Annotated in this window: 218 protein-coding genes, 5 tRNA genes and 6 pseudogenes (2 of these 229 running past the window's edge); 114 read left to right on the forward strand and 115 right to left on the reverse strand. The window is 66.3% G+C overall.

What is annotated here, in order from left to right:
* The 25 genes from E5CHR_RS09615 to E5CHR_RS09735 all read right to left on the reverse strand — a co-directional run.
* Positions 1–471, reverse strand: partial view of an HrpE/YscL family type III secretion apparatus protein gene (locus E5CHR_RS09615; RefSeq protein ID WP_162579467.1) — the 5' portion only. It extends 267 nt beyond the left edge of the window; only the first 471 of its 738 coding nucleotides appear in the window; it begins with the start codon at positions 469–471; its stop codon lies beyond the left edge, outside the window.
* A complete protein-coding gene (locus tag E5CHR_RS09620; RefSeq protein ID WP_162579468.1) occupies positions 441–1,115 on the reverse strand; it encodes a hypothetical protein in 675 nt (224 codons plus the stop codon). Before E5CHR_RS09620 ends, E5CHR_RS09615 begins: the two co-directional genes overlap by 31 nt.
* Positions 1,112–1,948 carry a type III secretion system inner membrane ring lipoprotein SctJ gene (gene sctJ, locus E5CHR_RS09625; protein WP_162579469.1) on the reverse strand — a complete coding sequence of 279 codons (837 nt, stop codon included), beginning with the start codon at positions 1,946–1,948 and terminating at the stop codon, positions 1,112–1,114. Before sctJ ends, E5CHR_RS09620 begins: the two co-directional genes overlap by 4 nt.
* Before the next feature lie 7 nt (positions 1,949–1,955).
* Complete coding sequence (locus E5CHR_RS09630; RefSeq protein WP_162579470.1) at positions 1,956–2,345, reverse strand: EscI/YscI/HrpB family type III secretion system inner rod protein; 390 nt, start codon at positions 2,343–2,345, stop codon at positions 1,956–1,958.
* Positions 2,342–2,827 carry a tetratricopeptide repeat protein gene (locus E5CHR_RS09635; RefSeq protein ID WP_162579471.1) on the reverse strand — a complete coding sequence of 162 codons (486 nt, stop codon included), beginning with the start codon at positions 2,825–2,827 and terminating at the stop codon, positions 2,342–2,344. The genes E5CHR_RS09630 and E5CHR_RS09635 overlap by 4 nt, the downstream gene beginning before the upstream one ends.
* Entirely contained in the window at positions 2,824–3,333 is a 510-nt protein-coding gene (locus E5CHR_RS09640; RefSeq protein ID WP_162579472.1) for a hypothetical protein, read from the reverse strand. The genes E5CHR_RS09635 and E5CHR_RS09640 overlap by 4 nt, the downstream gene beginning before the upstream one ends.
* Before the next feature lie 7 nt (positions 3,334–3,340).
* Positions 3,341–5,446, reverse strand: a complete 2,106-nt coding sequence (locus E5CHR_RS09645) for a hypothetical protein (RefSeq protein WP_162579473.1) — start codon at positions 5,444–5,446, stop codon at positions 3,341–3,343.
* A gap of 15 nt (positions 5,447–5,461) precedes the next feature.
* Positions 5,462–6,706, reverse strand: coding sequence for a hypothetical protein (locus E5CHR_RS09650; RefSeq protein ID WP_162579474.1), 1,245 nt, complete (start codon positions 6,704–6,706; stop codon positions 5,462–5,464).
* 3 nt (positions 6,707–6,709) lie between these two features.
* Positions 6,710–7,225, reverse strand: coding sequence for a SycD/LcrH family type III secretion system chaperone (locus tag E5CHR_RS09655; RefSeq protein ID WP_162579475.1), 516 nt, complete (start codon positions 7,223–7,225; stop codon positions 6,710–6,712).
* Positions 7,222–7,806 carry a hypothetical protein gene (locus E5CHR_RS09660; protein WP_162579476.1) on the reverse strand — a complete coding sequence of 195 codons (585 nt, stop codon included), beginning with the start codon at positions 7,804–7,806 and terminating at the stop codon, positions 7,222–7,224. The genes E5CHR_RS09655 and E5CHR_RS09660 overlap by 4 nt, the downstream gene beginning before the upstream one ends.
* A 4-nt stretch (positions 7,807–7,810) precedes the next feature.
* Positions 7,811–8,629 carry a hypothetical protein gene (locus tag E5CHR_RS09665; RefSeq protein ID WP_162579477.1) on the reverse strand — a complete coding sequence of 273 codons (819 nt, stop codon included), beginning with the start codon at positions 8,627–8,629 and terminating at the stop codon, positions 7,811–7,813.
* A gap of 37 nt (positions 8,630–8,666) precedes the next feature.
* The gene (locus E5CHR_RS09670; RefSeq protein ID WP_162579478.1) at positions 8,667–8,963 is read right to left on the reverse strand and encodes a hypothetical protein; all 297 of its coding nucleotides are present in this window, start codon (positions 8,961–8,963) and stop codon (positions 8,667–8,669) included.
* Positions 8,964–9,027: 64 nt separating this feature from the next.
* The gene (locus E5CHR_RS09675) at positions 9,028–9,840 is read right to left on the reverse strand and encodes a hypothetical protein (protein ID WP_162579479.1); all 813 of its coding nucleotides are present in this window, start codon (positions 9,838–9,840) and stop codon (positions 9,028–9,030) included.
* Positions 9,841–9,926: 86 nt separating this feature from the next.
* On the reverse strand, positions 9,927–10,802 hold the full coding sequence (locus E5CHR_RS09680; RefSeq protein ID WP_162579480.1) for a hypothetical protein: 876 nt from the start codon (positions 10,800–10,802) through the stop codon (positions 9,927–9,929).
* Entirely contained in the window at positions 10,799–11,965 is a 1,167-nt protein-coding gene (locus E5CHR_RS09685) for a GNAT family N-acetyltransferase (RefSeq protein ID WP_162579481.1), read from the reverse strand. The genes E5CHR_RS09680 and E5CHR_RS09685 overlap by 4 nt, the downstream gene beginning before the upstream one ends.
* On the reverse strand, positions 11,962–13,659 hold the full coding sequence (gene sctC / locus E5CHR_RS09690) for a type III secretion system outer membrane ring subunit SctC (protein ID WP_162579482.1): 1,698 nt from the start codon (positions 13,657–13,659) through the stop codon (positions 11,962–11,964). Before sctC ends, E5CHR_RS09685 begins: the two co-directional genes overlap by 4 nt.
* 9 nt (positions 13,660–13,668) lie before the next feature.
* Complete coding sequence (locus E5CHR_RS09695) at positions 13,669–14,070, reverse strand: CesT family type III secretion system chaperone (protein WP_162579483.1); 402 nt, start codon at positions 14,068–14,070, stop codon at positions 13,669–13,671.
* Positions 14,060–15,136, reverse strand: a complete 1,077-nt coding sequence (gene sctU, locus E5CHR_RS09700; RefSeq protein WP_162579484.1) for a type III secretion system export apparatus subunit SctU — start codon at positions 15,134–15,136, stop codon at positions 14,060–14,062. The genes E5CHR_RS09695 and sctU overlap by 11 nt, the downstream gene beginning before the upstream one ends.
* Positions 15,133–15,933: a type III secretion system export apparatus subunit SctT gene (gene sctT, locus E5CHR_RS09705; RefSeq protein ID WP_162579485.1), complete on the reverse strand. Its 801-nt coding sequence runs from the start codon at positions 15,931–15,933 to the stop codon at positions 15,133–15,135. Before sctT ends, sctU begins: the two co-directional genes overlap by 4 nt.
* Positions 15,934–15,937: 4 nt before the next feature.
* Entirely contained in the window at positions 15,938–16,207 is a 270-nt protein-coding gene (gene sctS, locus E5CHR_RS09710) for a type III secretion system export apparatus subunit SctS (RefSeq protein ID WP_162579486.1), read from the reverse strand.
* Positions 16,208–16,217: 10 nt separating this feature from the next.
* Positions 16,218–16,868 carry a type III secretion system export apparatus subunit SctR gene (gene sctR / locus E5CHR_RS09715; RefSeq protein ID WP_162579487.1) on the reverse strand — a complete coding sequence of 217 codons (651 nt, stop codon included), beginning with the start codon at positions 16,866–16,868 and terminating at the stop codon, positions 16,218–16,220.
* Positions 16,865–17,884 (reverse strand): type III secretion system cytoplasmic ring protein SctQ, encoded by a 1,020-nt coding sequence (sctQ, locus tag E5CHR_RS09720; protein WP_162579488.1) that lies wholly within the window; start codon positions 17,882–17,884, stop codon positions 16,865–16,867. Before sctQ ends, sctR begins: the two co-directional genes overlap by 4 nt.
* A gap of 11 nt (positions 17,885–17,895) precedes the next feature.
* Positions 17,896–18,396 (reverse strand): hypothetical protein, encoded by a 501-nt coding sequence (locus E5CHR_RS09725; RefSeq protein WP_162579489.1) that lies wholly within the window; start codon positions 18,394–18,396, stop codon positions 17,896–17,898.
* Positions 18,397–18,399: 3 nt separating this feature from the next.
* On the reverse strand, positions 18,400–18,897 hold the full coding sequence (sctO, locus tag E5CHR_RS09730; protein WP_162579490.1) for a type III secretion system stalk subunit SctO: 498 nt from the start codon (positions 18,895–18,897) through the stop codon (positions 18,400–18,402).
* Positions 18,898–18,906: 9 nt separating this feature from the next.
* Positions 18,907–19,536: an RNA polymerase sigma factor gene (locus tag E5CHR_RS09735; protein WP_162579491.1), complete on the reverse strand. Its 630-nt coding sequence runs from the start codon at positions 19,534–19,536 to the stop codon at positions 18,907–18,909.
* A 157-nt stretch (positions 19,537–19,693) separates the two neighbouring features.
* On the opposite strand from E5CHR_RS09735, the gene E5CHR_RS09740 reads away from it, so the two are divergent.
* The 9 genes from E5CHR_RS09740 (at position 19,694) to E5CHR_RS09780 (ending at position 26,470) form a co-directional block, all read left to right on the forward strand.
* Positions 19,694–20,935 (forward strand): hypothetical protein, encoded by a 1,242-nt coding sequence (locus tag E5CHR_RS09740; protein ID WP_162579492.1) that lies wholly within the window; start codon positions 19,694–19,696, stop codon positions 20,933–20,935.
* Positions 20,932–21,237 carry a TyeA family type III secretion system gatekeeper subunit gene (locus E5CHR_RS09745; protein ID WP_162579493.1) on the forward strand — a complete coding sequence of 102 codons (306 nt, stop codon included), beginning with the start codon at positions 20,932–20,934 and terminating at the stop codon, positions 21,235–21,237. The genes E5CHR_RS09740 and E5CHR_RS09745 overlap by 4 nt, the downstream gene beginning before the upstream one ends.
* Entirely contained in the window at positions 21,237–21,629 is a 393-nt protein-coding gene (locus E5CHR_RS09750; protein ID WP_162579494.1) for a hypothetical protein, read from the forward strand. Before E5CHR_RS09745 ends, E5CHR_RS09750 begins: the two co-directional genes overlap by 1 nt.
* A complete protein-coding gene (locus tag E5CHR_RS09755) occupies positions 21,626–22,015 on the forward strand; it encodes a hypothetical protein (protein WP_162579495.1) in 390 nt (129 codons plus the stop codon). Before E5CHR_RS09750 ends, E5CHR_RS09755 begins: the two co-directional genes overlap by 4 nt.
* A gap of 2 nt (positions 22,016–22,017) precedes the next feature.
* A complete protein-coding gene (locus E5CHR_RS09760) occupies positions 22,018–22,377 on the forward strand; it encodes a tetratricopeptide repeat protein (protein WP_162579496.1) in 360 nt (119 codons plus the stop codon).
* On the forward strand, positions 22,374–24,476 hold the full coding sequence (sctV, locus tag E5CHR_RS09765) for a type III secretion system export apparatus subunit SctV (RefSeq protein ID WP_162579497.1): 2,103 nt from the start codon (positions 22,374–22,376) through the stop codon (positions 24,474–24,476). The genes E5CHR_RS09760 and sctV overlap by 4 nt, the downstream gene beginning before the upstream one ends.
* Positions 24,473–25,858, forward strand: a complete 1,386-nt coding sequence (sctD, locus tag E5CHR_RS09770; RefSeq protein ID WP_162579498.1) for a type III secretion system inner membrane ring subunit SctD — start codon at positions 24,473–24,475, stop codon at positions 25,856–25,858. Before sctV ends, sctD begins: the two co-directional genes overlap by 4 nt.
* 15 nt (positions 25,859–25,873) lie before the next feature.
* On the forward strand, positions 25,874–26,119 hold the full coding sequence (locus tag E5CHR_RS09775; RefSeq protein ID WP_162579499.1) for a hypothetical protein: 246 nt from the start codon (positions 25,874–25,876) through the stop codon (positions 26,117–26,119).
* Between the two features lie 150 nt (positions 26,120–26,269).
* On the forward strand, positions 26,270–26,470 hold the full coding sequence (locus tag E5CHR_RS09780) for a hypothetical protein (RefSeq protein ID WP_232062018.1): 201 nt from the start codon (positions 26,270–26,272) through the stop codon (positions 26,468–26,470).
* Between the two features lie 16 nt (positions 26,471–26,486).
* Here the strand turns inward: E5CHR_RS09780 and E5CHR_RS09785 are convergent, their stop codons facing one another.
* A complete protein-coding gene (locus tag E5CHR_RS09785) occupies positions 26,487–27,311 on the reverse strand; it encodes a response regulator transcription factor (protein WP_162579501.1) in 825 nt (274 codons plus the stop codon).
* Positions 27,312–27,535: 224 nt separating this feature from the next.
* Between E5CHR_RS09785 and E5CHR_RS09790 the strand changes: the two genes are divergently transcribed.
* Positions 27,536–27,985 (forward strand): response regulator, encoded by a 450-nt coding sequence (locus E5CHR_RS09790; RefSeq protein ID WP_162583654.1) that lies wholly within the window; start codon positions 27,536–27,538, stop codon positions 27,983–27,985.
* Between the two features lie 15 nt (positions 27,986–28,000).
* Positions 28,001–30,295: a response regulator gene (locus tag E5CHR_RS09795; protein WP_162579502.1), complete on the forward strand. Its 2,295-nt coding sequence runs from the start codon at positions 28,001–28,003 to the stop codon at positions 30,293–30,295.
* Positions 30,296–30,352: 57 nt separating this feature from the next.
* Here the strand turns inward: E5CHR_RS09795 and E5CHR_RS09800 are convergent, their stop codons facing one another.
* Genes E5CHR_RS09800 through E5CHR_RS09840 form a run of 9 tightly spaced genes read right to left on the reverse strand, consistent with a single transcriptional unit; the run spans position 30,353 to position 40,466 of the window.
* Complete coding sequence (locus E5CHR_RS09800) at positions 30,353–32,080, reverse strand: IlvD/Edd family dehydratase (RefSeq protein WP_162579503.1); 1,728 nt, start codon at positions 32,078–32,080, stop codon at positions 30,353–30,355.
* Positions 32,077–33,435 (reverse strand): NtaA/DmoA family FMN-dependent monooxygenase, encoded by a 1,359-nt coding sequence (locus tag E5CHR_RS09805; RefSeq protein WP_162579504.1) that lies wholly within the window; start codon positions 33,433–33,435, stop codon positions 32,077–32,079. Before E5CHR_RS09805 ends, E5CHR_RS09800 begins: the two co-directional genes overlap by 4 nt.
* Positions 33,432–34,532 carry a flavin reductase family protein gene (locus E5CHR_RS09810; protein WP_162579505.1) on the reverse strand — a complete coding sequence of 367 codons (1,101 nt, stop codon included), beginning with the start codon at positions 34,530–34,532 and terminating at the stop codon, positions 33,432–33,434. Before E5CHR_RS09810 ends, E5CHR_RS09805 begins: the two co-directional genes overlap by 4 nt.
* A 19-nt stretch (positions 34,533–34,551) precedes the next feature.
* Complete coding sequence (locus E5CHR_RS09815; protein WP_162579506.1) at positions 34,552–35,523, reverse strand: Bug family tripartite tricarboxylate transporter substrate binding protein; 972 nt, start codon at positions 35,521–35,523, stop codon at positions 34,552–34,554.
* A gap of 30 nt (positions 35,524–35,553) precedes the next feature.
* The gene (locus E5CHR_RS09820; protein ID WP_162579507.1) at positions 35,554–36,606 is read right to left on the reverse strand and encodes an amidohydrolase family protein; all 1,053 of its coding nucleotides are present in this window, start codon (positions 36,604–36,606) and stop codon (positions 35,554–35,556) included.
* Positions 36,606–37,676, reverse strand: a complete 1,071-nt coding sequence (gene dmpG, locus E5CHR_RS09825; protein ID WP_162579508.1) for a 4-hydroxy-2-oxovalerate aldolase — start codon at positions 37,674–37,676, stop codon at positions 36,606–36,608. Before dmpG ends, E5CHR_RS09820 begins: the two co-directional genes overlap by 1 nt.
* Positions 37,673–38,569, reverse strand: a complete 897-nt coding sequence (locus E5CHR_RS09830; RefSeq protein ID WP_162579509.1) for an acetaldehyde dehydrogenase (acetylating) — start codon at positions 38,567–38,569, stop codon at positions 37,673–37,675. Before E5CHR_RS09830 ends, dmpG begins: the two co-directional genes overlap by 4 nt.
* Before the next feature lie 2 nt (positions 38,570–38,571).
* Positions 38,572–39,288 carry a nitroreductase gene (locus E5CHR_RS09835; RefSeq protein WP_162579510.1) on the reverse strand — a complete coding sequence of 239 codons (717 nt, stop codon included), beginning with the start codon at positions 39,286–39,288 and terminating at the stop codon, positions 38,572–38,574.
* Positions 39,282–40,466, reverse strand: a complete 1,185-nt coding sequence (locus E5CHR_RS09840) for a CaiB/BaiF CoA transferase family protein (protein WP_162579511.1) — start codon at positions 40,464–40,466, stop codon at positions 39,282–39,284. Before E5CHR_RS09840 ends, E5CHR_RS09835 begins: the two co-directional genes overlap by 7 nt.
* A gap of 96 nt (positions 40,467–40,562) precedes the next feature.
* Between E5CHR_RS09840 and E5CHR_RS09845 the strand changes: the two genes are divergently transcribed.
* Both E5CHR_RS09845 and E5CHR_RS09850 read left to right on the forward strand, forming a co-directional pair.
* Positions 40,563–41,519 carry a LysR family transcriptional regulator gene (locus E5CHR_RS09845; RefSeq protein WP_162579512.1) on the forward strand — a complete coding sequence of 319 codons (957 nt, stop codon included), beginning with the start codon at positions 40,563–40,565 and terminating at the stop codon, positions 41,517–41,519.
* Positions 41,520–41,587: 68 nt separating this feature from the next.
* On the forward strand, positions 41,588–42,472 hold the full coding sequence (locus E5CHR_RS09850; RefSeq protein ID WP_162579513.1) for an HpcH/HpaI aldolase/citrate lyase family protein: 885 nt from the start codon (positions 41,588–41,590) through the stop codon (positions 42,470–42,472).
* A 24-nt stretch (positions 42,473–42,496) separates the two neighbouring features.
* On the opposite strand, the gene E5CHR_RS09855 is transcribed toward E5CHR_RS09850, so the two are convergent.
* From E5CHR_RS09855 to E5CHR_RS09880, 6 genes are all read right to left on the reverse strand, one after another.
* Positions 42,497–43,474, reverse strand: a complete 978-nt coding sequence (locus tag E5CHR_RS09855) for a Bug family tripartite tricarboxylate transporter substrate binding protein (RefSeq protein WP_162579514.1) — start codon at positions 43,472–43,474, stop codon at positions 42,497–42,499.
* 245 nt (positions 43,475–43,719) lie between these two features.
* Positions 43,720–43,795 (reverse strand) — tRNA-Thr (locus tag E5CHR_RS09860).
* Positions 43,796–43,806: 11 nt separating this feature from the next.
* On the reverse strand, positions 43,807–44,814 hold the full coding sequence (locus E5CHR_RS09865) for a class 1 fructose-bisphosphatase (protein WP_162579515.1): 1,008 nt from the start codon (positions 44,812–44,814) through the stop codon (positions 43,807–43,809).
* 37 nt (positions 44,815–44,851) lie between these two features.
* Positions 44,852–47,545, reverse strand: coding sequence for an aminopeptidase N (gene pepN, locus E5CHR_RS09870; RefSeq protein ID WP_162583655.1), 2,694 nt, complete (start codon positions 47,543–47,545; stop codon positions 44,852–44,854).
* A gap of 28 nt (positions 47,546–47,573) precedes the next feature.
* Positions 47,574–48,678, reverse strand: a protein-coding gene (prfB, locus tag E5CHR_RS09875) for a peptide chain release factor 2 (protein WP_162579516.1) whose coding sequence is annotated in 2 segments (ribosomal slippage) — positions 47,574–48,596 and positions 48,598–48,678 — 1,104 coding nt in all. Because the reading frame shifts where the segments join, the coding sequence is not laid out codon by codon here.
* Between the two features lie 49 nt (positions 48,679–48,727).
* A complete protein-coding gene (locus E5CHR_RS09880; RefSeq protein ID WP_162579517.1) occupies positions 48,728–49,654 on the reverse strand; it encodes an alpha/beta fold hydrolase in 927 nt (308 codons plus the stop codon).
* A gap of 92 nt (positions 49,655–49,746) precedes the next feature.
* Here E5CHR_RS09880 and E5CHR_RS09885 point away from each other — a divergent pair, with 92 nt between their 5' ends.
* The 4 genes from E5CHR_RS09885 to E5CHR_RS09900 all read left to right on the forward strand — a co-directional run bounded on the left by E5CHR_RS09885 (position 49,747) and on the right by E5CHR_RS09900 (position 52,431).
* A complete protein-coding gene (locus E5CHR_RS09885) occupies positions 49,747–50,808 on the forward strand; it encodes an aldo/keto reductase (RefSeq protein WP_162579518.1) in 1,062 nt (353 codons plus the stop codon).
* A 78-nt stretch (positions 50,809–50,886) separates the two neighbouring features.
* Positions 50,887–51,378 carry an aminoacyl-tRNA deacylase gene (locus E5CHR_RS09890; RefSeq protein WP_162579519.1) on the forward strand — a complete coding sequence of 164 codons (492 nt, stop codon included), beginning with the start codon at positions 50,887–50,889 and terminating at the stop codon, positions 51,376–51,378.
* A 49-nt stretch (positions 51,379–51,427) separates the two neighbouring features.
* On the forward strand, positions 51,428–52,069 hold the full coding sequence (gene plsY, locus E5CHR_RS09895; RefSeq protein ID WP_162579520.1) for a glycerol-3-phosphate 1-O-acyltransferase PlsY: 642 nt from the start codon (positions 51,428–51,430) through the stop codon (positions 52,067–52,069).
* 8 nt (positions 52,070–52,077) lie between these two features.
* A complete protein-coding gene (locus tag E5CHR_RS09900) occupies positions 52,078–52,431 on the forward strand; it encodes a RidA family protein (RefSeq protein ID WP_162579521.1) in 354 nt (117 codons plus the stop codon).
* Between the two features lie 9 nt (positions 52,432–52,440).
* Here the strand turns inward: E5CHR_RS09900 and E5CHR_RS09905 are convergent, their stop codons facing one another.
* Both E5CHR_RS09905 and E5CHR_RS09910 read right to left on the reverse strand, forming a co-directional pair.
* Entirely contained in the window at positions 52,441–53,082 is a 642-nt protein-coding gene (locus E5CHR_RS09905) for a retropepsin-like aspartic protease family protein (protein WP_162579522.1), read from the reverse strand.
* Positions 53,083–53,089: 7 nt separating this feature from the next.
* A complete protein-coding gene (locus E5CHR_RS09910) occupies positions 53,090–53,575 on the reverse strand; it encodes a YajQ family cyclic di-GMP-binding protein (RefSeq protein ID WP_162579523.1) in 486 nt (161 codons plus the stop codon).
* Between the two features lie 44 nt (positions 53,576–53,619).
* Here E5CHR_RS09910 and murB point away from each other — a divergent pair, with 44 nt between their 5' ends.
* Positions 53,620–54,672, forward strand: coding sequence for a UDP-N-acetylmuramate dehydrogenase (gene murB, locus E5CHR_RS09915; protein ID WP_162579524.1), 1,053 nt, complete (start codon positions 53,620–53,622; stop codon positions 54,670–54,672).
* 36 nt (positions 54,673–54,708) lie between these two features.
* Here the strand turns inward: murB and argG are convergent, their stop codons facing one another.
* The 4 genes from argG to E5CHR_RS09935 form a co-directional block, all read right to left on the reverse strand.
* Complete coding sequence (argG, locus tag E5CHR_RS09920) at positions 54,709–56,046, reverse strand: argininosuccinate synthase (RefSeq protein WP_162579525.1); 1,338 nt, start codon at positions 56,044–56,046, stop codon at positions 54,709–54,711.
* Positions 56,047–56,060: 14 nt separating this feature from the next.
* A complete protein-coding gene (gene ppnP, locus E5CHR_RS09925) occupies positions 56,061–56,384 on the reverse strand; it encodes a pyrimidine/purine nucleoside phosphorylase (RefSeq protein ID WP_162579526.1) in 324 nt (107 codons plus the stop codon).
* An 81-nt stretch (positions 56,385–56,465) separates the two neighbouring features.
* Positions 56,466–57,029 (reverse strand): hypothetical protein, encoded by a 564-nt coding sequence (locus E5CHR_RS09930; RefSeq protein WP_162579527.1) that lies wholly within the window; start codon positions 57,027–57,029, stop codon positions 56,466–56,468.
* A 77-nt stretch (positions 57,030–57,106) separates the two neighbouring features.
* Positions 57,107–57,460 (reverse strand): ArsC family reductase, encoded by a 354-nt coding sequence (locus tag E5CHR_RS09935; protein WP_162579528.1) that lies wholly within the window; start codon positions 57,458–57,460, stop codon positions 57,107–57,109.
* Between the two features lie 46 nt (positions 57,461–57,506).
* On the opposite strand from E5CHR_RS09935, the gene folC reads away from it, so the two are divergent.
* The 9 genes from folC to E5CHR_RS09980 all read left to right on the forward strand — a co-directional run bounded on the left by folC (position 57,507) and on the right by E5CHR_RS09980 (position 64,757).
* Positions 57,507–58,802 (forward strand): bifunctional tetrahydrofolate synthase/dihydrofolate synthase, encoded by a 1,296-nt coding sequence (gene folC, locus E5CHR_RS09940; RefSeq protein WP_443083068.1) that lies wholly within the window; start codon positions 57,507–57,509, stop codon positions 58,800–58,802.
* Between the two features lie 60 nt (positions 58,803–58,862).
* Complete coding sequence (locus tag E5CHR_RS09945) at positions 58,863–59,732, forward strand: SPOR domain-containing protein (protein ID WP_162579529.1); 870 nt, start codon at positions 58,863–58,865, stop codon at positions 59,730–59,732.
* A 6-nt stretch (positions 59,733–59,738) separates the two neighbouring features.
* Positions 59,739–60,224 carry a CvpA family protein gene (locus tag E5CHR_RS09950; RefSeq protein ID WP_162579530.1) on the forward strand — a complete coding sequence of 162 codons (486 nt, stop codon included), beginning with the start codon at positions 59,739–59,741 and terminating at the stop codon, positions 60,222–60,224.
* 18 nt (positions 60,225–60,242) lie between these two features.
* Entirely contained in the window at positions 60,243–61,754 is a 1,512-nt protein-coding gene (purF, locus tag E5CHR_RS09955; RefSeq protein WP_162579531.1) for an amidophosphoribosyltransferase, read from the forward strand.
* 11 nt (positions 61,755–61,765) lie between these two features.
* Complete coding sequence (locus tag E5CHR_RS09960) at positions 61,766–62,980, forward strand: O-succinylhomoserine sulfhydrylase (RefSeq protein ID WP_162579532.1); 1,215 nt, start codon at positions 61,766–61,768, stop codon at positions 62,978–62,980.
* 2 nt (positions 62,981–62,982) lie between these two features.
* Positions 62,983–64,371 carry a glutamate--tRNA ligase gene (gltX, locus tag E5CHR_RS09965; protein WP_162583657.1) on the forward strand — a complete coding sequence of 463 codons (1,389 nt, stop codon included), beginning with the start codon at positions 62,983–62,985 and terminating at the stop codon, positions 64,369–64,371.
* A 35-nt stretch (positions 64,372–64,406) separates the two neighbouring features.
* Positions 64,407–64,482, forward strand: a tRNA-Ala gene (locus E5CHR_RS09970).
* A gap of 52 nt (positions 64,483–64,534) precedes the next feature.
* Positions 64,535–64,610 (forward strand) — tRNA-Glu (locus E5CHR_RS09975).
* A gap of 70 nt (positions 64,611–64,680) precedes the next feature.
* Positions 64,681–64,757, forward strand: a tRNA-Asp gene (locus tag E5CHR_RS09980).
* 228 nt (positions 64,758–64,985) lie between these two features.
* Here E5CHR_RS09980 and E5CHR_RS09985 read toward each other — a convergent pair.
* The 5 genes from E5CHR_RS09985 to E5CHR_RS10005 are packed head-to-tail and all read right to left on the reverse strand — an operon-like array spanning position 64,986 to position 70,310.
* On the reverse strand, positions 64,986–66,143 hold the full coding sequence (locus E5CHR_RS09985) for an ABC transporter substrate-binding protein (protein ID WP_162579533.1): 1,158 nt from the start codon (positions 66,141–66,143) through the stop codon (positions 64,986–64,988).
* Positions 66,140–66,457, reverse strand: coding sequence for an antibiotic biosynthesis monooxygenase family protein (locus E5CHR_RS09990; RefSeq protein ID WP_162579534.1), 318 nt, complete (start codon positions 66,455–66,457; stop codon positions 66,140–66,142). The genes E5CHR_RS09985 and E5CHR_RS09990 overlap by 4 nt, the downstream gene beginning before the upstream one ends.
* A 12-nt stretch (positions 66,458–66,469) precedes the next feature.
* Positions 66,470–68,014 carry an AMP-binding protein gene (locus E5CHR_RS09995; RefSeq protein ID WP_162579535.1) on the reverse strand — a complete coding sequence of 515 codons (1,545 nt, stop codon included), beginning with the start codon at positions 68,012–68,014 and terminating at the stop codon, positions 66,470–66,472.
* Complete coding sequence (locus E5CHR_RS10000) at positions 68,011–69,219, reverse strand: thiolase family protein (RefSeq protein WP_162579536.1); 1,209 nt, start codon at positions 69,217–69,219, stop codon at positions 68,011–68,013. The genes E5CHR_RS09995 and E5CHR_RS10000 overlap by 4 nt, the downstream gene beginning before the upstream one ends.
* Positions 69,216–70,310, reverse strand: coding sequence for an ABC transporter substrate-binding protein (locus E5CHR_RS10005; protein ID WP_162579537.1), 1,095 nt, complete (start codon positions 70,308–70,310; stop codon positions 69,216–69,218). Before E5CHR_RS10005 ends, E5CHR_RS10000 begins: the two co-directional genes overlap by 4 nt.
* A gap of 218 nt (positions 70,311–70,528) precedes the next feature.
* Here E5CHR_RS10005 and E5CHR_RS10010 point away from each other — a divergent pair, with 218 nt between their 5' ends.
* Positions 70,529–71,506, forward strand: a complete 978-nt coding sequence (locus E5CHR_RS10010; protein WP_162579538.1) for a LysR substrate-binding domain-containing protein — start codon at positions 70,529–70,531, stop codon at positions 71,504–71,506.
* A gap of 9 nt (positions 71,507–71,515) precedes the next feature.
* On the opposite strand, the gene E5CHR_RS10015 is transcribed toward E5CHR_RS10010, so the two are convergent.
* Complete coding sequence (locus E5CHR_RS10015; protein ID WP_162579539.1) at positions 71,516–72,358, reverse strand: oxidoreductase; 843 nt, start codon at positions 72,356–72,358, stop codon at positions 71,516–71,518.
* Positions 72,359–72,507: 149 nt separating this feature from the next.
* Between E5CHR_RS10015 and E5CHR_RS10020 the strand changes: the two genes are divergently transcribed.
* On the forward strand, positions 72,508–73,458 hold the full coding sequence (locus E5CHR_RS10020; RefSeq protein ID WP_162579540.1) for an AraC family transcriptional regulator: 951 nt from the start codon (positions 72,508–72,510) through the stop codon (positions 73,456–73,458).
* 64 nt (positions 73,459–73,522) lie between these two features.
* On the opposite strand, the gene E5CHR_RS10025 is transcribed toward E5CHR_RS10020, so the two are convergent.
* From E5CHR_RS10025 to gcvA, 3 genes are all read right to left on the reverse strand, one after another.
* Complete coding sequence (locus E5CHR_RS10025) at positions 73,523–74,113, reverse strand: DUF308 domain-containing protein (RefSeq protein ID WP_162579541.1); 591 nt, start codon at positions 74,111–74,113, stop codon at positions 73,523–73,525.
* Between the two features lie 110 nt (positions 74,114–74,223).
* Positions 74,224–74,823 carry a TetR/AcrR family transcriptional regulator gene (locus E5CHR_RS10030; protein ID WP_162579542.1) on the reverse strand — a complete coding sequence of 200 codons (600 nt, stop codon included), beginning with the start codon at positions 74,821–74,823 and terminating at the stop codon, positions 74,224–74,226.
* A gap of 96 nt (positions 74,824–74,919) precedes the next feature.
* Complete coding sequence (gene gcvA, locus E5CHR_RS10035; protein WP_162583658.1) at positions 74,920–75,804, reverse strand: transcriptional regulator GcvA; 885 nt, start codon at positions 75,802–75,804, stop codon at positions 74,920–74,922.
* Between the two features lie 144 nt (positions 75,805–75,948).
* Between gcvA and E5CHR_RS10040 the strand changes: the two genes are divergently transcribed.
* The 12 genes and pseudogenes from E5CHR_RS10040 (at position 75,949) to E5CHR_RS10095 (ending at position 87,519) form a co-directional block, all read left to right on the forward strand.
* Positions 75,949–77,220 (forward strand): CaiB/BaiF CoA transferase family protein, encoded by a 1,272-nt coding sequence (locus E5CHR_RS10040; protein ID WP_162579543.1) that lies wholly within the window; start codon positions 75,949–75,951, stop codon positions 77,218–77,220.
* Complete coding sequence (locus E5CHR_RS10045; protein ID WP_162579544.1) at positions 77,213–78,010, forward strand: enoyl-CoA hydratase-related protein; 798 nt, start codon at positions 77,213–77,215, stop codon at positions 78,008–78,010. Before E5CHR_RS10040 ends, E5CHR_RS10045 begins: the two co-directional genes overlap by 8 nt.
* Positions 78,011–78,061: 51 nt before the next feature.
* Positions 78,062–79,030 (forward strand): Bug family tripartite tricarboxylate transporter substrate binding protein, encoded by a 969-nt coding sequence (locus E5CHR_RS10050; protein WP_162579545.1) that lies wholly within the window; start codon positions 78,062–78,064, stop codon positions 79,028–79,030.
* 160 nt (positions 79,031–79,190) lie between these two features.
* Positions 79,191–79,285, forward strand: a tRNA-Sec gene (locus E5CHR_RS10055).
* A gap of 7 nt (positions 79,286–79,292) precedes the next feature.
* Positions 79,293–80,750, forward strand: coding sequence for an L-seryl-tRNA(Sec) selenium transferase (selA, locus tag E5CHR_RS10060; protein WP_232062019.1), 1,458 nt, complete (start codon positions 79,293–79,295; stop codon positions 80,748–80,750).
* Positions 80,747–82,525 carry a selenocysteine-specific translation elongation factor gene (gene selB, locus E5CHR_RS10065; protein WP_162579546.1) on the forward strand — a complete coding sequence of 593 codons (1,779 nt, stop codon included), beginning with the start codon at positions 80,747–80,749 and terminating at the stop codon, positions 82,523–82,525. The genes selA and selB overlap by 4 nt, the downstream gene beginning before the upstream one ends.
* The gene (locus E5CHR_RS10070; RefSeq protein WP_162579547.1) at positions 82,522–83,424 is read left to right on the forward strand and encodes an NAD(P)/FAD-dependent oxidoreductase; all 903 of its coding nucleotides are present in this window, start codon (positions 82,522–82,524) and stop codon (positions 83,422–83,424) included. Before selB ends, E5CHR_RS10070 begins: the two co-directional genes overlap by 4 nt.
* A 15-nt stretch (positions 83,425–83,439) precedes the next feature.
* A complete protein-coding gene (locus E5CHR_RS10075; protein ID WP_162579548.1) occupies positions 83,440–83,682 on the forward strand; it encodes a hypothetical protein in 243 nt (80 codons plus the stop codon).
* Between the two features lie 28 nt (positions 83,683–83,710).
* On the forward strand, positions 83,711–84,691 hold the full coding sequence (locus tag E5CHR_RS10080) for a Bug family tripartite tricarboxylate transporter substrate binding protein (RefSeq protein WP_162579549.1): 981 nt from the start codon (positions 83,711–83,713) through the stop codon (positions 84,689–84,691).
* A 99-nt stretch (positions 84,692–84,790) separates the two neighbouring features.
* Positions 84,791–85,108 (forward strand): UGSC family (seleno)protein, encoded by a 318-nt coding sequence (locus E5CHR_RS10085; protein WP_162579550.1) that lies wholly within the window; start codon positions 84,791–84,793, stop codon positions 85,106–85,108.
* A 12-nt stretch (positions 85,109–85,120) separates the two neighbouring features.
* Positions 85,121–86,503: pseudogene (locus E5CHR_RS10090) on the forward strand (hypothetical protein); the annotation flags it as partial.
* A 35-nt stretch (positions 86,504–86,538) separates the two neighbouring features.
* Positions 86,539–87,519 (forward strand): Bug family tripartite tricarboxylate transporter substrate binding protein, encoded by a 981-nt coding sequence (locus E5CHR_RS10095; RefSeq protein WP_162579552.1) that lies wholly within the window; start codon positions 86,539–86,541, stop codon positions 87,517–87,519.
* Here the strand turns inward: E5CHR_RS10095 and E5CHR_RS10100 are convergent.
* Both E5CHR_RS10100 and E5CHR_RS10105 read right to left on the reverse strand, forming a co-directional pair.
* Entirely contained in the window at positions 87,516–88,310 is a 795-nt protein-coding gene (locus E5CHR_RS10100) for an SDR family NAD(P)-dependent oxidoreductase (RefSeq protein WP_162579553.1), read from the reverse strand. The genes E5CHR_RS10095 and E5CHR_RS10100 overlap by 4 nt on opposite strands.
* 5 nt (positions 88,311–88,315) lie before the next feature.
* Complete coding sequence (locus E5CHR_RS10105) at positions 88,316–89,095, reverse strand: SDR family NAD(P)-dependent oxidoreductase (RefSeq protein WP_162579554.1); 780 nt, start codon at positions 89,093–89,095, stop codon at positions 88,316–88,318.
* 245 nt (positions 89,096–89,340) lie between these two features.
* Here E5CHR_RS10105 and E5CHR_RS10110 point away from each other — a divergent pair, with 245 nt between their 5' ends.
* The 5 genes from E5CHR_RS10110 (at position 89,341) to E5CHR_RS10130 (ending at position 94,446) form a co-directional block, all read left to right on the forward strand.
* Positions 89,341–90,789 carry an FAD-dependent oxidoreductase gene (locus E5CHR_RS10110; protein WP_162579555.1) on the forward strand — a complete coding sequence of 483 codons (1,449 nt, stop codon included), beginning with the start codon at positions 89,341–89,343 and terminating at the stop codon, positions 90,787–90,789.
* A complete protein-coding gene (locus tag E5CHR_RS10115; protein WP_197893845.1) occupies positions 90,786–91,565 on the forward strand; it encodes an SDR family NAD(P)-dependent oxidoreductase in 780 nt (259 codons plus the stop codon). The genes E5CHR_RS10110 and E5CHR_RS10115 overlap by 4 nt, the downstream gene beginning before the upstream one ends.
* Positions 91,566–91,655: 90 nt before the next feature.
* The gene (locus E5CHR_RS10120) at positions 91,656–92,237 is read left to right on the forward strand and encodes a cysteine hydrolase (RefSeq protein WP_232062020.1); all 582 of its coding nucleotides are present in this window, start codon (positions 91,656–91,658) and stop codon (positions 92,235–92,237) included.
* 20 nt (positions 92,238–92,257) lie between these two features.
* Positions 92,258–93,064: an aspartate/glutamate racemase family protein gene (locus tag E5CHR_RS10125; protein ID WP_162579556.1), complete on the forward strand. Its 807-nt coding sequence runs from the start codon at positions 92,258–92,260 to the stop codon at positions 93,062–93,064.
* Positions 93,061–94,446 (forward strand): FAD-dependent oxidoreductase, encoded by a 1,386-nt coding sequence (locus tag E5CHR_RS10130; protein ID WP_162579557.1) that lies wholly within the window; start codon positions 93,061–93,063, stop codon positions 94,444–94,446. The genes E5CHR_RS10125 and E5CHR_RS10130 overlap by 4 nt, the downstream gene beginning before the upstream one ends.
* Before the next feature lie 4 nt (positions 94,447–94,450).
* Here E5CHR_RS10130 and E5CHR_RS10135 read toward each other — a convergent pair whose 3' ends face one another.
* Positions 94,451–95,686 (reverse strand): hypothetical protein, encoded by a 1,236-nt coding sequence (locus tag E5CHR_RS10135; protein ID WP_162579558.1) that lies wholly within the window; start codon positions 95,684–95,686, stop codon positions 94,451–94,453.
* A 119-nt stretch (positions 95,687–95,805) separates the two neighbouring features.
* Between E5CHR_RS10135 and E5CHR_RS10140 the strand changes: the two genes are divergently transcribed.
* From E5CHR_RS10140 to E5CHR_RS10185, 10 genes are read left to right on the forward strand one after another with little or no spacing between them, the layout of a single operon-like run.
* Positions 95,806–96,651, forward strand: coding sequence for a GntR family transcriptional regulator (locus E5CHR_RS10140; protein ID WP_162579559.1), 846 nt, complete (start codon positions 95,806–95,808; stop codon positions 96,649–96,651).
* A gap of 51 nt (positions 96,652–96,702) precedes the next feature.
* Entirely contained in the window at positions 96,703–97,878 is a 1,176-nt protein-coding gene (locus E5CHR_RS10145; protein ID WP_162579560.1) for an ABC transporter substrate-binding protein, read from the forward strand.
* A gap of 34 nt (positions 97,879–97,912) precedes the next feature.
* Positions 97,913–98,848 (forward strand): ferritin-like domain-containing protein, encoded by a 936-nt coding sequence (locus E5CHR_RS10150; protein WP_162579561.1) that lies wholly within the window; start codon positions 97,913–97,915, stop codon positions 98,846–98,848.
* 2 nt (positions 98,849–98,850) lie between these two features.
* Entirely contained in the window at positions 98,851–99,753 is a 903-nt protein-coding gene (locus E5CHR_RS10155) for a hypothetical protein (protein WP_162579562.1), read from the forward strand.
* A gap of 28 nt (positions 99,754–99,781) precedes the next feature.
* Positions 99,782–100,654: a branched-chain amino acid ABC transporter permease gene (locus E5CHR_RS10160; protein WP_162579563.1), complete on the forward strand. Its 873-nt coding sequence runs from the start codon at positions 99,782–99,784 to the stop codon at positions 100,652–100,654.
* Positions 100,651–101,700 (forward strand): branched-chain amino acid ABC transporter permease, encoded by a 1,050-nt coding sequence (locus E5CHR_RS10165; protein WP_162579564.1) that lies wholly within the window; start codon positions 100,651–100,653, stop codon positions 101,698–101,700. Before E5CHR_RS10160 ends, E5CHR_RS10165 begins: the two co-directional genes overlap by 4 nt.
* Entirely contained in the window at positions 101,681–102,463 is a 783-nt protein-coding gene (locus E5CHR_RS10170; protein ID WP_162579565.1) for an ABC transporter ATP-binding protein, read from the forward strand. Before E5CHR_RS10165 ends, E5CHR_RS10170 begins: the two co-directional genes overlap by 20 nt.
* Positions 102,456–103,169: an ABC transporter ATP-binding protein gene (locus E5CHR_RS10175; RefSeq protein ID WP_162579566.1), complete on the forward strand. Its 714-nt coding sequence runs from the start codon at positions 102,456–102,458 to the stop codon at positions 103,167–103,169. Before E5CHR_RS10170 ends, E5CHR_RS10175 begins: the two co-directional genes overlap by 8 nt.
* Positions 103,159–104,046, forward strand: a complete 888-nt coding sequence (locus E5CHR_RS10180; protein ID WP_162579567.1) for an alpha/beta hydrolase — start codon at positions 103,159–103,161, stop codon at positions 104,044–104,046. Before E5CHR_RS10175 ends, E5CHR_RS10180 begins: the two co-directional genes overlap by 11 nt.
* An 8-nt stretch (positions 104,047–104,054) precedes the next feature.
* Positions 104,055–105,032 carry an alpha/beta hydrolase gene (locus E5CHR_RS10185; RefSeq protein WP_162579568.1) on the forward strand — a complete coding sequence of 326 codons (978 nt, stop codon included), beginning with the start codon at positions 104,055–104,057 and terminating at the stop codon, positions 105,030–105,032.
* Between the two features lie 3 nt (positions 105,033–105,035).
* Here E5CHR_RS10185 and E5CHR_RS10190 read toward each other — a convergent pair whose 3' ends face one another.
* The 3 genes from E5CHR_RS10190 to E5CHR_RS10200 form a co-directional block, all read right to left on the reverse strand.
* Positions 105,036–105,956, reverse strand: a complete 921-nt coding sequence (locus tag E5CHR_RS10190) for a LysR family transcriptional regulator (RefSeq protein WP_162579569.1) — start codon at positions 105,954–105,956, stop codon at positions 105,036–105,038.
* A gap of 90 nt (positions 105,957–106,046) precedes the next feature.
* A complete protein-coding gene (locus E5CHR_RS10195) occupies positions 106,047–106,994 on the reverse strand; it encodes an electron transfer flavoprotein subunit alpha/FixB family protein (protein WP_162579570.1) in 948 nt (315 codons plus the stop codon).
* Positions 106,991–107,764 carry a hypothetical protein gene (locus E5CHR_RS10200; RefSeq protein WP_162579571.1) on the reverse strand — a complete coding sequence of 258 codons (774 nt, stop codon included), beginning with the start codon at positions 107,762–107,764 and terminating at the stop codon, positions 106,991–106,993. The genes E5CHR_RS10195 and E5CHR_RS10200 overlap by 4 nt, the downstream gene beginning before the upstream one ends.
* 127 nt (positions 107,765–107,891) lie before the next feature.
* On the opposite strand from E5CHR_RS10200, the gene trxB reads away from it, so the two are divergent.
* Positions 107,892–108,833 (forward strand): thioredoxin-disulfide reductase, encoded by a 942-nt coding sequence (gene trxB / locus E5CHR_RS10205; protein ID WP_162579572.1) that lies wholly within the window; start codon positions 107,892–107,894, stop codon positions 108,831–108,833.
* 16 nt (positions 108,834–108,849) lie between these two features.
* On the opposite strand, the gene E5CHR_RS10210 is transcribed toward trxB, so the two are convergent.
* Positions 108,850–109,539 (reverse strand): alpha/beta hydrolase family protein, encoded by a 690-nt coding sequence (locus E5CHR_RS10210; protein WP_162579573.1) that lies wholly within the window; start codon positions 109,537–109,539, stop codon positions 108,850–108,852.
* A gap of 187 nt (positions 109,540–109,726) precedes the next feature.
* On the opposite strand from E5CHR_RS10210, the gene xdhA reads away from it, so the two are divergent.
* From xdhA to E5CHR_RS10255, 9 genes are all read left to right on the forward strand, one after another.
* Positions 109,727–111,343 carry a xanthine dehydrogenase small subunit gene (gene xdhA / locus E5CHR_RS10215; protein WP_162579574.1) on the forward strand — a complete coding sequence of 539 codons (1,617 nt, stop codon included), beginning with the start codon at positions 109,727–109,729 and terminating at the stop codon, positions 111,341–111,343.
* 2 nt (positions 111,344–111,345) lie between these two features.
* Positions 111,346–113,772 carry a xanthine dehydrogenase molybdopterin binding subunit gene (xdhB, locus tag E5CHR_RS10220; protein WP_162579575.1) on the forward strand — a complete coding sequence of 809 codons (2,427 nt, stop codon included), beginning with the start codon at positions 111,346–111,348 and terminating at the stop codon, positions 113,770–113,772.
* A gap of 82 nt (positions 113,773–113,854) precedes the next feature.
* Positions 113,855–114,808 (forward strand): LysR family transcriptional regulator, encoded by a 954-nt coding sequence (locus tag E5CHR_RS10225; protein ID WP_162579576.1) that lies wholly within the window; start codon positions 113,855–113,857, stop codon positions 114,806–114,808.
* Between the two features lie 104 nt (positions 114,809–114,912).
* Positions 114,913–116,265, forward strand: coding sequence for an NCS2 family permease (locus E5CHR_RS10230; protein WP_162583662.1), 1,353 nt, complete (start codon positions 114,913–114,915; stop codon positions 116,263–116,265).
* Between the two features lie 84 nt (positions 116,266–116,349).
* Positions 116,350–117,888, forward strand: a complete 1,539-nt coding sequence (locus tag E5CHR_RS10235) for an ABC transporter ATP-binding protein (RefSeq protein ID WP_162579577.1) — start codon at positions 116,350–116,352, stop codon at positions 117,886–117,888.
* Positions 117,881–119,035, forward strand: coding sequence for an ABC transporter permease (locus E5CHR_RS10240; protein WP_162579578.1), 1,155 nt, complete (start codon positions 117,881–117,883; stop codon positions 119,033–119,035). Before E5CHR_RS10235 ends, E5CHR_RS10240 begins: the two co-directional genes overlap by 8 nt.
* Positions 119,035–119,955: an ABC transporter permease gene (locus tag E5CHR_RS10245; RefSeq protein WP_162579579.1), complete on the forward strand. Its 921-nt coding sequence runs from the start codon at positions 119,035–119,037 to the stop codon at positions 119,953–119,955. The genes E5CHR_RS10240 and E5CHR_RS10245 overlap by 1 nt, the downstream gene beginning before the upstream one ends.
* Before the next feature lie 47 nt (positions 119,956–120,002).
* Entirely contained in the window at positions 120,003–121,172 is a 1,170-nt protein-coding gene (locus E5CHR_RS10250; protein WP_162579580.1) for a BMP family ABC transporter substrate-binding protein, read from the forward strand.
* A gap of 285 nt (positions 121,173–121,457) precedes the next feature.
* The gene (locus E5CHR_RS10255; RefSeq protein WP_197893846.1) at positions 121,458–122,516 is read left to right on the forward strand and encodes an adenosine deaminase; all 1,059 of its coding nucleotides are present in this window, start codon (positions 121,458–121,460) and stop codon (positions 122,514–122,516) included.
* Between the two features lie 61 nt (positions 122,517–122,577).
* On the opposite strand, the gene E5CHR_RS10260 is transcribed toward E5CHR_RS10255, so the two are convergent.
* Complete coding sequence (locus E5CHR_RS10260) at positions 122,578–123,009, reverse strand: hypothetical protein (RefSeq protein ID WP_162579582.1); 432 nt, start codon at positions 123,007–123,009, stop codon at positions 122,578–122,580.
* Positions 123,010–123,231: 222 nt separating this feature from the next.
* Between E5CHR_RS10260 and E5CHR_RS10265 the strand changes: the two genes are divergently transcribed.
* Entirely contained in the window at positions 123,232–126,321 is a 3,090-nt protein-coding gene (locus tag E5CHR_RS10265; RefSeq protein WP_162579583.1) for a sensor domain-containing diguanylate cyclase, read from the forward strand.
* A gap of 110 nt (positions 126,322–126,431) precedes the next feature.
* The gene (locus tag E5CHR_RS10270) at positions 126,432–128,315 is read left to right on the forward strand and encodes a GspE/PulE family protein (RefSeq protein ID WP_162579584.1); all 1,884 of its coding nucleotides are present in this window, start codon (positions 126,432–126,434) and stop codon (positions 128,313–128,315) included.
* Between the two features lie 38 nt (positions 128,316–128,353).
* Here the strand turns inward: E5CHR_RS10270 and E5CHR_RS10275 are convergent, their stop codons facing one another.
* Positions 128,354–129,097, reverse strand: coding sequence for an EAL domain-containing protein (locus tag E5CHR_RS10275; protein WP_232062021.1), 744 nt, complete (start codon positions 129,095–129,097; stop codon positions 128,354–128,356).
* A 233-nt stretch (positions 129,098–129,330) separates the two neighbouring features.
* On the opposite strand from E5CHR_RS10275, the gene E5CHR_RS10280 reads away from it, so the two are divergent.
* Positions 129,331–130,419 carry a BMP family ABC transporter substrate-binding protein gene (locus E5CHR_RS10280; protein ID WP_162579585.1) on the forward strand — a complete coding sequence of 363 codons (1,089 nt, stop codon included), beginning with the start codon at positions 129,331–129,333 and terminating at the stop codon, positions 130,417–130,419.
* Between the two features lie 15 nt (positions 130,420–130,434).
* Here the strand turns inward: E5CHR_RS10280 and E5CHR_RS10285 are convergent, their stop codons facing one another.
* A complete protein-coding gene (locus E5CHR_RS10285; RefSeq protein ID WP_162579586.1) occupies positions 130,435–131,097 on the reverse strand; it encodes an acyltransferase in 663 nt (220 codons plus the stop codon).
* Positions 131,094–132,248, reverse strand: coding sequence for a glycosyltransferase family 4 protein (locus E5CHR_RS10290; protein ID WP_162579587.1), 1,155 nt, complete (start codon positions 132,246–132,248; stop codon positions 131,094–131,096). The genes E5CHR_RS10285 and E5CHR_RS10290 overlap by 4 nt, the downstream gene beginning before the upstream one ends.
* Before the next feature lie 174 nt (positions 132,249–132,422).
* Between E5CHR_RS10290 and guaD the strand changes: the two genes are divergently transcribed.
* The 4 genes from guaD (at position 132,423) to E5CHR_RS10310 (ending at position 136,952) form a co-directional block, all read left to right on the forward strand.
* Complete coding sequence (gene guaD, locus E5CHR_RS10295; RefSeq protein ID WP_162579588.1) at positions 132,423–133,712, forward strand: guanine deaminase; 1,290 nt, start codon at positions 132,423–132,425, stop codon at positions 133,710–133,712.
* Between the two features lie 73 nt (positions 133,713–133,785).
* A complete protein-coding gene (gene dcd, locus E5CHR_RS10300) occupies positions 133,786–134,352 on the forward strand; it encodes a dCTP deaminase (protein WP_162579589.1) in 567 nt (188 codons plus the stop codon).
* Between the two features lie 154 nt (positions 134,353–134,506).
* Positions 134,507–135,385, forward strand: coding sequence for a KPN_02809 family neutral zinc metallopeptidase (ypfJ, locus tag E5CHR_RS10305; RefSeq protein ID WP_162579590.1), 879 nt, complete (start codon positions 134,507–134,509; stop codon positions 135,383–135,385).
* Positions 135,386–135,485: 100 nt separating this feature from the next.
* Positions 135,486–136,952, forward strand: a complete 1,467-nt coding sequence (locus E5CHR_RS10310) for a DEAD/DEAH box helicase (protein WP_162579591.1) — start codon at positions 135,486–135,488, stop codon at positions 136,950–136,952.
* A gap of 31 nt (positions 136,953–136,983) precedes the next feature.
* On the opposite strand, the gene E5CHR_RS10315 is transcribed toward E5CHR_RS10310, so the two are convergent.
* Entirely contained in the window at positions 136,984–137,826 is an 843-nt protein-coding gene (locus E5CHR_RS10315) for a symmetrical bis(5'-nucleosyl)-tetraphosphatase (RefSeq protein WP_162579592.1), read from the reverse strand.
* Positions 137,827–137,850: 24 nt separating this feature from the next.
* Between E5CHR_RS10315 and E5CHR_RS10320 the strand changes: the two genes are divergently transcribed.
* Positions 137,851–139,167, forward strand: a complete 1,317-nt coding sequence (locus E5CHR_RS10320) for a hemolysin family protein (RefSeq protein WP_162579593.1) — start codon at positions 137,851–137,853, stop codon at positions 139,165–139,167.
* Between the two features lie 21 nt (positions 139,168–139,188).
* Here the strand turns inward: E5CHR_RS10320 and E5CHR_RS10325 are convergent, their stop codons facing one another.
* Positions 139,189–139,680: a thermonuclease family protein gene (locus tag E5CHR_RS10325; RefSeq protein ID WP_162579594.1), complete on the reverse strand. Its 492-nt coding sequence runs from the start codon at positions 139,678–139,680 to the stop codon at positions 139,189–139,191.
* A 158-nt stretch (positions 139,681–139,838) separates the two neighbouring features.
* Here E5CHR_RS10325 and E5CHR_RS10330 point away from each other — a divergent pair, with 158 nt between their 5' ends.
* The gene (locus E5CHR_RS10330; protein WP_162579595.1) at positions 139,839–140,483 is read left to right on the forward strand and encodes a hypothetical protein; all 645 of its coding nucleotides are present in this window, start codon (positions 139,839–139,841) and stop codon (positions 140,481–140,483) included.
* Between the two features lie 71 nt (positions 140,484–140,554).
* Here E5CHR_RS10330 and E5CHR_RS10335 read toward each other — a convergent pair whose 3' ends face one another.
* The 4 genes from E5CHR_RS10335 to gcl form a co-directional block, all read right to left on the reverse strand.
* Entirely contained in the window at positions 140,555–143,173 is a 2,619-nt protein-coding gene (locus tag E5CHR_RS10335; protein WP_162579596.1) for a hypothetical protein, read from the reverse strand.
* A 142-nt stretch (positions 143,174–143,315) separates the two neighbouring features.
* On the reverse strand, positions 143,316–144,248 hold the full coding sequence (locus E5CHR_RS10340; RefSeq protein ID WP_162579597.1) for a 2-hydroxy-3-oxopropionate reductase: 933 nt from the start codon (positions 144,246–144,248) through the stop codon (positions 143,316–143,318).
* A 30-nt stretch (positions 144,249–144,278) separates the two neighbouring features.
* Complete coding sequence (hyi, locus tag E5CHR_RS10345) at positions 144,279–145,058, reverse strand: hydroxypyruvate isomerase (protein ID WP_162579598.1); 780 nt, start codon at positions 145,056–145,058, stop codon at positions 144,279–144,281.
* Positions 145,059–145,078: 20 nt separating this feature from the next.
* The gene (gene gcl, locus E5CHR_RS10350; RefSeq protein WP_162579599.1) at positions 145,079–146,872 is read right to left on the reverse strand and encodes a glyoxylate carboligase; all 1,794 of its coding nucleotides are present in this window, start codon (positions 146,870–146,872) and stop codon (positions 145,079–145,081) included.
* Between the two features lie 111 nt (positions 146,873–146,983).
* Here gcl and E5CHR_RS10355 point away from each other — a divergent pair, with 111 nt between their 5' ends.
* Together E5CHR_RS10355 and E5CHR_RS10360 are read left to right on the forward strand one after the other, a co-directional pair.
* A complete protein-coding gene (locus E5CHR_RS10355; protein WP_162583664.1) occupies positions 146,984–147,943 on the forward strand; it encodes a LysR family transcriptional regulator in 960 nt (319 codons plus the stop codon).
* The gene (locus E5CHR_RS10360; RefSeq protein ID WP_162579600.1) at positions 147,940–149,037 is read left to right on the forward strand and encodes a cupin-like domain-containing protein; all 1,098 of its coding nucleotides are present in this window, start codon (positions 147,940–147,942) and stop codon (positions 149,035–149,037) included. Before E5CHR_RS10355 ends, E5CHR_RS10360 begins: the two co-directional genes overlap by 4 nt.
* Positions 149,038–149,087: 50 nt before the next feature.
* On the opposite strand, the gene E5CHR_RS10365 is transcribed toward E5CHR_RS10360, so the two are convergent.
* The gene (locus E5CHR_RS10365; RefSeq protein ID WP_162579601.1) at positions 149,088–152,327 is read right to left on the reverse strand and encodes a galactose oxidase early set domain-containing protein; all 3,240 of its coding nucleotides are present in this window, start codon (positions 152,325–152,327) and stop codon (positions 149,088–149,090) included.
* A gap of 359 nt (positions 152,328–152,686) precedes the next feature.
* Here E5CHR_RS10365 and rutA point away from each other — a divergent pair, with 359 nt between their 5' ends.
* From rutA to rutF, 6 genes are read left to right on the forward strand one after another with little or no spacing between them, the layout of a single operon-like run.
* On the forward strand, positions 152,687–153,799 hold the full coding sequence (rutA, locus tag E5CHR_RS10370; protein ID WP_162579602.1) for a pyrimidine utilization protein A: 1,113 nt from the start codon (positions 152,687–152,689) through the stop codon (positions 153,797–153,799).
* Between the two features lie 18 nt (positions 153,800–153,817).
* Complete coding sequence (gene rutB / locus E5CHR_RS10375) at positions 153,818–154,573, forward strand: pyrimidine utilization protein B (RefSeq protein ID WP_232062022.1); 756 nt, start codon at positions 153,818–153,820, stop codon at positions 154,571–154,573.
* Positions 154,574–154,596: 23 nt separating this feature from the next.
* A complete protein-coding gene (gene rutC, locus E5CHR_RS10380) occupies positions 154,597–154,989 on the forward strand; it encodes a pyrimidine utilization protein C (protein ID WP_162579603.1) in 393 nt (130 codons plus the stop codon).
* A gap of 5 nt (positions 154,990–154,994) precedes the next feature.
* Positions 154,995–155,789, forward strand: coding sequence for a pyrimidine utilization protein D (gene rutD, locus E5CHR_RS10385; protein ID WP_162579604.1), 795 nt, complete (start codon positions 154,995–154,997; stop codon positions 155,787–155,789).
* The gene (locus E5CHR_RS10390) at positions 155,786–156,388 is read left to right on the forward strand and encodes a malonic semialdehyde reductase (RefSeq protein ID WP_162579605.1); all 603 of its coding nucleotides are present in this window, start codon (positions 155,786–155,788) and stop codon (positions 156,386–156,388) included. The genes rutD and E5CHR_RS10390 overlap by 4 nt, the downstream gene beginning before the upstream one ends.
* Positions 156,389–156,402: 14 nt before the next feature.
* Positions 156,403–156,894 carry an NADH-dependent FMN reductase RutF gene (gene rutF / locus E5CHR_RS10395; RefSeq protein ID WP_162579606.1) on the forward strand — a complete coding sequence of 164 codons (492 nt, stop codon included), beginning with the start codon at positions 156,403–156,405 and terminating at the stop codon, positions 156,892–156,894.
* Here rutF and rutR read toward each other — a convergent pair.
* The gene (gene rutR / locus E5CHR_RS10400; protein ID WP_162579607.1) at positions 156,891–157,610 is read right to left on the reverse strand and encodes an HTH-type transcriptional regulator RutR; all 720 of its coding nucleotides are present in this window, start codon (positions 157,608–157,610) and stop codon (positions 156,891–156,893) included. The two genes, rutF and rutR, sit on opposite strands and share 4 nt — an antisense overlap.
* A gap of 251 nt (positions 157,611–157,861) precedes the next feature.
* Between rutR and E5CHR_RS10405 the strand changes: the two genes are divergently transcribed.
* From E5CHR_RS10405 to E5CHR_RS10425, 5 genes are read left to right on the forward strand one after another with little or no spacing between them, the layout of a single operon-like run.
* Positions 157,862–158,842 (forward strand): isopenicillin N synthase family dioxygenase, encoded by a 981-nt coding sequence (locus E5CHR_RS10405; protein WP_162579608.1) that lies wholly within the window; start codon positions 157,862–157,864, stop codon positions 158,840–158,842.
* Between the two features lie 34 nt (positions 158,843–158,876).
* Positions 158,877–159,920 carry an ABC transporter substrate-binding protein gene (locus E5CHR_RS10410; RefSeq protein ID WP_232062023.1) on the forward strand — a complete coding sequence of 348 codons (1,044 nt, stop codon included), beginning with the start codon at positions 158,877–158,879 and terminating at the stop codon, positions 159,918–159,920.
* Complete coding sequence (locus tag E5CHR_RS10415) at positions 159,917–161,020, forward strand: ABC transporter ATP-binding protein (RefSeq protein ID WP_162579609.1); 1,104 nt, start codon at positions 159,917–159,919, stop codon at positions 161,018–161,020. Before E5CHR_RS10410 ends, E5CHR_RS10415 begins: the two co-directional genes overlap by 4 nt.
* Complete coding sequence (locus E5CHR_RS10420) at positions 161,017–161,928, forward strand: ABC transporter permease (RefSeq protein ID WP_232062024.1); 912 nt, start codon at positions 161,017–161,019, stop codon at positions 161,926–161,928. Before E5CHR_RS10415 ends, E5CHR_RS10420 begins: the two co-directional genes overlap by 4 nt.
* Entirely contained in the window at positions 161,925–162,746 is an 822-nt protein-coding gene (locus E5CHR_RS10425) for an ABC transporter permease (protein ID WP_197893848.1), read from the forward strand. Before E5CHR_RS10420 ends, E5CHR_RS10425 begins: the two co-directional genes overlap by 4 nt.
* Before the next feature lie 52 nt (positions 162,747–162,798).
* Here E5CHR_RS10425 and E5CHR_RS10430 read toward each other — a convergent pair whose 3' ends face one another.
* From E5CHR_RS10430 to E5CHR_RS10445, 4 genes are all read right to left on the reverse strand, one after another.
* Positions 162,799–163,863, reverse strand: a complete 1,065-nt coding sequence (locus E5CHR_RS10430) for an AI-2E family transporter (RefSeq protein ID WP_162579610.1) — start codon at positions 163,861–163,863, stop codon at positions 162,799–162,801.
* Between the two features lie 86 nt (positions 163,864–163,949).
* Positions 163,950–164,648: a GntR family transcriptional regulator gene (locus tag E5CHR_RS10435; protein ID WP_162579611.1), complete on the reverse strand. Its 699-nt coding sequence runs from the start codon at positions 164,646–164,648 to the stop codon at positions 163,950–163,952.
* Between the two features lie 6 nt (positions 164,649–164,654).
* Positions 164,655–165,998 (reverse strand): C4-dicarboxylate transporter DctA, encoded by a 1,344-nt coding sequence (locus E5CHR_RS10440; RefSeq protein WP_162579612.1) that lies wholly within the window; start codon positions 165,996–165,998, stop codon positions 164,655–164,657.
* A gap of 263 nt (positions 165,999–166,261) precedes the next feature.
* Complete coding sequence (locus tag E5CHR_RS10445; protein ID WP_162579613.1) at positions 166,262–166,810, reverse strand: alpha/beta hydrolase; 549 nt, start codon at positions 166,808–166,810, stop codon at positions 166,262–166,264.
* Positions 166,811–166,845: 35 nt separating this feature from the next.
* Between E5CHR_RS10445 and E5CHR_RS10450 the strand changes: the two genes are divergently transcribed.
* The 3 genes from E5CHR_RS10450 to E5CHR_RS10460 all read left to right on the forward strand — a co-directional run bounded on the left by E5CHR_RS10450 (position 166,846) and on the right by E5CHR_RS10460 (position 169,872).
* Entirely contained in the window at positions 166,846–167,019 is a 174-nt protein-coding gene (locus E5CHR_RS10450; protein WP_162579614.1) for a hypothetical protein, read from the forward strand.
* 455 nt (positions 167,020–167,474) lie between these two features.
* Entirely contained in the window at positions 167,475–168,872 is a 1,398-nt protein-coding gene (locus E5CHR_RS10455) for a M20/M25/M40 family metallo-hydrolase (RefSeq protein WP_162579615.1), read from the forward strand.
* A gap of 85 nt (positions 168,873–168,957) precedes the next feature.
* Positions 168,958–169,872, forward strand: a complete 915-nt coding sequence (locus E5CHR_RS10460; protein WP_162579616.1) for a polysaccharide deacetylase family protein — start codon at positions 168,958–168,960, stop codon at positions 169,870–169,872.
* Between the two features lie 54 nt (positions 169,873–169,926).
* Here E5CHR_RS10460 and E5CHR_RS10465 read toward each other — a convergent pair whose 3' ends face one another.
* The 3 genes from E5CHR_RS10465 to E5CHR_RS10475 form a co-directional block, all read right to left on the reverse strand.
* Complete coding sequence (locus E5CHR_RS10465; RefSeq protein WP_162583669.1) at positions 169,927–170,934, reverse strand: zinc-dependent alcohol dehydrogenase family protein; 1,008 nt, start codon at positions 170,932–170,934, stop codon at positions 169,927–169,929.
* 78 nt (positions 170,935–171,012) lie between these two features.
* Positions 171,013–171,981 (reverse strand): tripartite tricarboxylate transporter substrate-binding protein, encoded by a 969-nt coding sequence (locus E5CHR_RS10470; protein WP_162579617.1) that lies wholly within the window; start codon positions 171,979–171,981, stop codon positions 171,013–171,015.
* A gap of 115 nt (positions 171,982–172,096) precedes the next feature.
* Positions 172,097–173,077, reverse strand: coding sequence for a LysR family transcriptional regulator (locus E5CHR_RS10475; protein WP_162579618.1), 981 nt, complete (start codon positions 173,075–173,077; stop codon positions 172,097–172,099).
* 91 nt (positions 173,078–173,168) lie between these two features.
* Here E5CHR_RS10475 and E5CHR_RS10480 point away from each other — a divergent pair, with 91 nt between their 5' ends.
* From E5CHR_RS10480 to E5CHR_RS10495, 4 genes are all read left to right on the forward strand, one after another.
* Positions 173,169–174,665 carry a M81 family metallopeptidase gene (locus E5CHR_RS10480; RefSeq protein WP_162579619.1) on the forward strand — a complete coding sequence of 499 codons (1,497 nt, stop codon included), beginning with the start codon at positions 173,169–173,171 and terminating at the stop codon, positions 174,663–174,665.
* Between the two features lie 177 nt (positions 174,666–174,842).
* Positions 174,843–175,766 carry an alpha/beta fold hydrolase gene (locus E5CHR_RS10485; RefSeq protein ID WP_232062025.1) on the forward strand — a complete coding sequence of 308 codons (924 nt, stop codon included), beginning with the start codon at positions 174,843–174,845 and terminating at the stop codon, positions 175,764–175,766.
* 37 nt (positions 175,767–175,803) lie between these two features.
* The gene (locus E5CHR_RS10490; RefSeq protein WP_162579621.1) at positions 175,804–176,787 is read left to right on the forward strand and encodes a Bug family tripartite tricarboxylate transporter substrate binding protein; all 984 of its coding nucleotides are present in this window, start codon (positions 175,804–175,806) and stop codon (positions 176,785–176,787) included.
* Between the two features lie 31 nt (positions 176,788–176,818).
* The gene (locus tag E5CHR_RS10495) at positions 176,819–177,859 is read left to right on the forward strand and encodes an AraC family transcriptional regulator (protein ID WP_162579622.1); all 1,041 of its coding nucleotides are present in this window, start codon (positions 176,819–176,821) and stop codon (positions 177,857–177,859) included.
* Positions 177,860–177,862: 3 nt separating this feature from the next.
* Here the strand turns inward: E5CHR_RS10495 and E5CHR_RS10500 are convergent, their stop codons facing one another.
* Positions 177,863–178,978, reverse strand: coding sequence for an NADH:flavin oxidoreductase/NADH oxidase (locus E5CHR_RS10500; protein ID WP_162579623.1), 1,116 nt, complete (start codon positions 178,976–178,978; stop codon positions 177,863–177,865).
* 291 nt (positions 178,979–179,269) lie between these two features.
* On the opposite strand from E5CHR_RS10500, the gene E5CHR_RS10505 reads away from it, so the two are divergent.
* The 6 genes from E5CHR_RS10505 (at position 179,270) to E5CHR_RS10530 (ending at position 184,039) form a co-directional block, all read left to right on the forward strand.
* On the forward strand, positions 179,270–179,533 hold the full coding sequence (locus E5CHR_RS10505; RefSeq protein WP_162579624.1) for a tripartite tricarboxylate transporter substrate-binding protein: 264 nt from the start codon (positions 179,270–179,272) through the stop codon (positions 179,531–179,533).
* A 127-nt stretch (positions 179,534–179,660) separates the two neighbouring features.
* Positions 179,661–180,551, forward strand: a complete 891-nt coding sequence (locus E5CHR_RS10510) for a LysR family transcriptional regulator (RefSeq protein ID WP_162579625.1) — start codon at positions 179,661–179,663, stop codon at positions 180,549–180,551.
* A 97-nt stretch (positions 180,552–180,648) separates the two neighbouring features.
* The gene (locus E5CHR_RS10515) at positions 180,649–181,617 is read left to right on the forward strand and encodes a Bug family tripartite tricarboxylate transporter substrate binding protein (protein WP_162579626.1); all 969 of its coding nucleotides are present in this window, start codon (positions 180,649–180,651) and stop codon (positions 181,615–181,617) included.
* Positions 181,614–182,576 carry a succinylglutamate desuccinylase/aspartoacylase domain-containing protein gene (locus E5CHR_RS10520; protein ID WP_162579627.1) on the forward strand — a complete coding sequence of 321 codons (963 nt, stop codon included), beginning with the start codon at positions 181,614–181,616 and terminating at the stop codon, positions 182,574–182,576. The genes E5CHR_RS10515 and E5CHR_RS10520 overlap by 4 nt, the downstream gene beginning before the upstream one ends.
* A gap of 118 nt (positions 182,577–182,694) precedes the next feature.
* Positions 182,695–183,156, forward strand: coding sequence for an Rrf2 family transcriptional regulator (locus E5CHR_RS10525; RefSeq protein ID WP_162579628.1), 462 nt, complete (start codon positions 182,695–182,697; stop codon positions 183,154–183,156).
* Positions 183,146–184,039 carry an NAD(P)/FAD-dependent oxidoreductase gene (locus tag E5CHR_RS10530; protein WP_162579629.1) on the forward strand — a complete coding sequence of 298 codons (894 nt, stop codon included), beginning with the start codon at positions 183,146–183,148 and terminating at the stop codon, positions 184,037–184,039. Before E5CHR_RS10525 ends, E5CHR_RS10530 begins: the two co-directional genes overlap by 11 nt.
* Positions 184,040–184,055: 16 nt before the next feature.
* On the opposite strand, the pseudogene E5CHR_RS31700 reads toward E5CHR_RS10530, so the two are convergent.
* From E5CHR_RS31700 to E5CHR_RS31705, 3 genes and pseudogenes are all read right to left on the reverse strand, one after another.
* A pseudogene (locus E5CHR_RS31700) lies at positions 184,056–184,226 on the reverse strand (cupin domain-containing protein); the annotation flags it as partial.
* Positions 184,220–184,498: a hypothetical protein gene (locus E5CHR_RS10535; RefSeq protein ID WP_197893849.1), complete on the reverse strand. Its 279-nt coding sequence runs from the start codon at positions 184,496–184,498 to the stop codon at positions 184,220–184,222. The gene E5CHR_RS10535 and the pseudogene E5CHR_RS31700, both read right to left, overlap by 7 nt.
* A pseudogene (locus E5CHR_RS31705) lies at positions 184,478–185,258 on the reverse strand (hypothetical protein); the annotation flags it as partial. The pseudogene E5CHR_RS31705 and the gene E5CHR_RS10535, both read right to left, overlap by 21 nt.
* A gap of 123 nt (positions 185,259–185,381) precedes the next feature.
* Between E5CHR_RS31705 and E5CHR_RS10550 the strand changes: the two are divergent.
* From E5CHR_RS10550 to E5CHR_RS10560, 3 genes and pseudogenes are all read left to right on the forward strand, one after another.
* The gene (locus E5CHR_RS10550) at positions 185,382–186,260 is read left to right on the forward strand and encodes an FAS1-like dehydratase domain-containing protein (RefSeq protein WP_162579630.1); all 879 of its coding nucleotides are present in this window, start codon (positions 185,382–185,384) and stop codon (positions 186,258–186,260) included.
* A gap of 22 nt (positions 186,261–186,282) precedes the next feature.
* The gene (locus E5CHR_RS10555) at positions 186,283–187,449 is read left to right on the forward strand and encodes an acyl-CoA dehydrogenase family protein (protein ID WP_162579631.1); all 1,167 of its coding nucleotides are present in this window, start codon (positions 186,283–186,285) and stop codon (positions 187,447–187,449) included.
* A 1-nt stretch (position 187,450) separates the two neighbouring features.
* A pseudogene (locus E5CHR_RS10560) lies at positions 187,451–187,756 on the forward strand (CoA transferase); the annotation flags it as partial.
* 93 nt (positions 187,757–187,849) lie between these two features.
* Here the strand turns inward: E5CHR_RS10560 and E5CHR_RS10565 are convergent.
* From E5CHR_RS10565 to E5CHR_RS10690, 28 genes and pseudogenes are all read right to left on the reverse strand, one after another.
* The gene (locus E5CHR_RS10565; protein ID WP_162579632.1) at positions 187,850–188,065 is read right to left on the reverse strand and encodes a hypothetical protein; all 216 of its coding nucleotides are present in this window, start codon (positions 188,063–188,065) and stop codon (positions 187,850–187,852) included.
* Positions 188,066–188,099: 34 nt separating this feature from the next.
* The gene (locus E5CHR_RS10570) at positions 188,100–188,450 is read right to left on the reverse strand and encodes a DUF1330 domain-containing protein (protein WP_162579633.1); all 351 of its coding nucleotides are present in this window, start codon (positions 188,448–188,450) and stop codon (positions 188,100–188,102) included.
* Between the two features lie 17 nt (positions 188,451–188,467).
* Entirely contained in the window at positions 188,468–189,586 is a 1,119-nt protein-coding gene (gene dctP, locus E5CHR_RS10575; RefSeq protein ID WP_162579634.1) for a TRAP transporter substrate-binding protein DctP, read from the reverse strand.
* 2 nt (positions 189,587–189,588) lie between these two features.
* Entirely contained in the window at positions 189,589–190,605 is a 1,017-nt protein-coding gene (locus tag E5CHR_RS10580; RefSeq protein ID WP_162579635.1) for a Bug family tripartite tricarboxylate transporter substrate binding protein, read from the reverse strand.
* A 54-nt stretch (positions 190,606–190,659) separates the two neighbouring features.
* Positions 190,660–191,391 carry an RraA family protein gene (locus E5CHR_RS10585; RefSeq protein ID WP_162579636.1) on the reverse strand — a complete coding sequence of 244 codons (732 nt, stop codon included), beginning with the start codon at positions 191,389–191,391 and terminating at the stop codon, positions 190,660–190,662.
* 131 nt (positions 191,392–191,522) lie between these two features.
* Positions 191,523–192,503: a helix-turn-helix transcriptional regulator gene (locus E5CHR_RS10590; RefSeq protein ID WP_232062026.1), complete on the reverse strand. Its 981-nt coding sequence runs from the start codon at positions 192,501–192,503 to the stop codon at positions 191,523–191,525.
* 30 nt (positions 192,504–192,533) lie between these two features.
* On the reverse strand, positions 192,534–193,550 hold the full coding sequence (locus tag E5CHR_RS10595; RefSeq protein ID WP_232062027.1) for a ketopantoate reductase family protein: 1,017 nt from the start codon (positions 193,548–193,550) through the stop codon (positions 192,534–192,536).
* Positions 193,551–193,562: 12 nt separating this feature from the next.
* A complete protein-coding gene (locus E5CHR_RS10600; RefSeq protein WP_162579637.1) occupies positions 193,563–194,276 on the reverse strand; it encodes an SDR family oxidoreductase in 714 nt (237 codons plus the stop codon).
* A gap of 3 nt (positions 194,277–194,279) precedes the next feature.
* Complete coding sequence (locus E5CHR_RS10605) at positions 194,280–195,284, reverse strand: Bug family tripartite tricarboxylate transporter substrate binding protein (protein ID WP_162579638.1); 1,005 nt, start codon at positions 195,282–195,284, stop codon at positions 194,280–194,282.
* Between the two features lie 77 nt (positions 195,285–195,361).
* Positions 195,362–195,847 (reverse strand): VOC family protein, encoded by a 486-nt coding sequence (locus tag E5CHR_RS10610; protein WP_162579639.1) that lies wholly within the window; start codon positions 195,845–195,847, stop codon positions 195,362–195,364.
* 573 nt (positions 195,848–196,420) lie between these two features.
* Positions 196,421–196,609: a hypothetical protein gene (locus tag E5CHR_RS10615; protein WP_162579640.1), complete on the reverse strand. Its 189-nt coding sequence runs from the start codon at positions 196,607–196,609 to the stop codon at positions 196,421–196,423.
* Between the two features lie 1,511 nt (positions 196,610–198,120).
* A complete protein-coding gene (locus tag E5CHR_RS10620) occupies positions 198,121–199,608 on the reverse strand; it encodes an NAD(P)(+) transhydrogenase (Re/Si-specific) subunit beta (protein WP_162579641.1) in 1,488 nt (495 codons plus the stop codon).
* Between the two features lie 2 nt (positions 199,609–199,610).
* Positions 199,611–199,943, reverse strand: a complete 333-nt coding sequence (locus E5CHR_RS10625; protein WP_162579642.1) for an NAD(P) transhydrogenase subunit alpha — start codon at positions 199,941–199,943, stop codon at positions 199,611–199,613.
* 25 nt (positions 199,944–199,968) lie between these two features.
* Entirely contained in the window at positions 199,969–201,084 is a 1,116-nt protein-coding gene (locus tag E5CHR_RS10630; protein ID WP_162583672.1) for a Re/Si-specific NAD(P)(+) transhydrogenase subunit alpha, read from the reverse strand.
* Between the two features lie 136 nt (positions 201,085–201,220).
* Entirely contained in the window at positions 201,221–201,973 is a 753-nt protein-coding gene (locus E5CHR_RS10635; RefSeq protein WP_162579643.1) for an SDR family NAD(P)-dependent oxidoreductase, read from the reverse strand.
* Positions 201,974–201,977: 4 nt separating this feature from the next.
* Entirely contained in the window at positions 201,978–202,613 is a 636-nt protein-coding gene (locus tag E5CHR_RS10640; protein WP_197893852.1) for a glutathione S-transferase family protein, read from the reverse strand.
* Between the two features lie 26 nt (positions 202,614–202,639).
* Positions 202,640–203,068, reverse strand: coding sequence for a TetR-like C-terminal domain-containing protein (locus tag E5CHR_RS10645; protein ID WP_232062283.1), 429 nt, complete (start codon positions 203,066–203,068; stop codon positions 202,640–202,642).
* A gap of 6 nt (positions 203,069–203,074) precedes the next feature.
* A pseudogene (locus E5CHR_RS31710) lies at positions 203,075–203,275 on the reverse strand (TetR/AcrR family transcriptional regulator); the annotation flags it as partial.
* A gap of 59 nt (positions 203,276–203,334) precedes the next feature.
* Positions 203,335–204,093, reverse strand: coding sequence for an SDR family NAD(P)-dependent oxidoreductase (locus E5CHR_RS10650; protein ID WP_162579645.1), 759 nt, complete (start codon positions 204,091–204,093; stop codon positions 203,335–203,337).
* Between the two features lie 66 nt (positions 204,094–204,159).
* Positions 204,160–205,098 (reverse strand): 3-keto-5-aminohexanoate cleavage protein, encoded by a 939-nt coding sequence (locus tag E5CHR_RS10655; protein ID WP_162579646.1) that lies wholly within the window; start codon positions 205,096–205,098, stop codon positions 204,160–204,162.
* Positions 205,099–205,147: 49 nt separating this feature from the next.
* Positions 205,148–205,807, reverse strand: a complete 660-nt coding sequence (locus E5CHR_RS10660) for an NIPSNAP family protein (protein WP_162579647.1) — start codon at positions 205,805–205,807, stop codon at positions 205,148–205,150.
* Complete coding sequence (locus tag E5CHR_RS10665; protein WP_162579648.1) at positions 205,808–206,560, reverse strand: ABC transporter permease; 753 nt, start codon at positions 206,558–206,560, stop codon at positions 205,808–205,810.
* Positions 206,557–207,216: an ABC transporter permease gene (locus tag E5CHR_RS10670; RefSeq protein WP_232062028.1), complete on the reverse strand. Its 660-nt coding sequence runs from the start codon at positions 207,214–207,216 to the stop codon at positions 206,557–206,559. Before E5CHR_RS10670 ends, E5CHR_RS10665 begins: the two co-directional genes overlap by 4 nt.
* 107 nt (positions 207,217–207,323) lie before the next feature.
* The gene (locus tag E5CHR_RS10675) at positions 207,324–208,031 is read right to left on the reverse strand and encodes an ABC transporter ATP-binding protein (RefSeq protein ID WP_232062029.1); all 708 of its coding nucleotides are present in this window, start codon (positions 208,029–208,031) and stop codon (positions 207,324–207,326) included.
* A gap of 67 nt (positions 208,032–208,098) precedes the next feature.
* Positions 208,099–208,542, reverse strand: coding sequence for an ABC transporter substrate-binding protein (locus E5CHR_RS31960; RefSeq protein WP_269474047.1), 444 nt, complete (start codon positions 208,540–208,542; stop codon positions 208,099–208,101).
* A 35-nt stretch (positions 208,543–208,577) separates the two neighbouring features.
* Positions 208,578–209,033, reverse strand: coding sequence for an ABC transporter substrate-binding protein (locus E5CHR_RS31965; RefSeq protein ID WP_269474048.1), 456 nt, complete (start codon positions 209,031–209,033; stop codon positions 208,578–208,580).
* Between the two features lie 53 nt (positions 209,034–209,086).
* Positions 209,087–210,079, reverse strand: a complete 993-nt coding sequence (locus tag E5CHR_RS10685) for a zinc-dependent alcohol dehydrogenase family protein (RefSeq protein WP_162579651.1) — start codon at positions 210,077–210,079, stop codon at positions 209,087–209,089.
* 46 nt (positions 210,080–210,125) lie between these two features.
* Entirely contained in the window at positions 210,126–211,139 is a 1,014-nt protein-coding gene (locus tag E5CHR_RS10690; RefSeq protein WP_162579652.1) for an NADP-dependent oxidoreductase, read from the reverse strand.
* 629 nt (positions 211,140–211,768) lie between these two features.
* Here E5CHR_RS10690 and E5CHR_RS10695 point away from each other — a divergent pair.
* Positions 211,769–211,948 (forward strand): annotated as a pseudogene (locus E5CHR_RS10695) (alcohol dehydrogenase); the annotation flags it as partial.
* Positions 211,949–212,235: 287 nt separating this feature from the next.
* On the opposite strand, the gene E5CHR_RS10700 reads toward E5CHR_RS10695, so the two are convergent.
* On the reverse strand, positions 212,236–213,363 hold the full coding sequence (locus E5CHR_RS10700) for a branched-chain amino acid ABC transporter substrate-binding protein (protein ID WP_162579653.1): 1,128 nt from the start codon (positions 213,361–213,363) through the stop codon (positions 212,236–212,238).
* A gap of 140 nt (positions 213,364–213,503) precedes the next feature.
* On the opposite strand from E5CHR_RS10700, the gene E5CHR_RS10705 reads away from it, so the two are divergent.
* The 9 genes from E5CHR_RS10705 to E5CHR_RS10745 all read left to right on the forward strand — a co-directional run.
* Positions 213,504–214,136, forward strand: coding sequence for a TetR/AcrR family transcriptional regulator (locus tag E5CHR_RS10705; RefSeq protein ID WP_232062030.1), 633 nt, complete (start codon positions 213,504–213,506; stop codon positions 214,134–214,136).
* Positions 214,137–214,412: 276 nt separating this feature from the next.
* Positions 214,413–214,889, forward strand: coding sequence for a MaoC/PaaZ C-terminal domain-containing protein (locus E5CHR_RS10710; protein ID WP_162579654.1), 477 nt, complete (start codon positions 214,413–214,415; stop codon positions 214,887–214,889).
* Positions 214,886–215,668 carry an enoyl-CoA hydratase/isomerase family protein gene (locus E5CHR_RS10715; protein WP_162579655.1) on the forward strand — a complete coding sequence of 261 codons (783 nt, stop codon included), beginning with the start codon at positions 214,886–214,888 and terminating at the stop codon, positions 215,666–215,668. The genes E5CHR_RS10710 and E5CHR_RS10715 overlap by 4 nt, the downstream gene beginning before the upstream one ends.
* Positions 215,669–215,671: 3 nt before the next feature.
* On the forward strand, positions 215,672–216,055 hold the full coding sequence (locus E5CHR_RS10720) for a Zn-ribbon domain-containing OB-fold protein (protein ID WP_232062031.1): 384 nt from the start codon (positions 215,672–215,674) through the stop codon (positions 216,053–216,055).
* Positions 216,052–217,206 carry an acetyl-CoA acetyltransferase gene (locus E5CHR_RS10725; RefSeq protein ID WP_162579657.1) on the forward strand — a complete coding sequence of 385 codons (1,155 nt, stop codon included), beginning with the start codon at positions 216,052–216,054 and terminating at the stop codon, positions 217,204–217,206. Before E5CHR_RS10720 ends, E5CHR_RS10725 begins: the two co-directional genes overlap by 4 nt.
* A gap of 8 nt (positions 217,207–217,214) precedes the next feature.
* Positions 217,215–218,867: a phenylacetic acid degradation protein PaaN gene (gene paaN, locus E5CHR_RS10730; protein ID WP_162579658.1), complete on the forward strand. Its 1,653-nt coding sequence runs from the start codon at positions 217,215–217,217 to the stop codon at positions 218,865–218,867.
* A 36-nt stretch (positions 218,868–218,903) separates the two neighbouring features.
* Complete coding sequence (locus tag E5CHR_RS10735) at positions 218,904–220,265, forward strand: phenylacetate--CoA ligase family protein (protein WP_162579659.1); 1,362 nt, start codon at positions 218,904–218,906, stop codon at positions 220,263–220,265.
* Positions 220,266–220,476: 211 nt separating this feature from the next.
* Positions 220,477–221,586: a hypothetical protein gene (locus E5CHR_RS10740; RefSeq protein WP_232062032.1), complete on the forward strand. Its 1,110-nt coding sequence runs from the start codon at positions 220,477–220,479 to the stop codon at positions 221,584–221,586.
* 20 nt (positions 221,587–221,606) lie between these two features.
* Positions 221,607–222,174, forward strand: partial view of a 2Fe-2S iron-sulfur cluster binding domain-containing protein gene (locus E5CHR_RS10745; protein WP_162579660.1) — the 5' portion only. The gene runs 446 nt beyond the window's last position; the window shows 568 of its 1,014 coding nt (coding positions 1–568); it begins with the start codon at positions 221,607–221,609; its stop codon lies beyond the right edge, outside the window.

The following is a 222,174-nucleotide window of genomic DNA, read 5'->3' on the forward strand; positions in this document are numbered from 1 at the left end:
GGAGGGAAACTGCCGCCGCAGCGCGTCGAGTTCCCCGCGCACATGCTCGACCTGCGAGGGGTGCACGTTCAGGCTCAGGCTTTTCTGGGTACGCACCAGGTCCATGCAGTTGCGCACGACGGTCGAGACGCGGTCGCGGTCGCTGAAGTCGCTGACGACCTTGCGGACTGCGTCCAGCACCAGATCGACCATCTCGGTCTCGACGCGGCCGTAGTACTGGGCCGTCTGCGAGACGATCTCGACGATGTTGCCGCTCTGCTCCAGGCGGGCCGATTCGCTGCCTTCGCGATAGCCGCGCTCGCGCTCGGCGCGGTAGGCTTCCTGCGCCGACAGCAGGATCTCCTCCTTGCGGCGCAGCGCTTCCTCGACCGCCTCCCTGGCTTCCTTGTAAGCCCAGAAATCCTTGGCCTTGACGACCTTGGCGGCGGTGTCGAGACGGCTCAGTGAAGATTTTTCGCGAGCAATGAACACCAGCCGGGCTCCACGATGGACAGGACGGACGATGCAAGGCGCATCGCAGCGCTTGGGTCGGCGCCGCACGGGCTTTCGGCATCCGCGGGCGTCATCTTCAGCAAAAAGCGGCGTGCCACAGGCTCGGGCCAGGTTTGCGCGGCACGCGCCAGCCAGCGCAATCCCACCGACTCCGCGGTGAGCGTGCGGTCGATCTCCGTGTCTGCACCCGGCTTCAGAGGCAGCAGGCTTGCGGTGCGCTGCGCGAACTCGAAGGGTGCGGGCGTGAGCCAATCGCGCCACGCCAGCACGTCCTCGCGCAACAGGCTACGCCGCACCTGCACCGAGGAGGCGACGGCGGCGACATGCCGGGCCAACCGGCGCAGTGCTTGTGCCTTGAGCAAGGCGACAGGCCACTCGGCGCCCTGGCGCTTCGGCACGCATGGCCGCAGATCGAGCGTACGTGCGATGTGACGGGACAGGTGCCGCCGCGCCCGCGGGTTGTCCCAAATCGTGGCGGGCACCGGCGGCGGGGTGAACGCCTCCCGGCGCGACGTGTTCATGTACTCGGCCGGCCACTGATCGAACTCGTGCACCAGCAGGCAGATTTCGGCGAGCTCCCGGCTCGGCCTGGCTGGGAGCCGGGGAGAGTTGGGCAGCGTCATGTCGGGTCGATCTCGACGGAAGCAGCCGGGCCGTCTTCGCCCGGAGCGTTGCGCGTGCGCCGCCGCCCGCGCAGCGCCATAAAGGCTGCCGCGGCCAGGGCGCACGCCGCCAGGGCCCCGGCGCCGGCCAGGGAAAGCCACCAGTTCGAGAGGATGCCGCGGAGACCGTTGTAGGGCCCGCTGCTGCCCGTTGCGGCGGTTGCGGTGGCCGCCGCAGCCGGCCGCTGCGCAGTACCGTTGCCGTTGTTCATTCGCGGACCGGTGGCCACGAGCACCACGGTCACCTTGTCGGCTTGCAGGCCAGGGATGCTGCTGGCAACCAGGCGGCGAATCTGAGGCGTGGCGTCGTCCAGGCTGATGCCGCGGCGGTACTTCACGAACACCGCGGCCGACGAAGGCATGGCCGGGTCGCTGCCGGCGCTGCGTTCGGGCAGGACGACATGGACGCGCGCGCGGACGACGCCATCGATCTGCGAGATCGTCTCCGACAGCTCCTGCGATAGCGCCCAGAGGTAGCGCGCTCGTTCCTCCAGCGGCGAAGAGATGAGCCCCTCCTTGCGGAACACGTCGCCCATGTTGCTGCGACGCTCGCGCGGCAGGCCCTCGGCATTCAGGTAGGCGATGGCCCGTGCCACGGATGGCTGGTCCACCTCGAGGTTGACGCCTTCCTTGCCCGGGACCTTGCGGGCGTCGATGGCCACCTCCTTCAAGGATGCGAGGACTTCGTTGGCATCGCGTTCGCTCATGTTGGCGAAGAGCTGGACGGAGCCTTCGCATCCGGCCAGAACCAATGCGAGGAGGGTGCACGCCAGCGTGCGCAGGATCGCGTGCATGCTGGCCTTATTGCAGCTTCGTCAGCTGGTCGATGTGCTGTGTGGCCTTCTGCAAGGTCCTGCTGACCAGGTCCACCATCATCGACGTATCGATCATCTGGAACTGCAGCTTGATCAGGTCGAAGGAATCGATGTTCCCCACGCCCTTGCCCAGGACACCCTTCATCTCGTGCGATATCTGCGTGTAGTTCTGCCCGACGAGCCGTATCGAGTCGAAGAACGAGCCCGGCTCGACGCCGGCCACGCTCGACACGAAGGAATCGGGCGCCGCGCGCGGCGCCATGGCCTCGGCAAAGCGCGCCACGTCTGCGGCGGGCGCGGCTCCCAGCACAGGCTCATCGAGCCGCGCGGCCGGGAGGGCGCCTTGCGCCATCATGGAAATGATCTCGCCGTTCATGCTTCACTCCTCGCGTTATTGACTTGATGATGATCGGCCCGCACGGCGGGCACGGTGGCCGCGGCGGGCACGGGGCTGTCAGGGTGCAGCAGCCGCAGCGCCATGCGCACATAGGCCTGGTCGCCATTGCCCGCGCTGCGTTCGCGATCCACCATCGGCTGCAGCACGCCGCGGGCCTCGGCGCCGCGACCGGCTTCGCTCAGGGCCAGTCCCAGGAAGGCGCAGAGCTCCGGGTCATGGGGGTGTTCGCGCAGCGCTTCGTCGCGCAGGAAGCGCGCGGCCTGCGCAGGACGGCCGGCGCCAATGTCGGCCAGCGCGAGTCCGATCAGGGGCAGAACCGTTCCGGGCCGCACCACGCGCAGCGCCGCGAAAAGGGCGGCGGCCGCGCCCTGCTGATGCGACTGCGCCGCGAAGAAGCCGATCTGGGCGAGCAGCTGCAAGTCCTGGCGGCTCAGCGGAAAGGCGGCGGCAGCGGCAGTCATGTGCTGGGGCCTTCGATCAGCTCGCGCAGGCCTTCGGCGCGCACCATCGCAGGTCCGTTGCCTTGTGTACGCGCCAGGGCCTCGACCCGGTCCAGCACCTGTGCGGCCTCGGTCTGGCGTTGCATGAGCAGCATCGACTCGGCCTGCATGAGTCCGCATTCGAGGAAGGCTGGATCGAGCTCGAAGGCCCGGCCGAAGGCCTCGACAGCGAAGGCAAACTGCTCCTGGCGCCTGCGGCAGATGCCCATGGCATGCCAGTACCGCGCGCGCTCGGGCCGCAGCGCGATAAGCATGTTGAACATGCGGGCGGCGCGCTCGACGGCCCCCTGCTGCAGGAGGTTGTACGCGGCGGAATAGATACTGTTGAGCTGCGGCTCCGAGAAGCGCTGCGTCGCTGTCCGGAGGCGCTGCTGCAGTTCGCGCAGCAGCGTATCCAGGTCGACGGATGCATCGGGCGCGGCGGGTTCGGCGGGCGCGGATTCGGCGCCTGGATGATGAGAGATCATCTGCGGCTCACATCCTCTGCGCGATCGCCTGGTTCGCCTTGGCGGCGTCGAGCAGCATCCCGCTGAACGTTTGCCGCGTCTCGCCGAGACCGGCGTACATGTTGTCGGCAAACGTGCTGTAGATGCCCTGGCCAATCTGAAGGATGTCGAACTGCTTGCCGGTATAGCGCGCTTCGGCGCTAAGGTCGGCGGCAATCTGCTTGAGTTGGGCTTCCCCCAGGTTCGCGAACCCCCCCAGGACCTTGCCAATGGCGTCCAATCCCGTGCGCCACGCTGCGGCTTCCTCGGTCGCGGCCCTCGCCTTGTTCAGTATTTCCTCTACCACCTTCAAGCCGTCGTCGATCTTTTTGTCTTTCGCGTCGAAGTCGGCGTCCTGCTTCTTCTTGGCGGCCACTAGCATGACCTCGTCCCTGTTGAGCTTGATCCTGGTTTCCTCGATCTCGGATTCCTGTTCGTTCAGGCGGGTTTCGGCGGCGTCGAGCTTTTCGATGGGAGAGGTGGACTCGAGTTCATCGCGCTCCTTATTCAGGGCATTGCGTTCCGTCCTGAGATCTGCTGATGTGGATTTCAGCTCGCCAGCCAGCATGGTCTGCCTCTCTTCGAACCCCGGCAGTCTGGCTTTTGCGGCAGCAACGTGCGCGGCGGAACCGTTGCCCGCGATGATTTCTCTGGCAGTGGCGACCTCCTGGTCATTGGTCTCGATCTCGCGCTCTAGATCGGCCTTCTTGTCCTCGAGCTCCTTGACGCTTTTCTCGTGCCGTTTCACGCCGTTGATGAGGTCTTGGCGCGTGGCCCTCGCCTCCGACATGAGTCCGTCCAGTTTCGCGTCGATGTCATTTTGCTTGGTCTTCAGGGACGCGATCTCCGCATTCTTGGCGTCCAGCGCGTCTTTGGCCTGCTTCTCCTGGGCAGCAAGCGTTCGTCCTTCGGTGGTCAATCGTTCGATTTCGCTCTGATCGACCTTCTTCCCGGCGTTGGCGCGTCCGGTGAGATTGTCCTGTTCCTCGATCAGGCGAGTCTTCTGGGCATCGATATCGACAACCGTCTGCTGGAGCTGGGCCTTCTCTCGCTGCTTCGTTGCGATGTCGGTTTGAACCGCGTCGCGGTCGCGCTCCAGGAACGGCGCTGCGGCGGCAGATCCGCCCCTTGCCGTTGTGTCGAGCAGCGTGTCGCGCTCGGCCTGCAGTCTGGCAACTTCGTCTTTCTGGAGCACATGTTGGTCTTGCAGGTGTGAACGGTAAACATCCACATCGACGCCGTCCGGGGCAGTAGCGCCGTCTGAGTCGTCCAGCTGCTTCAACTCCTTCGCGATTTTCTGCTCTTCCTGCTTGGCGGAGTCCAGCGTTCCCTCTTTGCGCTCCAGCTCCGCCTCGGCGGCATCGTCCGCGGCATCCTTCTTGTCGATCAGGACCTTTTCGCGTAGCTCGACGATCTCACCCTTGGTTTTCTTGGCGTCGTCCTCCAGCTTCTTGAGGTCCGTCTTCCTAGTCTCGATGGCCTCGGACCTTTTCTCAAAAGTGGTGTCGCTCTCGTCGCGGATCTTCGCCAAGTCGTCCTTCTCCTGCTTCAGCTTTTCTTCGTCGCGCTTGGCGCTAGCGGTCAGCTTTTCTCCTTGCGCCATCTTGGCAAAGCTCGCGATGCCTGCGCCCCCGCCGGCTGCGCCTGTCACGATCTGAGCGATGGCGCCTGCGATGTCGGCGTCGCGCTGCGCAGCGTTGGCTTTCTGGGTGTCCTCGCGTTCCTGAAATGCCTTGAGCACCATGTCCTGCACCTGGCTCTGGCTCATCTCCAGGCCCATCTTGCGCATCTCTCGTTCCACCTTCAGGCAGATCAGCATGGCAATGGCGATGATGCCGCCGATGTCGATGTCGAGCTTGTCCATCATCTCGTCAGTGAGCGCCCCCAGCGGGCCGTCGGGCGGCAATGGGGTGGACGGAAGGATTCTGTAGGCCGAGGTCGGGTAGCGCGCCAGGATCTTGACGAAGTCATCGAGGTCGGGCTCGGTGCCGCTCGCGGCGAGCCTGGCCAGCTCCAGCTGGTCGATGTCGGAGATTTTGGTGGGATCGACGGCGTAGTTCTTGCCGGGAAGGGAAAAAATAAGTGCGTAGGTCATTCGTGTTTCTCCTTGTCAAGACGCCGTCTGATTGATCTTGCGCGCGATGGAGTCGCGCACGTCGCCGAGCTCCTTCACCTGCTCGCTCATGGCGTCATAGGTTTCGCTCATGATGGCCACCAGCTTCTTGCATGACGCTTCCAGCTCGCGCAGGATCACCATGGCTACCTTCATCTTCTTCTCGTAGAAGAACTGCTCCGCCGTGGCGTTGGAACTCTCGAACTGCAGCTGCGCGATGTCGATGCCGTTCTTGCCCTGGGCGATGTCGCTGGCGCCGCCCACGATCTCGGTGGCTGACGAAAGGCCCTCGGACAGGCGGCCAAACCGCTCCCAGGTCTTCTGGCTGGCCTGGATCCCGAGGCGCACGGACTTCGTGCTCTTCTCGACCGCCTCGGCGGCGTTCTTTCCGGCGTTCACCATCGCCCTGACGCCGCAGCCGATCATGGCGACAGCAATTCCGATCTCGATGACCAGCGTCACGGCCAGTCTTTCCTTTCCCATCTCGTCTTCCGTCATGACCCTCATGAAAGGGTTCTTCTCGCGCGCGGCCAGCACTTGTTCCTTGCTCATGACCTTGCCGGTGGCGTCGATGATGTGGCCGTTGTCGTCCGTGCGCAGGATGCCGCCGTCGGCGACCACTTTGGCCTGCGCCATCTCGACGGCGAGTCCCCAGGAGAGACTCAACTGGTGCTCCTTGCCCATGGCATCCGTCGTGGTGATCTTTTTGCCGTCCATCTGCGCCTGCTTGATGGCCGTGTTGGTCAGGGTTTGCACGGCCATCACGACCCCGACCACGGCAAGGCCGACTGCGAGGCCACCGGTGACCACCGCGGCGCCTACGGCAGCCAGTACGGCGCCGATGACTGCCGCGACGGCCGACAGCCATTCGAGAACCATGGCCTTCTTGGCCGCTTCGGCAGCTTCCTTTGCCTTCTCGTCAGCCACCCTTTGCTGTTCCTGTGCCTTTTCGAAATCGGCCTTCTTCTGTAGTTTGTTGTTCTCGATCGAATCGAGATGGACCTTCATCTGAAGCGCGGTGAAAGTCGACTGCAGTGACGCTATGTAGCAGGAGATGCTGTCGATCTTGAGGTCCGGGGCGTCCAGTGTGGGAGGCCGCACGGTCTGCATCCACGCGGCGCCTGACGACGGTACATCCGCCAGCGCCAGCAGCGGTGCCTTGATGCCGATCGACGTCGCGGTGAAATCTCCCCACAGGCCGGTGAGGTTGACAAGGGGAGGAGAAGAATCGACTTTAGGCATGGCTCAGTTCCTTGGAGGGCTGTCGGGAGTGGAGTCGGGGGCACGGGTGTCCAACAGAGCCACCATCGCCTCGAGTCGAGGGACATGGTGGTTGTGGTGCGCATGCGCGCGCGCCTGGACGATCGCGTAGTCCAGCGCCTTGCGCGCCTGCGGACGCTCGCCGCGCGCGAGGTGACATTCGGCGATGTGCATCACCGGCGCCGGGTCGGTCAGGTCGAGTATGGAAGCGATGCTGTAGTACTTGAGCGCGTCCGCATGCTGCTGCTGCATCTGCAGGCACGCCGCCATGCCCATGTGATAGCGGCGGTCCCAGTGGTCGCAGATCACCAGGAAGCCGAAAAAGCGCATGGCTTCGGTGTACTTCCCCTGGCTGTAGTTGGTGTAGCCGAGGTGGTACATGGCCTTCTGGACCTCGGGCGATTGATCGGGCAGCGGACCGAGCGTCTGGCCCGAGGCCAGATGCTCCAGCATCGGCTGAATCATCTCGAGGTCGAATCGATCGGGATCGAAGTGCATCATTCGCCAAGTGCACGGAGGATGGCCTGCGCCTGAGTGCCCGCCTTCTGCATCGACGCGGTGGACGCCTCGATGTTGTTATTGAGGTTGGTCATCAGCGTATTGAGCCGCAGCTGCTGTTCCTGCGATACGCTGTTGAGGTCGTCGACGTCCATCTGCAGGTTCTTGAGCGCCGTGCCGCACTCTTCGACCGTCAGGTGCCACTCCCAAGGAGGCTGTGTGGTGAGGCTTGTGTAGGCGGCGGGATCAGATCCCATATTCGCGGCCAGGAGAAAGGCGGCTCTGAAGTCCTTCACTTCCTCTTCCGTTTTGCCGGTGAAGATCGTGTATTGATTGCCAGTCCCAGGCGCCAGGGGGCCAGCGTACTGGAGCACGTCGTTCAGCTTGGACATGTAGTCATGGTCCCTGGTCATGGCGTCCGCGGTCCCTCTGACTTTGACGGTCTGTGCGGACAGGACCTTGCCCAGCGCGACAGCCAGCAGCAGGAAGGCTCGCGCCCCTCTCCGCATGGAGTCCGTCACTGGCTCGGTGCCGTCGAGGAATGCCTGATAGTTCTTCTGGAACTCGGATACTGGTGGCGGCATGGCGTCATCCTTTGCGGACATCCGGGGAGCCGGATGGCGTGTCTTGCAGTTGATCGAGAAACGCTTCCGCATGGCGCTCGTCGTAGCGCCTCTGCTGGTCCTTGGCCAGTTCCGCGAATGGGCGGTCCTGCCGGACCTCGCGCAGCAGTTCGCCGGAAAGTCCGGTCAGCCGCGCGCCCTGGACACTCAACTCGGCGCTTGCTTCGTCGATCTTGTCTTTTAGATCGGCGCTCAGATCCGCGATGTCCGCGTCCTTGGCGCAGTACGCCCCCTCGCTCTGGTAGACCGCAACGTAGCTCGTCTTCTGATCGTTCCCGGCGCCGGTCTTTCGCGCGTAGTAGTCGATGCCGTCCTGGGTGTAGGCGAGCGGGTAGTCGCCACGGATCGTCGCGACATCTTCCGGCGACGTGAGGACTGGATGCGAAGCCGCGCCAGGAGCGCTCGACGTTTCGTAGCTGTAGAGCCACGTTTCCTGCGGCAGTGTCAGGCCGGAGTATCCAAGTGCTTGCAGGTCGGCCACGATCGTGGCGTCCGGCGCCTGCTGGGGAGGCAAGCCCTTGGCGCCGGCAGAAAAGGTGGCCAGTACCTTGCTCGTGCCGCCCGGCGTGTCGGGCAGTGCCTGCAGGCGCGACGCCAGGTCGTCGTATTGGTAAACCTGCATTGCGATCCGTATTTGGGCTGCGGTCGCGTCGATAGTGCTGCCCAATGCCTTGGAGATGGCCCCGTAACGAAGCGCCTGCAGGGCCCGATAGACCGCTAGCGGATCGTCGCCCTTCGTAATGTCGGTTTGGGCGATGGCGGCGCTGAGTGCGTTGATCGTCATGAGAGCTCCTTCCTTCGTTGCTGTTGTGTGGGTCGCCTCAGATCCGGCCGCCGCGAAGCGCGACGCGCCGGACAACGGGCCTCGTTTTGCCCGGTGCCTTGTGTCGCTGGACTTCGTCCTCGATGGCGCGGAGCTGCTCGTCGACCTCTGCCCGGGCCTTCTGCACGGCGTCTTCGCCGCCGAGCCGGCGCAGCTCTTGCAGGCACTTCTCTTCGTCGAAACCTTGTTCGGCGAAGAACCGATCGGCCTTGCCCAGGGTCTCTTGAGCCTTGGCGACCAGCTTTCGCGCCTGATCGATGGCTGCCTTGATATCGGGAAAATCGGGTTGGCTCATGTCGGTGGATTGGGATGGGTTGTCTTGAATGAGGACGCGAAGAAGGCAGACGGATGCACCTCTGCTACCTGACGAGGCCTGCCAGCACCTTTCTCATGGCTTCGATCAAAGCTTGCAGGAACCCGATCATTCGGTCGTATTGCTCCGTGACGTTCTGCAAGTACGCCATCTGCGTCTGGGACTGCTTGGTGAGATCGTCCTTGAGAGCGCTGAGCGAACCGATCCAGGTGGGCAGCAGCGATTTCATGTCGGTCACTGTGTACTTCGTCTGGCTCAAGTCGACGTCCCACTCTTGCCACGATTCCGGGTCCACCACGACGACCTGGCCGTGAGGGGGCGGGTGCAGATCCGCAGGAGGATGGCGCAAATTGAAGTACGTGCCGTCAGGCCGTTCGTAGACGCCTTCATCGCCGCTCGATGGATTCCAGTTGGGATACTCGGGAGGCACGCGCTTGATGTCTTCCAGATCGACGTCCACGAGGGTCTGGCGTATATCGATGACGTACCCCTGGTCGGCATACACCTTGGGCAAGGTGGTCGCAAACTCCATGTGGACCTGGTCGGGCGTCGCCTGGATGATGCCGGAGTCGTACAGCATCATGAGATCCTGGGCAGTGGGGCGGTTCGCGGCCCAGTTCTGGATCGAGCCGGACAGCGTTTCGATCGTCGTCAGAGCATGAGCGTCCCATTCGACCTCGGCCGAGTAGCCGTTGAGCTCCTTTGCGGAACTGACCATGAGTTTCGCGACTTGGCCTATGCCGACGCGCATCGAGTAGGCGTCTGAGTAGTCGCCGTCGGCGTCGGGGCCCGCTCTGTCGATCGTCCACACCTTGTTGGAGTTAGGGAGCGTGATTTCGACAGGTGTACTTTGTCCCATTGATATCTCCGATTTCAGGGCGGGCCAGCCGAGAATGTGGCCCGTCACCAATACGTACCCGCGAACGGGACCTGGTTCCCGGTCTGCTAGATGGATTCAAGCAAGTGCAATGGGAGGGACTCGGGCATGTTCCGCTGCGCGAGGAGCTGCGCTTGCACGACCTGGGCCGCGCCGGCTTCCGCGGCCACGATCTCTTGTCGGTCCGACTGGTGGTGGCGGTCCTGCCGCAGGCCTTCGTCGGGTTCGGTCGCCAGGGAAAGCTCCTCGTTCTCCGGCATCTCCGGCATCTCTGGCGATTCGGGCGATTCGGGCGCGGTCGGCCGTGCCATGTCTGCCTTGCTGGCGGCGCCGACTCCCTCGACACGCGGTGCCGGTGGCGTCTTGCTGCTGGCTTCGGTCCCCGACGGTGGCAACTGCTGTGCCGGCGGGGCGGCCGCCTGCTCTTGTGTCACGGCCCTGGTGGCGTCCTCGCGCATCTTCATTTCCATCTGCAGCTTGCGCTTGAGCCGCACACTGAGGACGCGCGGGTCGGGCAGTGCCGGCGGCTCTGGCGTCTCCGGCGTCTCCGGTGCGGCAAATCGGGCGGCAGCGTCCTGATCCTCATCCTCGTCTGCGGCCTCGTTCGGAGCGCGGCCGGCCTTGGCTTCGGTGGCACCCGTGAAATGGCCCTGCTGCTGCGATTCGAATGCGTCGTCGGGCGACCGCGCCGTGCCGGCCTCCGCTTCGTCCAGCGGCTCGGCCTGCCGCTCGCCTGCCGGCGCTGCATTGAAGCGCGGGTTCAGCGGGGACGGGGCGACCGGGGACTGTTCCGGTACCGCGCGGGGCATGTCGTTCGCTCCCTGCAGCAGCGCCTCGAAGTGATTTTGTTCAACTGCATGGAGGCCAAGCGCCATGGCGTTGGGACGCGTCTTGATCAGGACCGGCGGCTGATGCTTGTCTCTTCTGTCTATCCGGTCGCTCATCGAACTTCCTCTCGTGTTTCTCGTTGCGGGTGGGGTACTGGCGTGGCGCTCTCGTCGTTCGAAGCGGGCGCGGGAAATATCAAGCCTGTCTCGGCCCGGACAGAAAATCCGAGCAGGCGGCGCACGATCTCGTCCTGGTCATATGGCTGCGCGAGCAGGTAGAGGAAAGTGCGATCGTGGTCCGGCGGTTCCGCCCGGATGTTCACGTCGGCGAAGCCGCAGCCGCGCAAGGTGCGCAGGGAGGCCGTGTTGCTGTCGTATGCGGCGGTGAGCATGGTCTCGATGCCGCATCGGAATGCGTGCTCGCAGGCCATGGCGACCATCTGGCGCCCGAGTCCCTGTCCCTGCCAGTCGGTGCCGACCCAGATGCAGAGAAATGCTTCCGCATCGCTCACCGTGATTTCCACGGAGCCCACGAAGCCGTGCTCGCGATGCATCAGGGCGTAGGGGACCACGTGGCGATCGGAGATCCTGTGTTCGATCCAGTGCCGCGCCGCGCTCGGTTCCTCCAGCGCGGGCAGCATGGTCTTGGCGGCGATGGCCGGGTCGCGATACTGCCAGGCCAGCGCCTGCGCGTGCTCGACATGCAGGGGTTCCAGATGCAAGCCGTCACGGCCGGCGACCGGCACGTGCCAAGGGCCGCGCCACCCCTCCTTGCGCTGTGTCCAGCCCTCGTGCAGGCCGACTGCGACCTTGTTGTGAGGGGCGCGTGCCAGGACTGTGCCGGACAGGGAAAGTGCCTGCTCCAGGTCGCCGCGCGCAGCGTGGCAACAGGCTTCCAGAAGGTGGTCGGACGCCACCGATGCATCCAGTTCGCGCAACGCGTGGAGTGCCTTCATGGAGAGGCTGATATCGAAGCAGGCGTTGGCCACGCGGGCGAGGCCGCGAAGGCTGTCTGCGTCCCAGGGCTCGGTTGAGTTCGACCACAGGCGTGAGAGTGTCTGCGCGATGCGCGTCCGGTCCAGGCGGTGGTTCTTTCGCAGCGCGAGGATCAGGTAGGGCCAGACATTCCTGAATTGATCGACGGACTGCAATGCCATTGCGACGCCGGCAGCTGAGTCTGACATCTGCGTGTCCGCGGTCACCGACATCAGCGCGCGGGCGATGCGTGCGTCCGGGTCGATGCGGCGCGCGTTCCCGACTGCTGATTGCAAGGCGCTCATTGCATCTCCTGTGTAAGAACCTCGTCGGCGGGAGAGGCGTTCTTGCGCGTCGCGGCGGGGCGCGAATCCTCCGCGACGATCACGCGGGGCGTGATCAGGAATAGCCGCTCCTGCTTGCGGTTGGTCGCCGTGGAGTGGCCGAACAGAGCGCCCAGGACGGGCACATTCCCGAGCACCGGCACGGCATCGCGGTTCTGACTCTTGAATTCGGTGTTCAAGCCGCCGATGACGAGGCTTTGCGCTTCGCCGACCAGGGCCTGCGTACTGATGTTGCTGCGACGGACGGTGGGGAGGTTTCCGATCTTGAGATCCTGGATTCCGCCGTCCTCGATGTCGACGACCAACTGCACCGTGTGCTTGTCGGCGCTTCCGATGACCCGGGGCGTGACGCGCAATGTCACGCCCACCGTCACCGGGGTGACCTGCGCCACGCGCTCGCCCGTGGTCTGGATGTAGAAGGTGTCCGCCAGGTCGATGAGCGCGCCCATGTTGTCCTGAGTCAGGATGGACGGCCTCGACACGACCCTGGCCGTGCCCTTGCTCTCCATCGCGCGGATGCTGGCGAGGATGAAGTTGGCGGTGTTCGTGATCGCCGTCGTGCCGCTCGGAACACTGCCGCCTGCCAGGGTGATCAACCCCCTCTCCGAACTTGCAGCCAGCTTGCCAATCCCGGCGCTCCAGTCGATCCCCAGTTCCGAGATGTTCTCGGAATTGACGTCCACGATCATGGCCTCGATCTCGATCAGGCTGCTGGGAACGTCCAGGAAATTGATCAAGGCCTGGTAGATCGGCGCGTTCTGCGGCTTGTCCTTCACGATGATGGCGTTCAGCCTCGGATCCGCCTGGATGACCGGCCCTGTGCGAGTGCCGCCGGTTCCCGCGAAGGCCGCCGATCGCCGTGGTTCGGGGCGAGTCGATTCCCCCGCGGTGTCGCTCGCGGCCTTGGCCTCCGTGCGCAGCGGCGCGGCGAGCTCGACGATCTCGGTGCTGGCGCCGACGGTCGCGCCCCCGGCGATGAGGTTGCGCAGCACCGTCGCCACGCCCGGCGTCGAGATCTGCTTGTCACGGTACGAGATCACCCGGTCGTCCACGGCGGCGTAGCGCAGACGGTAGACCTGGATCTGCTGTTCCGGGCGTTGTTCGGGCAGCGCGTTGATGGCGGCTTCGATGCGCTCGACGTAAGACTTGGGGCCGGAGACCATGATGAAGCCGTTCTCCTCGATCTCGCTCCAGCCGAACTTGGCTTCCAGGAGGCCCATCTCGGCCATCACGCGGCGCAGGGTTTGCGCGCTCAACCCTTTGTTGGACAGCACGCGCGCCTGGCGCGATGCTGCGCGCGCCACGTGGAGGGTGCCGCTGTAGTGGTACCACATCAAGCCGTAGGTGGCCGCCAGCTGGTTGAGGAACTCGGTCGGGTTGGCCGCGGTCATGCGGCCGAGCACCGGAGCGGCTTCTTCGGGCAGCGGGTCATCCAGCTGGAGCCGCAAGCCGAAGGCCTGCGTGAAGCTCGTCAGCATCTTTTCGGCTTTCTGGCCGCTGTTGATCAACGTGAACGGGCTGTCCGGCCAAGGGATCGATGCCATGGGTTGCGGCGTCGCTGCGGCGAAGGACGAGGCCATGGCGCCGAGGAGCGCGGCTGCGATGACGCAACGGGACACGAGCTTGCGCAGGCGTGGGCAAAAGGACGTTTTCATTCCTGGCTCTCAGAGCGTGCCGAACCGCGCGCGCCAATCGTTCACTGCATCGAGGAAGTGCGCCAGGCTCAGCTCGAACTGGTCGGCGGATGCGTCGGCGGGCACGCAGACCTGCAGCACCAGCCGCTCCTGGTCGGGCGTGAGGGCCAGCCGGGCCGCCTCCTGCAACGGCCGCGCCGCCGCAGCCTGCAACGCCGACAGCATCCGGTCGTCGTCGTTGGCCGCGTTGGCGGAGAGCAGGCACAGCTGCGTCTCCGCGACGATGTCGCCGCGCGCGCTCGGATGCAGCAGCACGCGCGCGTTGCCGTCGAACAGCAGTGCCACCGCGCCATCGTGGCGGGGCGAACCCGGATCGATCCGGTTGCGCAGGAGGTAGCCGGCGAGGCCGGCATGCGAACGGCTAGAAATCATTGCGCAGCTCCTGTGTCTCCCAGGCGAGTTCTTCCTTCAGCCTGCGCACGGCCAGGAGGACTTGCGCAACCGGCTCGATGAACTCCGACGGGATGTACTGGTAGAGGTCCGCGCGGCGCATCAGGCCTCGCGCGAGAGGGACGTTCTGCATGATGGGCACCCCCACTTCCTGCGCGGCGCGTTTCATCGCTTCGGCGACGACACCCTGGCCCTTGGCCACCACGACAGGAAGAGGCGTTTCCCCGCTTTCGTAGTACAGCGCGATCGCCAGGTGCGTAGGGTTGGTCACGAGCACGCTGGCTTCCTTGGTGTGGCCCACCGATTCGCCCATGGCGATTTCCTTGGCGAGCTCCTTGCGGTGACCCTTCATGTGCGGGTCGCCCTCCATCTGCTTGTATTCCTGCTTGATCTCATCCACGGACATCATCAGTCCCTTGATGTAGTTGTACCGCTGCCATACCAGGTCGAGTACCGCGATGGCGGCGAATGCGATGAAGGTGCACTTGAAGAGGATCCACAGCATCTCGCTGAGCACGGCGCCCGATGCGGCGATGCCGGCCAGCGGCAGCTTCACCATGGTCTCGAGCGAATCGCGGACGACGAAGTAGACGATGAAGGACAGGAGGAGGACCTTGAAGATCGACTTCAGGAACTCCACGAGACTCTTCACGCTGAACATCTGCTTCAGATTGGCCAGCGGGTTCATCTTGTCGGCCTTGGGCATCAACGCCTTGAAGGAAACGAGCATCCCGGTCTGCACCGCTTCGACGAGGATGCCGACCACGATCACGATCAGGATGTAGGGCAGCAGGATGGAAACGCCCGACCGGAGCAGGGACGTGGTTGCGACGGCGAGGGCGGAGCGGAAGTCCTGGCCCGCCAAGTGGCCGGTCATCGCGAGCATTTCGGCGAACTGCGTGAAGATGTCGCCGCCGGCGGCCAGGGTGTAGCCGACCAGCGCGCCCATCATCACGACTTCGGTGAAGTCCTTGCTCTTGGCGATCTGCCCCTCTTCCCGCGCCTGGCGGATCTTGTGGTCGGTCGGGCGTTCGGTTTTCTCGCTCATCGGGACCTCGCCGCGGGAAAGACCTCGCTGGCCGTGCTCAGCGCCTGGGCGTACGTCTCGCGAAGCGTGGAGTACGTGACGTCGAAGAGAACGGGCGCATAGATCGCCAGCACCACCATGGCGACGGCGCTCTTGATCGGCATCGCGAGAAAGAACACCTGCAGTTGCGGCACGAAGCGGCTGATCAGCGCAAGTCCGCTTTCGCAGAGCAGCATCGCGAAGATCACGGGTGCGCCGAGCAACAGCATCAGGCGCATCAACTTGTCGAGCTGCTGCAGCAGCACCGGTGCGGCATCGAGCGCCGGCGCAGGCCATGCCTGGAACACCGGCCAGAGCAGGAAGCTGTCGTAGATCACGGACAGCACGAGCAGGAAGCCGCCGGTGACGAAGGCGAAGGTCACGATGGCCTGGTTGAAGAGCTGGCCGAGCGGCGAGGTTTCATGGCCCGTCAGCGGGTTGAGGGTCTGGCTGAGGTTCGTGCCGCGCTGCGTGTCGATGATGTCTCCCATCGCTTCGACGGCCCAGAAGGGAAGGGCCAGCACGAATCCGATCAGTGCGCCCAGCAGTGCTTCGCGCCCCATGATGAATGCCAGTTCATGGGCTTCCCTGTTCTGCGCGGCGCCTTCCGCCAGGCCGGGCATGAGCAGCATTGCGAAGCAGCCCGTAACTCCGACCCGCAGCATGGGCGGCAAGGCCTCGCGGCTGAGCAGCGGCACGATCGAGAACACACCGAGGATTCGCGGCATCGCGTAGCCGAAAGTGGCGATGAACTGAAGGGGGGCGTGGAAAAGGTCCATCGGCCTAGCGCGCAACGAGCGGGATGGCGTCGAAGAGCGTGATCGTGTAGTTGAAGATCTCGCCGCCGACCCAGCGCGCGGTCAGGAACAGCGTCAGGCCGACGGCGACGAGCTTGATCGCGAACGAGAGCGTTTGCTCCTGGATCTGCGTGAGCGCCTGCACCAGGCTGAACAAGGTGCCCACCACCGACGCCACGACGATGGGCGGCAGCGAGAGCCAGAGGACCAGCAGCAGGGCGCGTACCGCGTGGGAGACGACGTCGACGATTTCCATTCGGTGAGCCTCAGAAGCGATAGGTCATGACCAGGCCGTGCAGCAAGCGCGACCAGCCGTCCACCATGACGAAGAGGAACAGCTTCAAGGGCAGGGAGATCGTGACGGGCGAGACCATCATCATTCCCATCGCCATGAGGATGTTGGAGATCACGAGATCGATCACGATGAAGGGAAGGAACAGAAGAAAGCCGATCTCGAACGCGGCAGTCAGTTCGCTCACCACGAAGGCGGGTACCAGGATGACGAGGTCGTCCTGCCGCGCCGCGTCGGCCACCTTGGGCGGCCACATGCGCTTGGCCTGGTTCAGGAAGAAATCGCGCTGCTCCAGCTTGCTGTTGGCGAAGAGGAATTTGCGCATCGGCTCGGCGCCGGCCTTGGCCGCGGCGAGCAGCGCAGGCAAGTTGGCGGTAGGCGTCGGCTGTGACTCGAAAGCTTCGGCCATGTCGTAGCCCACCGGGGTCATGATGAAGACCGTCAGCATCAGCGCGAGCGAGTACAGGGCGATGTTCGGAGGCGCCTGCTGCACGCCGAGCGCGTTGCGCACGAGGGACAGGACGATCGAGATCTTCAGGAACGACGTCGTCGTGACAACGATGAGGGGAACCAGCGCCACCAGGCCCAGCGTGAATGCAAGGACGATGGGGTCGAGGTTGATCATGGCGCCTGGACTTCCGCGCCGAGGCGCAGTACGCAGACGCCGATGCGTCCCTCGATGTCGACCAGTTCCCCTTCGCCGATCAGCCGGCCGTTGGCCCGGATGCTGACGCTGCCGCGGGGATCGCGGCCGAGGTTGAAGAGGTAGCCGGGCTGCAGTGTTTGCAGTTCGGCGAGGGCGATCTCGCGGTCGCCGAGGTCGAAGGTAAGGCGGACGGGAACTCCGTCGAGAATGCCGGCCGCGGCTTCGGCCGCGTCGTCGGGTTCGATCATGATTTCGTGCACTCCTTGGATGACTTGCAACTGCTGGCCCCGAAGTTCGCAGTGCATGCCGATGCCTGGCCCCAGTTGCAGGACGACATGGCTGTCCGGGGAGATCAGGCTTTCGTCGAGCACGATCACGTCTCGCCGCGAGAGCTGCGTGACTGCTTCGTGGGAGAGATCCACCCAGCCCACGAGCAGGCTTGCGCGCACTGCGAGGTCCGGCCATGCGCTGTCGTCGGGCTCGAGGGGTTGTTCCTTCAGCGCGGCAGCCAGGTAGCGCAAGGCCGCCGCGTCCAACAGCAGTTCGCCGTCGATCCGCGTGTCCTCGGTCCAGGCCTGCCAGGCATAGCGCTCGAGGCGGTCCGCTCGCGGCGCATCGCGCGTCACGCCCAGCAACTGGACGTGCTTGCGCGTGGCGTGCTCGATCGAGGACGAGAGGTCCCCCAATGTGCCTTCGAGGCATGCGAGGATCAATTCGGGCGGCCAGGGGCCATCGACACCCGCGTCGAGCAGCCCGGCCGAGAGTTTTTGCGCGGCGAACTCCGGCAGCGCGACGAGGAGGCGGGCGCCGCCCCAATCGCATTCCACGTACCACGCCGCATCGGCGATGCCCGCCTCGCGCAGTCGCAGGCCGAAAGACCATTCCTGGCCGTTCCAGCTCGCGCGCACGGCGCTTCGGCGCCGGCACAGCACATTGCGTGCGCTCAGCGTGTCGCGCGCGATCGCGGGCAGCTTGAGGGGCTTCGCGGCGGCCATGGACGCATCGTTCACGCGCCGCCCTCTGATGCTTCGAAGTGGCCGATCCGGCTTTTATCGGGCCCGAAGAGCGCCACGCCGATCGGGCGTTGCAGACGCGCAGCCAGGTCCCTCGCCAGCGAGGGCAGGCGTGGAATGAACCAGGCCGGATTCGCTGATCCGTCGCAGTGGATGTCGACCTGCAGCATGCCGGAGCGCACTTGCAGCCGCAGCGTCGTGTGGGGCGCAACGTCCCTGCCGGGGATCACGCGCACCTCGGTGTCGTCGCCCTCCGTGTCGCGCTCCCACATGCTTTGCACGTGGTCCGCGAGGTCCGAAGCCGAAGCGCCGTCATCCGACGGTCCGGCCGAATGCGCGAGCCTGTCGCTTGCACTCCGAGGAGCGACATCGAGGAGCGCTGCGAAGCGGTCGGCGTCGTCGGCAAGGCCGGTGCGCTCGGTCGCGAAGCCGGTGTCTTCGCCCACAGGAAGGTACAGGGGGCCGAGATCAACCTGACGGGGCCTGCGGGTCATGCCTCAAGACTCTTCGGCCAAGTCCACGAATCCGCGGGCGCCGGCGCGCACGGGATGCTCCTCGAGTTCGAGGGCGGCCTGCAGCTCTTCTTCTTCCTGCTGCCGTGCGACGGCCTGATGGTGCAAGTCGCGGAACTTGTCGCATGCCTGGGCGGCCATGCGCCACGCGGCGGTGGCTGAATCCATGGCCTCGCGCTGCCGCTTGCGCGCCTCCTCCGCCTGTTCGACGGCCTGCTCGTCCTCTTGCTCGATCTGCTTCATCGCGACGACCTCGGCATGCACGTCATCCAGCTCGCGCACGACGATGGCGCGCGACAGCAAATCGCGGTACATGGCTTCCTCGCGATCCTGGTGTTCCTGCTTGCGGGTTTCATGCGTCTGCCTGGCCTGCCGAAGGGCCTGCGTCGCGTGCTCGAGGTCATGCCTGGCCTTTCGCAGTTCCCGTTCGCGCCCTTCCTCGCGAATGCTCTTGATGCGCAGCAGACCTTGTAGCGTGTCCACGAGCGGCCTTCAGGGATACTCGTCGCAGCCCGATTCGCGCAGTAGAGCGCGGATCGCGGCGCGGGCGCGCGAGATGCGGCTGCGAACGGTTCCCACCGGGATCCCGAGCTGCAGTGCAGTGTCTTCGTACGACAGCCCATCGACGCAGACGAGGATCAACGCTTCGGCCATGCCGACAGGCAGTTCGTCCAGCTTGCAGGCGACGATGTTCATGGCCTGGCGGCGTGCCAGCAGGTCGAATGGGTTGCCGGTCGGATCCTCCTGCTCTTCGAGGATGTCGGCGGACTCGAAGACGTAGCGCCGCTGGGGTGAACGATTGAGGTGATTGCGGATCAGGTTGGTGGCGATGCCGAAGGTCCAGGTGGAAACCTCGGCTTCGCCGCGATAGGCGGTGAAGCTCACCGCGGCCTCCACCATCGCCTGCTGGGCGACTTCTTCCGCGTCGGTCTGGTTGCCCACGCGGCGCAGCACGAAGTAGTGCAGGGCAGCGCCGTAATCCTTGACCAGGCCCCGGAACAGCTTCTCCTTGTCCTCCGCCTCGATGGGCTGCCGCGGCGGTCGCGGCGCTGGTTCAGGACCGCTGATCGGGTCGAACCGGATCGGACTCGGGCATTCGTGCATGGGTATGACGTGCGTCATTGAAGGCCAATCTAGGCAGGGAGCGATAACGAATCGATAGCGGCTTGCGAGTTGTGCGCGGTCTGCATGACGACCCGTGCGCTTGCGTGACCTAGATCACAGCCTGCGAGCCTGCTGCGTGGCGAACGGGTCAAGAGAGGTGGCGAGCCGCTGAAACATGTTGTGCAGTCTGCTTGCAGACGGTTGCACTTTCCATGGGGCTGATGGACTAGGCCGTCGTAGGCCTTCACGGCGCTGCGCGCGGCCGGATGCTTGTGGAACCATGGCACGACACGCGTTACCCACCGAAGCACTCAATCCCTTGAAGGGGTCTCCCGACATGACAAAGGTCAGCAGCGTTCCCTCGCATTCGATTCACGGCTCGGTCCCGGCCGCGACGCGGGGTGGCGACGCGCTGGGCGCGCAGGGCCGTATCCAGGGCGCCCCCGCCAGGCTGGTGTCGCCACCTGCCCGGGTCGCGGAGAAAGCCATTGAAGGCAATGCGCAGCGCAAGCGCGATCCGTCGCGGCTGCTGGAGCACTGGCGCGGGATCGCGGAGCAACCGGTACGCCCGATGGCTCGGGCCGAAGTGCTGCAGCGCGCGCGGACGACCGGGATCCGGCCTGGGCGTTTGGCGCGGCAAGCCATCACTGCACTGCGCAAGGGGAAAGGGTCAGGCAAGGCCGGCTACGCGGCGCTGCACTTCGCGCTGTCGCTGCTGGATGAGGACATCGACGATGACGAACGCGTCGCGCTGCTCACGCCGGTGGGTGAGGAATTCAGCGATGCGGAGCATCTCGCGGAGCGCCTGTGGGAGATCAACGACCCCGAGGAGCTGGCCCAACTGCTGAAGGAGGCGTTGCCCGAGGGCAAGCTCGGCGATCCGAAGGCGCTGCTCGAAAAGATCAAGGGCCTTGGCCGAGACCGGTCCGCGCTCATGGACCTGCTGGCCGAGATGCAGGGCATTCCTAGGCATTTCAAAGACAAGGAAGAGCGCGAGGTCCTGCGTGCGGACATCGAGAATGAGCTCCACGAGCTCGAAAGCGGTGCCGACACGCGCGATGTCGCCTTCTTCAAATTGGCCCACCTGGCGGAAAAGCAGCCCAATCCGCTGGAGTTCCTGGAGACTTCCCTCAATGTCGCGAAGAAGGAACCGAGCACCTGGATCGAGCTCCTGCGCTCCATCCTGCGAGGCAATCCTTCGGGTGCGACCTCTTCCGACACGTTCAGGGGAACCGTGCACCACCTCATCCTGACTCTGGGCGTCGAGATGGGGGCGATCCGCCGTAACGAAGACGATCGTTTGAGGGTGATCAACGCGCAACTGCAGCGGGTCTACACCGTCCACTCATTGCTCGACTACCTCTCGGAACTGTGCGGCCAAGTCGATCGCTCCATCGAGTTGCAAGCCATCACATGAGCGATCCATCGGCCATCGAGATGACGCGTTTGATCGACGGTGTGCTGGACATCCTCGGCACCGGGACACCGATGCCCAGGCACTTCGACCGGCTGACAAAGGATTGCAAATTGCCGGAGGGTGTGCCGACGATCGTGTTCCTGACCGGCTTGAAGCGGGTCCTGGCAGAGCTGCCGGAGCAAGCGTTCGACGATCGCCAGATCCGGTTGGCAACGCTGGATGCCGTGCAAGCCGCGCTGGACGAGGCGATCGAGCAAGAAGAAACTCGGCTTGAATCCGAGAGCCAGCACGAGGAGGGATGATGGATTGGGTCGATCACGCCATCGACTCGTTCGGCCAGTCGACCGGGATCCCGGGACTGCGGCTGGATGATCAGGGCTGCCTGAGTTTCATGGTCGAAGGAGATCGCCAGCTCACGCTGGTCGACCTGGCACCTGGTGGGGGCGATGAAGTTCTCGTCATGGTCCAGGCGCCTTTGCCGCAGCCGCGGAGCATGGCCGTGCGCGCGGCGCTGCGGTTCGCGGACTTCCGCGTCAGCCTGGGCGATGCGCCGCAGGTCGCCCTGGACGGCGACCAGCTCGTCGCGACGCTGCGCATCGCGAGGCCTTCCTTCCTGCCCAGCACGCTCGAGGAAGCGGTGCGTGCCTTGTTCAGGTTTCACGAGCGCGTCGCGGACGCGGGGGGCATGTCATGAGTATCCAGCGCGCCGGCAGCAGCCTTTTCAAGTTCGACAGCGGTATCGACCTCATCGTGCGTGGGGTGCAGGCCGAGCCCTTGCCCGCCGGCGAACTGGGGCCGGCTTCGGCTGCACAGAAGTCGCTCCTGGACCAGCTGTATGCGCTTCCCAATCTCGAGGACTATCTCTGGAGCCAGGTGGCGCCCGACATCGGTGAAGCGTCGCTGCTGCTGCCTCACCGGTTCTGGCAGGCGGTGAACGGCGCGCGCGAGCGCCTGCTGGCCGCCGCGGAACGCGATCCACGCAACGCGAGGCTCCTCCAGCGAGCGGTGGCCGTGCTCGATGACCAGAGCGAGCTGGTCGGACTGCTGCAGCAGTACCGGCTGACCTTGGTGCCGGGCTGAGCATGGCTGAGCATCGCGACGAATCCCTCGATGTGCTGCAGCTGCTGAGCCAGCTCTACCTTCGGCATGGCCGGCCGGACAGCGCGCTGGCGTTGCTGCGTGCCGTGTGCGTGCTCGCCCCCGACGACCGGCGCGCATCGCTCACGCTGGCGCACGCCGCGACGCGGGCCGGGCAGCCGCGCGAGTCCGAGCGGGTGGTCGACCGGCTGCGCGACGAAGGCGAGCCATCGCCGGTCCTGGACCTGCTTGAGGGCCAGGCTCTCGCCGCGCAAGGCCGCCATGGCGAAGCCGAGCAGGCCTTCGAGAATTTCATAGAGCGACGATTGGCCGAACAGCGCAGCCTGAAGGGAACCGGACGATGAAGATTTCCCAGGGGACGCGGCGGATCGTCCAGCTGCTGGTCGACCGCAACGACCTCATCATGGCCGCGCTGATCGTCTGCATCATCTTCATGATGATCCTGCCGCTGGCGACCTGGCTGGTGGACGCGTTGATCGCGGTCAACATGTGCATCTCCGCCATTCTGCTGATGGTGGCCATGTACCTGCCCAGCCCGCTGGCCTTCTCGTCGTTTCCTTCGGTGCTGCTGGTCACGACGCTGTTCCGCCTGGGCATCGGGATCGCGACGACCCGTCTCATCCTGCTGAACGGCGATGCGGGGCACATCATCTACACCTTCGGCAACTTCGTGGTGGGCGGCAACCTGGTGGTGGGCCTGGTCGTCTTCCTGATTCTCACGATCGTGCAGTTCGTCGTGATCACCAAGGGTGCGGAGCGGGTGGCGGAAGTGGGTGCCCGTTTCTCGCTCGACGCCATGCCGGGCAAGCAGATGTCCATCGACGGCGACATGCGTGCGAACGCCATCGACATGGACGAGGCGCGCCGGCGGCGCGGGCTGGTCGAGAAGGAGAGCCAGCTGTACGGCTCCATGGATGGGGCGATGAAGTTCGTCAAGGGCGATGCCATCGCGGGGCTGATCATCGTGTGCGTGAACCTGCTCGGCGGCATCCTGATCGGCACGCTGCAGAAGGGCATGACGGCATCCGATGCGATGCGTGTCTATTCGATCCTGACCATCGGCGACGGCTTGATCGCGCAGATCCCTGCCCTCTTCATCTCCGTGGCGGCGGGCATGATCGTGACGCGGGTAACGACGGGCGAGGGCCCGTCGAACGTGGGCCGCGACGTGGGTGCGCAGCTCTTGTCCCAGCCCAAGGCGCTGATGATCGGGACCGCGATCATGATCGGGTTCGGGCTGATCCCCGGCATGCCCACGTTCACATTCCTGGCCCTGGCCGCGGTGTTGGGGGTGGTGGGCTACACGCTGCACAAGGGAGAGACGCAGACGGTGGACGCGTCGGGCAAGACGACGACCGTCCCGGGCGTCAACCTGTCCGGCGCAGGCAGTCCGGCCGGCGGCAGGAAAGACGCGGGGCCGGAGACTTTCCAGCCCACCGTGCCGCTCATGGTGGATGTGAGTGCGCAGCTGGAACGTGTGTTCTCGGCTGCCGTGCTGAACGAGGAGTTGATCAAGGTTCGCCGCGCGCTGTACTACGACCTGGGCGTGGTGTTCCCGGGCCTGCAGTTGCGCTTCAATGAGCAACTGCAGGGCGAGGCCTATTCCATCCTGGTGGGCGAGGTGCCGGTGTCGCAGGGGCGGATGCGGCCCGAGCACCTGCTGGTGCGCGAGTCGCCGGAAAACCTGACCGCACTGCAGATTCCGTTCGAGAAGGACGCCAAGTTCCTGCCGAACCTGGACTCGATCTGGTCCCCGGCGAGTCTCGGTGCGACCATGGCGAAGGCCGGCATCGCGTTCCTCGAGCCCACGCAGATGCTGAGCTACCACATCGCCTACGTGCTGCGAAAGCACGCGGCGGAATTCGTGGGCATCCAGGAGACGCGGGCGATTCTCACGGAGATGGAGTCGAAGTTTCCCGAGCTCGCCAAGGAGGTCGCGCGGGTCATGCCGATCCACAAGATCGCGGAGATTCTCCAGCGCCTCGTGTCCGAGGAAATCTCGATCCGGAACGTGCGGGCCGTCATGGAGGCGCTGGTCGACTGGGGGCAGAAGGAGAAGGATCCGGTCCTGCTGGCTGAATACGTCCGCATGGCCCTCAAGCGCTTCATCAGCCACAAGTTCTCGGCCGGGCAGAATATGCTGCCCGCCTACCTGTTGTCCCCGGCCATCGAGGACCAGGTGCGCACTGCGATCCGGCAGACATCGGGCGGGTCCTATCTTGCGTTGGAACCGGCAGCCAGCAAGAAGATCGTGGCCGCGGTGAAGTCGGTGGTAGGCGACACCTCGACCGCGGCACAGAAGCCCGTCCTGCTCACATCGATGGACATCCGCCGCTACGTGCGCAAGCTGCTCGAGCAGGACACCGGTGACCTGGCGGTACTGTCCTACCAGGAACTGACGCAGGACATCAACATCCAGCCGTTGGCGAGGATCTCGACATGAACGTCGCCGATGGCATCGAGCTGCGCGTACTGCATGGACCTCAGGCAGGCGCGCGGCTTCCACTGCAACCCGGGGAGGGCTACACGATCGGGACGGCGGATACGTGCGCGATCGTCCTGGGCGGCGCGCAAGTCGCTGAGGAACACGCGCGGATCAGCGTCGACGCGGACGGCATTTCCATCGAGCCTTTGGAGGGACGGGTCCTGAGCTTGGCTGGCGAGGAGATCGAGGCGGGACTGCTGCCTTTGGGAACCGTGCTGCAATTCGGTCTCGTCAAGCTCACGGCCGCGCCGGTGGACGACGAATGGCCGGCCGATGAAGCGCTGCAGATGCGCAGCGCGTCCGTCGCGCCAGCCGATGAGGAAGAGGAACAGGACCTCGGTGAAAGCGCCCCCGCGGTACCGGTAGTGCATCCGCCCTTGTCTTCGCCCAGCTTCGGCGCTCGAATACTCCAGTACGCCGAAGCGCGCCGGTATGCTGTGTACGGCGCGATCGTCCTGCTCCTTGGAGTGGCCGTGTTCGCGGCCATCCAGCGACCCGCGGAGGCGACTGGCGGCACCTTCGCGGCATCGCCGGGGTCGGTGGACCCGGAGGCCAAGCCTGCTGCCACGGATGCGGAAAATGCCGCGGCGTTGGCGGCGGTGCTCAAGAACTTTCCCAAGGGCTCGCTGGAAGTGAAGCGGACCGAGGTCGGGGGATGGGCGGTGGAGGGCAGGCTCCGGACCGACAAGGAATTGCAGAAGCTGCGCGAGGGCGTGTCCATGCTCGACGTGCCTGTCGAAGTCAAGGTGATGCTGGACGCTGAACGGCTCGAGGCCGTCAAGCGCTTCGTCCAGAGCCAGCGTTCTCCCGGCCGGCTCGACCTGCGCATGGAGTCGGGCGCCGGCGACGTGCTGCGGATCGTGGGTTCGGCCTCGAGCGCAGAGGAGGCCGCGGCCTTTCCTGAACGGGCTCGTGGCGAGCTCGCTGCGTTGGAGCCGATCGAGTTCGACATTCTGCGGCCGGAGCAAATCCGGCAGCGGTTCATGGATCGGCTGCGTGAAGCGGGCGTCGACGGGAAGTTCAAGGTGACAGCGACGGAACCGGAACTCGAGCTGCGCGCCGTTCTCAGTCCCCAGGACACGCGCACCTGGGAGGGGCTGTTCCTGGATTTCACGCGGCGCTACGGCAGCACACTCAAGATCAATGCATTGGTGGAGCCGGAGCGGGATGCGATCGCAGCGAACGTGGCGGCTGTTGTTGGCGGCGCGTTCCCCTACATCGTGACGACCAGCGGACAGCGCGTTGCACCTGGCGGCGCGCTCGCGGGCAGTACGGTCGTCGCCGTGCGTGACGGCGAGATCGTGCTGTCCGACGGCACCCGTTTCCGCTATGGACCTTGAAAGGCAAGCAAAAGCATGACATCCCAAGAAGAGCAACCCGGCTTCGATGTGGAGCAGCGACTGTGCGACGACGCGAGCGGCCAGTATCGCGCTGAACTGCGCGTCAGGCTGAGAGAAATGCAAAGCGCCTGCGCAATTGCAAAACGCCAGCTTCATGATCGCGACACCTACCGGCGGATAGAGGCGGCCATGGCCGCGGTGGGGGCCGCTGCCGCCGTGCTGGAGCTGATGCCCCCTCCCAGCGCTGCCCGGCCGCAGTAGCGTGCGGGAACCGAGGTGCAAGCCGCGTTACTGAATACAGGGTGGTGAGTGGCGGTTCGGCCATTCTCCATCGAGGACGATCAATCAACGGAGCGAACTATGGGTGCACCAAAGAGTGGTAACGGGGTCAGTCTGGGAAGTATGGAAGACATGATGATGCAGCCGATCATCGAGTCCGAGAAGGATCTCAAAGCGGTTCTCAGCGAGATCAAAAGCGGCAAGGACGTGGACGCGGCCCAGCTGCTTTACTACACCAACGAAGTCAATCAGAACAGCCTGACAGTCAACATGTGCAACGCGATGGTGAAGGAGCGTGGCGACACGCTCAAGACGTGCACCCAGAAGTGGTGATGCGGGCCGGAGGCGGCTACTTGCGCGTGACTTCGTTGGACGGGGCGCCGACGTGCGTCGCGGGCCTCCCGCTTGAAGGCGGGTCCACCAGCTGACGAAGGCCCAGCCGGTCTGCGGCGGCGATCGCTTCCGCGCGCGTGTTGACGCTGAGCGCCGACAGAACCGCGGCAACGTGGGCCTTGACGGTTCCCATGGCGAGGTTGAGGTTTCGGCAGATCTGTTTGTTGGAGTTGCCTTCGAGGAGTTCGCGAAGGACGTCGATCTGCCGATGGGTCAAGCCCTTGGCGGATGCTTGGGTCGAAAAGCTTGCCGTGGTGCGCGAAGGGAGCTCGTCGGCCTCTTGGGGGGAACCATCGGAAATGAATGGCTCCGGCGGTACGTAGATCCCGCCGTCCAGGATGAAACGCAGCGCACTCAAGAAGATCTGCTTGCCCGACGACTTCGGAATGAAGCCGAGTGCGCCCTTCTTAATGGCAGCCTGGACTGTCTTCATGTCGTGCGTCGCCGACACGACGACCAGGCGCGCGGCCGGACATTGCGCCAGAAACACATCCAGACCCGACAGACCTGCCGCACCAGGCATGCTGAGATCCAGCAGGATCAGGTCGATGTCCGGGCTGGCATGGAACGTTTCGATGGCCTCGGTCAGCGTGGCTGCCTCCAGAACCTGCGTGTGGGTGCCGATCTGGAGCAGTGCCAGCTTGAGTCCCTCCCTGACCAGATGGTGATCATCGGCCACCAGGATCTTGAGTTCGACGTCCCCCGCGAGGCGATCCGCTTCGGAGGCGGAGATCGAAGAGCGCTCGAACGTCCTCTTTGCGGAGATCATGTTGTGGGTCATACGAAGGTGCCATCCCGGCAATCTCGATGGTCGAGACTCGCGTTGCTGTGGATTAGTTCATGCTAGCACCCTTTGGATTCTTTTCCATGTGCGTAATGCGCGTCCTGCGCCGGCGATGACTCTGGTGCATGTAGTGAAGTGTCTCCATAATCGAACGCCGCGAGTGGGCGCACAGCCGTGGCGGAACTGCGCATGACAAGGAGCACTTGCAGGTGAGTACGGGCATGATCCCTCACGCGCCGCATATCCTGCTGGTGGAAGACAACCCGGCAGACATGCGGTTGACGCTGGAAGCCTTGAAAGAGGGCAACGTGCGCTGCAACCTGCACTGGGTCAAGGATGGTGTCGAAGCACTCGACTACCTGTACCGGCGCAACGGGTTCGAACACTCGGTCAGGCCCGACTTGATCCTCCTGGACCTAAACCTGCCGCGACTCGATGGCCGCGAAGTCCTCGCCGATATCAAGGCGCATCTCCAGTTGCGCCGCATCCCCACCGTGATCCTGAGCACGTCGAAAGAGGAGGAGGACATCCTTCGCTGCTACGACCTGCATGCCAACTGCTACATCACGAAGGATCCGTTGAATTTCGAGAGTTTCCTCGAGGTGATCCGGGCCATCGATCGCTTCTGGTTGTCACTCGTGACGCTGCCGCGGCGCGCCGGCGAACAATAGCGGCCCGTTCCGGGTATGCAAGGACTCTCGCAAGACATCCTGCTGGTGGAAGACAGCCCCGGCGACGCGCGACTGTTCCGGGAGCTGCTGATCGACGAAGTGGGCCGTGACGGCTTCCGCATGCGCGATGCACGGACGCTCGCCGAGGCCTTGCAGCGCATCGGCGAGCAGCGGCCGGACATGGTGGTGCTGGACCTGTCCCTTCCCGACAGTTTCGGACTCGACGCGCTGTTCAAGATCCAGAGCCAGGACGCGTTGTTGCCCATCGTCGTGTTGACGGGCAACGAGGACCAGGCCATGGCGCTTCGAGCCGTGAAGGCGGGCGCGCAGGACTTCCTGGTCAAGCAGGAGCTGTCGGGTCGCCTCCTGGTCAAGACGCTGCAGTATGCGCGCGAGCGCAAGCACAACGAGGCCAGGCTCAGAGTGAGCGAAGCGCGCTTTCGCAGCCTGGCCGAGCTCTCGTCCGACTGGTATTGGGAGCAGGATGCCGCGCATCGGTTGACCTATCTTTCCGATGGCCTGCTGGAGAAGTCGGGCGTGAGTCCCGCAGCCTTGCTGGGCCGTCGTTGGGACGAGGTGTCCCCGGGTGGTGGGGATGCGGTCTGGGGCGCGCTTCGGGTGGCATTGGCCAGCAGGCAGCCCTTTCAGGACCTTGCGTTTCCGCACGCGACCGATGGCGCGGAGACCTTGCACATCAGCATCAGCGGAGTGCCGATCTTCGAAGAAGGGTCCTTTGCGGGATACCGCGGCTTGGGCAAGGACGTCAGCTCGCGCGAGCGCGCGGCGGCCCAATTGCGCGGGAGCGAGGAGCGCTTTCGGCGCATGCTGGACACGGGCCGCGACGGCATCCTGATGCTGGGCGCCGATGGCCTGATCTCGTTTTGCAATCGACAGGCCGCCAGCCTGCTCGGGCGGGAGGCGCTCGAGCTCCAGGGGCTCCGACTGGACGAAATGCTGGCGCGAGAGCCTTCGACCGGCGCGTCCTCGGGGCATGACCCGCAGGGCGAGCACGGCGTCGCGGTCAGGCGCGCTGACGGAAGCATTGTGTTCGTGATGGAGTCGCTCTATCCGATGGCTGGCCTGGATGGCGTGCACGTCGGGACGCTGGCGATCTTGACGGACCTGACGGTCCACAAGCAACGCGAGGAGCGTGTGCGTGAGCTCGCCGCGCTCGCCGCTCAAAAAAGCGAGGCGGAACGCGTGAGCCACGCGAAATCCCGTTTCATGGCGGCCGTGAGCCATGACCTTCGGCAGCCCATGCACGCATTGGGGCTGTTCATCGACGACCTCAAGAGCGCGAAGCTGCCCGAGCGCGTGTATCCGGTCCTGGACCACATGGAGTCCGCGCTTCACTCCACGCAGTCGCTGCTCGATTCGATCCTGATCATGTCGAGATTGGAGACGGGGATGATCGCCCCGAACTTCATGGCCTTTCCGCTGGAGCCGCTGCTTGCAAGGCTGCGGGCGGCATTCGGGCCCACGGCGCGGCAGAAGAAGCTTCGGTTCGTCGTCGCGTCCTCGCCGGTGACGATACATAGCGATCCGGCGCTGCTGGAGCGCGTCATGGCCAATCTTGTTTCCAACGCGCTGAGGTACACCGAGAAAGGCGGGGTCATCGTCGCATGCCGTCCGGACGGCCCGGATGTGCGGCTTGAAGTCTGGGACAGCGGAATCGGTATTCCCGCCGAGCACCAGGAAGCCATCTTCCGTGAGTTCTACCGGATCGAGAGAGGCGAGGACGACCGAAGCGGCCTCGGCTTGGGCCTGGCCATCGTGCGCAGCTGTACCCAGCTGCTGGGATGCGCCGTGCAACTGCGGTCCGTGCCGGGCAGAGGTTCCAGGTTCTCGTTGCGCGTTGCCTTGAGCGAGGCGCGCCAGGAGCCGTACTTGGCGGTGGTGGAAGCCGTGGCGCCGGACGACCCGGCCGGCGCTCGCTTCGATGGCCTTCGGGTGCTGTTGATCGACGACGATGCGTTGATCCTCGAGGGGACGCGAAAACTCCTGGAGCGCTGGGGATGCCACGTCATCTCGGCACTATCGGGCGCCCAGGCCGACGCGCTGATCGAGCACCAGGCCGTGTTGCCCGACCTGGTCATCTCCGACCTCCGGCTGGATGACGGCGAACTGGGCACGGAGATCGTGGCCCGCATACGTCGCCGATACAGGCCGGGGCTGCCGGCGGTGCTCGTGTCGGGCGACACGTCGTTGCAGACGGCGCGCTTTGTCCGCCAGCATGGCCTGACGCTGCTCTACAAACCGCTTGCTCCGGTACGCCTGCGCACCGTCATCGGCAAGCTTTGCAGTGAATAGACTGCGGCACTCGCCGAGGCCCGGTGGCGCGGTGACATGAGCGAGGCTGCTGGAACCTCAATGGCTGTCCCGAGGCACGAATGCGCCACGTCGTCCCACCAGGAAGTCGAGGTCGCACCCCTCGTCCGCCTGCAAGACATGGTCCACGTACAGCTTCCAGTACCCCGATGAGATCTGCGGCTGCAAAGGGAGCCAGTCCGCGCGTCTCTTCGCAAGCGTCTCGTCGCTCACGTCCAGGTGCAGCCGGCGAGCGGCGACGTCCAGCTCGATGATGTCTCCATTGCGTACCAATGCGAGTGGCCCGCCGGCCGCGGCCTCCGGCGCCGTGTGCAGTACCACCGTCCCGTAAGCGGTGCCGCTCATCCGCGCATCGCTGATACGGACCATGTCGGTGATGCCCTTGCGCAAGACCTTGGGCGGCAACGGCATGTTGCCCACCTCGGCCATGCCCGGGTAGCCCTTCGGGCCGCAGTTCTTCAGCACCAGCACGCAGGTCTCGTCGACGTCGAGGTTCTCGTCATCGATCCGGCGTCGGAAGTCCTCGATGTCTTCGAACACCACGGCACGGCCGCGATGCTTCATCAGCGCGGGCGTGGCCGCGCTCGGCTTGATCACTGCGCCACGCGGTGCGAGGTTGCCGTGCAGCACGGCAATGCCGGCTTTCTCCTTGAAGGGCGCGGCGAGCGGCAGGATCACTTCGCCGTTCCAGTTCTGCGCGGCGGCAATGTTCTCACCCAGTGTCCTGCCGCTCGCCGTCAACGCATCGAGGTGCAGGACGGAGGCGATCTCCTTCATGACGGCTGGCAGCCCGCCGGCGTAGCAGAAGTCTTCCATGAGGAAGCGCCCCGAAGGCTGCAGGTTCACCAGGCACGGCATCTCGCTGCCCAGCCGGTCGAAATCATCCAGCGCCAGTCCCACCCCGATGCGGCGCGCGATTGCCACCAAGTGGATCACGGCGTTGGTGGACCCTCCGATCGCGGCGAGCGTGCGGATCGCGTTCTCGAAGGCCTGGCGCGTGAGGATCTGCGACAGCTTCACGTCTTCACGCACCATCTCGACGATGCGTCGGCCAGCCATGCGGGCCAGCACGTTGCGCCGGCCGTCCACCGCGGGATACGCGGCGTTGCCGGGCAAACCGAGCCCGAGGGCCTCCACCATCGAGGCCATCGTGGATGCCGTGCCCATCGTCATGCAGTGCCCGTGGCTGCGATGCATGCAGCTTTCCGCCTCTTGGAACTCGGCCAGCTCCAGCGTCCCGGCACGCACCTGTTCGCTCATCTGGAACAGGCCGGTGCCGGAGCCCAGCTCCTGGCCGCGCCACTTGCCCGAGAGCATCGGGCCGCCCGAAACGCCGATGGTGGGCAGGTCCACCGAGGCCGCACCCATCGTCAGCGCCGGCGTCGTCTTGTCGCATCCCATGAGCAGCACCACGCCGTCGATCGGGTTGCCGCGGATCGACTCCTCCACGTCCATCGACGCCAAGTTGCGATAGAGCATCGCGGTGGGCCGCATCAGCGTCTCGCCAAGCGACATCACCGGGAACTCCAGCGGAAAGCCGCCGGCCTCGTAGACGCCAATCTTCACCTGCTCGGCGAGCGTGCGGAAGTGCGAGTTGCAGGGCGTGAGCTCGCTGAAGGTGTTGCAGATGCCGATCACGGGCCGGCCGTCAAACTGGTCATGCGGCAGGCCCTTGCCCTTCATCCAGCTGCGATGGACGAAGCCTTCCTTGCCCTGGCGGCCGAACCACTCCTGGGAGCGCAGCTTGTTCTTCGGTGCGCTGCTCATGCGGGCTGCCGGTGGCGTACTGCCGGGTGCGGAGCTGCCAGCCGCCCACCGTGGCCGGGGAACAGCTTTTCGCGCAAGGTGCCTTCCGCGTACGACGTCTTGAAGGCGCCGCGCGCCTGCAGCTCGGGCACAAGGAGCCGGCAGAAGTTTTTCAGAACGAGCGGCTCCAGTGCGCGCGTGATGTTGAGGCCTTCAACCCCGGTGTCCTCGCACCACGCGACGAGCTGGTCGGCCACCGACGATGCGGAGCCCGCCAGGAACAGGTCGCGCCCAGGGCCGAACTGGCCCAGGTCGCGCAAGGTCAGCGGCTTCTCGGCGTTCGTGAGTCCGGCGCTCACCCCCTGGCCCGCATTGGTCTTCGCGTTCGGTACCGGCTGGTCCAGCGGGTACTTCGAGTAGTCGATACCGGTGGCGGTCGCGCGCCCGGCCAGGTTGCCTTCGATGCTCGAATAGCGCCGGCACTCGGCCACGATCTCCTCCGCCTCGGCATCCGTCCGGCCGACGATGATGGTTGCGGGCACGAACACCCGCGCGTCACGCGGATCACGGCCGTGCGCCACCAGTCGCTCGCGGATGCCCTGCACCTGCTTGCGCACGAAGTCGCGCTTGCCGAAGGCGACGAAGGCGCACTCCGAGTGCTTGCCGACAAAGTCCAGCCCGGCGGGCGAAGCGCCTGCGGAGAACACCAGCGGCGTGCGTTGCGGCGACGGCTCCGACATGTGGATTGCGTCGCAGCGGAAGTACTTGCCTTCGTGGTGCACCGGCCGCACGTGAACCGGGTCGGCATAGACCTTGTTCACGCGGTCCCGCACGATGGCTCGGTCTCCCCAGCTGCCCTCCCAGAGGCCGTAGACCAGATCCATGTATTCGTCGGCAACTGCATAGCGCTCGTCGTGCGGCGCCATCTGCTTGAGGCCGACGCCGCGCGCGGTTGCGTCGAGCACGCCCGAGACCACGTTCCAGGCGATGCGACCGTTCGTGAGGTGATCCAGTGTCGAGAAGCGGCGCGCCAGCAGGTAGGGCATCTCATAAGTGGTGTTGCCGGTGATGCCGAAGCCCAGGTGCTTGGTGACGGCAGCCATGGCTGGCACCAGCATCATCGGGTCCAGGCTCGGGCAGAAGCTGCCGGAGCGCAGCATGGCGTCGGGTTTGCCTTCAAACACGTCGGGCACGCCCAGCGCATCCGCGATGAATACGCCGTCCAACAATCCTTCTTCGCACGTGCGGGCCATCTCCGTCCAGTAGGCGAGGGTGTTGTAGCGTGGCCCACTCGAATCAGGGTGGGTCCAGAGGCCGGACCAGGTGTGCGCGGGCGATGCGCACGAGAAGGCGTTGACGAGAATGTGGCGGTTCATTCCTTGGCTCCGAGGGTGGCGAGTTGGTCCGAGAGGCCTTGCGCGGCGCGCAGCAGGGCGCGTGGTGCGGCGCCGTTCCAGTCGGCCGAAAGTTGGTGGGCCGGCGCCACCATGCCGAGCGACATGGACATCGCGCCGGCCGCGTCATACAAGGCAGTGCTGAAGGCGACGGTGGGCACGCGGTGGAGCACCGACGGCTCCTTGTCGACCACGCGCGCCAGCTTGCGCTCGCGCACTTCCGCCAGCGTGGCGTCGAAGCGGGCGCGCTGCGATGCTTCGTCCTCGCCCGGGTCTCGCCACTGGCGCAGGTCTTCTGCAACGAACTCGCGAGTCACGCTCTCCGGCAGGAAGGCGCAGAAGGCCTGGCCGGTGGTGGTGCGGGTGGGGCTCACCACGAGTCCCGGAGGGAAAAAGCGGCTCACCGGGCGCTTCGACGGCTCCCAGTGCACGACGGTGGGGCCATGGTTGCCCCACACGCCGAGCAGCAGCGTGTGCTGGCCGACTTCCTCCGCAATGGCGGGCAGCGCCGCCTGCACATGACGTTGCGCCGCGACACTCACCGGTTCGATGCCGCTCAGCACCAGGCTCATCGGGCCCAGTTCATGCGCATAGGGGACCATGTAGCGGCCACCGTAGAACGCCAGCGGTCGGCGCCCGGAGCAGCCGATCCGCTCCACGCGGCCGAGGTACACCACGTGGTCGCCCCCGGGGTAGGCGGCGATCTTCGTGCACTCCAGGTGCGCGGCTGTCCCGGCCAACACGGGGACACCTCCCACGCCGTCCGTGCACGCAACGCCCGCGAACTTGTCGGCGCCGGACTTGGCGAATCGGTTCGAGAGGCCGATCTGGTCGTCGGCGAGGATATTGATCGCGAAGTGCTCGCCGCCATTGAAGGCGCAGAAACTGGTGGAGCCGACGGACTGGCTCCAGAGCACCAGCGGCGGATCGAGCGACACCGAGCTAAAGGAGTTGGCGGTCAGCCCGTGCGCCTTGCCTTCGGAGTCGCGGGTGGTGATGATGGTGACGCCGGTGGTGAAAGCCCCGAGCACGTTGCGAAGCTCGCGCTTTTCAATGGCCGAAGTCGTGCCGATGGTCATGGCTGCTGCTCCGTGCCGGTCAGTTGTCGAGAGTAATGTTGGCGGCCTTGATCACCTCGCCCCACTTGCGGTATTCGTCTGCGTAGTAGTGGACGAACTCCGACCGTGACAGGGTCATGGGCGTCATGCCCGTCTCGCGCAGCCTCCTGTTCACATCGGGAAGCGCGACCACCTTGGTCAAAGTGGCAGCCAGCCGGTCGGCGATCGGGCCTGGCGTGCCGGGAGGTGCCAGCAGAGCCGCCCACGAATCGCCGACCACGTCGAGACCGGCTTCCTTCAACGTGGGCACGTCCGGCATCGCGGGATTGCGTTGCGCGGAGGTGATCCCATAGGTCACCAGCTTGCCGCGGTACTGCGGCGCCGTCGCGAGCGGCACCATCATCAGGTCGATCTGACCGGCGAGCAGGTCCTGCAGGGCCGGCCCGGCTCCCTTGTACGGGACGTGCAGGAGCTTGGCCTGGGTCTCCTTCGCGAACAACTCGGTCAGCACGTGGAGCGACGATCCGGCGCCTCCGCTTCCATAGCTGGCCTGCTTCGCCCTCAGCTGGCTGCGGAGTTCGGGCAGCGTCGCCGGCATTCCCGGCCTGCCCATGAGGGCGTAACCCATCTGCGCGATGCCGCCGACAGGCACGTACTTGGCGGAATCGAAGCCCACCTGCCGCATGTGCGGGTACATGCCTTGCGAGTCCAGCGTGGCGATCAGCAGCGTGTGTCCGTCGGGCGGCGCGCGGTAGACGATCTCGGAGCCGATCGAGCCGCTCGCACCGGACTTGTTCTCGACGATCACGGGCTGGCCCAGCTCGCGGCCAAGTGCATCGGACAGGATGCGAGCCATGATGTCGGCCCCACCCCCAGGCGCGAACGGAACGATCAACTTCACCGGCTGCGTCGGGGTCCAGGCTCCTTGCGCGAGCGTTGCGGTCGCCGCCAAGGGAAGAGCGATGGTGAGGGCAGCCTGCAGCAGCAGGCGGCGGGCAAGTGTTCGGGGCATGGTCTTGTCTCCGGTGGGGAAAGCAGGGGATCAGGCTTGCGCCGGCGGCAGCCGGTACACGCGGCGGGCAGTGCCGCCATACATGGCGATCTTTTCGTTGTGGGTGAAATCGGCAGTCACGCGCTTGTACGTGTTCCACAGCACGCCATAGCCGCTGAACACCGTGTCGACCGGATAGTTGCTTTCGAACATGCAGCGGCCTGGGCCGAAGAGGTCGATCAACGTCAGGAGGTACGGGCGGACTGCCGCTGCGAGCGCGCCGGAGGGCTCGGGCACGTCCGTGTTGAGGTAGTCGTAGGCTGCCAGGCGGCCGAGCGTCCCCCCCAGCTTGATGCTCACGTTGGGGCAGGCCGCCACCTGGGCCATGTTGGTGCGCCAGGTCTGGAACACCTGGTCGGCGCGGCCGGCGTAGGGCCCGTACCCGAGCAGACCACCGCAATGCAGCGCGACGATGTTCAGCTCGTCATGCTCGCGTGCCAGTGCGGCGATCTGGTCCTGCTGGTGAAAGAAGGCCCACGCGTCGAACGAGAGGCCCATCTTGCGCAGCACGCGCAGGCCTGCATGGAGCTTCGGATTCGTCGCCCAATCCGCTGGCGGATGGTGGTGGACCATGATGCCGGGGTTCGGGTCCGAGGCCAGCGCGTAGCGGATGCCCTTGAAGCGACCCTCTCCGGCTTCGAGCTGTGCCGCCAGCGTCTGCTCCACGGCATCCCCGAGCAGCAGGTCGGCGTGGCCGACGATGCCCATCGCCATGCCCACATGGTTGCGGGATTCACGCACCACCAGCTCCACTTCGCCCACCGGCTTGAGCGCATCGGATCCTTCGGTGCGATAGCCGGTCTGGGCCTCGGCATAGACGCTGCCGACGATGCGATGGCCGCAGCGCGCGTGCTCTGCGGCCCAGTCGGCACCCATGTAGCGGAAGCCGGGCAGGTCCAGGAAGTGGAAGTGCGTGTCGACGATCGGCAGGTCCGGATCCAGCGGCGCCTCGGGGGCCTGTTTCGCCAGCCATTCGGCGCGGGGCGGGTAGATCCGCCCGAATTCGCGCCGGCCTCCGCCGGCAGAGAACATCGCGTTGGCCATTACGCCACCGCCTTTCTGGCTCCGCCGCCCTGTTCGGCGGCGCGTCGGGCCAGCGTGAGCGCGGTGTCTTCGATCATGTCCTCCTGACCGCCCACCACCTTCATGCGGCCGAGTTCCACCAGGATGTCGCGCGTGGACACGCCGAACCGTTCCGCGGCCTTGCGCGCGGGCAGCAGGAAGGTCGAGTACAAGCCTGCGTAGCCCAGGGTGAGGGACTCGCGGTCCACCCGCACCTGCTGGTCCATCATGGGGACGATGACGTCCTCGGCGAGATCCATCAGGGCGAACAGGTCCACGCCGGTTTCAATGCCCATGCGGTCGCAAACGGCCGCGAGCACTTCCAGCGGGGTATTGCCTGCGCCGGCACCAAGGCCCGCCACCGACGCGTCGATGCGCGACGCGCCCGCCTCGATCGCAGCGATCGAGTTCGCCACGCCCATGCCCAGGTTGTGGTGTCCATGGAAGCCGATCTCCGTCGACGGCTGCAGCGCATCGCGCAGCGCCGACGTGGCCGCCGTCACCTCGTGCGGCAGCATGTGGCCGGCCGAGTCGGTGATGTAGATCGTCTGCGCGCCCGCGGCCTCCATGATCCTGGCCTGCTGCGCCAGCGTGGCCGGCTCGGCCAGGTGCGCCATCATCAGGAAGCCCGTGGTGTCCATGCCCAGTTTGCGCGCCAGCGCGATGTGCTGCGGCGAGGTATCGGCTTCGGTGCACAGCGTCGCGACGTGCACGCTGCGGGCGCCCGAGGCGTGCGCGGATTGCAGCTCGCGCATCGTCCCCATCCCTGGAATCAGCAACACCGAGACCTTCGCCTGCTTCATCCTCGGGACCACCGCCTCGAGGTACTCCTCGTTGCTGGCAAGAGCGAAGCCGTGCAGCAGCGAGTTGCCGCCGACGCCCATGCCGTGCGTCACCTGGATGATGGGGACGCGCGCGGCGTCCAGCGCGGTCGCGACCTGCACCATCTGCTCGATGGAGATCTGGTCGCGCTTGGCGTGCATGCCATCGCGCAGGCACATGTCGTGCAGCAGGATGCGCCCGCCGTGGAAGGTGGATCGCTGGCCGGTCATTGGAAGGTTTCCTCGCGTTGCAGGGTGCGGGCGAACGCTTCCGCCGTCCGGGCAGCGGCCGCAGTCATGATGTCCAGGTTGCCGGCGTAGCGCGGCAGGTAGTCGCCGGCACCGGCAACTTCCATGAAGATGGCGACCCGGCTACCGTCGAAGACGGGGCCGTTCACCAGGCGGTAGCCGGGGACGTACTCCTGCACTTTGGCCACCATCGCCAGCACGGAGTCGCGAATGCGCGCCTCTTCCGGGGTGTGGTCGGTGAGGCAGTAGATCGTGTTGCGCATGATCACCGGCGGGTCGGCCGGGTTGATCACGACCATGGCCTTGCCCTTTCGGGCACCGCCCCCCGCGCAAATGGCCGCGGATGTGGTGTAGGTGAACTCGTCCAGGTTGGCCCGGGTGCCAGGCCCGACCGAGCGCGAGGACAGACTGGCGACGATCTCCGCATAGCCGACGTCCTGCACCTGGGTCACCGCCTTGACCATCGGGATGGTCGCCTGCCCGGCACACGAGATCATGTTGACGTTGGGCGCCTGGGCCTGCGCCAGCTGCGCGAGGTTGATCGTCGGCAGGCACATCGGGCCGATTGCCGCCGGCGTGAGGTCGATCACCTGCACGTTCAACGCGTTCAGCTTGCGCGAGTTCTCGGCATGCACGTAGGCGCTGGTGGCATCGAAGGCGATGCGCACCGCGTCGTGCGCCACGTGCGGCAGCAGCGCGTCGACACCGCCGGCGGACGTCTTCAGGCCCAGTGCGCGGGCACGCTGCAGGCCGTCGGAGCGTTCGTCGATGCCGATCATCCAGACCGGCTTCAGCACGGGGCTGCGCAGCAGCTTGTACGCGAGATCGGTGCCGATGTTGCCCGACCCGATGATTGCGCAGGCTATCTTCTCCATGGTCATTCCTCGTCCCAGTGAAAGGTGGTGAAGCAGCCGATCTCGGCGCGCGGGGTGCGCGCGAGATTGGCGGGGTGGTCCAGGTCGGCGTGCCCGATCGATACGCCGCAGACCACAAGTTCGTTGTCGTCGAGGCCCAGCGTGCGCCGGACCAGGTTGCCGTAGTTCGAGAACGCCGCCTGCGCGCAGGTGTGCAGGCCGAAGGCGCGCGCTGCGATCATCAGCGTCTGCACGAAGGCGCCGATGTCGATCCAGCTGCCGTGCTCCATGTCGCGGCCCATGGTGACGATCAGGCCGAGCGGCGCGCCGAAGAAGTTGTAGTTGGTACCACGGTAGGCGTGCGCCGCCTCGCGGTCGCCCCGCGCGATGCCGAGCGACTCGTACAGCAGCCAGCCGGTCTTGCGTCGGCGTTCGAGAAAGGGCGCGCGCCAGACCTTCGGGTAGTAGTGGTACTCGGGCCGGGCCTCGGCGCCGCCGTCGTGCGCTTCGAGCAGCACGCGCGAGAGCTCGCGCCGCTTCGTGCCTTGCACCACGTGCACGTTCCAAGGCTGGATATTGCTGCCGCTCGGCGCCATGCCGGCCAGCGTGAGCAACTGCTCGATGGTGGCGCGCGGCACAGGGTCGGGCCGGAAGGCCCGGATGCTGCGCCGGCTGGCGATCGCCTCCAGCGCGGCGCCGACCGGCTGGACGCCGTCGTTGCCAAGTGCCGCGGTCAGCATACGGCCCGCCGCGACTTCAGTTCGGCGATACGCGCTTCGCCGAGTCCCGCTTCGCGCAGCACTTCGTCGGTATGCTGCCCGAGCGCGGGTGCGGCGCGCGGCTGCGCGAGCGGCGAGCCGGTGTAGCAGATCGGGTAGCGGAAGCCGCGGTACCTCCCCACCGACGGGTGCCGGTACTCGCCGACGTGGTCCTCGGCGAGCACCTGCGGGTGGTCGAACATCGCTTCGATCGGACGGGCGACGGCGCAGGGCACCTCGGGAGTGAGAAGGCGTTCCCACTCTTCGGCGCTGCGGCTGGCGAGCGCCGCGGTGAGACGGAGCGTGATCTCCTTCACCGCCGCGGAGCGCTTTCGCACGCTGTCGTAGCGCGGCTCGTCCGCGAGGTCCTCGCAGCCCACGATGCGGCAGAGCGATTGCCAGAAATGCGGCGTGGTCGCCGAGATGTAGATGTGGCCCTGCTTCGTCGGGAAGATGGTGTTGACACCGGTCGAGCGGATGTTGCGCTCGGCCTCGGCATCTTCGCGCTCGCCCCAGACGAAGCGGCCCGACTGCATGCACAGCGCCGCCGCCAGCAGGGAGGTGCCGAGCTGCTGGCCAAGACCCGTGCGTTCGCGGTGGTAGAGCGCGCCGGCCACGCCCATCGCGAGGAGCGAGGCCGCAAAGTAGTCGACGACCGAGCCGTGCACGATCTGCGGCGCCTCGCCGTCTTCGGCCTGTCCGGTGCAGATGCCGGTCATGGTCTGCAGCACCTGGTCGAAGCCGGCGCGCTCACGCATCGGTCCGGTGCTGCCGTAGCCGCTGAGGGTGGCGTAGATGAGGCGCGGATTCAATACGCTCATCTCGTCATAGCCGATGCCAAGCCGCTCGGCGACGCCGTTGCGAAAGTTGTGCACCAGCACGTCGACCTGCGCGACGAGCTGCTTCAGCAGCGCAAGGCCATCGGCGCTCTTCAGGTCGATGACGATGCTGCGCTTGCCGCGGTTGGCACCGACGAAGAGCCGACACTCGCCGTCGAGCGTCGACGGGTAATTGCGCAGGTTGTCACCGTCGGGCGGCTCCACCTTGACGACGTCGGCGCCGAGATCGGCGAGCAGCGAGCAGCCGTAGGGGCCGGCGATGTAGGCGCTGAGGTCCAGCACTCGGATGCTGGACAGTACTGGAGAAGGTGTGTCGCTCATGACAGTGGAAGAGGCGCGAAGTGGATGCACCGATTACAGGCGGCACGACCTCTCGCACATAGGCGCCGCGGCCTATCGGTGCTATAAGCAACCGTTATGAACCTGCGACGCGGCACTACGGCTCCGGGCAAGGTGGATTTGACGATGGTCCACACCCTCAAGGCCTTGTTCGATACCGGCCAGGTGTCGAAGGCCGCTGAACGCTTGGGGGTGAGCCAGCCTTCGGTGAGCCAGAACCTCAAGCGGCTGCGCGACTATTTCGGCGACCCGCTGTTCGTGCGCAGCGGCAACCGGCTCTACCCCACGCCGCGCGCGATGGCGCTGGAGCCCACGGTCGCGCGGCTGGCGCGCGACATCGGGCTGATCTCGCAGCAGCCCGAGGCTTTCGACCCCGCGACGGCCAACCGCTCCTTCATCGTGAGCTTCACCGACATCGCGGAATTCATGGTGCTGCCGCGGCTGGGATCGGACCTGCTGCGCGAGGCGCCCGGCTGCAACCTGCTGAGCGTGCGGCCGACGATCCAGCGCATGCAGGAAGCGCTGGAGCAGGGTGAAGTAGACGTCGCCGCCGGCACGCTGCACGGCACCGACGTCACGCTGCGCCAGCAGCGACTGGGCGAATACACCTTCGTCTGCCTGGTGTCGCTCCGCGGCCGCTGGGCACGCAAGCCGCTCACGCTCACGGACTACCGGGACGCGCCGCACGTCATGGTGCCTCGCACCTCGGACGCCGTCGATCCCATTGCCCAGCGGCTCGAACTGCAAGGAGTGCACCGCCGGATCGCGGTGACGGTGGCCAATCACTTTGCCGCCTGCAGCGCCGTCGAGCAGACCGACCTGCTGTTCACCGTGCCACAACATGTGGCTGGCCACTTGGCGAAGCTGTTCCATTTGCGTGTGGTCCCGCTGCCGATCGACCTCGGCACCGTGGTGACGCGGATCGTCTGGCACGAGCGGTTCCACCACGATCCGGGCAATCTCTGGCTGCGCAAGCGCGTGGAGCGCATCTACCGCGCCGTCGTACCGCAGCAGAAGACGTTGCTGGCGCAATAAGCAGCAGTTATGGGGTGCATAGGGCACGCCGTCTTGCGCGCGGGGACGCGCGTCTGCCCAATGACCGCATGCAGAACGCAATCGCACCCCTCTTCGTTCCTGGACACAAGGAACGCCTGCGCGACAAGGCGCTCACCCTGGGCCTGACGGCGCTGCTGGTCGACCTGGAAGATGCCGTCCCTGGCGCCGAGAAGGAGGCCGCACGGCGCGGCGCGCGCGCGCTGTTGGCGCAGGCGCCGGGTGTGTGCCAGGTGCGCATCAATCCCCTGCAGATCGCGCGCGGTTTTGGCACAGGCTGCGGGCGCGAGGATCTCGCGGCCGTCGTGCGATCAGGCATCGCCGGAATCGTGGCGCCCAAGATCGACACGGTGGACGCGCTGCGGGCCGTGGATGCTGCTCTGGTGGAGGCCGAGCGTTCCGCCGGCCTGGCTGCCCACAGTGTGCCGCTGGGCGTGACGATCGAGACGGCCCTCGGCAGCGCGAACGTTCATGGGATCGCCGGCGCGCGGCTCACGCGTCCCATGCGCCTTCTGTTCGGCATGGGGGATCTCACCACCGATCTCGGCGTGGACTGGACGCGAGGGGAAGAGGAAGGCGCCTTGCCGCGGGCGATGATCGCCCTCGCTTCCAGGGCTGCGATGCTAGCGAAACCGTTCGACACCGTCTTCACCGACGTGGCGGACGACGAGGGGCTGCGCGCGAGCACGCGGCGCGGCAAGTCGCTCGGCTACGGCGGCAAGGCGGCCATCCATCCGAAGCAGGTGGCCGCTATCCTGGCGGTGTACCGTCCTTCGCAGGCGGAGCAAGCCTGGGCAAGGCGCGTCGTCGAAGCCGCGACGGAACGCGCTGGGCGCGGCGACGGCGCCTTCCTGCTGGAGAACCGGATGATCGACGACCCGATCGTGGCCCGCGCGCAGGATCTGCTCGCGTTCGCGGCGCAGTTCGGCGACTGAATCAGCGCCGAACGGCGTCGGCCCTCAGGTCGGCGTGATGCCGTTCTGCGCCACGACCTTCTTCCACTTGGCAATCTCCGCCTGAAGGAAACGGTGGAATTGCGCCGGCGACTCCGAAGTTCCCGGCTCAGCGCCGGCGGCGCGCAGAGAGTCCACCACCAACGGGTCAGCACTCGCCTGGCGGATCGCGGCGTGCAGCCTTTCCCTGATCGCCGCCGGCGTGCCGACGGGCACCATCATGCCGTTCCAGGCCACCACGTCGAAGTCGGGCAGCCCCTGCTCCGCGACGGGCGGGACGGTCGGGTAGGCCGCGGCGCGATGGGCCGAACTGCAGGCGAGCACCTTCAGGCGACCTGCCTTTGCGTGGGGCAGGCAGGCTTGGCCGCTTTCCATCATCAGCGAGATGCGCCCTGCCATGAGGTCGTTGAGCGCCGCGGGCGAACCGTTGTAGGGGATGTGGTTCAGCCTCACGCCGGCCATGGCCTGCAGCATCTCCATCGCGAAATGCCCTGTGACGCCGTTCCCGCCGGAGCCGTAGTCGATGGCGCCGGGCTTCGCCTTCGCGAGCGCCAGCAGCTCCTGCACGCCGTGGGCGGGGAAGGCGGGGTGAGCCACCAAGAACAGCGGGCCGCTGACGAGCAGTCCCACTGGATCGAAGTCGACCAGCGGGTCGAACGGGAGCCTGCGGTACAGCGCCGGGTTGATGCTCAGTTGCCCGGACGTGCCGAATAGCAGCGTGTAGCCGTCGGCCCGCGCGGCCTTTACCTCCTGCGCGCCGAGCGAGCCGTTGGCACCGGGCTTGTTGTCGACGACGATCGCCTGCCCGAGCGCCTTGGCCATGGCCGCTGCGTAGTTGCGCGCCGCGAGGTCGGAGCTCTGGCCGGGCGGAAAGCCGACGACGAGTCGCAGCGGCCGTTCTGGCCAGCCTTGGGCGCGTGCGGAAGGGAAGATGGCGGCCAGGCTTGCGGCCGTGCCGAGTCGGAGAAGGTGGCGGCGTTTCATGGCGTTGCAGGTCAGTGATGCCTGCACATTAAGGACATCGTGGCCTGTCGGATAGCGATCGGCGGCTATACACAATATAGGCAAGGGTGATCTCGACGCCGAACTGCCGCGCGACGGGCTCGTCCTTCACAACGAGCGTGAGCTCCCGTGATCCGCAAAAGCCCCGCGCCTGCCACGATGGGGGCTACAGGACCAGAAAACGAAAAGGGTCTGCTGCAATTTCTGCAACAGACCCTTGTCTATATTGGTGCCGGAGAGATGAATCGAACACCCGACCTTCTCATTACGAATGAGCTGCTCTACCGACTGAGCTACACCGGCTAAGCCTGCGATTATAGCGGCTCGTGATACCCGGTCAGCCGCCCGACCTCGTTCTTCGACCCCAAGACCACAGCCACGCGCTCGTGCAGCTTGGTGGGCTCCAGGTCGAGGATGCGTTGGCGGCCGTTGGTGGCGGCGCCACCCGCCTGTTCGACCAGCCAGCTCATGGGATTGGCCTCGTACATCAGGCGCAGCTTTCCGGCCTTCTCGGGTTCGCGCTTGTCCCACGGATACAGGAAGACGCCGCCGCGCATCAGGATGCGGTGCACGTCGGCCACCATGCTGGCGATCCAGCGCATGTTGAAGTCCTTGCCGCGCGGGCCGTCTTTACCAGCCAGGCATTCGTCGATGTAGCGCTTCACCGGGGCGTCCCAGTGCCGCATGTTGCTCATGTTGACGGCGAATTCCTTGGTGTCGGCCGGGATCTGGATGTCCTCCTGGGTGAGCATGAAAGATCCTTGCTCGCGGTCCAGGGTGAACATCGCGACACCGCTGCCGACGGTCAGCACCAGGGTGGTCTGCGGGCCGTAGATGCAGTAGCCGGCCGCGACCTGCTTGCTGCCGGCCTGCAGGAAGTCCGACTCCTGAACGCCGGGCGACCCCTCGGGCTTCTTCAGCACGCTGAAGATGGTGCCGATGCTGACGTTGACGTCGATGTTGCTGGAGCCGTCCAGCGGATCGAACAGCAGCAGGTACTCGCCCTGCGGGTAGCGGTTGGGCACCACGTAGATGCTGTCCATTTCCTCGCTGGCCATGGCGGCGAGGTGGCCTCCCCATTCGTTGGCTTCGATCAGCACCTCGTTGGCAATGATGTCGAGCTTCTTCTGGACTTCGCCTTGCACGTTCTCGCTCTCGGCCGAGCCGAGCACGTTGCCCAGCGCGCCCTTGTTGACGGCCTGGCTGATGCTCTTGCAGGCACGTGCCACCACTTCGAGCAGAAGCCGCAACTGGCCAGGGATCAGGCCGTCGGCGCGCTGCTGTTCGATGAGGTAGCGGGTGAGCGAAACATTCTTGGGCATTCATTGACTCCAGGGGGAAGCTGTCGATTCGGGTGGCTTATCCAGCGAGCGCGCGGGTGACGACCTCGTGCGTGTCCTTGCTGAGATCGGGCTTGGCCGCCACGCGCATGATGGCTTCGCGTGCGGCGCTGCGGTAGGGCTCGGCCAGCTTGCTCCAGCGGTCGAGTGCGCGCGCAAGGCGTGCGGCAACTTGCGGGTTGATGGCGTCGAGCTCGATCACGCGATCGCTCCAGAACACGTAGCCGGCGGCATCGGGGCGGTGCAGCGCGCCGGGGTTGGCGTTGCAGTAGCTGAAGATCACGCTGCGCGCGCGGTTCGGGTTCTTGAGCGAGAAGTCGGGGTGCTTCATCAGCTGCTTGACCAACGGCAGGATGTCCCCGCCGCGATCGGGCGCGCCTGCCTGCAGCGAGAACCACTTGTCGATGACCAGGGCCTCGTCCTTGAAGATGGCGTGGAATCGCGCCAGCGCCTGCGCCGCCAGCGCATGGCCCGAGGACACCAGCGCCTGCAGCGCGTTGAAGCGGTCCGTCATGTTGCCGGCATCCTTGAAGCGCTGCAGTGTCCTTCCGGGCCAGACCGTGTCGCCCGTGGCGCGCGCGGCCAGGCAGAGATAGGAGAGCGCAAGGCCGGCCAGCGCGCGGCGGCCGGAGGAGCGCGGGTCGGGGCTGTAGGCGCCGGTGTCGCGTTGCTCCTCGTAAGCGTGCTCCCAATCGGCGAAGAGGCCAGCGGCGAGCTGGGCGCGCATGGCCTCGCGCACGAGATGCACGCGCTGCGGATCGACGGTCTCCAGCTGCTCGGCGATATAGGTTTCAGAAGGCAGCGTGAGCACCAGCTCCTTGAAGGCGGCGTCGAGCCCCGGGTCGCGGAGCACGCTGCGCATGGCCTCCAGGCAGGCGTCGTCGAGCGGGCTTTCTATGGCACCGACGACCGGCGCGTGGATTGCCTTGATTGCGGCGCGCAGCGCGAGGCGTTGAGCGGCCTCCCAGCGGTTGAAGGGATCGGCATCGTGGGCCATGAGAGCGAGCAGCTGGGCATCGCTGTACTCGTAGTCCAGGATCACCGGCGCGCTGAAGCCGCGGAGGATCGAAGGCACCGGCTCGGCGTCGACATGGATGAAAGTGAACTGCTCGCCGGCGCGCGTCAGCACCAGGGTTCGCGTGGGGGCGCCCGGGGCTTCCTCGCCGTCCAGCTGCAGCGGCAGCTCGCGCCCGTCCTGGTCCAAGAGGCCGATATTGACCGGGATCACGAAGGGTTCCTTGAAGGGCTGCCCCGGCGTGGGTGGGCAGCTCTGCACGAAGCTCAGGGTGTAGGTGCGCGCTGCGGCGTCGTACACGCCGTGAGCAGCCAGGCGTGGCGTGCCGGCCTGGCTGTACCAGCGCTTGAACTGCGGCAACAGGCGCGCGAGCTCCGAATCGGGGTTCGCATCGGCGATGGCCTGCGCAAAGTCGTCACAGGTCACGGCTTGGCCGTCGTGGCGCTCGAAGTACAGCGTCATGCCGCGCGCGAAGCCTTGCCGGCCCACCAACGTCTGCATCATGCGCACCACCTCGGCACCCTTTTCGTAGATGGTGACGGTGTAGAAGTTGCTGATCTCGATGTAGCTATCCGGCCGCACGGGGTGCGCCATCGGGCCCGCGTCCTCTGGGAACTGGGCGGTGCGCAGCACGCGCACGTCCTCGATGCGCTTGACGGCCCGCGCCGAGGCATCGGCGCACAGGTCCTGGCTGAACTCCTGGTCGCGAAAGACCGTGAGGCCCTCCTTGAGCGAGAGCTGGAACCAGTCGCGGCAGGTCACACGGTCGCCTGTCCAGTTGTGGAAGTACTCGTGGCCGACCACGCTCTCGATGTTGCCGTAGTCGGCGTCGGTCGCGGTAGCCTGGTTGGCCAGGACGTACTTCGTGTTGAAGATGTTCAGGCCCTTGTTCTCCATCGCGCCCATGTTGAAGTCACTGGTCGCGACGATCATGAAGCGATCGAGGTCCAGCGGCAGGCCGAAGCGAGCTTCGTCCCACATCACGGAGTTGACCAGCGAGTTCATCGCATGCTCGGTCTTGTCGAGGTCGCCGGCGCGCACGTAGACCTGCAGCAGATGCTCCTTGCCGTTGCGGGCCCTGATGCGCTGCTCGCGCGCCACGAGCTTGCCGGCCACCAGCGCGAACAGATAGCTGGGCTTTCGGAATGGATCGACCCACTTGGCAAAATGCCGGCCCTCCGGAAGTTCGCCCTGCTCGACGAGGTTGCCGTTGGACAACAGCACCGGATAGGCAGCCTTGGCGGCGCGGATGGTCACCGTGTAGCTCGCCATCACGTCGGGGCGGTCGAGAAAGTAGGTGATGCGTCGGAAGCCTTCGGCCTCGCACTGGGTGAAGAAGGTGTTCTCGCTCACGAACAACCCCATGAGCTTGGTGTTCTTGGCAGGCGCGCAGGTGGTGAAGAGCTCGAGCTCGAACGCGTCGGGCAGGTTGTCGATCACCAGCTGGTCGGCCTCGATGCGGAAGGAGGCACCCTGGCCGTCCACCAGCACGCGTGCCAGGTTCAGTTCGTCGCCATCGAGGCGCAGGGGCTCGGGCGCGAGCTCCGGGTTTCGGCGCAGGCGCATGCGGTTGAGCACGCGGGTCTTGGCCGGGTCCAGATCGAAGGTCAGGTCGACCGTGTCGATCCAGTAGGCGGGAGCGCGGTAGTCCTCGCGGCGGATCGCAACGGGTTCGGCTTGGGCATCACGCATGAGCATCGACATCGAGTGTCTCCAGGAAATTTTTTTATACGCCTTGCTTGAGCGAGGCTTCGATGAAGGCATCGAGGTCGCCGTCCAGCACCTTCTGGGTGGCCGAGATCTCGACATTGGTGCGCAGGTCCTTGATGCGGCTGTTGTCCAGCACGTAGCTGCGGATCTGGTGGCCCCAGCCGACGTCGGTCTTGCTGTCCTCCAGTTTCTGCTGCTCTTCCTGGCGCTTGCGCATCTCGTGGTCGTACAGGCGCGAGCGCAGGCGTTTCCAGGCGACGTCGCGGTTGCTGTGCTGGCTGCGTCCGTCCTGGCACTGCACCACGATGCCGGTCGGGATGTGCGTGAGTCGCACCGCCGAGTCGGTCTTGTTGATGTGCTGGCCGCCGGCGCCGCTGGCGCGGTAGGTATCCACCCGCACATCCGAGGGATTGATCTCGATCTCGATCGAATCGTCGATCTCCGGGTAGACGAAGATGCTGGCAAAGCTGGTGTGGCGCCCGCCCGAGGAATCGAAGGGCGACTTGCGCACCAGGCGGTGCACGCCGGTCTCGGTGCGCAGCAGCCCGAAGGCGTACTCGCCCTCGACCTTGATGGTGGCTCCCTTGATCCCCGCGGTGTCGCCGGGGGTCTCGTCCTCGATCTGGGTCTTGAAGCCCTTGCGCTCGGCGTACTTCAGGTACTGGCGCAGCAGCATGCTGGCCCAGTCGCAGGCCTCGGTACCGCCGGCACCGGCCTGGATGTCGATGAAGGCGTTCAGCGGGTCGGCCGGGTTGTTGAACATCCGGCGGAACTCGAGCTGCTTGATGTCTTCTTCGAGCTTGGCGGCGTCATCGGCGATGGCCTGCAGGCCATCCATGTCGCCTTCTTCCTTCGACATTTCGTAGAGCTCGGTGTTGTCCGAAAGGCCGCTGGTGAGCCGATCGAGCGTGACGACCACGTCGTCGAGCGCCTTCTTTTCACGGCCCAGCTCCTGGGCTTTCTTGGGGTCGTTCCAGACGGTGGGATCTTCGAGCGATGCGTTGACAGTCCTCAGACGTTCGGCTTTGGCATCGTAGTCAAAGATACCTCCGTAGGTCGGCCGTCCTGGCGCTCAGGTCTGCGAGGGTGGCGCCGATTTGGTTGATTTGCTCTGCATCCATGGGAAATCCTGACGGTGTTCGGGGTAAACGGGGGATTTTCTCACGGCCGTCAAGGCCCTTCGTCCGCCATGAATGACTCGATGAGTGTCGCGACTCTGGCTGGCTGGTCGTGGTGCAGCATGTGGCCCGCGTCTTCGACCCGTTCCATGCGCACATTGCGCACCGATTCCAGGCGCTCCTGGAAGTCGGCCAGGGTGTAGCGGCCCTTCCACCAGTGGCCCAGGCTGTCGTCGGAAGCCGCCACGGCCAGGACCGGCGCCTGGATGGCGGCGTAGAGCGCCAGCGCCTCGTCGACGCGGAACAGATTGGCGTTGATGATCTTGTGCGCCGGGTCGCCCAGGATCTCCCAGCGGTCGCCCGCCTCGGCCTGTGGGCGGGCCACGGACCACTGCGCGGCGAGCCAGTCGGCCTTGTCCTGCGACAGGCGCGGGTTGGTCTTCATCAGCCGCCGCGCCACTCCGTCGGGGCCGGTGTAGCTGGCGAGCGCCATCTCCCCGCGGTGCAGGCGCTTGAGCTGGTCGATCCACTTGCCGTAGCGGCCGGGCGCCTCGGCCGGCTCCAGGGGTGGCATGCCGAAGCCCTCGAGGTTGACCAGCCGGCGCACCCGCTGTGGCCGAACGCCGCCGTACTGCATCGCGATATTGCCGCCCATGCTGTGGCCGACCACGTCGACGGGCGTGTCGCCCGCGTAGTGGTCGAGCAGCCAGTCCAGGTCGGCAAGGTAGTCGGGCATCCAGTAGTTGTCCACGGCGCCACCTTCGGTGAGGCCGAAGCCGCGCCAGTCCGGGGCTATCACGTGGCGCTCCTCGGCCAACGCATCTACCACGAACTGCCAGGAGGCGGCCACGTCCATCCAGCCGTGCAGCAGGACCAGGGGAGGACGCGCCGGCGAAGGCGCACCCCAGATACGGACGTGGTAGCGCAGGTTGCGGACGGGGACGAACTCGCTACGGGAAGGTCGGAGGACTTGGTACATGGCCGATCGATGATACGGACCAGGCGCGGGCGCCGCAGTCCAGCAGCGGACAGCGGAAGCGGACCGGCGCGGCACCCGGTAGCATTCATCGCATGCAAAAAATCCAACTCGGGCAGAGCGACCTGCGCGTCACGCCGATCTGTCTTGGCACCATGACCTTCGGCGAGCAAGTGGACGAGCCCACCGCCCACGCCATCCTCGCCCGCTCGCTCGAACGCGGCGTCGACTTCATCGACACGGCCGAGATGTATGCCGTGCCCACCCGCGCCGAGACCTTCGGCGCGACCGAGACCATCATCGGGCGCTGGTTTGCCGGCAATCCGGGCGTGCGTGACAGGATCGTCCTCGCCACCAAGGTGGCCGGTCCTTCGCGCGGCATGCCGTGGGTGCGCGAGGGCAGCGGCATGACGGCGGCCGACATCGTCGCCTCCTGCGAAGGCAGCCTCCGCCGCCTGAAGACGGACGTCATCGATCTCTACCAGATCCACTGGCCCGAGCGCCATGTGCCGGCCTTCGGCAACATGTACTACGACCCGGCGCGGGAAACGTCGCGCACCTCCATCCCCGAGCAGCTCGAGGCGCTGGCTGGCCTGGTCAAGGCGGGAAAGGTGCGCGCGATCGGCTTGTCGAACGAGACGCCCTATGGCGTGCACGAGTTCGTGCGCGTCGCCGAGCAGCACGGCCTGCCGCGCGTGGCCACCGTGCAAAACGTTTACAACCTGCTGAACCGCTCGGTCGAGAACGGCCTGGACGAGACCCTGCACCGGCTCGGTGTCTCGCTGCTGGCCTATTCGCCGCTCGGCGCCGGCTTGCTGACAGGCAAGTACGATGAGAGCGGCACCACAGGGGCTCGTGCGCCGCAGGGTGCCCGCATCGCGCGCTACGAGTCTGTTCGCAAGCAGCGCTGGGGCCGTCCCGAGTCGCTCGAGGCGGCGCGCCGCTACAACGCTTTGGCTCGCGGGATCGGCATGACACCCACGCAGTTGGCGCTGGCCTTCTGCCACAGCAAATGGCAGGTGGCGAGCACCATCATCGGCGTGACCTCGCTGGACCAGCTCGACGAAAACCTCGATGCCTGCGACAAGCGGCTGCCGCCCGAGGTGCTGGCGGAGGTAGACAAGCTGCGATGGGAGATGCGCGACCCGGCGATCTGAGCACGGGCCGAAGCCGCCTGAGCCGAACGGCCGCTCAAGAGGCGAACAGCACCGCATCCGACGGCGAAGGTACTTTCAGTGAGCAAGAAATCCCACGTCAGCGAAACCCCCGCCACCCAACTGCTGCGGGCGAACGGCATCGACTTCACCGAGCATCCCTACGAATACCTGGAGCACGGCGGCGCCCAGCACAGCGCCGAGGTGCTGGGCCTGGACCCCTTCACGGTGATCAAGACGCTGGTGATGCAAGACCAGGACGCCAAGCCATTGATCGTGCTGATGCACGGCAACCGCACGGTTTCGACCAAGAACCTGGCGCGGCAGATCGGCGCCAAGTCGGTGGAGCCCTGCAAGCCCGAGGTTGCCAACCGGCACAGCGGCTACCTGGTGGGCGGCACCTCGCCTTTCGCGACGCGGCGGGAGATGCCTGTCTACATCGAGTCGACGATCCTCGAGCTGCCGAGGATCGTCATCAACGGCGGCCGGCGCGGCTACCTGGTGGGCATCGACCCGCAGGTCTGCGTCCGGTTGCTGGGCGCAAAGGCGGTGCAGTGCGCGCTGGCAGAATAGCCGGCCGGCCGGGGCGGCACATCGCCCTCTCGAACCGTCTGGAGACACCGTGAGTTCCTACCTGCCTTCGTTGATCGCGATCGTCCTGTCCTACCTGCTGGGCTCGCTGTCCTTTGCGGTCATCGTCAGCAAGGCGCTGGGCATGGCCGACCCCCGGAGCTACGGCAGCAAGAACCCTGGTGCGACCAATGTGCTGCGCTCCGGGAACAAGGGCGCGGCGCTGGCGACACTGCTGCTGGACGCCGTCAAGGGCTGGCTGCCCGTTTTCCTGATCCATCGCTTGGGCGAGCCCTACGGCATGGGGCAGGGGACCGCGGCGGTGGCGGGGCTGGCGGCCTTTCTCGGGCACCTGTACCCGGTGTTCTTCGGCTTTCAGGGAGGCAAGGGCGTCGCGACGGCGGCCGGAGCGCTGCTGGGCATCGAGTGGCTGCTGGGGCTGGCCACCGGGACGACCTGGCTGATCATCGCCGTCTTCTTCCGCTATTCCTCGCTGGCCTCGATCGTGGCGGCCTTCTTTGCGCCTGCCTATTACCTGATCGGCGGTGGCATCGCCTGGCCGCTCTCGCGCGAGGTGCTGCTCGCGCTGATCGCGATCAGCCTGCTGCTGATCTGGCGGCACCGGGAAAACATTCGACGCCTCGCCGCGGGCACGGAATCCCGGCTGGGCTCCAGGGCCAGAACACAGGAGTGATTTCGAGCATGGCAAGCATTCAGCGCTTTCACGTCGGGCCGCGGCTGTCCGAGACCGCCGTCCACAACGGCACGATCTACCTTGCGGGCCAGGTGCCCGACGACACCGCGCAGGACATCCGCGGACAGACCGCACAGGTGCTGGCAATGGTGGACCGCCTGCTGGCGGAGGCCGGCAGCGACAAGTCACGCATCCTGATGACGCAGATCTTCCTCGCGGACATTGGCGACATCACGGCAATGAACGAGGTATGGGACGCGTGGATTCCCGCCGGCAACACGCCGCCGCGCGCCACCGTGCAGGCGGCGATGGCCAATGCGGCCTACAAGATCGAGATCGTCGTCACCGCCGCCGCGGCGTAGCTTCGAAGCTCAGAATCGCTTCTCGAGGACCATCTGGTCCGAGTCGCGCCGCATCGAGAAGCGGCTGATGAAGCTGTTGCCAAGCAGCACGTAGGGCATGGGCTGCTGCGACACGATCGCTTCCACGTCGTAGACCTCGACGTCGCCGACCCGCACCGAACTCAGGCGCACCATGTACCCCTGCGCGGTGCCGTTCGCGGTGTTCATGCGCACCGGCCGCCCCTTGCTGAAATCGAGCCCGATGCGCTGCGCGTCCGCCGCCGAGAGGGCGACGGTCGTGGCGCCGGTATCGAGCATGAAATTGACGCTGCGCCCGTTGATTGCGCCCTGTGTCATGAAGTGCCCGCCACTCGAAGCCGGCAGCACGATGCGCGTGCCACCGCCACCTCCCAAGACGCCGCCGCCGATGCTGACCGGCTGGTCCATGCGCAGCGCCACGCGCTTGCCGCCGGCCTCCACCACGGCCTGCTCGGGCGTCATCGACAGCAGCTTCACGCCCTGGAAGGTCTCGCCCACGGCCACGGTCTTGGGCGCGCTGCCGTCGACCATCAGAATGGCACGGCTGCCGATGGTGCCGGTGAGCGTCACGGATTGGGCGCACGCGAAGCCACATGCCGCTGCCAGCAGCATCGGAATGAGGAGAGCCTTCATCAAGGGCTCAATCGCGGAAGTTGTTGAAGGAAAGCGGCATATCGGGCACGTCCTTCTTGATCAGCGCCATCGCGGCCTGCAAGTCGTCGCGCTTGGCGCCAGTCACCCTTACTGCGTCGCCCTGGATCGCGGCCTGCACCTTCAGCTTGCTGTCCTTGATCAGGCGTTGGATCTTCTTGGCGGTCTCGCTCTGGATGCCGTTCTTGACCTTGATCACCTGCTTGACCTTGTCGCCGCCGATCTTCTGGACATCGCCCTTGTCGAGGAAGCGTACGTCCACGCTGCGCTTCGTGAGCTTGTTGCGCAGGATGTCTTCCACCTGCACGAGCTGGAATTCGGCATCCCCGACGAGCGTGATTTCCTTGTCCTTGAGCTCGACCGAGGCCGCGGTTCCCTTGAAGTCGAATCGCGTGCCGATCTCCTTGGCCGTGTTCTCGACGGCATTCTTGACCTCGGGCAGGTTGGGTTCGCAGACGGTATCGAAAGACGGCATGGACTCTCCTCTGAATCACACGGTGTGAATGCGACAATTCTCCCATGATCGTGGAGAACAACGTACCGCTGCAGCAGCACAACAGCTTCGGTATCGTCGCCCGTGCCCAGCACCTGGTGCGCATCGCGAGCGAGGCCGACGTGGCGTCGCTGCTGGCCGACCAGGCCTGGCATGGCGCTCCCAAGTTCGTGCTCGGCGGGGGCAGCAACATCGTGCTGACCGGCGACGTCAAGCCGCTGGTGCTGAAGGTCGAGATCAAGGGCCGCCGACTGGTCGAAGAAACGCCGCGCGCCTGGATCGTCGAGGCAGGTGCCGGCGAGATCTGGCATGACACGGTGCATTGGATGCTCGAGCAGGGCTACCCCGGCCTCGAGAACATGGCGCTGATTCCAGGCACCATCGGCGGGGCGCCGGTGCAGAACATCGGCGCCTACGGGGTCGAACTGCAGGACCGCTTCGAATCCCTGGACGCCATCGACCTGGAGACCGGCCGCGCTTTCACACTCGACGCGGCCCAGTGCGCCTTCGGCTACCGCGATTCCGTGTTCAAGCATTCGGCAAGCGGCAGCAACGATTTCGGCCTGGCGGGCCGGGCGCTGATCACGCGGGTGCGCTTCCGGCTACCCAGGCCCTGGAAACCCGTGCTGGGCTACCTGGACCTGGAGCGCAAGATGGCCGAAACCGGCAATTTCACGCCCAGCCCGACGGAGATCTTCGATTGGGTCTGCGCCATCCGGAGCGCCAAGCTGCCGGACTGGCGGGTGCTCGGCAATGCCGGCAGCTTCTTCAAGAACCCGACAGTCACGCCCGAGCAATGCGCCGACATCATTGCGCGCGACCCGAAGATCGTGCACTACCCGATGGCCGATGGGAGCATCAAGCTGGCCGCGGGCTGGCTGATCGATGCCTGCGGCTGGAAGGGCAAGACCGTGGGCAACGCCGCCGTCTACGAAAAGCAGGCCTTGGTCCTGGTCAACCGCGGCGGCCCTGCGCATCCGGCAACCGGCGGCGAAGTCATGACCCTGGCCAAGGCGATCCAGACCAGCGTCTACGAGCGTTTCGGCATCCGGCTGGAGCCGGAGCCGGTGGTCGTGTAGCCGGCAACGAAGTTCCGGCGGCCCGCTTGGCCGGGTTCAATCGGTGGTGTCGTTCTTCAACTGGGGAAGAGAAGCGCCCTGGCCCGCGGAGAGCAGGCCCGCCTGCGTATAGATGCCCAGCTTTTCGCGCGTGTCCACGATGTCGAGGTTGCGCATGGTGAGCTGGCCGATGCGGTCGGCCGGAGAAAAGCTGGACTCGCCTTTTTCCATCGTCAGTCGCTTGGGCTTGTACGTGAGGTTGGGCGACTCGGTGTTGAGGATCGAGTAGTCGTTGCCGCGGCGAAGCTCGATGGTGACTTCGCCCGTGATGGCCCGCGCCACCCAGCGCTGGGCCGTCTCGCGCAGCATGATGGCCTGCGGATCGAACCAGCGGCCTTGATACAGCAGGCGGCCCAGGCGGCGGCCGTGGTCGCGGTACTGTTCGATGGTGTCTTCGTTGTGGATGCCGGTGACCAGGCGCTCGTAAGCGATGAAAAGCAGCGCCAGGCCCGGCGCTTCGTAGATGCCGCGGCTCTTGGCCTCGATGATGCGGTTCTCGATCTGGTCGCTCATGCCGAGGCCGTGGCGGCCGCCGACGCGGTTGGCTTCCAGCAGCAGTTCCACCAGGCTCGGGTATTCCACGCCGTTGATCGCGACGGGACGGCCTTCGACGAAGCGCACGGTGACTTCCTCGCGCTTCACCTCTACCTCGTCTTTCCAGAAGGCGACACCCATGATCGGCTGCACGATCTTCATGCCGCTGTTCAGGTGCTCCAGGTCCTTGGCCTCGTGCGTGGCGCCGAGCATGTTGGAGTCGGTGGAGTAGGCCTTCTCGGCCGACATCTTGTAGGCGAAACCGGCCTTCTGCATGAAGGCCGACATTTCGGCGCGCCCGCCCAGCTCGTCGATGAAGGTCTGGTCCAGCCAGGGCTTGTAGATCTTCAACGCCGGGTTGGTGAGCAGGCCGTAGCGGTAGAACCGCTCGATGTCGTTGCCCTTGTAGGTGCTGCCGTCGCCCCAGATGTTGACGTCGTCTTCCTTCATGGCCGCGACCAGCATGGTGCCGGTAACCGCGCGGCCCAGCGGCGTGGTGTTGAAGTACGTGAGGCCGGCGGTGGTGACGTGGAATGCACCGGCCTGCAATGCGGCCAGGCCTTCCGCGGCGAGCTGCGTGCGGCAATCGACCAACCGGGCCTTCTCTGCGCCGTAGAGCATCGCCTTGCGCGGGATCTCGTCGTAGTCGGGCTCGTCGGGCTGGCCCAGGTTGGCCGTGTAGGCGTAGGGAATGGCGCCCTTGTTGCGCATCCAGTGCAGCGCGGCGCTGGTGTCCAGGCCGCCGGAGAAGGCGATGCCGACCTTCTGGCCGGCGGGAATGTTCTGAAGAATGGTGGCCATGGTTCGAATCCGGTTCAGCCGAAATGGCAGATGTAGCTGTACGGCTCGCCGCTCACGCGGATCTGGAAGCTGGAATTGCCGGGCACGCTGAACTTCTCGCCGGCGCCCGAGGCCACCCATTCGCTGCTGCCGGAGAGGAGGTACTCGCAGCGGCCCGCCGTGCCCTCCATCGTCTCGGGGGCGCCGGTGCTGAAGGTCAGGGTGGAGGGCAGGATCACGCCCACCGACTTCTTGCTGCCATCGGCCAGCGTGAGGCCGTGGCTCACGCATTTGCCGTCGAAATAGACGTTGGCCTTGGTTGCTACTGTGGCGTCGCGAAGGAATTCGGAGGTTGTCATCTGGAAGGAGGGCCTGGCGCTGCAAGGTAGGAGGAAAGCCCGCGATTTTAGGCTTTGCGGCCAGGCCTCCCCGGCAGGCGCTCAGCGCCAGCGACCGTGATAGCCGCCGTGCCAGCCGCCGCCCCATCCACGCGAGTAGCCAAGGTTGAGCGAAATACCCACGGGCGGGTAGACGTACGGTGCCGGGTAGTACGTGGGTGCGACATAGACCGGTGCCGGGTAGTAGACGGGGGCCGGCGCATAGAGCGGCGCAGGCTGGCCATAGGCCGGAGCCCCATTGCCCGAGACGACCACGCCCGGCTCGGGCGTTACCTGGCTCCAGTCGGACTGGCCGCGGTCGTCGCCGTCGATGGGACGCTGGGCGATGGGCGGCTGCGGTGCCACCGGGGAGGGCGTTGCGACGCCGTAGTCGCCGACTTCGATCGGGATGCTGGCTCCAGGGCGGGTATCGGTGACCGTGGTGTAGTGCCGGCCCCCGTATTCGTAGGTCACGTTGTAGCGGGTGTTGCCCGTCGTTTCGTGCGAGGGCGTGGCCGAGATCACCCGGGCCCAGACCTGCTCCGCCTGGGCAAGGCTCGCGGTGCCCGCCAAGGCGGCCAGGAGCGAGAGAGCGATGGTGTTGCGGATGGCTTTTTTCGTGCGCATGTCAAACTCCTGAGGGTGGGGCACCCAGGCCCCTCGATACCCGCTTCGACGCGATCCTGCGGCGCGGGTTCAACCGTTTACACGGCATGGCTTTTCCATTCGGCGGCGTCGAATCCCGTGGTAACGCCGGCTGGCGGGCCCCAGTTGACGACCGGACGTTTGATGAGGCTGGGGTTGGCCAGCAAGGCGGCGCGGGCGGAGGCGGCGTCGACCACCGAGGCGCGCGTCGACTCGTCGAGCCTGCGCCAGGTGGTGCCACGCCGATTGACCAGGGCCTCCCAGCCCGGCGCGCGCAGCCATTGGTCGAGTTCGGCCTCGGGCACGCCCTCTTTCTTGAAATCGTGAAACCGGTAGGCGATGCCGTGGTCGTCAAGCCAGGCGCGGGCGCGCTTGACGGTGTCGCAGTGGGTGATGCCATAGAGCGTGGTCATCCCTCGATGATGCCCGTGCGGCGAGTGGGCGACAATTCCGGGCTCCATGAAAACCCTTGCCGACTGGCTCGCCCACGCCGAGCGCCTGCACCCCAAGAACATCGAGCTCGGGCTCGAGCGCGTCCGCGCGATGACCGGCAAGCTCGGCCTCGCCTTCGACTGCCCCGTCATCACGGTCGCCGGCACCAACGGCAAGGGCTCGACCTGCGCAATGCTGGAGTCGATCCTCCTGCATGCGGGATACCGCACCGCGGTGTTCACGTCGCCGCACCTGGTGCATTTCGAGGAGCGTTTGCGGCTCTCGGGCGAAGCTGTGGCTACCGAGGTGCTGGCAGTGCAGTTCGAAGCCGTGGAACGGGCGCGGGGTGAGATGGCGCTGACCTACTTCGAGTTCACCACGCTCGCGATCCTGCTGTGCGCCGCGGCCAGCAGGCCCGATGTCGCCATCCTGGAGGTCGGCTTGGGCGGACGTCTGGACGCCGTCAACGTCATCGATGCGGATTGCGCCATCATCACCAGCATCGATCTCGACCACATGGAGTTCCTGGGCCCCGACCGCGAAAGCATCGGCTTCGAGAAGGCCGGCATCATGCGCGCCGGCCGGCCCGCGATCGTCAGCGACCCGGTCCCGCCGCAGAGCGTCATCGGGCATGCCGAAGCCCTTGGCGCCGACCTGTGGCGCGTGGGGCGCGACTTCAATGTCGCCGGCGACAAGCAGCAGTGGGGCTGGAGCGGGCGTGGGCGGCGTTACAGCGGGTTGGCCTACCCGGCGCTGCGCGGGGCCAACCAACTCGTCAATGCGGCCGGCGTGCTGGCCGCGTTGGAGTCGCTGCGGCAGCGGCTGCCGGTCACCGCGCAGGCGGTGCGCACCGGACTGGCGTCGGTCGAGCTTCCCGGGCGCTTCCAGATCGTGCCGGGCGAGCCCGCCCTGGTGCTCGACGTGGCGCACAACCCGCATGCAGTGGCAGCGCTGGCCGAGAACCTCGATGCCATGGGCTTCTACCCGACCACCCACGGCGTGTTCGGCGTGATGGCCGACAAGGACCTTGCACCGATGTTCGCGCGCATCGGCCCGCTGATCGACCGTTGGTACTTTACCGACCTGCCGACCGCGCGGGCCGCCAAGGCCGCCGATCTGCTGGCGCAATGGCGGGCGCAGAACACCCGCGCTGATGCCTCCGCCAGCGCGCATGCCGCTCCGATGGAGGCCTTGCAAGCGGCCATCGATCGCGCGGACCCCGCTGATAGAATCGTGGTCTTCGGATCGTTCTTCACTGTGGGTGGTGTGCTCGAGCACGGAACACCTCGTCTGCGGGCACGGCACCTGTCGCCGGACGCCTGATTGGCCTGATTTCCGGCGCCTTTTCTACTCACGCTGCACACCATCAGGGAATCGAATTTCATGGCGTTCTTCAAGTTCCGCACCCGCGGTCCGCAGGCCAACGAAGGGCGAAACACCGGTGTCTCGGCGCCGCCGGCGGAAAGCATCGAGGCCATGCGCCGGCGTGCGCGCCACCGGCTCGTCGGCGCGGCGGTGCTGGTGCTGGTCGGCGTCGTCGGCTTCCCGCTCCTGTTCGACACCCAGCCGCGGCCGGTATCGGTCGACATCCCGATCGAGATTCCTGATCGCAACAAGACCAAGCCGCTGCCGCTGCCGGCAGCGCCAGCGCCCTCGACGTCAAACGCCGCACCGCCCGCGAGCCCGCCATTGGCTGCCAGGTCGGCGGGCGGCGAGATGATCACCGAGATGGCGGATGGCACGGAAGTCCCGGTATCCAAGCCCGCACCCTCCGCGCCGCCAGTCGAGACCAAACCGGCGCGGATGGCGGAAGCCAAACCCGAACCCAAGCCTGAAGCCAAACCGGAGCCGAAGGCGGAGCCCCGGCCCAAGCCGGAGTCCAAGCCCGAAGCGAGGGCGGAAGCAAAGCCAGAGGCCAAGCCCGCCGCCAAGAATGTCGATGATTCGGCCCGGGCACGTGCCCTGCTCGAAGGCAAATCCACCGCCGTCGCTGCCGCCAAGCCCACCGCCGCAGCGGAGGACGACGGCCGCTTCGTGGTCCAGGTCGGCGCCTTCGCCGATGCCGACAAGGCGCGCGAGGTACGGCAGAAGCTGGAAAAGGCGGGGCTCAAGACCTACACCAATGTCGCGAAGACGGCCGGCGGCGAGCGCACGCGTGTGCGCGTGGGCCCCTTCGGTACGCGCGCCGAGGCGGACAAGGCGGCCGGCAAGATCAAGGGCTTGTCTTTGTCGGCTGCCGTCCTCAGCTTGTAAGCGGACGTGGTTGCCCTTGACTGGATGGCCATCGCGTTGCTGGTGGTGTCGATGCTTTTCGGGTTGGTGCGCGGATTGGTGTACGAGGTGATCCTGCTGGCCGCCTGGGTGGCCGCCTTCTTCTGCGCGCAGTGGTTCGCGGCCGACGTCGGTGCCTGGCTGCCCTTCGGTGATCCGGCGGGCACCTGGCGCTATGCGGCGGGTTTCGCGCTGGTGTTCGTGGGGGTGGTTTTCGGCGTCGGGCTGGTCGGCTCCCTGTTGCGCAAGCTGATCACTGCGGTGGGACTTCGGCCGGTGGATCGCCTGTTGGGCGGTGTCTTCGGCCTGGCACGCGGCGCCGTCGCGCTGCTGGCTGCCGCGGTCGTGGTTCATTTGCTCGCGCTGAGCGACGCGGCCTGGTGGCAGGAATCACGAAGCGCCATTGTTCTGGATGCGGCATTGCAGGGCCTGAAACCCGCGCTGCCTGAAAAATTGGCAAGCTACCTGCCCTGAGCAGAGAAGGATCGCTTCATGTGTGGAATCGTCGGCGTTGTCAGCAACGCACCCGTCAACCAGCTGCTATATGACGCACTCCTGCTGCTGCAGCACCGCGGCCAGGACGCAGCCGGCATCGTCACGCTGCTGGAGCGCAAGTTCTTCATGCACAAGGCCAAGGGCATGGTGCGAGACGTCTTCCGCACGCGCAACATGCGGGCGCTGCCGGGCAGCGTAGGGCTGGGACAGGTGCGCTACCCCACCGCGGGCAACGCATTCAGCGAAGAAGAGGCCCAGCCCTTCTACGTGAACGCGCCTTTCGGCATCGTGCTGGTGCACAACGGCAATCTCACCAATGCACACGCGCTGCGTGCCGAGTTGTTTTCCACCGACCACCGCCACACCAACACAGACAGCGACTCCGAGGTGCTGCTCAACGTCCTGGCGCACGAGCTCGATCGCTCGACGCGCGGAGGCATGCTCAATTCCGAAACCCTGTTCGCCGCGGTGCGCAACGTGCACCGGCGGGTGCGCGGCTCCTACGCCGTGGTGTCGCTGATCGCCGGGCATGGGCTTCTCGCCTTTCGCGACCCCTATGGCATCCGACCGCTGGCCATCGGGCGCAGCGCCGACGGCACCTACATGGTGGCGAGCGAGACGGTGGCGCTGGAGGGCTCCGGCCATGTGTTCGAGCGCTACGTGGCGCCGGGCGAGGCGGTGTTCATCGACCTCCAGGGCCAGCTGCATACGCAGCAATGCGCCGAGTCCCCCAGCCTCAACCCTTGCATGTTCGAGTTCGTCTATCTCGCGCGTCCCGACTCGGTGCTGGACGGCATTTCTGTCTACCAGGCACGGCTCAATCTTGGCGAGACGCTGGCCCAGCGCGTGATCTCCACCGTGCCGCCGAACGAGATCGACGTGATCATTCCCATCCCCGAATCGAGCCGCCCGAGCGCGACGCAGCTTGCCCATCTGCTGGGCATTCCGTACCGCGAGGGCTTCGTGAAGAACCGCTATGTGGGCCGCACCTTCATCATGCCGGGCCAGGGCGTGCGCAAGAAGTCGGTGCGGCAGAAGCTCAATGTCATCGGCAGCGAATTCAAGGGCCGCAACGTGCTGCTCGTGGACGATTCGATCGTGCGCGGCACCACCAGCCGGGAGATCGTGCAAATGGCGCGCGAAGCCGGCGCGCGCAAGGTCTACCTCGCGAGCGCGGCACCGCCGGTGCGCTACCCGAACGTCTACGGCATCGACATGCCGACCAAGGACGAACTGGTGGCCCATGACCGCACAGTCGAGGAAATCCGCGAGCTGATCGGCTGCGATGCACTGATCTACCAGGACGTCGAGGCGATGAAACGCGCCGTGCTCAAGGCAGCGCCCGGCAACGGTCCGAAGCTCGATGGCTTCGATGCTTCGTGCTTCGATGGCGTCTACGTGACGGGCGACATCGACACCGAAGCCATCAGCCGCATGAACGGCAACCGTCCCCGCGTCGAAGAGACCGACGAGGACTCGTCGCGCCTCGCGCTCCCCAACCTGAGCTGAAGCAGAACATCGTGACCGACCGACCCCTCCCCCCCGGGCTGCACCGCGACACGCTCGCCGTGCGTGCCGCCCTCGAGCGAAGCCAGTACGGAGAAAACTCCGAGGCGCTGTTCCTCACCAGCAGCTTCGTGCAACCTGACGCCGAAACTTCCGCCCGCCGCTTCGCAGGCACCGAGGAAGGCTTCACCTACACCCGCACCTCGAACCCGACGGTCGCCAGCTTCGAGCGGCGGCTTGCCGCGCTCGAAGGCACCGAGGCGGCGATCGGCGCCGCCAGCGGCATGGGCGCGATCCTCATGATGTGCATGGGCCTGCTCAAGGCCGGCGACCATGTGGTGTGCTCGCGCTCGGTGTTCGGTTCCACGCTCAACCTGATCGGGCGCGACTTCGGCAAATTCGGGGTGGAGACCACCTTCGTCTCCCAGACCGACGTGGCTGAATGGAAGGCCGCAATCAAGCCGAACACGAAGCTGCTGTTTGCCGAGACGCCGACCAATCCACTGACCGATGTGTGCGACATCCGCGCGCTGGCCGACCTGGCGCACGGCTCGGGCGCGCTGCTGGCCGTCGACAACTGCTTCTGCTCGCCGGCCCTGCAGCGGCCCATCGAGTTCGGCGCCGACCTCATCATCCACTCGGGTACCAAGTACCTCGAGGGCCAGGGCCGGGTGCTGGCCGGCGCCATCTGCGGCTCGCAGAAACTCATCGACGTGTTCGCAACCGTGGTGCGCACCGCCGGCATGGCGCTGTCGCCCTTCAATGCCTGGGTCGTGCTCAAGGGGCTCGAGACGCTGGGAATCCGCATGCAGGCACATTGCGCCGGAGGACTTGCGCTGGCGCAATGGCTGGAGACGCAGCCTGCGGTGAGGCGCGTGTATTACCCCGGCCTTGCTTCGCATCCGCAGCATGAGCTGGCAATGCGCCAGCAGTCGGGGCAGGGCGGGGCGGTGGTCTCGTTCGATGTGCGGGGCGACACGCCCGAGGCGGCACGCGCCAATGCCTTCCATGTGATCGACAGCACGCGCGTGCTCTCGATCACCGCCAACCTCGGTGACACCAAGACGACGATCACCCATCCTGCCACGACCTCGCATGGACGTCTCAGCGAAGAACAGCGCCAGGCCGCCGGCATCGGCCAGGGTCTGGTCCGCGTGGCGGTCGGGCTCGACCATATCGACGATATCCGGGCCGACCTGTCGCGCGGCTTCGACACGCTACGCACTTGAATATCTCCATGACCGTTCGCACCCGCATCGCGCCGTCTCCCACGGGCTTCCTCCATCTCGGCACTGCGCGCACTGCACTCTACTCGTGGGCCTATGCGCGCCACCACGGCGGCCAGTTCGTGCTGCGCATCGAGGACACCGACGTCGCCCGCTCGACGCAGGAGTCGGTCGAGCAAATCCTGGCCTCCATGCACTGGCTGGGGTTGGACTACGACGAGGGTCCGGTCTACCAGATGCAGCGCCTCGACCGCTACCGTCAGGTCGTCGACCAAATGCTTGCGGCGGGGACCGCTTACCGCTGCTACTGCACGCCCGCCGAGCTCGACGCAATGAAGGAGGCGCAGCGCGCGCGCGGCGAGAAGGCGCTGTACGACGGCCGCTGGCGCCCCGCGCCGGGCAAGGCATTGCCCACCATTCCAGAGGGCGTTGCGCCGGTGATCCGCTTCTGCAATCCACCGGACGGCGATGTGCGCTGGGACGACCTCGTCAAGGGGCCGATCACCATCAACAACCGAGAGATCGACGACCTCATCATCGTGCGCGCCGACGGTGTGCCGACCTACAACTTTGCGGTGGTGGTGGATGACTGGGACATGCACATTTCGCACGTGTTCCGCGGCGACGAGCACATCAACAATACGCCCTGGCAGATCAATATCTTCCGCGCGCTCGGTGCGCCCTTGCCGCAGTTCGGCCATGTGCCCGTGATCCTCGGCGAGGACGGGCAAAAACTCTCGAAGCGCCGCGGTGCCGTCAGCGTGACGGCCTACGAGGAGGGCGGCTACCTGCCCGAGGCAATGCTCAACTACCTCTCACGGCTGGGCTGGAGCCATGGCGACGAGGAACTGTTCACGCGCGAGCAGATGGTGGCCTGGTTCGACGGCACGCACCTTTCGAAGAGCCCGGCGCAATGGGATGCAGCCAAGCTCGCATGGGTCAATGCGCAGTACATCAAGGCCAAGCCTGACGCGGAGCTTGCCCTGCTCGTTGCCGCGCAATTGCAAAAGCGCGGCATCGAGTCCGACAACAGGCTTGCCGCAATCTGCGCACTGTTCAAGGACCGCTGCGACACGACGGTGGCGTTGGCCAACTGGGCATCCGCTTTTTATGCGGACGTGCAGCCCAGCGAGGCCGATCGTGCGCAGCATCTGACCGATGCTGTCCGCCCCTCGATTGCCGCGCTGGCCGATAAGCTCGCCACCGCACAGTGGGACAAGGCATCTATTGCCGCCGCGATCAAGGAAGTGCTCGCTGCGCAGGGCCTGAAGATGCCCGCGCTCGCCATGCCGGTGCGTGTGCTCGTCATGGGCACTGCGCAGACGCCCTCGCTCGATGCCGTGCTCTCGCTCTTCTCTCGTGAAGAAATTTTGAAGCGATTACAGGCCGCGTAAATTTCGACGCTATAATTTGAGGCTCGACGCCCACAGGGGGTATAGCTCAGCTGGGAGAGCGCTTGCATGGCATGCAAGAGGTCAGCGGTTCGATCCCGCTTACCTCCACCATCTGGAAGTCGAGACAACCAAGCGTTGATCGCAACGCGGTTCTTAGGTTTACGACCCTATCGTCTAGAGGCCTAGGACACCACCCTTTCACGGTGGCTACCGGGGTTCGAATCCCCGTAGGGTCGCCAGTTTTCACGCAAGTGGAAAAGGCACAAGTCGGCAGCACTTGGCTCTATCCGGAGCGAACGCAGCCTACCAGGAGTGGTAGTTCAGTTGGTTAGAATACCGGCCTGTCACGCCGGGGGTCGCGGGTTCGAGTCCCGTCCACTCCGCCAGATTGTCGTTGGACATCAATGGGTTAGTAGCTCCGGCTGCTAACCCATTTTGGTTTTTGAGATCCGGTTCGACACTAGAAGCCGCTGCGTTCTCAGCGTAACGATCACCGACGCACATGGCCAGATGTTGATGGCCTTCTCGCCGACCCCACAAGCTTCGACTGAGCGTGCGGACTCGGGCGGGCCGGTAGTGCAAGCCTCGGCGCAGGCAGCGCGCGAGTCCTCGGGTTAAGGCACCAGCCTCCATGCGCCTTTTTCCAGCCGGATGACCACGACCGAAGGCTGTTCGAGGCCATACGGCTGGCCGGGCCTGAAGTTGTAGGTGCCGTTCGCACCGGCAAGGGACTTCGTGCTGACGATCGCATCGCGCAGCGCAGCGCGGAACTGTGGCGTGCCCGGCTCCATCTTGCGGTCCACCCGCGCCGCGGCATCGGCGAACAGAAGCCATGCGTCGAAGGTGTAGGCCGAGAAAGCGTCCTCGGGCAGTGTGCCGTGCAGGCGCCGATAAACGCTTCGGAATGCCAGGGCCGGTTCACGCGCTGCGTTGCCCGCCGGCAGTTCATCCGCCACCATGACCGGGCCGCTCGGCACCATTAATCCGTCCGCTGCAGCGGACGCGACACGGACGAAGTCGACGTTGATCAGTCCGTGGGTGCCATAGATGGAGCCCCTGTATCCCCTGTCCTTCAAGGCCAGGTAGGGCAGGGCGCCTGGGGAGCCTGAGTTGCCTGCAAATACGGCGTCCGGCCGGGCGGCCAGGATCTTCAGGACTTGGCCGGCGACCGATGCATCGGTGCGGCCGTAGCGTTCGTTGCTCACCACCTTGATCCCGGCGGCGTCGGCGCTTTTTACAAGGGAGTCGTAGGCGAGGTCGCCCAGGGCGTCCGCATAGCCGATGAAGCCCACCGTCTTCACCCCGGATTTCTTCATGCGTTCGACCACGGCGTTGACCATCACGGGGAAGGCCTGGGAAACGGTCACTGTCCAGCTGCTGTCGGCGGCCGGCAGATTGAACGGAGTCGGCGAAATCAAGGGAGCCTGCATCTCCCGTGCCACCGACGCCATGGCCAGCGATCCGGGAACGCCCGAAGTGCCGATGAGGACATCGACCTTGTCCTCGCTGATCAGCTTGCGCGCGTTGCGGGCTGCCGTCGTCGGGTCGGACGCATCATCGAGCACGATCAACTGAACCTTGCGTCCGCCGATCTCGGGGTGGAGTGCATACGCCGCACGAACGCCCTTCTCGTAGGGGATGCCCAGCGCAGAAAGCGGGCCAGAGAGCGAGCTGCTCACACCGACTTTCAGGTCGGCAGCGTAGGTGGAAGTGAGAGCAAGCGCCGCAGCGAGCAGGCTCGCCCAGCGCAACCTCGGTCTGCTGGCGATCATTCGTTCTCCTGACGTGTCCAGACCTTTTCGCGCACCAGTTCCGCAATCTGGATCGTGTAGCTCTGGAACAGTTCGTTCTTGCCGATGGGGATTGATCGGCGATGCTCGGCATCTCGCATCCATGCGCGCAGCGCCTCTGCGTCGCGCCAATACGAAAGTGAGATCAGCTTGCCTTCGTTGTCGCGGCTGAGAAAACTTTCCTTGGAAACGAAGCCGTCGATCTTCGCCGCCGCCACGAGCAGCTCTGCAACCATCTCGCGGTTGCGCTGCTCCATTCCCGGGAGAACCTTGAATTCAATGATGCAGATCAGCATGGGGGTGTCCGATTAGGCAAACTGCTCAGCCGCCAGGGCGCTCAAGGCCTTCCGGTCGACTTTGTTGATGGGCGTCTTCGGCAGAGCTGGCAGCCGAAAATAACGAGCCGGCTGCTTGTAGCGTGCGAGCCGCTCTGTGCAATGTCGCTCCAGGGCGCTCTCGTGGGTCGCGTCATCCATGCCCGGGCGGGGGACCACGAAGGCGAGCAAGATTTCGCCCCGATAGCTGTCGGGCTTGCCGACGACGGCCGCCTCGAGAACGGCGGGATGTTCCTGCAGGACTTCCTCGATTTCGCGAGGGTAGACGTTGTAGCCGCCGACGATGATCAGGTCTTTCTTGCGCCCGCGGACGAACAGGTGCCCGTCCCCGTCGATCTCGCCGAGGTCGCCGGTGTACAGCCATCCCTCGCGCAGGGTCTCCGATGTCTCGTCGGGCAGATTGCGGTAGCCCTGCATCAGCTGAGGGCCTTGCGCTCGGATCTCGCCGCATTCGTGGAGGGCGAGCGATTGCCGCCCCGTTTCAGCGTCGACGATCTCGATTCTCGTGCCAGGCAACGGGAGCCCGACGGAGCCGGCCTTGACCGCATGGCCCGGTCCGTTGAAGCTCAGCACCGGCCCTGCCTCGGTCATGCCGTAGCCCTCATAGATCGGGACCCTGACCGTTTCTTCCCAGCGGCGCAGCACGGCGACCGGCAGTGCCGATGCGCCCGAATAGCACATGCGCAAGGACTGCCAGTCCGTGCTTTCGAATCGGGGGTGCGCCATGAGAGACACGTAGATCGAGGGGCTTCCCGGAAAGAGGGTGATGCGGTGCCGTTCAATGGCGTCGAAGACGTCATCGCGGCGGAATGCAGGCAGGATCACGAGAGTGCCGGCGCAACGGGCGGCGAGATACAGCCCCATCGCCATTCCGTACGAATGGAAGAGCGGCATCGCGCACAGAATGCGTTCGCCAGCGGGGTGCGTGGGGAGCATGGCTTCCCTCTGTTCGACGTTGGTGCGCAGCGCGGCATGCGTGAGATTGACGCCTTTCGGCCGCCCCGAAGTACCGCCCGTGTATTGAAGAAGGGCGAGGGACGAGGGAGTGACCTCCTGCGGCAAAGTATCCGTGTCGGGGCGACCACCGCTTGCCTGCCCGCGACCTTCATTCATCCAGATCACCGGCAATCCCATTGAATCGGCCAGTGGTGCTACGAGATTTTGCAGTGCCCACTCTGCGATGACCGCGTCACAACCGGCGTCCTGCAACTGGAAATGCAGTTCGCGCGCGGTGTATTCCGGGTTCATCGGCAGCATCTGGGCTCCCGCCGCCAGCACGCCGAAATGGGCGATGCAGGCGCCGAAGCCGTTTCGCAGAATGACTGCCACGCGGCTCGGGCCGGCATCCTCTCGCAGGCGATTGGCAAGGGCGATGACTTCGCTGCAATAGTCGCCGTAGCTCATGGTCTGGCCGTCGCAGACCAGCGCAGGATGGTCCGGTGCCCGCACGGCCGCCTGCAGCAGCAGTTCGACCACCGTGTCCCGATAGCGCTCGACAAGATGTGCGGTATCGGTCATGAGGCAGCATCACTCACTCGCAGCACGAGCGCCATGGCTGTGTCTCCAGCCGCGCAGCCCGTGAACAGCCCGAGGCCTCCACCGCGCATTTCGAGCGTCTCGATCAGCTCGATGATGGCGCGCAAGCCGGTCGGTGCCTGCGGGTGTCCCCAGACCAACGAGCACCCGAAGGCGTTCATATCGAGCAGGGAGAGGCCGGTCTCCCGGGCGAGGACGATGTCGTTGACGGCGAAGGGGTTGTGCGTCGTCACGGCATGCAGATCGGCGAAGCGCAGATCGGCGCGCTGCATGGCCTCCCTCGCGGCAGGGACCGGTGCGTACGGCATCTGCATGGCTTCGGCGCGCGCCTGGCCCGTGGCGAGGATTTCGATCTGCACATCCGGCCGGCTGCTGAGCTGTCGCGCCCGGTCGCGAGCGGCGACCAGCATGCCCGCGCTGCCGTCCGCCGGGTGGGTCTGGGCGCCGTAGCTCACGGTGCCGTCGGGCAGCACGGGCTTCAGCCTGGCGAGCCCTTCCCGCGTGGTGGCGTGGATGCCTTCGTCGCCGGCGAGGGTCGCCACCGACTTCTTGAAGCGGGCATCGGGCACTTCGAACGGGAGTTGCATGAAGCGGCGGTGGAAGGCCCGATCGTCCGCCAGCGCGGCGGCGTATTGCTCGTAGCGGTGCAGCACCAGGTCGTGCTGCTCCGCGAGCGAGATGCCGAACCGGGCGGCCACCCCTTCGGCGGTGTGCAGCATCGAGTGCGAAGTCCAGGGATCTCGTTCGAAGGAATCCGTGACCCAGCTCTCGTGCGCCCCGGTGCCGCCGACGCCGCGCGGATCGGGATAGTAGATCTGCGGTCCATTCGACACGCGGTCCGCCGCCAGCACCAATCCACAGGCGGAGGCGCCGGTAGCAACCTCGTGCGCGGCCGTCGCCACGCAGCGCACGGAGGTGGCGCAGGCCTGGGCGATGGTCGGGCCCGCCAATGTCGGCATGCCGGCCAGTGCCGCAACCCAGGGCAGCCCATAGAAGGCGCCGCGCTGTGGCACCGTGGTACCGAGCACGCCAAAGTCGATCAGGGTGGGGCCGATGCCCTTGGCCTCCAGCGTCCTGCGCGTGAGCCACGCGCAGAACTCCAGGCTGTGCAGGTGCGACAGGCTGCCCTGCCAGCGCGCAAACGGAGACGACCAGTACGCGCCATAGGGAATGAAGGCGCCGCTCATGGCTCGGCCCGCCAGGCACCGCCCTGGGCCCGCACCATCACGCGGGCTCGCGTGTCGAGCCCGTTGTGGTCGGAGGCGGTGATGCGGTAAATACCGTTGGTGCCGACCAGGCCCGAGGTCTGCGTCTCGAGTGCATCGCGCAGCGCTTGCCGGAACTCCGCCGTGCCCGGCTTGGCCTTGGCCAGTGCGGCCGCGGCAGCCTTGTCGAGCAGCAGGTAGCCGTCGTACGCCCATGTGGCGAACGCGTTCACCGGCCCGGGCCGCTCGAGCTTGCCGTACAAGGCGGCAAACTTCACGGAGGCCGCCTTGACCGGATCGCCCTCAGGGAGGTCCTTGTAGACCACCACCGGGCCGATGGGCGCCAGCGCCCCGTCGATGCGAGACCCACCTACGCGCAGGAAATCGTCGTTGACGACGCCGTGCGTGTGGTAGATCGGGCCCTTGTAGCCACGCTCCACCAGCGTCAGGTGCGGCAAGGCGGCCGGTGTGCCCGTCGCACCGACAAGCACGGCATCGGGCTTCAGTGCGAGGGTCTTGAGCACTTGCGGAACGACGGACGAGTCGTTGCGCGCGAAGCGCTCGTCGTTGAGCACCTTGATGCCGTACTTGCCGCTCAACGAGGTCAGGCTGCGGTAGACCTGGTCTCCCCAGGGCTGCGAGTAGCCGATGTAGCCCACGGTCTTGATGTTCTTCTTCTGCATGTGCTCCAGCACGCCGCCAATCATCAGGTCGGCTGACTGCGGCACGACGAAGACCCACGGATGCTGGTTGGCCGGGACGTCCATCGGGGCGAGCGAAACATGCGGCGTGCGGCTTTCCAATGCGACGTCTGCCAGCACGAGCGAACTGGGCGTATTCGAGGAGCCCACCAGGACATCGACGCGATCGGACAGGACCAGCTTGCGCGCGTTCTTCACCGCCAACGAAGGATCGGTCGCATCGTCGAGGATGGTGTAGCGGACGGGCTCCCCGGCCAGCTTGTCCGGCAGGAGGGTGATCATGTCCCGCTCGGGGCCGCCTTGCGACGACGCCGCGCCCGTGATGCTGAGCACCACGCCGACGTGGATCTCGGCCTGGGCCGCCGTGCTCATCCAGCCAGCGAGGCAGGCGATCGAACACAGAAGCGGAAGCTTTCTCAGGAGTCGTGGTGCGTTCACAAGGTGTCCTCTGCAACGAAGTGGGCCGAAGCGTTCGGCGCAGCATAGGCGAGGGCCCTGGCGTGCAGCGCCAGGATCCGAAAAAGTGATACGCGTATAACCCTGGCCGGAAGTGCGCCTCGCCTGCCGGGGCCATCCCGGATAATTTCGTGATGCCCTTCGCATCCGACTCGAACGACAAGGACGACGCGTTTCCCTCGGCCGGGTCGCTCTTCGGCCGCTTGCGCATGCGGCATCTCGTCGCCATCGAGATACTCGCAGAACGAAAGAACATCCGGCAGGCATCGCAGGCCCTGTTCCTGTCGCAACCGGCCGCGAGCAAGCTGCTGCACGAGATCGAATCGATCTTCGAGGCACGCCTCTTCGAACGCACGGCACACGGCATCGAGATCACGCCCCAGGGAGCGGTGTTGCTTCACTGGGCTCGCAAGGCCATGGCCGACATGGACGCTGCACGCTCGGAGATCAGCGCGCTGCGCGATGGATGGGAAGGCCGCGTGCGGGTTGGTGTGTTCCCGGTCGCGGCATCGGTGCTGGTTCCGGAAGCGGTCGCGCTTCTCAGCAGGTCGCGCCCTGGCATCCAGGTGGAACTGCAGGAGGGCCTCGAGACAACGCTGCTTCCTCAGCTCGAGAAGGGTCGGCTCGACTGCGTGATCGGCCGTGCAACCCCCCTGGCCGGAGCCCGGCGCCTGTCTCACGAAACCTTGTTCGAGGAGCCCACCGTCGTCGTTTGCGCTGTCGACCACCCCTTGCTGGACTCCCCCGACTGGACCCACGCCGATATCGATCGCTACGAGTGGATCCTTCCTGCCCGATCGGGCCAGCTCTACTCCCTGGTCGCCGGCGGCCTGGCCAGGCGCGGGGCGGCCCCTCCGCGCGTGGCCGTGGAGACGTCCTCCATCCTCACGCTGGTCGAGATCCTTCGCCAGTCACAGTTGCTTTCCGCGATCGCCAGCGGCGTTGCGCGCCGCTTCCTGGAGATCGGCTTGCTCAGGACCTTGGAGCTGCCGCTTTCGGCGTCGCTGCATCCGGTCGCGATCATCACGAACCATGCGGCTTCGGTGCACCCGGCCACGTCGATGTTTCTCGACGCTGTGCGAGAGGTGTGTGCGAAGCGCTCGACGGCGTAGTGCGCACGGCTACTCATGATCCGTCGATCTCGTCAGCGTCTCCCAAGCGTCGATCTCGCTGGAGAGTGCCGAGAGCTTGGCCCTGACGAGTTCCAGCGCATCCGTGCCGAGAAGCAGGTGTGCTGGCGGTTCAGGGGCTGCGACGATCGCCAAAATGGCCTGCGCCGCCTTGGCCGGGTCGCCCGCCTGTTGGCCGCTCTTGGCCTGCCTGGCCTGCCGAATGGGGTCGAAGAGCGCATCGTAGTCGTGGACTGTGCGGTCCGAGCGCACCATCGAACGGCCGGCCCAGTCGGTGCGGAAGGAGCCGGGCGCCACTGCCGTCACCTTGATCCCGAAGCCTGCCACTTCCTTTCCGAGCGCCTCGGAGATGCCTTCGAGCGCGAACTTGCTTCCGCAGTAGTACGCGATGCCGGGCATCGTGATGAACCCTCCCATCGACGTGATGTTGATGATGTGCCCCGAGCGGCGGGTGCGCATCGAAGGCAGCACAGCCTTCATCATCGCGACGGCGCCGAAGACGTTCACGTCGAACTGGCGTTGCATCTCCGCGAGACCGGACTCCTCGAGCGTTCCCTCATGCCCGTATCCGGCGTTGTTGACCAGGACGTCGATGTGCCCGTGCCGGCCGAGCAGTTCGGGGACCGTCCTGTCGATGGCATCGAAATCCGTCACATCCAGCACTGCAGCATGCGCCCGGCGGGGCACGGTGCTCTCGAACGCGACCTTGCTGCTTTCGGACCTGACGGTCCCGAGCACCGTGTGCCCCGCTGCCAAGGCGGTTGCTGCGAATGCCTTTCCGAATCCTGAACTGACGCCGGTGATGAGGAACGTTTTCGATCGAGGCTGAGTCATTGTTGGCTCCTTGAGGGTGGAGCCTGATCGTAGAAACCGGCCTCGGAATGCGCCATGGCGAGACGTGCGAATAGCTTGCCCAATGCTACGAAGCCATAGAGCCTGGCTACTTCGTGTGGCAGATTTGAAGCTCGAAATGAACAACGCAGATGCAAGACACAGCGCAATCCACTCCAAGCTTGCAGAGGCAGATGGTCGATCTGGCGACGCCTCTGGCCCCTGTCGAAGGCTATAACCTGACCGCGCTCCGCGATGTCCGGATCCTGAGATCCGATCGTCCGCTGAGCCGGGCCCCGGTGCTCTACGACCCGGGAATTGTCATCGTGCTCCAGGGCCGAAAGCGCGGCTTCCTGGGTGACGAGGTCTACCTGTACGACGCGCAGCACTACCTGGCCGTGTCGGTCCCCGTGCCTTTCTCGATGGAAACGGATGCCTCGGCGGAAGAACCGCTGCTCGCCATCTACTTGCGGCTCGACTTCAAGGTTGCTGCCGAGTTGATGATGAAGCTCGATGAATGCGGGCCCGTCGGGGATGCGATCCCGAGAGGCCTGATGTCCACGCCCATGGACGAGGGCCTCGCGCATGCCGTGCTGCGCTTCCTGAAGGTCATGAACTCTCCGCTCGAATCCGTGATCCTCGGGCCGGACGTCGTGCGCGAAATCTACTTTCGCGTCCTCACGGGCGAGCAAGGAAGTTCCATGCGTGCCGCACTGACCCGTCGAGGGCATTTCGGCAAGATCGCGAAAGCGATTCGCACGATACATGCCTGCTTCGACCAGAAGCTCGACATCGGCCACCTGGCGGACGAGGCGGGCATGAGCCCCACTTCGTTCCATGCGCACTTCAAGGCGGTGACATCGACCTCGCCGATCCAGTACCTGAAGACAACGCGTCTTCACCAGGCGCGGCTCATCATGGTGAGGAGCGGCGTGACGGCCGCGGTGGCAAGCGCACAGGTCGGCTACGAAAGCCCCTCCCAGTTCAGCCGCGAGTTCAAGCGCATGTTCGGCCGCGGGCCATCCGAGGAGGCGTCCCGGATGAAGCATGCTTTCGCAAGGCCCGACCCGTCACCTCACGGGCTGTACGTCGCGGCGCATTGAGCGCAAACCCGTTCCTTCCCTGAATCCACCGTCGACATGCGATGCGGCCGGACTCGGGTGTATGTCAGCTGGCAACCCGTGCCGAGCGGGAGCGGGCATCCTTGATGGTCAGCCAGACCGCCGAGACCAGGAAGTAGAACGCGCCGAAGGCTGCATAGGGGGCGATGGCGGCAATGCTGGGCGCAAGCGCGCCGGTGGCTTGCTTGATGAAGAAGGCGCCTGCAAGCGCCGATTGCGCACCGCTGAGGACCATGGCCCACTGCGCTCCATTGGTTTTCCAGCGGCGCACGCCGGTGGCAAGCTGAAAGAGCCCCGCCAGAATGGCCCACACACCGAACACGCCGAGTACCGCATGCATGCTGATTCCGAGCGCGATCGCGACGGCGATGGTCGCAACCCCGCTCGCACCGGCATTGAGCGCTTGAGTCTGGTTCTGCTGCAGTCCCCCGTTGCGCTTGGCGTCGACCAGATTGGCAATGGCGTCCCAGGCGGGATAGACGAGAAGCAGCAATGCGGCGAGCGTCGGCATCTCCTTGCCGAGCGTGTGCGCGGCGAGCACCCAGACAATCGAGAACGCAGCGCGTGAAAAATAGTAGGGCTTGAGCCACTCGTTGCTCTGCGACGCGCCAGGTTGAGTGATGTTCGGCGGGGTCATGGTTTCTCCAGTTCAAGCGTGACGATGGGTGCAGCGCGGGCGCTGCTGGTAATCTACTAGTTGATAGATAAGCGGGACATGTTGAACGCCGACGTGAAGGCACGCATGCCTCAACGCCGGCGAGCCGGGGCCAGCAACTGCTTGACCCCCTGCTGAACGACGGTGGCAAACGCGTCCGGGTCGCCGTAGACACGGGCGGCCAGCATGCCGCCGTGCACGGTTGCCATCAGGCCCAAGGCCTCTGCCGACGGATGGGTGCGCAGGCAGAAGATGCCCTTCGCGGCGCCTTGTTCCAGGATGGAAGCAAGCCAGGTGGCCAGGTCCGAAAAATGTCCTCGAACTTCGTCTGCAACGACTGAGGGGATCGCGGGCAACTCCGAACCGAGCATCGCGCAGATGCAAAACGGTGCCGTTCCGTCCCGGATGCACGCCTCCCAGTACTCGGTGTATGCGTGAAGCCGGGCGAGCGGATCTGCAATCTGCTTTTCCAGCGCGGCCAAGGCCTCACGGCCTTGCGCCCGATATCGGCGCAGCACCGTTTGCACGAGCTCGGCCTTGCTGGGAAAGTGGAAATGGACGCTGGCCTTGCTGATGTGCACTGCCTCCGAAATGTCCGCGTAGCTGAAGCCGTTGTATCCCTTCGTCGCCAGCAGCAATCGGGCGCACGCCGCAATTTCGGCCGCCTTGGGAGAGAGCTCGGGGGATTCCATGCTACTAGTCTACCAACTAGTTGATTGATGTCAACCCAACCCCCTGTGTATCGCCGTTGCAGAGCCGGACCTTCGATAGATCGTCGTCGCCGCGATTCAGACGACTTCCGAGAGCCACCGCTTGAATGCCGTCAGCGCCTTCGACTCGGCACGGTCGTCGGGCCAGACGAAGTAGTAGGTGTGCGCCCTCCGGTCAAGAACAAAGTCGAACGGCGCCACCAGCACACCGGCTGCGAGCTCGCGCTCGACAAGGGCTTTCTGCGCGATCGCTACGCCATGACCTTCGGCGGCAGCCTGGTAGGCCAGGAGCGAAGTCTCGTACTTCATGCCTCGATACCCATTGACCCGCGATGCGCCGCATGCTTGCAGCCAGAACTGCCAGTCATCCGGGCGAGCCATCGAGTGCAGCAGCGTCTCACGCCTGAGGTCTTCAGGTTCGCGCAGTGGCCTGGATCCCGCCGCATTGCGCGCTGCCGTCACAGGCACGAGTTCATTCGCCACGAGCCGCTGGACCTTCGTCCTCGGCCATTGCCCATCGCCAAGCTGGACGCCCGCCTCGATATCTTCGCGATCGAAGCGCAAAGGGGCGGGAGACGTCGACAGCTGTACGTCGATGTCAGGATGCTCGCGATGAAACGAGGCCAGGCGTGGGATCAACCACTTGACTGCGAATGTGGCAGGCGACCTCAACTTGAGCGAATGGCGGCGAAAGCCGCCCCCCATCACGGCATTCGTCGCCTCGCGCAGCGCGCTGAACAAGGGGGTGACGTCGGACAAATAGCGCGCTCCCGCGACCGTGAGTTCGAGCCCGCCCGGAATGCGCCTGAAAAGCTTGAGGCCGAGAAACTGCTCGAGTGTCTTGATCTGGCGGCTGACCGCGGCCGGGGTGACGAACAGTTCCTTTGCCGCATTCGAGACGCTCAACAACCGCCCCGTGGCTTCGAAGCATTTCAGCGGGTTCAACGGCGGTAGCGGATCCATGGTCGCCTGAGCATTCCAGCGCATTAACAAAAAGTCAAATACGAGCAAGGAAATGTCGTTTGCCGCCCTTGGCTGCGACTTCTAAGCTCCTGGAAATTCAGTAGCCAAGGCCAAGCCGGCCGCGTGGCTCAGGACCCAAAGACCATGCTAAGAGACACGCTTCAGGGTATTCGCGTCATCGACTTCTCCCATGTGGTGGCAGGCCCCGTGTGCGGGATGATGCTTGCCGACATGGGCGCTGACGTGGCGAAGGTGGAGTCACCCGATGGTGAACTGGGACGCGCCATCGGGCCGCCCTGGCTCCACGGAGAAAGCGTCGTCTTCCTGAGCGTGAACCGGAACAAGCGCGGCCTGGCTGTGGATCTGCGCGATCCGGCCGCGCGCGCCGCCGTGATGAAGATGGCGGCAGGCGCGCATGTGATCGTCGAGAGCTTCCGGCCTGGCGTCATGGAGCGTCTGGGACTGGACTACGCGGCAGTGGCCAAGCGGAACCCGGGCGTCGTCTACTGCTCTATATCTGCCTACGGGCAATCGGGCGCACAGCGCCACATGCCGGGCGTCGATGGCGTCATCCAGGCCGCGACCGGACTGATGAGCACCCTGGGCACGTCAGGCTCGCCACCATCGAAGGTGCCGGTGCCGATCGCCGATATGGCGACGGGATATCTCGCGACGGTCGGCATCGTGGCTGCGCTGCGCAAGGCCGAGCGCACGGGGCAGGGGCAGCACATCGACATCAGCCTCTACAACGCCACGCTGATGCTCCAGCAGGTCGGGCTCGCCTCTTTCCTCGCGAGCGGAGATGAACCGCAGAAGACGGGCAGCGCAGCGCCCTACGCGTCGCCGAACGAGGCGTTCCCGACATCGGACGGATGGATCATGGTCGCGGCTTACCAGCCTGAACGCTGGCGTCGCCTTTGCGAACTGCTGCGGCGGTCCGATCTCTTCGAAGACCCGCGATTCGCAACGAATGCGCAACGCGTGCACAACCGCACGGTCCTCAACGAGTTGCTGTCGGAATCGTTCAAGACGCAGCCCACCCTCGGCTGGATGGAGCAACTGGAGGCGGTCGACATCCTCTGCGCGCCGATCGCGAGCTATGGCGAAGTCACGCGCTCGTTGCAATACCGCCAAAGCGGCGTCGAGACCAGCGTCGTCCATCCCGTGGCGGGCATCGTGCGCATGCCCGGATTTGCGCTGGGCGATCCTCAGACCAGCCGTGCGCCCCACCTGCCGCCGCCGAGGATCGGCGAGCACTCCGCCCGCATCCTGGGCGAATACGGCCTCGCGGCCGACGAGATCGCTGCACTCATTTCTCGCGGGGCCGTCAGCCAGGCAGCCGCCTGCGATGACCTGCGCCCGTCATCTTCGTCACCTCAACCTTCAGGCTCCGCGCCGGCAATCCACCATGACTGACACGACATCCACTCCCGCGCTCGTACGCACCGACAGGGCAGGTCCCGTCCTCAACGTCGTGCTCGATGCGCCCGCAGAGGGCAACGCGATGACGGTCGCCATGACGGAGCAACTCGCCGAGGTGCTCGAAAGAACGGCCGTCGACAAGTCGGTGCAGTGCATGGTGATACGGAGCTCAGGCAAGCATTTCTGCACTGGCGGCAATGTCAAGGACATGCGTGCAGGCAGCGACCTGATGGCGGGTTCCGTGGCCGACGTGCGAGAACGGCTGCAGGCGACGCTGCATCGCGTGACGCGCGCCTTGGCGACCCTCGAGATCCCGACCATTGCGGAGGTCAACGGAATGGCGATCGGTGCCGGATGCGACCTCGCGCTGATGTGCGACATCCGGATCGCGGGCGAGCAGGCCCGGTTCGCCGAGAGCTTCTTGCGCCTGGGCCTGGTATCGGGCATCGGCGGCGCCTGGTTCCTCACGCGGCTGGTCGGTCCGGCCAAGGCGATGGAGATGACCCTGACCAGTGAATTCATCGACGCCGAGGAGGCGCTCGCGCACGGCATCGTCTCGCGCGTGGTGCCCCAGGAGAGCCTGGCGGATGAGGTCGCAGCCCTGGCCTCAAGGATCGGATCAACGCCGCCCATCGCGTTGCGCATGGCCAAGCGGCTCGTGCGCGAATCCGCGCGAAGCGAACTGCCGGCCGCGCTGGAGATGGCCGCATCGATGCAGGCCATCCTGCTGTGCGGGGAAGAGCACAAGGCCGCCGTGAATGCATTCCTCGCGAGTGCCCGGTGAACCAACACCGCAAGCCCGCACATCCGCACCGAACCTGACGAGGAGACGACCATGAAGATTCTTCGAAGCGCTGCCATTGCCGTGGCGCTCACCGGCACTGCCGCTATTTCCGCCGCCCAGCCCATGCGCTTTCCCGAGAAGCCCGTTACGTTTATCGTGCCCTTTGCGGCCGGCAGCGCCACCGACCAACTGGCGCGCGCGCTCGGCGTTGCCTTCACGGAGAAGACGGGTCAGCCAGTTGTCGTCGACAACCGGGGCGGGGCGGGTGGGCTCATCGCGGCGCAAGCTGTGGCGCGTGCCGCGGCTGATGGCTACACGGTGCTGATCACCACCAATACGACACAGGTTGCCAACCCCTACCTCTACCGCAAGCTCCCCTACGACCCGGTGGCCGACTTCGCACCACTGACCGCATTGGGCCGTGGCGGACAGGTACTGGTCGTCCCCGCCGCCTCGCCCTACAAGTCCGTGGCCGATGTGGTTGCCAAGGCACGCTCCCAACCCGGCAAGCTGTCGTTCGGCGCAGGCAACTCGTCGAGCCGCATTGCCGGCGAGATGCTCAAGCAACTCAGCCAGACGGACATCCTCTACGTGCCGTACAAGAGCAATCCACAGGCCCTGACGGACCTGCTCGGCGGCCAGATCGACCTGATGGTGATCGACACCGTGACCGGCATCCCGCAGATCGAGTCGGGCAAGCTGCGCGCGCTCGGCGCCTCGACCCAGCGGCGACTGAGCGTATTGCCCAAGGTGCCGACGCTCGAGGAGGCCGGGGTCAAGGGCTACGACATCGGGTACTGGTTCGCAGCCTACGCGCCCTCAAAGACATCGCCTGCGGTCAGCGCTCGTTTGCGCCAGTTGCTGGTCGAGGCGGTCCACAGCCCGCACGCCAAAACCTTCTTCAACAGCACCGGCACGGAGCCATGGACCACCAGCGCCGAAGAACTGGCTCAGTTTCAATCGGCCGAAGCCACGAAGTGGAGCAAGGTAATCAAAGCGGCGAACATCGAGCCGGAATGACCGGCCACCGGGTCGTCGCGGGAAAGCGAGCCGCCCGTTCTGTCCGAACATGCAGCCGCCCACCCTGCCCGCCACAGGGTTCGCTCTCAAAAAACAAACGGTGTTTTTGGGAATCGTGCGTTGGCGTGGCGCCGCACTTTCAATAGCATGGGTCTCGACTGGAAGGGAAACACTCCCGGTGGAGTGGCCGGACTTCAAACCCGGAGTGGGTCGCTGACGATCCTGTGTGGGTTCGACTCCCACTCTCTTCCGCCAGATTCACATGAACGTGCGCGGCCGCCTCGACTCCGACATGCTGACCTCGACCCGCCAGGCGCGCCGCGCCATCCCCGCCGTGGATACCCTGCTGAAGGCGCCCGCCTTCCAGGCGCTGGCCAGCGAGTTCGGCCGGCCGCGCATCCTGGACTGCGTGCGCAACCTGCTGGCCGAACAGCGTCGCCGGTTGTCGGGCGAGCGCGCCGCCGCGGCGCCGGACGAAGAGACGCTCGCCGAGGAATGCCGCGCGCGGCTCAGCGCCGCCGCGCGCCCGTCGCTGCGCGCGGTGTTCAACCTCACCGGCACCGTGCTGCACACGAACCTTGGCCGTGCCCTGTATCCGGCGGAAGCAGTGGCTGCGGCAACGCAGGCGATGGCGCGCCCGGTCAATCTCGAATACGACGTGGACGGCGCCGGGCGCGGCGAGCGCGACAGCCACGTAGAAGACCGGCTGCTGCGGCTCACCGGCGCCGAGGCGGCGGTGGTCGTGAACAACAACGCTGCCGCTGTTTACCTCGTGCTCAACACGATGGCCGCCGGCCGCGAGGTGGTGGTGTCGCGCGGCGAGCTCGTCGAGATCGGTGGTGCCTTCCGCGTGCCCGAGATCATGGCCAGCGCCGGCTGCGTGCTGCGGGAAGTGGGTACGACCAACCGCACGCATCCGCGCGATTTCGAATCCGCGATTGCGGAACGCACCGGCGCGCTGATGAAGGTGCACGCGAGCAACTACGAGATCCGCGGATTCACCGCCGAGGTCGGTGCGGCGAAGCTGGCAGGCATTGCGCATGCGCACGCGCTGCCGGTGATCGAGGACCTGGGCTGCGGCATGTTGGTCGACCTGGAGGATTTCGGCTTGCCGCACGAGCCGACGCCGCGCGAGGCCATCGCTGCTGGTGTCGACCTCGTGACTTTCAGCGGCGACAAGCTGCTCGGCGGCCCGCAGTGCGGGATCATCGTCGGGCGAAAGGACCTGGTGGCGCGCATCCGCAAGAACCCGATGAAGCGCGCGCTTCGCCTCGACAAGGTCCGGCTCGCGGCGCTCGAGGCGGTGCTCGCGCTTTACGATGATCCGGAGCGCTTACCCACCCGGCTGCCGACCCTCCGGCTCCTGACCCGTGACCCGCAGGAGATCGCCGCGCAGGCGGCGCGCCTGCGCGCTGCCGTGCAGTCGGCGGTCGGCAGCGTCGCGCGGGTCGAATCCGTGTCGTGCGCCAGCCAGATCGGCAGCGGCGCGCTGCCGGTCGACACCCTGCCGAGCGCCGGCCTGCGCCTTTCGCCTGCAGGCCCGCGCGGCAGTCCTTCGGCGGAAGCGCTGGCCGCGGCCTTCCGCAAGCTCCCCGTGCCGGTGATCGGCCGCATCCGCGAGGATGCGCTGTGGCTGGACCTGCGGTGCCTCGACGAAGCACAGGAAGCGCAATTCACCGGCCAGCTCGCAGAGCTGCAGTTCCCCGGGGACCGCCCGTGATCGTCGCGACCGCCGGCCACATCGACCATGGCAAGACCACGCTGGTGAAGGCGCTCACCGGCGTCGACACCGACCGGCTGCCGCAGGAAAAGGCGCGCGGCATCTCCATCGACATCGGCTTCGCCTACTGGCGAGCCCCCGGCGGCGCGACGGTCGGCTTCGTCGATGTGCCGGGACATGAGCGCTTCGTGCGCAACATGCTCGCCGGCGTGTGCGGCGTCGATTACGCGATCGTGGTGGTCGCCGCGGACGACGGCGTGATGCCGCAGACGCGCGAGCACGTCAGCATCATCGACCTGCTCGGCATCGGGCGAGGCATCGCAGTCATCACCAAGGCCGACCGCGTCGATGGCGATCGCCTGGTCGACGTGTCGCGCCAGACGCGCGAGCTGTTGCACGGAACTTCGCTGCAAGCCGTGCCGCAGCTGCCCGTCTCCGCAGTGAGCGGGCAGGGCATCGATGCCCTGCGCGCGGAGCTCGACGCGGCAGCTTCCTCGCTCCGGCGCGCCGCCGCCGAGGGCCGGCGTGCGCGCTTCGCCGTCGACCGCGCGTTCACCGTCGCCGGCAGCGGCACGGTGGTGACCGGCACCGTGTTCGACGGCGCCGTGCGCATCGGCGACCGGCTGATCCTGTCGCCGAGCGGGCGCGACGTGCGCGTGCGCGGGATCCAGAAGGACGGCAAGCCGGCCGAGCGCGCCGAAGCCGGCGAGCGCTGCGCGCTCAATCTCGCGCGGCTGGAGCTTTCGCAGGTGCAGCGCGGCGACTGGGTAATGCACGCGGACCTGCACGCGCCCACGCAGCGCCTCGACGTGGCATTGCAGGTGCTGCCCGGCGAGGCGCATGCGCTGCGGCACTGGACGCCGGTGCATCTGCATCTGGGCACCTGCGACGTGACGGCGCGCGTGTCGCTGCGGCGCGGCGAGTCGGTCGAACCGGGCGCGCACACCTTCGCCCGGCTCATCGTGGACCAGCCGATCTCCGCCCTGCATGGCGACCGCTTCATCCTGCGTGACCAGTCCGCGCAGCGCACGGTCGGTGGCGGCCGGGTGCTCGATGCGTTTCCCGCGCAGCGCCGTCTTCCCTACGAACTGCGCCGGCGGCAACTGGAGGCCATGGCATTGCCTTCGGCGCGGGAGGCCTTGCAGGCACTGGCGGCCTGCATGCCGGCCGGCGTGAACGCGGCGGCGTTCGCACGCAACTTCAATCTCGATCCCGGTGCCTTCGCGCAAGTGCTGAAGCACACCGGCCTTGCGAGCGTCGGCACGGGCGCGCAGACGCTGGTGCTGGCGGCCGCCGCCGTGGCAGCCCGGTTGGCGCCCAGGCCGGCCGACGCGCCACTCGAAAAACCCGAACACCTTCGCCTCTGGCAGTTGGCCGAACCAGTGCTGATGCGCGCAGGCCTTGCCGGCCTCACCGTGCCCCAGCTCGCCGATGCCCTGGATGCCAGGGAGTCCGTGCTGCGTGACATGCTCCATCGCAAGGCGCAGGCCGGCGACGCGGCGCGGGTGGGCGACGATCGCTTCTTCCTGCGCAGCACCATGGACGAATTCATCCATGTGGCGCGCGGTGTGGCGCACGCGGTACCCGACGGGCGCTTTACCGCCGGCAAGTTCCGCGACGGGGCGGGGATTGGCCGCGCGCTGGCAGTGCAGGTGCTCGAGACCCTCGATCGCCTCGGCGTGACCCAGCGCGTCGCCGATGTCCGCGTGCTGCGCGCACGTCCGTCGTCCGAACCATCTTCCGCGTCAACCGTCCCAGGAGAAAGATCTTCATGAGCGACACCACTTCCCACGACCTGGTCGTGATCGGCGCCGGCGCGGCCGGCCTCAGTGCGGCACTCGAAGGTCTGCGAGCCGGCCTTGCCACCGCGTGGCTCGAGGCGCAGATGTTCGGTGGCCTCGTCCTCAACGTCAACGTGCTGGACGGCGAGGTCCAGGGCAGCGGCGCCGAGCTGTCCTCCACGTGGATGTCCGATGCGGTGGAACTCGGCGGCGAAAACCTGGAAGGCGTGGCCAGCGGCATCGAGCGTGACGGCGATGCGCTGGTGGTCGTGAGCGACGCGGGCCGCCACCGCGCGCGCGCCGTCGTCGTGGCGTCGGGCGCCGCGCTGAAGAAGCTCGGCGTCCCGGGCGAGGCCGAGCTCGAACACAAGGGTGTTTCCCACTGCGCCGACTGCGATGGCCCGATGTTCCAGGGCCAGGATGTCGTGGTGGTCGGTGGCGGCGATTCGGCCCTGCAATCGGCAACGGTACTGTCGCGCTTCTGCAGCCGGGTCCACCTGGTTCATCGAGGCAGTGCCTTCCGCGCGAAGCCGCAGTGGGTCGATGCGGTCCTGTCGGCCGCCAACATCCAGGTGCACTGGAACAGCGTGGTCGAAGAATTGCTCGGGACCGCAGGCGTCGAGGGCGTGCGTGTCAATGGCGAGACCCTCCCGTGCAGCGGCTTCTTCGCCTTCGTCGGTCTCCAGCCGGCGACGGCTTTCCTGCCGGCAGAGATCGCACGCGACGAGCGCGGGGCAGTCCTTGCCGTGAACGGCATGGAGACATCCATGCCCGGCGTGTTCGCGGCAGGGGTCGTGCGCGCTGGCTGCGGTGGGTCGCTCGCCGATGCGATGGCCGACGGGCAAGCGGCCGCGCAGGCCGCGATCGCCCACCTGGCGTTGGCAAAGGCCTGATCAGCCGGCCGGCAGATGCATGCCGCCGATGCGGGTCGGGCGTGCTTCGACCTCGTTCGCCAATTGCGAAAAGAGCCTTCGCGACTCAAGGTGGTGCGCTCACCGGGGGGTTCCTACACTGCGCCGCATGCACAAGCTTTCCCCCATCCCGCGGCACAATCCGCGCCCGATTGCGATGCGCTCCGCACGTTCGTCGGTGAACAATTCAAGCGCTGGCGTCACCTGGTGAAAGACAAGAACATCACCTCGACCGATTGACCAACCCTTTCCGGCATCAAGGCACCACATGCATTGCAAAACCTTCCTCGCCGCGCTCGCGGCCACCGCTTTCTGGCTCGCGGCGCCTGCCTTCGCGCAGGGCTTCCCGAGCCGCCCGGTCACGCTGGTGTCGCCGTTCCCGGCCGGCAGCGGCAGCGACCTCACCGCGCGTGCGGTGTCGCCCGGCCTCTCGGATGCGCTGGGCCAGCCGGTGATCGTCGACAACCGGGCCGGCGCGGGCGGATCGATCGGCGCGCAGTACGTCGCAAGGGCCAAGCCCGACGGCTACACGCTCTTCCTAGCCAGCCTGAGCTTCTCGGTGCTGCCGAGCCTGATGGAACTGGGCTTCGACCCCGTCAAGGACTTCGAGGCCGTGACGCTGATGGGCCTGCAGTCGCTGGTGTTCGTCGTGCCGCCCTCGCTGCCGGTGAACTCGATGGCCGAACTCGCGGCGCTTGCGAAGGCCAGGCCGGGCAAGCTGAACTATGCGTCGGCCGGCATCGGCAGCATCGGCCACCTCACCGGGGAGCTGCTGAAGAACGAACGTTCGCTCGACATCGTGCATGTCCCGTTCAAGGGCACGCCGGAGGCACTTACCGCGATCATGACGGGCGAGGTCCAGATGGGGCTGATCGCCATGCCGGCAGTCGAGGCGCAGATCAAGGCCGGCAAGGTCAAGGCCCTGGGCGTGACCGGCAGCAGGCGCGAGCGCAGCCTGCCCGACGTGCCGACCATGGCCGAGGCGGGCTACCCCAGCATGGGCGATTCGGTGTGGTACGCGGTGCTGGCGCCCACCGGAACACCCAAGGACGTGATCGCGCGCCTGAATGCCGTATTCGGCGAGACGCTGGCCAAGCCTGCCACCATCGAGCGCCTGGAGGGGCCGGCCAAGACTTCGCCCACCGTGAGCTCGCCGCAGGAGGCGACCGACTACGTGCGCGCCCAGCTTGCCAAGTGGAGCGGCGTCGCCGCGAAAGCCGGCCTGCAGCCGCAGCGCACGACCAAATAGGAAAGCAGAAAAAAGCGAATGCTGTTTTCCCACGCCGTCGTAGGCGCCCGCGCGAGCTGCTCCTAACATCGGCACACAACACCACCGAAGGACTTCATCATGGAAAAACTGTCTGTCATCAGCCCCATCGGCGCGGAAGCCGTCGAGCAGAAGAACCTGGCCAAGCGCCTGGACACCCTCAACGGCAAGGTCGTCGCCGAAGTCTGGAATGAGGACTTCAAGGGCGACATCATGTTTCCCATCTACCGGGAGCTGCTCAAGCAGCGCTTTCCCGAGGTGAAGATCGTTCCCTATACGGACATTCCCTACGCCTCGCTCAAGGGCACGCCCTCCTACCAGCGCGAGGTGCTCAACGACATCGTCGCGGCACTGAAGGCCAAGGGGGCCGACGCCGTCATCACCGGCAACGGAGGCTGAGGCACCTGCACACCGGCCGCGGTGCGGCCGGCAGCAGAAGCAGAAAAGATTCTCGGCATCCCGTCGGCGGTGGTGTCGATGCCGGGATTCAACATGGTCGGGCAGCTGTCTGCCAAGGCGGCGGGTGTCCCGGACGTGCCCGTGGTCGAGTACCCGGGCGCGGTCGGCGTGGACCACGCCGAGATCCGCGACAAGATCACGAACGTCCTGTTCGATCGCATCGTCAATGCGCTGACCAAGCCGATCAAGCCGCGTGCGCTGGGCAAGGCGACCGGCTGGGACTCGAAGAAGATCGTCTTCGAAGGCGACTTCGACGAGGTCAACGCGCACTTCCACGAGATGGACTGGAGCGACGGACTGCCGATCGTTCCGCCGACGCTGGAGCGCGTGGAAGAGTTCCTGCGCTACACCGACCGCAAGCCCGACGAGGTGATCGCCGTGTTGCCGCAGATGAACCTGCGCGCCACGGTGTGGAACATCGCGGCCAACGGCGTGATGGCCGGGTGCAAGCCGCAGACCATGCCGATCCTCGTGGCCATGGTCGAGGCCCTGCAGGAAGACAAGTACAACCTCGACAACATCGGCACCACTTGGGGCATCACGCCCTACGTGTTCCTCAACGGGCCGATCGTGAAGGAACTGGGCTTCAACAACGGGGCGGGGCTCATCTCGCGCGGCGCCAATCCGTCGTTCGGCCGGGCGCTGGGGCTCATCATCCGCAACATCGGCGGCTACCGTCCGGCGAAGAACCAGATGGGCACCTTCGGCTACCCGATCAACTTCTGCTTCGCCGAGAACGACGAGCTGAACCCGTGGGAGCCGTACCACGTGGAAAAGGGATTCGACCGCAACGCGAGCACGGTGTCCGTGAGCACGACGATGAACTGGGGCTTCCAGCCGTCGCCCTACACGCGCGACGACCAGAGTGGGGCCGAGTGCGCTCTCAAACAGCTGTGCCGTGATGCGCTGCGCAAGCCCGCCTTCGCGCTGTTCGCCGAGCGCGGGCCGGCGAGCTTCGTCAACGACATCGTGTTCGTGCTGGCGCCGCCGGTGGCAAGGGTGCTGGCGGACGCAGGCTACTCGAAGGACGACATCCGCCGCTACATCTGCGAGAACACCACCGTGCCGCGCCGCTACCTGGACTTCGAGCTGAAGTACACGATGGCCGAGGTGCACACGATCGAGGAGAAGATCAAGCTCGGGACCTTCCCGCCTGAGTTCGACGTGGGGCCGGACGACCCGGTGAGGGTCATGCCCGGTCCCGAGTACATCGAGATCCTGGTCGCAGGGGATCCAGGGCGCAACCGGATCAAGACACTCGATTCGGGCTACACGCGCGTCACCACGAAAGAGATCAAGTTGCCGGCCAACTGGGCCGACCTCCCCAAGCGTTGACGCTCATCTTCGAGCAAACAGAGCTGGAGACAACGATGAAGAACTTTCGACGCAGGATGCTCCTGGCAACGATGGCCGGATGCGCGCTTTCACCAGGGCTCGCATTGGGCGAGGCCGTGTGGCCCGACAAGCCGGTGCGGGTGGTCGTCCCCTGGGCGCCGGGGGGCATCACCGACATCCTTGCGCGCGTGATCGCGCAAAAGCTGTCGGCGCATTTCGGCCAGCAGTTCGTGATCGACAACAAGGCGGGCGCTTCCGGCAACATCGGTGCCGAACTGGTCGCGAAAGCGCCAGCCGACGGCTACACGCTGCTGCTGACCAACCCGGGCGCGTTCTCGACCAACCCGTTCCTCTATGCCGACCTTCGCTACAAGCCTTCGGACTTCGCGCCCATCATCGTGCTGGCGAAGTTTCCGAATGCGTTGATCGTGAACAAGGACCTGCCGGTGAAGTCGGCCATGGAACTCGTGGAGTACGCGAAGAAAAACCCGACGGCGCTCAACGGTGGCTCTTCCGGGGCGAGCAGCTCGGGCCATCTGTCGCTGGAGATGTTCAAGTACCTGACCGGCGCGCCCGTGCAGAACGTGTTCTACCAGGGCGCCGCGCCGACCAAGATCGACCTGGCCGCAGGTCGCATCCAGGTGGTGCTCGACAATATTCCGGGCTACCTGAGCGAGCTGCAGGCAGGCACGGTACGCATGCTGGCGGTGGGCACCAAGACTCGGCTGGCGACCTTTCCCGATGTGCCCACGCTCGACGAAGCGGGCGTGAAGGGTTATGAATCGTCGGTCTGGTACGCCATGGCGGCCCCCAAGGGCACGCCACCAGCCATCATCCAGAAGGTGAATGCCGCCGCCGCCGCGGCGCTGGCCGCCCCCGATGTGCAGGACAGGATCAAGCAACTGCAGGGCATCGCCATGGGCGGTTCGCCGGAGGACGCCGGGCACTTCTTTGCGGAAGAAGCCCAGCGCTGGAAGGTGATCATCGAGAAGGGCGGCATCAAGGCCGGAGGTTAGCGCGCCTGGCTGCTGCGGAAGATGCCCGCCGCAGCGCCGCTGTCCAGCAGCAGGTTGTGGCCGGTGATCGACCGCGCCGCGGTCGAGGCCAGGAACACGGCCGCGTCCGCGAAGTCCTCGGGCGTTGGCAGCCAGCCCAGCGGCATCGACGCGGCGACCTCGCGCACCGCCTGGTCGACGTCCTTGGCGCCGGCGACGGCGAGTTGCTTGCGCAGGAAGGGCGTGTCCGTCGACGCGGGCGCGATGGCGTTCACGCGCACGCCCCGCGGCCCGTATTCGAGCGCCAGCGATTTGGTGAGGCCGACGATCGCATGCTTGGAGGTGGTGTAGATGCTGCGTCCGGCCCGGGCAGTCACGCCCTGCAGCGAACTCGTGAAAAGAAGGCTGGCGCGTGGGCTGCGCACGAGGCTGCGCAAGGCGGCCTGCGCCGAATAGATGGAGCCCAGCACGTTGACTTCCACCACGCGCCGGATCTGGGCCGTTTCGGCCTCAATGAGCGAACCCGCGAAGCCCACCCCCGCGTGGGCGAGGAAGATGTCGATCGGAGCGCCGAAGAAGGCTTCCGCGTGATCCACCAGCCGCGTGCAGGCCTCGGGGTCGGCGATGTCGCAGGCCAGTGCGGTGACGCGCTCGCCGCTCGCGTCGATCCCCCTTGCGCAGGCCGTCGCAGCGTCGCCGTCGAGGTCCGAGATCACCACCCGCGCGCCTTCAGCCGCGAAGCGCCGCGCTGCAGCAGCACCCAACCCGCGCGCCGCGCCGGTGACTACAGCGTGGTAGTTCTTCAGCTGCATCGGGTTCAAGCCGTCTTGCCGCCGTCGACCAGCAGCGACGCGCCGTTGACGTAGGACGCTTCATTCGAGAGCAGGAACAGCGCGGCGTTGGCGACCTCTTCCGGCCGTGCGGCGCGCCCCATCGGATTGCCCGAGGAGCGGATGCGCTTCAGCTCGTTCAGGTCCTTGCCCTTGGTCTCTTCCTCGTCGGGGCGCGAGACCAGCGTGTCGAGCATTGGGGTGTCGGTGGTGCCGGGGCAGACCACGTTCACCCGGATGTTGTCCGGGCCGTAGCGCTTGGCCAGCGAGCGGGCCAGCCCGATGACGCCCCACTTGGCCACGGAGTACAGCGGGCTGAAGGGCGAGCCGATCACGCCCGAGGTGGACGAGGTGAACAGGATGCTGCCGCCGCCGGCCTTGCGCATCAGCGGGATCGCCTCGATCGCGCTCGCGAGCGCGGCGCGCACGTTGAGGTTCATCGCGATATCGAACTCGCGCAGGTCCAGGCCCTCGATTTTCGAGACCGAGGCATGGCCCGCGTGCGCCCACATGAAGTCGAGCTTGCCGAAGCGCTTCGCGGCTTCGTGCACCAGCCCGCGGGCGAAATCCTCTTCCATGAGGTTGCCGGCCAGCGCGAAGGCGTGGCCGCCAGAGGTCTTGATTGCCTCGGCGACCTCCTGGGCCTTCGCCTCGTCGAGATCCACCACGGCGACGGACGCCCCTTCGGCGGCGAAACGCAGCGCGCCCGCGCGGCCCATGCCCGAAGCTCCTGCCGTGACGATCCCGAACCTGTCGGCCATGCGCATGTCATCTCCTGTGGAAGTCCGGCCACTGTAGAAGCCCGCACCGCGCGGCAAAAGCGCGATTCGGCGAAACCAGTTTTCGGTTTTTGCAGTCCTGGAGTGCGCGCTGCGGAGTCATCATCGACTGCATTCCAGTTCCATCGAAAGAACGCTCATGCACGCACGCCGCCCATTTCTCCGACAGGCTTCCGCGGCCACGGCCGCCACCATCTCGGCGTGCGAAGTCGCCTGAGCGGGAGAGGGCGCGCATGGCGGAACAGACATTCGACCTGGTGGTGGCGGGCTGCGGCGTGGCTGGCCTCTCGGCAGCGGTGGCGGCTGCCGAGGCCGGTGCGAAGGTGGCGGTGATCGAGCGCGCAACGCGAGACGAGCGCGGCGGGCAGAGCCGGTACACCGAGGCCTATCTCCGGATGAAGAGCCTGACGGAAGTCACGGACGATTTCGAGACGCACCTGGCCGAGAACGGGTCCGGCGCGATCGACCCCGAACTGGTCGAGGAAGCGGTGCATTCGCAGCGTGGCGCGCTCGCCAAGGCGCTGAGCATCGCCGACCCTGCGGTGATCGAACGCCTGTCTGCCGGCGCCGGCGAGACGATCGCGTGGTTGCAAGGCATGGGCGTGCGCTTCGATTTCCTGCCGACCCAGTTCCTCACCAAGTCCCAGCCGCGGCTGCTGCCCGTCGGTGGCGGCGCGGCGCTGGTCGAGGCACTCGCGGCGCGGGCCGAGCGACTGAAGGTGAGCTTCTTCTACGAAACCACGGCCTGCGCCCTGCAGCAGGATGCAGACGGACGGGTGGTGGGCCTGAAGGTGCGCAGCCGCGGCGCGGGCACGCGACTGTTGGGCGGGCAGGTGGTGCTGGCCTGCGGCGGCTTCGAGGGCAACGCGGAAATGATGACCCGCTACGTGGGGCCACGCTCGACCTACCTGCGGCCGGTCTGCAAGGGCGGCTACTACAACCGGGGCGAGGGCATTGCCATGGGCCTCGATGCCGGCGCCGCGGCCAGCGGAGACTTCGGCAGCTACCACGCCGAGCCGGTGGACCCGCGCTCAGGCATTGCCGAGCCGTCGATCTTCATCTTTCCCTACGGCATCCTTATCAACCTGGACGGCAGGCGCTTCACCGACGAGGCGCCCGGCACCGTCGATGCGTACTACGAGCGCGTCACGCGCCGCATCTACGAGCAGCGCGAGGGCACCGCCTGGGTCGTGCTCGATGCGCGCCACACGCGCATTCCCAACTACCGCCTGGGCATTCGCACCGACAAGCCACCGGTCGTCGGCGAGAGCCTCGCGCAGCTGGCCGGGAAGATCGGCGTGCCCGCCGATGCACTCAAAGCGACGGTGAACGCGTACAACGCTGCCTGCGTCGAGGGACAGGGCGAGTGGCGGCCGCTGGAGCTCGATGGCCTCGCGACACGCGGGCTATCGCCGCCCAAGTCGAACTGGGCGACGCCCCTGACGGAGGGCCCGTTCCACGCCTACCCGATCATCTCGTCGAACGTGTTCACCTTCGGCGGCTTGAAGACCGATGCCTCCGCGCGCGTGGTGGATGGGGACGGCGAGCCGATTCCCGGGCTGTTCGCCGCGGGTGAGACCGCCGGCATCTACTACCGCAACTACACCGGCGCTACCTCCGTGCTGCGAGGACTGGTGTTCGGCCGCATCGCCGGCGCCTTGGCGGCAGCTTCGCGTCGATGAGCATGGATCCGCAGCAAGGCTACGCCGGGCGCATCGCCTTGGTCACGGGTGGGCGGGGCGTGATCGGCAGCGCCGTCACCGGCGCCCTGCGCGCACGCGGTGCCGCCGTGGTGTGCGCCGACAGCGAGGGCACGCTCGATGGTGCGCATGCCGATGCCCAGGCGCTTGCCGCGACGACGCTGAGGCTGGACGTGACCGACCGCGCCGCCATCGCCGCGCTGGTCGCGCGCATCGAGCAGCTGCTCGGCCCGGTTGACCTGCTGGTCAATGTCGCGGGCGTGGTCTCCTTTGGCAGCGCGCAGGATCTGGCCGAAGCAGAATGGGACCGCGTGATGGCCATCAACCTCAAGGGCAGCTTTCTCGCCTGCCAGGCGGTGATGGCCGGCATGAAGCGCGCCGGTTTCGGCCGCATCATCAACATCGGCTCGGTCGTCGGCAAGAACGCTGGCAACGCGCGGCCCTGGATCGACAGTGCCGAACAGCAGCGCGCGGGCAACGTCGCCTACGGCGTATCCAAAGCCGGAATTCACGCGATGACCGGCTTCCTCGCCAAGGAACTGGCCGCGCACGGCATCACCGTCAACGCGATCGCGCCCGGCCCCATCGCGACACCGATGACCACCAGTTTCCCGGAGCAGCTCAAGGCACTGATCCCGGCGGGGCGGATGGGCACGGCCGCGGACATCGCGAATGCGGCCCTGTTCCTGGCGGCGCGTGAATCTTCGTTCATCACCGGCGAAGTGATGGACATCAACGGCGGCATGCTGTGCGACTGACCGGCTCGCACGGGCTTATTCCTCTTTCTCCTTTCGCTTCCTCTTCCTCTTCCTCTTCCCTCGCTTCCCCTCCTCAGCTCTGGACACCACGTGAAATCGATCTACCTCATCCTCGACATGCAGAACGACCTGGTGCATGCAGACGGCCCGAACGGCAAGTCGCCGCTGGGCGAACAGGTCCGTGCGCGGCGCGTTATGGAGAACACCGCGGCAGCCCTCTCGAAGGCGCGGCAGGCCGGCATTGCGGTGGGCTTCGTGCGCGTGGGCTTCTCCGAGGGCTATCCCGAGTGCCCGAAGAATTCGCCGGTGTTCTCGGGCGCGCCGAAGGCGGGGCTCTTCCGGCTCGGCCAGTGGGGCACCGCCATCCACGAGGCGCTCGAACAGCGGCCGGGCGACGTGCAGGTGACCAAGCACCGCGTGAGCCCTTTCTATTCGACCACCCTGGAAGCGCAGCTCAGCGCCCTGGGCATCGAGCGCATCTATTGTTCCGGCGTGTCGACACAGGCGGTGGTACAGGCCACCGTGCGTGACGGCCACGACCGCGACTTCGAGATGGTCGTGCTCGAAGACTGCTGCTGCGCGCACGCAGTCGAGGAGCACGCCAACTCGATGGCCAGCCTCGCGCGCTTCTGCAAGACGACGACCAGCGCGGCCGTCGACTTCTCATCCTGAACGCCCGGGGGAAACGATCGATGGCAACGAAGATCTGGCACCAGAGCTTCACGGTGCTCTCCGACCTGGGAGCCTATGACGACGCGCTCAAGGCGCACTTCAAGCGCGTGGCCCGGCCCGACACCGAAGTCGTGGTGCACGGCATGCGGCCGGGCACCTACCGCAGCAACTATCCGGGCAACGACATTCGCCATGCCGGCCTGCAGCACCTGCATTCGATCCAGTTCATCGAGGCCGGGCTGGCGGCGGAGCGCGACGGCTTCGATGCCTACGCGATCAGCTCGCTTCCCGACCCGGCGCTGCGGGAGATCCGGAGCATGCTGCGCATTCCGGTCGTAGGCTACGGCGAGTCCGCCATGCTGAGCTCGTGCCTGCTCGGCGCGCGTTTCGCGGTGATGGTATTCATCAGCGAACTGACCGGCCTCATCGCCGACAACGCAGTGAAGTACGGCTTGGGCGGCCGCTTTGCCGGCGTGACCGATGTGGGCTTCCGCTTCAACGACGTGCTGGAAGGCTTCGGCACGCCCGGCCCGCTGATCGACCGCTTCCGCGAAGCCGCGCGCCAACGCATCGCCGCCGGCGCGGAAGTCATCATTCCTGGCGAGGCGCCGCTGTGCGTGCTGCTGGCCAGCCAGGGCGTCGCCAGCGTCGACGGGGTGCCGGTGCTCGACTCCCTGTCCTGCTGGGTGAAGCATGCCGAGATGCTGGTCGATCTGAAACGCCAGAGCGGCGTCGAGCGCTGCCAGCGCGGCTACTGGAACGAGCCGCCCGCACGCGAGCGCATCGACGAGCTCATGGCTTTCTATGGCCGCGGGAGCGCCGCATGAAGACGGTGCGCACGGGCCTGCTCGTGATCGGCGGCGGCGCGGCCGGGTTCGCCGCGGCGCTCGAGGCCGCCACGGCCGGCGTGCAGGTGACGCTGCTGGAGAAGACGGCGGACATCGGCGGCTCGTCCGCCATGAGCGGCGGCTGCCTCGCGTTCGCGGGCACCGACTTGCAGGAGGCCGAGGGCGTCGAGGATTCCGCAGAGCTGCTGCGCAGCGATCTCATCGAGGTCGGCCAGCACGACAACGACCCGGCCGTGGTCGACGCCTATGTGCACAACCAGCTCGACACCTACCGCTGGCTGCGCGGGCTCGGCTTGCAATTCAGTCCCTCGCTCGAGGCCTCCTCGGGCCAGTCGGTGCCGCGCGTGCACACCGTCGATCCGGCGGACATGGTGCGCCTGCTCGCCGCGCGCTGCGAGGCGACGGGCCGGGTCGAGGTGTGGATGTCCACCCGCGCCGAGCGGCTGCTGCGGCAGGGCGAGGCCGCGCCGGTCACCGGCGTGCTTGCCGACGGCCCTGAAGGCCGGTTCGCCATCGAGTCCGACCGCGGCGTGCTGCTGGCGAGCGGCGGGTTCTGCCGCAATGCCGAACTGGTGCATCGCTTCGCGCCCCACTACGCCGAGGCCGTGTTCGTGGGCGGCGAGGGCAACGTCGGCGATGGCCTGCTGATGGCCTGGAAGCTCGGTGCCGACCTGCGCGACATGGCCTACATCAAGGGCACCTTCGGCAAGCATCCGACCGACGTCCACAACAACCACAGCTGCCTGGCGGTCTACAAGGGCGCCATCGCGGTCAACCAGGACGGCAAGCGCTTCGTCGACGAATCCATCTCGTACAAGCTGCTGGGCGACGCCGTGATGCGCCAGCCCTATCACACCAGCTACCAGATCTTCGACGAACCGGTCTTCCAGAGCGGTGACGATCGCGTGCGCATCCTCGACTTCGGCCGGCGCATGGAAGAGGGGCTCATGGTGAAGGCGGACACGCTCGAAGCACTCGCACGGCAGATCGAGGTCCCTGCGGAGGTGCTGCGCGAGACGGTGGACCGCTACAACGCTTTTGTCGACGAAGGGCACGATCCCGAGTTCGGCCGCCGCACGCTGGTGCATCGCCAGGGCGAGCTGCGCCGGATCGAGGAAGCGCCTTTCTATGCCTACCCGTCGACCGCGGCCGTGTTCGGCACCTATTGCGGGCTGCGCATCGATGCCGACATGCGCGTCATCGACGTGTTCGGCGAGCCCATCGCCGGCCTGTATGCGGCGGGCGAAGTGGTGGGCGGCTTTCACGGCGGCGCATACATGACCGGGTCGGCGCTGGGCAAGGCGGTGGTGTTCGGCCGCCTGGCGGTGCGCACCGCGTGCCGGGCGGCGGTGGCGGCCTAGTCTTTCAGCCTCCTGCAGGGGCCGACAGCCTGGACTCGACCCGTGCGATGTCTCTGGCCTCGTAGGCGAGGAACAGGTCGGCGCCGCAGAGCCATTGCAAGGGCGCGAAGCGCTCGCGCAGCAGGGCAATCTCCTCTCGCGTCTGCCGCGCGCCGCGCCGGTTGCCGCCGATGTAAAGCGCGACCGGTTCGATCTCGGTCTGAAGCACGGGCACCCATTCGGCCGCCTGCGAACGCACATGGTCGAGCAGCGGCATCACTGAATGGGCATCGGCTTCCACCTGCGCGTCGTCGACGGCGACCAGCACCCGCGTGCGGCCGTGTTGCTCCCACATCAGCATGTTCATGTCGCGCAAGCCTTTCTGCGTGTAGCCGCCCATGGCATGCAGCACCAGCGCGGCGGCGTCGATCACGCCGGTCGCGTCGCCGCATTGGAGCAGGGCGAGAAACATCAGGCTGTCGAGGCGCGACGCGAGCTGCGCCTCTTCCTCTTCGAGCGCACGCCGTTGCGCCGCGAGCGCTACGAGGCGCGAGCGCAGCGCAGGCTCGCCCGGCATTTGCAGCGGCTCGTCCCACCGGTAGCGCGTGGCGCCCCGGCCTTCGAGGCGAAGGCGCGCAACCAGCGCGATGGTGGCTTCGACGACATCGCGCGCGGCCTCCTGCGAAGCGTTGGCGGCAAGCGACGGCAGCATGAGCAGGCGGCCCGGATGTCGATAGCGATAGATGCCGCAAGCAAGCGATGACGCCCCGGCGGTCGCAATCGGCTGCGCATCGTTTGCGGCCCCGAGCGTTGCGCCGGCGATGAAGCGATCGCCGAGCTGCTCGAAGAAGCTCTTGAAGGGCTCCCCGAACGGGCAATGCACCGGGGTAGGCTCGCACGGCGTCCAAGACGCGGCGGACGCGTCGGGCAGTGCTTCGAGCAGGTCGTAGCCCACCACGTCCTGCACGGTGTGGAGAGAGAGCCGGGCCGCACCCGGCGAGAGCACGACAAGCGTGCCGCCTCGGGCCATGAATTCCCTGAGCTCGCGCCGCCAGGCGCGCGTGTCACGCACCAACTGCTGCGACGCGATGACGCTGAGCAGCGCCACGCCGTCGCGGATGCTTTCACGCGGGTACGCATCCGCGATGGCGGCCGAATTCCAGATCAGCAGATCGATGCCATCGAGCGGCAACGGTGCGGCGAAGCTGAAGTCCGTTGCAAAAGAGGAGGGCAGAGGGAGATCGAGCAGACCGACTTGCATGAAGAGCACGCGATGCGTTGACAACCGACGAATCGCAAATATATCATCATGTCCGCATATCCAGACAAGCAGTCATGAACACCCCGGCAAGGCCCAAAGCGAAGCAAGGATCAGACCTGATGGGTGAGTCGACCGCTGCGCCACGCGACAAGGCGCCCGCCGATCCGGCGGAGCACGACCTCGATCGCAGTTCGGCCCTGCCGCTGTATGCGCAGGTCAAGCGCCGCCTGCAGGCGATCATCCGCACCGGCGTGCCGGGCGACGGCAAGTTCTATTCCGACCAGGAGCTCTGCGCGATGTTCGGCGTCAGCCGCTTCACGGTGCGCCAGGCGATCCAGGAATTGGTCGCGCAAGGTCTGTTGCGCCGCGTGCAGGGCCAGGGCACCTTCGTCAACACCGACAAGTTCGACGAGATCTTCGGCCCGCAGATGGACTTCAAGCACCAGTGGGAGCGCATCGGCCGGCCGCTGACCTTCAAGCTCAGGCGCTTTGCCATGCTGCCCTGCCCGGAAGACATGGCCTTCCACCTCGGCGTGAGCGCCGACCAGAGCGTGCTGCACATCGAACGCGTGCGCCAGGCCGGCCAGACGGTCGCGTCGTACGACTTCCGCTACATCCATCCCGACTTCGCCGCGTCGATCACCGAAGTCGAGGCGGCCCAGCATTCGCTGCTCGATCTCCTGGCGCGGCGCACCAGCCTGTCGCATGCACAGAACCGGCTGGAAGCATCGCTCGCCGACGCACGCACCGCCAAGCTGCTCGGCGTCGCCCTGGATTCGCCGGTGATGGTGCGCGAGCTCGCCTACTACTGCACCGAGGGCCTGCCCGTGATGGCGGGACGCTCGTATTCGCCGGGGGGCGTGCTCAGGCACGCCTTCACCGTCGCCCTCTCGCCCCCTGCGGGCGGCAACACGAACCCGCCGGTGGCGCCCGGCCCCCAGACCGCGCTGGAGGACCACGACTGAAGCCATCGCGCGCGCATTGCCCTTTCTTCATCCACTTCTGAACCAATCACCATGCTCCACTCGTTCCGCCCGCTTCTTCGCTTCTCGTCCCGGCTCGCGATCGCGTGCATCGTGGCCGGCTCGTCTGTCGCCGCCTTCGCGCAAGGCAGCTACAAGGTCGGCTCGGTCCTTTCCATGACCGGGCCCGCGGCCTTTCTCGGCGAAGACATGAAGGCCGGCATGGAGCTCGCGCTCGACGAGATCAATTCCAAGGGCGGCGTCAACGGCAAGAAGATCGAATGGTTCTTCTACGACGCCGAGAGCCAGACGCAGAAAGGGCTCGGCGCGACGCGCCGGCTGCTCACGCAGGACAAGGTCGACATGATCGTCGGTGGCGGCAACATGAGCGGCATGGCCATCGCGATGTCGCAGCTGACCGAGAAGGCCACCCTGCCTTTCATCGCGACCGAGGGCAGCATGCAGATCGTCACGCCGGTGTCCGAGCGGCCTTTCACCTTCAAGTCCACCGTCGATGACGACCAGGTCATGGAGCGTCTTGCCGACTACTTCGCCAAGAAGAAGATCACGAAGATCGCACTGCTTTCCGATTCGTCCGGCTTCGGGCAGAGCGCCGTGGAGCAGCTCAAGAAGACGGCGGCCACGCGCGGGCTCGACGTGGTGTACGAGACCTTCAACCCGACCGACACCGACATGGCGCCGCAACTCGGCAAGCTCAAGGCCGCCAACGTGCAAGCCATCGTCTGCTGGACCGTCACCCCGGCCGGCGTGGTGGCGATGAAGCAGGCCAAGACGCTCGGCCTGGGCAGCATCCCCTTCATCCACAGCTATGGCTTTGTCGACAAGCGCTACATGGACCTGGCGGGCGATGCCGCCAAGGACGTGCTGCTGGTAAGCGTCAAGTTCCCGGTCGGTGAAGACCTGCCCGACTCGGACCTGGCCAAGCCGCGCATCCTCGCGCTCAACAAGAACTTCGAGGCACGCTTCAAGCGCCGCCCCAACCAGTTCGCAGCCCAGACCTACGACGCCATGTATCTCGCGAAGATGGCACTCGAAAAAGGCGGCGAAGACAAGACCAAGGTGCGCGATGCGCTGGCCGGCATCCGCAACTACAACGGGGTCGGCGGCACCTTCAATTTTTCCGCGACCCAGCATTCGGGCCTCTCCAAGTCGGACCTCGTGCTGTTGAAGTACGAGGACGGCCGCTTCCGCCTGGCCGACTACCAGTGACCTGATTTCCCATCCCGCACCAGGAGCCCACCGCATGTCCGTCGCGACCTTGACCACGCGCACCATTCTCGATGTGCCCGAAAGCCGCTTCCCGCTCGACCTCGACGTCGAGATCCCGCGCATCCGCAACCTCTTTCACTCGGCCACCAGCAGCCAGTGGAATCCTTCGTCGGACATCGAGTGGGACGCGCTCGACATCACGCCCTTTACTCCCGAGCAGCTGTACGCCGCGCGCATGTACTGGAGCCGCCGCGCCTGGGGCGAGTATGGCGCGATCTCCGAATCGCCTGCCTTGCAGATCCGCTTCTGCAAGGAGAACTGCCCGCCCGACATGCGGCTCTTCTTCACCATCCGCACGCAGGAGGAGTCGCGCCATGCCGAGGTCTGCTTTCGAATGGCCGAACTGCTGGGCGGCTACATCGAACAGCCCGATCTCTCCGAGTTCCAGGGCGCGGTCGCGACGCATGGCGTGCGCAAGATGGCGCTCGATCCCGACGTACCGCTCGAAGGCGTGATCGCGGCGCTGGTCTGCGCGGCAGAAGAGATCGCCTTCGACGTGTTCCGCCACCTGATCGAGATCACGCCCAACAAGGTCGCGCAGCAGGTGCTCAAGAGCATCATGCGCGACGAGGTGCGGCACTGCGCCTTCGGCTGGGCCTTCATGAGCAGCCGCGTTCCGCATCTCTCGAAGGCGCAATTGCGGGCGGTCGAGGACGCGGTCATCACGATGATCGAGAAGGTCGAACTCAACGGCTATCACTCCGCCTGGCTCTCGCCGGACAGCGCGGCCACACGCACCGAAGTCGAAGTCGACCGGCTGACCTGGGAAGCTGGCCTGGGCGCGACCGTCGAAGAGCTCGAGAAGCCCGTCTTCATTGCCTCCGTGGCCCGCATCCGCCGGCAGATGGCGGAGTCGTGGGGCCTCAAGCTGCCGATGTTCCGCCACCCGAAGATCGAAGGGGAGTTCTGAGCATGCAGGCGACCCCGATCCTTGTCGAGCGCCGCTTTCCGCTCGAACTCAAGCGCTCGATCGTCTCGATCCGCGAGCTCTACGAGATCTCCAAGGCCAGCCGGTGGACGCCGGCCAAGGACATCGCCTGGGACTCCTTCGATCCCGGCGCTTCCGAAGCCGCGCGCAATGCCGCACGGCTCGTGTGGAGCCGGCGTGCCTGGCTCGAATACACCGGCCTCGCCGAAACGCCGGCCCTGCTGATCCGCTTCTGCCTGGAGCTGGACCGGGAGTCCGATCCGAAGTATTTCCTGGCCGTGCGCAACACCGAAGAGGCGTGGCATCTCGAATGCTTTCATCGCTACGCGAAGGCACTGGGCGGCTACATCAACGCACCGTCTGACAAGCGCTGGGAAGCGGTGCTCAACCGCACGCTCTACCGCGACGCGCTCGATGCGACGCAATCGCTCGATGGCTATGTCGCCGTGCATTGTGCAATCGAGGACGGGATCGAACTCGCGCTCTACCAGCTCTACGCCGGCAACGCGCGCGAACCGGTGGCGGCGCAGATCCTCGCCAGGGCGGTCGCAGCCAAGGAGCGGCATGCGTCCTTCGGCTGGCTCTATCTCCAGGAGCGCGCGGCGCGAATGGACGATGCCGCCAAGGCGGCGATCGTGTCGCAGATCGAGTCGTGGCTGACGCATGTGGCCTTCGCGGGCTACCAGATCCCGAGTCTCTCGACCGAGATCGATGCGGGTGACTACGAGGCTGCTGCAACGCTCGCGGCCGAGGCGGGCCTCGGCGCGGCCACGCCGGCGCAGGAGCAGCAGACTTTCAGGCAGTGCGTCCAGGATGCGCGCACACGGCTCGCTCAGTGGGGCTTTGCATTGCCGACGGTGCGCCATCCGGTGCTCGGCGAGGTCTGACAGGCCGAAGTTCAAGAGAGGACGTTGCATGAACGAGTCGGTCCAGCTGCTACTCGCCGGCCTCGGCACGGGCAGCATTTATGCGCTGGTCGCGCTGGGCTTCAACATCATCTTCAAGAGCACGGGCGCGCTGAACTTCGCGCAGGGCGAATGGGTGATGCTGGGCGGCATGGTGGCTGCCACGCTCTATGCAGCCAAGGTGCCGCTGTGGCTGGCGCTGGTCGCCGCAGTGTGCGTCGCGATGCTGGTCGGCGCCGTGTCCGAGCGGCTCATCGTGCGCCGGCTGCAACGGCCCACGGCCATGTCGATCACCATCGTCACGATCGCGATCGCGATCTGCACCAAGAGCCTGGTCATGCTGCTGCTCGGCAAGAACCCGGCCGGGCTGCCTTCGTTCTCCAGCGGCGGCGCGGTGCACTTCGCCGGCGCGGTGTTCGAGTCGCAATCGCTGTGGATCATCGGCGTCGCCGCGCTGGTGATGGGCGGCGCGGGTTGGTTCTTCAACCGCACGGTGCTGGGCAAGTCGATGCGCGCGGCGGCGGCGCAACCCGAGGCTGCGGCGCTGGTGGGCATCAGCCCGCGGCTCACGATGTCGCTGTCCTTCGTGCTCGCCGCAGGCATCGGCGCGCTGGCCGGCGTGATCGTCACGCCGCTCACGCTGACGTCCTTCGATCACGGCACGATCCTCGGCTTCAAGGCTTTCTGCGCTGCGATGCTCGGCGGACTCGGCAGCTTGCCGGGCGCGATGGTCGGCGGACTGGCGCTCGGGCTGGCCGAGAGTTTTGCGGGCGGCATGCTGTCCTCGCACTTCAAGGACGCGGTGTCCTTCGTGGTGCTGCTGATGGTGCTGGTGCGCTGGCCCAACGGTCTCCTGGGACAAGGACAGGTCGAGAAGATATGACGAGCGTCTCGAACAAGGGCAGGAGCCGGCGCGCGCTGCTCATCGTCTGGCTGCTGGCAATGGCCTGGCCGCTGGTCGCACCCAACGACTACGTGCTGAGCCTCGGCGTCTACTTCTTCCTCAACCTGATCCTGATCGCGAGCCTGAACATGATCATGGGCTGGGCCGGGCAGGTGTCGCTCGCGCACGCGGCCTTCTACGGGCTCGGCGCCTATGTGAGCGGCGTGCTCAACACCAAGTACGGGATCTCGCCGTGGCTCGGCTCGCTGGCGGCCATTCTCATGGTGGCGGTGGCCGCGGGCTTCATCGGGCTCACCACGCTGCGTTTGCGGGGGCCGTACCTGTCGATGGGCACCTTGGGCTTCAGCGGCATTCTCTCGGTGCTCTTCGTCGAACTCGTGCCGCTCACCGGAGGGCCGAACGGCCTGGCGGGCATTGCGCCTTACGCGCTGTTCGGCTGGGAGCTCGACACCCCGGCGCGCTTCTTCTGGCTCGCATGGGCCGTGTCGGCGGTGCTGATGTGGCTGCTGCTCAACCTGTTCGCCAGCGTGCCGGGGCGCGCATTGCGCGCGATCGCGGGCAGCGAGATCGGTGCCAACACGCTCGGTGTCGACACCTTCGCGTACAAGGTGGTGGCCTTCAGCCTTTCCGCCGCGATGGCCGGGCTGGCCGGCGCCCTGTATGCGCACTTCAACCTCTTCGTCTCGCCCGAGACCTTCGGCTTCGCCGCGTCGGTTCTGCTGGTCGTGATGGTCGCGCTGGGTGGCGCAGGGCGCTACTGGGGCCCTTTCTTCGGCGCGGCGATCTTCACGGTCGTGCCGGAGTTGCTGCGGCAGTTCCAGGATGTCGAACTGCTTGTGTTCGGCATCTGCATGATCTGCGTGCTGCTGTACTTTCCCGGTGGCATTGCCGGGCTGCCAGGGCATTTGAAGCGACGTGCGAGGCCGCGCGACGCGTTCAACGTCACGAAGACCACCAAGGCCGCGGCCGCGCCCGCCGGGCCGGGCACCAGCGTGGAGGCCGTCGATGGCACTGCTGGACGTTGAAGGCCTGCGCGTCACCTTCGGCGGGCTGCATGCGGTCGACGGCCTCAGCACGTCGGTCCGCGAAGGCTCGATCAAGGGCATCATCGGCCCCAACGGCGCAGGCAAGACGACGCTCTTCAACGCCATCGCCGGCATCCAGCGCCTGAGCCAGGGCATGATCACGCTCGAAGGCCGGCGCATCGAAACGCTCAAGCCTTTCCAGCGTGCAAAGCTCGGGCTCGCGCGCACCTTCCAGAACCTGCAGATCTTTCCGGAGCTCAGCCTGATCGAAAACGTGATGATCGGCTGCCACCCGAAGGCGCAGGCCAGCGGCTTCATCGCGTCGATGCTCGGCACACCCCGCACGCGGGAGGAAGAGCGGCGCATCGAGGCCACGGCCTATGCCAAGCTCGCGCTGCTCGGCATGGCCGACCGCGCGATGTCGCTTGCCGGCAACCTGAGCTTCGGCGAATCGAAGCTGCTCGAGATCGCGCGCGCCCTGGCCGCCGATCCCAAGGTCCTGATGCTCGACGAGCCCATTGCCGGTGTGCCCGCATCGGAGCAGGCGCCGATCGCGCGGATGATCCGGCAGGTCAATGCGCAAGGCGTCACGGTGGTGCTTGTCGAACACAACATGCGCATGGTGATGGGGCTGTGCGACGAGATCCTCGTGCTGCGCAGCGGGCGCTTCCTGGCCGAAGGAACGCCGGCCGAGATCTCGTCGAATCCGGAAGTCATCGGTGCCTACCTCGGCCAGCCGCTCGAGGAGACCGTCGATGCTTGAGATCCGCAACCTGCACGTGTCCTATGGGCAGGGCGACGTCCTGCGCGGCGTCTCGCTGGGCATTCCCGACGGCGGTTTCACCGCGTTGATCGGGGCCAACGGAGCCGGCAAGTCGACCCTGATGCGAACCGTCAGCGGCCTGATGAAGCCCTCGAAGGGCAGCATCGTGCTCGACGGCCAGGAGATCTCCGGACAGCGCGCCGAACGCGTCGTGCGGCAGGGCGTCGCACTGGTGCCGGAGGGGCGCAAGGTCTTCGCGCCGCTCTCGGTAGGGGAAAACCTGGAGATGGGCGCGTTCCAGTTCCTGATGCGCGGCACGAAAGACCGGTATCGGCGCCGGCTCGACTTCGTGCTGGCGTTATTCCCGCGCCTGGCCGAAAGGCTGGCGCAGCCGGCCGGCACCCTGTCGGGCGGCGAGCAGCAGATGCTGGCCATCGGCCGTGCACTGATGTGCGAGCCGCGGCTCCTGTTGCTCGACGAACCGTCGATGGGCCTCGCGCCGCTGGTGGTGACGCAGATCTTCGCGACGCTCTCGACCCTGTGCGAGCAGGGCCTGACGATCTTCGTCTGCGAACAGAACAGCGAGGTGACGCTGCGCCATGCGGCCTACGGCCATGTCCTTGAAAACGGCCAGGTGACCTTGTCGGGTCCGGCCGGTGAACTGCTGCGCGACGAGCGTGTGAAGGAAGCCTATCTTGGAGTTTGACAGCCAACACGTCGTCGAGCTCGTCGAGGCGATGGAGCAGAACTACAGCCTGCGCCGCCGCCACCCCGAGCGTGAGTCGGTGTATGCCGACTACTCGGCACGCAGCGAGCGCTTCCGCAATGCGACGCCGGGATGGCGGTCACTTTCCTACGCGGCTCCGGAGCGCTGCGCCATCGACTGGTTTCCTGCCGACGCCGCCAAGGGCGTGCCGAAGGAGGGGACGCCTCTGCTCGTCTTTATTCACGGGGGGTTCTGGCGCGCACTCGATCGCCGCATCTTCAGCTTTATCGCCGAGGGCTATGTGAAGGCGGGCGTCTCCGTCGCAATGCTGGGCTACGAGCTCGCGCCGGCGGTGAAGCTGGGGCGCATCGTCGAACAGGTGAGCGATGCGATGCGCTGGCTGAACCGGCGCGCGGGCGAGCTCGGCTTCGATCCACGCCGCGTCACGGTCTCGGGCCATTCGGCCGGCGGCCACCTCGCGGCGATGCTGAGTGCGACGCCACCTGCCGACCTCGAAGGCCATCCCTTCGTCGCCTCGGTCCCGGTCAGCGGTGTGTTCTCGCTGGCGCCGCTGCTGCTCACGAGCGTCAACGATGACGTGCGCATGACCCCGCGCGAAGCCCTGCGTCTCAGTCCCGACGGCATGGAGCGCTTTCACGCGCGCGAGTTCATCGTCGCGGTGGGTGCCCGTGAGACGGATGGGTTCATCGGACAGAGCCGCAGCTTCAGCACCTGGGCGGAACGCGTGGGCACGCCGTCCAGGCTGGTGATCGTGCCGAACCGCACGCACTTCGATGTGCTCGAAGACCTGGCGCGCCCGGAACTGCCGCTGTTCCAGCAGGTGTTCGAAGCCTTGTTGCGTTTGCCCGCGGGCTGACCGTCGTCATGACACCGGGCCCGGGCCAGCCTGGCGAAAGCCGCTATCCCCGCGACTTCGATCCGGCGATGGCAGCGATCCTCGAAACCCAGCGTGCGCACGCGCTGCGCGAAGGCCCCGCGCCCGATCGCTACACGCTGCCCTTCGCCGACGCGCGGGCGTTGCTGATCGAGGAGCGTCGCCGCAGCCACACCGGCTTGCCGGCGATGCATGAGATCGTCGAAGAATCGTTGCGGGTCGAGGGTCGAACGGTCGGCCTGCGCTGGTACCGACCGACGGCACGGGCCGATGCATCGCTCATCGTCTACCTGCATGGGGGCGGCTGGTGCGTGGGCTCCAACGATACGCATGACACGGTGCTGCGCCATCTCGCCGCGGCATCGGGCATGCCGGTGTGCGGCGTCGAGTATTCGCTTGCGCCCGAGCATCCGTTTCCGGCAGCGACCCGGGATGTCCGGGCTGTCGTGGACCTGATGCTGATGGAGATTCGGCGCCGCGGCGGCCGTCTGGTGCTGGCGGGCGACTCGGCCGGTGCCAACCTCGCGCTGGTGGAGGCCATGCGCCGGCGCGACGACGGGGCCTCGCGAGACCTTGCAGCGCTGCTTCTTTTCTACGGCGTCTATGCGCCGATGCGCGAGGGCGGCTCGGTCGCTGCCTATGGTGGTGGCGAGTTCGGACTCAGCGCGAGGGCGCAGCAGCGCTATGTCGAAGCCTATGTCTCGAAGGGGATGAACCCTCACGATCCGCGCATCCATCCGCTGCTTGGGCGTCTCGATGGGCTGCCATCGACCTGGCTGCTGGCGGCGGGGCTGGACATGCTGCTGGACGATTCCATCGACCTGCATCGCGCGTTGCGCGCAGCGCGGGTGGAAGCCGAACTCCGGTTGTGCCCCGGTGTGCCCCACGGCTTCCTGAACCACGCGAACACGTTGCCTGCGGCCCGCCACTGCCTGGTGGAGGCAAGCCGCTTCGCCGCCGCAGCGTAGAAGCTAACGCGAGCCGATCGCGCGGACGCCCACCACGCCGCGTCCGCTCGGCCGGCGCTGCGAGGCGAACACCTCGAAGAGGAAATCGGTGAAGGCCTTGACCTTGGCCGAGCCGACGCGCGACTTGGCCATGACCACGTAGAAGGTCTTCACTGCGGTGTCCCACTCGGGATAGGCCTGGACCAGCGTGCCGTCGGCGAGTTGCCGGTTCACGAACACGTCGAGCACGCAGGTCACCCCGACGCCGCGCTCCGCCGCGATGAGGAGCGCGTCGCTGCTGTTGTAGTGGAGCGGGCCATCGGGACGGATCTCGAGCTCCTCGTCGCCTTTCTTCAGCGGCCACGGGTTCACGAAGCGCCGTTCCTCCGGCAGGATGCCGATGCACTTGCGGCGATCCAGGTCGCCGGGATGCGCGGGCAGGCTTGCCACCAGTTCGGGTGCGCAGCACACGACATAGTGGCCTTCATAGATGGGCCGCGCGATCAGGTCGGCGTCTTCGACCTGATCCATGCGGATCGCCAGGTCGATGCCGCGCTCGATCACGTGGTGCCGCTGGTTGGTGAGGGTGAGCGCCGTGGAGATCTCGGGGTAACGCTTGGCGAACTCGGGCAGGGCCGGGCACAGGAGCGCGTGGCCGAGCGAGATCGGCATCTCGACGTGCAGCCGGCCGCGCAACTGCCCGACCTGGCTGCGGATCTCGTCTTCGGTGCGCGAGACGGATTCGAGCAGTTCGCGCGCGCGCAGCAGGAAGGTCTGGCCTTCCTCCGTCAGCCGCAGCCGGCGGGTGTCGCGATTGATGAGGGTCACGTCGAGGTGGCGCTCGAGATTGCGCACGCACGTCGTCACGGTCGCGTTCGCGAGGTCCAGCGATTCGGCGGCTCGCGAGAAGCTGCCGCATTCGGCCACGCGAACGAAGACCTCCATGCCCCAAAGCCTGTCGATGTCTGTCTCCTGGTAGATGTCGGACGGTGCAAATTCTAGATCGGTTGGACCATTCCATTCCCGGTCGTGTGCTCACACGGGCGCGCGGCTGCGTTCCAGTTCGAGCGCGAGCAGGGGGAGGATGTCGTGCCAGTCGCCTTCCACCGCGACGTCGCAGCGCGAGAAGATGTCCGCGTCGCGATCCTTGTTGAGCGCCACGATGCGCGTGGCGGGCGAGATGCCGGCCATGTGCTGAGGGGTGCCGGAGATGGCCACCGCAAAGTAGATCCTGGGCGCGACGAACTTGCCCGACTGGCCGACCTGATGGGCCACCGGCACCCACCCCGCATCGACCGCGGGCAGGCTTCCGCCGAGGCCGGCGCCCAGTGCGGCGGCGATGCGCCCCAGCCACTCGAAGCCTTCCGGCCCGGCGATGCCGCGCCCGCCCGCGACCACCAGGCTCGCGCCCTCCACGCGCGGGCGCCCGTTGTCTGCCGCCTGCGCTTCGACGGGATAAGGCGGCGGCTCGTGCAGGGCCACCTGCGTCACGGTGGTGTGTGCGGCTGTGCCCTTGCCTTCGCCCTGCGGCCGGAGCGTGGCGCAGGTGACCGGCGCTGCGCTGCGCAGCATCAGTTCAACCCGCCCGCCAAACGCGGCGCGCCTGGCCGTGACTGCGCCATCGGCGACGGCCAACGCGGTGCAGCGGCCGAGGCTGACGCCGTCGAGTCGACCGGCGACGAGCGCGGCGATCGTCTCGCCTTCGGTGCCGGCCGGCAGGAGCACGAGCTGCCTGCGCCCGCAGTCGCGCAGCCGGTCCGCCAGGTGCCCTGCGATGGCCGCGGGATGCGTGGCGCCGATGTAGTCCAGCACCACGGGCGCTGCCGGCGTGCCCAGCGCCAAGGCCTCCCCGACGAGACGCTCGCGCTCCTCGCGCCCGGTCTCCCATGGATGCAGCACGACGGTGACCTGCAAGCTGCTCGCCGGGGCACCTCCGACTGGGTCCATGATGCCCATCGCCTCCGCGGCGTCCGTCCCGCTCATGAGGCCACCGCCCCCATCAGCACCTGTGCCAGCGCACGCGCCTTCTGTTCGGGGGAGCCTTCCAGCCATTCGCATTCCGTGTGGCGGACCGGCGCCTGTGCCGGCCCCACCGCATCCAGCCGCAGCGCGCCTTCCGACGCGGGCGATGCCGCATGCAGGACCTCGAAGACAGCCTTCTTGGACAGCATGACGTTTTTCATCAGCGGGTGGCGCAGCCGGTTGCCGGGGTCGTTCGTCGCGCTGAGCAGCATGGGTGCGGCAAGCTGCACGCGTTCCAGGCCGCCCGCGCCCTGGCGCAGCGCGGCGAAGCCTTCTCCTTGCCTGCGGATGTTCAGGGCCAGCGGGACGTAGGTCATGCCGACCGCAAGCGAGAGTGCGGCGGGCACCGAGCCGTCGTCGTAATCGCCGAATTCCCGGCCGACCAGCACGAGCGATGCCATGGGCGCGCGTTCGCGCAGCGCCTGCGACAACGCGCCGGCGACCGCCGCGCCGTCCCAGCGCGCCAGTGCGTCGAGGTCGACGCGGCAGACGGCGTCCGGCCGCCAGCCCGCGACGCGCCGCGTCAAGGCATCGTCAGCGGCGACCAGCGCCGTGATGCGGATGTCCGGGTTCGCGTCGCGCAAGGCGAGTGCGAGTTCCAGCGCCGCCTCGTCGAAGGGGCTGAGCGCTGCGTACCGGGAGGCGTGGATTTGCAGCGATGCGACCGAGAGCGCCTGGGGCAGGGGCCACTTGGGGTCGGCAACGCCGCTGATGAGTACGGCAAGGTCCATGAAGGGACTTTGCGCCGCCGGCATCGGGCCGCCAACGCCCGTCGCGCGAAAACTGACTTCGCAAAACTTCGCCGAAGCGCCGGGCCGTCGCTCGGAGAATCGCCTCTAGTTCCACCCACGCCCGACCATGCACGCCAAAGTCCTGATCCTCGGCTCCGGCCCCGCCGGCTATACCGCAGCGGTGTATGCCGCGCGCGCCAACCTTCAACCGCTTCTGGTGACCGGCATGGCCCAGGGCGGCCAGCTCATGACGACCACCGAGGTCGACAACTGGCCCGCCGATGTCCATGGCGTGCAGGGGCCCGAGCTGATGCAGCGCTTTTTCGAGCATGCGGAACGCTTCAAGACCCGCATCGGGTTCGATCACATCCACAGGGTGGATCTCGGCAGCCGGCCCTTCGTGCTGCAGGGCGACAGCGGCCGGTACACCTGCGATGCGTTGATCGTCGCCACCGGGGCTTCGGCCAAATACCTCGGCCTTCCATCGGAGCAGGCCTTCATGGGCCGGGGCGTCTCGGGCTGCGCGACCTGCGACGGATTTTTCTACCGCGACCGGGTCACCTGCGTGGTCGGCGGCGGGAACACGGCGGTGGAGGAAGCGCTCTACCTGTCGAACATCGCGAGCAAGGTGTACCTGGTGCATCGCCGGGACAGGTTCAAGGCCGAGCCGATCCTGGTGGACAAGCTGATGGAGAAAGTGGCGGCCGGGACCATCGAGCTCAAGCTCTTCAAGACCCTGGCCGAAGTGACGGGCGACGCGCAGGGCGTGAGCGGTGTGCGCCTTAAGGACGAGCGAACCGGCGAGACCGAGGCGCTGAGCCTGCACGGCTGCTTCATCGCCATCGGCCACCATCCCAACACGGACATCTTCCAGGGGCAGCTGGAGATGAAGGACGGCTACCTGGTCACCCGCTCGGGTCTGCAAGGCCTGGCGACGATGACCAGCGTGCCGGGCGTGTTCGCCGCGGGCGACGTGCAGGACCACGTGTACAGGCAGGCCATCACCAGTGCGGGTACGGGCTGCATGGCGGCGCTGGATGCGCAGCGTTTTCTCGAGCAGCAGGGGTGACCCTGCGGGGGGGGGCTCAGGGCGGAGCCGGCAGCCGGGCACGCATCCAGCCCGCCGTGCCGTCGAGCATTTCCACCAGAACCTCTTCGTCTTTGCGGCCTGAACGCCGCAGCACGTGGAAGGCATGGTCCGCCTCGGCGATTTCCATCAGAGTCGCGAAAGCGCCCAGCTTCGCCACCACGGTGCGGATGCCCGCGAGGTCGGCCAGCGCGTCGCGCGTGCCCTGCACGAACAGCATCGGCACACGCACATCGGACAGATGATCGGCCCGCCCGGTCGAAGGCGTCCCTGCCGGATGCAGCGGAAAGCCGACGAATACGAGCCCCTTTACGCGCGGCAACGGATCGAGCGCCTGCGCCTGCGAGGTCATGCGCCCGCCGAAGGACTTGCCGCCGGCGAAGAGGGGCAGCGGCCCGAAGCGTTCCACCGCCTGCGCGACGGCCGCGCGCACGGCGGCATGCGCGACCGGCGGCGGATCGGGCCGCTTCTTGCCGAGCTCCATCGACGGAAACTGGTAGCGCAGCGTCGCAATGCCGCGTGCTGCGAGGCCTTCGGAAACCGCGCCCATGAAGGCGTGCCCCATGCCGGCGCCCGCGCCGTGGGCGAAGACATAGCAGGCGAAGGCGTCGGGCGGTGACATCACCAGTCCCGAGACGGTGCCATGGCCGCCCACCTGGAAGTTGATTTGTTGCGTGCTGAGGCTCATGCTGGATTCCATCGGACATGCCCAGTGTGCGGCCTGCCGCGACCGAACACCCCAATTGAGGGTTTACCCGGGCGTTATATAGCAGGCCCCGCATAGGCCGTATGGGCGCGTCCGTATGCGTACCGCCTCGCAAAGGAATACCTTCGCAGGCACGATTTTTGATCGCCACGAAGACTCCCCACCCGCCATGAGCATGAACGCCAGCACCCAACCCATCCGCTTCTTCCACCGCGGCCGGATCGTCGACGTGAGCGGCGTGCACCCCACCCGCTCGGTGCTGGACTGGCTGCGCGAGGACGCGCGCTGCACCGGCACCAAGGAAGGGTGCAACGAGGGCGACTGCGGTGCGTGCACGGTGGTCCTCGGCGAGCTGGCCGACCCCGGCGACAAGGACGCGGTGGGCGGCCTGCGGCTGCAGACGGTCAATGCCTGCATCCAGTTCCTGCCCACGCTGCATGGCAAGGCGCTGTTCACGGTCGAAGACCTCAAGACGCAGTGCACCGGCCAGCGCGACCGGGCGCCGCGCGACAAGCAGGCGGCGATCCCGCTGCACCCGGTGCAGCAGGCCATGGTCGACTGCCATGGATCGCAATGCGGCTTCTGCACGCCGGGCTTCGTGATGTCGCTGTGGTCCACCTACGAGCACCACCAGGACGCCGGCACGCAGCCCACGCGCCAGCAGCTGGCCGACGATCTCTCGGGCAACCTGTGCCGCTGCACCGGCTACCGGCCCATCCTCGATGCCGGCCAGCGCATGTTCGACCTGCCCGCGGTGCGGCTGGACACCGAGCCGGTGGTGGCCGCGCTGCAGAGCCTCGAGCACCCAGCGAGCTTCGACTACGTCGCGCCGCTGGGCCAGCGGCTGGACCATTTCCATGCGCCGGCCACGCTCGCAGCGCTGGCTGCGCTGCGCGAGGCCAAGCCGGCGGCCCAGCTGCTGTCCGGCTCCACCGATGTCGGCCTGTGGGTCAACAAGCAGTTCCGTGACCTGGGCGACATCATCTACGTCGGCGACGTGGCCGAGATGAAGGTGGTGGAGGAACGCCAGATCGACGGTATCCCCGCCCTCTGCATCGGCGCCGGCGCCTCGCTCGAGAACGCCTTCCGCGCGCTGGCGGCACGGGTGCCTGCGCTCACCGACGTCTGGCTGCGCTTCGCCTCGCCGCCGATCCGCAATGCCGGCACCATGGGCGGCAACGTCGCCAACGGCTCGCCGATCGGCGACTCGCCGCCGGTGCTGATGTCGCTGGACGCCGTTATCGAGCTGCGCCGCGGTGAACGCGTGCGCCGCATGCCGCTGACCGATTTCTACGTCGACTACATGAAGAACAGGCTGGAGCCCGGCGAGTTCGTGCAGGGGCTGGCCGTGCCGCTCGCGGCAATGAAGCGCCAGGTGCGGGCCTACAAGATCAGCAAGCGCTTCGACTGCGACATCTCGGCGCTGTGCGGGGGCTTCGCGCTCGAGCTCGACGGCGACATCGTCAAGCAGGTGCGGCTGGCCTACGGCGGCATGGCCGCGGTCGTCAAGCGCGCGGCGCAGGCCGAGGCCGCACTCGTCGGCAAACCCTGGACGCAGGCCAGCGTCAATGCGGCCAAGCTCGCGCTGGCGCAGGACTTCAAGCCGCTGACCGACATGCGCGCCAGCGCCGACTACCGGCTGCTGGTGGCGCAGAACCTGCTGCAGCGCTTGTGGCTGGAAACGCGCACGAAGGAGCCGCTGCCGGTGGAAGCCACCAGCGTCTGGAGCGTGATGCCGCACGCCACCACCGTCGCCGCCGCAGCCGCAGCCGCCGAAGGAGTCTGAACATGAACAAGCCCATCGACCCCGCCCTGCTGCAATCGGCCGAAGCCTTCGCCGACTACCTGAAGAACGCCGCCGCGCGCATCGACGTGCATGCCGAGGCCAAGGCGCACGACGACGGCGCGCGCGTCGGCATCAGCCGTCCGCACGAATCGGCGCACCTGCACGTGGCGGGCGAGGCCACCTACATCGACGACATTCCCGAGCTCGCGGGCACGCTGCACTGCGCGCTCGGGCTGTCGCCGGTGGCGAACGGACGGCTCAAGAACATGAACCTGGAGGCGATCTGCGCCATGCCCGGCGTGGTGGCGGTGCTGACCGCTGCCGACATCCCGGGCAGCAACGACTGCGGCTCGATCGTGCACGACGACCCGATCCTCTGCAGCGGCGACATCCGCTACCTCGGCCAGCCCGTGTTCGCGGTGATCGCCGAGACGCGCGACGCCGCGCGCCGCGCCGCCGCCTGCGCGAAGGACGCGCTGGACATCGAGGCCGAGCCCCCCGTCATCACGCCGCGCCAGGCGCACGAGAAGGGCCAGTACGTGCTGCCCCCGATGCACCTGGTGCGCAGCACCGGCGAGGGCGGCGCGCAGGCTGCGATCGCCAAGGCGCCGCGCCGGCTCAAGGCCACCCTCGATGTCGGCGGGCAGGAGCAGTTCTACCTCGAAGGCCAGATCAGCTACGCGATCCCGAAGGAGGGCGGCGCGATGCACGTGCACTGCTCGACCCAGCACCCGAGCGAGATGCAGCACCTGGTCGCGCACGCCTTGCACCTGCACGCCAACGCGGTGCAGGTCGAGTGCCGGCGCATGGGCGGGGGCTTCGGCGGCAAGGAGTCGCAATCGGCGCTCTTCGCCTGCGTGGCGGCGGTGGCGGCCAACAAGCTGAAGCGCCCCGTCAAGCTGCGCCTCGACCGTGACGACGACTTCCTGATCACCGGGCGGCGCCACTGCTTCTGGTACGAGTACGACGTGGGCTTCGACGACGAGGGCCGCATCCTGGGCGCCGAGATCAGCATGGTCTCGCGCGCCGGCCACTCGGCCGACCTGTCCGGCCCGGTGATGACGCGGGCACTGTGCCACTTCGACAATGCCTACTGGCTGCCCGACGTGGCGATGCACGGCTATTCGGGCCGCACCAACACGCAGAGCAACACGGCCTTCCGCGGCTTCGGCGGCCCGCAGGGCGCGATCGCGATCGAGAACATCCTCGACAGCGTGGCGCGCGAGCTGGGGCGCGATCCGCTGGACGTGCGGCGCATCAACTTCTACGGCAAGGGCGAACGCAACGTCACGCCCTACGGCCAGGTGGTGTCCGACAACATCATCCACGAGCTGGTCTCCGAGCTGGAGGGCACCAGCGCCTACCGCGCCCGGCGCGGGGAGATCGCGGCCTTCAACCAGGCCAGCCCGGTGCTCAAGCGCGGCATCGCGCTGGCGCCGCTGAAGTTCGGCATCTCCTTCAACGTCAAGCACTTCAACCAGGCCGGCGCGCTGGTGCATGTCTACACCGACGGCTCGATCCTGGTGAACCACGGCGGGACCGAGATGGGGCAGGGGCTCAACACCAAGGTGGCGCAGGTGGTGGCGCACGAACTGGGCGTGAACTTCGAGAGCGTGCGCGTCACGGCGACCGACACGCAGAAGGTGGCCAACACCTCGGCCACCGCGGCATCGACCGGTGCCGACCTCAACGGCAAGGCCGCGCAGGACGCGGCGCGCCAGATCCGCGAGCGCCTGGCCGCCTGCGCCGCCGCGCGCCACGGCGGCAAGGCCGAGGACGTGCGCTTTGCCAACGACCAGGTCGAAGTCGCCGGCCGCACGCTGTCCTTCAGCACCGTCGTCGGCGAGGCCTACCTCGACCGCGTGCAGCTGTGGTCCGACGGGTTCTACGCCACGCCCGGCCTCAGCTGGGACAAGGACACGATGCAGGGCCGCCCCTTCTACTACTACGCCTACGGCGCGGCCGTGAGCGAGGTGATCGTCGACACGCTCACCGGCGAATGGAAGCTGCTGCGCGCCGACATCCTGCACGATGCCGGCAAGTCGCTCAACCCGGCGGTGGACATCGGCCAGGTCGAGGGCGCCTTCATCCAGGGCATGGGCTGGCTCACCACCGAGGAGCTGGTGTGGCACCCGAAGACCGGCCTCTTGACCACGCACGCGCCGAGCACCTACAAGATCCCGACGGCCAACGACTGTCCGCCGGTCTTCAACGTCAAGCTGTTCGAGGGCCAGAACTTCGAGGACTCGATCCACCGCAGCAAGGCGGTGGGCGAGCCGCCGCTGCTGCTGCCGTTCTCGGTCTTCTTCGCGATCCGCGACGCGGTGTCGGCGGTGGGCGGGCACCGGGTCGACCCGCCGCTGACGGCGCCGGCCACCAGCGAATCCATCCTGCGCGCCGTGACGGCGGTGCAGTCGGCCTTGGCCTGAAGCCGCCCAATGGACAAGGGGCCCGATGTGAATGCTGCGCTGTATAACTGCCCGCACGTTCTCATCACCCTGCGGGCTGCCCATGCGAGACCAAGCGCTTCTGGACAAGATCGATCTCCACCTGATCCGGGTTCTTCATACGGTGCTGACCGACCGCAGCGTCTCGCGCGCCGCCATCCGGCTGGGCATGTACCAGCCGGCCGTGTCGGCGGCGCTCAAGCGGCTGCGGGAGCTCTCGGGCGACCCGCTGCTGGTGCGCTCGGGCTCGGGCATGGTGCCCACCGATGCCGGGCTGCGCATGATCGACCCGGCCGCCAGCATCCTGCGTGCGGCGGAGATGCTGTTCTCGGATGCGCGCGGGTTCGATCCGCACAGCGCGCAGACCACGTTTCGCATCGCCGCGTCGGACTACCTCGACCCGCTCTTCCTGCCCATGCTGGTGGCGCAGGTCAAGGCGCAGGCGCCGCTGTGCCGCATCGAGATCCACGCGCTCTCGTCCGACTCGGATTACCACGCGCACCTGTCGCTCGGACAGGTCGACCTGGTGATCGGCAACTGGCTGAAGCCGCCCGAGGACCTGCACATGGCGCGGCTCTTCGGGGACGAGATCGTCTGCCTGGTCAGCCAGGACCACCCTGCGGTGCGGCGCGGCTGGGACCTCGAGAGCTGGCTCGCGGCCGAGCACGTGGCGCCGACGCCGCTGCATCCGGGCGCGCGCGGCATCATCGACCAGATGCTCGACGAGATGGGCCGGCAGCGCAACATCATGGCGCGCTGCGCGCACTTCGGGCTGATCCCGGACATGGTGGCCTCCAGCCTGCTGGTGCTCACCACCGGGCGGCAGTACTGCGAGCGCTTCGCCGAGCGGCTGCCGGTCGCGATCCTCCCGTGCCCGGTCGAGCTGCCGCGCCTCATGTACTACCAGCTCTGGCATGAGCGCACCCATTCCTCCAGCTCGGCGCGCTGGCTGCGCGAGCGAACCAAATCGGTGGCGGCCTCGCTGAGGCCCGCGCCTTCCGCGGCCGGCTCCGGATAGCCGGCCGGTCCTGCCACTCGCGCCCGGCGTCGCGACCTCTTGCCAACGCCACGACAGAAAGATTCGGAGACAACGCGATGAACCCTACAGAGCAGGTGCTCGGCATGCCCGAGCACGACACGCCGACCCCCACTGCGCAGGCCAAAGGGCCTGCGAACGGCTGGACAGAACGCCTGTTCAAGCTCCGTGAGCACAACACCACCGTGCGCACCGAGATCGTGGCCGGCCTCACCACGTTCCTGACGATGGCCTACATCATCTTCGTCAACCCCTCGATCCTGGGCGACGCGGGGATGCCGAAGGACGCAGTGTTCGTCGCCACCTGCCTGATCGCGGCGCTGGGCACCGGCATCATGGCGCTCTATGCCAACTACCCGATCGCGCTGGCGCCGGGCATGGGGCTCAACGCCTACTTCGCCTACGTGGTGGTGCTGCAGATGGGCTTCACCTGGCAGGCGGCGCTGGGCGCGGTCTTCGTGTCGGGGTGCCTGTTCCTGCTGGTCACGGTGTTCCGGCTGCGCGAGCTGATCATCCGCGGCATCCCGCAGTCCATACGCCTGGCGATCACCGTGGGCATCGGGCTCTTCCTGGCGATCATCGCGCTCAAGAGCGCGGGCATCGTGGCTGCGTCGAAGGCCACCTACGTCACGCTGGGCGACCTGCACACGCCGCAGGCGGTGCTCGCCACCCTCGGCTTCTTCCTGATCGTGGTGCTCGACCGGCTCAAGGTGCCGGGCGCGATCCTGATCGGCATCATCACGGTCACGGTGCTGTCCTTCTTTTTCGCGGGCAACACCTTCCACGGCGTGTTCGCGGCGCCACCCTCGATCGCGCCCACCTTCCTGCAGCTGGACATCAAGTCGGCGCTGTCGGGCGGCATCCTCAACGTGATCCTGGTGTTCTTCCTGGTCGAGCTGTTCGACGCCACCGGCACCCTGATGGGGGTGGCGCGCCGCGCCGGCCTGCTGGTGCCGGGCAAGATGGACCGGCTCAACAAGTCGCTGCTGGCCGACAGCGGCGCGATCTTCGCGGGCTCGCTGCTGGGGACGTCGAGCACCACGGCCTACGTGGAGAGCGCGGCGGGCGTGCAGGCGGGCGGGCGCACGGGGCTCACCGCGCTGACGGTGGCGGTGCTGTTCCTGGCCGCTCTCGCGATCTCGCCGCTGGCCGGTGCCGTGCCGGCCTATGCCACCTCGCCCGCGCTCTTCTTCGTGGCATGCCTCATGCTCAGGGACATCACCGAACTCGATTGGGACGACACGACCGAGGTGATTCCCGCGGCGGTGACCGCCCTGACCATGCCCTTCACGTATTCGATCGCCAACGGCCTGGCCTTCGGCTTCATCACCTATGCGGTGCTCAAGCTGTTTACCGGGCGCGCCAGGCAGGTGCACTGGATGGTGTGGCTGATCGGCGGCGTCTTTCTCTTCAAGTTCATCTACATAGGCGGACACTGAACGACAGAAAATAATGCGATGGCCCCCGTCGTGAATTCAGGGGGCGATTCAGGGGATTCCGAAACCCAGAGGCCAGGCACAGGCATGACAATCCAACGACTCCAGCTATCGAACATCACCAAGCGCTACCCCGCCGTCGTCGCCAACAGCGACGTCTCGCTGACGGTGGCGCCCGGTGAAACCCACGCCGTGCTCGGCGAGAACGGCGCCGGCAAGTCCACGCTGATGAAGATCATCTACGGCTCGGTGAAGCCGGACGAGGGCAGCGTGGTCTTCAACGGCCAGCCCGTGAGCGTGCGCAACCCCCAGGAGGCGAGGGCGCTGGGCATCAGCATGGTGTTCCAGCACTTCAGCCTGTTCGACACGCTCACGGTCGCCGAGAACGTCTGGCTCGGGCTCGACAAGAGCCTGACGCTGGCCGAGGTCACGCGTCGCATCGCGGCGAAGGCCGGCGAGTACGGGCTGGACATCGACCCCGCGCGTCCGGTGCACACCCTGTCGGTGGGCGAGATGCAGCGGGTGGAGATCATCCGCGCGCTGCTCACCGATCCCAAGCTGCTGATCCTCGACGAGCCCACGTCGGTGCTGACGCCGCAGGCGGTGACCAAGCTTTTCGTGGTCCTGAAGAAGCTCGCCGCCGAAGGCTGCAGCATCCTCTACATCAGCCACAAGCTGCACGAGATCCGCGAGCTGTGCACCGCCTGCACCGTGCTGCGCGGCGGCAAGGTCACGGGCGTGTGCGACCCGCGACAGGAGAGCAACGAATCGCTGTCACGCCTGATGATCGGCGCGGAACCACCGCCCTTGCAGCACCGGCCGGTGCATGCAGGGGCCGTGGCTCTGCGGGTCAAGGCCCTGACGCTGGCGCGCGAGGACCAGTTCGGGGTCGACCTCGACGGCGTCTCGCTCGAGCTGCGGGCGGGCGAGGTGGTGGGTATCGCGGGCGTCTCGGGCAACGGCCAGAAAGAGCTGCTGTACGCGCTTTCCGGCGAGGACACGCGCGCCCAGGCCGGGATGATCGAGGTCTTCGGCCAGCCGGCCGGGCACTTCCGCCCGCGCCGGCGGCGCGCGCTGGGACTGCACTTCGTGCCCGAGGAGCGGCTGGGCCGCGGCGCGGTGCCGACGCTGAGCCTGGCTCACAACATGCTGCTCACGCGCAGCAACGCCGTGGGGAAGGGCGGCTGGATCCGCACCGGCGCGCTGCAGCAGCATGCGGGGCGGATCATCGAGCGTTTCAAGGTCAAGGCAGGCGGGCCCGGCGCGGCAGCGCGCTCGCTCTCGGGCGGCAACCTGCAGAAGTTCATCGTCGGGCGCGAGATCGACGCCGACCCGAAGATCTTCGTGGTCTCGCAACCCACCTGGGGCGTGGACGTCGGCGCCGCGGCACTGATCCGTGGCGAGATCCTGGCGCTGCGCGACGCCGGCTGCGCCGTGCTGGTGGTGAGCGAGGAGCTCGACGAGCTGTTCGAGATCAGCGACCGGCTGCACGTGATCGCCAAGGGACGGCTTTCGCCCTCGATCGACCGCGCAGCCGCCACGGTGCCGCAGATCGGCGAGTGGATGAGCGGCCTGTGGAATGCCCCGCCCCAGGCGGCAACGCAAGAGGAGGTGGTCCATGCTTAAGCTCGAACCCCGTCCGCAGCTGTCGCGCTTCTGGAGCTACGGCTCGCCCATCCTGGCGCTGCTGATCACGGTGCTGATCGGCATGGCGCTGTTCTCGGCGCTCGGGAAAGACCCGGTCAGGGGGCTCACGGTCTTCTTCTGGGAGCCCATCAAGAGCGCCTACGCGCTCGGCGAGCTGATGGTCAAGGCGACGCCGCTGCTCATCATCGCGCTCGGGCTGGCCGTGTGCTTTCGCTCCAACGTGTGGAACATCGGCGCCGAGGGGCAGTTCGTGTTCGGCGCCATCGCGGCCGGCGGCGTGGCCCTCATGGCCGACAAGACCACCGGCTCGTGGATCGTGGCCGCGATCCTGGCGGCTGGCATCGTGGGCGGAATGGTATGGGCCGCCATCGTGGCCTTCCTTCGCGACAGGTTCAACGCCAACGAGATCCTGGTGAGCCTGATGCTGGTGTACGTGGCGACGCTGCTGCTGGGCTACATGGTCTACGGCCCGTGGAAGGACCCGATGGGCTACAACTTTCCGCAGACCAAGACCTTCGAGGCGGTGACGCAGATCCCGCGGCTCATGAAGGGGTCTCGCATGAGCATCGGACTCATCATTGCGGTGCTGGGCGCGGTGGCCTTGTGGGTGTTCCTGTTCCGCACGCGGGCCGGCTTTGCCCAGCAGGTCGGCGGGCTGGCACCAGCGGCAGCGCGCTATGCAGGTTTTTCGGCGCGGCGCGCGGTCTGGATTGCGCTGCTGACTTCCGGTGGCGCCGCCGGCCTCGCGGGCGCGCTGGAAGTGGCGGGCCCGATCGGGCAGCTCACGCCCTACGTGCCGGCCGGCTACGGCTTCGCGGCCATCATCGTGGCCTTCGTCGGGCGCCTGCATCCGGTGGGCATGATCTTCTCGGCCATCTTGATGAGCATGTTCTACATCGGCGGCGAATTGGCGCAGTCGCGGCTCGGGCTGCCCAAATCGCTGACGGGCGTGTTCCAGGGGCTGCTGCTGTTCACGCTGCTGGCCTGCGACACGCTGATCGCCTACCGCATCCGGCGCAAGTCGGCGCCCAAGCCGGTGGCTGCGCCCGCCGGAACCTCATCGCTGCAGGCCAGCACGCCGTTGAACGCACCGGTGCCTGCACAAGCCACCGAAGGAGCCCTCTGATGGAATCCTACGCACTCCTCCTGGGTTCCACGCTCAGCGCCGGCACCGTGCTGGCCATCGCGGCACTGGGCCTGCTGATCAACGAGAAGGCCGGCATCGTCAACCTCGGTGCCGAGGGCATGATGCTGTGCGCCGCGATCGCCGGCTTCGCCACCGTCGTGACCACGCACAACACCTGGCTCGGCTTCGCGGCCGGCATGGCGGCCGGGGCGCTGCTGGCGGCCTTCTTCGGCGTGCTGGTGATCTGGCTCAACACCAACCAGTACGCGACCGGACTGGCGCTGAGCCTCTTCGGCGTCGGCTTCTCGGCCTTCGCGGGCATCAACTTCGTGCAGGCCAAGCTGCCCGAGAGCACCAACTACGCGCTGCCCCTGCTGGGAGACATCCCGCTGCTCGGGCCGGCGCTGTTCCGCCATCACCCGATGGTGTATTTCGCGGTGGTGCTGACCGTCGGGCTGATCTGGTTCCTGTACCGCACGCGCGCCGGGCTGGTGCTGCGCTCGGTGGGTGAGTCGCCCGAGTCCTCGCATGCATTGGGTTATCCGGTGCGGCGCATCCGCTTCATGGCGGTGATTGCGGGCGGCGCGCTGTGCGGGTTGTCGGGCGCGTATCTCTCGACCGTCTACACGCCGCTGTGGGTCGAAGGCATGGTGGCGGGGCGTGGCTGGATCGCGCTGGCGCTGACCACCTTCGCCACCTGGCGCCCGGTGCGGGTGCTGCTGGGCGCCTACCTGTTCGGCGGGGTGTCGATGCTTGGCTTTCACCTCCAGAGTACCGGTGTCAACGTGCCCAGCCAGTTCCTCAGCATGCTGCAGTACATCGCGCCGATCGTGGTGCTGGCGCTGATCTCGCGCAACCCGGCCTTCATCCGCGTGAACATGCCGGCTTCGATCGGAAAACCCTTCTACCCCGGCTCATAATCGCGTTCACAATTGTTTCCGACAAACATCCTTTGAGGATTCCCCCAATGAACGATATGAACAAACGTCTCCTGCTCAAGTTGGCTGCGGTGTCGGCGGTCGCCTCGGCCGCGCTCATCGGCTGCGGCAAGAAGGAAGAGGCGCCGGCTCCTGCACCCGCCGCGCCGGCCCCCGCTCCGACTGCCGCGGCGCCCGCGCCGGCAGGCCCGCTGAACATCGGCTTCGCCTATGTCGGCCCGGTCGGCGATGGCGGCTGGACCTTTGCCCACGACAACGCCCGCAAGGCCCTCGAGAAGCAATTCGGAGACAAGATCAAGACCAGCTTTGTCGAGAACGTGCCCGAGGGCGCGGATGCCGAGCGCGTGCTGCGCGACCTCGTGAGCCAGGGCAACAAGCTGATCTTCGGCACCACCTTCGGGTACATGGAGCCGATGCTCAAGGTGGCGAACGACAACAAGGACGTGAAGTTCGAACATGCCACCGGCTTCAAGACGGCCGAGAACATGCGCACCTACGACAGCCGTACCTACGAAGGCGCGTACATGGCCGGCATCATCGCGGGTGCGATGACCAAGAGCAACAAGCTGGGCGTGGTCGGCTCGGTGCCCATCCCCGAGGTGCTTCGCAACATCAACTCGTTCACCCTCGGCGCGCAGTCGGTCAACCCGAAGATCAGCACCAACGTGGTGTGGGTCAACGAATGGAACAATCCGCCGAAGGAAACGGAGGCGGCCACGGCGCTCATCAACGGCGGCGCCGACGTGCTGTTCCAGAACACCGATTCGCCGGCCGTGCTCAAGACCGCGCAGGAAAAGGGCAAGCGCGCCTTCGGCTGGGACTCGGACATGACCGCCTATGGCCCGAAGGCCCACCTGGCCTCGGCCGTGATCAACTGGACGCCCTACTACACCAAGGCCGTGCAGGAGGTGCTCGACGGCAAGTGGGCCACCGGCCAGACCTGGTGGGGCGTGAAGGAAGGCGCGATCGACATCGTTTCGATCGCCGAGGATGTGCCAGCCGAAGCCAAGGCCAAGGTCGAGGAGGTCAAGAAGGGCCTGAAGGATGGCAGCTTCTCGATCTGGAAGGGCCCGATCGTCGGGCAGGACGGCAAGGAATTGGTGGCGTCAGGCGCTGCTGCCGATGACAAGTTCCTCTCGGGCGTGAACTTCTACGTCAAGGGGGTCGAAGGCAAGGTCCCCGGCGGCGACAAGAAATAAGCAGCCGGACTTTTTCTGAAAGGGTTGCCTGCGCGGCAACCCTTTTTGCATTTCCACCTTCGTTCTTGCGAAGTCGTTGCTCGAAGTTGTCGAGCCCAGGCCGAGTTGCGGCTAGGCCGCGGTTAACAGCGTCGCAACATCAATGCCCAGCGCCTTGGCCAAGCGCTCGCTGTTGTCCAACGAGACATTGCGCTCTGCACGCTGAGCGCACCTTCGCCGGGCAGGCATCGCCCGCCAGGGCCGGTTGCGCATATGCTGTGCGGGACCACAACCCGCGACCGCCCCATGACTGACGCCCGACCCTACGCCTACGACATTCCCGCCGATCGGCTGCCTGCGCTGCTGCGCGCCATGCCCAAGGCCGAGCTGCACATGCACATCGAGGGCTCGCTGGAGCCCGAGCTGATCTTCGCGCTGGCGCAGCGCAACGGCGTGGCGCTTCCGTACGCCAGCGTCGAAGAGCTGCGCCGCGCCTACGCCTTTACCAACCTTCAGAGCTTCCTCGACATCTACTATGCCGGCGCCAGCGTCCTGCTGAAGGAGCAGGACTTCTACGACATGGCCTGGGCCTACCTGGAGCGCGCCGCCGCCGACAACGTGGTCCATACCGAGATGTTCTTCGACCCGCAGACCCACACGGCGCGCGGCGTCGCCATGCAGACGGTGATCGACGGCCTGCATCGGGCCTGCGTCGATGCGAAGGCCAGGCTGGGCGTGAGCGCCGCGCTGATCCTGTGCTTCCTGCGACACCTGAGCGAGGAGGAAGCCTTCGCCACGCTGGAGCAGGCGCTGCCGTTTCGTGACAAGCTCATCGGTATCGGGCTGGATTCCAGCGAGGTCGGCCACCCGCCGGAGAAGTTCGCGCGGGTGTTCGCGCGCTGCCGCGCACTGGGCTTCCACCTCGTCGCGCATGCGGGAGAAGAGGGGCCGCCGGCCTATGTGTGGAGCGCGCTCGACGTGCTCAAGGTGGAGCGGGTCGACCACGGCGTCCAGAGCACCAAGGACGCGGCGCTGATGAAGCGGCTGGCGCAGGAGCGCATCCCGCTGACCGTGTGCCCGCTGTCCAACCTCAAGCTTTGCGTCTTTCCGGACCTCGCACGCCACAACCTCGGCCAGCTCCTGGAAGCCGGCCTGGTCGCAACGGTCAACTCGGACGACCCCGCCTACTTCGGGGGCTACATGAACGAGAACTTCGTCCAGACCTTCGCGGCGACGGGGTTGACGGCGCAGCATGCGTGGCAGCTGGCGGCGAACAGCTTCGAAGGCAGCTTCGTCGACGCGCAGACCAAGGCGGGCTGGATGGACCGGCTGAACGAGAGCTTTGCGCAGTTCGGCAAGGCGTGAGCGCCTGCCAGCCCCGCACGCATCGGCGTTTACCCGATGGAACCGACTTAAAGAGCTCCGGTTACGGCCTGCGTGGCCGCCCGGTGCGGATCGCCTCCTTGCGGGCCTTCTGCAGTTCCTTCAGCTGCGCCAGTTGACTCGGGCAGTCGGCGTTGGACGCCACCAGCACGAAGGGGCTGCGCCGTAGCGCCTCGACCGTTTTCTCGACGTCGGCCGGCATCCGGTTCTTGTTGACCAGTCCGGCCGCAACCGCCGCCCGGGAGTCCTTGAAGAAGCCTTTTTCGAAGGCCGGTGTGCCGCAGCGAGCTGCGATCACCCGGTAGTCGGCTTCCTGCTGCTCGGCGGCATGAAGCGCCCCGGGCTGCCGTGTCGTCTGGGCGTCCACCGGCAGGGAGATACCGATGACCGACGCCGATAGAAGTGCTCCCAATTCAACACGCGCTTTCATGAGGACCTGCCGCTTCACGAACGCTGAAGGGTTCGTCATCGTCATGGTAATGCCGCATGGCGGCGCTTGCATGGGACTTGCGTGAACTAGTGCCGCAGCACCCAGGGAGTTGCGGATTCGCATCGATGAGGGTGGCGTCGGCGCCACGCGCTGGCAGGCCTTTCGACACCACATCGATCTTTCGCCCGCGGGGCGAGTGAGCCGCAGCGGCAGGGCTTCCGTGGCCGGGGGTCTGGTGTGGCTTATGCTGCCCGGTCCACCATGTCGATGAAATCAGGTCTCAGCAACCTCCGCATCAGCTTGAACACGCGCCTGAGCGCCGGCGTGGCGGCCGTGGTGCTGGCCGCGACCTTCGCGATCGCGACCGTTGCCTTGCACCTCGTCAAGGCCAGCATGCAGGCATCGATTGCCAACGAGGAGTTGGCGCAGGTGACGGCCATCGCCGATGCGGTCGACCAGAAGTTCGTCAGCCGACGGACCTTGCTGAAGGCGTTCGCCGAAAGCGTGCAGTCGCACGATGGCCCGAACGGCGCGCCGCTGCAGCACCTGCTGGAGCACCACCAGTCGTTGCGCGAGGCCTTCGACAACGTCGCGATCATCGATCTCGATGGCGAGATCGTGGCAAACCTCAACGGAGCGCAAGTCATCGGACGCGCGAATGTCAAGGACCGGCCGTATTTCGCAGATACCCTCTCCGCGGGCACTGGCGTGATCTCGGCACCCTACCGCAACCGGATCAATGGCCTGGAACAGGTCGCCATCACGCAACCGGTGCGAAACGATGCCGGGCAGGTTCGCCTGGTGATCGCGGGCTCCATCAACCTGAAGGAGCGCAACATCCTCGGGGATCTGGCCGACGTCAGATTCGGCAAAACGGGCCACCTGTTCATCCTCTCCAAGGACGGCATCGTGATCGATCATCCGCGCCCGGAGCTGGTGCTGAATCGAGCCGGCTCCGACGGTGCCGGAAACGCCGATTTCCAACGTGCGATTTCGGGATTCGAGGGCACGGCCGAAGGGAAGGACCTGGACGGGGCGCATGTCCTGTACGCCTTCAAGCGCATTCGCCAGACCGACTGGATACTGGGCGCGGTGTATCCGCAAGAGGAGGCCTTCGCGCACATCGATGCCATCGAGCGCGTCGCCTGGGGCGCAGCGATCGTGCTGGCCATGCTGGCGGGTGCGGCCGCCCTGGCCGTGGTGCGGGGACAGCTGCAGCCGCTTTCGCAGCTGCACCGGCGCATGCTGGATGCGCAGACTGCGCCTGAGGAGACCATGGCGCCTCGGACCTATGGGCCCGACGAGATCGGCGACCTCGGGCGGACGTTCGACGAACTGATGCAGCAGCGCCGCGCCAGCGAGAAGTTCCTGCGAGACATCACGGACAACCTGCCCGTCATGGTGTCGCATTCGGATGCAGAAGGCCGCTATACCTTCGTGAACGCGCGCCTCTGCGAGAAGCTGGGCCGCAGCGCCGCGGACCTCCTTGGCCATCCTGTGCGGGACGCGCGCGGTGCCGACTACAGCGTGATCCCGGAGCGCTACATTCAGCGGGTCCTCGCCGGTGAGCCCGTGACCTTCGAACGCCGGGGCTCGATCCGGAAGGGCGAGGAGCCCCGCTTCTTTCAGACCGATCTCATTCCCGACAGGGATGAGACAGGCGCGGTCCGCGGCTACTACGCGATGACCTCCGACGTGACGGAGCGCAAGCGGATCGAGCTGAGCCTCGCGCACAGCGAGGGGCGGATCCGCACCATCGCCGACAACATCCCCGCGATGGTCTCGCACGTCGACGCCTCGCTGCGCTATACGTTCGTCAATGCAAAGGTCAAGGCGCTGCACAGGTCCGATGCGCTGGTGGGCCTGTCGATTGCGCAGGCGCGCGGTCCGTCGGGTTTCGCGAGCGTCGAACCCTTCTATCGGCGTGCGCTCGCCGGGGAGACGGTGATCGTCGAGAAGGCCGGCGATGCGGCGCTGGGGATTGGCGGCCGGACGTACAAGGCCCACTACATCCCGGACCAGGACGACGTGGGCATGGTGCAGGGCGTTTTCGCCATGACCTTCGATATCACCGACGAGGTCAACGTCCGCAAGGCCCTGAGCGAGCAGGAGAAGCGGTTGCGCGACGTGACCGACAGCATTCCTGCCTTGGTCGGGTATTTCGATCGCGATGAGAACTGCCTCTACGGCAACAGTCGGGCGCGGCAGATGGCGGGCCTAGGCAACGGACCGCTGGACGGCGTGACCTTGCGCTCCGCGGTGGGCGAGGCGCTGTACGCGCAGCACCTGCCCTTTATACCTGTCGTGCTGGCAGGGGAGGCGGCACGCTTTCCGGTCGAGGCGCCGCTGCACGACAGCATCGGGTACTTCCAGGTAAACCTGGTTCCGGACAAGGACCTTCAGGGAAGGGTACTGGGCTTCTATGCCATGACCTTCAACATCACTGCATTGAAGGAGGCAGAAATGCTCCGGGCCGAGAGCGAGATGCGGCTGCGCACCATCACCGACAACCTGCCGGCACTGATCACCTACATCGACCGTGAGCAGAAGATTACCTTCGCGAACGGCACCTACCGCGAATGGCTGGGGCTCGATCCTGCCGAACTGATAGGGCGCCATATCCGCGACGTCGCGGGGCCTGAGCTTTACGAATCGCGCAGGCCCACGATCGAGCGGGCATTGGCGGGGGAGCGCGTCGAGTTCGAGGCAGGCACCAAGCGAGGGGAGTTCGATCGCGTCACCCACGTCATCTATGTGCCCGACGTCGGACCCGACGGAGCGACCCACGGCATCTTCTCGCTCAGCCTGGACATCACCGACCTGAAGGCGGTCGAGCGCAAGCTGATCGAATTGGCGCGGGTCGACACGCTGACCGGCTTGCCGAACCGCCTGGCCTTCAATGAGCTGCTGCCGGCGGCAATCGCGCGCGCCATTCGCGCTCAAAGCGCGCTCGCCCTGATGTTCCTCGACATCGACCATTTCAAGTCCATCAACGACACGCTGGGCCATGCGGCGGGCGACGACGTGCTGGCCGAATTCGCCCGGCGCCTGAAGGACAACGTCAGAGTCACCGACACCGTGGCGCGGCTGGCCGGCGACGAATTCGTGATCGTGCTCGAAAACCTGGAGAGGCCCGAGGCTGCCTCGATGGTGGCCAGGAAAGTCATCAACGGCATCGGCGCGACGGGCTTCCAGGTCGATGGCCGAAGCCTGGACGTCACGACCAGCATCGGCGTCGCCTTCCATCTGCCTGCCGATGGCGCCATCACGACAGCGGAACTGCTGGCCCGCGCGGACGCTGCGCTCTATCGCGCCAAGGCGGCGGGGCGCAATACTTTTGTGCTCACTGCAGACTAGTTTCTGGACGCAGGCGAAGGAGACACTCGTGTGCCGTGCGCAGCTGTGCTGAAATCGTGCCAGGGGGAAGCCCAGATCCCCATTGCAAAATCGAACAAGAGGTCCAAGCCATGTCGTCTGCGGAAGTTGCCACGCCCGATCAGTTGTTGAAGGAGCTCGAGGCCCAGAGCCGCATGCCGATCATGCGCATCGGCCAGGCCCTGGTCTCGCTCGGGATGGTGACCGAGAAGCAGCTGGAGGCCGCGCTTGCGCAGCAGCAGCTCGACCGCAACGTACCGCTGGGCGAGACGCTGGTGCGCATGGGCGTGGTCAGCCGCTCGCAGCTCCAGATTGCGCTGGTGCGCAAGATGGGCTACCCGCTGGTCGACCTGCAGCTCTTCCCCGCCGCGGCCGAGGCTCTGCGCAAGATCAACCATGGCGTGGCGCGGCGCCTGCAGGTCATGCCGCTGATGATTCACGAAGGCCGCCTCGTTCTTGCGCTCGACGACCCTGCGAGCCGGCACGCTGCCGTCGACGAGGTGGAGTTCATCGCGCAGATGAAGGTGGTGCCGGTGATCGGCCAGTGCCGCGACCTGGACGCCGTCCTGCACAAGGCCTACGAGAAGATCGGCGCCCCGGCCGAAGCGCGCTCGAGCGCAGCCGACCCGATGAGCCTCGACTTCGACCTCGCCGGCACCAGCGAGCTGCTGGAGACCCTCGAAAAGGAGGTCCGCCCGCCGACGGACGAGGACGCGCCTATCGAGCAGTCGGACAATTCGCTGGTGCGCATGCTCAACAGCATGATCCTGGAGGCACACCGCGAGGGGGTTTCGGACATCCACATCGAGAGCTACCCTGGGCGCGAGAAGACGCGCATCCGCTTTCGTCGCGACGGCCGGCTCTACACCTACCTGGAGCTGCCCCCGAGCTATCGCAGCGCAATCGTCGCGCGCGTGAAGATCATGTGCGACCTGGACATCAGCGAGAAGCGCAAGCCGCAGGACGGCAAGATCAACTTCGCCAAGTTCTCGCCCCAGCACCGTATCGAGCTGCGCGTCGCCACCATTCCCACCACCAGCGGGCTCGAAGACGTGGTGATGCGCATCCTGGCGTCGGCCAAGCCGATCGCGCTGGATGCGCTGGGGTTGTCCGGGCGCAACCTGGCGCGCTTGACCGAGGCGATCGAACGCCCTTACGGCATGGTGCTGTGCGTCGGGCCGACCGGCTCGGGCAAGACGACGACCCTGCACTCCGCCCTCATGCACATCAACACGCCCGAGCGCAAGATCTGGACCGCGGAAGACCCGATCGAGATCACCCAGCTGGGGCTGCGGCAGGTGCAGATCAACCCCCGCATCGACTGGACTTTCGCCAAGGCGCTGCGGGCCTTCGTGCGCGCCGATCCCGACGTGATCATGGTCGGGGAAATTCGCGATGAGGAGACTGCGAAGACGGCGATCGAGGCCTCGCTGACGGGGCACCTCGTGCTGTCGACGCTGCACACCAACAGCGCGCCCGAGACGGTGACGCGCCTGCTCGACATGGGCATGGACCCCTTCAATTTCGCGGACTCGCTGTTGGCCGTGCTGGCGCAGCGGCTGGTGCGCCGCCTGTGCACCGAATGCATCACCAGCCGGCCGCTGACGCCGGAGGAGATCGACGAGCTGGTGTCCGACTACCTGAATGCCTACGCGGTGAAGGCCTCCCAGTCCGATCGCGAAGGGGTGGTCGCTTCCTGGGAGCGCCGCCACGCCCGCGACGGGCGACTCATGAGCTTCTCGAGCGCCGGGTGCAAGCACTGCAAGGACACCGGGTTCCGCGGCCGCGTCGGCATCCACGAACTGATGACCATGTCCAAGGGGCTGCGGCGCCTGGTCCAGGCCGGCGCCCGGGCGGAAGAGCTGCAACAGGCGGCGCTGCGCGAGGGCATGCGCACCCTGCGTCAGGACGGCATCGCCAAGGTGCTGTCCGGCCAGACCACGATCGACGAAGTGCGCGCTACCAGCAACGTTTGAGCCGGCGGCGGGCTCCGTTCAAAGCGGTTGGCGCGCCCTCAGGCGGCATCCCACGCCACGGCCGGCAGCGCGGCGATGGCAGGCCTGGCGAACAGGAACCCCTGGAAGAGGTCCACACCCAGCGCGCGCAGGGTACGGACTTCTTCCTTGACCTCGACGCCTTCCGCGATGACCCGGATCTGGAGATCGTCGCAGGTCGCCACGAAGCCTTTCACGATCGCGATGCGGACCGGGTCCATGTGGATAGCGCGGACCAGGCTCATGTCGATCTTCACGACATCGGGCTGGAAGGCCGCGAGCAGCTCGAAGCCCGCGTAGGCCGCGCCAAAATCGTCGATCGCGGAGGTGAACCCGTAGCGCTTGAAGATGCGGAAGGTGGCGGCAAGGCCGGGCAGGTCCTCGACGCGCTCGCCTTCGGTGATCTCGAACATCAGCTGCTGGACGGGAAAGTTGCAGCGCCCCGCCGTTGCCATGGCGGTGCGGAAGCAGGCCTCCTGACCGGCGACATCGTTGGGCATGACGTTGAGGCTGAGCCTGGACTGCATGCCCAGCGCGGCTGCCAGCTCGATCGCCCTCACGCGGCAGGCTTCGTGGAACGCGAAGCGGTCTTGCGGGCTCACTCGGGCGAGCACCTCGGAAGCGCCTTCGCCGGCAACGCCGCGCACCAGGGCCTCATGTGCAAAGACTTCCCGCAGCGCCAGGTCCACGATGGGCTGGAAGGCCATCGTGAAATTCGGCTCATTGCCCGGGGCGGCGGCGTCGGCTCTGATCGGGGCAGTCACTGCAAGTAATTCTCGCTGGCGATGGTTGAGGGGGTCCCGCCGGACGGACATGTTGCAAATTCCTGCATATCTGCATTGTGCGCGCGCCCGGGGCGCCGCCGCGCGGCTTTGGCGCCACAAACCGCCCCTCGCAGCGGACGAAGTCACGCCTCCTCGCGCCGCCTAAAATGCAGGTTCCGGCGCTGCCGCCCCGCAGCGCCGTTTTTTTATCCGGGGCCATGTAGAGGAACACCATGTACAAAAACCTCGCCGCCGCGCTCGCGGCCGCCTGTTTTTTCATTTCGCCTTCTTTTTCGCAATCCGTCGCTGCGGCGGATCCGCTCAAGATCGGATTCGTCTACGTCGCTCCCATCACCGATGCCGGCTGGGTGCGGCAGCACGATGAAGGCCGCAAGGCCGTCGAGGCGGCGTTGGGCGACAAGGTGAAGACCACCTACGTCGAGAACGTTGCGGAGGGCGCCGATGCCGAGCGTGTGATCCGCGATCTCGCGCAGCAGGGCCACAGGCTGATCTTCACTCCCAGCTTCGGCTACATGGAGCCCACGCTCAAGGTGGCGCGCGACTTCCCGGACGTGAAGTTCGAGTCCATCACCGGCTACAAGCCTGCCCCCAACGTCGCGACGGCCAACGCGCGCTACTACCAGGGCCGCTACCTGGCCGGCGTCACGGCAGGGCGCATGAGCAAGACCCACGTGGCCGGGTACGTCGCGGGCTTTCCGATTCCCGAGGTGCTGCAGGGCATCAATGCCTTCACCCTCGGCATGCGCTCGGTCGATCCGAAAGCGCGCGTCAAGGTCGTGTGGCTGGACGCCTGGTTCGATCCCCCGAGGGAGCGCGACGCCGCGATGACGCTGTTCAACCAGGACGTGGATGTGATCGCCTTCCACACCGGTTCGACCGCCGTGATGGCCGCGGCCCAGGAGCGCGGCAAGATGGCCGTGGCGTACCACTCCGACATGCGCAAGGTCGCGCCGGATGCTCAGATCGTCGCCGTCATCCACGAGTGGGGCGGCTACTACATCCAGCGCGCGAAGGCGGTGCTCGACGGCAGCTGGAAGCCGGTCAATACGTGGGGGGGCGTCAAGGAAGGAATGGTGCGCGTCGGCAACTTCGGCCCGAAGGTGCCCAAGGCCGTGCAGGAAGAGGTGCTGGCGCGGCAGCAGGACATCGCGAGCGGCAAGCTGCAGGTCTTCCGCGCGGGCCAGGACGTGCGCGACAACGAGGGGAAGGTTGCCATCGCCAAGGGGACCGGCCTGCGCGACGACCAGATCCTCATGATGAACTGGCTGGTCGAGGGGGTGGAGGGGCGTGTCGCTCGCTGACTGCGGCGGACCGTCTCAGTGCACGAAGCCGCGCTCGCGGTGGAAGTACGCAGCCTCGGGATCGAGCTTCTTCACCTGCATGGCCGGCGCGCCGGCGTAGACCGTGTACGCCTCGCTGTGCGCCTTGTTGAGCACCGAGCCCGCGCCCAGCATCGAACGGTCGGGCAGGGCGGCGCCGCCCAGGACCGTCACGCGCGTGCCCACCAGGCAGTAGGCGCCGATCCGGATAGGCTTGCAGTCCTGCCGGTTCTCCTGTGCGTTGATGCCGTGTGTGATCAGCTGCGAGTGGTAGCCCGCGAGGGTGGTGAAGGCGCCGATCTCGACGCGATCGGTGCAGTCGATGATGTGCTGTTTGGTCACGGCCGCATGCTCGCCCAGCGAGAACGTCGGATCGCGGTCTGTCCGATGCCGGAAATGGGCGCCTGCCGGCGGGTGGCCGGTGATCCAGTTCGAGCGGTCGATGACCGAATGCGCGCCGCACTCGAGCCGGCCCAGGTGGACGGCCACGTTGAAGTGGCCGATGTACGCCCCTTCACCCATCACCAAATGGCCCGGGAAGACATAGGAGAGCCCGATGCGCGCGCCCTCTGCGATCTCGTACCCCCAGAAGCGGCGCAGCACCGCGCGTTTCAGCACCCAGGGCAGGAACACCACCAGGAGACCCAGCAGCCTCCTCACCGGACGGCCTTCCGTTCGGCGAGCACGCGGCGATAGGTGTCCACATAGCTCGAAGCCATGCGTTGCGCCGAGTAGTGCGTGGCGTTTTCGATGCCCAGGCGGCGCATCTCGGCGAAGCGCGGCGCTGCGTTCTCGATGGCGGCGGCCATGGCATCGGCATCGTCGGGGTCCACGTAGACCGCGCCTTCGCCACCGATCTCGTTCATCGGTGCCAGGTCGGAGGTGAAGACGGGGCAGCCGCAGGCCTGAGCCTCGATGACCGGCCAGCCGAAGCCTTCCTGCAGCGAGGGGAAGAGCAGGGCGGTGGCGCTGGCATAGAGCGCGCGCAGCTCCTCGTGGGAAACGCCCTGGACCGTCTTGATCCGATTGGCCACCGCGTGCTTTCGGGCGAGCTCGGCCACCTCGGGCACCAGCTCCGGGCCGACGAACAGCAACTGCTCCACAGGCGCGGGCCGGCCGCTCGCCGCTGCGCGCTCGTGCAGCGCGATGAAGGTCTCGACCACCTTGCGGCGGTTCTTGCGCGCCAGATCCCAGCCGACGTGGATCAGGAACTTGTCGGCCGTCGACATGCCGAAGCGCTGGATCAGCCGCTGTGCCTCCTCGGGCGGCACCGGCCGGAAGTCGTCGTTGAGCCCGTTGAGCACCACGGTGACCCGCGGCTCCTCGGCCAGTCCCAGCGCCAGCAGCTCGCGCCGCGTCAGCTGCGAGACGCAGGCCACCAGGTCGGCCGCACGCAGCCCCTTGACGATGAGGCGCTGGAACAGCCGGCCCGTCCACCCTACGTTCCAGCCGTCGACCATGCCCTTCGCGGCCTGTACCGCGATGACGTCGTGGCAGGTGATGATGTTGGGCTTGGACTTCACCCACGGGATGTACATGCCGTTGGAATGGTCCGCTACGTGCACGACATCGGCCCAGCGAAGGTGGCGGGCCAGCGAGGGGAGGAAGAGGATGAACTTGTCCACGTAGCCCAGCCACTTCCACAGCCGCGACGTCGTGGGCACCCGCAGCACGCGCCTCGGCGGCGTCAGCACGCGCAGCTCGCAGCCGTTGCGGGGCAGTTCGCGTTCCAGAATTCTTTTGAATGCCAGCATGCTGGTCTGGCCGTCGGGGACGTAGTTCCCGATGAGGAGCACTTTCATGTTGGACATGCGCGGCGGTCTGCGTCGCGTGAAGTCATCTCTGTTCCTGTTGGAGTGAAGCAAGAATTATGGTCTAGCGGCCGGCACACCCTGGAGGCAGGCCCAGGCCGCGCCGGCTGTCATATAGCGTCCATATGCGCTCGCACATTCCGTACCGGGCCTCGCTGCCTTACCCTCCAGCCCATGCAAGCCTACCGTGCCTCCCTTTTGCGTTTCGACGCCGCCGGCCAGCCCGTTTTCGACGAGGACGGCTTGCTGCTCGTCGGTCCCGACGCCGCTGGCCGCCAGCGGGTGCTGGATGCCGGTGCCTTCGCAAGCGTCTCCGCCCGCCATCCGGATGCGGCGGTCACGCATTGGCCGGGCCGCATCATTGCGCCGGGCTTCGTGGACATGCATATCCACTTTCCGCAGACCGACATCATCGGCGCACCTTCCGAGGGGCTGCTGCCCTGGCTCGAGAACTACACCTTTCCGGCCGAGAGCCGCTTCGCCGAGCCGGCCCATGCGGCCGAGGTTGCCGACGTCTTCTTCGACGAGCTGCTGCGCAACGGCGTGACGACCTCTCTGACCTTTGCGACGTCGCATCCGGCTTCGGTGCAAGCCTTCTTCGAGGCGGCGCAGCAACGATCGCTGCGGATGATCACTGGCAAGGTGCTGCAGGACCGGCATTCGCCAGACGGTGTACGCGACCAAACTGAACAGAGCCTGAGCGACACCGAAGCGTTGATTCGCCGCTGGCACGGCGTGGACCGGCTGGGGTACGCGATCACCCCGCGCTTCGCTCCCACCAGCAGCAACGCTCAATTGCGCGGCGCGGGCGACTTGGCCGCCAAGTACCCGGACACCTGGATCCACTCGCACGTGGCCGAGAACAAGGACGAGGTCAGGTGGGCGCGCGAGCTCTTTCCCGGGGCCCGTTCCTACCTCGACGTCTACCAGGGCTTCGGCCTGATGCGCGAGCGCGCGGTCTATGCCCACTGCATCCATTTCGACGACGACGACCGGCGGTTGATGCGCGAGACCGGCACCGCCGCGGCCGTAAGCCCGACCAGCAACCTGTTCCTCGGCAGCGGCTTCTTCGACTTCGAGGGGGCTGACCGCATCGGCTGCGCTTACGGCCTGGCCAGCGACGTGGGCGGCGGCACCAGCTTCAGCCCTTTCTCCACCATGCTGGCCGCTTACTACGTGGGCCGCGAAGGCCAGACCAAGCCGGGCGTCAGCATTGCGCCCTCGCAGCTGTGGTGGCGCCACACCGGCGGCGCGGCCCGGGCGCTTGGGCTGGAGGGTGTCATCGGCAACCTGCAGCCGGGCTGCGAGGCGGACTTTCTGGTGCTCGACCCCAAGGCCACGCCGATGCTTGCGCGCAAGACGGCGCGGGCGGAGAGCCTGGAGGAATTGCTGTTCGCGATGATCGTGCTGGGGGACGATCGGCTGGTGGAGCGGACGGTGGTGTCGCAGGCCTTGAGCGCCTGACCGCCGGCCGGGGGCTCAAGCCGCTGTCCGGGCCATCCGCTGCCTAGAATGGCGGCCCAGGAAAGAACCCGACATGAGCATCAAAAGCGACAAGTGGATCCGGCGCATGGCCGAGAAGAACGGCATGATCGACCCCTTTGAGCCGGGCCAGATCCGCGAGCAGGACGGCCACCGCATCATCAGCTACGGCACTTCGAGCTACGGCTACGACATCCGCTGCGCGCCCGAGTTCAAGGTCTTCACCAACATCCACAGCACGGTGGTCGACCCGAAGAACTTCGATGAGAAGAGCTTCGTCGACTTCCACGGCGATTCCTGCATCATCCCGCCCAACAGCTTCGCCCTGGCGCGCACGGTGGAATACTTCCGTATCCCGCGCAACGTGCTGACCATCTGCCTGGGCAAGAGCACCTACGCGCGCTGCGGAATCATCGTCAATGTCACGCCCTTCGAACCCGAATGGGAAGGGTTTGTGACGCTCGAGTTCAGCAACACCACCCCGCTGCCGGCCAAGATCTATGCCGGCGAGGGTTGTGCCCAGGTGCTCTTCTTCGAGAGCGACGAGGTCTGCGAAACCAGCTACAAGGACCGCGGCGGCAAGTACCAGGGGCAGCGGGGGGTGACGCTGCCCAAGGCCTGAGCCACTCGCGGCGCTGTCCTGCACGCGCTCGGGCCTTGCCGGCCCTGCGGCCTCATCCCGCCTGCGCGAGGATCGTCGGCCATGGATGTGCTCCCGGATCGAGCGCGTACCATCGGCGAGGCATCAGCCGTCGCGGGCGGCAAGGAGATACGTCATGAGATGGGAAGGCAACGAACAATCGGACAATGTCGAGGACCGGCGCAGCGGTGGCGGCGGCTTCGGTGGCCTGCCCATCGGCGGGCGCAGCGTCGGGTTGGGCACCGTTGCGGTCGCCGTGATTGCGGGGTGGATCTTCGGCATCAACCCGCTCACCCTGCTGGGGATGATGAGCGGGGGCGAGCCCCCGGCACAGGTCCAGCAGCAGGGCCCTGCCCAGAAGCCGCCGGCCGAGGACCGCGAAGCAGCCTTTGTTTCTACCGTCCTGCGCAATACCGAGGTGGTGTGGAGCGATGTCTTCCGGCAGAACGGGAGCAGCTACACGCCCACCCGCCTGGTGCTCTTCCGTGGCGCCACGTCCACGGCCTGTGGCGCCGGGCAGGCAGCCATGGGCCCCTTCTACTGCCCGGGCGACAAGAAGGTGTACATCGACCTGAGCTTCTACGACACCCTCTCACGCCAGTTGGGCGCGCCCGGCGAATTCGCCCGCGCCTACGTCATTGCGCACGAGGTGGGCCACCACGTGCAGGACGAACTCGGCGTCACCGGCAAGGTCGACCAGATGCGTGGTCGCCTGAGCCAGGCGCAGAACAACGCGATGAGCGTGCGGGTCGAACTGCAGGCCGACTGCTTCGCGGGTGTCTGGGCGCACCATTCCCAGGAGTCCAAGCGCTGGCTGGACCCGGGTGATATCGAGGCCGCCATGAACGCCGCCGCCAAGATCGGCGACGACGCCCTCCAGCGCTCGGCCGGCCGGGCCGTGGTTCCCGACAGCTTTACCCATGGCTCCAGCGCCCAGCGCCAGCGGTGGTTCGGCGCCGGGTACAAGACCGGCAAGATCCAGGATTGCGACACCTTCGCCGCGCGGAGCCTTTGAGCGGAGCCCGCGCGCTGACGGGGACCGGAAACAGAGCCATCGGGCCGGTCCCCGCACTGTCATCCCCGTTTTTTGCCGCAGTGCGACAATAGCGGGCTTCATGACCAGTTCCTTCTCCAATCTTTCCCTGGCCGAACCGTTGGCGCGCGCCGTGGCCGAAATGGGCTACGAGAGCATGACGCCGATCCAGGAGCAAGCCATTCCGGTGGTGCTCGCAGGTCAGGACGTGATGGGCGCCGCGCAGACCGGCACCGGCAAGACAGCGGCCTTTTCGCTGCCACTGCTCCAGCGAATGCTCAAGCACGAGAACAGCTCGACCTCGCCGGCCCGCCATCCGGTGCGTGCACTGGTGCTGCTGCCCACGCGCGAGCTGGCCGACCAGGTCGCGCAGCAGGTCAAGCTCTACGCCAAGTACACCAACCTGCGAAGCACGGTGGTCTTCGGCGGCATCGACATGAAGCCGCAAACACTGGAGCTGAAGAGGGGTGTCGAGGTCCTGGTGGCTACGCCAGGCCGGCTGCTGGACCATATCGAGGCCAAGAACGCGGTGCTCAATCAGGTCGAGTACGTCGTGCTCGACGAGGCCGATCGCATGCTGGATATCGGCTTCCTCCCCGACCTGCAGCGCATCCTCTCCTACCTGCCCAAGCAGCGGACCACCCTGCTGTTCTCGGCCACCTTCTCGCCCGAGATCAGGCGCCTGGCCGGCAGCTACCTGCAGAACCCGGTCACCATCGAGGTGGCCCGCCCGAACGAGACGGCCTCCACCGTCGAACAGCATTTCTACAGCGTCAGCGACGACGACAAGCGCCGCGCCTTGAAGCAGATCCTCCGGCAGCGCGGGCTCAAGCAGGCCTTCGTTTTCGTCAACAGCAAGCTGGGCTGTGCGCGGCTCGCGCGCTCGCTGGAGCGCGAAGGGCTCAACACCACTGCGCTGCACGGCGACAAGAGCCAGGACGAGCGCTTGAAGTCGCTGGCCGCCTTCAAGGCCGGCGAGGTCGACCTGCTGGTGGCCACCGACGTGGCGGCCCGCGGACTCGACATCAAGGACGTGCCCGCGGTGTTCAACTTCGACATTCCTTTCAACGCTGAGGACTACGTTCACCGCATCGGCCGCACCGGCCGGGCCGGCGCCTCGGGCCTGGCAGTGAGCTTCGCCAGCGGCGGCAACGATGTGCGGCTCGTTGCCGACATCGAGAAGCTGATCAAGAAAAAGATCGAGCTGGAGCCCGTGGAATTCGAAGAAGACCGTCCACGCGGACGCATCAACGATGGCCGGCGCCACTGGCGCGACGAAGGCGAGGCCGGCGATGCACGCGACGTGCTCGACCAGCCGCGCGAGCGCAACGGCGAAGCCCGCTTCGGGCGCGCCGCACGGCCTCACCGCGCGCCCGCGGCGCCGCGCGACCCATTTTTCGAAAAGCCCTACGAGAGTCCGGAACGCGAGGCTGCGCCCTCCTGGGAAGCGGCCGCCAAGGCCGCGCCCGCGCGTGGCCTCTCGAGCAACATCAAGAGCAAGCGCAAGGTCCCGGCGCTGTTCAAGGCCTCGGCGCCGCAGCCGAACTAGGACCTGCGACGCGCCGGCGGCGGTCGCGCGCTCAGCCGGGCTGCTGCGCTTGCGCGCAGCGCACCTGGATCAGCTCCCGGTCCGAAGTGGCCGCGCCAATGCGCACGGCGCTCAGGCAACCGCCCCAGACACAGCCGGTGTCGGTCGACAGCAGGTCGGGCCGCGACAGCCAGCCCAGCGTGGACCAGTGGCCAAAGGCCACCGTGAGCTTCGCGGTGCGCCGCCCGGGTACGTCGAACCAGGGCATGAAGCCGGCCGGCGCGGCGGCTGATCCGTCCTTGGTGTCGAACTCCATCACGCCTTCGGCGCTGCAGAAGCGCAGCCGCGTAAGGGCATTGACGATGACGCGCAGGCGCGCGCTGCCGCCGAGCGCGTCGCTCCACTGCGCCGGCTCGTTGCCGTACATCGTCTGCAGGAACTCGGTCCAGGCGGGGCCGCGCAGCGCCGACTCCAGCTCCGCCGCCAGCGCCAGCGTGTCCGCGAGCGTCCATTGCGGCAGCACGCCCGCATGCACCATCAGCAGCTCGCCATCGGCCAGTTCGCGATGCAGTGCCATCGGCTGCCGACGCAGCCAGTCCAGAAGGCTGTCGCGGTCGGGCGCGGCCAGCACTTCGTCCAACGTGTCCTTACGGCCGTGCTTGCGCGCGCCCTGGGCCACGCCCAGCAGGTGCAGGTCGTGGTTGCCCAGCAGGCTCTGCGCGGCGCCTCCCAGGCGCTGCATGCGCCGCAGCACGGCCAGCGAGTCGGGGCCGCGGTTGACCAGGTCGCCCAGCAGCACCAGCTGATCGCGGCTAGGAGAGAAAGCGATGTGGTCGAGCAGGCGCGCCAGGGGTTCGTCGCAGCCCTGCACGTCGCCGATCAAGTAAAGTGCCATGGGTTCCCATTCTCCCCCGCCTCCATGGATGTTTTTCTGCTGGCCTTGCTGACCACGCTCAACGCGTTGTTCGCAATGTCCGAAATGGCCCTGTCCACCAGCCGCCGGGCGCGCTTGGCCGCGCTGGCCGAAACGGGTGATCCAGGGGCGGCGGCCGCGCTGGCCCTGATGGAATCGCCGACGCAGTTCCTCTCCACCGTGCAGATCGGCATCACCTCGATCGGCATGCTGAGCGGCATCGTCGGCGAGGCCGCCTTCGCCGGGCCGCTTGCGATCTGGATGGAGGGCGCGGGGATGGGCCCTGGCGCGGCGAGCTTCGTGTCCACCGCTGTGGTGGTGAGCTGCATCACCTTCTTCACCATCATCTTCGGCGAGCTGGTGCCCAAGCGCATCGGGCAGCTCTATCCCGAGCCGGTGGCACGGCACGTCGCACGGCCGATGCACATGCTGGCCGCGGCCGCCAAACCGTTCGTGCTGCTGCTTTCGGGGGCCACGGCCGCCATACTCAAGCTGCTGCGCATCGACCTGAACGCGGGTCGCCTGGTGACGGAGGAAGAAATTTCGGCAAGCCTGGAGGAGGGCGTCGACGCCGGCGTCATCGAGATGCACGAGCACCAGATGGTGCGCAACGTGTTCCACCTGGACGACCGCCGCCTCAGCTCGCTGATGGTGCCGCGCGCCGATATCGACTGGCTGGAGGCTTCCGCGAGTGTCGAGGAAGCCCTGCGCAAGGTGTCGCTGGACGCCACACACGACGAGATCCATTCCTGGTACCCGGTGTGTCGCGGGTCGCTGGACGACGTCGTGGGGACCATCAGTGTGGCCCGGTTGCTGGCGGCGGGCCTGGCACATGCCGGCGTCATCGAGGACGAGGCGCAGCCGGCGGTCTTCGTGCCCGAGACCCTGACCGGCATGGAGCTGCTCGAGCAGTTCCGCGCGCGCGCGGCTCGACTGGTGTTCGTGGTCGACGAGTACGGCGTGGTGCAGGGATTGATGACGCCGGGCGACCTGCTCGAAGCCATTACCGGCGAGCTGCAGACCGCCACCCAAGGGGACGCCTGGGCCCACAAGCGGCCGGATGGCGTCTGGGAGCTCGACGGGTTGATGCCCGTGGCCGAGCTGCGTGCGCGCCTGGGCATCCGCGAACTGCCCGACGAGGATCGTGGCCGCTACAACACGGTGGCCGGGCTGCTGATCTTCGTGGCCGGCCACCTGCCGGAGGTTGACGAGGAAATCGATTGCGAGGGCTGGCGCTTCCAGATCGTGGCGCTCGACGGGAAACGCATCGACCGGGTAGTGGCCCGTTCGATCGCGGCGGCCGCCCAGAACGAGACGGCCTGAGCCGGGAGGGCTGCCACCTGTTCAGCGAGGGCGTGGGTGCTCGGCCCGCCACCGCCACGGCGGCACGGGGCGGCGATCGGCCCACAGCCCGGCACCCTTCGCCTTGGCCTCGAACTCGGCCAACCCGTACCGGCCGCGCTCGATGGGGCCTTGTTCGTTGGCATAGGCACGTGCCCACCAGGCCAGGCCTGCGCTGAGCATGGCGAGGCCGACGTCCCGCGTCGTCGCGCAGCGGGCTTCGGTGCAGTCATCGGGTGCAACCTGCACGCGGCACACGCGGCGCTGGTAGCGGTCTTCGTCATGTTCGCAGTACAGCCGTGCGATCTTTCGGTAGGCGACCTGCGACAGCGCTTGCTTGGCGCGGCGGCCAAAGGGCTGGTTCAGCTCGGGCGCATCGACGGCATGCAGCCGAATGGTGAGCTGGCGAAAGTCGCCGGGCTCGCCACATCGGACCTTGAGGGTGTCGCCGTCGCTGATGGCAACGACCAGGCAGAAGAGGGCGGCGGAAAGCATGAGGCCAAAGCGCTTGATGCTAAGTGTTCCGGTCCGGCGGCCCGGTGCTCGAGCCGTGGCCTGTGGCACAAGCGCCCGGCCACGCCAAAAGTAGCTTGGAAAAGTAACTATTTGTGTGATTCAATCGGCGGCGGAGTAGAGGACCGTCGAGGACATCCATGACAAGACTGCTGAGCATCTTCTGCATCGCCGCCCTGATGGCTGGCTGTGCGACCCGCCCCAATGAGGGTCCTGGTTCGGGCTCCGGCGCGAACTACGTCCCCGCCGTGCAGGCGCGCACCGACGCACCCGCAGCCTATGAACAGGATCTGGCCCGGTGCCGTGCCTCCGCGGCGACCATTCCGTTCCGCGCCAGCCAGCATGACGGTGCACTCGCAGTGCTGGACACCGGCGTGGTCGGCGCCGGTTGGATGGCCGGCATCCCGACCTTGAGCGGCGTTGCGGTGGTCGGCGGCCTCTATGCCTTCCAGCAGGCCGTCTACACCCCCGAACGCCGCGCCTGGCATGCCAAGCAGGAAACGGCCATGCTCAACTGCCTGGCGCAGAAGGGCTACGTCAACACCGATCCCAGCGTGCGCGTGACCTGGGTGCCGCCGGGCCAGCGCACTGCACAGTCCGCGCTGCGCAGCACCGGCCGCGACACCTACAGCGCTGAACAGTTCGCCAAGGCCCGTCGCTGCAGCGTGCTGCCGATGGCCGTGCTGGTCGAGAAAGGCCCGGGTTACGAGCGCCACAGCATCCCGTGCATCAACGGGCAGACGATGGCTGTGCGCTGCGAGTTCGGGAACTGCCGGGCGGGGTAGGCGGCCCGCCCGGCAAGTGCCTCGCCCGTCAATGTCGTGTGGGGCTGGTGTCGGCAAGCGCTGGGCGCGATCTATTTCGAGTCGGGACGGACATGAGTTGGCTCGGGAGCGCTCTCATCGTCAGGCTCCGGCTCCATCATGAGATTTATGTGAGGGCTGGGGAGTATTCGATCGAGGGCGATATCTTGGGGATCAGATGAGATTTCAGCGTCGGATTCCGCCACGCTGAACTTTCGGTCGTCGCCGTTCTCGCCGAATGTATGCGGCCCATTGTCTCTCGGTGTTATGACTTCTTCCACGACCTCGGGCTCGTCTTCTCGAATGGGGGGGAGACCGCCCTGAGCTCCCGGCCGGTCGACCGGCCGCCCTGGTGACGCGCCTTCCATGTGCATCAGGTACAGGCATGCGTAGAGCACGAAGATGAGGGCCGCGGGGAACAGATCCAGGGCCCAGTGCCTGTCCTGATCTCTGTCCTCGAGCATTTCGGCCAGCACGACTATTGCGGCCAAAAGGCTCGCGAACACACTCTGTCGTGCTGCATTGGTAAGGAGCACTGTCCGCCCGGCGCGGTTAATTAGCGCAGCTGCGGAGTCTATGTCGACAACGCCTAGGCGGATGCGCAGCCCCTCGGCGTCCTTGCGTCTTTTCTCTTCGACTTCGGCTTCCAAGGTCGACAAAAGTTTAACGGGAAGAATTGCCGGCGTCTTCTTGAGTATGGAAGCCCGGACTTCACGTTCGACGGGTGTGAGCGTCGAGAACGGGAGATGGACTCTGACGAACTCATGCACATACAGCTCTTCCACGATTGGGAGAATGTCTTTCTTCTTAAGGTGATAGTGTTTCCTGCATACTCTTCTGATATCGGCATCGTAAGTCGAAAAACTCGGTATTTTCGAATCAGATTTGGCGCCCAGGAGGGACATCGGCAGTATTGCGAGATCCAAGTGGTCTTGATTGTCAAATTCGTATCTGAGGTGCCGCAGGCGATCCTCTGGTGCATAATCAAGATTGCTTTTTTTCCTCAGCTGCAGATTCAGAAGCTCGCGGCGTTCGTCGGCGACCTCTTCTTGCAGATCTTTCAAGGCCTGCAATTGCGCTGCGTTGAAATTCTTGGAATTGGCTTCCATTCGCTCCAACTCTCTTGTTTTTTTATAGACGCCAAGCTCGTTTTCAAGCTCCCATAAATATTTCATCTCCGTAGCGGTGAATTCGGCTGGCGTACGATCCCACAGTTCTTTCAGGAAGTGGGGGCGAAGCTGATTCTCGATATCTACCAAATATTGCTTGTGTGCAGGATCAAGCAGATCTTTGGGCAGATTCGTCATTCGCCTCCATTCTCTTTTGTAAAGTTCGATATTTTTTTCGTCGATTAGTTTTTGCCGAATTTCGGCGGGTTGCTGCAGCAGTTGTTTGGCAAAGTCGATCAGCTCTGTGATGTATTCTTTGTGAGCGATCTCGTCTTCGACGTTGAGTTCCGATTTCGAACGATATTCATTTTGTTCCAGTTTCCGCACGATTGCCGGCATGACCAGGTCGTCCCCGACCTCCAATACGAAGCCATTAAGCAGGCCGTGGATTGCAGAATCCGAAATATTGAGTTTGGCGTTGACGATACGCTCCCAGGACACGGTTTCGTTGCCGACTGCGCGGGGGAAGCCGTGAGCGCCAGAGAGAGGCGCTGCAATGCCCATTGTCATTCCGCCAAGCCATTGAAGAAAGGCATAGATGGATCCCGACGCGAAGATGCCGCGCGTCGGAAGCGATGTGAGGTTGTCACCGAGCGGAAAGAAAAAATTCAATACGTCGCGAGCTGCGCCATAGCAGACGAACGATGGTAACGCCTCGCCAAGCTCGTCCAGCGCACCCATCTGATAGCAGGCCAGTATCAGCCCCAGGTTCGCCAGACCCAATATCACGCGCGTGGTGGCACTGGCAGCGTTGGCGGTCCCGAGAAGCCCCGAAAGCACACCGCCCATCAGATTCAGCGTGGGTGCAATGGCGATTGCCAACATGCCCGCGGCATATAGCGAGGAGTCTTGCCCATGAAGCGCGAGAGCTCTGTGCACCTCAAAGTCGATCGCGTCGCGCATGAATGTGCATAGCGCCACGATGAGCCCGGTACGCAGCCCCACAATAAAGATGTTGGCGCCCCACCGGGCCGCGTCGCTGCTGAATTCGTTGCGAAGGACCTTGCTGAAAAGATCGATCAGCGCGAGTCGTCGCTGCTGCTCGGCATCGGGGTTGTTTCCTGGATGCTCCGCGGCAGCCGCTTGCATCAAGCCGATTAGACAATCGATGTCACGCGACAGCTCGTAATCGTTGTCATTGCCGCCCTGGACCTGGGCTTCTGCGTATCGGATGAGCCGGTTCGAAATCTGGATTTCGCCCTCGCCCATCTCTCTCCTCACGCTTTTGATGGCACGGGTGAACGCACGTTCGTAAGTAGCACGAATGGCTTTCAGTCCGTTTTGCCTGATCAGACGGGGTGGGTGCTGGGTGAACTCCTGAGCGAATTGCTGCCGAACCACGCTGATATTGAGTGCGGGGACCTTCAAGCGAAGGTCGTGCTCCTGCGGTTGCTCTATTTTTATCTTTACTTCTGCGTTGGGCGGGGTATTCTCGGGTGTATTCGTTATATAGCTATTTGAGGAAGATCGTTGGCTGCGAGAGTTGATGCTGCTTGAATGCATTTGGCGAACTTCCTTTGGAGGTGGGGGGCGCCATTTGTAGCAGCCGCCCACAACCCGGTCAAAAAATGTCGCGCTTTCTCGCAATCTATTCGCGATCCTTCGTAGATACATGTTTGCGCTTCGTACTCCCTCGTCCCTCCGCTCAGTGCTCGCCCGTTACCGGATGCTGCGCCAGGGCCTCCAGCGCGAGCACCAAGGCCGAATGATCGTCCTGCCCGTGGCCCAGTGCCGCGCAGGCGTTCATCAGTTGCGCCGCGCCAGCGGTTTGCGGCAGCGCGACGCCCAGCGTGCGCGCGCTCTGCATGGCGAGGTTCAGATCCTTCTGGTGCAGCGAGATCCGGAAGCCCGGCGCGAAAGTCCGCTTGATCATTCGCTCCCCGTGCACCTCGAGGATGCGCGAAGAAGCGAAGCCGCCCATCAACGCCTGCCTCACCTTGGCCGGATCGGCGCCAGCCTTGCTGGCGAAGACCAATGCCTCCCCGACCGCGGCGATGTTGAGCGCCACGATGATCTGATTGGCCACCTTGCACACCTGGCCGTCGCCCGCGGCGCCGACCAGCGTGACGTTCTTGCCCATCTTCTCGAGCAGAGGGCGCACGTCGGCGAAAACGCCCTCGTCGCCGCCGCACATGATCGTGAGGCTGGCCGCCTTGGCGCCCACTTCGCCGCCCGAGACCGGCGCGTCGATGTAGCCGCAGCCCAGTGCCTCGATGCGCTTGGCGAAGCCCTTGGTCGCGATCGGGTCGATCGAGCTGCAGTCCACCACCGTCTTGCCCAGGCGGCGGCCTGCAGCGCCGTCCTCCGATCCCTTCAGCGCGGAGGCGACGCCGTTCTCGCCGAACAGCACCTTCTCCACGTCGGGCGTGTCGGGGACCATGATGAAGACGACGTCGGCCTGCCTCGTCACGTCGGCAGCCGAAGTGCACACGGTCGAGCGCGCCGCGATGGCCTCGGGCACCGCCCCATGCGTGTTGACGAAGAGCGTGTGGCCGGCGTCGAGCAGGTGCCCCGCCATGGGCGCGCCCATGATGCCGAGGCCGATGAAACCGATCTTCCGTGATGCCGTAGCGGACATGCGTGAATTCCTTGTCTGGTCTGGGTGTCGTTATTGGGTGAGGGCGGTGCGCCATCCGAGGCCGTCGAAGGTGTCGCTCTTCGGTTTGTATTCGCAGCCGATCCAGCCGGTGTAGCCGGCGCCGTCGATGTGCCTGAAGAGCCACGGGTAGTTGATCTCCCCCGTGCCCGGCTCGCCGCGGCCCGGGTTGTCCGCCAGCTGGATATGGCCGATGCGCGCCATGTTCTTCGTGATCGTGGCCGCCAGTTCGCCTTCCATGCGCTGCGCGTGGTAGATGTCGTACTGCAGCAGGAGGTTGCCCGAACCCACCTCGTCGATGATCGACAGCGCCTGATCGGTGCGCGTGAGAAAGAACCCGGGAATGTCGAAGTGATTGACCGGCTCGATCAGCAGCATGATCCCGGCACTCTGCAGCTCGCGGGCGGCGAAGCGCAGGTTGTCCACCGCGACCTGGCGTGCCGCTTCGGCGCTCACCCCGGCGGGCAGTTTGCCCAGGAGGCAGTTGAGCTTGGGGCAGCCCAGCGCGGTCGCGTAGTCGATGGCCATGCCCACGCCTTCGCGGAACTCGCCCACGCGGTCGGGGTGACAGGCAATGCCTCGCTCGCCGCCTTCCCAATTGCCGGCGGGCAGGTTGTGCAGCACCTGCTGCAAGCCGTTGGCGCGCAGCGCGGAGGTGAGCTCCTTCTTGTCGAAGGGGTAGGGGAACAAGTACTCGACGGCCTTGAAGCCGGCCTTGGCAGCGGCCTCGAAGCGCTGCATGAAAGGCAGCTCGGTGAAGAGCATCGTCAGGTTGGCGGCGAAACGCGGCATCTTGTGGGTCTCCTCTCTCATCAATCGAGCATCGCGGCGGCAATGGCGGTCGGGGCGTCCTCAACGCTCTCGGCCAGTGCCTCGAATTCGTTGATGGCATCGATCTCGGTGCCCATCGCGATATTGGTCACGCGCTCCAGCATCACTTCGATCACCACCGGCACCGAGAACTCGGCCATCAGCTGCTCCGCGCGCTCGATCGCCGGCTTCATTTCTTCCTGCTTGTAGACGCGCAGCGCCTTGCAGCCCAGGCCCTCGACCACCTTCAGGTGATCGACGCCGTACTCACGCTCGATGCCGCTCTGCTCGGTGGCGTTGATGTTCTCGAAGCCCAGTTGCACGCAGTAGTCCATCTCGAAGCCGCGCTGCGCCTGGCGGATCAAGCCAAGATAGGAGTTGTTGACCACGATGTGGATGTAGGGCAGCTTGAACTGCGCGCCCACTGCCAGCTCCTCGATCATGAACTGGAAGTCGTAGTCGCCCGAGAGCGCAACGATCTTGCGCGATGGGTCGGCGGCGCGCACGCCCAGCGCGGCGGGGATGGTCCAGCCCAGCGGGCCGGCCTGCCCGCAGTTGATCCAGTGGCGCGGGTTGTAGACGTGCAGGAACTGCGCGGCCGCGATCTGCGAGAGCCCGATGGTGCTCACGTAGCAGGTGTCGTTGTCGAAGTTGCGGTTCATGCATTGGTAGACGCGCTGCGGCTTCATCGGCACGTCCGCGAAGTTCGTCTTGCGCAGCATCGTCTTCTTCCGCTCCAGGCACTGGCCGGCCCATTCGCCGCGGCTCGGGAGCTGGCCTTTTGCCTTCATGTCCTCGGCCACCGCGACGAAGAGCTGCAGGGCGGCCTTCGCATCCGAGACGATGCCGAAGTCGGGCGTGAACACGCGGCCGATCTGCGTGGGTTCGATGTCCACGTGCACGAAGGTGCGGCCCTTGGTGTAGACATCGACCGAGCCGGTGTGTCGGTTGGCCCAGCGGTTGCCGATGCCCAGCACGAAGTCGGAGGCGAGCATCGTCGCGTTTCCGTAGCGGTGGCTGGTCTGCAGGCCGCACATGCCGGCCATCAGCGGATGGTTGTCGGGGATCGTGCCCCAGCCCATCAGCGTGGGGATCACCGGCACGCCGGTGGCCTCGGCGAAGCGCACCAGCAGTTCGCTCGCATCGGCGTTGATGATGCCGCCGCCGGCCACGATCAGCGGGCGCTCGGCGGCGTTCAGCATGGCAATCGCCTTCTCGATCTGGGCGCGCGTGGCGGCAGGCTTGTAGGGCGTGAGCGGCTGGTAGGTGTCGATGTCGAACTCGATCTGCGCCATCTGCACGTCGAAGGGCAGGTCGATCAGCACCGGGCCTGGACGGCCCGAGCGCATCAGATGAAAGGCCTGCTGGAACACCTGCGGCACCTGGCCCGGCTCGCGCACCGTGACGGACCACTTGGTGACCGGTTTCGAGATCGACTCGATGTCCACCGCCTGGAAGTCTTCCTTGTAGAGCCGGGCGCGGGGCGCCTGGCCCGTGATGCAGAGGATGGGGATCGAGTCCGCCCAGGCCGAGTACAGCCCGGTGATCATGTCGGTGCCGGCGGGCCCGGAGGTGCCGATGCACACACCGATGTTGCCGGCCACCGCGCGGGTGTAGCCCTCGGCCATGTGCGAGGCGCCCTCGACGTGTCGCGCCAGGATATGAGCGATGCTGCCGTGCTTGCGCAGCGCCGAGTAAAGCGGATTGATGGCGGCGCCGGGCACGCCGAAGGCCTGCGTCACGCCTTCTTTTTCCATCACCAGAACGGCAGCCTCGGCTGCGGTCATCTTTGCCATTTGAAGTCTCCTTGGGATGCCTGCAATGTAGGAATTCGGGGCTTCCGGCAGAAGGCGGCACCGGACCATAAAAGCTATTCCGCCATGGAATAAATGGCTACGATCAAGGCCATGGACCGATTGCTTGCGATGGAAATGTTCGTCCGCGTGGTGGAGACCGGCAGCTTCTCCAAGGCCGCGCGCGAGTTCAACACCACCCAGCCCACCGTGACCAAGCAGGTCGCGGCCACCGAGGGGCGGCTGAAGGTGCGGCTGCTCAATCGCAACACGCGCGGCGTGGGCCTGACCGAGGCGGGTTCGCTCTACTACGACAAGTGCAAGAACATCGTGCGCGAGGCGGAGGAGGCCGAGCACATCGTTCGACGGCGCGAGTCGCAAGCCCAGGGCCTGCTGCGCATCGGCACCTCGGTCGCCTTCGGCCGTCGTGTGGTGGTGCCGCTGGCGCTGGAGTACATGGCGCGTCATCCGCAGGTGCAGGTGGACCTGAGCTTCGAAGACCGCTACGTCGACCTGATCGCGCAGGGCATCGACGTCGCGGTGCGTATGGGCAAGCTCGCCGATTCCTCGCTGGGCGCGCGCTTCCTCGGCATGAACCCTTGGGTGATCGTGGCGGCGCCGGGCTACCTGAAGAAGCACGGCACGCCGAAGCGCGCGCAGGACCTGAGCGCCCACGTGGCGCTGATCTACAGCAGCGTGGTGGGCGACGATGTCTGGCGCATGCACACGCCCAAGGGCGATCCGGTGACGGTGCCGGTCACCGGCCGCCTGCGCTCCAACAACCTGTCGGCGGTGCTGGCCGCGGCGCGCGAGGGGCTGGGCATCGCATTGATGCCCCGCTACGTGGCGAGCGACTCGCTGGCGGCCGGCACGGTGGTGGAGGTGCTGCCGGGGCACGCGTTGCCGGAGCAGGAGATCCACGCGGTCTTTCCGTCGCCGAAGCTGGTGCCGGGGAAGGTGTCGAGCTTCGTGGCTTTCCTGCAGGGGCGCTTTGGCGAGGAATGGTGGCAGCCCCACAAACCGCCGGTTCGCACACAATCGGCGAGCCAGAAAGCGCAGGAGATCTCCGCATGAAGCCACCCAAGCCGCCGGCCCCGCCACGCCCCCCGGGGAGCCAGGTCGAGAAAGCACCGCCGGCGCCGGCGGCCACTCCGCTGACACCCGAATGGCTGCGGTGGACTGCCGAGCAGCTGCTGCGCGGTTGCACGCCGGAATCGGTGCTGGCGTCCATGACCGCTGCGGGCCTCGACGCGCAAGCCAGCGCGGAGTTGATCGAGCTGGTGCCCGGCAACGCCGTCTACATCGCGGCCGAAGGCCGGGCGCAGCAGCTGCGCAAGCTGGAGTCGACGCTGGCCAACCTGCAGCTGCTCTGGGAAATCGACCCGATGTACAGCATCGTGGACAAGCGCGTGTCGGTGAGCGAGGAAGAATTCATCGAGCGCTATGTGCGCGGCTGCCGCCCGCTGGTGCTTACGGGCCATACGCGGGACTGGCCTGCGATGCAGCGCTGGTCGCCGGATTATTTGAAAGAGCGATTCGGCCATCTCGATGTCGAGGTCCAGGCCGAGCGCCAGGCCAATCCGCGCTATGAGGAAGACAAGGCGGCGCATCGGCGTAGCGTTCGCCTCGGCGATTTCGTCGACCAGGTGCTGGCCGGCGGCGAGACCAATGACTACTACCTCACCGCGAACAATGAAGCGTTGCGGCGGCCCGACTTCGCTCCGCTACTGGATGACATCGGCAGCCTGCCGCCGTGCTGCATTCGCTCGGAGCTGGCCGAGCGATCGTCGTTCTGGTTCGGGCCGGCGGGCACGGTGACCCCCTTGCACCACGACACGCTGATGCTGTTCCACACGCAGGTCGTCGGGCGCAAGCGCTGGCGCCTCATCTCGCCTTTGCAGGGGCAGCGGCTGTACAACACGAATGGCGTCTTCAGCCCCATCGATCTGGATGCTGTCGACCTGAGGCAGTTTCCGTTGTTCGCGGGCGTGCGCGTCCTCGAGGTCGTGGTCTGGCCGGGCGAGACGATGTTCCTGCCGTTGGGCTGGTGGCACCAGGTGCGCGCGCTGGACGTCAGCGTTTCCTTCTCTTACTCGAACCTGGCCTTGCCGATCCCCAACCTGTTCACCTACTTCGATCCGGTGCCGCGCGCCGTCCCGGATGCCTGATGGAGAGCGCTTGCGGCTGGTGCAGGGCGCGCATTTTTTACGCCTGAGGCTCAGACGACGCGGCAGGACTTGACGACGAAGGGCGCCGGGTCGGTGCCGAAGAACGCGTTGGTACAGGCGACGGTTCCGTTGACCGTCTTCTGCACCCAGCGAGTGTCGGCGCCATAGGCCACCAAGGTCGGACTCGACACGGTGAAGCTCCCGCCTTCGGTCGCCAGTGTCATCCCGGACGGCGGCGGCGCTGGTGCGGGCGCTGGCGCCGGGGCGGGTGCGGGCGCGGGTGCGGGCGCGGGCGCGGGCGCGGGCGCGGGCGCGGGTGCGGGTGCGGGCGCAGGCGCAGGCGCAGGCGCTGGTGCTGGTGCCGGTGCCGGTGCCGGTGCAGGTGCAGGTGCAGGTGCTGGTGCAGGTGCAGGTGCAGGTGCAGGTGAAGGTGCGGACGCGAGCCTGCAGGACTTCGTCACGAAGGGCGCCGGATCGGTGCCGAAGTAGGCATTGGTGCAGGGCACCGTGCCGCTGACCGTCTTCTGCACCCAGCGCGTGTCGGCGCCGTAGGCCACCGGAGTTGGACTCGACACCGTGAAAGTGCCGCCTTCGACGGCCAGCGTTGCTCCCGATGGAACAGGGGCGGGCGCAGGTGCAGGCGCAGGCGCAGGCGCAGGCGCAGGCGCAGGCGCAGGCGCAGGCGCAGGCGCAGGCGCAGGCGCAGGCGCAGGCGCGGGCGCAGGTGCAGGCGCAGGTGCAGGTGCGGGTGCAGGTGCAGGCGCAGGCGCAGGTGCGGGTGCAGGTGCAGGCGCAGGTGCAGGTGCGGGTGCAGGTGCAGGCGAAGCAGTCGTTAGCCTGCAGGACTTCATCACGAACGGCGCTGGATCGGTACCGAAGTACTCGTTGGTGCAGGGCACCGTACCGCTGACCGCCTTCTGCACCCAGCGGGTGTCGGCGCCATACGAGACCAAGGTCGAGTTCGCCACTGTGAAGGTGCCGCCTTCGGTAGCCAGGGTTGCGCCCAACGGGACAGGCGCAGGCGCTGGAGCAGGCGCGGGCGCCGGTGCCGGCGCAGGTGCAGGTGCAGGCGCGGGCGCGGGTGCAGGCGCGGGCGCGGGCGCGGGCGGCGCCGCAGTCCCCGTGTCCGCCACGCAGGACTTGGTCACGCCCGGCGCCGGATCACTCCCGAAGAAGGTCGTGTTGCAATTGCCTGCACCGCTCACGACCTTGTCGACCCAGCGCGAATCGACACCGTAGCTCACCACGGTCGCGCTCGCCATGTTGAAGGCGGCGCCTTGCGCGGCCACGGTACGGTCGGCGGTCGTGAACTGGCTGCCGGCCGTCACGCCGCCGGCCTTGGGCGCCAGCACCTGGCAGGTCTTGGCGACGTTCGGTGCCGGATTCATCCCGAAGAACTCGCTTTTGCAGCTCACATTGCCGGTGACCGTCTTCTGGGTCCAGTTTCCGCCTTGCCCGAACTGCACCACGGTGGATGCCGGCAGCGTGAAGGTGTTGCCCTGGTCGGCCACCTTCGTCCAGCCGCCCTGCACCTTCAGGATTTTTGCGACCGAGGGCACGCCGGCACTGTCGATCACGAACAGCATGTAGTAGCCGGTGGGCAGGATGTTCGGGCTCTCGTTGAGGGTGATGTTGACCGTCGAGCTTCCAGCCGCCTGGGCGAAAGGCAGGTCGAGGAAGCGTTGCCCGAAGTCGGTCGAATGCGTGACCGCGCCCGTGCGCACCAGCGTCACGCGCTGAATCGACTTCGGCGACATCACGCTGATCTGGAAGTCGGTGCCGAGCGTCAGCTGGCCCGGGGCCGTGTTGATGATCGGGCGCGCCGCACGCTGGCCGCTGCTGTCGAACAGGTAAGGCGGCGAATAGATCTCGGCATTGAGGTTCAGCACCGGCCCGGGCGAGCCGCCGCCGACGGACAACACCGTGGCGTCTGGCAGCAGCATGGCCGTGGAGTGGTAGAGCCGCGCCTTTTGCGCCGCATTGCCGGTGGTCCACTGGCCGGTCGCAGGGTTCCAGATCAGGGCCGTGAAGGCGGTGTCGATCAGCTCGTTTACTTGCGCCGAGCCGCCGGTGACCAGCACCTGGCCGTCGGCCAGCACGGTGGCCGTGCCCCATTCGCGGTTGAGCCCGGGACCCGCGACGGTGCTGACGACCGGCGTGCGCCCGTTGATGTCGATCACCATCGCGCTGCCGTCGTCCGCCACCATCAGCATCTTGCCCCGGTCGAACATCGCCCAGGGCAGCACCCAGTTGAGGAACTTCGGCAGCGTCCCGACCGGTCCCATGGTGGGCGCCTCGGTGTTGATGCTGAACATCTGGTTGCTGCTGGCCACGACCACCCGGCCGTTGGGGGCCAGCACCGCGCGCGGATAGAACCAGTCACCCGGCCAATTGGGAATGGCCGAGAGCGTGCGCCACCCCTGCCCGGGCGTGTAGATCTCCGGCACGCCGGAGCCGGCGCCGCCGCCGTCGATGCCGGCCAGCATCAGCGCGCGGCCGTCGGCCAGGGGCACCGCCGTGCCGTACCAGCGCGCATAGGCCATCGGCGGCCCGGCCGTGATGAGTGAGGAGGCCGGGTCGTAGAAGTTGACGTCGGGGACGCCGCCATTGACCTTGTCCGGCGTGATCCCGCGCGTGTCGCCGCCGGCCATCAACACCTGGCCGGCGGGCAGCATGGTCTGGGCGGTGCAGAAGAGATCGGTGCGCACGCTGTGCTGCAGCAGGCTGTGGGCGTTGGTAGTGGGGGTCCAGACGTCGTAGTAGAGCTGGGCTCCCTGATTGCCGCTCGGGTCGGTGCCATAGCTCATGACCTTGCCATCGGGCGTCAGCACGGCGTGGATGGCGTTGATCGGCCAACCGATGGGTGCCGCCCACTGGCCGCCCGTGTTGGGTGCCACGCCAGCGGCCGCCGCGTCCGCCGCTGCGGTGGTGATGGCGCTCGTGGTCGCCGTCGGGGCGCCGTCGGCGCCGGGGCCGCGGTCGATCGGGGCGGGCCGGTCCCGTTCCAGTTCGCGCTGGCGGGCAATGTCCTGCGGCGTTATGACGGCCTTGCGTGCCCTCACGACCGAGGCCTTGGCGTCGGTTTCGTTGGCAGTGGAGGGCGGCGTGGGATCGGCGCTGCCGGGTGCCGCCGCGGCAAGCGCCCGAGCCGTCCCGCCTTCGCCGCTCCCGGAAGCCGGGGCAGGTGCAGGAGCGGGGGCGGAGGTGTCCGCGGTGCCCGCCGCGGAGCCGGCCAAACCGGTCGCTGTCACGCCGCCGTCCCCGCCGCCACCGCCGCACGCGGTGATCACCAGTGGCGCCCACAGGGCGATCCACCTGAGGCCCGAAGCGGGTGGAAATGGTGGAGAGGCAGTCGGCATATCCCACCCCAAAAAAGAGAACTTAGAGGTTAACCATCTTCCGTCTGTGCGCCGTCCACCGATCTGTGTAGGACCAAAGATCTAGGAAGTATCCCTAGGCCGGGCCGGGTGCTGCACCGCTTTGGCCAGCGCCGCACCTCGGGACAGCATGTTCTTCAAATCGCATGCTCCATTTCGGACCATTTGGTCAAAACGAGCGCGGTGTTTTTCTATAAGTCATTGATAAATAACGACTTTTCAGCTTGGCACGGAGCGTGCAATCGCTCCGTCAACACGCAACAGGAGCTCTGATGAACGTCGGCATCTTCATTCCCATCGGCAACAACGGTTGGCTGCTTTCCGAGAACGCGCCGCAATACAAACCCACTTTCGAGCTCAATAAGGAGATCACGCTGAAGGCTGAGCACTACGGCGTGGACTTTGCCCTGTCGATGATCAAGTTGCGCGGCTTCGGCGGCAAGACCGAGTTCTGGGACCACAACCTCGAGTCGTTCACGCTGATGGCCGGCCTGGCGGCCGTGACCAGCAAGATCAAGCTCTTCGCCACAGCCGCCTCGCTCGTGATGCCGCCAGCCATCGTGGCGCGCATGAGCAGCACCATCGACTCGATCTCCAACGGCCGCTTCGGCCTCAACCTCGTCACGGGCTGGCAGCGCCCCGAGTATTCGCAAATGGGCCTGTGGCCGGGCGACCAGTTCTTCGGCACGCGCTACGAATACCTTTCCGAATACATCCAGGTCCTGCGCGACCTGTGGGGCAGGGGCCAGTCCGATTTCAAGGGCGAGCATTTCAAGATGGACGACTGCCGCCTGAGCCCCCGGCCGCAGGCCGACATGAAGGTGATCTGTGCGGGCCAGAGCGACGCGGGCATGGCCTTTTCGGCCAAGTACGCCGACTACAACTTCTGCTTCGGCAAGGGCATCAACACGCCCAAGGCCTTCGCGCCCGCCGCGGAGAAGCTCATCGAGGCCGCGGCCAAGACGGGCCGCCACGTCACCACCTACGTGTTGATGATGCTCATCGCCGACGAGACGGATGACGCCGCGCGCGCCAAGTGGGAGCACTACAAGGCCGGCGCCGACCAGGAAGCCATCGCGTGGCTCGGCGCGCAGGGCGCGGCCGACACCAAATCGGGCGCCGACACCAACGTGCGTCAGATGGCCAACCCGACCTCAGCCGTGAACATCAACATGGGCACGCTCGTCGGGTCTTATGAGAGCGTGGCGCGCATGCTCGACGAAATGGCCGAAGTGCCCGGCACCGAAGGCGTGCTGCTGACCTTCGACGATTTCTTGCAGGGCGTGGAAGCGTTCGGCGAACGGATTCAGCCGCTGATGAAAAGCCGTGCCCATGTCCGAAGCCCCGTGCCTTCGCGCGTCGAGGCCGAGCGGCTCGCCGCCTGAACGGACCGGGTTTCTGCAATGGGCACCAAGACCAACACCACCCTCACATCCACCACGCCCGTCGGCGCTCTGCGCCCGCCCGGCGCGCCCGCGCCGCGCGTGCTGCCCGCGCGGCCCGAACCGCTCGCACTGCACGCCAGCGACTCCGCCCTCATCGTCGTCGACATGCAGAACGCCTACGCCACCATCGGCGGCTACGTGGACTCGGCCGGCTTCGACATTTCCGGCGCGCAGGGCACCATCGCCACCATCGTTCGCAGCATCGCGGCGGCGCGCGCGTCGGGCATGCTCGTCGTGTTCCTGCAAAACGGCTGGGACGCCGCGTATGTCGAGGCAGGAGGGCCCGGTTCGCCCAACTGGCACAAGTCGAACGCACTCAAGACCATGCGCGCCAAGCCCGAGCTCGCGGGACGCTTCCTGGCCAAGGGCGGCTGGGACTACGAGCTCATTCCGGAGATTCGACCGCAGCCGGGCGACATCGTCGTGCCCAAGACGCGCTACAGCGGTTTCTTCAACAGCGCGCTCGACAGCACGTTGCGCTCACGCGGCATCCGCCACCTGGTGTTCACCGGCATCGCCACCAACGTGTGCGTGGAGTCCACGCTGCGCGACGCCTTCCATCTCGAGTATTTCGCGGTGATGCTCGAAGACGCCACGCACGAACTCGGCGGCGCCGCAATCCAGCAGGCGGCCGTCTACAACGTCGAGACTTTCTTCGGCTGGGTGTCGACGGTCGATGCGTTCTGCGAGACCTTCACACCTGCCACCCCGTGACCGATCCACCGAGGACCCCTGCAATGCCCAAGACCGCCATCATTCCTCCCGGCACCAGCGTGCCGCTCGCACCCTACGTTCCGGGCACCCTGGCCGACGGCGTGCTCTACGTCTCGGGTACGCTGCCTCTCGACAAGGACAACAACGTCGTGCACGTGGGCGACGCGGCCGCGCAGGCGCACCACGTGCTGACCACCATCAAGGACGTCGTCGAAGCCGCCGGCGGCACCATGAACGACGTGACCTTCAACCAGATCATGATCAAGGACTGGGCCGACTACGCGAAGATCAACGCGGTGTATGCCGAATACTTCCCCGGCACCAAGCCCGCGCGCTTCTGCATCCAGTGCGGCCTCGTGAAGCCCGACGCGCTGATCGAGATCGCCTCCATCGCCCACGTCGGCAAGAAGGGCTGAACCGCATGGGCACGACGCTGCATTACCAGGTCCACGGGCCGTCCGACGCGGCATCGACGGTGTTGCTGTCGTCGGGCCTGGGCGGCTCGGCCGGGTTCTGGCAGCCGCAGCTCTGCGCGCTGATCGCGGCGGGGCATCGCGTGGTGGTCTACGACCAGCGCGGCACCGGGCGCAGCCCCGCTGACCTGCCGGCGCCGTATGCCGTTGCCGACATGGCGCGCGACGTGATCGAGGTGATGGACGCGACGCGCACCACGCGCTGCCACTTCGCGGGCCATGCGCTCGGCGGCCTGGTGGGCCTGCAGCTCGCGCTGGACGAACCTTCGCGCATCGCGCAGCTGGTGCTCATCAACGCGTGGTCGAAGCCCAACCCGCATTCCGCGCGCTGCTTCGATGCCCGGCTCGCCTTGCTGGGCGCGATCGGCGCGCGAGCGTACGTCGAGGCGCAGCCGATCTTTCTCTACCCCGCGGCATGGGCCGCCGCGCATGCGGAGCACGTGCAGGACGAGGTCGACCACGCGTTCGCGCACTTCCCCGGCGAGGCCAACATGCGCGCGCGTATCGCCGCGTTGCGTGCCTTCGACGTGGATGCGCGCCTGGGCGACATCAACGTGCCCGTGCTGGTCAGCGCCGCCAAGGACGACGTGCTCGTGCCCTGGACCTGCTCGCAGCGCATGGGCGACGCCCTGCCCAACGCCACGCTGAAGCTCATGGGCCAGGGCGGCCACGCCCACTGCGTGACCGAGGCCGACGCCTTCAACAGCACCTTGCTCGACTTTCTTTCCCGCCCATCCGCATGACCACTTCTTCTTCTTCCACCCTCGACGACACGGCCCTCGCGCTGCTGTTCACCGCCGCCCGCAGCCACAACGGCTGGACCGACGAGCCCGTGACCGACGCGCAGCTGCGGCACATCTACGCGCTCACGAGCCTTGGCCCCACCTCGGCCAATTGCTCGCCCGCGCGCTTCGTGTTCGTGTGCAAGCCCGAGGGCAAGCAGAAGCTCGCGCCCGCGCTGTCGAAGGGCAACCTCGACAAGACGATGAGCGCGCCCGTCACCGTCATCGCCGCTTGGGACCGCAAGTTCTACGACAAGCTGCCCACGCTGTTCCCGCACGCGGACGCGCGCAGCTGGTTCACCGGCAGTCCCGAGGGCGCGCGCGAAACCGCCTTTCGCAACGCGAGCCTGCAGGCAGGCTATTTGCTGCTGGCCGCGCGTGCCGTGGGCCTCGATGCGGGACCGATGTCGGGCTTCGACAAGGCGAAGGTCGAGACCGCGTTCTTCCAAGGCACCGACTGGAGCGTCAACTTCCTCATCAACCTCGGCCACGGCGATGCATCGAAGGTGTTCGGGCGCCTGCCGCGCCTGCCCTTCGACGAAGCCTGCGTGCTGGCGTGAACCGGGCGCGCAACATGCCGGACCCGAAGGCCGATTACCGCAATGCGATGGCGCGGCTGGGCGCTGCCGTCAACATCATCACCACCGACGGGCCTGCGGGCCGCGCGGGCTTCACGGCGTCGGCCGTGTGCAGTGTGACCGACGACCCGCCGACCCTGCTCGTGTGCCTCAACCGCTCGGCGTCGGTGTATGCGGCGTTCAAGTGCAACGAGGTGCTGTGCGTGAACGTGCTGGCGCCGGGGCACCAGTCGCTGTCCGCGCTGTTCGGCGGCAAGACGCCGATGGACGAGCGATTTGCCGCGGCGCGATGGAGAGAGAAGACCACGGGCTCGCCGGTGCTCGACGATGCGGCCGTGTCCTTCGATTGCCGCGTGGTGCATGCGACCAGCGCGGGTACGCACGACGTCCTGTTCTGCGAGGCGGTCTCGATCTCGATCGGCGGTGCGGCCCAGGGGCTGATCTACTTCGACCGCCGCTATCACGAGATTGCGGCGCCGGCGCTCTAAGGATTGCCTACCGGCGTGATGCCGTCGAGCACGATGCGCTGCACGTTCTGCACCGTCTGCTCGAAGAACGCGTCGTCGTCGAGCGTGTGCCCCGTCAGCGCCTGCACCTGCACGCCGAAGTCGGCGTAGTGCTGCGTGATGGCCCACAGCGCGAAGATCAGATGGTGCGGATCGACCGGTGCGAGCTTGCCCGCCTTCACCCACGCGCGGATCACTTCCGACTTGCGCTCCACCAGCGTGCGCAACTCGCGGTCGAGCTCGTCGCGCAGCAGCGGCGCGCCCTGGATCATTTCAAGACAGAACAGGCGCGACGCATCGGGCCGGTCGCGTGACACCACGAGCTTGCGGCGGATGTAGTCGCCGATGGCCTCGGCCGGGTCCTGCTCTTCGCTGAAGCCGCGAAGCGGTTCGAGCCACAGCGCGAGCAGGTCGCGCAGCACGTTGACGTAGAGATCTTCCTTGCTCGCGAAGTAATAGAGCAGGTTGCTCTTGGACACATCGGCGCGCGCGGCCACTTGGTCGATGGAGGTGCCGTGCAATCCGAAGCGCGAGAACAGGCCGAGCGCCGCGCCCAGGATGGCGCTTCGCTTGTCCTCGATCTGGCGCAGGCGGCGCTTCACCGACGCGGCGCTGCGCACGGCCGGCTTCGCGCGCTTGAGCGCCGGCGGCGGGGTGTGGGTGGTGCTGGCTGCGGCCAGCGCCTTGGTCTTCGGCATCGTTCCTCGCTCTCTATCTATCGTCAATCGCATTCCTCTTGCGCGCACCACTGTAGAGCCAGCGTGCGTCGCCTTGCACCACGGACCTCCTTGCAAGTGCCCTGCCACGCACCATGCTGACGCGACAACTGGAATTTGTCCATTTGGTCCAACTGGCACAGACGTTGCATGGCGAGAGTCATGCCACCTTGCACGACGACGCCACGGACCGCCCGTTCGCTCGTCATGGACTATTCCACCTCATCCGCCCGATGCTGACCTCCATTCCCCTGATCGATCTCGCCGGCAACCTCGACCCCACGCAACCCGTGGCAAGGGATGCCGCCGCGCGCCTGCACGACGCACTGAGCACCATCGGCTTCGCCTACATCGGAGGCCATACGGTGCGGCGCAGCACACGCGATGCGGCCTTTGCGGCCTCGCGCGACTTTCATGCGTCGCCCCTGGAGCGCAAGCAGTCGCTGGCCATCAACGCCGCGCACCGCGGCTACATGGGCATGGCCACGTCCACCATCGTCACGTCCTCGGTGGCCAAGGTCACCAAGCCCAACATGAGCGAGTCGCTGATGCTCATGCACGAGCTGCCGCCCGACGATCCGGGCCTGCTCGCAGGGCTGCCGATGCAGGGTCCCAACCAATGGCCCGACTGGCTGCCGGGCTTCAGGAGCGCCATGACGCAGTACGTGAGCGAGGTCGACGCGCTGGGTCGCTACATCGTGCGCCTCATCGCGATGAGCCTGGGCCTGGAGGCCACGGCGCTCGACCATTACTTCGACCATCCCACCACGTTCCTGCGCGCATTGCACTACCCGCCGCAGCCGCCCGTCGACGACGACCAGATGGGCTCGGCGCCGCACACCGACTACGGGATCATCACGCTGCTCGCGCAGGACGACAGCGGCGGCCTGCAGGTGCGCCCGCGCGGCGGCGACTGGATCGAGGCGCCGCCCATTCCCGACACCTACGTGCTCAACGTGGGCGACATGCTCGCACGCTGGACCAACGACCGCTTCGTGTCGACACCGCACCGCGTCATCAACCGCTCGGGCGGCGACCGCTACTCGCTGCCCTATTTCCTCGACCCCAGCATGGACGCGCTCATCGAGTGCCTGCCGACCTGCACCGATGCGAAGCACCCGCCGCGCCACGAGCCCGTGACCTACGGCCAATACCTCATGGAGCGGCTCGACAAGAACTACGCGTACCGCAAGGCGCCGGCCACCACCGTCTGATCCTTTCTCCCTTCTCTTTCAAGAACCCCACATCATGCAATTCAATCGCCGCGACATCCTCCAGGCCATGGCCGCCGCAGCCGGCATGTCCGCCCTGGCCACGCCCGGCCTTTCGCTTGCCGCTCAGAACCTCGTCGTCAACACCTACGGCGGGCGCTGGGAAAAATTCTGGCGCTCGGACCTCATGCCGATGTTCCTGAAGTCGGCCGGCGTGGAGACCACGCTCGACGTGGGCCTCGGCAAGAACTTCGTCGCCAACCTGCGCGCCGCGGGCGTTGCCAAGCCGCCCTACAGCATCCTCATGGTGAACGAGAACATCGCGAGCCTGGTGCGCGCCGAGGGCTACTTCGAGCCCATCCCCGCGGCGAAGGTGCCCAACCTCGCGAGCGCCTACCCCATCCTGCGCAATCCCGAGGACAACGGCGTGCGCGCCATCGTGTCGACCATCGGCATTGGCTACCGCAAGGACCTCGTGAAGACGCCGCCCAAGTCGTGGTCCGACCTGTGGAGCAACCCCGAGTTCAAGGGCAAGATCGGCCTCTACCAGATCGGCAATACCGCCGCGATGCTGTTCCTGCTGATGACCGCCAAACTCTACGGCGGCTCGCAGGACGCCATCGACCGCGCTTTCGTCGAGATCAAGAAGCTGCTGCCCTTCACCCAGGCCGACTGGAGCGGGACGCTCTCGACCATGCTCACGCGCGGGGACGTGACGGTGGCTGTCATCGACTTTCCCGAGATCGTGGCGCTGCAGAAAAAGGGCGTGCCCGTGGAGATGGTGGTGCCCACCGAAGGCGTGCTGGCGTTCGAGCAGTCGTTCAACGTGCTGAAGAACGCGCCGGCCAAGGAAGAGGCGTACAAGTACCTGGACTTCATCCTGCGCCCCGACGTCCAGGAGATGATGGCCAAGGAGTTCTTCACCTCGCCCACCAACGTCAAGGCGAAGCTCTCGCCCGAACTGGCCAAGGACGTGCCCGTGAGCGGCGAGCGCATGAAGTCGATCTTCCAGTTCGATTGGACCCAGGTCAACCCGCAGGTGGCGGCGATCACCGACCGCTGGAACCGGGAGATGAAGTGAGCACCCCGGGCACCACCGCACCGCGCACCACGCGCGTGCAGCTCGACGGTCTGCGCAAGCGCTTCGACAACGCGCCGGCCCCGGCCATCGCGCACCTCGACCTGCAGACGGAGGAGGGCGAATTCATCTCGCTGCTGGGCCCGAGCGGCTGCGGCAAGACCACCACCCTGCGCTGCGTGGCGGGTTTCGAGTTTCCGGACGAAGGCCGCGTGCGCCTGAACGACGAAGACATCACCGACCTGCCGCCCGAGAAGCGCGACATCGGCATGGTCTTCCAGAACTACGCGCTGTTTCCGCATCTGACGGTGTGGCGCAACCTGGCCTTCGGCCTGGAGATGCGCGGCACGGCCAAGGCCGAGTGCAAGCGCCGCATCGATGACGTGCTGGCGATGGTGCAGCTCACGAACATGGCCGAACGCTACCCGCGCCAGCTCTCGGGAGGGCAGCAGCAGCGCGTGGCGTTGGCGCGCGCGCTGGTCATCGAGCCGCGCCTGTTGTTGCTCGACGAGCCGCTGGCCAACCTCGATGCGGTGCTGCGCGAAGACATGCGCGTGTTCATCCGCGAACTGCAAAAGCGCGTGGGCATCACCACGCTCTACGTGACGCACGACCAGGCGGAAGCGATGGTCATGTCGGACCGCGTGGCCGTGATGCTCGGCGGCAAGCTGCTGCAGTTCGACGTGCCCGAGGCCATCTACATGCGCCCGCGCAGCGTGGAGGTGGCGCGCTTCATCGGCCGCTCCAACCTCATCGCAGGCCATGTCGAGGGCATGACCGACGCGGCGGGCGCCTATCCCACCTACCGCGTGAGCACCGCGCTCGGCAGCGTGCCGGCGTCGCACGACCAGCCCTTGGTCACGGGCCAACCCGTGCACGTCACGATCCGCCCCGAGGCGGTTCGCTTCATGAACGACGGTCCTTACGGCGGCCTGGTGCGCTCGGCCTACTTCCTCGGCAGCACGGTCGAGCACACGGTGGAGTGCGCGGGCGGGCAGAGCCTGCTGGTGCAGACCTCGCCGGGGCAGCGCTTCGAGGCCGGCGCCAACGCGGCTTTCGCTTTCGATCCGGGGCACGCCTGGATCGTCGCATCCACGCCATGAGCGCCGTGATGACCTCCGGCGCCGCGCCCGCAGCGGGCACGTGGCGCACCAAGGCGCGGCGACCGGGGCGCAGCGCGGTCTGGCTCATTGCGCCGGCGCTGGTGCTGATCGGCGTGTTCCTCGTGCTGCCGTATGTCAACATCATCGGCATGAGCCTGCGCCCCACGGCCGTGGGCGCGCCCTACGGCGCGGGCTTCACGCTCGCCAACTACGCCAACGCATTGGGCGACGGCTACATCCTTGGCGTGCTCGCCGACACGATGCTGCTCGGTTTCACCACCGTGCCCATCTGCCTGCTGCTGGGCTACCCCGTCGCCTACCATCTCGCGCGCACGCGCTCGCGCTGGGGCAGCCTGCTCTATGTGCTGGTGCTGTCGCCGCTGCTGGTGGGCGTCGTGGTGCGCAGCTTCGGCTGGCTGATCCTGCTGTCGGGCAACGGCGTGGTCAACCGCGCGCTCATCGACATGGGGCTGCTGCAGACCGGTTTGCAGCTCATGAACAACCGTTTGGGCGTGACCATCGCGCTCGTGCATGTGTTCCTGCCCTTCATGATCCTGCCGCTGGTCGGCGTGATCCAGAGCATCGACCCGTCGCTGGAGCAGGCCGCGCGCTCGCTCGGCGCGTCGCGGCTCAAGGTGTTCTGGCGGCTGATCCTGCCGATGTCTTGGCCCGGCATCCAGGCCGGCACCATCCTCGTGTTCGTGCTCACGCTGAGCGCCTACGTCACGCCCGTGATGCTGGGCGGCGCGCAGGTCAAGACCATGTCGGTATTGGTGGTGCAGAACCTCATCGACAACTTCCAGTGGCCGGCCGGCGCAGCGCAGGCGCTGGTGCTGTCGGCCTGCGGCATGCTGGCCGTGGGCATCTATGCGCGGCTCTCGGGCCGCTTCATGAAAGGCCTGCAATGAGCAAGAACAAGCGCAAGGCCGTGGGCACGCGCGTGGCCGACGGGCTGGGGCTGGCCTATGTCGGCGCGGTCTATGTGTTCCTGGTGCTGCCCATCGCTGTCATCGTGATGATGTCGCTCAACGCGGGCGAGTTCCTGACCTTTCCGCCGCAGGGGATCTCGCTGCGCTGGTTCGGTGCGCTGTTCGCCAACGAGGCCTTCATGCGGGCCATCGGCACCTCGCTGAAGGTGGCGGCCATCGCGACGGTGTGCTCGACCCTCATCGGCGTGGCCGGTGCGCTCTACGTGGTGCGCCATGCCACGCGGCTGCGCGAATGGCTGCGCATGATGTTGATGCTGCCGCTCATGCTGCCCGAGATCCTCACGGCCATTGCGCTGCTGTTCTTCCTGTATGCGAGCGGCATCGGCACGCGCACGATGTTCGGCCTGCTCGTGGGCCATGTGCTGGTGACGCTGCCCTATGTGTTCACCAACGTGGCGTCGTCGCTCTACAACCAGGACGCCTCGCTGGAGCAGGCCGCGCGCAGCCTCGGCGCGTCGCCGTGGCGCGCCTTCGTGCGCGTGACGCTGCCGCTTATCAAGCCGGGCATCATCACGGGTGCGCTGTTCGCCTTCGTCATTTCGTTCGACCTGTTCAACATGTCGCTGCTGCTCAAGGGCATCGGCATGACGACGCTGCCGCTGCAGCTGTTCGACTACCTGCGCTGGGATTTCGACCCGACGGCCGCTGCGGTGTCGACGCTGAGCATCGTGCTGACGCTGATAGCCGTGGTGTGGGTAGACCGCACCGTGGGCTTGCGCACGTTGCGCTTCGGTTGAGCGGCAACGCAGCGAGGAGGGTGCCGCGCCCCCGGGGCACCCGGATTCGCTTCTAGCGCGGCCCTTCAGCCTCCTCGTTGGACGAGGCGAACAGGTCCCACGCCGCCATGAAGAGCGCCGCGACCACCGGACCGATCACGAAGCCGTTCACCCCGAACAGCGCCATGCCGCCCACCGTCGACATCAGCACGATGTAGTCAGGCATCTGCGTGTCCTTGCCCACCAGGATGGGGCGCAGCACGTTGTCGACCAGGCCGATCACCACCACGCCGAAGACGATCAGCGCCACGCCTTCCCAGATGTGGCCGGTCGTGAGGAAATAGATCGCCACCGGCAGCCAGATCAGCGCCGCGCCCACCGCGGGCAGCAGCGAGAGAAAGGCCATCAGCACCGCCCAGAGCAGCGCGCCCTGCACGCCCAGCACCCAGAAGGCGAGGCCGCCCAGCGCGCCCTGCACGGCCGCCACCGCTACGTTGCCCTTGACCGTGGCGCGGATCACCGTGGTGAACTTGTTGAGCAGGAAGTGGGTGTGCGGCCGCGCCATCGGCAATGCCTGGCGCACGGTCTTCGACAGCGCGGTGCCGTCGCGCAGCAGGAAGTACAGCAAGTAAAGCATCAGCGCGAAGCTCACCAGGAAATCGAAGGTGTTCTGCCCGATGTTGAGTGCCTGCGTGGCGACGAGCTGGCCGGTCTGGGCGGCACCCTGGGCGATGCGCGAGAGCATCGATTCCACGTTGCCCAGCCCGAAGCGGTCCAGCAGGTTGAGCACCCACTGCGGCAAGGCGCCGAGGATCTGCTGGAAGTAGCGCCCGAAGTTGATCTCGCCGGTGCGGATGCGCTGCGTCACCAGCGAGGCCTCCTGCACCAGAGAGACTGTCACCATGGCCAGCGGGATGATCACGATCACGAGGCAGATCGCCAGCGTGGTCAGCGCCGCCAGGTTGTGGCGCCCCGGCATGCGCTTGAGCAGCCGCTTGTAGAGCGGCGTGAACAAGATCGCCAGCGCCACGGCCCAGAGCACCGCGCCGAAAAAGGGCAGCAGGATCCAGAGGAAGGCGGCCGTCACGGCCGCCAGCAGCAGGAGGAAGACCGTTCGCTGCAGATCAGGTGAATTCATGCCAGGCGACTTTAGCCGAGGCCCGTGCCATGGCCCTGTCAGCGGGAAGCCCGTGACCGTGCCACCGGGCACGGCGAGGGCAGCGCTCAGCGTGAGGCGCGCGGCAGTGCCACCGGTGCCAGCGTGGCGCGCAGGCGCTCGTCCGCAGCGGGGCTGGCGGCAACCTCCGCCTCCAGCGCCTCTTCGACGTTGCCGATGTGGTCCAGCATCAGCTGGCGCGCGCGCTTCATGTCGCCGGCCTCCAGCGCGGCGACGATGGCGGCATGCTCGGCGCAGGACTGACCGGCCTCGTGCGTGGACTGGAAGAGCGTGGCCGCCAGCGTGGTGCGCGCCGTCAGGTCGCGCAGCACGTCGCACAGCAGCCGGTGCCCCATCTGATCGGCCAGGCAGACATGGAAGTCGGCCAGCAGGAAGGCGCGGGTGGCGGCGTCGGCCCCGGCGATGGCGCGCTTCTCGTCGGCGATGTGCTCGCGCAGCTTGCGGATCACCTTCGACAGCGGCCGGCCCGACTCGGCCAGGATGCCCGCTTCGATGATGCGTCGCGCGGCGAAGGCATCGCGTGCTTCCTCGGCCGAGGGCTCCACCACGTACCAGCCGCGGCGCGACTGCACCTCCACGAAGCCTCGCGCCTGCAGCTGCATCAACGCCTCGCGCACCATGGTGCGGCTGACGCCGAAGTTTTCCGCCAGCTGCTGCTCGCCGAGGCGTTCGCCGGGCGCGAGCTTCTGGGCGAGGATGGCCTCGACCACGCGTGCGGCAATGGTGGTGGGCGTGACGTCGGTCATGGCTCCCTAGTGTGCGGGATGAACGGCCTGGATCGCGTGTGCGGCGGCAACCGGAGAATCCGGCTCGGCCAGCGGCTCGTCCTCGGGCGAGTGGGTGCCGTCCAGCACGGCGCGGGCACGCTCCCGGTCGATGTCGCCTTCCCAGGCCGCGATCGCGACGGTGGCCACGCAATTGCCGATCAGGTTGCCCAATGCGCGGGCGATGCCCATGAACCAGTCCACCGACAGCACCAGCACCAGCCCGATCGCGGGAATCGCGGGAATGGCATGGAGCGTCGCGGCCAGCACCACGATGGCCGAGCCCGGCACGCCGTGCGCGCCCTTCGACGTGACCAGTGCAATCGCAAGGATGGCCAGCAGGTCCGACATCGAGATCGGCGTATTGGTCGCTTGCGCGATGAACACGGCCGCCAGCGTGATGTAGATCGAGAAGGCGTCGAGGTTGAAGGAGTAGCCGGTGGGGATCACCAGGCCCACTGTCGAGTCGCGAATGCCCATGTGGCGCAGCTTGGCCATGATCTGCGGCAGCACGCTGTCCGACGAGGTGGTGGCGAAGACGATGGTGAGCTCCTCGCGCAGGTAGCGCAGCAGCTTGATCAGGCTGAAGCCCGACAACCTCATCACGAAGCCCAGCACGACGAACACGAAGATGAACACCGAGGCATAGAACAGCACCACCAGCATGCCCAGCTGCTTGAGCGAGCCGACGCCGTACTTGCCGACCGTGAAGGCGATGGCGCCCAGCACGCCCAGAGGCGCCAGCTTGATGATGATGCCCATGATCTTGAAGAGCACCAGCGACAGCGAATCCACCACCGCGGCCACCGGCTTGCCGAGGTCACCGAGCAGTGCCAGTGCGCAGCCGAACAGCACTGCGAAAAGAAGCACCTGTAGTACGTCGCCGGTGGCGAATGCGTTGACGATCGTGGTCGGGATCAGCTTCATCAGGAACTCGACCGTGCCGCCGCTGGTGAGTTTGTCGGCGTTCGACGCATAGGCACTCATCGCCGCCGGGTCGAGCGCGCGCGGGTCCACGTTCATGCCCACGCCGGGCTTGAACACGAAGGCCAGCACCAGCCCCAGCGCAAGCGCGATGGTGGTCAGCACCTCGAAGTAGATCAGCGCCTTGACGCCGACGCGGCCCACGCGCTTGAGGTCGCCTGCGCCGGCGATGCCGTGCACCACCACGCAGAAGACCAGCACCGGGATGATCATCTTGATCAGCTTGATGAAGCCGTCGCCCAGCGGCTTGAGCTTGACGGCGAAGTCGGGAAAGAACAGGCCTGCCGCCACGCCGAGCACCAGCGCGATGACCACCTGACCGAAGAGTGATTTGGCGAAGCGGGGCATGCCTTGTCTCCGTGAGGGGTTGCATGCAAGACGAGGAAGATCTTGCATACAAGCAATGTAGGCAAGATCTCGGGATTTTCTGTGCGGGTATTCCCGGGGTCGGGGGCTGCGGCAATGCAGCTGTTCTAGGTCAATAAATGACCGAACAGGTTGTTGGGTGCCCATTGCCGACTTCTGTCATGACGCAGGAGCCGGCATTCGCAACGTCTGCCGCTGCTTCGTGGCCTGTGCCGCGACCTCAAGCTGTTCTCCTACGCTATCTTTCAAGAATGATGTGACGCTATCTGGCCCAGCGCGACACGGCCAAAAGTTCCAAGCGGATTGCCCAAGGTTTCGAGTTGTTCGAAGTGGTTGTAGAAGTCTGCTTTCAGCAAGGCAGCCTGCTTGCCGCTTGATTTCAGTTCATCGACAAATGCCTTCGATTGGTGCTGGTATTCCGGCATATCGAGAGATCCGTAGCCAACCACCACCGGGCAAGCGAAGGTCCTTGCATTGCGCACAGGACTCAGATCCGAAACAACGTCGGGATCGCCAAGCTGAACATGGCGGCTGCGCTCCGACAAGCTGACGGGCTCCAGATCGTAGATGCCGCTCAGCAACAACGCGGACCGCAGGGTTCGAGGATCAACGCAGTTGCGAGCCTTCCAGTCGCGGGTGAGTGCCACGCCCAAGAGATGTGCCCCGGAAGAATGACCCGAGAGGTGGATGCGTCTTGCGTCGCCCCCGAAAGTCGATGCATGGCGCGAGACCCAGGCGATGCTTCGTTCGACCTGCTCAGCCAGCGCTGTGAGATCGCCCCCGAGATCTGTCACCGGCGCGAAATCGATCGGGCATCGGGCGCGTGCTGATGGAGCGCATCCATCGGGAGGCCGAAATCCTTGGTCTGGGCGAGCTCACCGCCGATGTCAGCAAGACGGCGGAGCCCTTCTTCGCCGGCTCCGGCTTCCAGGTCGTGGAGCGTCGCCCGCCGGTGCGCCGCGGGGTGGTGCTGCACAAGGCGTTCGTGCGCAAGCTGCTCTGAGACTCGGGCGCATGCGCCGCGCCATTGAAATGGCTCGAGCAACGCAAGGCGGAGTTCATGATCGCATGCGGAATCAATGCCGCTCCACATGCGCACGGATGTCGCCGGTCGCGCTGTCGATCCAGCCGTGCAGCCGCGCCTTGGACACCATGAGATCCAAGTTCTGCGCGCGCGCCGTGATGTCGGCGAGCCGCGGGTGGGCCTGGGCTGAAGATTGCGCAGCACCTCCACGCCTACCGGCATCTTGAGGTTCAGCACGAGGCTGCGCTTGGCGCGGTCAGTAGGACTTGTAGCCTTGTGCGGGCCGGTCCGCGCCGGCCGCGGTATCCGCCGGCGCCGTTCCTGCCGTGGGTGTCCCAAGCGGAATAGGCCAGTCCCGCCAGGTCAATTGGCCTCGCAAAGACCCTCTTACATTGACACCGAAGCCACCTGTGGAGATTAACTTGAGAGGGAACATGGGCACAGCAAGTGCAAATAGGCTACCGACCGAGAAGGGTGATGCCGCGCTCGCGGCCGTGTTTTCCTTCATCGAAGCGAAGGCAGACGTCTTTGTCTCGGACCTCATCGCCTACGCGTCGCACCCGAGCATCAGCGCGCAGGGCATCGGCATCGACCACGCGGCCAGGCTTCTGATGGTCAAGTTCCTGGCGATGGGGCTCGAAGCAGAGATCTGGCCCACCCAGGGAAACCCCGTCGTGCTGGGGCGATGGACCCAAAAGGCCGGGGCTCCCACCGTGCTCTTCTACGGCCACTACGACGTGCAGCCCCCTGAACCCCTGGAGGCCTGGCTCTCCCCGCCGTTCGAGCCGACCATCCGCGACGAGCGCATCTATGCTCGCGGCATCGGGGACAACAAGGGCCAGCACTACGCGCAGATCCTTGCCATCGAATCGCATCTGCAGGTGCATGGGCAACTTCCCTGCAACGTCATCTTCATGCTGGACGGCGAGGAGGAGGTGGGCAGTCCCAGCCTTCCCGAGTTCGTTCGGACTTACAAGGATCGCCTGAACGCGGATCTGGTGGTGATTGCGGACGGATCCATGCATCCGTCGGGAGCGCCCGTCGTGCAGATGGGGGTTCGAGGGCTTCTGAACTTCGAACTCCATGCGCGAGGCGCGAGGCAGGATGTGCATTCCGGAAACTTCGGCGGGGTCGTGCCGAATCCGGCGTGGACACTCGTCCAGCTGCTGGCGACGATGAAAAACCCTTCGGGCGAGATCACCATCGATGGCCTGTACGACACGGTGGATCTGCCCACGCCGGCGGAACTCGAGGCCGTCGAGGCACTGCCGATGGATGTCCCGCTGTTGTGCGAGCAGTTGGGAATAGCCGGGCTCGATGGTCCCCGAGGCCGCGGCTACTTCGAGCGCCTGATGTTCCACCCCACGATCACGATCAACGGTTTGCACAGCGGCTACGGCGGGCCAGGCATGAAGACCATCATCCCCCGCGAGGCCAGCGTCAAATGCGACATGCGGCTGGTGGCATCGCAGACAGCCGATCATGTGTTCGACCTGGTCGTGCAACACGTTGCACGTCATGCGCCGGGCGTCCAGGTCATGCGCTTGAACAGCATGGAGCCGTCGAAGACGCCGGTGGCCTCGCCATTCACGGCCAGAGTGCTCAGATCAGTCGAAAGCGGCCAGGGCCGGCGTCCGCTGCTGTACCCGGTGGTGGGTGCCAGCTTGCCGAACTACGTGTTCACGGAAACGCTGGGACTGCCTGCCTTCCTCGTTCCTTACGCAAACGCAGACCAGTCCAACCATGCACCCAATGAGAACCTGCGCATCGACTGCTTCCTGAACGGCGTCAGGACAGGCGCGGCGCTGCTTTCCTTCCTGGCCGAGACGTAGTCCGGCCACGCTTGCTCGCAACGGGCCCAGGCCCGCAGACCCCTTGCAACAACAGAACGCGCAGTCCTTGCGCAGAAAGGCAGTGATGACAGTCGACCGGAATGCGGTACAGCCGTGGCAGTGGCCTGAAGAGGAGTGGCGTCGCCTGGTGCAGCGCGTGCGAGCCGGCCGCCGTCTCCGTCCGGGAAAATGGAAGAACGGCGCGCAGGTCGCGGTCGCCCTGTCATTCGATTCGGATCACGAAACCAACGAGTTGCGTGACGGAGGGCGCTCCATCAACCGCCTGGCATGGGGCCAGTACGGCCATCGCATCGGCATTCCGCGCATCCTGGCCCTGCTGGAAAAGCACGCCGTGCCCGCCAGTTTCTATGTGCCCGCCGTCACCGCGCTCTTGTATCCCGACGAGCAGCGCCGCATCGTGGAGGCCGGGCACGAGATCGGCATCCACGGCTGGATTCACGAACTGAACTCGGTGCTGGCACTCGACGACGAACGCGACCTCATGATGCGCTCGCTCGATACCCTTGAAAAAGTGACCGGAAAGCGCCCGACGGGCATGCGCTCGCCCTCGGCGGACTTTTCGGAGAACACGCTGCAGCTGCTGTGCGATTTGGGCATCTCCTATGATTCCTCGATGGCGGCTGACGACGACTGCTATGAGCTCGAGTTGTTCGGCAAGCCCACTGGCGTGGTCGAGCTTCCCTTCGACTGGGTGCGGGACGACGCGGTCTACTTCCTGATGCATCGCTTTCAGGGGCTGCGCCCCTACACCGCGCCATCGGAAGTCTTCGATATCTTCAAGCGCGAACTCGACGGCGCCTATCAGGAGGGTGGGCTGTTCGAACTCACCATGCATCCGCACGTCATCACCAACCGCTCGAGAATCTGGATCGTCGAGGAGCTGATCACCTACGCCAAGAGCCTCCCGGGTGGCGTGTGGTTTGCGCGGCACGACGAAGTGGCCGCGTACGCCTTGCAGCACGGCGTCGAGTCCGAATAGGACACGGGGTTTCCCTGGCCGGTGTGCCCATGGCCAGGGTGGGCGGATGACGCGCTAGAACTCCAGGACGATCTTGCCGAAGTGACGGCCCGCCTCCTGGTACTGAAAGGCCTGCACGAGCTGCTCCAGCGGGAAGCTCCGGTCGATGACCGGCCTGATGCCGGTGACTTCCAGGGCCCGGATCATGTTCTCCTGATCCGCCCGGCTGCCGACCACGATTCCCTGCAGGCGAGTCTGCTTGACGATCATCGTCGCGGCCGGGATGTCGCCCGACCGTCCGGTGAGGGCGCCGATCAGCGAGATATGTGCGCCGATCCCGGCCGCGGTGATCGATTGCACGAGCGTGCCCGCGCCGCCCACTTCGATCACGTGATCGACGCCGCGGCCGCCGGTCCACTCGGCCACCGCACGTCCCCACGCGGGCTCGGTCCTGTAGTTGACGGTGTGCGCAGCGCCCAACGCGCGCAGGCGCTCCAGCTTCGCATCGGAGGACGAGGTCGCGATCACCGTGGCGCCCACCGCCCGCGCGATCTGCAAAGCGAAGATGGACACGCCTCCTGTGCCGAGCACCAGCACGGCATCGCCGGCCTTCAGGGCGCCGTTGACGACCAGCGCTCGCCAGGCAGTCAGCCCAGCCGTAGTCAGCGTCGCGGCCTCGGCGTGGCTGTAGCCCGCCGGCGCGCGCGTGAAGCACAGGGCCGGCCGCACGACGACCTCGCGCGCGTAACCGTCGACGCCGTCGCCGGGCGTATGCGAAAAGTCGCCCACCTGCGGGGGACCGTCCCGCCACTGGGGAAAGAACACCGACACCACGGCGTCGCCCACCTTGAACTCCGGGACACCGGCTCCCACCGCTTCGACCACGCCCGCGCCGTCAGACATGGGAATGCGGCCGTCCGCTGGCTCCGCGGCCCCGGTGACGACGCGGTAGTCGTGGTAGTTGAGCGAACTCGCATGCAAGCGCACGCGGATCTCGCCGGCGCCGGGTGGACCGGGATCCGGAAGCGTCACCACCTCCAGCCTGTCCAATCCCCCCGGGGCTCGGATGCGCAAGCCCCTCATGGCCGGGCCGTCCCGCTGCGCGGTGTGGAAAGGCAAGACGTGGTCGATAACATGAAGTGCTCCTGAGAGGTTTGGGAATCAATTGAGCGTGATGCCGACCCGTTGCACCACCAGGCGATTCCGCTCCAGGTCGCTCTTGAGGAAGGGGAGCATCTCGGGCTGGCGCATCGGGATGGCTTGAATGCCCTGGTGCTGGAGCGCCTGCTGCGCTTCCGGCGCCGCGAGGGCGGATTCGATCTCCTTGCGGCGCATGGCGATGTCCGCCGCACCGAGCCCGGCGGGCCCGGCGACGGCGAGCCATATCTCCGCCTTGAACTTCGGGAAGCCGCTTTCCGCCAGCGTCGGAATCTGCGGCGCGACCGACGTGCGCGCCGCGGTGGTCACGGCCAGGCCCTTGAGCCTTCCCGCCGCGACGAGCGGCGCCGCCGCCTGCGCCGGGACGATGCCCACGTCCAGAGTGCCTCCCATCACGTCGGTGATCACCTGCGCAGAGCCCTTGTAGGGGACCGGCGTGGTCGTGAAGCCGGCCTGTTCCTTGAAGATCTCGCTCACCAGGTGGTAGGCGGTCCCGCTGACCACCCCTTCCGCCAACGGCGTCTTCGAGGCTTTCGACAGCCTCGCCAGTTCGGCCGGCGTGCTCGCGGCCAAGTTGTTGTTGGCCACCAGCATCGCCGGCAGGCTGCCGATCATCGCGATCGGCGTGATATCCGCGATCGCGTCATACGGAAGCGCCTTGTACAGCCACGGATTGATCGTGTGGTTGGAACTGACGATGCCCAGTGTCAGGCCGTCCTTGGCAGCCCGCACGAGCCGCGTCGTGCCGATGGTCGTGCCGGCGCCGACGATGTTCTCGACGACGATGGGGCGGCCACTGCTCTTGCCCCATGGCGCGGACAAAGCCCGCGCCATCGCGTCGGCTGCTGAGCCCGGAGGCGTGGGGACGATGAGACGGATCGGTTGCGAGCGATCCGTCGCCCCGGCGTTCACGTGGACGATGGCCGCAGCCAGGCCGAGGGCGAAAGCTCGCCTTGCAAGATCGAAAAACATTTTTGAGGCTCCCCAGCCCTGAATTTCAATGCCTGAATTCTTGCGATGGGCTCGGGTGGAGGCAACCCACTCTTGCTGGGGTGGGCCTCAGTGCCGCTAATGCATCGGCGCGTGCTCAGTGTTCTGCGATGTGCGCGCTGTCGAACAGCGCATCGCGCTGCTGGGTGTACCGGCTGGCCTCGTCCTGGAACCAGCCGAGCAGCGTCGCCATTTCAGGGCAGGAAGGATTGCCGATGAAGCGATAGGACGCCTGCAGCTTCACGCGCTGCGGAAATGGGACCACCAGGCGTCCCTGCAGCAGGTAGCCCAGCACCAGTCCGGCCCTTCCCATGGCAATGCCCTGCCCGCCAAGGGCGGCCTGTATGGCGAGGAAGGCATGGGTGAACTGGGTCCCCTGGCGAAGTGCCGACGCCGGGAGATCGACGCTCGCCGCGGCCAGCCACGTCGCCCACTCCTCGGTCGGCTCGGTCCCTTCCCAGGGATCGGCGGCGTGCACCATGTGGACGCCCTTCAGGTCGGAGGCCTTGCGCAGCGCCGGATGCGCCTGGAGGAATGCCGGTGTCGCGACCGGTACCAGCCATTCGTCGAACAGCGCCACGTCGGTCGCATCCTTGATTTCGACCGTGCCGAACTGGACGGCCGCTGCAATGTTCTCGCGTGCCATGCGTGCCGCGTCGATCCGGTCGGATTCGCCCACGATGCGCAGCGCCAGGTGCGGATAGGCGCGGTAGAAACTCCCGAGCCGCAGCGTGAGCCAGAACATCGCGAAAGAGGGAGAGCAACTCACATTCAAGGGCTCCTGGATGCGGGTGAGGTCCAGGCGGTGCAGAGCGTTTTCCAGGCCCCTGAAGGAATCGCGGGTGGCCGTGAAAAGCTGCTCTCCCGAATGTGTCAGCTTCAAACCCTCCTGTGTCCGCGACAGCAATGCATGCCCCACGCGGTCCTCGAGCTTCTTGACCTGCTGGCTCACCGCCCCTTGCGACACATGGAGCACCTGCGCGGCCTTCGTGAAACTGCCACAGCGCGCCGCAGCGTCGAAGCAGCGCAACCACGCGAGCACCGACGGCGACAGAAAGGGTGCGGCACTCGTTTTCATTAGTTTCATTGAGATCGGCCGCACTATAAGTTGATTGTGCCGGCCTGTGCGGCGCCGAAGAATCCGGTCCATCACATTGACAAGGATTCGTATGCAGGTACTGGTCGCAGGTTTCAAGCACGAGACCAACACGTTCGCCTCCAACCGGGCGGATTGGGCAGCCTTCGAACGTGGCGAGACCTTTCCCAAGCCTGTCCAGGGGCCCGCCATGCTGGAGATGCTGTCGAAGGTGGATGTCTCGGCCACCGGCTTCGTTCGCCAGGCGCTGCGGCGGGGGTGGACCATCGCCCCGAGTCTCTGGTGCGGCGCCGTGCCTTCGTCGTACGTCACCGACGACGCGTTTGAGAGGGTCTGCGAGACCATCCTCGGCGACGTGCGGAGCCTGGACTTCGATGCCGTCTATCTCGACCTGCACGGCGCTGCCATGGCAGAGTCCTTCGACGATGCCGAGGGCGAACTGCTGACGCGGGTCCGACGCATCGTCGGGCCTTCGGTTCCGATCGTGGCCAGCCTGGACCTGCACGCGAACGTGACGCGCGCGATGCTGGAGCAGGCCGATGCGCTGGTCGCGTTCCGCACCTACCCCCATATCGACTACGTCAAGACAGGCGAACGGGCAGCCGAGTTGCTGGAGCGCCTGCTGCGACATGGCAGGCGCGAGGCGTTGCATTCCGAACGTCTTCCTTTTCTCATCTCGATCAACGTCCAGGGCACTTCCACCGAACCCGCCAAGGGCTGCTACGAGCTGCTCGAGCAAGTCGACGAGCGCTTCGGTACGGTCTCCAGCTTTTGCATGGCCTTTCCGGCCTCGGATTTCGAGGAATGCGGACCGGTGCTCTGGTCCCACGGCGAAAGGGCCGCCGAGGCGATCGCCATGCTGCACGCGCACGTGGCAGAACCGACGCAGTGGCGCCTCGACGCGCCGGACGCCCGCGAGGCCGTGGAGGCGGCGATTCAGCGCGCGCACGGAAGCAGCGCTGCGGTCGTGATCGCCGATACCCAGGACAACCCGGGCATCGGCGGCACCAGCTCCACCACGGGCATGCTGCACGCACTGCTGGACGCAAGAGCCGGCCACGCGTTCCCTGGCCGCGTCGCCCTGGGGGTACTCTACGACCCGGCGGCCGCGGCACTCGCCCACCGCGCTGGCGCGGGCCAGACCCTGCAATGTTCGATCGGGGAATCCGTCGAGACGCCCACGGGCGCAAGCGAACCCCCGGTCCAAGGCACGTTCCGCGTGGCCGCTCTCTCGGATGGCGTGACCGTCTTCAAGGGCCCGAAGATGACAGGCTTCCAGACCCAGCTCGGCCCGAGCGCCTGCCTGGAGATCGAAGGTGTTCTCGTCGTCGTGTCCAGCGGCAGGATCGGCGCCCAGGACCGGGAGCTGTTCCGAATGGTGGGCGTCCACCCAGAGGCGATGAAGATCATCGTCGTCAAGAGTTCTCACCACTTCCGGGCCGACTTCGAGTCCTTGGTCGAGGTGCCGGATTCCGACATCCTGTTCGCGCTGGCGCCAGGCATGCTGCCGGTTGACCCCGCAGATCTCCCGTGGAGAAAGATCTCGCCGGCCACGCGGCTTCGTCCTTGAAAGGGTCGCGATGAATCCTGCGACTTGTCCCATCTTGTCAAGCTCCGCGCCATTTGGGAAAGCGGCTGGACGGGCGATTCCTAGACTCAGCTGGCGGCTTGAAGCCGCGCAAGACCGATCCGGAAACTTCCCACAACAGCACAAGGGGACCCCATGGATCACACGAGGATTTGCACATTGAGGACGAACCGGACTGATCTGTCCCGACGCGGGCTGCTGGCGCTCGCGGGGGCGACCGCGGCCGCCGCTGCGGCAGGTTGCGGCGGCGCAGGCGCGGAGCCGATCCCGGCGAGCGCAAGCGGCGGCTTGCCCGCTGCCGCGAAGCCGACGGCAACGCTGTTCCATACAGAATCCGGTGCCGGCACGAACGTGATGCTTCTGCACGGCTGGACCTGCGATTCCCACGACTGGAGCTGGCAGTTGCCGGTGCTCGAAGCCAGGTACCGCGTCGTTGCCGTCGATCTGCGGGGCCATGGCCGCTCGCAGGTCATGCCGCCGGGGGCATACGAGCCTGCCGATTACGTGGCGGACATCGAGTCGCTTCTCACCACGAAGTACGTCGGCCAAAGATTCATCCTCGTGGGACATTCGATGGGTGCGCAGGTCGCCGCGCGCCTCGCTGCCCGGCGGCCCGACTTAGTCAGTGCGGTGGTCTCCGTCGATGGGTCCCTGGGATTCTCGGCCGACCTTGTTCCGCTCTTTCAGAAGACCACCGACGACCTGGCCTCGCAGGATCCCGGCGTCGTCGGGCCGGCCTTGTTCGAGCTGTTCTACGACGCCGCCACCGACCCGGCGTACAAGCGGTGGCACGCCAGGCGCCTGCAGGGCATGCCGATGCATGTCGTGCGCGAGTCCTTCGGACCGCTGTTCCTGGGCGCCGATCAGGTGGGTGTAGGCGAGGAGAGCGGGCGCTTCTGCAGAAGCCTGCCGGTCCCCGTCTACCACCTGTGCCGCGACCCGGCGCAGGCCGAGCGCATGCGTCCTTGGTTCTCCCACCCCCGATCGAAGGTCGATGTTTGGACCGACGCCGGCCACTGGATCATGCTGGACCGCAAGGCCGATGTGAACACAGCCATCACGGCCTGGATGGATGCGCTCTAGCCAGACTGCCCTCCAACTCACCCCCAAAGGATCGAACATGTTCTCGAAGCGCTTCTCACTGGCCGTTGCAGGCCTCATGCTGTGCCTTCTACCCGCGCTGACGTTCGGCGGGCCGGCGCAGGACTATCCCGTCAAGCCGGTCAGGGTCATCGTGGCGTACAACGCCGGCGGGCCCATGGACGTCGGTGCACGCGCGCTCGCTGCCGGACTGAGCAAGGCCCTGGGCCAGCCCTTCGTGGTGGAAAACAAGCCGGGTGCCAGCGGCCGCATCGGAACCGAGGCGGTCGTGCGTGCCGAGCCGGACGGCTACACGCTCATGTACGCCATTGCCGACCAGCTTGCGATCAATCCGCACATCTATCCCAACACGGGCTACGACATGCTGACGGCCGTGGAGCCGGTGGCGCCGCTCGGTCGGCTGCCGATGGTGCTGGCGCTGCGCCCCACCTTCAGCGAAGGCACAGGGCAGGGCCTGATCAAACTGGCCAAGGCATCGCCTGGAAGGCTCACTTACGCGTCGTGGGGCATGGGCAGCCTCGGCCATTTGGCGGGGGCCATGATGGAGCAGATCGGCGGCATCGAGATGCTGCATGTCCCCTACCTCGGGGGCGCGCCGGCACAGGCAGCGCTTCTGGCGGGCCAGGTCGACATGCTGCTGGTACAGGTGCCCTATGCCGAGCAGCAAGCCAAGGCCGGCCGCATGAAGATCCTGGGCCTGACGTCGGCCCAGCGCAATCCAGGCTACCCGGCCATCCCCACGGTGGCTGAACAGGGCTTTCCGGGGTACGTTGCCGAGACCTGGAGCGGCTTGCTGGTGCCCAAGGGCACCCCGGCGTCCGTGAAGGCCAAGCTGGCGCGTGCCGTGAACGAATTCGTCACCAGTCCGGCCGGCCAGGCGCAGCTCAAGGAGATCGGCTTCGAAGTGATGACCGGCGGCCCCTCCGACTTCGCCGCCTTCATCCGTACCGAATACGATCGCTGGGGCTCGCTGATTCGCACGCGCCGCATCGTCGTGCAGTGATGGCGAAGAGTGGGCGAGTGGGGAGCTCCACATGGATATGCGAACCGCCAGAGCCATCCGGAGTGCAACGCTTCTGGGCTACCCGCAGGCCGCACGCGCCGTGGGCCTGGATCCGGCAAGAATGTTCGAGCGCGTCGGCCTGGACCTGCGATGCATGGAGGATCATGAGACCCAGATTTCCTTCGACGCATTTCTGCAGCTGCTTGCAGAGTCCGCCAGGCAGGCCGACTGCCCGGACTTTGCATCCCGTGCGGCCATCGCTCGGGGGACGCCCAACTATGGCACCGTCAGCCTTCTCATGCGGGAGGCCGAGACGCTCGAGGAAGCGCTCAACTTCTACACCTCGCACCTGACGCTGCATGCGGACGGCACGTTCATCGAGTTGGACAAGCGCTTCCAGAATCCCCTCGTCTTCGTCGAAATCTCGGCTCGAACGCAAGAGGAGTCGTTTCAATGCACGCAGTACGCCCTGGTCGGCATCACGATGCAGATCCGTTGGTTGATCGGCGACAACTTCCAGCCCGACCTGGTGTCGTTCGGCTTCCCCAGGCCGGCGCGCGCGGATGCCATCCAGCGCTTCTTCAAGTGCCCGGTCCTCTACAAGCAGGTGGTGTCCGGGCTGGTCCTGGATCGACGCGACCTGGAGCGGCAACTGGTCACGTCGCCGCCATTTCTGCGCAAGCTGGCGCGTGACCAGCTGGCGTCCAGCCTCCCGCGGTCGCCAGGCAGCTTCTCGATGAAGGTTGGCCGGGTGATCCAGCGCATGATCGGCGAGGGCACTTGTGAGGCGAGTGCGGTCGCGGAGCACTTCCGTGTCGACCGCAGGACACTCAATCGCCGCCTGGAACACGAGGGCGAGACCTATTCCAGCGTGCTGCAGCGCGTTCGCGTCGATATCGCGTGCCGGGCCCTGCATGGGTCCGATTGCTCGATGACGCAAGTCGCCGATGCGGCAGGCTTCAAGAACCTCAGTTCGTTTTCCCGCTGGTTCCAGAAGTCGTTCGAGTGCACAGCCTCGGACTGGCGCTCCCAAGCCGCACGCGGCGGGAACGGCGCATCTCCGCCGGTATGAGGGTCAGCGCTGCCCGATGCGGGAGCCCTTGAACAGGTTCCTGTGCTCCGATGGCTGCGAGCGCCAGTATTGACGGGGAGCCTCCACCTGCGCGCCCAGCGCGGCGGCCGCGTGCCAGGGCCAGCGGGGGTTGTAGAGAATCGCGCGCGCCAGGGCGACGGCGCTCGCGTCGCCCCTTGCCAGGATTGCCTCGGCCTGCTCGGGCTCGGTGATGAGTCCGACGGCGATGGTCGGCAGCCCCGTCTCTGATTTGACCCGTCGTGCGAACGCGACCTGATAGTCGGGGGCGGGCGCGATCTTCTGAAGAGGCGAAGCCCCGCCGCTGGAAACGTGGAGGGCGTCGCAGCCGCGGGCTTTCAGCGCTTGGGCCAAGGCGAGCGTGTCTTCGATGTCCCAGCCGCCCTCGACCCAGTCGGTGGCCGACAGCCGCACCCACACGGGTCTGTCCGGCGGGAATGCGGCGCGCACTGCGTCGAACACCTCCAGCGGAAAACGCATTCTGTTCTCCAGGCTTCCGCCGTAGGCATCGGTGCGCGCGTTGGCCAGCGGTGACAGGAATTGATGCAGCAGATAGCCGTGCGCCGCATGGATCTCGATGCCATCGATGCCCAGGCGGCCTGCGCGCGTGGCGGATCGGGCGAAGCCGTCGCGTACGCGCGCCAGTCCGGCCGCATCGAGCACCACCGGGACATCCTCTCCCTGCGCATGCGGCAAGGCAGACGGTGCCACGGACTGCCATCCCGGGGGCTTGCCCGCGGGAATCTGCCGTCCGCCCAGCCAGGGAGCGTCGCTGGAAGCCTTGCGGCCGGCATGGCCGAGTTGCATCGCGATCTTGATCGGCGAATGGGCGCGTACTGCGCGGAGTGCGTGCGCCAGGGCGGCCTCGTTGTCATCCGAATACAAGCCGAGGTCGCCGGGGGTGACGCGGCCTTCGGGCAGCACGGCGGTGGCCTCCAGCACCAACAGGCCTGCGCCCGAGAGGGCCAGATGGCCGACGTGGACGGTGTGCCAGTCGCCGGCGTTTCCGTCCACCGCCGAGTACTGGCACATCGGGGCAATGACGATTCGGTTGGAAAGGGACAGGTTGCCGATGTGCCACGGCGAAAAGAGCTTGCTCAAGAATTGACACCATCAGGGTGGAAGGAGATCGAAAGCGCTCGCCGCGCCTTCTTTCACCATGGTAGAGAGCACCGCCTCGCGGTGTGCTCCTGGTGGGACGGGCTTTGCCCGATCGGGACGATGACGCGCCGTGATCGCGTCGGGGCTTGCGCTCGCTCTCGTCGTCTCCCCTGGCCGAGAACGGCTAGATCCGGGTGCGCTTGAAGTTTTCCGGCCCCGCCACGACGGCAGCAAGGAACATGTCGACGGAGAACTCGACCATGCGCTGCACTTCCAGCTTGCTGTCGGTTCGTGGAAGTCGTCCTCCCAGGCCGTGGGCATCTGAATTCGATTCCCCAGATCAAGGCGGGAAAGCTTCGCGCGATCGGCATCGTGGGCCCGCGTCGCGTCGCCGCCCTTCCGGGCGTGCCGACACTGGCGGAAGAAGGGCTGCTCGTGGGCCTGCTCTGTCTTCCGGCAGCGCAACAAGACGACTACTACCGCGGGCAGAGATACATGGCGATACTCGGTCTCGCCTGCCTGTCCGTGCATTTCGTCCTTTGGTCGTTCTTTTGAGCGGTCGCATGGCCGGCGGCGGTGCTGTCCGCCATTGGCCGGGTCGGGCGGAGCGTTCTGCGAGCTGAGCCAGCCATCGACCCGACGACGGAGCGTCGCTCCACGTGCAGGTTCATAGAATGCCGCCATGCAGACGGCATGGTTCGAAGACCTGATCGCGCTCTCGGAAACCCGCAGCTTCAGCCGCGCCGCAGAGCGCCGTCATCTGACGCAGCCTGCCTTCGGTAGAAGGATTCGAGCGCTCGAACAATGGGCCGGCACGCCGCTGGTCCTGAGCAACCGGGCGCCGGTGGCGCTCACGCCCGCGGGCGACAGGCTGGTGCAGTATGCCGTCGAGGCCGTGCAGGCGATGGCCCTGGCACGTGACGACCTGAAAGGCCTGCATGCCAGCGCACGCGAGACGGTCACGCTGGTCGCGGGCCGGACCCTGGCACGCACGATCGCGGCCGACTGGCTGGCCCGGGTCAAGCGCAAGACGGCGGCCGCCGAGATCAGGGTGCGCACAGGCTCGATGGCCGAGACCTTGAAATGGCTCGAGCAGGGCGAGGCCGAGTTCATGCTGGCCTATCACCACCCGGCCATCGCCGTGCGCCTGAGTTCTGCGCACTTTCTTCAGCGCACCTTGGCGCATGACAAGCTGGTGCCGCTGGCCCGGGCGGGGCTCCTGCCGTCGACCGGAGACATGGGCTCCGCCAAGCCTCTCCCCTACCTGGCCTACTCGGAGAAGCTGGCCCTCGGCCGCCTCGTGCGCGACCACCTGATCAACCATGCGCAGGCGCCGCGGCTCGCGCAGCGCATCGAATCGGATTCGGCCGACGCATTGCTCGAGTACGCGATCAAGGGACTCGGTGTGGCGTGGCTTCCCTGGTCCCTGGCCGTCGGCGCCTGCAAGGACGGCCGCCTGGCGCCCGTGGGAGGAAAGTCGCTCCAGATCGGCTTCGAGGTCCGGGTCGTGCGGCCGAAGCGGCGGCTGGGGCCGGTCGCAGAGTCCGTGTGGTCGGCCGTGGACAGCGCCTGAGCCGGTGCAGGATCGGCATCAACTGGTGCCGAAATGGCTCTGGGGAGATGTTCCGTGCGGGCCACCATCGGTCCGCACCCACCCACAGGAGATTGCCATGAGCACCATTCGCCGATTCTTGATCGTTTCGCTTCTCTGCACCCTCTGTCCCCTTGCGCTCGCGCAAGGGGACGCCTTTCCCGAGCGCCCGATCACGGTGGTCGTGGGATACCCGCCCGGCGGCAGCACGGACCTGACGGGCCGCGCCGTGGCCGATCAGCTGGCGAAGAAGCTCGGGGCGACTGTCATCGTGGAGAACGCCAGCGGGGCAGGGGGCGCGATCGCGGCGCAGAAGGTGTCGAAGGCGGCTCCGGATGGCTACACGCTGCTGGTGGGTGCCAACAACGAGATCGCGATCAGCCGGCTCGTTTCCTCCAGTGTGAAGTACACCTACAAGGACTTCACGCCGATCGGCCTCATTGCCTATCAGCCGATGGTGCTGGTCGCCTCAGCGCAGAGCGGCGCCAGGAACGTGGACGACTTCCTGAAGGCGGCCCGGGCCGCACCCGGCCGCCTCAGTTACGGAAGCTCCGGCGTGGGCACCGCGCTGCACCTGGCCGGCGAGATGGTCAAGCAACAGGCCGGCATCTTCGTCACGCACATCCCGTACCGCGGTGTCGCGCCGCTGACGAACGACCTCATGGGCGGCTCGCTGGGCTATGGCGTGTTCGTGCTCTCCAGCGGGCTGCCCCACATCCGCAGCGGCAAGATCGTCGCGCTCGGCGTCACCGAGAAGCAGCGCTCGACTTTCGCGCCGGACATTCCGGCACTCGCGGAGCATCCTGCCCTGAAGAACATGGACATCTCGGTGTGGTTTGCCCTGATGGCGCCGCCGGGCTTGCCGGCACCGCTGGCAGCCAGGCTCAGGAGAGCGCTCGACGAAATCCTGCAGACGCCGGAGTTCAGGAAGAAGCTGGAGGAAACGGGCGCTCGGATCGCTCCCCCCGGCGTCGACATGGCGCGATTCCTGGCCGACGAAGACGCCAAGTACCAGCGGATCGCGGACTTCGCGAAGATCAAGGAATGAGCGCGACCTTCGATGTCGGCCGGCCTTCGCTCGGCGCCTGGCGCAGCGGCAACACGGGCGTGGAAGGGGTATGGCACTTCGAGGCGCACGAGCCTGGCCCCGTGGTGATGATTGCTTCGCTGGTGCACGGGAACGAACTGTGCGGGGCCTGGGCGGTCCTGGGCTTGCTGGAGGCCGGCTTGCGCCCGCGCCGGGGCGCGCTCACGTTGGCCTTCTGCAATCTCGCGGCCTTCGACCGTTTCGATCCCGCCCACCACGACGCATCCCGATTCGTCGACGAGGACATGAACCGGCAGTGGTCGGACCAACGGCTCGCCCGGGCGGATTCCGTGGAGCGGATCCGCGCGGCCCGGCTTCGACCCTTCGTGGAACGCGCCGATTGGCTGCTCGACCTGCATTCGATGCACGAGCCCGGTCCGCCGTTGCTGCTTTCCGGCCCGCACCGAAGGGCGGTCGACTTCGCTAAGGCCTTGGGCGCCGTGCGCCACATCGTCCGGGATGCGGGACATGCCGACGGCGTGCGGATGCGGGACTTCGGTCGCTTCGGTCTGCCGGACGGCTCGCCGGATGCGCGAACGGCCGCGTTGATCGAGTGCGGCTTCCACGGCGACCGTACCTCGATCGCGGTGGCCAGGGACGCTTGCCATCGCTTCCTGCTCGCGACGGGCGCGGTCGAGGCGAGCGTGCTGGCGGACGCCTTGGCCGATTGGCGGCGGCCGGCACCGGAGGCGCACGTGGTGCTGGAGGTCGAAGGCGCCGTCGTCGCGAAGGATGAGAACTTCAGCTTCGTCCGGCCCTTGCAGCCCCTCGAGCTCATCCCCCGCGCCGGTTCGGTGATCGGGATCAATGGCGGCGAGCCCGTCGAGACCCCCTTTGACGACTGCGTTCTCGTCATGCCTTCCACCCGGCAGGCCCGCGCGGGCGTCACCGTGGTGCGCTACGCGCGGCAGCGCTCCTAGGCGGCGTCGCGGGCGGCACGGCAGCTGCCTTCGGCGCCGCTGCCCGATGCACGGTGATTGCCTCGGTCCCATAACCCCTGGTTGTACGGGGGTCATGTCATGCAACTATCATAGTTGCATGAAAAGAGACAGCCGCCTCTCGGGCGTCCTCCACTGCCTGCTGCACATGGCCGAACTGACCCGGCCCGTCACCTCGGAATGGCTGGCGCAGGCCATGCAGACCAACCCGGTGGTCATCCGTCGCCTGATGGCAGGGTTGCGCGACGCCGGCTTCGTCGCCTCGGCCAAAGGGCATGGGGGTGGCTGGGTCCTCTCGTGTGCTCCGGAGCACATCACGCTGCGGGACATCCACGAGGCCGTGGGCGCGCCGCAACTGCTGGCGGTGGGCCACCGCGAAGAGAGCCCCGGCTGCCTGGTGGAGCAGGCCGTCAACACCGCCCTGGAGCAGGCCTACGGCGAGGCCGAGGCCCTCCTGCTCGAACGCCTGGGCTCCATCACACTCGCGGCGCTGTCGCGCGATTTCCAACGCCGGTTCGCCGCACGCGGCCGGTCCTTCCATGAGGTTTCCCATGACGTTTGACGTGGCCATCGTCGGCGGCAGCTTTGCCGGCCTTTCCGCTGCCTTGCAACTGGCACGTGCCCGGCGCCGTGTCGCCATCTTCGACACCGGCGTGCGGCGTAACCGCTTCGCCGCCAGCGCCCATGGCTTCTTCGCGCAAGACGGCCGCGCGCCCGGCGCGATCGTCGCCGAGGCGCGGGCGCAGGTGGGTGCGTATGCCACGGTCCGCTGGTTCGAAAGCCATGTGTCCTCGATCACGGGCGGCCCGGAGGCCTTCGCGCTGCAGGTGGACGGTGGCGCCCATGAAGCGCGCCGCGTCGTCCTGGCCACGGGCGTCGCCGACGGGCTTCCGTCCGTCCCAGGCCTCGAAGAACGTTGGGGCCGCAGCGTGTTCCACTGCCCATATTGCCACGGCTATGAGCTGGCGCTGGGCCGGATCGGCGTGATAGCGACCGGACCGAACTCGTTGCATCAGGCGCTGCTGCTGCCCGAGTGGGGCAGCGTCACCTTCTTCCTCAACGGCGCGCTAGTCCCGAGCGACGAAGATGCACGGGCGCTGGCGGCGCGCGGCGTGGTGGTTGAACCGACCCCCATCGCCCGGATCGCCGAGCGCGCACGTGTGCTGCTGGTCGACGGTCGCAACGAGGATTTCGCCGGCCTCTTCACCGCGACCCGGACCGAGCCCGCATCGGAGCTCGCCGCACAACTGGGTTGCGTGCACGAGCAGGGCCCCCTCGGTGCGTTCGTCAAGACGGGGCCGATGAAGGAGACGTCCGTGCCCGGCGTCTTTGCTTGCGGAGACTTGGCGCGTGCGGCCGGCAACGTGGCGCTCGCCGTTGGCGATGGCGCGCTGGCCGGCGCGGCGGTCCATCGTTCGTTGGTCTTCGGGTCTCAGGGTTACTGAAGCAGGATTTTTCCCTTTAACCCGCTGGAAGAGCCGCCGCGACCGCAGGTTCGTATTGCCCATGGACGAGGATGAACAGCATCCGGCAGGGCTTGCCGGATCGGTTGGCCCACGCTTGGTTGGTTCCTCGCTGAACGACAACGCTGCCGGGCTCCAGCGCGGCTTCCGAGTCGTCCAAGGTCATCTCACTCGCCCACGATGCCAGGGAAGCGGCAGCACCGGCGCTTCGAGCGGGCGATAGACGATCTGCGATTGCTCATCGACCTGCTTGCGGATGGCAACCACCTGCGGCGCGCTGAACGCGGTCAGCAAGGACTTGAACATCGCGAGGAAGTCGGCGCGATCGGAAGGTGCATCCCAGCCGCACCGTCGTGCCGCTGGCGCGGGTTGCGTCCGCCGGGATTCCGGCCAGCACCGGACGCATGATCGCGCCGTTGCCCGGTCGGTGAACACCTTCATCTCGCGCCTGGGACTGTCGGTCAACTGGTCGTAGGTGCGCTGTGCCCAGTGCAGCGGAATCTGCGAATCCTTCTGCCGTGGGTGACAAGAAAGGGCACCTTGATACGCTCCACCACGCCGTCCAGATGCACGTCCTCGGCGATACGCATGAACGCATCCTGATCAGCCACACCCCACACCCATTGCATCGCCGGTACCGCGCTGGTCCACCAGCAGTGACGAGACGCCACGGCGTGACAGTTCGCGCGGCAAGCCCACGCGCAGCAGCATCTCTTTCGTCGAATCCAGACCGTTGATTTGAACAAGCACCGGCGTCTTGCCTTGCATGCCTTGCGCGGGCACGAGAAGCGCCGCGATGTGCGATGGCCCGTAGGGAATCTCGACCCTGCGGCATTCCTCGCCCGTCAGCTCGATGCCGCGCATGAAGAGACTCAGACAGCGCTTGTAGAGCTCCAGCCGCCCGGTGCGTCGCGACCTTGCAAACGTTCGGCAGTCAGGAGGTAGATGGCAGCGCGGCCGTATTTTTCGCCGGCTGAGATCCGCCGGCCTCGGGCCTCGTCCTCCTCGGCCAGCGCGCAGAGCTTGTCTGCCATTCGCGACCAAGTTTCGCGAACGGCCTGCATGCCGGCGGCATCGGGGCTTTGGCGGCCTGCTGCAGCGGCGCGCACATCTCTTCGATCTCGCCGATCTTGGCGCTCATCTCGATGGCGATGTCGACCGAGAGGTTCCAAACGTAGTTGGTGGGGAAATAGCTGAACATCAGGGCGAAGTCTGATCGCCGTCGAGACACCATCGGCCTATTAGAGCAGCCTTTTGAAACTTGGAAGGCTCCGTCTCGAACTTGCGCATTGTGCCGGCGGGTGAGAGCAGAGACGATAGTGGCATGCAGAACGATTCCGTGACTCCCCGTATCACGCCTGAGGTGCTCGCCCATTTGAGGACCTGGGAAGGCCGCAGCGAAACGCTGGACGACAGCATCACCGCCGCGCCCATCCGCGGCCTGGCGGCGGCGCTCGACTGCGACGCCGATGCGACCGGCGACGCGCTGCCGCCGCCGTGGCACTGGCTGTACTTCCTGCCGCGTGCGCCGCAGCACGAGCTGGGCGCGGACGGCCATCCGCGCTTGGGCGGCTTCCTGCCTTCGGTGCCGCTGCCACGGCGGATGTGGGCGGGCGGGCGTCTGCAGTGGCGCGCGCCGCTGCGGGGGGGCGATGCGGTGCAGCGTGTCTCGCGCATCGCTTCGGTGACGCACAAGGCCGGCCGCACCGGCGATCTGGTGTTCGCGCTGGTGCAGCACGAGATCCGTCGCGGCGAGACGCTGTGCATCAGCGAGGAGCAAGACATCGTCTACCGCGCCCCGGCCCGCCCGGGCGATACGCCTGCGCCACCCACGCCGGCGCCAGGCGAAGCAGCCTGGTCGCGCGAGATCGTGCCCGATCCGGTGCTGCTGTTCCGCTACTCCGCGCTCACCTTCAACGGCCACCGCATCCACTACGACCGTCCCTACGCGACGGCCGAGGAAGGCTATGCCGGCCTCGTAGTGCACGGGCCGCTGGTCGCCACGCTGCTACTGGACCTGCTGCGCCGCCATGCACCGGAGGCCGTGGTGACGGATTTCGCCTTCAAGGCCGTGCGCCCCATCATCGACGTGCATCCCTTTAGCGTGCATGGCCAACCGTCGGAAGACGGCAAGACCATCCGGCTGTGGGCGCGCGACCACGAAGGCTGGCTCGCCATGCAGGCCACGGCCACGATCCGCTGAACCCTCCTCATCTTCCACGACCATGCTCGACAAGACCAGCTCCAACAACCACCACGAGATCCGCGACGCCGTGCGCGATCTGTGCCGCCAGTTCCCGGCCGAGTACCACCGCAAGATCGACGAGGAACGCGGCTACCCCGAGGAATTCGTCCACGCGTTGACAAAGGCCGGATGGCTCGCCGCCCTGATCCCGCAGGAGTTCGGAGGGCCCGGCCTGTCGATGGCCGAGGCTTCGGTCATCATGGAGGAAATCAATCGCTCTGGCGGTAACTCCGGCGCCTGCCACGGCCAGATGTACGTGATGAACACCATCGTGTTCAGCGGCACCGGGCAGCAGAAGGCGCGCTACCTGCCGAAGATCGCCGCCGGTGAGCTGCGCGTGCAGTCCATGGGCGTGACCGAGCCCACCACCGGCAGCGACACCACCAAGCTCAAGACCACGGCGGTGAAGAAGGACGGCCGCTGGGTGATCAACGGCCAGAAGGTCTGGATCTCGCGCGTGCAGCACAGCGACTTGCTGATCCTGCTCGCGCGCACGACGCCGCTGGACCAGGTGCAGAAGAAGAGCGATGGCCTGTCGTGCTTCATCATCGAGCTGGACAAAGCTGTCAGCAACGGGCTCACCGTGCGTCCCATCCTGAACATGGTTAATCACGAGACCAACGAGTTGTTCTTCGACAACCTCGAACTGCCCGAGGATGCGCTGCTGGGTACCGAAGGCAAGGGCCTGAAGGTGATCTTCGACGGCCTGAACGCCGAGCGCACGCTGATCGCCGCCGAGTGCATCGGCGACGGCTACTGGTTTCTGGAGAAGGCGCGCGACTATGCGGGCGAGCGCAAAGTGTTCGGGCGCCCGATCGGGCAGAACCAGGGCATCCAGTTCCCGCTGGCCGAGGCGTTCATCGAGCTGGAGGCCGCCAACCTGATGCGCTGGCGCGCGTGCGAGAAGATCGATGCGCGCCAGAACGCGGGCACCGAGGCCAACATGGCGAAATACCTGGCGGCGAAGGCCAGCTGGGAAGCCGCCAACGCCTGCCTGCAGACGCACGGCGGCTTCGGCTTCGCTTGCGAATACGACGTGGAGCGCAAGTTCCGCGAGACGCGCCTTTACCAGGTGGCGCCCATTTCCACCAACATGATCCTGAGCCATGTCAGCGAGCATGTGCTCGGGCTGCCGCGGAGCTTCTGATTTGCCACGACCCCTCGATGGCATCACGGTCGTGTCGCTGGAACACGCCATCGCCGCGCGTTTTTGCACCCGCCAGCTCGCCGACCTGGGCGCGCGAGTGATCACGGTGGAGCGCCCCGGCGTGGGCGACTACGACGATCGCAACCAGGGGCTGGCTTCGCACTTCGTGTGGGTGAACCGCTCGAAGGAGAGCCTCGCGCTTGACCTGAAGCAGCCTGAAACGATTGCTGCCCTGAAGGACCTGATCGCCAAGGCCGACGTGCTGGTTCAGAACCTCGCGCCCGGTGCCGCCGCGCGCAAGGGGCTGGGTACGAAGATTCCCTTGACCGCCGTCGGGCCATGAGCAGTCGTCCAGCAGAGACCTAGGGTAGCCAGAAAGCGGCATTGGAAGGCCACGACCTCAGCCTTCGCCCCCGAACATGACCGCCCCTTCATTGCAGCGCAAATAGGACCTGATTTCGGCTGGTATAGATGCTTCATCTGCCTCCAGGACGGTCGCCGCCCGCAGCTGCTCGCGTTGGAACGCCTGACCACCTTCGCGCATAAAGGCAATCCGGGCGGAGGTCTTGATGAACTTGCCCACCCAGAGGCCGCCGGTGTAACGCGCCGCGCGCATCGTGGGCCTTCTGACCGCCACGAACCATCCGGCCCTAGGCGTTCTTCTTCGCCTCTGCTGCAGCGGCCGCCGCCAATCCGCCGGCCGATGTGAACTCCCCGCCTTCCACGATCACGATCTCGGCCTCCCCGAAGGGCGGCAACCGATGTTGCCGCGCCGTCTGGTACTCCGGCGACTCGTAGCAGTCGATGGCGGCTTGCATGGTCGGGAACTCCAGCACCACGAAGCGGTTGAAGCCTTGGCTCCCCTCGGCGATGTGGAACCTGCCGCCTCGGGCCAGAGGTCGGCCGCCGTGGCGAGCGACGATGTCGGGTATCTGCCGGGCGTAGTTCCAGTAGCGCTCGGGGTCGAGGATCTTCGAGCGGGCGATCCAATAAGCAGACATGCGAATGCGTCCTTCTTTCACTCCGGGCGGCTGCCGGGCAGCAGCCAGCGCGGTCGTTCGATGGCGTCGAGCATCAATGCGTCGGCGCTGCGGTTCTTCAGTGGCGCGGCAGCAGCGCGCGCCGCATCGACGAATTCGCGGGCAGGGAGCCCCCTGGCGCCGAGTTCGCGCGCGATGTCATTCGTCAATTGGTCCATGCGGGCATCGAGGTCGCGCGCATCCTCTGCATCGAGGGTGACGAAGCGGCAGCCGGCCGCCGCGAAGTCCGCGCGCGCGATGGCGCCCCCGACGCCATAGAAGTATTGCGCTTCGGCCTGCGACTGCGCGCGCAACCAATCGTTCAGCACGACGCGGAGTTCACCCGGCAGCGCATCGTGGAAGCGCCGCGCCAGTCCGAACTCGAGGTTCATCATCGACACGCCGATCTCCAGCCTGACCGCCGCGTGGCGACCGACGCCGAACACCTGGGCGGAGCCATCGGCCAACGACACGAGGTCGACGTCGCCGCCCATGAAGGCCGGCAGGAGGTCCACCGAGCGCAAGGCAACGGGCCGGCCACCCAGCGCGGCAGCAATGCGGGTGTCGATGCCGGCGTTGGTGCCGATCTTCAGTCCCCGCAGGTCGGCCAGGCGCTCGATCGGACGCCGGGCGAAGAGGTGGTAAGCCCCCGTGGCCTTCAATCGGCCGAGCAGCACGCCGGCGCGTTCGAACTCGTCGCGCAGAAAGGGCGCGTAGAGCGCTTCGGAAGCCGCCGTGGCCACCTCCGTATTTGGAAACAGCTTGGGCAAGGCGAGCAGTTGCGCGAGCGGAAAGCGCTCGGGTTCCCACGAGGTGTAGCACGGCGCGAAATCGGTCCGGCCGTCCACCAGCGCCTGAAAGCCCTCGCGCGCCGGATGCGCGGATTCACCCCAGGCGGCCGTCACGGCGATACGCCCGTTCGCCATGGCGTTCAGCACCGCGAACGAGGGCTCGAAAACGCTGGGGACGACCCACGCATCCGCCGTGGGATGCGCGCTGGCGCGCATCACGACGCGCGCGCCTTTGCCCGATGCGACGAGCGGCCTGGCGTAGGCGCCGCGCAGCCAGGCCTCTGCGATCGCGTGGCGTTGGCGCGCTTCCTGCAAAGTCGGCGGCATCGTCACCCCAGCTCGAGTTGCTTGAGCACGGCGCTCATCTCGCGCCGCTCCGCGCCCAGGCGTTGCGCAAATTCAGCAACGCTCATCGGCCGCACGTCGAGGCCGGCAGCGGCCAGTGCCGCCGAGGTGGCCGGGTCGCGCAAGGCCTCCTGCAGCGCGGTGTGCAGCGTGGTGCGCACCGGTTGGGGCAGGGCGGGAGGGCCGAAGAAGCCGATCCACGGCAGGTAGGTGAATTCGGCGACGCCGGCCTCGCGCAGTGTCGGCACCGACGGAAGCTGGGCAGACCGCGTGGTGCCACCCACCACGATCGCCTTCAACCGGCCCGACTTGACGAAGGGCATGGCGACCGGAATGGCGATCCAGGTGGCGGCGATCTGGCCCGCCACCACGTCGGCCACGGACTGTGGACCGCCCTTGTAGGGGACGTGCGTCAGGTCGGCACCGGTCGACTTCTTGAGCATCTCCATCGCCACGTGCTGGGGGCTGCCCATGCCGACCGAGCCATACGACAGCGATCCGGGATTGCGATGGCTCAGGGCGCTCAGCTCCGCCAGCGTCCGCACCGGCAGGCCCGATGACACGACGAGCACGCTCGGCAACTCGGCCACCATGCCGATCGGCGTGAGCTGGCCGACGTCGAGCGAGGGACGGTCCTTGAGATTGGGCACGAGGCAGACCAGGCCGTTGTTCAGCGCGCCGATCGTATAGCCGTCCGGGCGCGCATTGAAAACCTTGGAGGCGCCCACGAGGCCTCCCGCGCCCGGCGCGTTCTCGACCGGCACCGGCACGCCGAGCCGGTCTGCAATGCGCTCGGCGACACGCCGGCTCGCAACGTCCGAACCGCTGCCGGCCTGCAGCGAGACGATCAGCGAGATCGGTTTGGCGGGGTAGCCGGCGCCGGCGATCGACGGCGCAGCCGGCCAGGCCGACAACGACAGCAAGGCCAGCATCGCTTGCCGGCGATGCGGGCAGAACGTCGGCCCTGCGCGGCCCGACGACCCATTCGCTCTTGCACTCATCCAGTCTCCTTGGTGTTCACCCGGTGTTCGGTCGCCGTTGCGCCTGGCGGTCGGTCAACCTGCAGTGCGCCGCATGTCGCTTTCCCAATCGATGTCGCGCTCTTCGATCTCGAGGCTGCGAAACACCGCGTCCGCGCCACTGAGTTCGTCGAGGTGCTCCCCGCGTTTCAAGGCGGCGATGATGGCGGCCTCCTTCGCCACGCGGGCGCGCGCAGCCTCGATCACACGGGCAAAGGTGTGCGGTGCAATGGCGATGACGCCGTCGCCGTCCGCGACCACGATGTCGCCCGGGTGCACGGTGATCCCCGCGCACGCCACCGGCACGTTGACCGCGCCCGGTCCGCGTCGTTCGGGGCGCGAGGGCGAGATGCAGGTGGACCAGATCGGCACATGCATGGCGCGCAGCGCATCCACGTCGCGGATCGGGCCGTGCACCACGACACCTGCGAGCTTCTTGTGCAGCACATAGGTGCCCATCATTTCGCCGAACAGGGCACCGTGCGGGGCCCCGCCGTTGCTCAGCACGACGACCTGGCCCGGCGCCGCCAGCCGCAACGCCTTCTGCACCATCAGGTTGTCGCCGGGATCGCAATAGGCCGTGACGGCCGGGCCCGCCATCCGCAAGCCGCGCTCGAGCGCACGCATGGCGGGATTCATGAGTGCCCGGCGGCCGGCCAGCGCACCCATGGCTTCGTGCAGGTCGGCGACGCCGAAGGGCGCGGCATCGTTGCAGTCGCAGCGCAGGGCGGCGGATGGGAGGCGTGTGTAGATGATGGAGGATTGCATGTCGAGGTGGCCTGCGCCGGGGTCGGCACGTGCATTCGACTGTGGCCGCTGCAGGCGCCGCGCGCTTGTTCAAAACCACCGGGCGCTTGGCGTTTTCGCACGCGCCGGTTCGGTGCCGGGCGTGGGCGGGTTCAGGCCGGCGCCACCTCGTCGTGCAAGGGCGCGTGGTGCAGCCGCCGGTACTGGCCGGGCGTCATGCCGGTGTAGACCTTGAACCGCTTGTTGAAGTGGGCCTGGTCGAGAAAGCCGGAGTCCTCCGCCACCTTGAGCATCGGGATGTCGGTGTAGGCGAGCAGCTGCTTGCCGTGCTCCAGGCGGATCTCGTCGAGCAGGTGCTTGTAGGTCTTGCCGGTTTCCTGCTTGAGCAGGTGCGTCAGGTAGGTGCCGGTCAGGTGAACCTCGGCCGCGACGTCGCCGAGCGTGATGTTGCGGCGGAAGTTCTGCGCCAGATACGCCATGGCCGCACTGGCGCGCCGGTCGATGACGCGCTGTACCGCGCCATCGCGCTCGAGTCGCTGGAACTCGGGCAGGTACTTGTCGCCGACCTGGGCGAGCAGCAGCGTCAGCTCGGCCCGGGCACGGGTCGCATCGAAGATGCCGCGCCGGTCGCTGGCTTGCAGCATGCGCTGGCAGCGCGCACGGGCCTCGGCAGTCTCTGCCGCATCCAGCACGTAGCTGCATCGCGGCTGGAAATAGAAAGGCGCGAGCTCGGGCAGCTGCATCAGCTCCGCGTTCCCATGCGCGGACTCGTCGGGCAGCGCGACGTTCTGCCGGATGAACTGCGCGCTGAAGTAGATCACGTAGCACTCGGCTTCGGCCGGGAAGGCCACGCGGTGCACGGTGTAGGGCGGCACGAAGAAGATGCTGCCGCTGCGCGCGTGGTGGGTGCGCCCGGCAATCTCGTGCGTGGCCGTGCCCGCGGCCACGAAGAAGACCTGAAAGAACGCATGTCGATGCGGCGCCATGTCGCGCTGGGCATCCGCGGTGCTGCGGACCCCGAAGCCCGACCAGCAGAAGGTCTTCTGCGCCAGCGTGAAGGTGGGCACCACGCGGCTGAGCATGGACGAAGCGGGCTTGGCGAGCATCTCCCGCTTGTAGCGAAGCGGCGGCATCCGGCAATCCGGCGTTTCCCGCACCTTGGCCTACGCGCCGCCGCGTTCGCGCGGGATCTGCCGGATCGGGCCTTTGCGCACACTGAGATTGAGCAGCCGCAGGCAGCTGTAGACCGTGCCCAGCGCCGGCACGTCGATGCCTTGGCGCCGTGCCAGTTCGAGCAGCACCCCGACGATCGGTTCGAGCTCGAAGGGCCGGCCGGCCTGCACGTCCTGCAACATCGACGTCCGGTGGTACCGGCTGCTGCGGGCCCGTGCAAAGGCGGCCTGCGCATCGATGGATTCGGCCAGTCCGCAGGCGCGCGCGACGGCCATGGCCTCATCCATCATCGCGCGTGCCAGGCGCTCGCCCTCGGGCTCGTCCAGCACCTCGCCGAAGCCCAGCTGCGACAGTGCACCCAACGGGTTGAAGGCCACATTCACCAGGAGCTTGCGCCACTTGTCGGTGCGGATGTCGTCGCTGAGCACAACCGGCAGCTTCGCGCCACGCATCAGCTCGAGCGGGCCGCGCGATGCATCGGACCCCCGGACGACGTCGCCCAGCGCGAAGCGGTCGCTGGCGACGGTGACTTCGACCAGGGCGCCCTCGGCGGACAGCGAGAGTCCCTTGGTCACCACGCAGCCTGCGATGCGATCGAGCGGCAGCGCGGCCTCCGCCAACCCATCCGGGTCGACGGCCTGGAGCCGCAGCGGCGGCGCATCGGTGCCGAGGTACTGCCACCAGGGCAGGCCGTTCTGCGGCAACAGGATGATCGCGTCGCGGGCGTGCGCCGCGAACTGCTGCGCGGCCAGGCCCAGGTCCTGCGCCTTGACGGCGAACACCAGAAGGTCCCAGCCCCCGGGTGGCGGCACCGCGGCACTGCAGCGCAGCGACACATGGCGAGCATCGTGCGGTGGGTCCAGCGGCTGGAGCGTCAGGCCGCCCTGACGCACCGTGCGTTCGAAGGCCTCGCCCTTGCCGTGCAGCACCACGTCCGCGCCCGAGAGCTGCAGGCGTGCAGCGAGGTAGCTGCCGATGGGTCCCGATCCGATGATGAGCGTGCGCATGGGATCAGCCGCTCAAGCGATGGAACCGCCGCCGTCGACCCGCACCGTGGTGCCGGTCGCGAAGCCGCTTGCGGCGAGATACACGATGGCGCGGGCGACGTCCTCGGGCACGCCGACACGGCGGACCGGCAGCGACGATCGCGCCGCGGCAAAGGCAGCGGCCTTCGCGGCCTGGTCCGCGCGGTCCCACAAGGGCGTCTCGATCAGGCCCGGCGAGACGGTGTTGACGCGCACCGGCGCCAGCTCCAGCGCCAGGCCACGGCCGAGCGCATCCAGCGCGGCGTTGATCGCGCCCTGCAGCACCATCTTCGGGTTGGGTCGCACGGCCAGGAAGCCGGAGACGAAGGTCAACGAGCCGGAAGGCGCAATAGGTACCGCCTGCGCGATCCGGTAGGCGCCCCAGAACTTGCTGTCCATTGCAGCACGGGCGTCGGGCAGGGACATCGTGCGCACCGGGCCGGTGGGTGTCCGGGCCGCGGAGACCACCACGTGGCCCCAGGGCTCGTGGTCCGTCGCGAGCGACGCCACGTCGCTGTCCACCGTCGCGTCGACCACCAGGCCGGTGCAGCCGATGGCCTCGGCGGCCGCCTGCACGTTCGACGGGTTGCGCGAAGCGATGGTGACGCGGGCTCCCGCCTCGACAAAGGCTTGCGCCGCAGCCAGGCCAATGCCCGAACTGCCGCCAACCACCAGCACCCGCTGACCGGAGAAATCGAACAAGGCCATGCTTCAGTCGATCCGGATGTTGCGATCACGGATGACCGTGCGCCAGCGCTGGTAGTCGCGCGCGATGATGTCGCGGAACTCGGCCGCGCTGGTGCCGGTCGCCTGGACGCTGAAGTCGGCGAGCTTCCTGCGGATCTCCGGCAGCTGGACGATCCTCCGGAACTCGCTGTTCAGCCTGTCCACGATCGGCTGCGGCGTGCCCTTGGGCACCCACACGCCGTGCCAGCCGACCATGACGAGCTGGGGGTAGGTCTCGCTGAGCGTGGGAAGGTTGGGAAAGGCGGGGTGCCGCTGCGCATCGGTGTAGGCCAGGCCACGAACCGAGCCCGCCTTCACGTAAGGCAGCATCACGGCGCTGACGTCGACGAGCACCTGGATATTGCCGGAGATCAGGTCGGTCACCGGTGGCTGCTTGTACGGCACCTGCGTCATCTGGATGCCCGCCGTGCCGGAGAGCATCTCGGTGAGCAGATGATGCGCCGACCCGGCGCCGTAGCTGCCGTAGGAGAGCTTGCCCGGGTTCTTCCTGGCGTACTCCACCAGTTCGCCCAGCGTCTTCACCGGCAGCTCATTGTTGACCGTGAGCACGTAGGCCACGGTGGAGGTCTGCGTCACCGGTACCAGGTCCGTCAGTGCGTTGAACGACAGCTTCGGATAGATGTGCGGATTCATGGTCGCGGTCTGGTTGATGCCGAACAGCACCGTGTAGCCGTCCGGTGCCGCGCGCGCCACGTACTCCGCGCCGATGTTGGTCGAGGCCCCCGGCCGGTTGTCCACCACGATCGGCTGCCCCAGCGCCTCGCCGAGCAGCGGCGCGAGCATTCGCGCGACGATATCCACACCGCCGCCCGGCCCCTGCGGAACGATCAGCTTGATGGGGCGCTGCGGCCACGCGGCGCCTTGCGCGACTGCTGCCAGCGGCGCGAGCGACGGCAGTGCGCCGGCGGCCAGGCCGGCGACCAGGGCGCACCTGCGCCGGCTCGTGGGTTGATCGATTGCCTTCTTCATCAGTCTTGTCTCCGTCGTCGTTCGTGTCGTCGTGGTCGGGTCGTCGCGTGGCGCCGTGTCGCGCAGCACGGTAGGCCTCAGTGGTCGTCCTCGACGTGCTGGTAGGCGAAATGCTTGGCGCTCACCGGTGCCGTCATGCCGGCGGCGCGCGCTTCTTCCATCGGAAAGTTCAACTCCACCTTGACGCCGTTGGGATCGAACAAGAACACCTGGTACAGGCCCTGGTCGTTCACCTGCCGTTCCTTGAACTCGGCACCGCTACGGCGCAGGTGCTCGACCATCTCGGCAAGGCCCGAGCAGCGGAACGCCACGTGGTCGATCACGCCCGTGCCGCTGAGCGCCTGCGACTGCTGCCCCAGGTACGCCTTGCGGTTGTCCGATGCCTTGGCGCCGCCGTGCGTGATGTGCAGCACGTCCTTCTCGCCGATGTACATCCACTGCACCGGAAAGCCGAAATCGGGCGTGGGGCCGCGGCGCAACAGGAGAACGCGCTCGTACCAGTCGATGGTCCTGGCGAGGTCGCTGGTCTGCAGCAGGTAGTGTTCGAGGTAGTGAAGCGGCATGCAATCTCCGTGAGGGTTGCCGCATCGTAGGGATCAGCCTGCCGCCGCCCTTGTCTGAATCGCGGAGGGTCTTGTCGATTTCCCGTTCGCTGGCGCGATGCCCGTGGCGGGCAGGAGGCGCGCTCCTGGCGGGTGTATTCAGAGCACGAGCGACATCCGCAGGCCGAGGGCCAGCCGATCTCGGGCCGGTGTCCGCGGAACGCCTCCAGCCGCGGCATCAGCCATTCCTGCGTGAACGAGCACATCGCTGATGACCAGCGTCTCGTGTAGTCGTCGAAAGGCTTGCAAACCTCGACGAGGTTACGGACGAACGCTTGGTCGCCAAGCCGCCCGGTGATTCTTGACGCGACTGTCTGGTCGGAATGCAGCGACGCAATCAGGTCGTCCCGCAGGCTGTTGAGGCTGCTACTCGTGTGGCTTCAAAATGTTGAACTGGACGGCGTCGTCGAACGTCTGCTGCTGGCGTCTGTCTCATGCGGCACGGCTTCCCAGTGCAGCGATGATGGTTGCAAGCACCTTCGGGCCCACCTTGGCGGCCACATTCCTACTTCTGAATTCGGTCAAGGCATCGCGCTACGCCGTCTCGGCAAGCCGTGAGACGAACGATCGGCCTTCAACACCATAGGCTTGAGCCTCCCCCGGCGTCAGTCGCACGACGATGTCAAAGCTGACCGCCGAGTAGCTGCAGTTCACGTCGAGCAGCAAGTCGTTGCCGTCCTGCAGCAAGAACCATCCCTGAGGCTTAGAGTCGATGATTTCCATGATGGGTCTCGTCCGATGTACTGGGAGACGACTGTGAAGGTCCGGTCCTGGCCAAAGACGTGGGAAAACATGTTGGGTCCTTAGGCAATTTGGAAGCAGCTTCGAGTGGCCCGCCTCCAGTCATCGTAGGTCATTCGGTCCGTTTTCTGGATGGAGGCGCCACGGTACCAGCCGAATCATCTGGGGCGGAGCAGAAGCCAATTCCAGGCAACAAAGAGCGCGATGATGAGGAACGCCAAGCCTTGAGCTCGGCGGCATAGCCGCTTTCCCTCATCGTCGTACTTATCGGTGGCAAAGGACCACCAGAAGAGCCATCCGACCAAACGGTCTTGGCTCGTGGCGCATTCGCTCAAGTGCCCTTGCGCACGTTGGCCCATCGCGACATAGGCCACGCCGGCTACAAGCTAAGCGGTAGCAAGAACTCCGACTAGCCAATTCTGCATTCGCCTTCCCTCCAGGTCAGGGTTGTGCCCCTGCCGCGTCGTCGGAAGTCTGCTTCTGGCGCGAAGATTTCGCTCCTGTCCCCAGCGATGCTTGGGAAGCAGCGGCGCCTCGCACTTCGCACATCGCTTGGGAAAGAAGAGAACGCGGGTCGTGCAGGGAGTTCCACTCGTTGGCTGCGCACCGCATCTTGGGCCCAGTGTCCGCGCATTTATGGGGTTCCCTGAGACCTACGTTCGTGCTCGGGGTGACGTTGTTTGGGATTTCTCGGGCCCCTGGTGCCTGAGCCGGTCCCCTGGGAGGCCACAACTGGCGTGGGTAGCTATTTGCGCTTTTATTGAGCCAGAACAGCGGCTGTTCTAGGTCAATAAATGACCGAACAGCTCAATAAATGCGCAAACAAGCTAATAAATGCGCAAACAGTCGGGGCTCCGACGTAGCCTGACACGAGAGCAGAGAACGTGACGAAGCCGCGCCATGTACATCGAAGCGAAGTCGGAGGTCGGATGGGACAGCGCTGCCGATCGGCCCAGTCACTTGCTCCAAGCCAGGCGCGCGCCGGTGCATAAGCCTATGCATGGTCCAGATGATTGCGGAAGCTCCAAGCGCTGGACCGTGAAGTCCGCTTACAGAACTGGCCGCTGCCCGTTGCGAGCTGATGCAGCGTCAGGTGATGGATTAGTTCCTGTAGAGATGCGAGGAGATCCCCAAAAAACTCTGGCCTGCGTCTCGCAGGGAAAGTGTGCCGATTGGTCAGACGGCGTTTACCGTTCAGAAGGAATGGGAGGGCTGCACTTGGAGTGTTCCCTCCGTCGAAGCTCTCGTTCCGCCCTCCGGTGGCGCGCAACATCCGCAATGCCGATTGATCTGGAGATCTGCGACGTCCCCTTTGCGATGCTACCGCTCGACATCAGGATGTACTGGCACTGCGCCAGGACGCAGATCCGGCGCATCGCTGGCTGCGAAACGTCATGGTCGCGCTCTTCGGCAGTTCGCCGACGGCCAGTTCTTAGGTGTTTGGCCTTCGCTGCCCGAACACGAAGCCAGCAACGGCCGCCCCCGATTTCTTCCTACTCGATCGCCTTGCCCATGTCCTCGACCACCTTCTTGGCGTCGCCGAAGACCATCATGGTCTTGTCCATGTAGAACAGCTCGTTGTCCAGCCCGGCATAGCCCGCGGCCATGCTGCGCTTGTTCACGATCACCGTCTTGGCCTTGTAGGCCTCCAGGATCGGCATGCCGTAGATCGGCGTGCCCTTGGTGAGCGCGGCCGGGTTCACCACGTCGTTGGCCCCCAGGATGATCGCCACGTCGGCCTGCGCGAACTCGCCGTTGATGTCCTCCATCTCGAACACCTGGTCGTAGGGCACCTCGGCCTCCGCCAGCAGCACGTTCATGTGCCCCGGCATGCGCCCGGCCACCGGGTGGATCGCGTACTTCACCGTCACGCCCTTCTCGGTGAGCTTCTGCGCCAGCTCGTTGACCGCGTGCTGCGCGCGCGCCACCGCCAGCCCATAGCCGGGCACGATGATCACGGTCTCGGCGTTGGAGAGCATGTAGGCCGCGTCGTCGGCGCTGCCGCTCTTGACCGGGCGCTGCTCCTGGGCCGCGCCCGTGGCCGTTGCCGGCTCGCCGCCGAAGCCGCCCAGGATCACGTTGAAGAACGAGCGGTTCATCGCCTTGCACATGATGTAGCTCAGGATCGCCCCCGAGCTGCCCACCAGCGAGCCCGCCACGATCAGCATGGCGTTGTTCAGGCTGAAGCCGATGCCCGCGGCCGCCCAGCCCGAGTAGCTGTTGAGCATCGACACCACCACCGGCATGTCCGCCCCGCCGATCGGGATGATGATCAGCACCCCCATCACGAAGGCCAGCAGCAGCATCAGGAAGAAGGCAGTCCAGCTCTCGGTGGCCATGTACACCAGCCCCAGGCCGATGGTCGCGAGCCCCAGCACCAGGTTGAGCATGTGCTGGCCCTTGAACTGCACCGGCGCACCCTGGAACAGGCGGAACTTGTACTTGCCCGAGAGCTTGCCGAAGGCGATGACCGAGCCGCTGAAGGTGATGGCGCCGATGGCCGCGCCCAGGAACAGCTCCAGCCGGTTGCCCGCCGGAATCGCCCAGCGCGCCAGGCCGTCGACCACGTAGGCACCCTCGGGCGTGTTGCCCCCGATGAGCGCAGCCACCGGAGGCGGCGTGATGCCGAAGGCCCACGGCTCGACCACGGCCGCCACCGCGATGAAGACAGCCGCCAGACCGATCATGCTGTGGAAGAAGGCGACCAGCTCGGGCATCTGGGTCATCTCGACGGTCTTGGCGCGGTAGGCGCCGTAGCCGCCGCCCACCACCAGGCCCAGCAGCACCCAGGCCATGCCCTGGCCCCTGCCGCCGGCGAGCTGCACGATCAGCGCCGCGGTGGTCAGGATGGCGATGGCCATGCCGGCCATGCCGAACATGTTGCCGCGGATCGAGGTGGTCGGATGGCTCAGGCCCTTGAGGGACTGGATGAAGCAGACGCTGGCAACCAGGTACAGCAGCGTGACGACGTTCATCGACATGGTCAGTGGCCCCCCGCCTTGGCCGCTGCAGCAGCCGGGGCCTTCTTGTCCTTCTTCCTGAACATCTCCAGCATGCGCCGGGTGACGAGGAAGCCGCCAAAGACGTTGACCGCTGCCAGGGCCACGGCCAGCACGCCCATGCCCTTGCCCAGCCAGGTGGTGGTGAGCGCGGCCGCGAGCATGGCGCCCACGATGACGATGGCGGAGATGGCGTTGGTCACGGCCATCAGCGGCGTGTGCAGCGCAGGGGTGACGGTCCAGACCACGTGGTAGCCCACGTAGATGGCCAGCACGAAGATGATCAGGTTGATGACGGTATGGGATACCGGGTCCATGGCTTTCTCCTCGTTCGGCTTGTTCTTACTTGCGGGTGAGCTGGCCGTCGCGGCTCATCAGGCAGGCGGCGACGATGTCGTCTTCGAGATCGATCTTGAAGCCGCCCTCCTTGGGGAGCACGAGCTTGAGGAAGTCGAGCACGTTGCGCGCGTAGAGCGAGGAGGCGTCGGCGGCCACGAGGGCGGGCAGGTTGGTCTCGCCCACGAGGGTGACGCCGTGCTTGACGACGGTGCGCCCGGGCTCGGTCAGGGGGCAGTTGCCGCCTTGGGGGGCGGCGAGGTCGACGACGACGGAGCCGGGCTTCATGGCCTTGACCATGTCCTCGGTGACGAGCACGGGGGCGGGCCGGCCGGGGATGAGCGCGGTGGTGATGACGACGTCGGCCTGGGCCACGCGCTTGGCGACTTCGGCTTTCTGGCGATCGAGCCAGCTCTGGGGCATGGGGCGGGCATAGCCGCCGACGCCTTCGGCGGCTTCCTTTTCTTCCTGGGTCTCGTAGGGCACGTCGATGAACTTGGCGCCCAGGGACTCAACCTGCTCCTTGACGGAGGGGCGCACGTCCGAGGCCTCGATGACGGCACCCAGGCGCTTGGCAGTGGCGATGGCCTGCAGGCCAGCGACGCCGACGCCCAGGATGACGACGCGCGCGGCCTTGACGGTGCCCGCAGCGGTCATGAGCATGGGAAAGAAGCGCTGGTAGCGGTCGGCGGCGATCATGACGGCCTTGTAGCCGGCGATGTTGGCCTGGGAAGAGAGCACGTCCATGCTCTGGGCGCGGGTGGTGCGGGGGGCGGCTTCCAGCGCAAAGCCGGTGAGGCCGGCCTCCGCGAGCCTTTGCAGGCCCTGGGCATCGAAGGGGTTGAGCATGCCCACCACCACGGTGCCAGGCTTCATGAGCGCAGCCTCGGCGTGCGTGGGTGCACGCACCTTGAGCACGAGCTCGCAGGCAAAGGCGCCAGCGGCATCGGTGATCTCGGCACCGGCACCCTGGTAGGCGGCATCGGTGAGCGAGGCAGCAACGCCGGCGCCGGACTGCACACGCACCGTGTGCCCCTGCGCGACAAGCTTCTTGGCCGTCTCCGAAGTCACGGCCACTCGGGTTTCGCCGGAAATCGTTTCTGCAGGTATGCCGATTTTCAGTAGGGAGTAAGCCAAGCCACTTCTCCTTTCATGGGGAACCCCTCGAATGGTGAATAAAGAAAGGGCGCGCCGAGAGTGCCGTGCCGCATCTCTGCGCCGCGTTACAGGGCACATGAAGGGGGAAGCCGCCCACCCTCTAGAGCGTGCCTACCAGGTGGCCTCCTTCGACGACCACTTCCGTCCCGGTCATGTAGCGGGACGCTTCCGAGGCCAGCAGCAGGAGCGGCCCCTGAAGGTCATCGAGTTGACCAAGCCGACGCTGGGGAATCCGGCGCACGAGTGCCAAGCCGGGCTCTGACTGCCAGAAGTCCTTGTTGAGCTCGGTGTAGAGGTAGCCTGGAGCGAGGGAATTGACGCGAATGCCGTGTCGCGCGAGTTCCAGCGCGAGACACTTGGTGAGCTGAATGACGCCGGCCTTGGAGACCGCATAGGGAAGCACGCCGCCGGCCTGGCGCAAGCCAAGGATGGATGCGACATTGATGATGGAGCCGCCGCCGCAGTCCTTCATCAGACTCGCGACCGACTGCGCGACGAAGAACATGCCCTTGAGGTTCGTGTCTACGACGTCATCCCAGTCCGTCTCCGTCTGTCCATCCAGCGCGCTTCCTTCGTGGACGACGCCGGCGTTGTTGACCAGGATGTCCAGCGAGCCGATCGCGGCAATGGATCGGGAACACGCCTCGACATCCCGGACGTCCAGCGAGGCGATAGAAGCGGTGCCGCCTGACGAATGGATCATCGCTGCGATCGTGTCCAGCGCTTCGGTGCGCCGAGCAGCCAGGATTACCTTGACGCCGTGCGCCGCGAGCACGCCGGCAAAGTAGGCGCCCAATCCGGAAGAAGCGCCGGTGACCAGCGCCGTCTTGCCCCTGAGGTCATCAAAAATCATGCCGTCATTCCTCGCGAATTGCCCTGGGCATCAGGTCGTATGGGTGTTTCCATCCAGGAAGCCGCTTGATCCGGTCGGCCCATCGGGCGATGTTCAAAAATCCCTTCCTGTCGAAGCGCGCATCCTCTTCGTAATACAGGTAGCCCGCCATCGAGATGTCAGCGATCGTGGGGGAGGCGCCGACGATGTATTCACGGCCCGCAAGGTGCGCGTCGACGATCTCGTAGGCCGCTTGTGCCTGCGCGCGCAGGTGCGCGGTCAAAACCGACTCATCGGCGCCTCGAAGTCCGATCATGAAACGGAGCGTGGCAAACGGAGGCGTGAATCGATGGTTGTCAAAAAGCAGCCAGCGCAGGACCTCATCCTGTTCCATTTGGCTTGCCGCTGAGTACATCCCCGCTTCCCGGGAAAGGAAACTCAGGATGACGCCGCTTTGCGAGATCAGCCGTCCATCGGGCAACTCGAGCGTGGGAAGCTCGCCCATCTCATTGGTGGTCTGGCGAAAGGCGGATCTTGATGGCTCATCGAAGAAGTCGACGAACACCGGCGACCAATCCGCGCCGACCAGGTTCAGCATGAGGGTTGCCTTGTAGCTGTTTCCGGACTCGCCACGGCAGAACAATCGATATTTGCCCATCATTGGATTCCTGATGCGAGGACCGAGGGTCACTGCACTGGATGGGTGCGGCCGGTGTGGCTGCAAAGAAAGGCGCGCGCCGTGTCGGCCAGCTCGCGCGCGAAACGCGCATCGAGGTGCCCATGACCCATCAGAAGTCGGAAGTAGACGGCACCATAGAGCATGTCGAGCGCGATCTCCACATTCAGCTCGGCAGCAAACTCTCCGGATGCCATGCCGCGTTCGACGACCTCACGAACCGCCGCGCGCCGGTGCTTGAAAAAGCCCTCTCGAAACGCATCGCGCAGTACCGCGTCGGTCTGCCCCTCTGCCAGGATCTCCGCGACCATCTGGCCGAGCTCGCCCCGGTATTGCTTGACGAGCAATGCCAGGTGCTTGGCCATCGCATCCATCGCCGATGCAGCATCCGGTGTCGGGGTACTCGGCAGCATCAGCTTGATGAAGGTGTCGATGACCACGGCATTCTTGTTGGCCCACCACCGATAGATGGTGGCTCTCGCAACCCCTGACTCCTGCGCGATCGCATCTATCGTCAGGTCTCGTACTCTTGTCTTTCCGAGCAAGGTGCGAGTCGCGTCCAGCACGGCAACCCGGGCCTCCTCGCTGCGCGGGCGCCCTGGACTGCGCGTGCCCTGTGGATTGATGGGAGACGAAGCTTCGTTCATAAGAGATCCTGGTCGCGGACAATGGGAATATTCTGAACGCCGGTAGCTGGTGCCGGCATTCAACCGCCCGGCGGTCGAACAAAAATGGTCGAACCGCTTACATGCTTCGATGCCTCGGTCATCAGGAAGTGCGCCAGACCGATGATGTCTTCTGGCTGCCCGAGGCGACCACCTGGATAGGAAGCAGCGATACGCTCCATGTACTCGGAGGTCATGTTGTCGTTGGCCATTGCCGTGTTGGTAAGGCCCGGTGCTATCGCCGAAACAGAGATGCCGTGGCCGGCAACTTCCTGGTGCAGCGTGTTCGTGAAGCTGGAGATCGCAGCCTTGGCTGCCCCGTAGGCTGCCCCTCCAGGCGTGCTTCGGACGCCTAGCGCGGACGTGAAGTTCACGATGCGCCCGGCTCCTTGCTCGATCATCCGAGGTAGCACTGCGCACGAGAACAAGAACGTCCCCGTGACGTTCACCGTGAAGATCCGATTCCAGTCTGCCAACGTATGATCCTTCACCAAACAGCGGTGGAGTTGACCCGCATTGTTGATGAGGGCGTCGATACGCCGAAACCGTCCTATTACGGCTGCGACGGCCGCCGTTACGGAATCTTCGAGCGTGACGTCGCAATCGATCGCGACGCCTTTGTCGGGGCCTATTTCTTTGGCGACGGCATTGGCAGCGGAAAAGTCTCGGTCGACGCATGCAACCATGGCCCCTGCCTGGCCCAGGCCCAACGCCATGGCCTTGCCGATGCCGCCCCCGGCTCCGGTGATGATGACGACCTTGTCGTGGATCGAGAAATTCGCGGCTCGATAGTTCTGCATTGGGGTCCTTCTGTGAATGACGGTCGGCCTTCTCGGACCGTGATGCTGCGGTGCTGTCTGGGCGAACTAGAAGGCCACGGCGGATGCGCCTTTGAGTGCAAGTCGTGCTCTAGCCTCCTCGGGAGAAGCAATCTCGATCCCGAGTGAGTCCAGCGTGGCACGGATCTTCTTCACCTGTGAGGCATTCGAAGGGGCAAGCGTGCCTTTGCCGATGTAAAGGCTGTCTTCCAGACCGACGCGCACATTGCCACCCCTGAGCGCGCCGGACGTGGCGAGCGGCATTTGGCTGCGCCCGGCCGCCATGACGGACCACTCGTAAGCGTCGCCGAAGAGTTTGTCGGCGATGTGTCTGGCGTGATTGAGGTTGTCGATGTCCGCCCCAATGCCGCCCAGAATGCCAAAGACGGTCTGAACAAAGAGCGGTGGCTTTACCAGCTTTCTATCGAGGAAGTGCGCCAGCGAGTAGAGATGGCCAATGTCGTAGCACTCGAACTCGAAGCGTGTCCCATGGCCATCCCCGAGTTCGTGGAGAATGTATTCGATGTCCTTGAATGTGTTGCGGAAGATTCCGTCACGGGATCCTTCGAGATAAGGCGCCTCCCAGTCATGCTTGAGGTCCTTGTACTTCTCCAGCATCGGAAAGAGCGCGAAGTTCATGGAGCCCATGTTCAGCGAACACATCTCCGGCGACGCACGTCGTGCGGCTGCGAGCCGTGCGTCTAATGTCATCCACTGCGCGCCGCCTGTCGTGATATTGATGACTGCGTCGGTGCGCTCCTTGATTGCCGGGAGGAACTCCATGAACGTTCGGGGGTCTGCCGACGGCTGGCCGTTCGCGGGATCCCTGGCATGCAGGTGCAGGATCGCCGCGCCAGCCTCGAATGCCTCGATGCCACTGTGGGCGATCTCCGCGGGCGTGATGGGCAGGTGCGGACTCATGCTGGGTGTGTGGATGCTTCCGGTCACGGCGCAGCTGATGATGACCTTCTTTTGGGGGGGGTTCACTTGGGTTCCTTTTTGGACGACCGCGGTTCCGCGGCAGTCTGGGCACGTATCACTGCAAGGGAGAAAACGGAGCGGGGACGTAGATGGCCGTCTGGGCGCGCTTCATCCACTGGAGCGAACCACGTGGAGGCCACCAGCCTTTGGCGAGAGCGTCGGCGCGGACGGCCTGGCGCTGGTCCAGCGAGGTGTACGGCCAGATATGCACGATCCGCTTGGGTTCCGCAAGCGCGTGCATTACGATGACGAGCGGCGACAGCGAGATGCGGTCGGGCACCGCGGCCTGCCAGGAGGCAATTGAGGCGGGCAGGGATTCCGGATCCTCGTTGAGGTGATAGGTCCGGATCTCGTAGAAGCGGCCTAGCTCGCCCTTCACGACCGGCTCGATGCCGGGGAAGCTGGCGTAGGCGTCCTGCTGGACTGCGACCACCTTTGTAGCGGCGTCCGCAGGGAACCGGAGCTCCGCACCTCCCAGTGGCTCAGCCTCCATTGCCTCGGCCGATCGGAAGCTTCGCAGCACTGCGATTTCGTTGAGAAGTCCGACTTCCGCGACCCAGCAGCCGATCAGTGAAGCCGCCTTTCGCCTAGCAAGCGCCTTCTCTAGCGCGCCCAGCACAGCTGCCACACTGCCAGGGACGCATTCGATTGTGGCCAGATGGAAGATCATTTGGTTTGCAAGGTGATTGGTTGGGTTCAGAAACTCGGCATGCACTCAGGAACGCCAGCGCAGCAGGTGCGCTTCGCAGCGCTGAAGCAAGGCGTTCGTGACGAGGCCGATGAGTCCAAGTAGCGCGATGCCGGCAAACAGGTCGGCTGATTGGTACGATCTTCCGGCCAGGAGGATGGCCGTTCCAAGGCCCGGTTGACCCGAGAGCATCTCGCCCACGATGGACAGGATCAGGGCGATCGTCATCGATACCCTCATGCCCCCCAGAATGTCCGTCACGGCATTCGGCAAGCCGATCTTCAATACGTACTCCAGCTTGCCAAGCGCCAGCACCCTCGAGACCTCCTTGAGGCGCGGGTCAACAGATGCGAAGCCATGGACGGTGGCTAGAAGGGTGGGCCAAAGCGAACCGAAGGCAACCACGCCTATCACCATCCCGGGAGTGAGGCCAAAGAAAACGATCGCAACGGGGACGACTGCTGACGCTGGCAGGGGGCGTACGAACTCCAGCAGGGGGTTCAGGTAGAGCGCCCCTTCTTCCCAGACACCTAGCAAGGCGCCGATCAGCACCGCGATCAGGCTGGCGAGCAGCCATCCCCAGATCATCCTCATCAACGTCTCAATGGCTTGATGTGCGAGGTCGCCTTCGGTGAATCCCCAGTGAAGCGCGTCGAAAGCGCCTCGCGGCGTTGGCAGATAGATCTTGGGGACGAGCCCGCTTGCAGTGGCGGCATGCCAGAGCAGCCCCAGGAGCACGAGCCCGCCGAGCGCGAATGAGAGTCGGGCGAGCACCTTCATCGCGCTTCCTTTGCAAGTGCATTGCCGACGCCGAGGCCCGCCAGGAGATGGCGCTGGACGGCGACCAGCGCGGAGTTCAGCAGCCAGCCAAGCAGGCCGACCCAAAACAAATAGGCGAGCATGTCGGCTGGTTTGAGCGCTGTCTGGGAAGTCACAAGGCCGTAGCCGAGGCCTTGGGGATTGGCCACGATTTCGACCGTTACCGCGACGACCAGCGCAAGCCCGATCGCAAGGCGGAGCGCGACGATCAGCCGCGGCGCTGCGGCCGGCAAGAAGATCTTGAATACTCTTTGGGCCGTTCCGAGTTGCAGCACGTCCGCCACCTCCAGCAAGCGTCGGTCGACGCCGGCAATGGCGCTTTGCGCGAGGATCAACACGGGCCAGAAGGTAGCGAAGCCGACGATCGCACTTTCCATCTTCACTCCGAAGCCAAAGGCCATCATGGACAGCGGGATCAAGGCGACGGAGGGCATCGGCCTGAGCAGCTCGATCGGCCAATTCAGCAGCCGCGCGGCATTTGGCGACACGCCGAGAAGCAGTCCACCCGCAAGCCCCAACAGCGCACCGTAGCAAAGGCCCACCCCGGCGCTGACGATGGTTTGGAGGGTCCTTGTGAGCAGCACGCCATTGGTCAGGAGTTCGGCGATGGAGGCCACCACGTCGCTCGGCGGGACCAAGGTGTCGCTGGAACTGGCCCAGGTACGCGCCGTGAGCTCCCAGATCACCACGAGGCAGACGGGAACGACAAGGCCTTTGGCTATGCTCATGCGTGCTCCCCCTGCATCAGTCCGTAGAGTTCCCTGCGCATGCGCAGGAATTCCGGATCTTCACGTGTGGTCAACTGATGGCGCGGCCGTGGAAGGGGCGCATCGACGATCCGCTCGATGCGGCTAGGATGTGACGCAAGCGCGATCACTTCGTCTCCCAGATAGATGGCCTCTTCCAGGTCGTGCGTTACGAACATCACGGTGATGTGCCGCTCGGCAGCAATGGCCAGGATCTCGTCCTGCAGCGATTGCCGAGTCATCGCATCGAGTGCGCCGAAGGGCTCATCCATCAGCAGCAGGCGTGGCTCTTGCGCCAGGCAACGGGCAATCTGCACCCGCTGCTGCATGCCACCGGACATCTGGCTGGGAAACTTCTTCGCGTGATCGCGAAGTCCAACGGTCTTGAGCAATGCATGGATCCTGTCGGCGCGCTCGGACATGGGCACTTTCGCGGCTTCAAGTGCCAATGAGACGTTCGCGTAAACGTTTCGCCACGGGAGCAAGGCCCGGCCATAGTCCTGGAAGACAACGGCCATGTCGCGCCTTGGCCCGGCCAGCGGCGCGCCGCCAAAATCGATGGTGCCGCTCGACGGCGCCACCAGGCCTGCGGCCACGCGCAATACGGTGGTCTTGCCGCAGCCCGAAGGGCCGATGACACATGCAAACTTGCCACTTGGGATCTTGAAGGAGATCCTGTCGAACACCGGCCGACCCGCGTAGGCGACGGAGACGTCGCGGAAGGTCAGCGTGGCCGCGCCTTCTGCGTTCTTGCTATTGCGCATAGAGGCGTCCCACATCCACGCTGTTGCGCAGCATTCCTTGCTCGCGCATCATCTTGATGGTCTCTTCCAGCGCGGGCCGGTCAGACGACGTCATGAGTTGCGGCATCGGAATCCGATTTGCAAGATCAGGCGGCATGCCCGTGAACTTGGCGATGTAGGCCTTGGCCTTTTCTGGATTGGCTTCGGCGAAGGCGACGCCTCGCTTCAGTGCGTCCCTGAACTTTGCGATGGCCTCTGGATGCGTTTTGGCGTAGTCTCGAGTCGAGATGTAATAGAAGATGGGAAGCGGGCGCTCGAAGTTGGAGACCATCGGCGTGACTACATAGCCGATGCTCGCTTCGTTCATGCGTCCCAGCATCGGTTCAGCGGTGACGACGGCATCGACGCTGCCGCCGCGGATCAGATCGGCATGCTGGGGAAAGCCGCTTTCCACGAACGTCACCCGGCGCTGGTCGACGCCATTGAGGCTCAGCCACTTGCGAAACCATACGTGGAGGATCGCGCCGACACCGGGAACCCGACCTTCTTCCCGAGGAAATCCTGGGCCTTCTGGATACCCGAGCCGTTTCTCGCAAAGACAGCAAAGTTCTTGCTGGTCTTCGCGCCGACACTTCCCTCTGCAATGATCACGAGGTCCAGGCCACCATCGACAGCTTGCAGGAAAGTGGTGGTCGTGATGGTGGCGATCTGGACTGCCTCGGATTGCAGTGCCGGTGGCATGGATGGATTGAGTGGAATCAGCTGCAGCTCGACCGGAACGCCGGCCTCCTTGAAGTAGCCTTCAGCGCTCGCGGCGAAGGCACCGGCGATCTCGGCAGTCGCCACATGTCCGAGCACAACTTTTTGCTGCGCGGACGCGGGAGGTGCATAGATGCAATGACCTACCGCCACGGAGGCGAGGAAGGCAAGAACTCTTGATCTCATGGTTGTCTCCTGATGGTTCGGCTTGGTCGGCCAGGTCGAGCGCGAAAGGGCGGTCAGAGTTGCGGCAGCAAGATCACCTTGCCCTTGCGGCCTTCAAGTGCTGCGTGGGCGACTGCGGCTTTGACCTGGCTCATCGGATACGTCGCCTCGACCTCCACATCAATGACGCCGCTTTCGATCAGTCCAGCGATGACGTCGTAGACGGCATTCCGCTCTTCGACGGTCGATGTCTCGAACCAGTGTGTGAACCAGTAGCCACGAAGCGCGACGTTCCGGAAGACAAGATCCGCCGCGTCGATCTGACAGGACGGTGATGACAGCAAGCCGTAGGTGACGACAGTGCCACCGTTGGCAAGACACCGCCCCAGTTTCGCGGTGGCCTGTCCCGCGACGGCGTCGAAAGCCAGCTTGATGGGCGTGTTCCCCGAGGCTGTCTGGACGCGGTCTGCCAAGTCGGAGCCGTCAACAACGACCGCGTCGGCACCAGCTTCCAGCACGCTTGCGCATTGGGATTGGCTGCGCACGATGTTGATGGTGCGCATGCCCATATGGCGCGCCAGCTTGACGACGTTGTGCGCGACCGCCGAGTTGCCGGCGTTCTGCAGCACCCAGTCGCCGGGCTCGAGTGCCACAAAACCTTTTAGCAGGTGCCAGGCGGTCGCGGGGTTGACTGCCATCATGGCCAGCTGATTGACATCGGCATTGGCGGGGAGGGGGCGCAGGCCGACGGATGGGGCCTTGATTCGCTGGCACCAGTTGCCTCGGCCAGCGAATAGCGCGAGCACACGGTCGCCGACCCTGAGGTGATCAACACCGGTTCCCAGTTCTCGCACCTGACCGACCGCTTCGCCTCCGGCCATGCAGGGAAGAGGCGGCGGCTTCGAACCGAAACGTCCCTGGAAGTTGAGCAGGTCGGACGGATTGATGGGCGCTGCAAGGATGTCCAGGATGACCTCCCCTTCACCTGGTGACTCGGGCTCGGGCGCGTCGACGATCGACAGCAGGTCCGGATCGGTGCCGAAGCCTAGGATTTGAACGGCCTTCATGTTGTCTGTTCTTATGTGGCGGGAGGGTGTGCTCGCAACTGAGCGGTCAATCTGCGACTCGAACGATCGTCTTCCCCAGGTTCGCGCCGCTGAGCATTCCGATGAACGCAGACGGCGCGTTCTCCAGTCCGTCAACCTGATGTTCGCTGTACTGGATCTGGCCGGCCTTGAGCCAACCTGAGAGGCGAAGAAGCGCTTCGCTATTGCGGGACTGCCAGTCGCCGACGAGAAAGCCTTCAATACGGGCGCGGCTCGTGAGCAGATATCTCATGCTGCGGGGGCCGAGATCGGGTTCGACGAGATTGGACTGGGAGATCTGGCCGATGATCACCACGCGTGCCTTGAAGGCAAGATTGCCGAACACGGCTTGCGAGATGGCGCCCCCAACGCCGTCGAGATAGACGTTCACCCCTGCGGGGCAGAGCTTGGTGAGTACCGAGGCGAGTTCGGGTGTCTTCTTGTAGTTGATGACGTGGTCGAAGCCGAGAGTCTTTTGGCAGTATTCGAGCTTGTCGTCGCTGCCGGCGATTCCGATGACGATACAGCCGGCGAGCTTGGCGATCTGTCCCGCGAGCTGGCCGACCGCGCCGGCTGCGCCAGAGATGACGACGACATCGCCGGAAATTGGCCTGGCGACATGGAGTATCGAGAAGTAGGCGGTGAGCCCGGGCATGCCGAGGACGCCGAGTGCCGTCGATGGCGGCGCCAGGTCAGGATCGACCTTGCGCAGCGAGCCTGCGGCGAGCACCGAAAGCTCCTGCCAACCGCCGGGCCCTTCCACGATGTCGCCCTTGTTGAAACCGGGCGCAGCGCTCTCGAGCACTCTGGACACTGTCCCGCCGACGATCACCTCGCCGAGGCCGACGGGAGCTGCGTAGTTTTTGGCATCGCTGATCCGCCCCCGCATGTAGGGGTCCAGTGACAGAAAAAGTGTTTGGAGGAGTACTTGGCCTGGCCCAGGGGCCGGGACGGGCTCTTGCCTCAGTTCGAAATCTTCGACCCGCGGCATCCCGCTCGGGCGGCTCTTCAGGGTGATCTTGCGGTTGAGTTGTTGCTTCATTTGGGCCACTGGTTGGATGAAACGAGTGCAAGACGCCGGCGGGTCGCAGTTGTCAGTGTGCAGCCTCTTGCTTAGTCGCTGATATAGATACTAGTCATCTTGTATCGAAAATAGCTTGGGAGAAACCCTGGTGTGCACGTCTTCATCCGTGGGCAAGCGATTCGTGCACCGCCATGGCTGCAAGTCCATCCATTGCGTCCCTGAAGTCGACCAGCGAACAAGTCGACAGGCCTGGCGCGCGCCGCGTGCGGCCTCGGCCCCATCGGCTCCACGCTCCATCCTCGCCAGTCCGTGCCACAGCTGCTGCGCGCGATCTGCGCCGCCTGTCAGAGCCGGCGCGCGACGCTGCGCGGCTGAATCTGCGGCAACGGTCGCTCGGCGAGGCAATGAACCGTCTCGCATTGACCTTGCGCTGATGGCTTCCCTCGAGTTTTCGACAACTCCAGGAGCGACGACCATGAAGATCACCTACCGCGCGATGCAAGTGACCCGCCCCGGTTCCCTCGAACTGGCGGAGCGACCGACGCCGACGCCCGGCATTGGCGAGGTGCTGATCGAGGTGCAAGCCTGCGGCGTTCGCGGCGCCGACATCGGTGACATCGAAGGCGCTGACCGGACGCTGCAACCGCATCGCCGGTACGCCGTACGAGAACGAGAAAGCGCTCAATTTCAGCGTGCTGGCCGGCGTGCGCCCGACGATCGAAGTCATGCCGCTGGAGCAGGCCGGCGCGGCCTACCAGAAGATGAAGTCCGGTGAGGTCAAGTTCCGCATGGTCTTGACGACAGGCAATCTGCGCGAGTCTTCATGAAAGTCCACAACGAGTGAGGTGGGCAAGCTTTGATGAACACCGCCCGTACGCGCCGTCGGTGGCGGCAGTGGTGGATCGCTTCGGCGAATCGAGCGGCCATGCGGCCAGCGATGCGCTTTGATTGGGGCACTTGTCCTGCGTGCGAAGTTCCATGTCCAGTGCGGTCCCCGCTGCTGGCGAGCTGCGTGATCCCGGGCTTCAGCCAGAACGGACAGCACTTTCCTGGCTCAGGATCAGGCCGGATCTTTATCAAGTTTGGATCCCGAGCGAGAGGAACGCACAAGATGCTACTGCGCGACAACCAGCTTGCCGCCTCGGATTTGGTAGATCGTCACCGAGCCATGCAGATTGTCACCTCGCGCGTCGAACGCGATCGGCCCGATGACGCCGGTGACCGTCACGCCCGGTAGTTTCGGCCCGTAGGCGGCAGGGTCGGTAGACCCAGCTCGCTTCATGGCCTCGACCAACACCATCACCGCGTCGTAGGCATAAGGTGCGAACACGATCACCTCGGCCCCAAAGCGTGCCCTGAATCGCTGGTTGAATGCCTCGAAAGCGCCCATGGCATCGCGCGGGGCGCCCGCCTGGGTGCAATAGGCTCCCTCATTGGCCCCCGCCGCAAGCTTGCTCCATTCCCCAGTACAGACTCCGTCGCCAGCGATGAATCTGGCATTCACCCCGAGCTGCTTCATCTGCCGGTTGACCAGAGCCGCCTGCGCGTCTGCGCCGGCATAGACGATCACGTCGGGCTTCAGGCCTCGCAGAGTGGTAAGAATGGCCGAAAAGTCGGTCGCGCGATCCGTACCGAACTCTCGCTTGAGCACGTTGACCTGCAGTTTGCCAAGGTTCGCAACCACTTCATCAGCCAGTCCCTGGCCGTAGGCCGTGCGATCGTCGATCACAGCAACTGTTTTCGCCTGCAAAGTGCGCGAGATATAGCTGGCGATTCCATTGGCTTGTTGCACATCGGTGGCCATGAGCCGTGCGGCATACCGGTAGCCGGCACGCGTGTACTGAGGGTTGGTAGCGGCGGGAGCAACCTGTGGGATGCCGGCGTTGTTGTAGACGCGGGCCGCTGGGATCGTAGTACCCGAGTTGAGGTGACCAACGATTCCGTTCACTTGCATGTCGGCAAGCTTTTGCGCCACGTTGGTGGCGGTGGCAGGGTCAGCCCGGTCGTCCTCAACCACCGCTTCGAAACGGACCTGGCGCCCGCCAATCACCAGCTTCTGTGCATTGAGATCCTCGATGGCGAGCCGCGCGCCGTTCTCCATGTCTTTGCCGAGATGGGCGATCGCGCCGGTCAATGGCGCGGCGACGCCGATGCGCACGGGTGCGTCCAACGTCTGGGCGCTGGCGACAACAGCGGTGGAGATGACAAGCCATACGAGGGCGTGGGGGACGCAGTGTTTCATTCGTGGCTCCATCGGCATGTGATTGGGAAGCAGCCCCGCCCAAGTGCCGCGAGACATGGGTTAGAGTATGCCGTCCAGACGGAATAAAGTTCGCCGTTTCTCCTGGCTGTAGCCTGTATGGGCGAACGAAACATGCGCTATTGCAATGGTTTCGACCGGACTCTTTCTTTGCACGCGACGCCGCCATGGCCAGAACAAAATCCGAAAACTTCGACGACATCCGAGCCAAGATTCTCGATGTCGCAGCATCGCTCTTCGCGAAGAACGGTTTCCGCAACACGAACATCATTGATATCGGAGCGGCCTGCAATGCATCGAAGTCGCGCATGTACCACTACTTCCCTTCGAAGGAGGCGATGCTCGCGGAGATGTTGGGCGAGCACGTAAGCGCACTGGTGTTGATTGCCTCTGACTTGGTCTCCGCGCCGCTGGATCCACGAGCGCGACTGCGCAATTACTTTCTTGCGCATTTGAAGTATTACTACGAACAGCGCGACCGTCACACCGTTCTGATCGAGGACGTGTACCACCTGCCCGACGAAGTGCGCGCGCAAGTGAAGGCGAACGAGCAGAAGTTGGTCGGCTTGCTCTGCTCGCTGCTGCGCGAGATCAACGCGCAAAGATTCAAGGATCGACAGGCTGCGACCACGCACGCGATGCTGATCTACGGCATGCTGAACTGGACCTACACCTGGTACCACCCGACGGGTCGCCTGAGTCTGGAGACCCTTGCCGATCAGGCGACCGACATGTGCCTGCACGGAATTGTGTAGCGCGCACCTGGCGCTGCACCGGACGCCATTGCCGGCCCAGTCAGTAGGCGCTGTGCTCTGCAGGCTGCCGGTCACATGTTGAGCCGCGAGGGCGGCAATTAAAGCCAAGCGTACAGGCGACAAGACACGACACGGCAAGACGGCTGCTGCATCGACGTGCCGGGCTCTTTTTCGTCACTCGCTCGATCCATGGTGTATCAATAGCTACGGGTAAGCCCTAGCTAACAAGAGATCACCATCTCAATTTATATTCCGTCCGGAAGGTAAATAAAAGAGATGACCGAGATTACCAGCACCTGCGGCTTCCTCGAGCAGCACTTCGACGAGATCGAGGAGGGCGCGCGCTTTCGTTCGCGCGGACGTACCGTTACCGAGGCGGACATCCTTCAGTGGTGCGCACTGACCGGTGATTGGTATGTGCTGCACACTGACGCGCACCATGCGGCGCAGACGCGCTTTGGACAGCGCATCGCACCAGGCCTCATGCTCTTGGCGTATGCGGCGGGCCTGGGCATCCCGCCCGCGGCGCCGGCGATCGTTGCGAACTACGGCAGCGACGTACTGCGCTTCACTGCGCCGGCCTTCATCGGCGACACCATCCATCTCGAGGCCGCCGTGCTCGAAAAGACGGTGAAGCGGGCAGGAACCGACGGCGTGCTGCGGCTGCAGTGGAACGTCCACAACCAAAACGGACTGCTGCTGATGGCCAGCGAGTTGCGCATCCTGATGGCGTTCCAGGGAGCTTCGCAATGAGCGGCTTCACCTTCAGCGATGCGGTGCGGCTAACGCTGGAATTGCCGGTTGCGGTCATCGCGATCGAACGGCTCGCCGCAAAAAACAGCCTGCGCCTGGATGAGATGACTGCGATCGCTGATGCAATCGGCGAGGCCGTATCGGCCGGTGCGCGCGTGGTGTTGGTGCGCGGTACGCGCCATGCCTTCTGCGCCGGCCGGGACCTTAAAGACGCGCATCCCGACAGCGATGACACGCTCGCCATCCTGCGCGATCGGATCAACCCCGTGCTTGCCGCGGTGCGCGACTGTCCGGTGCCGACGATCGCCGCAGTACAGGGTCCTGCACTGGGTTTCGGGTTTGGACTGGCGCTGGCCTGCGACATCGCGCTGGTCGCCGACGATGCCCTGCTCGGCAGCCCGTTCCGCAACATCGGCGCGGTGCTTGACTCGGGCGGCCACCACCACCTGCGCGAACGCGTCGGGCCACACCGCGCGGCCGAGCTGATCTTCCTGGGGCGCCTGTTCTCGGGGCGCGAAGCCGCGGCCATGGGGCTCGTGAACCGCAGCGTGGCCGCCGAGGCGCTCGACGAGATCGCGTTACGGATGGCGCGTGAGATCGCGAGCGGCCCCACCGCAGCCTTCGCCGCGTCGAAGCGCATCCTGTCGCGCGCCCGTTCTTTCGAAGAGACGCTCGAGCTCGAGGCGATCGCCCAGGCCGAGGCGCTGGCCGGGCCTGATGGCATCGAGGGCATCGGCGCCTTCCAGCAGAAACGCAAGCCGCGCTTTATCGGACGCTAGGCGATGAGCATGCCCCACCTTGCCGGCGCCGCGCGTTCGCCCCGCGCCCACTTTCTCGCCGCGTTGGCCGAAGGCCAGCTGGTTTACCAGTTCGACCATGGCACGGGCCGCGCGGTCTTTCCGCCGCAAGTCGTGGGTCCGGGCGGTCGACCTGGAGAACTCGAATGGCGCACCAGCCGCGGCGAGGGCACGGTGCATGCCTGTACCGAGGTGCAGCGGCGCGACGGCGCCTTCAATATCGCGCTGGTCGACCTCGACGAGGGCTTTCGCATGATGGCCACCGTGGTCGACGCGGCGCCCGGCACGCTGCGCATCGGCCTGCGCGTGGCCGCGCGCATCGAGCCCTGGAACGACGCGCACCGCGTGGTGTTCGGAGCGCTCGCATGACGGCAACGAATCTGCGCGGCGCGGCCGCGATCGCCGGCATCGGCAGCACCGGCTTCGCGACGATGCCGGCACTCTCTTCGCCGTTCGACGCGATGGCCTTGGCCTCGGTGCGCGCGCTCGACGACGCGGGCCTTTCGTTGACCGAGGTCGATGGCGTGTTCGCGGCCGGGCTGCAGCTTTTCATGCCGACGCTGAGCCTGTGCGAATACTTGGGCCTGCGCCCGCGCTACACCGACTCCACCCAGGTCGGCGGCGGTGCCTTCCTCGCGCACCTGAATCATGCGCGCGCCGCGATCGCGGCCGGCCTGTGCTCGGTGGTGCTGATCGCGTACGGCAGCACGCAGAAGTCCGCGGGCGGACAATTCGCGACCCATTCCGAACCCAACCCCTACGAAGTGCCCTATGGCTACCCCGGCCCGATCGCGGCTTACGCGATGGTCGCGCAGCGCCATATGCACGAATTCGGCACCACGCGGGAACAGCTCGCGCAGGTAGCGGTGAGCGCGCGCGACTGGGCGCGGCTGGACACCGACGTGCCCGATCCCGGGCCGCTGAGCATCGAGGACGTGATCGCTGCGCGGCCGGTGGCGCACCCCTTCACGGTGCGCGACTGCTGCCTCGTGACCGACGGCGGCGGCGCGCTGGTCGTGGTCTCGGCCGAGCGTGCCGCGCAGCTGCGGCGCAAGCCGGTCTACCTGCTCGGCGTGGGCGAGGCTGCCACGCACCGCAGCATCGCGCAGATGCCGGACCTGGTGCGCACCGCAGCCACCGTGTCGTCGGCCACCGCCTATGCGCAGGCCGGCGTGGGACCGAAGGACATCGACGTGGTGCAGTTCTACGACGCCTTCACGATCATGCCGATCGTCTTCGCCGAGGACACGGGCTTCTGCGCCAAGGGCGAGGGCGGTGCTTTTCTCGATGGCCGCGCCTCTCCAGGCGGCGACTTCCCGATGAACACCAACGGCGGCGGGCTCTCGCTCGGCCATCCCGGCATGTTCGGCATCTACACCGCCATCGAGTCGGTGGTGCAGCTGCGTGGCGACGCCGGCGCGCGCCAGGTGGCCGGCGCCGAGCTCGCGCTGGCCCATGCGCCGGGCGGCTACATGTCGAGCCAATGCACCGCGATCTTCGGCACCGCCGCCACGCTCTGAACCCATTCATGACACTCCAAGCTCTGCCACAGAAACACGCCGGCCGCCTGGCTGATGCGATCGCCGCCATCGCCCGCCGCGGGTACCACAGCGCCTATCCCGAAGACCCAGCGCATCCGGTCCATGCGCGCGGCTCGCGCGAAGCCGGCGAATCGGCCGTGCGCGCACGCTGGACGCAGCGCGACGGCGCGATCCGCGGGGAGGAGCGCAGCGCCTTCGGCGCGCCCTTCGACACCGCCTATGCCGACGAGCCGGTCGATGCCGTGCTCGCGCGCGCCGAGGCCGCGACACCGGCCTGGACCGCGCTCGACCCGGCCGAGCGTGCCGCGGTAGCGCTCGAGATCCTCGAGGCGCTGCAGCAGCGCGCCTTCGAGATGGCCTTCGCCTGCATGCATGCCTGCGGCCAACCGTTTGCGATGGCCTTCCAGGCCGGCACCGCGCACGCGCTGGACCGCGCGCTCGAGGCCGTGGCCATCGCCGTGCGCGAAATGGTCGCCTATCCCGCGCGCGTGCTCTGGGAGAAACCCGATTCGCGCCGGCCGGTGCGGGTGGAGAAGAGCTTCGAGATCGTGCCGCGCGGCATCGCGGCCGTGATCGGCTGCGCCACCTTCCCGACTTGGAATTCCTATCCGGGTCTGTTCGCGAGCCTGGTCACGGGCAACCCGGTCGTTGTGAAGCCGCATCCCACGGCCGTGCTGCCGCTCGCGCTGTGCGTCGATACGGCGCGCACGGTGCTCGCAAGCCTAGGCCTCGAGGCCGACGTGGTGCAGCTGCTGGTCGACACGCGCGCTTCGCCCAAGACGAAGGCGCTCGCGCTCGATGCGCGCGTGAAGCTGATCGACTTCACGGGTGGTCCCGAGTTCGGCGACTGGCTGGAGACCCATGCGCACCAGGCTCATGTCTTCACCGAGAAGGCCAGCGTCAACGCGGTGCTGATCGAAAGCACCGACGACTACAGCGGCCTGGTGCGCAACCTCGCGCTCACGCTCAGCCTTTACAGCGCCCAGATGTGCACCACGCCGCAGAGCGTGTACCTGGCGCGCACGGGCATCCGGCTGCAGGACGGCACGGCGAAGACGGTCGAGGACTTCAAGGCCGACCTGGCAGCGGCCGTCGCCAAGCTGGTTGCCGATCCGCTGCGTGCTTTCGAATTGCTGGGCGCGATCCAGAGCGAAGCGACCGAGGAGCGCGCCGTTCATGCGGCGTCGATCGGCGAGCCGGTGTTCGCCTCGCGCCGGCTCGCGCATCCTGAGATGCCCGACGCGGTGCTGCGCACCCCGGCCCTGTACGCGGTGCCGCCCGAGGACCTCGATACCATTGCGCGCGAACACTTCGGCCCAATCAGCCTGTTGATCGTGACCGAGGACGCCGACGCGGCGCTGCGGCATGCGCAAGAGGTCACGCGTTCGCGCGGTGCGATCACCTGGTCGGTGTACTCGCGCGACGAGGCCTTCGTGCATCGCGCGAAGCAGGCGGCCGCCGATGCCGGCGTGCACCTCACGCTCGACATGACCGGTCCGGTGCTCGTCAACCAGTCGGCCGCTTTCAGCGACCTGCACGTGAGCGGCTACAACGCGGCGGGCAATGCGGCGCTGTGCGACACGGCCTTCGTGCTGCCGCGCTTCCGCGTGCTGCAGACGCGCCGCTACCTCGCCGCCTGAAGCGCGACCGCCCCCGAAGAACAAAGGAGACGCTTCATGACCGAATCCCGCAATGCGCAGGCGGCGGCCGATGCCGCCGACGATTTTCTGTCGCTCGACGAACTGCAGGCGCGCCAGGACACCAAGCTCGCCGCGCTCGGCCGCCGGCTCGCGGAATCGCCGCAATGGCAGGCGCACTTCGCGGCGGCCGGCGCCTCGCCGCGCGACCTGAAGGACCGCGCCGCGCTGCAGGCGCTGCCGCTGCTCGAGAAGAGCCACCTGCGCGCGCTCTATCCGTACCCATTGCTCACGGTGGCGCTCGAGCAGGTGGTGCGCTTCTGCGCCACCTCGGGCACCACCGGCCTGCCGGTGCTGTTCGGCTTTACGCGCAAGGACTGGGAAGACACGCTGGTGCGCCAGCTCGCGCGCATCTACCGCACGGTGGGCGTGCGCGCGGGCGACCGGGTCTACCAGGGCTATGGCTACGGGCTGTGGGTCGGCGGCAGCTCGATGGACGAGGCGCTCAAGGCCTACGGCGCGGTCAACTTCCCCGTCGGCCCGGGCCGCGGCGAGCTGATGGTGCAATGGCTGCGCGACCACCGCCACACGGTCACCACCATGTCGCCGCTGTGGCTGATGACGCTGATCCAGCAGGCGCGCAAGGCCGGCATCGACCCGCGCCGCGACTGGGCGCTGCGCGTAGGGCTGTTCGGCGGCCAGTCGGTGTCGGCCACCTTCCGCAGCGAGATGGAGGCGCTGATGCCCGAGGGCTTCCTGGCGCACAACATCTACGGCACCACCGAGGCCGGCGGGCCTGTGCTCGGCGTCTCCTGCCCGCATTCGCACGGCGACGACGAGATGCACCTGGTCAACGACGACAGCGTGCTCAGCGAGGTCCTCGACCCGCAGACCCTGCGCCCGGTGGCGCCGGGCGAGGTCGGCGAGATCGTCTTCACCACGCTCGACAAGGAGGCCTCGCCGGTGCTGCGCTGGCGCACGCGCGACCTGGTGCGCCGCTCGGCCCAGCCCTACCGCTGCGCCTGCGGCCGCCATGCCTATGCGCGCATCGGCCGCATCATCGGCCGCTCGGACGACATGCTCAAGGTGCGCGGCGTGCTGGTTTATCCCTCGCAGATCGAGGACGTGATCGCGGGTGTCGAGGGCCTGGCCAAGGATGCCTGGCAGATCTACATCGACAGCGAGCGCAGCGTGCTCGACCACATGGAGGTGGCCGTGGAGCGCGTGCCCGGCGCGGCCTGCGCGCGCGAAGACCTGGCGCGCGAGGTGCGCGCGCGGCTCAAGGCACGGCTGGGCCTCAGCTGCGAGGTGCGCTGCCACGACGAGGGTGCGCTGCCGCGCTACGAGGCCAAGGCCACGCGCGTGCTGCGGCGCAGCGCCGCGGAGGCCAGCCCGGCATGACGCACGCAACGCAACGCGGGCCCGGTCCGCTGGGCGGCCTGCGCGTGATCGATCTGTCGCATGGCACTGCGCGAGCGCGAGTTGTCGGGCGGGCCGGTCGGTCGAGGCCACGCTGTTCGACATCGGCGTCCTGCTGCCAATTGATATACCGTCTGGAAGGCGAATAAATGAACCACAACCCCATCCGAACACATGACAAGGAGAGATCCCGATGAACCCGTCCCCGACCGCCCTGGACACCGCCCATGACACCGCCGCGCTCGCGCGCGCACTGACCGCACCGCCCGAGCAGGTGCTCGCGATGCCCGATCCGCAGACCCTGATCGCCGAGATCGAGGCCGCGCCCGGCATCGACGGCGCGAACATCTTCCCGCTCGAGTGGCACGTGGAGACGCCCAAGCTCTACGACATCTACGACGCGGCGCGCGATCCGGGCTGGTCGCCGCACACGCTGGCCTGGGACACGCTGCGCGCGGAGGACTACAGCCTCGACCAGCGCTACGCCATGGCCTACTGGTTCTCGTTGCTCGCGGTGTTCGACGGCTCGGGACCGTCGGTGTTCGCGCGCGCCATGATCCACACCTACGAGAGCAAGGAAGAGGATCCGGTGCGCAAGTGCTTCTTCTCGGTGGTGCGCGACGAGATGAACCACGAAGAAGTGTGCGGGCGCGCCATCAAGCGCCTCACGCCCGGTGGGCCCCTTGGCTACGAGCCCGAGACGCCGCTCGGGCGCCTCGCGCGCAACAACATCGAGTGGCTCTATTACAACGGCTCGCGCTACTGGACCGGCTTCAAGAACGGCGTCGACAAGTACCCGCTCGCGATCCTGTTCACCTCCTTCCTGTTCGGCGAAGTGGCCTCGAGCACGCTGTTCCACGGGATGTACCAGCGCACCACCATCCCGGTGTTCAAGGAGGCCTTCAAGCGCATCGGCCAGGACGAAGGCCGCCACCTGGGCATTTGCTTGGCGGTGCTGCAGAAGCTGCTGCCGGTGCTCACCGAGGACGACAAGCAGATGATCAGCATCCAGCTGCGCGCGGGCTTCGTGTTTCTATCGGGGATCCTGCACGAGCCGCCCGAGCAATTCTGGAAGCTGCCGCCCACCTTCATTCCCGCGCAGCGCCAGATCGACGAGGTCGCGCGCAGCGCCGGCCTGGGCATCCTCACGCTCGACGAGCGCAAAGCCAACTGGAAGACGGCCGTGCTGCGCATGAAGGCCAACCTCGATCCCTACGGCATCGAGTTCCCCGCGCTGCCCGAAGTCGGCATCGAGGGCAAGGAGGTGGTGTTCGATCCTGAGAAGGTGATTCCGATCTTCTAGGCCGCATGACCTCGATGAACATGAGCCGAACGATCGTCGTCAACGAGGCCCTGCGCTTCGGCGTGCCCGAAGGCGAGATCATCCTCGACGCCGCGCTGTCGCAGGGCGTGGTGCTGCCGCACCAGTGCCGCGGCGCCTCCTGCGGCATGTGCAAGGCGCGCGTCACACAGGGCGCGGTCGACAACGGCTGGTCGCTGGGTCTCGCGATCTCGGACCAGGAGATCGCCGAGGGCTTCTGCCTGATGTGCCAGGCGCGGCCGGTGAGCGCGGAGGTGCACCTGAGCACGGTGCAGCCGATCCCGGGAGGCGAGGGCTCCGCCGTGCAGAGCTTCGAGGCGCGTGTGCTGTGCAACACGCCGCTTACGCCGCGCGTGCGGCGGCTGGTGCTGCAGGCGTGCGAGCCGGCCCGCTTCGAGGCGCAGGCCGGCGCCTACGTCGAGCTCGCGCTGCCGGGCCTGTCGCCGCACCGGCGCTACAGCCTCGCGACCGTGCCTTCGAGCGACGGCCTGATCGAGCTGCTGGTGGCGCGCCATCCGGGCGGCGCGGCCAGCGGCCACATCCACGACCTGCTGCAGCCCGGCGATAGCG

The sequence above is a fragment of the Variovorax sp. PBS-H4 genome, from assembly GCF_901827205.1.
Taxonomy (GTDB): domain Bacteria; phylum Pseudomonadota; class Gammaproteobacteria; order Burkholderiales; family Burkholderiaceae_C; genus Variovorax.

Bases quoted from the DNA above. Each gene is read 5' to 3' on its own strand.
- E5CHR_RS10170 (WP_162579565.1), top strand. From the start codon at position 101,681: ATGGCACTGCTGGACGTTGAAGGCCTGCGCGTCACCTTCGGCGGGCTG.
- E5CHR_RS10235 (WP_162579577.1), top strand. From the start codon at position 116,350: ATGACAATCCAACGACTCCAGCTATCGAACATCACCAAGCGCTACCCC.
- E5CHR_RS09990 (WP_162579534.1), bottom strand. From the start codon at position 66,457: ATGCTGATCTGCATCATTGAATTCAAGGTTCTCCCGGGAATGGAGCAG.
- E5CHR_RS09835 (WP_162579510.1), bottom strand. From the start codon at position 39,288: ATGCTGACCGCGGCACTTGGCAACGACGGCGTCCAGCCGGTCGGCGCC.
- E5CHR_RS10000 (WP_162579536.1), bottom strand. From the start codon at position 69,219: ATGAGCGGCGCCTTCATTCCCTATGGCGCGTACTGGTCGTCTCCGTTT.
- E5CHR_RS09760 (WP_162579496.1), top strand. From the start codon at position 22,018: ATGGCTGAGCATCGCGACGAATCCCTCGATGTGCTGCAGCTGCTGAGC.
- E5CHR_RS10465 (WP_162583669.1), bottom strand. From the start codon at position 170,934: ATGAGGGGCTTGCGCATCCGAGCCCCGGGGGGATTGGACAGGCTGGAG.
- E5CHR_RS10625 (WP_162579642.1), bottom strand. From the start codon at position 199,943: ATGGACCCGGTATCCCATACCGTCATCAACCTGATCATCTTCGTGCTG.
- E5CHR_RS10555 (WP_162579631.1), top strand. From the start codon at position 186,283: ATGCTCGACAAGACCAGCTCCAACAACCACCACGAGATCCGCGACGCC.
- E5CHR_RS09905 (WP_162579522.1), bottom strand. From the start codon at position 53,082: ATGAAGGCTCTCCTCATTCCGATGCTGCTGGCAGCGGCATGTGGCTTC.
- sctR (WP_162579487.1), bottom strand. From the start codon at position 16,868: ATGATCAACCTCGACCCCATCGTCCTTGCATTCACGCTGGGCCTGGTG.
- E5CHR_RS10725 (WP_162579657.1), top strand. From the start codon at position 216,052: ATGACGGCAACGAATCTGCGCGGCGCGGCCGCGATCGCCGGCATCGGC.
- E5CHR_RS10265 (WP_162579583.1), top strand. From the start codon at position 123,232: ATGAAATCAGGTCTCAGCAACCTCCGCATCAGCTTGAACACGCGCCTG.
- E5CHR_RS09750 (WP_162579494.1), top strand. From the start codon at position 21,237: ATGGATTGGGTCGATCACGCCATCGACTCGTTCGGCCAGTCGACCGGG.
- E5CHR_RS10115 (WP_197893845.1), top strand. From the start codon at position 90,786: ATGAGCATGGATCCGCAGCAAGGCTACGCCGGGCGCATCGCCTTGGTC.
- murB (WP_162579524.1), top strand. From the start codon at position 53,620: ATGATCGTGGAGAACAACGTACCGCTGCAGCAGCACAACAGCTTCGGT.
- purF (WP_162579531.1), top strand. From the start codon at position 60,243: ATGTGTGGAATCGTCGGCGTTGTCAGCAACGCACCCGTCAACCAGCTG.
- E5CHR_RS10620 (WP_162579641.1), bottom strand. From the start codon at position 199,608: ATGTCGATGAACGTCGTCACGCTGCTGTACCTGGTTGCCAGCGTCTGC.
- E5CHR_RS10605 (WP_162579638.1), bottom strand. From the start codon at position 195,284: ATGAAGAAGGCAATCGATCAACCCACGAGCCGGCGCAGGTGCGCCCTG.
- E5CHR_RS10570 (WP_162579633.1), bottom strand. From the start codon at position 188,450: ATGTCTGCTTATTGGATCGCCCGCTCGAAGATCCTCGACCCCGAGCGC.
- E5CHR_RS10470 (WP_162579617.1), bottom strand. From the start codon at position 171,981: ATGTTTTTCGATCTTGCAAGGCGAGCTTTCGCCCTCGGCCTGGCTGCG.
- dcd (WP_162579589.1), top strand. From the start codon at position 133,786: ATGAGCATCAAAAGCGACAAGTGGATCCGGCGCATGGCCGAGAAGAAC.
- E5CHR_RS10255 (WP_197893846.1), top strand. From the start codon at position 121,458: ATGACTGACGCCCGACCCTACGCCTACGACATTCCCGCCGATCGGCTG.
- E5CHR_RS10665 (WP_162579648.1), bottom strand. From the start codon at position 206,560: ATGAAGGTGCTCGCCCGACTCTCATTCGCGCTCGGCGGGCTCGTGCTC.
- E5CHR_RS10390 (WP_162579605.1), top strand. From the start codon at position 155,786: ATGACCACTTCTTCTTCTTCCACCCTCGACGACACGGCCCTCGCGCTG.
- dmpG (WP_162579508.1), bottom strand. From the start codon at position 37,676: ATGACCGGCCAGCGATCCACCTTCCACGGCGGGCGCATCCTGCTGCAC.
- E5CHR_RS10530 (WP_162579629.1), top strand. From the start codon at position 183,146: ATGACGTTTGACGTGGCCATCGTCGGCGGCAGCTTTGCCGGCCTTTCC.
- E5CHR_RS09670 (WP_162579478.1), bottom strand. From the start codon at position 8,963: ATGAGCCAACCCGATTTTCCCGATATCAAGGCAGCCATCGATCAGGCG.
- E5CHR_RS10140 (WP_162579559.1), top strand. From the start codon at position 95,806: ATGGGTGAGTCGACCGCTGCGCCACGCGACAAGGCGCCCGCCGATCCG.
- E5CHR_RS10710 (WP_162579654.1), top strand. From the start codon at position 214,413: ATGACCGAGATTACCAGCACCTGCGGCTTCCTCGAGCAGCACTTCGAC.
- E5CHR_RS10585 (WP_162579636.1), bottom strand. From the start codon at position 191,391: ATGCAATCCTCCATCATCTACACACGCCTCCCATCCGCCGCCCTGCGC.
- xdhA (WP_162579574.1), top strand. From the start codon at position 109,727: ATGAGCATGAACGCCAGCACCCAACCCATCCGCTTCTTCCACCGCGGC.
- E5CHR_RS09840 (WP_162579511.1), bottom strand. From the start codon at position 40,466: ATGAGCGACACACCTTCTCCAGTACTGTCCAGCATCCGAGTGCTGGAC.
- gcl (WP_162579599.1), bottom strand. From the start codon at position 146,872: ATGGCAAAGATGACCGCAGCCGAGGCTGCCGTTCTGGTGATGGAAAAA.
- E5CHR_RS10650 (WP_162579645.1), bottom strand. From the start codon at position 204,093: ATGCAGAACTATCGAGCCGCGAATTTCTCGATCCACGACAAGGTCGTC.
- E5CHR_RS10195 (WP_162579570.1), bottom strand. From the start codon at position 106,994: ATGAGCGGGACGGACGCCGCGGAGGCGATGGGCATCATGGACCCAGTC.
- E5CHR_RS09725 (WP_162579489.1), bottom strand. From the start codon at position 18,396: ATGACCCGCAGGCCCCGTCAGGTTGATCTCGGCCCCCTGTACCTTCCT.
- E5CHR_RS10405 (WP_162579608.1), top strand. From the start codon at position 157,862: ATGCTGACCTCCATTCCCCTGATCGATCTCGCCGGCAACCTCGACCCC.
- E5CHR_RS10460 (WP_162579616.1), top strand. From the start codon at position 168,958: ATGACAGTCGACCGGAATGCGGTACAGCCGTGGCAGTGGCCTGAAGAG.
- E5CHR_RS09855 (WP_162579514.1), bottom strand. From the start codon at position 43,474: ATGAAACGCCGCCACCTTCTCCGACTCGGCACGGCCGCAAGCCTGGCC.
- E5CHR_RS10010 (WP_162579538.1), top strand. From the start codon at position 70,529: ATGCCCTTCGCATCCGACTCGAACGACAAGGACGACGCGTTTCCCTCG.
- E5CHR_RS10050 (WP_162579545.1), top strand. From the start codon at position 78,062: ATGAAGATTCTTCGAAGCGCTGCCATTGCCGTGGCGCTCACCGGCACT.
- E5CHR_RS09900 (WP_162579521.1), top strand. From the start codon at position 52,078: ATGGCAAGCATTCAGCGCTTTCACGTCGGGCCGCGGCTGTCCGAGACC.
- E5CHR_RS10230 (WP_162583662.1), top strand. From the start codon at position 114,913: ATGCCCGAGCACGACACGCCGACCCCCACTGCGCAGGCCAAAGGGCCT.
- rutD (WP_162579604.1), top strand. From the start codon at position 154,995: ATGGGCACGACGCTGCATTACCAGGTCCACGGGCCGTCCGACGCGGCA.
- E5CHR_RS10715 (WP_162579655.1), top strand. From the start codon at position 214,886: ATGAGCGGCTTCACCTTCAGCGATGCGGTGCGGCTAACGCTGGAATTG.
- E5CHR_RS10310 (WP_162579591.1), top strand. From the start codon at position 135,486: ATGACCAGTTCCTTCTCCAATCTTTCCCTGGCCGAACCGTTGGCGCGC.
- E5CHR_RS09790 (WP_162583654.1), top strand. From the start codon at position 27,536: ATGATCCCTCACGCGCCGCATATCCTGCTGGTGGAAGACAACCCGGCA.
- E5CHR_RS10105 (WP_162579554.1), bottom strand. From the start codon at position 89,095: ATGCGCATGGCCGACAGGTTCGGGATCGTCACGGCAGGAGCTTCGGGC.
- E5CHR_RS10135 (WP_162579558.1), bottom strand. From the start codon at position 95,686: ATGCAAGTCGGTCTGCTCGATCTCCCTCTGCCCTCCTCTTTTGCAACG.
- sctV (WP_162579497.1), top strand. From the start codon at position 22,374: ATGAAGATTTCCCAGGGGACGCGGCGGATCGTCCAGCTGCTGGTCGAC.
- E5CHR_RS10535 (WP_197893849.1), bottom strand. From the start codon at position 184,498: ATGAAGGTGTTCACCGACCGGGCAACGGCGCGATCATGCGTCCGGTGC.
- E5CHR_RS10360 (WP_162579600.1), top strand. From the start codon at position 147,940: ATGAAGCCACCCAAGCCGCCGGCCCCGCCACGCCCCCCGGGGAGCCAG.
- E5CHR_RS10315 (WP_162579592.1), bottom strand. From the start codon at position 137,826: ATGGCACTTTACTTGATCGGCGACGTGCAGGGCTGCGACGAACCCCTG.
- hyi (WP_162579598.1), bottom strand. From the start codon at position 145,058: ATGCCGCGTTTCGCCGCCAACCTGACGATGCTCTTCACCGAGCTGCCT.
- E5CHR_RS10490 (WP_162579621.1), top strand. From the start codon at position 175,804: ATGTTCTCGAAGCGCTTCTCACTGGCCGTTGCAGGCCTCATGCTGTGC.
- E5CHR_RS10040 (WP_162579543.1), top strand. From the start codon at position 75,949: ATGCTAAGAGACACGCTTCAGGGTATTCGCGTCATCGACTTCTCCCAT.
- selA (WP_232062019.1), top strand. From the start codon at position 79,293: ATGAACGTGCGCGGCCGCCTCGACTCCGACATGCTGACCTCGACCCGC.
- sctJ (WP_162579469.1), bottom strand. From the start codon at position 1,948: ATGCACGCGATCCTGCGCACGCTGGCGTGCACCCTCCTCGCATTGGTT.
- dctP (WP_162579634.1), bottom strand. From the start codon at position 189,586: ATGCCGCCGACTTTGCAGGAAGCGCGCCAACGCCACGCGATCGCAGAG.
- E5CHR_RS10640 (WP_197893852.1), bottom strand. From the start codon at position 202,613: ATGATGGGCAAATATCGATTGTTCTGCCGTGGCGAGTCCGGAAACAGC.
- E5CHR_RS10150 (WP_162579561.1), top strand. From the start codon at position 97,913: ATGTCCGTCGCGACCTTGACCACGCGCACCATTCTCGATGTGCCCGAA.
- rutF (WP_162579606.1), top strand. From the start codon at position 156,403: ATGCCGGACCCGAAGGCCGATTACCGCAATGCGATGGCGCGGCTGGGC.
- E5CHR_RS10270 (WP_162579584.1), top strand. From the start codon at position 126,432: ATGTCGTCTGCGGAAGTTGCCACGCCCGATCAGTTGTTGAAGGAGCTC.
- E5CHR_RS10200 (WP_162579571.1), bottom strand. From the start codon at position 107,764: ATGGACCTTGCCGTACTCATCAGCGGCGTTGCCGACCCCAAGTGGCCC.
- E5CHR_RS10510 (WP_162579625.1), top strand. From the start codon at position 179,661: ATGCAGACGGCATGGTTCGAAGACCTGATCGCGCTCTCGGAAACCCGC.
- sctU (WP_162579484.1), bottom strand. From the start codon at position 15,136: ATGAGCGAGAAAACCGAACGCCCGACCGACCACAAGATCCGCCAGGCG.
- E5CHR_RS10430 (WP_162579610.1), bottom strand. From the start codon at position 163,863: ATGAATTCACCTGATCTGCAGCGAACGGTCTTCCTCCTGCTGCTGGCG.
- E5CHR_RS10635 (WP_162579643.1), bottom strand. From the start codon at position 201,973: ATGATTTTTGATGACCTCAGGGGCAAGACGGCGCTGGTCACCGGCGCT.
- E5CHR_RS09995 (WP_162579535.1), bottom strand. From the start codon at position 68,014: ATGACCGATACCGCACATCTTGTCGAGCGCTATCGGGACACGGTGGTC.
- E5CHR_RS09645 (WP_162579473.1), bottom strand. From the start codon at position 5,446: ATGACCTACGCACTTATTTTTTCCCTTCCCGGCAAGAACTACGCCGTC.
- E5CHR_RS09775 (WP_162579499.1), top strand. From the start codon at position 25,874: ATGACATCCCAAGAAGAGCAACCCGGCTTCGATGTGGAGCAGCGACTG.
- E5CHR_RS09640 (WP_162579472.1), bottom strand. From the start codon at position 3,333: ATGATCTCTCATCATCCAGGCGCCGAATCCGCGCCCGCCGAACCCGCC.
- E5CHR_RS09785 (WP_162579501.1), bottom strand. From the start codon at position 27,311: ATGACCCACAACATGATCTCCGCAAAGAGGACGTTCGAGCGCTCTTCG.
- E5CHR_RS09795 (WP_162579502.1), top strand. From the start codon at position 28,001: ATGCAAGGACTCTCGCAAGACATCCTGCTGGTGGAAGACAGCCCCGGC.
- E5CHR_RS10095 (WP_162579552.1), top strand. From the start codon at position 86,539: ATGAAGAACTTTCGACGCAGGATGCTCCTGGCAACGATGGCCGGATGC.
- E5CHR_RS10525 (WP_162579628.1), top strand. From the start codon at position 182,695: ATGAAAAGAGACAGCCGCCTCTCGGGCGTCCTCCACTGCCTGCTGCAC.
- E5CHR_RS10020 (WP_162579540.1), top strand. From the start codon at position 72,508: ATGCAAGACACAGCGCAATCCACTCCAAGCTTGCAGAGGCAGATGGTC.
- E5CHR_RS10740 (WP_232062032.1), top strand. From the start codon at position 220,477: ATGAACCCGTCCCCGACCGCCCTGGACACCGCCCATGACACCGCCGCG.
- E5CHR_RS10210 (WP_162579573.1), bottom strand. From the start codon at position 109,539: ATGAGCCTCAGCACGCAACAAATCAACTTCCAGGTGGGCGGCCATGGC.
- E5CHR_RS09820 (WP_162579507.1), bottom strand. From the start codon at position 36,606: ATGGCCAACGCGATGTTCTCTGCCGGCGGAGGCCGGCGCGAATTCGGG.
- E5CHR_RS10685 (WP_162579651.1), bottom strand. From the start codon at position 210,079: ATGAAGGCCGTTCAAATCCTAGGCTTCGGCACCGATCCGGACCTGCTG.
- E5CHR_RS09945 (WP_162579529.1), top strand. From the start codon at position 58,863: ATGGCGTTCTTCAAGTTCCGCACCCGCGGTCCGCAGGCCAACGAAGGG.
- E5CHR_RS10340 (WP_162579597.1), bottom strand. From the start codon at position 144,248: ATGTCCGCTACGGCATCACGGAAGATCGGTTTCATCGGCCTCGGCATC.
- E5CHR_RS10420 (WP_232062024.1), top strand. From the start codon at position 161,017: ATGAGCGCCGTGATGACCTCCGGCGCCGCGCCCGCAGCGGGCACGTGG.
- E5CHR_RS10335 (WP_162579596.1), bottom strand. From the start codon at position 143,173: ATGCATTCAAGCAGCATCAACTCTCGCAGCCAACGATCTTCCTCAAAT.
- E5CHR_RS10600 (WP_162579637.1), bottom strand. From the start codon at position 194,276: ATGGCCTTGTTCGATTTCTCCGGTCAGCGGGTGCTGGTGGTTGGCGGC.
- E5CHR_RS09685 (WP_162579481.1), bottom strand. From the start codon at position 11,965: ATGAGCGCCTTGCAATCAGCAGTCGGGAACGCGCGCCGCATCGACCCG.
- E5CHR_RS10410 (WP_232062023.1), top strand. From the start codon at position 158,877: ATGCAATTCAATCGCCGCGACATCCTCCAGGCCATGGCCGCCGCAGCC.
- E5CHR_RS09930 (WP_162579527.1), bottom strand. From the start codon at position 57,029: ATGCGCACGAAAAAAGCCATCCGCAACACCATCGCTCTCTCGCTCCTG.
- E5CHR_RS10690 (WP_162579652.1), bottom strand. From the start codon at position 211,139: ATGAAGCAACAACTCAACCGCAAGATCACCCTGAAGAGCCGCCCGAGC.
- sctQ (WP_162579488.1), bottom strand. From the start codon at position 17,884: ATGGCCGCCGCGAAGCCCCTCAAGCTGCCCGCGATCGCGCGCGACACG.
- E5CHR_RS10550 (WP_162579630.1), top strand. From the start codon at position 185,382: ATGCAGAACGATTCCGTGACTCCCCGTATCACGCCTGAGGTGCTCGCC.
- E5CHR_RS09830 (WP_162579509.1), bottom strand. From the start codon at position 38,569: ATGGAGAAGATAGCCTGCGCAATCATCGGGTCGGGCAACATCGGCACC.
- rutC (WP_162579603.1), top strand. From the start codon at position 154,597: ATGCCCAAGACCGCCATCATTCCTCCCGGCACCAGCGTGCCGCTCGCA.
- E5CHR_RS09865 (WP_162579515.1), bottom strand. From the start codon at position 44,814: ATGCCCAAGAATGTTTCGCTCACCCGCTACCTCATCGAACAGCAGCGC.
- E5CHR_RS10175 (WP_162579566.1), top strand. From the start codon at position 102,456: ATGCTTGAGATCCGCAACCTGCACGTGTCCTATGGGCAGGGCGACGTC.
- E5CHR_RS10125 (WP_162579556.1), top strand. From the start codon at position 92,258: ATGGCAACGAAGATCTGGCACCAGAGCTTCACGGTGCTCTCCGACCTG.
- E5CHR_RS09800 (WP_162579503.1), bottom strand. From the start codon at position 32,080: ATGAGCAGCGCACCGAAGAACAAGCTGCGCTCCCAGGAGTGGTTCGGC.
- E5CHR_RS09935 (WP_162579528.1), bottom strand. From the start codon at position 57,460: ATGACCACGCTCTATGGCATCACCCACTGCGACACCGTCAAGCGCGCC.
- E5CHR_RS10110 (WP_162579555.1), top strand. From the start codon at position 89,341: ATGGCGGAACAGACATTCGACCTGGTGGTGGCGGGCTGCGGCGTGGCT.
- E5CHR_RS10015 (WP_162579539.1), bottom strand. From the start codon at position 72,358: ATGACTCAGCCTCGATCGAAAACGTTCCTCATCACCGGCGTCAGTTCA.
- E5CHR_RS09985 (WP_162579533.1), bottom strand. From the start codon at position 66,143: ATGATCGCCAGCAGACCGAGGTTGCGCTGGGCGAGCCTGCTCGCTGCG.
- E5CHR_RS10080 (WP_162579549.1), top strand. From the start codon at position 83,711: ATGCATTGCAAAACCTTCCTCGCCGCGCTCGCGGCCACCGCTTTCTGG.
- E5CHR_RS10025 (WP_162579541.1), bottom strand. From the start codon at position 74,113: ATGACCCCGCCGAACATCACTCAACCTGGCGCGTCGCAGAGCAACGAG.
- E5CHR_RS10580 (WP_162579635.1), bottom strand. From the start codon at position 190,605: ATGAGTGCAAGAGCGAATGGGTCGTCGGGCCGCGCAGGGCCGACGTTC.
- E5CHR_RS10085 (WP_162579550.1), top strand. From the start codon at position 84,791: ATGGAAAAACTGTCTGTCATCAGCCCCATCGGCGCGGAAGCCGTCGAG.
- E5CHR_RS10590 (WP_232062026.1), bottom strand. From the start codon at position 192,503: ATGCCGCCGCTTCGCTACAAGCGGGAGATGCTCGCCAAGCCCGCTTCG.
- E5CHR_RS09675 (WP_162579479.1), bottom strand. From the start codon at position 9,840: ATGGGACAAAGTACACCTGTCGAAATCACGCTCCCTAACTCCAACAAG.
- gcvA (WP_162583658.1), bottom strand. From the start codon at position 75,804: ATGGATCCGCTACCGCCGTTGAACCCGCTGAAATGCTTCGAAGCCACG.
- E5CHR_RS09885 (WP_162579518.1), top strand. From the start codon at position 49,747: ATGCAAAAAATCCAACTCGGGCAGAGCGACCTGCGCGTCACGCCGATC.
- E5CHR_RS10100 (WP_162579553.1), bottom strand. From the start codon at position 88,310: ATGCAGCTGAAGAACTACCACGCTGTAGTCACCGGCGCGGCGCGCGGG.
- E5CHR_RS10495 (WP_162579622.1), top strand. From the start codon at position 176,819: ATGGATATGCGAACCGCCAGAGCCATCCGGAGTGCAACGCTTCTGGGC.
- trxB (WP_162579572.1), top strand. From the start codon at position 107,892: ATGCACGCCAAAGTCCTGATCCTCGGCTCCGGCCCCGCCGGCTATACC.
- sctD (WP_162579498.1), top strand. From the start codon at position 24,473: ATGAACGTCGCCGATGGCATCGAGCTGCGCGTACTGCATGGACCTCAG.
- E5CHR_RS10425 (WP_197893848.1), top strand. From the start codon at position 161,925: ATGAGCAAGAACAAGCGCAAGGCCGTGGGCACGCGCGTGGCCGACGGG.
- rutR (WP_162579607.1), bottom strand. From the start codon at position 157,610: ATGCCGAAGACCAAGGCGCTGGCCGCAGCCAGCACCACCCACACCCCG.
- E5CHR_RS09910 (WP_162579523.1), bottom strand. From the start codon at position 53,575: ATGCCGTCTTTCGATACCGTCTGCGAACCCAACCTGCCCGAGGTCAAG.
- E5CHR_RS10700 (WP_162579653.1), bottom strand. From the start codon at position 213,363: ATGAAACACTGCGTCCCCCACGCCCTCGTATGGCTTGTCATCTCCACC.
- E5CHR_RS09650 (WP_162579474.1), bottom strand. From the start codon at position 6,706: ATGCCTAAAGTCGATTCTTCTCCTCCCCTTGTCAACCTCACCGGCCTG.
- E5CHR_RS31965 (WP_269474048.1), bottom strand. From the start codon at position 209,033: ATGAGATCAAGAGTTCTTGCCTTCCTCGCCTCCGTGGCGGTAGGTCAT.
- E5CHR_RS10030 (WP_162579542.1), bottom strand. From the start codon at position 74,823: ATGGAATCCCCCGAGCTCTCTCCCAAGGCGGCCGAAATTGCGGCGTGC.
- E5CHR_RS10190 (WP_162579569.1), bottom strand. From the start codon at position 105,956: ATGGAGGTCTTCGTTCGCGTGGCCGAATGCGGCAGCTTCTCGCGAGCC.
- E5CHR_RS10130 (WP_162579557.1), top strand. From the start codon at position 93,061: ATGAAGACGGTGCGCACGGGCCTGCTCGTGATCGGCGGCGGCGCGGCC.
- E5CHR_RS10280 (WP_162579585.1), top strand. From the start codon at position 129,331: ATGTACAAAAACCTCGCCGCCGCGCTCGCGGCCGCCTGTTTTTTCATT.
- E5CHR_RS10325 (WP_162579594.1), bottom strand. From the start codon at position 139,680: ATGCTTTCCGCCGCCCTCTTCTGCCTGGTCGTTGCCATCAGCGACGGC.
- E5CHR_RS10595 (WP_232062027.1), bottom strand. From the start codon at position 193,550: ATGCGCACGCTCATCATCGGATCGGGACCCATCGGCAGCTACCTCGCT.
- xdhB (WP_162579575.1), top strand. From the start codon at position 111,346: ATGAACAAGCCCATCGACCCCGCCCTGCTGCAATCGGCCGAAGCCTTC.
- E5CHR_RS10155 (WP_162579562.1), top strand. From the start codon at position 98,851: ATGCAGGCGACCCCGATCCTTGTCGAGCGCCGCTTTCCGCTCGAACTC.
- E5CHR_RS09665 (WP_162579477.1), bottom strand. From the start codon at position 8,629: ATGACGATCAACGCACTCAGCGCCGCCATCGCCCAAACCGACATTACG.
- E5CHR_RS10070 (WP_162579547.1), top strand. From the start codon at position 82,522: ATGAGCGACACCACTTCCCACGACCTGGTCGTGATCGGCGCCGGCGCG.
- E5CHR_RS09815 (WP_162579506.1), bottom strand. From the start codon at position 35,523: ATGCCCCGAACACTTGCCCGCCGCCTGCTGCTGCAGGCTGCCCTCACC.
- E5CHR_RS10355 (WP_162583664.1), top strand. From the start codon at position 146,984: ATGGACCGATTGCTTGCGATGGAAATGTTCGTCCGCGTGGTGGAGACC.
- E5CHR_RS10565 (WP_162579632.1), bottom strand. From the start codon at position 188,065: ATGCGCGCGGCGCGTTACACCGGCGGCCTCTGGGTGGGCAAGTTCATC.
- E5CHR_RS10320 (WP_162579593.1), top strand. From the start codon at position 137,851: ATGGATGTTTTTCTGCTGGCCTTGCTGACCACGCTCAACGCGTTGTTC.
- E5CHR_RS10225 (WP_162579576.1), top strand. From the start codon at position 113,855: ATGCGAGACCAAGCGCTTCTGGACAAGATCGATCTCCACCTGATCCGG.
- E5CHR_RS09620 (WP_162579468.1), bottom strand. From the start codon at position 1,115: ATGACGCTGCCCAACTCTCCCCGGCTCCCAGCCAGGCCGAGCCGGGAG.
- E5CHR_RS09805 (WP_162579504.1), bottom strand. From the start codon at position 33,435: ATGAACCGCCACATTCTCGTCAACGCCTTCTCGTGCGCATCGCCCGCG.
- E5CHR_RS09850 (WP_162579513.1), top strand. From the start codon at position 41,588: ATGCAGAACGCAATCGCACCCCTCTTCGTTCCTGGACACAAGGAACGC.
- E5CHR_RS10075 (WP_162579548.1), top strand. From the start codon at position 83,440: ATGCATGCCGCCGATGCGGGTCGGGCGTGCTTCGACCTCGTTCGCCAA.
- rutA (WP_162579602.1), top strand. From the start codon at position 152,687: ATGAACGTCGGCATCTTCATTCCCATCGGCAACAACGGTTGGCTGCTT.
- E5CHR_RS09695 (WP_162579483.1), bottom strand. From the start codon at position 14,070: ATGATTTCTAGCCGTTCGCATGCCGGCCTCGCCGGCTACCTCCTGCGC.
- E5CHR_RS10480 (WP_162579619.1), top strand. From the start codon at position 173,169: ATGCAGGTACTGGTCGCAGGTTTCAAGCACGAGACCAACACGTTCGCC.
- E5CHR_RS09780 (WP_232062018.1), top strand. From the start codon at position 26,270: ATGATGATGCAGCCGATCATCGAGTCCGAGAAGGATCTCAAAGCGGTT.
- E5CHR_RS09660 (WP_162579476.1), bottom strand. From the start codon at position 7,806: ATGCCGCCACCAGTATCCGAGTTCCAGAAGAACTATCAGGCATTCCTC.
- E5CHR_RS09845 (WP_162579512.1), top strand. From the start codon at position 40,563: ATGAACCTGCGACGCGGCACTACGGCTCCGGGCAAGGTGGATTTGACG.
- E5CHR_RS09745 (WP_162579493.1), top strand. From the start codon at position 20,932: ATGAGCGATCCATCGGCCATCGAGATGACGCGTTTGATCGACGGTGTG.
- E5CHR_RS10245 (WP_162579579.1), top strand. From the start codon at position 119,035: ATGGAATCCTACGCACTCCTCCTGGGTTCCACGCTCAGCGCCGGCACC.
- E5CHR_RS10615 (WP_162579640.1), bottom strand. From the start codon at position 196,609: ATGGAAATCATCGACTCTAAGCCTCAGGGATGGTTCTTGCTGCAGGAC.
- E5CHR_RS10520 (WP_162579627.1), top strand. From the start codon at position 181,614: ATGAGCGCGACCTTCGATGTCGGCCGGCCTTCGCTCGGCGCCTGGCGC.
- E5CHR_RS10145 (WP_162579560.1), top strand. From the start codon at position 96,703: ATGCTCCACTCGTTCCGCCCGCTTCTTCGCTTCTCGTCCCGGCTCGCG.
- E5CHR_RS09680 (WP_162579480.1), bottom strand. From the start codon at position 10,802: ATGAGCGACCGGATAGACAGAAGAGACAAGCATCAGCCGCCGGTCCTG.
- E5CHR_RS09735 (WP_162579491.1), bottom strand. From the start codon at position 19,536: ATGACGCACGTCATACCCATGCACGAATGCCCGAGTCCGATCCGGTTC.
- guaD (WP_162579588.1), top strand. From the start codon at position 132,423: ATGCAAGCCTACCGTGCCTCCCTTTTGCGTTTCGACGCCGCCGGCCAG.
- E5CHR_RS10250 (WP_162579580.1), top strand. From the start codon at position 120,003: ATGAACGATATGAACAAACGTCTCCTGCTCAAGTTGGCTGCGGTGTCG.
- E5CHR_RS10455 (WP_162579615.1), top strand. From the start codon at position 167,475: ATGGGCACAGCAAGTGCAAATAGGCTACCGACCGAGAAGGGTGATGCC.
- E5CHR_RS10160 (WP_162579563.1), top strand. From the start codon at position 99,782: ATGAACGAGTCGGTCCAGCTGCTACTCGCCGGCCTCGGCACGGGCAGC.
- E5CHR_RS09630 (WP_162579470.1), bottom strand. From the start codon at position 2,345: ATGAACGGCGAGATCATTTCCATGATGGCGCAAGGCGCCCTCCCGGCC.
- E5CHR_RS10735 (WP_162579659.1), top strand. From the start codon at position 218,904: ATGACCGAATCCCGCAATGCGCAGGCGGCGGCCGATGCCGCCGACGAT.
- ypfJ (WP_162579590.1), top strand. From the start codon at position 134,507: ATGAGATGGGAAGGCAACGAACAATCGGACAATGTCGAGGACCGGCGC.
- E5CHR_RS10185 (WP_162579568.1), top strand. From the start codon at position 104,055: ATGACACCGGGCCCGGGCCAGCCTGGCGAAAGCCGCTATCCCCGCGAC.
- rutB (WP_232062022.1), top strand. From the start codon at position 153,818: ATGGGCACCAAGACCAACACCACCCTCACATCCACCACGCCCGTCGGC.
- E5CHR_RS10045 (WP_162579544.1), top strand. From the start codon at position 77,213: ATGACTGACACGACATCCACTCCCGCGCTCGTACGCACCGACAGGGCA.
- E5CHR_RS09635 (WP_162579471.1), bottom strand. From the start codon at position 2,827: ATGACTGCCGCTGCCGCCGCCTTTCCGCTGAGCCGCCAGGACTTGCAG.
- E5CHR_RS10475 (WP_162579618.1), bottom strand. From the start codon at position 173,077: ATGAAAACGAGTGCCGCACCCTTTCTGTCGCCGTCGGTGCTCGCGTGG.
- E5CHR_RS10005 (WP_162579537.1), bottom strand. From the start codon at position 70,310: ATGAGCACGGCGGCCCAGGCCGAGATCCACGTCGGCGTGGTGCTCAGC.
- E5CHR_RS10165 (WP_162579564.1), top strand. From the start codon at position 100,651: ATGACGAGCGTCTCGAACAAGGGCAGGAGCCGGCGCGCGCTGCTCATC.
- E5CHR_RS10290 (WP_162579587.1), bottom strand. From the start codon at position 132,248: ATGTCCAACATGAAAGTGCTCCTCATCGGGAACTACGTCCCCGACGGC.
- sctS (WP_162579486.1), bottom strand. From the start codon at position 16,207: ATGGAAATCGTCGACGTCGTCTCCCACGCGGTACGCGCCCTGCTGCTG.
- E5CHR_RS09755 (WP_162579495.1), top strand. From the start codon at position 21,626: ATGAGTATCCAGCGCGCCGGCAGCAGCCTTTTCAAGTTCGACAGCGGT.
- sctT (WP_162579485.1), bottom strand. From the start codon at position 15,933: ATGGACCTTTTCCACGCCCCCCTTCAGTTCATCGCCACTTTCGGCTAC.
- E5CHR_RS10610 (WP_162579639.1), bottom strand. From the start codon at position 195,847: ATGCCGCTTCACTACCTCGAACACTACCTGCTGCAGACCAGCGACCTC.
- argG (WP_162579525.1), bottom strand. From the start codon at position 56,046: ATGGCCACCATTCTTCAGAACATTCCCGCCGGCCAGAAGGTCGGCATC.
- E5CHR_RS10450 (WP_162579614.1), top strand. From the start codon at position 166,846: ATGGAGCGCATCCATCGGGAGGCCGAAATCCTTGGTCTGGGCGAGCTC.
- E5CHR_RS09810 (WP_162579505.1), bottom strand. From the start codon at position 34,532: ATGACCATCGGCACGACTTCGGCCATTGAAAAGCGCGAGCTTCGCAAC.
- paaN (WP_162579658.1), top strand. From the start codon at position 217,215: ATGACACTCCAAGCTCTGCCACAGAAACACGCCGGCCGCCTGGCTGAT.
- E5CHR_RS10435 (WP_162579611.1), bottom strand. From the start codon at position 164,648: ATGACCGACGTCACGCCCACCACCATTGCCGCACGCGTGGTCGAGGCC.
- E5CHR_RS09880 (WP_162579517.1), bottom strand. From the start codon at position 49,654: ATGTACCAAGTCCTCCGACCTTCCCGTAGCGAGTTCGTCCCCGTCCGC.
- E5CHR_RS10515 (WP_162579626.1), top strand. From the start codon at position 180,649: ATGAGCACCATTCGCCGATTCTTGATCGTTTCGCTTCTCTGCACCCTC.
- ppnP (WP_162579526.1), bottom strand. From the start codon at position 56,384: ATGACAACCTCCGAATTCCTTCGCGACGCCACAGTAGCAACCAAGGCC.
- E5CHR_RS09740 (WP_162579492.1), top strand. From the start codon at position 19,694: ATGTTGTGCAGTCTGCTTGCAGACGGTTGCACTTTCCATGGGGCTGAT.
- E5CHR_RS10720 (WP_232062031.1), top strand. From the start codon at position 215,672: ATGAGCATGCCCCACCTTGCCGGCGCCGCGCGTTCGCCCCGCGCCCAC.
- E5CHR_RS10240 (WP_162579578.1), top strand. From the start codon at position 117,881: ATGCTTAAGCTCGAACCCCGTCCGCAGCTGTCGCGCTTCTGGAGCTAC.
- sctC (WP_162579482.1), bottom strand. From the start codon at position 13,659: ATGAAAACGTCCTTTTGCCCACGCCTGCGCAAGCTCGTGTCCCGTTGC.
- folC (WP_443083068.1), top strand. From the start codon at position 57,507: ATGAAAACCCTTGCCGACTGGCTCGCCCACGCCGAGCGCCTGCACCCC.
- E5CHR_RS10440 (WP_162579612.1), bottom strand. From the start codon at position 165,998: ATGCCCCGCTTCGCCAAATCACTCTTCGGTCAGGTGGTCATCGCGCTG.
- E5CHR_RS10330 (WP_162579595.1), top strand. From the start codon at position 139,839: ATGACAAGACTGCTGAGCATCTTCTGCATCGCCGCCCTGATGGCTGGC.
- pepN (WP_162583655.1), bottom strand. From the start codon at position 47,545: ATGCTCATGCGTGATGCCCAAGCCGAACCCGTTGCGATCCGCCGCGAG.
- E5CHR_RS09655 (WP_162579475.1), bottom strand. From the start codon at position 7,225: ATGATGCACTTCGATCCCGATCGATTCGACCTCGAGATGATTCAGCCG.
- E5CHR_RS10260 (WP_162579582.1), bottom strand. From the start codon at position 123,009: ATGACGATGACGAACCCTTCAGCGTTCGTGAAGCGGCAGGTCCTCATG.